At 50.1% G+C, this 230686-nt stretch carries 218 protein-coding genes, 2 tRNA genes and 21 pseudogenes (2 of these 241 running past the window's edge); 139 read left to right on the top strand and 102 right to left on the bottom strand.

The annotated features are described in order from the left end of the window. Positions 1–121 carry the end of a hypothetical protein gene (locus AB4H76_RS18485; RefSeq protein WP_053266526.1) on the top strand. It extends 1316 nt beyond the left edge of the window, so 121 of the gene's 1437 nt are visible here — the last part of the coding sequence; its start codon lies beyond the left edge, outside the window; it ends in the stop codon at positions 119–121. A gap of 301 nt (positions 122–422) precedes the next feature. Here the strand turns inward: AB4H76_RS18485 and AB4H76_RS18480 are convergent, their stop codons facing one another. After that, positions 423–2264 carry a hypothetical protein gene (locus tag AB4H76_RS18480; RefSeq protein WP_053266527.1) on the bottom strand — a complete coding sequence of 614 codons (1842 nt, stop codon included), beginning with the start codon at positions 2262–2264 and terminating at the stop codon, positions 423–425. Here AB4H76_RS18480 and AB4H76_RS18475 point away from each other — a divergent pair. The 3 genes from AB4H76_RS18475 (at position 2154) to AB4H76_RS18465 (ending at position 5108) form a co-directional block, all read left to right on the top strand. After that, positions 2154–2588 (top strand): helix-turn-helix transcriptional regulator, encoded by a 435-nt coding sequence (locus AB4H76_RS18475; RefSeq protein ID WP_369781404.1) that lies wholly within the window; start codon positions 2154–2156, stop codon positions 2586–2588. The genes AB4H76_RS18480 and AB4H76_RS18475 overlap by 111 nt on opposite strands. A 30-nt stretch (positions 2589–2618) precedes the next feature. Continuing rightward, positions 2619–4127 (top strand): DUF3987 domain-containing protein, encoded by a 1509-nt coding sequence (locus AB4H76_RS18470; RefSeq protein ID WP_040206445.1) that lies wholly within the window; start codon positions 2619–2621, stop codon positions 4125–4127. Positions 4128–4409: 282 nt separating this feature from the next. Beyond that, on the top strand, positions 4410–5108 hold the full coding sequence (locus AB4H76_RS18465; RefSeq protein ID WP_088543150.1) for an inovirus Gp2 family protein: 699 nt from the start codon (positions 4410–4412) through the stop codon (positions 5106–5108). A gap of 51 nt (positions 5109–5159) precedes the next feature. Here the strand turns inward: AB4H76_RS18465 and AB4H76_RS18460 are convergent, their stop codons facing one another. Both AB4H76_RS18460 and AB4H76_RS18455 read right to left on the bottom strand, forming a co-directional pair. Further along, positions 5160–5633, bottom strand: coding sequence for a hypothetical protein (locus tag AB4H76_RS18460; protein WP_053266529.1), 474 nt, complete (start codon positions 5631–5633; stop codon positions 5160–5162). Between the two features lie 64 nt (positions 5634–5697). Then, positions 5698–6906, bottom strand: coding sequence for a tyrosine-type recombinase/integrase (locus AB4H76_RS18455; protein WP_016239817.1), 1209 nt, complete (start codon positions 6904–6906; stop codon positions 5698–5700). 515 nt (positions 6907–7421) lie between these two features. Between AB4H76_RS18455 and AB4H76_RS18450 the strand changes: the two genes are divergently transcribed. Beyond that, on the top strand, positions 7422–8207 hold the full coding sequence (locus tag AB4H76_RS18450) for an aminopeptidase (protein WP_001086142.1): 786 nt from the start codon (positions 7422–7424) through the stop codon (positions 8205–8207). 136 nt (positions 8208–8343) lie between these two features. Here AB4H76_RS18450 and ykfM read toward each other — a convergent pair whose 3' ends face one another. From ykfM to tssB, 12 genes and pseudogenes are all read right to left on the bottom strand, one after another. After that, positions 8344–8823 carry a protein YkfM gene (ykfM, locus tag AB4H76_RS18445; protein WP_001236649.1) on the bottom strand — a complete coding sequence of 160 codons (480 nt, stop codon included), beginning with the start codon at positions 8821–8823 and terminating at the stop codon, positions 8344–8346. A gap of 9 nt (positions 8824–8832) precedes the next feature. After that, on the bottom strand, positions 8833–9747 hold the full coding sequence (locus AB4H76_RS18440; protein WP_000908057.1) for a hypothetical protein: 915 nt from the start codon (positions 9745–9747) through the stop codon (positions 8833–8835). Between the two features lie 43 nt (positions 9748–9790). Further along, complete coding sequence (locus AB4H76_RS18435) at positions 9791–10273, bottom strand: Hcp family type VI secretion system effector (protein WP_001284199.1); 483 nt, start codon at positions 10271–10273, stop codon at positions 9791–9793. A gap of 23 nt (positions 10274–10296) precedes the next feature. After that, positions 10297–11010, bottom strand: a pseudogene (locus tag AB4H76_RS18430) (VasL domain-containing protein); the annotation flags it as partial. Continuing rightward, positions 11009–11107 (bottom strand): annotated as a pseudogene (locus tag AB4H76_RS18425) (type VI secretion system lipoprotein TssJ); the annotation flags it as partial. The pseudogenes AB4H76_RS18425 and AB4H76_RS18430, both read right to left, overlap by 2 nt. Next, positions 11104–12384, bottom strand: a complete 1281-nt coding sequence (gene tagH / locus AB4H76_RS18420; protein WP_077492735.1) for a type VI secretion system-associated FHA domain protein TagH — start codon at positions 12382–12384, stop codon at positions 11104–11106. The gene tagH and the pseudogene AB4H76_RS18425, both read right to left, overlap by 4 nt. A 24-nt stretch (positions 12385–12408) precedes the next feature. After that, a complete protein-coding gene (tssG, locus tag AB4H76_RS18415; RefSeq protein WP_420062612.1) occupies positions 12409–13491 on the bottom strand; it encodes a type VI secretion system baseplate subunit TssG in 1083 nt (360 codons plus the stop codon). Further along, positions 13455–15305: a type VI secretion system baseplate subunit TssF gene (tssF, locus tag AB4H76_RS18410; RefSeq protein ID WP_077492734.1), complete on the bottom strand. Its 1851-nt coding sequence runs from the start codon at positions 15303–15305 to the stop codon at positions 13455–13457. Before tssF ends, tssG begins: the two co-directional genes overlap by 37 nt. A 3-nt stretch (positions 15306–15308) precedes the next feature. Beyond that, a complete protein-coding gene (tssE, locus tag AB4H76_RS18405; RefSeq protein ID WP_000611742.1) occupies positions 15309–15722 on the bottom strand; it encodes a type VI secretion system baseplate subunit TssE in 414 nt (137 codons plus the stop codon). Between the two features lie 6 nt (positions 15723–15728). Continuing rightward, positions 15729–17204 carry a type VI secretion system contractile sheath large subunit gene (tssC, locus tag AB4H76_RS18400; protein ID WP_121689848.1) on the bottom strand — a complete coding sequence of 492 codons (1476 nt, stop codon included), beginning with the start codon at positions 17202–17204 and terminating at the stop codon, positions 15729–15731. 50 nt (positions 17205–17254) lie between these two features. Then, a complete protein-coding gene (locus tag AB4H76_RS18395) occupies positions 17255–17479 on the bottom strand; it encodes a hypothetical protein (RefSeq protein WP_000123970.1) in 225 nt (74 codons plus the stop codon). A gap of 34 nt (positions 17480–17513) precedes the next feature. Continuing rightward, on the bottom strand, positions 17514–18014 hold the full coding sequence (gene tssB, locus AB4H76_RS18390; RefSeq protein WP_000037397.1) for a type VI secretion system contractile sheath small subunit: 501 nt from the start codon (positions 18012–18014) through the stop codon (positions 17514–17516). Positions 18015–18655: 641 nt separating this feature from the next. Here tssB and AB4H76_RS18385 point away from each other — a divergent pair. From AB4H76_RS18385 to AB4H76_RS18370, 4 genes and pseudogenes are all read left to right on the top strand, one after another. After that, positions 18656–22636, top strand: a pseudogene (locus AB4H76_RS18385) (RHS element core protein); the annotation flags it as partial. Then, positions 22614–22832, top strand: a complete 219-nt coding sequence (locus AB4H76_RS18380) for a hypothetical protein (protein WP_001101841.1) — start codon at positions 22614–22616, stop codon at positions 22830–22832. The pseudogene AB4H76_RS18385 and the gene AB4H76_RS18380, both read left to right, overlap by 23 nt. Continuing rightward, on the top strand, positions 22829–23005 hold the full coding sequence (locus tag AB4H76_RS18375; RefSeq protein ID WP_000008098.1) for a hypothetical protein: 177 nt from the start codon (positions 22829–22831) through the stop codon (positions 23003–23005). The genes AB4H76_RS18380 and AB4H76_RS18375 overlap by 4 nt, the downstream gene beginning before the upstream one ends. A gap of 430 nt (positions 23006–23435) precedes the next feature. Next, on the top strand, positions 23436–24572 hold the full coding sequence (locus tag AB4H76_RS18370; RefSeq protein ID WP_000420818.1) for an ISAs1 family transposase: 1137 nt from the start codon (positions 23436–23438) through the stop codon (positions 24570–24572). 40 nt (positions 24573–24612) lie between these two features. Here the strand turns inward: AB4H76_RS18370 and yafV are convergent, their stop codons facing one another. Next, positions 24613–25383, bottom strand: coding sequence for a 2-oxoglutaramate amidase (gene yafV, locus AB4H76_RS18365; protein ID WP_001118036.1), 771 nt, complete (start codon positions 25381–25383; stop codon positions 24613–24615). A gap of 180 nt (positions 25384–25563) precedes the next feature. Here yafV and ivy point away from each other — a divergent pair, with 180 nt between their 5' ends. Beyond that, a complete protein-coding gene (gene ivy / locus AB4H76_RS18360; protein ID WP_001308392.1) occupies positions 25564–26010 on the top strand; it encodes an Ivy family C-type lysozyme inhibitor in 447 nt (148 codons plus the stop codon). A 42-nt stretch (positions 26011–26052) separates the two neighbouring features. Here ivy and fadE read toward each other — a convergent pair whose 3' ends face one another. After that, a complete protein-coding gene (gene fadE, locus AB4H76_RS18355; protein ID WP_000973083.1) occupies positions 26053–28497 on the bottom strand; it encodes an acyl-CoA dehydrogenase FadE in 2445 nt (814 codons plus the stop codon). Between the two features lie 239 nt (positions 28498–28736). On the opposite strand from fadE, the gene lpcA reads away from it, so the two are divergent. Continuing rightward, positions 28737–29315 carry a D-sedoheptulose 7-phosphate isomerase gene (gene lpcA, locus AB4H76_RS18350; protein ID WP_000284050.1) on the top strand — a complete coding sequence of 193 codons (579 nt, stop codon included), beginning with the start codon at positions 28737–28739 and terminating at the stop codon, positions 29313–29315. A 205-nt stretch (positions 29316–29520) separates the two neighbouring features. After that, entirely contained in the window at positions 29521–30288 is a 768-nt protein-coding gene (locus AB4H76_RS18345; protein ID WP_000333379.1) for a class II glutamine amidotransferase, read from the top strand. Here the strand turns inward: AB4H76_RS18345 and dpaA are convergent. The 3 genes from dpaA to dinJ form a co-directional block, all read right to left on the bottom strand. Next, entirely contained in the window at positions 30259–30999 is a 741-nt protein-coding gene (gene dpaA / locus AB4H76_RS18340) for a peptidoglycan meso-diaminopimelic acid protein amidase (RefSeq protein ID WP_001225679.1), read from the bottom strand. The genes AB4H76_RS18345 and dpaA overlap by 30 nt on opposite strands. A 155-nt stretch (positions 31000–31154) precedes the next feature. Beyond that, the gene (gene yafQ, locus AB4H76_RS18335) at positions 31155–31433 is read right to left on the bottom strand and encodes a type II toxin-antitoxin system mRNA interferase toxin YafQ (RefSeq protein ID WP_000615979.1); all 279 of its coding nucleotides are present in this window, start codon (positions 31431–31433) and stop codon (positions 31155–31157) included. A gap of 2 nt (positions 31434–31435) precedes the next feature. Beyond that, a complete protein-coding gene (dinJ, locus tag AB4H76_RS18330; protein ID WP_000729704.1) occupies positions 31436–31696 on the bottom strand; it encodes a type II toxin-antitoxin system antitoxin DinJ in 261 nt (86 codons plus the stop codon). Between the two features lie 209 nt (positions 31697–31905). Here dinJ and AB4H76_RS18325 point away from each other — a divergent pair, with 209 nt between their 5' ends. Together AB4H76_RS18325 and rayT are read left to right on the top strand one after the other, a co-directional pair. Further along, positions 31906–32655: a C40 family peptidase gene (locus AB4H76_RS18325; RefSeq protein WP_001301253.1), complete on the top strand. Its 750-nt coding sequence runs from the start codon at positions 31906–31908 to the stop codon at positions 32653–32655. Between the two features lie 175 nt (positions 32656–32830). After that, the gene (rayT, locus tag AB4H76_RS18320) at positions 32831–33328 is read left to right on the top strand and encodes an REP-associated tyrosine transposase RayT (protein ID WP_000006261.1); all 498 of its coding nucleotides are present in this window, start codon (positions 32831–32833) and stop codon (positions 33326–33328) included. 215 nt (positions 33329–33543) lie between these two features. Here the strand turns inward: rayT and AB4H76_RS18315 are convergent. After that, positions 33544–35262 (bottom strand): annotated as a pseudogene (locus AB4H76_RS18315) (flagellar biosynthesis protein FlhA); the annotation flags it as partial. Here AB4H76_RS18315 and lafU point away from each other — a divergent pair. The 7 genes and pseudogenes from lafU to prfH form a co-directional block, all read left to right on the top strand. Further along, positions 35228–36013, top strand: coding sequence for a putative lateral flagellar export/assembly protein LafU (gene lafU, locus AB4H76_RS18310; protein ID WP_000207564.1), 786 nt, complete (start codon positions 35228–35230; stop codon positions 36011–36013). The pseudogene AB4H76_RS18315 and the gene lafU sit on opposite strands and share 35 nt — an antisense overlap. 70 nt (positions 36014–36083) lie before the next feature. Continuing rightward, positions 36084–37139: a DNA polymerase IV gene (gene dinB / locus AB4H76_RS18305; protein WP_085452615.1), complete on the top strand. Its 1056-nt coding sequence runs from the start codon at positions 36084–36086 to the stop codon at positions 37137–37139. A 51-nt stretch (positions 37140–37190) separates the two neighbouring features. Further along, positions 37191–37484 carry a type I toxin-antitoxin system antitoxin YafN gene (yafN, locus tag AB4H76_RS18300; protein ID WP_000554757.1) on the top strand — a complete coding sequence of 98 codons (294 nt, stop codon included), beginning with the start codon at positions 37191–37193 and terminating at the stop codon, positions 37482–37484. A gap of 2 nt (positions 37485–37486) precedes the next feature. Beyond that, positions 37487–37885: a type II toxin-antitoxin system mRNA interferase toxin YafO gene (yafO, locus tag AB4H76_RS18295; RefSeq protein WP_001263493.1), complete on the top strand. Its 399-nt coding sequence runs from the start codon at positions 37487–37489 to the stop codon at positions 37883–37885. A 9-nt stretch (positions 37886–37894) separates the two neighbouring features. Further along, on the top strand, positions 37895–38347 hold the full coding sequence (locus AB4H76_RS18290) for a GNAT family N-acetyltransferase (RefSeq protein ID WP_001059847.1): 453 nt from the start codon (positions 37895–37897) through the stop codon (positions 38345–38347). A 245-nt stretch (positions 38348–38592) separates the two neighbouring features. Continuing rightward, positions 38593–38796, top strand: a pseudogene (locus AB4H76_RS18285) (RtcB family protein); the annotation flags it as partial. Between the two features lie 13 nt (positions 38797–38809). Continuing rightward, positions 38810–39316, top strand: a pseudogene (prfH, locus tag AB4H76_RS18280) (peptide chain release factor H); the annotation flags it as partial. 56 nt (positions 39317–39372) lie between these two features. Here prfH and pepD read toward each other — a convergent pair. Further along, positions 39373–40830, bottom strand: coding sequence for a cytosol nonspecific dipeptidase (gene pepD, locus AB4H76_RS18275; RefSeq protein WP_001293003.1), 1458 nt, complete (start codon positions 40828–40830; stop codon positions 39373–39375). A gap of 260 nt (positions 40831–41090) precedes the next feature. On the opposite strand from pepD, the gene gpt reads away from it, so the two are divergent. From gpt to crl, 3 genes are all read left to right on the top strand, one after another. Then, entirely contained in the window at positions 41091–41549 is a 459-nt protein-coding gene (gene gpt, locus AB4H76_RS18270) for a xanthine phosphoribosyltransferase (protein WP_001291990.1), read from the top strand. A gap of 91 nt (positions 41550–41640) precedes the next feature. Continuing rightward, complete coding sequence (gene frsA, locus AB4H76_RS18265) at positions 41641–42885, top strand: esterase FrsA (RefSeq protein ID WP_000189541.1); 1245 nt, start codon at positions 41641–41643, stop codon at positions 42883–42885. 57 nt (positions 42886–42942) lie between these two features. After that, complete coding sequence (gene crl / locus AB4H76_RS18260) at positions 42943–43344, top strand: sigma factor-binding protein Crl (protein ID WP_000174677.1); 402 nt, start codon at positions 42943–42945, stop codon at positions 43342–43344. A 38-nt stretch (positions 43345–43382) separates the two neighbouring features. Here crl and phoE read toward each other — a convergent pair whose 3' ends face one another. Continuing rightward, entirely contained in the window at positions 43383–44438 is a 1056-nt protein-coding gene (gene phoE / locus AB4H76_RS18255; RefSeq protein ID WP_053901249.1) for a phosphoporin PhoE, read from the bottom strand. Between the two features lie 287 nt (positions 44439–44725). Between phoE and proB the strand changes: the two genes are divergently transcribed. From proB to AB4H76_RS18225, 6 genes are all read left to right on the top strand, one after another. Further along, positions 44726–45829, top strand: a complete 1104-nt coding sequence (gene proB, locus AB4H76_RS18250) for a glutamate 5-kinase (RefSeq protein ID WP_001285288.1) — start codon at positions 44726–44728, stop codon at positions 45827–45829. A gap of 11 nt (positions 45830–45840) precedes the next feature. Then, positions 45841–47094, top strand: a complete 1254-nt coding sequence (proA, locus tag AB4H76_RS18245) for a glutamate-5-semialdehyde dehydrogenase (RefSeq protein ID WP_000893278.1) — start codon at positions 45841–45843, stop codon at positions 47092–47094. Positions 47095–47208: 114 nt separating this feature from the next. Next, positions 47209–47284: transfer RNA gene (locus tag AB4H76_RS18240), tRNA-Thr, on the top strand. A 451-nt stretch (positions 47285–47735) separates the two neighbouring features. Beyond that, entirely contained in the window at positions 47736–48674 is a 939-nt protein-coding gene (locus AB4H76_RS18235) for a retron St85 family RNA-directed DNA polymerase (RefSeq protein WP_001403504.1), read from the top strand. After that, the gene (gene ptuA / locus AB4H76_RS18230; RefSeq protein WP_024202047.1) at positions 48675–50303 is read left to right on the top strand and encodes a retron Ec78 anti-phage system effector ATPase PtuA; all 1629 of its coding nucleotides are present in this window, start codon (positions 48675–48677) and stop codon (positions 50301–50303) included. Then, positions 50254–51063, top strand: coding sequence for a retron system putative HNH endonuclease (locus AB4H76_RS18225; RefSeq protein WP_226867247.1), 810 nt, complete (start codon positions 50254–50256; stop codon positions 51061–51063). The genes ptuA and AB4H76_RS18225 overlap by 50 nt, the downstream gene beginning before the upstream one ends. Before the next feature lie 83 nt (positions 51064–51146). Here AB4H76_RS18225 and AB4H76_RS18220 read toward each other — a convergent pair whose 3' ends face one another. Next, complete coding sequence (locus AB4H76_RS18220; RefSeq protein WP_071606680.1) at positions 51147–51416, bottom strand: HigA family addiction module antitoxin; 270 nt, start codon at positions 51414–51416, stop codon at positions 51147–51149. A gap of 949 nt (positions 51417–52365) precedes the next feature. Between AB4H76_RS18220 and AB4H76_RS18215 the strand changes: the two genes are divergently transcribed. The 5 genes from AB4H76_RS18215 to AB4H76_RS18195 all read left to right on the top strand — a co-directional run bounded on the left by AB4H76_RS18215 (position 52366) and on the right by AB4H76_RS18195 (position 56009). Then, the gene (locus tag AB4H76_RS18215; RefSeq protein ID WP_226886279.1) at positions 52366–52647 is read left to right on the top strand and encodes a hypothetical protein; all 282 of its coding nucleotides are present in this window, start codon (positions 52366–52368) and stop codon (positions 52645–52647) included. 286 nt (positions 52648–52933) lie between these two features. Beyond that, the gene (gene traJ / locus AB4H76_RS18210) at positions 52934–53293 is read left to right on the top strand and encodes a conjugal transfer transcriptional regulator TraJ (protein WP_053275262.1); all 360 of its coding nucleotides are present in this window, start codon (positions 52934–52936) and stop codon (positions 53291–53293) included. Between the two features lie 54 nt (positions 53294–53347). Then, positions 53348–54142: a P-type conjugative transfer protein TrbJ gene (trbJ, locus tag AB4H76_RS18205; RefSeq protein WP_053275263.1), complete on the top strand. Its 795-nt coding sequence runs from the start codon at positions 53348–53350 to the stop codon at positions 54140–54142. 184 nt (positions 54143–54326) lie between these two features. Then, entirely contained in the window at positions 54327–55712 is a 1386-nt protein-coding gene (trbL, locus tag AB4H76_RS18200; RefSeq protein WP_205897068.1) for a P-type conjugative transfer protein TrbL, read from the top strand. A 69-nt stretch (positions 55713–55781) separates the two neighbouring features. Next, positions 55782–56009 (top strand): hypothetical protein, encoded by a 228-nt coding sequence (locus AB4H76_RS18195; RefSeq protein WP_001403510.1) that lies wholly within the window; start codon positions 55782–55784, stop codon positions 56007–56009. Between the two features lie 67 nt (positions 56010–56076). Here AB4H76_RS18195 and AB4H76_RS18190 read toward each other — a convergent pair whose 3' ends face one another. Both AB4H76_RS18190 and AB4H76_RS18185 read right to left on the bottom strand, forming a co-directional pair. Then, on the bottom strand, positions 56077–57006 hold the full coding sequence (locus tag AB4H76_RS18190) for a hypothetical protein (RefSeq protein ID WP_053275265.1): 930 nt from the start codon (positions 57004–57006) through the stop codon (positions 56077–56079). Positions 57007–57016: 10 nt separating this feature from the next. Beyond that, positions 57017–58090, bottom strand: coding sequence for a site-specific integrase (locus AB4H76_RS18185; protein ID WP_053275266.1), 1074 nt, complete (start codon positions 58088–58090; stop codon positions 57017–57019). Positions 58091–58115: 25 nt separating this feature from the next. On the opposite strand from AB4H76_RS18185, the gene AB4H76_RS18180 reads away from it, so the two are divergent. Next, positions 58116–58227 (top strand) — tRNA-Thr (locus AB4H76_RS18180). A 14-nt stretch (positions 58228–58241) separates the two neighbouring features. Here the strand turns inward: AB4H76_RS18180 and AB4H76_RS18175 are convergent. From AB4H76_RS18175 to AB4H76_RS18160, 4 genes are read right to left on the bottom strand one after another with little or no spacing between them, the layout of a single operon-like run. After that, positions 58242–59360: a tyrosine-type recombinase/integrase gene (locus AB4H76_RS18175; protein WP_247178741.1), complete on the bottom strand. Its 1119-nt coding sequence runs from the start codon at positions 59358–59360 to the stop codon at positions 58242–58244. Beyond that, positions 59282–59716, bottom strand: a complete 435-nt coding sequence (locus tag AB4H76_RS18170; RefSeq protein WP_276352901.1) for a helix-turn-helix domain-containing protein — start codon at positions 59714–59716, stop codon at positions 59282–59284. Before AB4H76_RS18170 ends, AB4H76_RS18175 begins: the two co-directional genes overlap by 79 nt. Then, a complete protein-coding gene (yfdT, locus tag AB4H76_RS18165) occupies positions 59632–59937 on the bottom strand; it encodes a protein YfdT (protein ID WP_000627693.1) in 306 nt (101 codons plus the stop codon). Before yfdT ends, AB4H76_RS18170 begins: the two co-directional genes overlap by 85 nt. Continuing rightward, a complete protein-coding gene (locus tag AB4H76_RS18160) occupies positions 59937–60299 on the bottom strand; it encodes a phage protein (RefSeq protein ID WP_032301943.1) in 363 nt (120 codons plus the stop codon). The genes yfdT and AB4H76_RS18160 overlap by 1 nt, the downstream gene beginning before the upstream one ends. Before the next feature lie 38 nt (positions 60300–60337). Between AB4H76_RS18160 and AB4H76_RS18155 the strand changes: the two are divergent. From AB4H76_RS18155 to AB4H76_RS18080, 16 genes and pseudogenes are all read left to right on the top strand, one after another. Further along, a pseudogene (locus tag AB4H76_RS18155) lies at positions 60338–60739 on the top strand (DUF968 domain-containing protein); the annotation flags it as partial. 21 nt (positions 60740–60760) lie between these two features. Beyond that, positions 60761–61450 carry a bacteriophage antitermination protein Q gene (locus AB4H76_RS18150; protein ID WP_047612469.1) on the top strand — a complete coding sequence of 230 codons (690 nt, stop codon included), beginning with the start codon at positions 60761–60763 and terminating at the stop codon, positions 61448–61450. A 193-nt stretch (positions 61451–61643) separates the two neighbouring features. Beyond that, positions 61644–62429, top strand: coding sequence for a hypothetical protein (locus tag AB4H76_RS18145; RefSeq protein WP_000275196.1), 786 nt, complete (start codon positions 61644–61646; stop codon positions 62427–62429). Positions 62430–62522: 93 nt separating this feature from the next. Next, positions 62523–62909 carry a phage holin family protein gene (locus AB4H76_RS18140; RefSeq protein WP_001673688.1) on the top strand — a complete coding sequence of 129 codons (387 nt, stop codon included), beginning with the start codon at positions 62523–62525 and terminating at the stop codon, positions 62907–62909. Beyond that, positions 62896–63177 carry a phage holin family protein gene (locus tag AB4H76_RS18135; protein ID WP_000422366.1) on the top strand — a complete coding sequence of 94 codons (282 nt, stop codon included), beginning with the start codon at positions 62896–62898 and terminating at the stop codon, positions 63175–63177. The genes AB4H76_RS18140 and AB4H76_RS18135 overlap by 14 nt, the downstream gene beginning before the upstream one ends. Next, positions 63177–63791 (top strand): glycoside hydrolase family 19 protein, encoded by a 615-nt coding sequence (locus tag AB4H76_RS18130; protein WP_001075794.1) that lies wholly within the window; start codon positions 63177–63179, stop codon positions 63789–63791. The genes AB4H76_RS18135 and AB4H76_RS18130 overlap by 1 nt, the downstream gene beginning before the upstream one ends. Before the next feature lie 207 nt (positions 63792–63998). After that, the gene (gene lysC / locus AB4H76_RS18125) at positions 63999–64313 is read left to right on the top strand and encodes a hypothetical protein (RefSeq protein ID WP_001181622.1); all 315 of its coding nucleotides are present in this window, start codon (positions 63999–64001) and stop codon (positions 64311–64313) included. Between the two features lie 203 nt (positions 64314–64516). Further along, positions 64517–65023 (top strand): hypothetical protein, encoded by a 507-nt coding sequence (locus AB4H76_RS18120; RefSeq protein WP_047612780.1) that lies wholly within the window; start codon positions 64517–64519, stop codon positions 65021–65023. A gap of 91 nt (positions 65024–65114) precedes the next feature. Beyond that, positions 65115–65813: pseudogene (locus AB4H76_RS18115) on the top strand (phage portal protein); the annotation flags it as partial. Beyond that, positions 65791–66441 carry an HK97 family phage prohead protease gene (locus AB4H76_RS18110; protein ID WP_001193631.1) on the top strand — a complete coding sequence of 217 codons (651 nt, stop codon included), beginning with the start codon at positions 65791–65793 and terminating at the stop codon, positions 66439–66441. The pseudogene AB4H76_RS18115 and the gene AB4H76_RS18110, both read left to right, overlap by 23 nt. A 14-nt stretch (positions 66442–66455) precedes the next feature. Beyond that, positions 66456–67661 carry a phage major capsid protein gene (locus AB4H76_RS18105; RefSeq protein ID WP_032248472.1) on the top strand — a complete coding sequence of 402 codons (1206 nt, stop codon included), beginning with the start codon at positions 66456–66458 and terminating at the stop codon, positions 67659–67661. A 50-nt stretch (positions 67662–67711) separates the two neighbouring features. Continuing rightward, positions 67712–67912, top strand: coding sequence for a hypothetical protein (locus AB4H76_RS18100; protein ID WP_038977172.1), 201 nt, complete (start codon positions 67712–67714; stop codon positions 67910–67912). A 2-nt stretch (positions 67913–67914) separates the two neighbouring features. Beyond that, on the top strand, positions 67915–68238 hold the full coding sequence (locus AB4H76_RS18095; protein WP_040073294.1) for a head-tail connector protein: 324 nt from the start codon (positions 67915–67917) through the stop codon (positions 68236–68238). Beyond that, positions 68235–68522 (top strand): annotated as a pseudogene (locus tag AB4H76_RS18090) (phage head closure protein); the annotation flags it as partial. The gene AB4H76_RS18095 and the pseudogene AB4H76_RS18090, both read left to right, overlap by 4 nt. Before the next feature lie 12 nt (positions 68523–68534). Then, positions 68535–69275 carry a phage tail protein gene (locus AB4H76_RS18085; protein WP_420062611.1) on the top strand — a complete coding sequence of 247 codons (741 nt, stop codon included), beginning with the start codon at positions 68535–68537 and terminating at the stop codon, positions 69273–69275. Beyond that, complete coding sequence (locus AB4H76_RS18080) at positions 69275–69877, top strand: tail fiber assembly protein (RefSeq protein WP_072794490.1); 603 nt, start codon at positions 69275–69277, stop codon at positions 69875–69877. Before AB4H76_RS18085 ends, AB4H76_RS18080 begins: the two co-directional genes overlap by 1 nt. Here the strand turns inward: AB4H76_RS18080 and AB4H76_RS18075 are convergent. Then, the gene (locus tag AB4H76_RS18075; protein WP_420062610.1) at positions 69849–70292 is read right to left on the bottom strand and encodes a tail fiber assembly protein; all 444 of its coding nucleotides are present in this window, start codon (positions 70290–70292) and stop codon (positions 69849–69851) included. The two genes, AB4H76_RS18080 and AB4H76_RS18075, sit on opposite strands and share 29 nt — an antisense overlap. Before the next feature lie 20 nt (positions 70293–70312). Continuing rightward, positions 70313–70723 (bottom strand): gp53-like domain-containing protein, encoded by a 411-nt coding sequence (locus AB4H76_RS18070; protein WP_072946852.1) that lies wholly within the window; start codon positions 70721–70723, stop codon positions 70313–70315. Positions 70724–70752: 29 nt separating this feature from the next. Between AB4H76_RS18070 and pinE the strand changes: the two genes are divergently transcribed. Then, on the top strand, positions 70753–71307 hold the full coding sequence (pinE, locus tag AB4H76_RS18065; protein ID WP_095575511.1) for a site-specific DNA recombinase: 555 nt from the start codon (positions 70753–70755) through the stop codon (positions 71305–71307). A 60-nt stretch (positions 71308–71367) separates the two neighbouring features. On the opposite strand, the gene AB4H76_RS18060 is transcribed toward pinE, so the two are convergent. Next, the gene (locus tag AB4H76_RS18060; protein ID WP_000355479.1) at positions 71368–72141 is read right to left on the bottom strand and encodes an LEM-3-like GIY-YIG domain-containing protein; all 774 of its coding nucleotides are present in this window, start codon (positions 72139–72141) and stop codon (positions 71368–71370) included. Between the two features lie 325 nt (positions 72142–72466). Here AB4H76_RS18060 and AB4H76_RS18055 point away from each other — a divergent pair, with 325 nt between their 5' ends. Both AB4H76_RS18055 and AB4H76_RS18050 read left to right on the top strand, forming a co-directional pair. Beyond that, positions 72467–72718, top strand: a complete 252-nt coding sequence (locus AB4H76_RS18055; protein WP_071587521.1) for a hypothetical protein — start codon at positions 72467–72469, stop codon at positions 72716–72718. Positions 72719–72920: 202 nt separating this feature from the next. Next, the gene (locus AB4H76_RS18050; RefSeq protein ID WP_001349760.1) at positions 72921–73253 is read left to right on the top strand and encodes a FlxA-like family protein; all 333 of its coding nucleotides are present in this window, start codon (positions 72921–72923) and stop codon (positions 73251–73253) included. A gap of 678 nt (positions 73254–73931) precedes the next feature. Here the strand turns inward: AB4H76_RS18050 and AB4H76_RS18045 are convergent. The 5 genes and pseudogenes from AB4H76_RS18045 to paoA form a co-directional block, all read right to left on the bottom strand. After that, positions 73932–74270 (bottom strand): annotated as a pseudogene (locus AB4H76_RS18045) (LysR substrate-binding domain-containing protein); the annotation flags it as partial. A gap of 50 nt (positions 74271–74320) precedes the next feature. After that, positions 74321–75277 (bottom strand): molybdenum cofactor insertion chaperone PaoD, encoded by a 957-nt coding sequence (gene paoD, locus AB4H76_RS18040; RefSeq protein ID WP_077491620.1) that lies wholly within the window; start codon positions 75275–75277, stop codon positions 74321–74323. Positions 75278–75286: 9 nt separating this feature from the next. Further along, positions 75287–77485 carry an aldehyde oxidoreductase molybdenum-binding subunit PaoC gene (gene paoC, locus AB4H76_RS18035; RefSeq protein WP_047085437.1) on the bottom strand — a complete coding sequence of 733 codons (2199 nt, stop codon included), beginning with the start codon at positions 77483–77485 and terminating at the stop codon, positions 75287–75289. After that, positions 77482–78438: an aldehyde oxidoreductase FAD-binding subunit PaoB gene (gene paoB, locus AB4H76_RS18030; RefSeq protein ID WP_000643332.1), complete on the bottom strand. Its 957-nt coding sequence runs from the start codon at positions 78436–78438 to the stop codon at positions 77482–77484. The genes paoC and paoB overlap by 4 nt, the downstream gene beginning before the upstream one ends. Next, entirely contained in the window at positions 78435–79124 is a 690-nt protein-coding gene (paoA, locus tag AB4H76_RS18025; protein ID WP_001543517.1) for an aldehyde dehydrogenase iron-sulfur subunit PaoA, read from the bottom strand. Before paoA ends, paoB begins: the two co-directional genes overlap by 4 nt. A 417-nt stretch (positions 79125–79541) precedes the next feature. Here paoA and AB4H76_RS18020 point away from each other — a divergent pair. Continuing rightward, a pseudogene (locus AB4H76_RS18020) lies at positions 79542–79682 on the top strand (hypothetical protein); the annotation flags it as partial. A 28-nt stretch (positions 79683–79710) separates the two neighbouring features. Here the strand turns inward: AB4H76_RS18020 and AB4H76_RS18015 are convergent. Next, positions 79711–80873, bottom strand: a protein-coding gene (locus tag AB4H76_RS18015; protein WP_085947771.1) for an IS3-like element IS3 family transposase whose coding sequence is annotated in 2 segments (ribosomal slippage) — positions 79711–80612 and positions 80612–80873 — 1164 coding nt in all. Because the reading frame shifts where the segments join, the coding sequence is not laid out codon by codon here. A gap of 61 nt (positions 80874–80934) precedes the next feature. Here AB4H76_RS18015 and AB4H76_RS18010 point away from each other — a divergent pair. Then, positions 80935–81417 (top strand): annotated as a pseudogene (locus AB4H76_RS18010) (YagU family protein); the annotation flags it as partial. Positions 81418–81664: 247 nt separating this feature from the next. Here the strand turns inward: AB4H76_RS18010 and AB4H76_RS18005 are convergent. The 7 genes and pseudogenes from AB4H76_RS18005 to ecpR form a co-directional block, all read right to left on the bottom strand. Next, positions 81665–81994: a YkgJ family cysteine cluster protein gene (locus AB4H76_RS18005; protein ID WP_001303809.1), complete on the bottom strand. Its 330-nt coding sequence runs from the start codon at positions 81992–81994 to the stop codon at positions 81665–81667. Between the two features lie 312 nt (positions 81995–82306). After that, on the bottom strand, positions 82307–83017 hold the full coding sequence (gene ecpE, locus AB4H76_RS18000) for a fimbrial chaperone EcpE (protein ID WP_001301243.1): 711 nt from the start codon (positions 83015–83017) through the stop codon (positions 82307–82309). Further along, a pseudogene (ecpD, locus tag AB4H76_RS17995) lies at positions 82986–84629 on the bottom strand (fimbrial adhesin EcpD). Before ecpD ends, ecpE begins: the two are co-directional and overlap by 32 nt. Then, a pseudogene (ecpC, locus tag AB4H76_RS17990) lies at positions 84619–87144 on the bottom strand (fimbrial usher EcpC). Before ecpC ends, ecpD begins: the two co-directional pseudogenes overlap by 11 nt. A gap of 25 nt (positions 87145–87169) precedes the next feature. Then, positions 87170–87838, bottom strand: a complete 669-nt coding sequence (ecpB, locus tag AB4H76_RS17985; protein WP_077491958.1) for a fimbrial chaperone EcpB — start codon at positions 87836–87838, stop codon at positions 87170–87172. Between the two features lie 57 nt (positions 87839–87895). Then, a complete protein-coding gene (gene ecpA, locus AB4H76_RS17980; protein ID WP_000730974.1) occupies positions 87896–88483 on the bottom strand; it encodes a common pilus major fimbrillin subunit EcpA in 588 nt (195 codons plus the stop codon). 74 nt (positions 88484–88557) lie between these two features. Next, complete coding sequence (gene ecpR, locus AB4H76_RS17975) at positions 88558–89100, bottom strand: ECP biosynthesis operon DNA-binding transcriptional regulator EcpR (RefSeq protein ID WP_001323479.1); 543 nt, start codon at positions 89098–89100, stop codon at positions 88558–88560. 823 nt (positions 89101–89923) lie between these two features. On the opposite strand from ecpR, the gene ykgL reads away from it, so the two are divergent. Further along, a complete protein-coding gene (gene ykgL / locus AB4H76_RS17970) occupies positions 89924–90151 on the top strand; it encodes a protein YkgL (RefSeq protein WP_001147279.1) in 228 nt (75 codons plus the stop codon). Positions 90152–90185: 34 nt separating this feature from the next. On the opposite strand, the gene ykgO is transcribed toward ykgL, so the two are convergent. From ykgO to AB4H76_RS17950, 4 genes and pseudogenes are all read right to left on the bottom strand, one after another. Then, the gene (gene ykgO / locus AB4H76_RS17965) at positions 90186–90326 is read right to left on the bottom strand and encodes a type B 50S ribosomal protein L36 (protein ID WP_000866436.1); all 141 of its coding nucleotides are present in this window, start codon (positions 90324–90326) and stop codon (positions 90186–90188) included. Continuing rightward, positions 90326–90589: a type B 50S ribosomal protein L31 gene (locus tag AB4H76_RS17960; RefSeq protein ID WP_069892442.1), complete on the bottom strand. Its 264-nt coding sequence runs from the start codon at positions 90587–90589 to the stop codon at positions 90326–90328. The genes ykgO and AB4H76_RS17960 overlap by 1 nt, the downstream gene beginning before the upstream one ends. 363 nt (positions 90590–90952) lie before the next feature. Next, complete coding sequence (ykgR, locus tag AB4H76_RS17955; protein WP_000662258.1) at positions 90953–91054, bottom strand: small membrane protein YkgR; 102 nt, start codon at positions 91052–91054, stop codon at positions 90953–90955. A gap of 474 nt (positions 91055–91528) precedes the next feature. Continuing rightward, a pseudogene (locus AB4H76_RS17950) lies at positions 91529–91618 on the bottom strand (hypothetical protein); the annotation flags it as partial. Between the two features lie 551 nt (positions 91619–92169). On the opposite strand from AB4H76_RS17950, the gene fdeC reads away from it, so the two are divergent. Further along, positions 92170–96426 (top strand): inverse autotransporter adhesin FdeC, encoded by a 4257-nt coding sequence (gene fdeC, locus AB4H76_RS17945; protein ID WP_001404662.1) that lies wholly within the window; start codon positions 92170–92172, stop codon positions 96424–96426. A 139-nt stretch (positions 96427–96565) separates the two neighbouring features. On the opposite strand, the gene AB4H76_RS17940 is transcribed toward fdeC, so the two are convergent. Continuing rightward, on the bottom strand, positions 96566–97417 hold the full coding sequence (locus AB4H76_RS17940; RefSeq protein WP_000621009.1) for a helix-turn-helix domain-containing protein: 852 nt from the start codon (positions 97415–97417) through the stop codon (positions 96566–96568). A 302-nt stretch (positions 97418–97719) separates the two neighbouring features. Between AB4H76_RS17940 and AB4H76_RS17935 the strand changes: the two are divergent. Then, a pseudogene (locus tag AB4H76_RS17935) lies at positions 97720–97848 on the top strand (aldo/keto reductase); the annotation flags it as partial. A 158-nt stretch (positions 97849–98006) separates the two neighbouring features. Here the strand turns inward: AB4H76_RS17935 and rclC are convergent. The 3 genes from rclC to rclA form a co-directional block, all read right to left on the bottom strand. Beyond that, the gene (gene rclC / locus AB4H76_RS17930; protein WP_001299021.1) at positions 98007–98600 is read right to left on the bottom strand and encodes a reactive chlorine species resistance protein RclC; all 594 of its coding nucleotides are present in this window, start codon (positions 98598–98600) and stop codon (positions 98007–98009) included. Between the two features lie 11 nt (positions 98601–98611). Continuing rightward, positions 98612–98848, bottom strand: coding sequence for a reactive chlorine resistance periplasmic protein RclB (rclB, locus tag AB4H76_RS17925; RefSeq protein ID WP_000474077.1), 237 nt, complete (start codon positions 98846–98848; stop codon positions 98612–98614). 108 nt (positions 98849–98956) lie between these two features. Then, positions 98957–100282, bottom strand: a complete 1326-nt coding sequence (gene rclA, locus AB4H76_RS17920; protein WP_001046307.1) for a reactive chlorine resistance oxidoreductase RclA — start codon at positions 100280–100282, stop codon at positions 98957–98959. 225 nt (positions 100283–100507) lie between these two features. Here rclA and rclR point away from each other — a divergent pair, with 225 nt between their 5' ends. The 4 genes from rclR (at position 100508) to AB4H76_RS17900 (ending at position 104733) form a co-directional block, all read left to right on the top strand. Continuing rightward, positions 100508–101362 carry a reactive chlorine-specific transcriptional regulator RclR gene (gene rclR / locus AB4H76_RS17915; RefSeq protein ID WP_000339594.1) on the top strand — a complete coding sequence of 285 codons (855 nt, stop codon included), beginning with the start codon at positions 100508–100510 and terminating at the stop codon, positions 101360–101362. 525 nt (positions 101363–101887) lie between these two features. Continuing rightward, positions 101888–102607 carry a (Fe-S)-binding protein gene (locus AB4H76_RS17910; protein ID WP_001102108.1) on the top strand — a complete coding sequence of 240 codons (720 nt, stop codon included), beginning with the start codon at positions 101888–101890 and terminating at the stop codon, positions 102605–102607. Positions 102608–102617: 10 nt separating this feature from the next. Continuing rightward, a complete protein-coding gene (locus tag AB4H76_RS17905; protein WP_000023927.1) occupies positions 102618–104045 on the top strand; it encodes a LutB/LldF family L-lactate oxidation iron-sulfur protein in 1428 nt (475 codons plus the stop codon). Continuing rightward, entirely contained in the window at positions 104038–104733 is a 696-nt protein-coding gene (locus AB4H76_RS17900) for a LutC/YkgG family protein (protein WP_077491952.1), read from the top strand. Before AB4H76_RS17905 ends, AB4H76_RS17900 begins: the two co-directional genes overlap by 8 nt. A 242-nt stretch (positions 104734–104975) precedes the next feature. On the opposite strand, the gene ykgH is transcribed toward AB4H76_RS17900, so the two are convergent. The 4 genes from ykgH to betI all read right to left on the bottom strand — a co-directional run bounded on the left by ykgH (position 104976) and on the right by betI (position 109614). Next, complete coding sequence (gene ykgH, locus AB4H76_RS17895) at positions 104976–105644, bottom strand: protein YkgH (RefSeq protein ID WP_077491950.1); 669 nt, start codon at positions 105642–105644, stop codon at positions 104976–104978. A 212-nt stretch (positions 105645–105856) separates the two neighbouring features. Then, positions 105857–107527, bottom strand: coding sequence for a choline dehydrogenase (betA, locus tag AB4H76_RS17890; protein ID WP_077491948.1), 1671 nt, complete (start codon positions 107525–107527; stop codon positions 105857–105859). 13 nt (positions 107528–107540) lie between these two features. Continuing rightward, on the bottom strand, positions 107541–109013 hold the full coding sequence (gene betB, locus AB4H76_RS17885) for a betaine-aldehyde dehydrogenase (protein WP_000089084.1): 1473 nt from the start codon (positions 109011–109013) through the stop codon (positions 107541–107543). 13 nt (positions 109014–109026) lie between these two features. After that, entirely contained in the window at positions 109027–109614 is a 588-nt protein-coding gene (betI, locus tag AB4H76_RS17880; protein ID WP_001301261.1) for a transcriptional regulator BetI, read from the bottom strand. Positions 109615–109742: 128 nt separating this feature from the next. Between betI and betT the strand changes: the two genes are divergently transcribed. The 3 genes from betT to pdeL all read left to right on the top strand — a co-directional run bounded on the left by betT (position 109743) and on the right by pdeL (position 113739). Then, a complete protein-coding gene (gene betT / locus AB4H76_RS17875; protein WP_000131044.1) occupies positions 109743–111776 on the top strand; it encodes a choline BCCT transporter BetT in 2034 nt (677 codons plus the stop codon). A 305-nt stretch (positions 111777–112081) separates the two neighbouring features. Next, a complete protein-coding gene (locus AB4H76_RS17870) occupies positions 112082–112156 on the top strand; it encodes a protein YahV (protein WP_120795374.1) in 75 nt (24 codons plus the stop codon). A gap of 494 nt (positions 112157–112650) precedes the next feature. Further along, complete coding sequence (gene pdeL, locus AB4H76_RS17865) at positions 112651–113739, top strand: DNA-binding transcriptional activator/c-di-GMP phosphodiesterase PdeL (RefSeq protein ID WP_001324749.1); 1089 nt, start codon at positions 112651–112653, stop codon at positions 113737–113739. A 41-nt stretch (positions 113740–113780) separates the two neighbouring features. Here the strand turns inward: pdeL and AB4H76_RS17860 are convergent, their stop codons facing one another. Together AB4H76_RS17860 and AB4H76_RS17855 are read right to left on the bottom strand one after the other, a co-directional pair. Continuing rightward, complete coding sequence (locus AB4H76_RS17860; protein ID WP_001084399.1) at positions 113781–114713, bottom strand: LysR substrate-binding domain-containing protein; 933 nt, start codon at positions 114711–114713, stop codon at positions 113781–113783. A gap of 91 nt (positions 114714–114804) precedes the next feature. Further along, entirely contained in the window at positions 114805–115302 is a 498-nt protein-coding gene (locus AB4H76_RS17855) for a DUF1097 domain-containing protein (RefSeq protein ID WP_001013892.1), read from the bottom strand. 257 nt (positions 115303–115559) lie between these two features. Here AB4H76_RS17855 and AB4H76_RS17850 point away from each other — a divergent pair, with 257 nt between their 5' ends. The 11 genes and pseudogenes from AB4H76_RS17850 to yahM all read left to right on the top strand — a co-directional run bounded on the left by AB4H76_RS17850 (position 115560) and on the right by yahM (position 125929). Further along, a complete protein-coding gene (locus AB4H76_RS17850; protein ID WP_077491946.1) occupies positions 115560–116165 on the top strand; it encodes an ankyrin repeat domain-containing protein in 606 nt (201 codons plus the stop codon). A 39-nt stretch (positions 116166–116204) separates the two neighbouring features. Next, positions 116205–117068 carry a DUF2877 domain-containing protein gene (locus AB4H76_RS17845; RefSeq protein WP_001310582.1) on the top strand — a complete coding sequence of 288 codons (864 nt, stop codon included), beginning with the start codon at positions 116205–116207 and terminating at the stop codon, positions 117066–117068. Beyond that, positions 117058–118605 (top strand): acyl-CoA synthetase FdrA, encoded by a 1548-nt coding sequence (gene fdrA, locus AB4H76_RS17840; RefSeq protein ID WP_057696409.1) that lies wholly within the window; start codon positions 117058–117060, stop codon positions 118603–118605. Before AB4H76_RS17845 ends, fdrA begins: the two co-directional genes overlap by 11 nt. Further along, a complete protein-coding gene (locus tag AB4H76_RS17835; protein ID WP_000083429.1) occupies positions 118605–120023 on the top strand; it encodes a DUF1116 domain-containing protein in 1419 nt (472 codons plus the stop codon). Before fdrA ends, AB4H76_RS17835 begins: the two co-directional genes overlap by 1 nt. A gap of 49 nt (positions 120024–120072) precedes the next feature. Next, complete coding sequence (locus AB4H76_RS17830) at positions 120073–120369, top strand: protein YahH (RefSeq protein ID WP_001295687.1); 297 nt, start codon at positions 120073–120075, stop codon at positions 120367–120369. A 75-nt stretch (positions 120370–120444) separates the two neighbouring features. Beyond that, complete coding sequence (locus AB4H76_RS17825) at positions 120445–121395, top strand: carbamate kinase family protein (RefSeq protein ID WP_000661619.1); 951 nt, start codon at positions 120445–120447, stop codon at positions 121393–121395. A 9-nt stretch (positions 121396–121404) separates the two neighbouring features. Then, positions 121405–122787, top strand: a complete 1383-nt coding sequence (locus AB4H76_RS17820) for an amidohydrolase family protein (protein ID WP_000665120.1) — start codon at positions 121405–121407, stop codon at positions 122785–122787. Between the two features lie 215 nt (positions 122788–123002). Further along, positions 123003–123077: pseudogene (locus tag AB4H76_RS17815) on the top strand (hypothetical protein); the annotation flags it as partial. Positions 123078–123163: 86 nt separating this feature from the next. Next, positions 123164–124213, top strand: coding sequence for an NADPH-dependent aldehyde reductase YahK (yahK, locus tag AB4H76_RS17810; protein ID WP_000692754.1), 1050 nt, complete (start codon positions 123164–123166; stop codon positions 124211–124213). 242 nt (positions 124214–124455) lie between these two features. Continuing rightward, positions 124456–125271, top strand: a complete 816-nt coding sequence (gene yahL / locus AB4H76_RS17805) for a protein YahL (protein ID WP_001381673.1) — start codon at positions 124456–124458, stop codon at positions 125269–125271. A 412-nt stretch (positions 125272–125683) separates the two neighbouring features. Then, positions 125684–125929: a protein YahM gene (gene yahM, locus AB4H76_RS17800; protein ID WP_000290616.1), complete on the top strand. Its 246-nt coding sequence runs from the start codon at positions 125684–125686 to the stop codon at positions 125927–125929. Positions 125930–125945: 16 nt separating this feature from the next. Here yahM and AB4H76_RS17795 read toward each other — a convergent pair whose 3' ends face one another. Beyond that, the gene (locus AB4H76_RS17795) at positions 125946–126617 is read right to left on the bottom strand and encodes a LysE family transporter (RefSeq protein WP_000983410.1); all 672 of its coding nucleotides are present in this window, start codon (positions 126615–126617) and stop codon (positions 125946–125948) included. A 146-nt stretch (positions 126618–126763) separates the two neighbouring features. Between AB4H76_RS17795 and yahO the strand changes: the two genes are divergently transcribed. Further along, positions 126764–127039 carry a DUF1471 family periplasmic protein YahO gene (gene yahO, locus AB4H76_RS17790; RefSeq protein WP_000691953.1) on the top strand — a complete coding sequence of 92 codons (276 nt, stop codon included), beginning with the start codon at positions 126764–126766 and terminating at the stop codon, positions 127037–127039. Between the two features lie 97 nt (positions 127040–127136). Here the strand turns inward: yahO and prpR are convergent, their stop codons facing one another. Further along, positions 127137–128723, bottom strand: a complete 1587-nt coding sequence (gene prpR / locus AB4H76_RS17785; RefSeq protein ID WP_001399960.1) for a propionate catabolism operon regulatory protein PrpR — start codon at positions 128721–128723, stop codon at positions 127137–127139. Between the two features lie 238 nt (positions 128724–128961). Here prpR and prpB point away from each other — a divergent pair, with 238 nt between their 5' ends. The 6 genes from prpB to codA all read left to right on the top strand — a co-directional run bounded on the left by prpB (position 128962) and on the right by codA (position 137829). Next, positions 128962–129852 carry a methylisocitrate lyase gene (prpB, locus tag AB4H76_RS17780; protein ID WP_000052168.1) on the top strand — a complete coding sequence of 297 codons (891 nt, stop codon included), beginning with the start codon at positions 128962–128964 and terminating at the stop codon, positions 129850–129852. 439 nt (positions 129853–130291) lie between these two features. After that, entirely contained in the window at positions 130292–131461 is a 1170-nt protein-coding gene (gene prpC, locus AB4H76_RS17775; RefSeq protein ID WP_001548219.1) for a bifunctional 2-methylcitrate synthase/citrate synthase, read from the top strand. 33 nt (positions 131462–131494) lie between these two features. Beyond that, positions 131495–132946: a 2-methylcitrate dehydratase gene (gene prpD / locus AB4H76_RS17770; protein WP_001275859.1), complete on the top strand. Its 1452-nt coding sequence runs from the start codon at positions 131495–131497 to the stop codon at positions 132944–132946. A gap of 39 nt (positions 132947–132985) precedes the next feature. Further along, positions 132986–134872: a propionate--CoA ligase gene (gene prpE / locus AB4H76_RS17765; RefSeq protein WP_000010276.1), complete on the top strand. Its 1887-nt coding sequence runs from the start codon at positions 132986–132988 to the stop codon at positions 134870–134872. Between the two features lie 424 nt (positions 134873–135296). After that, positions 135297–136556, top strand: a complete 1260-nt coding sequence (gene codB / locus AB4H76_RS17760) for a cytosine permease (protein ID WP_000076234.1) — start codon at positions 135297–135299, stop codon at positions 136554–136556. After that, positions 136546–137829 carry a cytosine/isoguanine deaminase gene (codA, locus tag AB4H76_RS17755; protein ID WP_001295686.1) on the top strand — a complete coding sequence of 428 codons (1284 nt, stop codon included), beginning with the start codon at positions 136546–136548 and terminating at the stop codon, positions 137827–137829. The genes codB and codA overlap by 11 nt, the downstream gene beginning before the upstream one ends. A gap of 136 nt (positions 137830–137965) precedes the next feature. Here codA and AB4H76_RS17750 read toward each other — a convergent pair. Together AB4H76_RS17750 and cynR are read right to left on the bottom strand one after the other, a co-directional pair. Next, positions 137966–138049 (bottom strand): annotated as a pseudogene (locus AB4H76_RS17750) (hypothetical protein); the annotation flags it as partial. A 125-nt stretch (positions 138050–138174) separates the two neighbouring features. Beyond that, a complete protein-coding gene (cynR, locus tag AB4H76_RS17745; protein WP_000952503.1) occupies positions 138175–139074 on the bottom strand; it encodes a transcriptional regulator CynR in 900 nt (299 codons plus the stop codon). A gap of 108 nt (positions 139075–139182) precedes the next feature. Here cynR and cynT point away from each other — a divergent pair, with 108 nt between their 5' ends. Genes cynT through cynX form a run of 3 tightly spaced genes read left to right on the top strand, consistent with a single transcriptional unit; the run spans position 139183 to position 141530 of the window. Further along, positions 139183–139842, top strand: a complete 660-nt coding sequence (gene cynT, locus AB4H76_RS17740) for a carbonic anhydrase CynT (protein WP_000658652.1) — start codon at positions 139183–139185, stop codon at positions 139840–139842. Between the two features lie 30 nt (positions 139843–139872). Beyond that, a complete protein-coding gene (gene cynS / locus AB4H76_RS17735) occupies positions 139873–140343 on the top strand; it encodes a cyanase (RefSeq protein ID WP_000616243.1) in 471 nt (156 codons plus the stop codon). Positions 140344–140348: 5 nt separating this feature from the next. Then, positions 140349–141530 carry a cyanate transporter CynX gene (cynX, locus tag AB4H76_RS17730; RefSeq protein WP_001301263.1) on the top strand — a complete coding sequence of 394 codons (1182 nt, stop codon included), beginning with the start codon at positions 140349–140351 and terminating at the stop codon, positions 141528–141530. A 102-nt stretch (positions 141531–141632) separates the two neighbouring features. Here the strand turns inward: cynX and lacA are convergent, their stop codons facing one another. The 5 genes from lacA to AB4H76_RS17705 all read right to left on the bottom strand — a co-directional run bounded on the left by lacA (position 141633) and on the right by AB4H76_RS17705 (position 148804). Further along, a complete protein-coding gene (gene lacA, locus AB4H76_RS17725; RefSeq protein ID WP_001335915.1) occupies positions 141633–142244 on the bottom strand; it encodes a galactoside O-acetyltransferase in 612 nt (203 codons plus the stop codon). A 65-nt stretch (positions 142245–142309) separates the two neighbouring features. Then, positions 142310–143563, bottom strand: coding sequence for a lactose permease (lacY, locus tag AB4H76_RS17720; protein WP_000291549.1), 1254 nt, complete (start codon positions 143561–143563; stop codon positions 142310–142312). Between the two features lie 51 nt (positions 143564–143614). Further along, positions 143615–146689: a beta-galactosidase gene (lacZ, locus tag AB4H76_RS17715; RefSeq protein ID WP_085452616.1), complete on the bottom strand. Its 3075-nt coding sequence runs from the start codon at positions 146687–146689 to the stop codon at positions 143615–143617. Between the two features lie 122 nt (positions 146690–146811). After that, positions 146812–147894, bottom strand: a complete 1083-nt coding sequence (gene lacI, locus AB4H76_RS17710) for a DNA-binding transcriptional repressor LacI (protein WP_001752175.1) — start codon at positions 147892–147894, stop codon at positions 146812–146814. A gap of 76 nt (positions 147895–147970) precedes the next feature. Further along, positions 147971–148804 (bottom strand): DNA-binding transcriptional regulator, encoded by an 834-nt coding sequence (locus AB4H76_RS17705; RefSeq protein WP_001180626.1) that lies wholly within the window; start codon positions 148802–148804, stop codon positions 147971–147973. A 190-nt stretch (positions 148805–148994) separates the two neighbouring features. Between AB4H76_RS17705 and AB4H76_RS17700 the strand changes: the two genes are divergently transcribed. From AB4H76_RS17700 to AB4H76_RS17665, 8 genes are all read left to right on the top strand, one after another. Beyond that, positions 148995–150659 (top strand): bifunctional 3-(3-hydroxy-phenyl)propionate/3-hydroxycinnamic acid hydroxylase, encoded by a 1665-nt coding sequence (locus tag AB4H76_RS17700; protein ID WP_001007401.1) that lies wholly within the window; start codon positions 148995–148997, stop codon positions 150657–150659. A 1-nt stretch (position 150660) separates the two neighbouring features. Next, positions 150661–151605 (top strand): 2,3-dihydroxyphenylpropionate/2,3-dihydroxicinnamic acid 1,2-dioxygenase, encoded by a 945-nt coding sequence (mhpB, locus tag AB4H76_RS17695; RefSeq protein WP_000543457.1) that lies wholly within the window; start codon positions 150661–150663, stop codon positions 151603–151605. 17 nt (positions 151606–151622) lie between these two features. Continuing rightward, positions 151623–152489 carry a 2-hydroxy-6-oxonona-2,4-dienedioate hydrolase gene (gene mhpC, locus AB4H76_RS17690; RefSeq protein ID WP_000121898.1) on the top strand — a complete coding sequence of 289 codons (867 nt, stop codon included), beginning with the start codon at positions 151623–151625 and terminating at the stop codon, positions 152487–152489. Between the two features lie 9 nt (positions 152490–152498). Further along, entirely contained in the window at positions 152499–153308 is an 810-nt protein-coding gene (gene mhpD / locus AB4H76_RS17685; RefSeq protein WP_000160724.1) for a 2-keto-4-pentenoate hydratase, read from the top strand. Continuing rightward, positions 153305–154255 carry an acetaldehyde dehydrogenase gene (gene mhpF, locus AB4H76_RS17680; protein WP_000044314.1) on the top strand — a complete coding sequence of 317 codons (951 nt, stop codon included), beginning with the start codon at positions 153305–153307 and terminating at the stop codon, positions 154253–154255. Before mhpD ends, mhpF begins: the two co-directional genes overlap by 4 nt. Then, complete coding sequence (gene mhpE, locus AB4H76_RS17675; RefSeq protein ID WP_001013499.1) at positions 154252–155265, top strand: 4-hydroxy-2-oxovalerate aldolase; 1014 nt, start codon at positions 154252–154254, stop codon at positions 155263–155265. Before mhpF ends, mhpE begins: the two co-directional genes overlap by 4 nt. A gap of 375 nt (positions 155266–155640) precedes the next feature. After that, positions 155641–156852 (top strand): 3-(3-hydroxy-phenyl)propionate transporter, encoded by a 1212-nt coding sequence (locus tag AB4H76_RS17670; RefSeq protein ID WP_000107627.1) that lies wholly within the window; start codon positions 155641–155643, stop codon positions 156850–156852. A 101-nt stretch (positions 156853–156953) separates the two neighbouring features. Next, entirely contained in the window at positions 156954–157493 is a 540-nt protein-coding gene (locus tag AB4H76_RS17665; RefSeq protein WP_001096705.1) for a DUF2058 domain-containing protein, read from the top strand. Positions 157494–157718: 225 nt separating this feature from the next. On the opposite strand, the gene fghA is transcribed toward AB4H76_RS17665, so the two are convergent. The 6 genes from fghA to AB4H76_RS17635 form a co-directional block, all read right to left on the bottom strand. Further along, positions 157719–158552: an S-formylglutathione hydrolase gene (gene fghA, locus AB4H76_RS17660; RefSeq protein ID WP_000419042.1), complete on the bottom strand. Its 834-nt coding sequence runs from the start codon at positions 158550–158552 to the stop codon at positions 157719–157721. 92 nt (positions 158553–158644) lie between these two features. After that, positions 158645–159754, bottom strand: a complete 1110-nt coding sequence (gene frmA, locus AB4H76_RS17655) for an S-(hydroxymethyl)glutathione dehydrogenase (protein WP_000842102.1) — start codon at positions 159752–159754, stop codon at positions 158645–158647. A gap of 34 nt (positions 159755–159788) precedes the next feature. Then, complete coding sequence (gene frmR, locus AB4H76_RS17650; RefSeq protein ID WP_001141271.1) at positions 159789–160064, bottom strand: formaldehyde-responsive transcriptional repressor FrmR; 276 nt, start codon at positions 160062–160064, stop codon at positions 159789–159791. 184 nt (positions 160065–160248) lie between these two features. Next, entirely contained in the window at positions 160249–161022 is a 774-nt protein-coding gene (locus AB4H76_RS17645) for a YaiO family outer membrane beta-barrel protein (protein WP_000596085.1), read from the bottom strand. Between the two features lies 1 nt (position 161023). After that, positions 161024–161605 (bottom strand): acetyltransferase, encoded by a 582-nt coding sequence (locus AB4H76_RS17640; protein ID WP_024194469.1) that lies wholly within the window; start codon positions 161603–161605, stop codon positions 161024–161026. Further along, the gene (locus AB4H76_RS17635) at positions 161583–162779 is read right to left on the bottom strand and encodes a glycosyltransferase (RefSeq protein ID WP_000860441.1); all 1197 of its coding nucleotides are present in this window, start codon (positions 162777–162779) and stop codon (positions 161583–161585) included. The genes AB4H76_RS17640 and AB4H76_RS17635 overlap by 23 nt, the downstream gene beginning before the upstream one ends. 24 nt (positions 162780–162803) lie before the next feature. On the opposite strand from AB4H76_RS17635, the gene AB4H76_RS17630 reads away from it, so the two are divergent. Beyond that, positions 162804–162923, top strand: a complete 120-nt coding sequence (locus AB4H76_RS17630; protein WP_122995270.1) for a hypothetical protein — start codon at positions 162804–162806, stop codon at positions 162921–162923. A 126-nt stretch (positions 162924–163049) separates the two neighbouring features. On the opposite strand, the pseudogene AB4H76_RS17625 reads toward AB4H76_RS17630, so the two are convergent. Continuing rightward, a pseudogene (locus AB4H76_RS17625) lies at positions 163050–163460 on the bottom strand (PIG-L deacetylase family protein); the annotation flags it as partial. Between the two features lie 615 nt (positions 163461–164075). Here AB4H76_RS17625 and tauA point away from each other — a divergent pair. Genes tauA through tauD form a run of 4 tightly spaced genes read left to right on the top strand, consistent with a single transcriptional unit; the run spans position 164076 to position 167490 of the window. After that, positions 164076–165038 (top strand): taurine ABC transporter substrate-binding protein, encoded by a 963-nt coding sequence (gene tauA, locus AB4H76_RS17620; protein WP_001018416.1) that lies wholly within the window; start codon positions 164076–164078, stop codon positions 165036–165038. Positions 165039–165050: 12 nt separating this feature from the next. After that, complete coding sequence (tauB, locus tag AB4H76_RS17615) at positions 165051–165818, top strand: taurine ABC transporter ATP-binding subunit (RefSeq protein WP_000939399.1); 768 nt, start codon at positions 165051–165053, stop codon at positions 165816–165818. After that, entirely contained in the window at positions 165815–166642 is an 828-nt protein-coding gene (gene tauC, locus AB4H76_RS17610) for a taurine ABC transporter permease TauC (RefSeq protein ID WP_000114587.1), read from the top strand. Before tauB ends, tauC begins: the two co-directional genes overlap by 4 nt. Further along, a complete protein-coding gene (gene tauD / locus AB4H76_RS17605) occupies positions 166639–167490 on the top strand; it encodes a taurine dioxygenase (RefSeq protein WP_000004049.1) in 852 nt (283 codons plus the stop codon). Before tauC ends, tauD begins: the two co-directional genes overlap by 4 nt. 105 nt (positions 167491–167595) lie before the next feature. Here the strand turns inward: tauD and hemB are convergent, their stop codons facing one another. Next, positions 167596–168570 (bottom strand): porphobilinogen synthase, encoded by a 975-nt coding sequence (hemB, locus tag AB4H76_RS17600; protein WP_001295337.1) that lies wholly within the window; start codon positions 168568–168570, stop codon positions 167596–167598. Between the two features lie 522 nt (positions 168571–169092). Between hemB and ehaB the strand changes: the two genes are divergently transcribed. Together ehaB and iprA are read left to right on the top strand one after the other, a co-directional pair. Continuing rightward, complete coding sequence (gene ehaB, locus AB4H76_RS17595) at positions 169093–172071, top strand: autotransporter adhesin EhaB (protein ID WP_032237794.1); 2979 nt, start codon at positions 169093–169095, stop codon at positions 172069–172071. An 87-nt stretch (positions 172072–172158) separates the two neighbouring features. After that, positions 172159–172782 carry a hydrogen peroxide resistance inhibitor IprA gene (gene iprA, locus AB4H76_RS17590; protein WP_001295817.1) on the top strand — a complete coding sequence of 208 codons (624 nt, stop codon included), beginning with the start codon at positions 172159–172161 and terminating at the stop codon, positions 172780–172782. On the opposite strand, the gene ampH is transcribed toward iprA, so the two are convergent. Beyond that, positions 172783–173940: a D-alanyl-D-alanine-carboxypeptidase/endopeptidase AmpH gene (gene ampH, locus AB4H76_RS17585; RefSeq protein WP_000830738.1), complete on the bottom strand. Its 1158-nt coding sequence runs from the start codon at positions 173938–173940 to the stop codon at positions 172783–172785. A gap of 351 nt (positions 173941–174291) precedes the next feature. On the opposite strand from ampH, the gene sbmA reads away from it, so the two are divergent. Continuing rightward, the gene (sbmA, locus tag AB4H76_RS17580; RefSeq protein WP_000477009.1) at positions 174292–175512 is read left to right on the top strand and encodes a peptide antibiotic transporter SbmA; all 1221 of its coding nucleotides are present in this window, start codon (positions 174292–174294) and stop codon (positions 175510–175512) included. 12 nt (positions 175513–175524) lie between these two features. Then, entirely contained in the window at positions 175525–176619 is a 1095-nt protein-coding gene (gene yaiW / locus AB4H76_RS17575) for a surface-exposed outer membrane lipoprotein YaiW (RefSeq protein WP_000092069.1), read from the top strand. A 58-nt stretch (positions 176620–176677) separates the two neighbouring features. Here the strand turns inward: yaiW and AB4H76_RS17570 are convergent, their stop codons facing one another. Continuing rightward, complete coding sequence (locus AB4H76_RS17570) at positions 176678–176986, bottom strand: YaiY family protein (RefSeq protein WP_000763151.1); 309 nt, start codon at positions 176984–176986, stop codon at positions 176678–176680. A gap of 259 nt (positions 176987–177245) precedes the next feature. Between AB4H76_RS17570 and AB4H76_RS17565 the strand changes: the two genes are divergently transcribed. Beyond that, the gene (locus AB4H76_RS17565) at positions 177246–177458 is read left to right on the top strand and encodes a DUF2754 domain-containing protein (protein WP_001295334.1); all 213 of its coding nucleotides are present in this window, start codon (positions 177246–177248) and stop codon (positions 177456–177458) included. Between the two features lie 23 nt (positions 177459–177481). Here the strand turns inward: AB4H76_RS17565 and ddlA are convergent, their stop codons facing one another. Then, positions 177482–178576, bottom strand: coding sequence for a D-alanine--D-alanine ligase (gene ddlA / locus AB4H76_RS17560; RefSeq protein ID WP_000413677.1), 1095 nt, complete (start codon positions 178574–178576; stop codon positions 177482–177484). 77 nt (positions 178577–178653) lie between these two features. Here ddlA and AB4H76_RS17555 point away from each other — a divergent pair, with 77 nt between their 5' ends. The 5 genes from AB4H76_RS17555 to adrA all read left to right on the top strand — a co-directional run bounded on the left by AB4H76_RS17555 (position 178654) and on the right by adrA (position 182472). Continuing rightward, positions 178654–178857, top strand: a complete 204-nt coding sequence (locus tag AB4H76_RS17555; protein WP_001300163.1) for a hypothetical protein — start codon at positions 178654–178656, stop codon at positions 178855–178857. Positions 178858–179038: 181 nt separating this feature from the next. Further along, the gene (gene iraP, locus AB4H76_RS17550) at positions 179039–179299 is read left to right on the top strand and encodes an anti-adapter protein IraP (RefSeq protein ID WP_000792970.1); all 261 of its coding nucleotides are present in this window, start codon (positions 179039–179041) and stop codon (positions 179297–179299) included. 100 nt (positions 179300–179399) lie between these two features. Continuing rightward, a complete protein-coding gene (phoA, locus tag AB4H76_RS17545; protein ID WP_001351635.1) occupies positions 179400–180815 on the top strand; it encodes an alkaline phosphatase in 1416 nt (471 codons plus the stop codon). Positions 180816–180933: 118 nt separating this feature from the next. Beyond that, positions 180934–181254 (top strand): phosphate starvation-inducible protein PsiF, encoded by a 321-nt coding sequence (gene psiF / locus AB4H76_RS17540; protein ID WP_001295332.1) that lies wholly within the window; start codon positions 180934–180936, stop codon positions 181252–181254. A 102-nt stretch (positions 181255–181356) separates the two neighbouring features. Next, positions 181357–182472, top strand: a complete 1116-nt coding sequence (gene adrA / locus AB4H76_RS17535) for a diguanylate cyclase AdrA (protein ID WP_000484048.1) — start codon at positions 181357–181359, stop codon at positions 182470–182472. Between the two features lie 16 nt (positions 182473–182488). On the opposite strand, the gene proC is transcribed toward adrA, so the two are convergent. Continuing rightward, the gene (gene proC, locus AB4H76_RS17530; RefSeq protein WP_001295331.1) at positions 182489–183298 is read right to left on the bottom strand and encodes a pyrroline-5-carboxylate reductase; all 810 of its coding nucleotides are present in this window, start codon (positions 183296–183298) and stop codon (positions 182489–182491) included. Between the two features lie 119 nt (positions 183299–183417). Here proC and AB4H76_RS17525 point away from each other — a divergent pair, with 119 nt between their 5' ends. The 7 genes and pseudogenes from AB4H76_RS17525 to AB4H76_RS17495 all read left to right on the top strand — a co-directional run bounded on the left by AB4H76_RS17525 (position 183418) and on the right by AB4H76_RS17495 (position 186684). After that, the gene (locus tag AB4H76_RS17525) at positions 183418–183882 is read left to right on the top strand and encodes a YaiI/YqxD family protein (RefSeq protein ID WP_000158153.1); all 465 of its coding nucleotides are present in this window, start codon (positions 183418–183420) and stop codon (positions 183880–183882) included. Positions 183883–184058: 176 nt separating this feature from the next. Then, positions 184059–184583 (top strand): shikimate kinase AroL, encoded by a 525-nt coding sequence (aroL, locus tag AB4H76_RS17520; protein WP_000193393.1) that lies wholly within the window; start codon positions 184059–184061, stop codon positions 184581–184583. 49 nt (positions 184584–184632) lie between these two features. Continuing rightward, positions 184633–184824, top strand: a complete 192-nt coding sequence (yaiA, locus tag AB4H76_RS17515; protein ID WP_001142439.1) for a protein YaiA — start codon at positions 184633–184635, stop codon at positions 184822–184824. Between the two features lie 257 nt (positions 184825–185081). Continuing rightward, positions 185082–185759: an AroM family protein gene (locus AB4H76_RS17510; protein WP_001276420.1), complete on the top strand. Its 678-nt coding sequence runs from the start codon at positions 185082–185084 to the stop codon at positions 185757–185759. A gap of 71 nt (positions 185760–185830) precedes the next feature. Next, a complete protein-coding gene (gene ppnP / locus AB4H76_RS17505) occupies positions 185831–186115 on the top strand; it encodes a pyrimidine/purine nucleoside phosphorylase (protein ID WP_000941942.1) in 285 nt (94 codons plus the stop codon). 147 nt (positions 186116–186262) lie between these two features. Beyond that, positions 186263–186604: pseudogene (locus AB4H76_RS17500) on the top strand (DUF2773 domain-containing protein); the annotation flags it as partial. Next, entirely contained in the window at positions 186601–186684 is an 84-nt protein-coding gene (locus tag AB4H76_RS17495) for a protein YkiD (RefSeq protein ID WP_120795376.1), read from the top strand. The pseudogene AB4H76_RS17500 and the gene AB4H76_RS17495, both read left to right, overlap by 4 nt. Before the next feature lie 77 nt (positions 186685–186761). On the opposite strand, the gene rdgC is transcribed toward AB4H76_RS17495, so the two are convergent. After that, on the bottom strand, positions 186762–187673 hold the full coding sequence (gene rdgC, locus AB4H76_RS17490; RefSeq protein ID WP_001298537.1) for a recombination-associated protein RdgC: 912 nt from the start codon (positions 187671–187673) through the stop codon (positions 186762–186764). A gap of 124 nt (positions 187674–187797) precedes the next feature. Between rdgC and mak the strand changes: the two genes are divergently transcribed. After that, positions 187798–188706, top strand: coding sequence for a fructokinase (gene mak / locus AB4H76_RS17485; protein WP_001219309.1), 909 nt, complete (start codon positions 187798–187800; stop codon positions 188704–188706). Between the two features lie 140 nt (positions 188707–188846). Here mak and araJ read toward each other — a convergent pair whose 3' ends face one another. From araJ to sbcD, 3 genes are all read right to left on the bottom strand, one after another. After that, positions 188847–190031 (bottom strand): MFS transporter AraJ, encoded by a 1185-nt coding sequence (gene araJ, locus AB4H76_RS17480; RefSeq protein WP_001326926.1) that lies wholly within the window; start codon positions 190029–190031, stop codon positions 188847–188849. Between the two features lie 125 nt (positions 190032–190156). Next, positions 190157–193300 carry an exonuclease subunit SbcC gene (gene sbcC, locus AB4H76_RS17475; protein ID WP_038988620.1) on the bottom strand — a complete coding sequence of 1048 codons (3144 nt, stop codon included), beginning with the start codon at positions 193298–193300 and terminating at the stop codon, positions 190157–190159. After that, positions 193297–194499 (bottom strand): exonuclease subunit SbcD, encoded by a 1203-nt coding sequence (sbcD, locus tag AB4H76_RS17470; protein ID WP_001221319.1) that lies wholly within the window; start codon positions 194497–194499, stop codon positions 193297–193299. Before sbcD ends, sbcC begins: the two co-directional genes overlap by 4 nt. Before the next feature lie 189 nt (positions 194500–194688). Between sbcD and phoB the strand changes: the two genes are divergently transcribed. From phoB to malZ, 5 genes are all read left to right on the top strand, one after another. Beyond that, the gene (gene phoB / locus AB4H76_RS17465) at positions 194689–195378 is read left to right on the top strand and encodes a phosphate response regulator transcription factor PhoB (protein ID WP_000113933.1); all 690 of its coding nucleotides are present in this window, start codon (positions 194689–194691) and stop codon (positions 195376–195378) included. 57 nt (positions 195379–195435) lie between these two features. Beyond that, complete coding sequence (gene phoR, locus AB4H76_RS17460) at positions 195436–196731, top strand: phosphate regulon sensor histidine kinase PhoR (protein ID WP_000893580.1); 1296 nt, start codon at positions 195436–195438, stop codon at positions 196729–196731. A 406-nt stretch (positions 196732–197137) separates the two neighbouring features. Next, a complete protein-coding gene (brnQ, locus tag AB4H76_RS17455) occupies positions 197138–198457 on the top strand; it encodes a branched-chain amino acid transporter carrier protein BrnQ (protein WP_000149639.1) in 1320 nt (439 codons plus the stop codon). A 75-nt stretch (positions 198458–198532) separates the two neighbouring features. Then, a complete protein-coding gene (gene proY / locus AB4H76_RS17450; RefSeq protein WP_001295329.1) occupies positions 198533–199906 on the top strand; it encodes a proline-specific permease ProY in 1374 nt (457 codons plus the stop codon). A gap of 155 nt (positions 199907–200061) precedes the next feature. After that, the gene (gene malZ, locus AB4H76_RS17445; RefSeq protein WP_124061957.1) at positions 200062–201879 is read left to right on the top strand and encodes a maltodextrin glucosidase; all 1818 of its coding nucleotides are present in this window, start codon (positions 200062–200064) and stop codon (positions 201877–201879) included. A gap of 4 nt (positions 201880–201883) precedes the next feature. On the opposite strand, the pseudogene acpH reads toward malZ, so the two are convergent. After that, a pseudogene (gene acpH, locus AB4H76_RS17440) lies at positions 201884–202465 on the bottom strand (ACP phosphodiesterase). Positions 202466–202557: 92 nt separating this feature from the next. Here acpH and queA point away from each other — a divergent pair. The 6 genes from queA (at position 202558) to yajD (ending at position 208498) form a co-directional block, all read left to right on the top strand. Continuing rightward, the gene (gene queA / locus AB4H76_RS17435; protein ID WP_001266503.1) at positions 202558–203628 is read left to right on the top strand and encodes a tRNA preQ1(34) S-adenosylmethionine ribosyltransferase-isomerase QueA; all 1071 of its coding nucleotides are present in this window, start codon (positions 202558–202560) and stop codon (positions 203626–203628) included. Positions 203629–203683: 55 nt separating this feature from the next. Beyond that, the gene (gene tgt / locus AB4H76_RS17430) at positions 203684–204811 is read left to right on the top strand and encodes a tRNA guanosine(34) transglycosylase Tgt (protein ID WP_000667319.1); all 1128 of its coding nucleotides are present in this window, start codon (positions 203684–203686) and stop codon (positions 204809–204811) included. 22 nt (positions 204812–204833) lie between these two features. Next, positions 204834–205166 carry a preprotein translocase subunit YajC gene (yajC, locus tag AB4H76_RS17425; RefSeq protein WP_000007629.1) on the top strand — a complete coding sequence of 111 codons (333 nt, stop codon included), beginning with the start codon at positions 204834–204836 and terminating at the stop codon, positions 205164–205166. Positions 205167–205193: 27 nt separating this feature from the next. Beyond that, positions 205194–207041 (top strand): protein translocase subunit SecD, encoded by a 1848-nt coding sequence (secD, locus tag AB4H76_RS17420; protein ID WP_000934822.1) that lies wholly within the window; start codon positions 205194–205196, stop codon positions 207039–207041. Between the two features lie 10 nt (positions 207042–207051). Further along, entirely contained in the window at positions 207052–208023 is a 972-nt protein-coding gene (gene secF, locus AB4H76_RS17415) for a protein translocase subunit SecF (RefSeq protein WP_000046637.1), read from the top strand. Between the two features lie 127 nt (positions 208024–208150). Beyond that, a complete protein-coding gene (gene yajD / locus AB4H76_RS17410; protein WP_000974813.1) occupies positions 208151–208498 on the top strand; it encodes an HNH nuclease YajD in 348 nt (115 codons plus the stop codon). A 176-nt stretch (positions 208499–208674) separates the two neighbouring features. On the opposite strand, the gene tsx is transcribed toward yajD, so the two are convergent. Continuing rightward, positions 208675–209559 carry a nucleoside-specific channel-forming protein Tsx gene (tsx, locus tag AB4H76_RS17405; RefSeq protein ID WP_001295328.1) on the bottom strand — a complete coding sequence of 295 codons (885 nt, stop codon included), beginning with the start codon at positions 209557–209559 and terminating at the stop codon, positions 208675–208677. A 298-nt stretch (positions 209560–209857) separates the two neighbouring features. After that, a complete protein-coding gene (locus AB4H76_RS17400; RefSeq protein WP_001301329.1) occupies positions 209858–210397 on the bottom strand; it encodes a DUF3251 domain-containing protein in 540 nt (179 codons plus the stop codon). Positions 210398–210547: 150 nt separating this feature from the next. Here AB4H76_RS17400 and nrdR point away from each other — a divergent pair, with 150 nt between their 5' ends. From nrdR to pgpA, 6 genes are all read left to right on the top strand, one after another. Continuing rightward, positions 210548–210997, top strand: a complete 450-nt coding sequence (gene nrdR, locus AB4H76_RS17395) for a transcriptional regulator NrdR (protein ID WP_000543535.1) — start codon at positions 210548–210550, stop codon at positions 210995–210997. Between the two features lie 3 nt (positions 210998–211000). Then, positions 211001–212104: a bifunctional diaminohydroxyphosphoribosylaminopyrimidine deaminase/5-amino-6-(5-phosphoribosylamino)uracil reductase RibD gene (ribD, locus tag AB4H76_RS17390; RefSeq protein WP_001150456.1), complete on the top strand. Its 1104-nt coding sequence runs from the start codon at positions 211001–211003 to the stop codon at positions 212102–212104. 88 nt (positions 212105–212192) lie between these two features. Further along, a complete protein-coding gene (gene ribE, locus AB4H76_RS17385; RefSeq protein WP_001021161.1) occupies positions 212193–212663 on the top strand; it encodes a 6,7-dimethyl-8-ribityllumazine synthase in 471 nt (156 codons plus the stop codon). A 19-nt stretch (positions 212664–212682) separates the two neighbouring features. Further along, positions 212683–213102 carry a transcription antitermination factor NusB gene (gene nusB, locus AB4H76_RS17380; protein ID WP_000801125.1) on the top strand — a complete coding sequence of 140 codons (420 nt, stop codon included), beginning with the start codon at positions 212683–212685 and terminating at the stop codon, positions 213100–213102. Positions 213103–213179: 77 nt separating this feature from the next. Beyond that, positions 213180–214157: a thiamine-phosphate kinase gene (gene thiL, locus AB4H76_RS17375; RefSeq protein ID WP_121689843.1), complete on the top strand. Its 978-nt coding sequence runs from the start codon at positions 213180–213182 to the stop codon at positions 214155–214157. Beyond that, positions 214135–214653: a phosphatidylglycerophosphatase A gene (gene pgpA / locus AB4H76_RS17370; protein ID WP_000154044.1), complete on the top strand. Its 519-nt coding sequence runs from the start codon at positions 214135–214137 to the stop codon at positions 214651–214653. The genes thiL and pgpA overlap by 23 nt, the downstream gene beginning before the upstream one ends. Before the next feature lie 53 nt (positions 214654–214706). Here the strand turns inward: pgpA and yajO are convergent, their stop codons facing one another. From yajO to xseB, 4 genes are all read right to left on the bottom strand, one after another. Next, on the bottom strand, positions 214707–215681 hold the full coding sequence (gene yajO, locus AB4H76_RS17365) for a 1-deoxyxylulose-5-phosphate synthase YajO (protein ID WP_001199799.1): 975 nt from the start codon (positions 215679–215681) through the stop codon (positions 214707–214709). Positions 215682–215860: 179 nt separating this feature from the next. Next, positions 215861–217723, bottom strand: a complete 1863-nt coding sequence (dxs, locus tag AB4H76_RS17360) for a 1-deoxy-D-xylulose-5-phosphate synthase (RefSeq protein WP_000006815.1) — start codon at positions 217721–217723, stop codon at positions 215861–215863. Between the two features lie 24 nt (positions 217724–217747). Beyond that, positions 217748–218647 carry a (2E,6E)-farnesyl diphosphate synthase gene (gene ispA / locus AB4H76_RS17355; RefSeq protein WP_000347217.1) on the bottom strand — a complete coding sequence of 300 codons (900 nt, stop codon included), beginning with the start codon at positions 218645–218647 and terminating at the stop codon, positions 217748–217750. Continuing rightward, the gene (gene xseB, locus AB4H76_RS17350) at positions 218647–218889 is read right to left on the bottom strand and encodes an exodeoxyribonuclease VII small subunit (protein WP_001124935.1); all 243 of its coding nucleotides are present in this window, start codon (positions 218887–218889) and stop codon (positions 218647–218649) included. Before xseB ends, ispA begins: the two co-directional genes overlap by 1 nt. Positions 218890–219094: 205 nt before the next feature. On the opposite strand from xseB, the gene thiI reads away from it, so the two are divergent. Next, positions 219095–220543, top strand: coding sequence for a tRNA uracil 4-sulfurtransferase ThiI (gene thiI, locus AB4H76_RS17345; protein ID WP_000668690.1), 1449 nt, complete (start codon positions 219095–219097; stop codon positions 220541–220543). Between the two features lie 53 nt (positions 220544–220596). On the opposite strand, the gene yajL is transcribed toward thiI, so the two are convergent. Further along, a complete protein-coding gene (gene yajL / locus AB4H76_RS17340) occupies positions 220597–221187 on the bottom strand; it encodes a protein deglycase YajL (protein WP_001276309.1) in 591 nt (196 codons plus the stop codon). Further along, entirely contained in the window at positions 221150–222061 is a 912-nt protein-coding gene (gene panE, locus AB4H76_RS17335; protein WP_000705853.1) for a 2-dehydropantoate 2-reductase, read from the bottom strand. Before panE ends, yajL begins: the two co-directional genes overlap by 38 nt. 167 nt (positions 222062–222228) lie before the next feature. Between panE and yajQ the strand changes: the two genes are divergently transcribed. Next, a complete protein-coding gene (gene yajQ, locus AB4H76_RS17330; protein ID WP_001138904.1) occupies positions 222229–222720 on the top strand; it encodes a nucleotide binding protein YajQ in 492 nt (163 codons plus the stop codon). A gap of 127 nt (positions 222721–222847) precedes the next feature. Here the strand turns inward: yajQ and AB4H76_RS17325 are convergent, their stop codons facing one another. Then, positions 222848–224212, bottom strand: coding sequence for an MFS transporter (locus AB4H76_RS17325; protein WP_121689842.1), 1365 nt, complete (start codon positions 224210–224212; stop codon positions 222848–222850). A gap of 407 nt (positions 224213–224619) precedes the next feature. On the opposite strand from AB4H76_RS17325, the gene AB4H76_RS17320 reads away from it, so the two are divergent. After that, positions 224620–225555: a tetratricopeptide repeat protein gene (locus tag AB4H76_RS17320; RefSeq protein ID WP_053900775.1), complete on the top strand. Its 936-nt coding sequence runs from the start codon at positions 224620–224622 to the stop codon at positions 225553–225555. A gap of 55 nt (positions 225556–225610) precedes the next feature. Here AB4H76_RS17320 and AB4H76_RS17315 read toward each other — a convergent pair whose 3' ends face one another. From AB4H76_RS17315 to cyoA, 7 genes are all read right to left on the bottom strand, one after another. Next, entirely contained in the window at positions 225611–226153 is a 543-nt protein-coding gene (locus AB4H76_RS17315) for a GNAT family N-acetyltransferase (protein ID WP_000227784.1), read from the bottom strand. Continuing rightward, positions 226137–226448, bottom strand: coding sequence for a DUF1778 domain-containing protein (locus AB4H76_RS17310; RefSeq protein WP_001297137.1), 312 nt, complete (start codon positions 226446–226448; stop codon positions 226137–226139). Before AB4H76_RS17310 ends, AB4H76_RS17315 begins: the two co-directional genes overlap by 17 nt. Positions 226449–226632: 184 nt before the next feature. Further along, positions 226633–227523 carry a heme o synthase gene (cyoE, locus tag AB4H76_RS17305; RefSeq protein WP_000971336.1) on the bottom strand — a complete coding sequence of 297 codons (891 nt, stop codon included), beginning with the start codon at positions 227521–227523 and terminating at the stop codon, positions 226633–226635. A gap of 11 nt (positions 227524–227534) precedes the next feature. Then, positions 227535–227864, bottom strand: coding sequence for a cytochrome o ubiquinol oxidase subunit IV (locus AB4H76_RS17300; RefSeq protein WP_000019869.1), 330 nt, complete (start codon positions 227862–227864; stop codon positions 227535–227537). Beyond that, a complete protein-coding gene (locus AB4H76_RS17295; RefSeq protein ID WP_000179819.1) occupies positions 227864–228478 on the bottom strand; it encodes a cytochrome o ubiquinol oxidase subunit III in 615 nt (204 codons plus the stop codon). The genes AB4H76_RS17300 and AB4H76_RS17295 overlap by 1 nt, the downstream gene beginning before the upstream one ends. Beyond that, complete coding sequence (cyoB, locus tag AB4H76_RS17290; protein ID WP_000467180.1) at positions 228468–230459, bottom strand: cytochrome o ubiquinol oxidase subunit I; 1992 nt, start codon at positions 230457–230459, stop codon at positions 228468–228470. The genes AB4H76_RS17295 and cyoB overlap by 11 nt, the downstream gene beginning before the upstream one ends. 21 nt (positions 230460–230480) lie before the next feature. After that, a protein-coding gene (cyoA, locus tag AB4H76_RS17285) for a cytochrome o ubiquinol oxidase subunit II (RefSeq protein ID WP_001239434.1) crosses the window boundary here: on the bottom strand, positions 230481–230686 show its 3' portion. Its footprint extends 742 nt past the window's final position; the window shows 206 of its 948 coding nt (coding positions 743–948); its start codon lies beyond the right edge, outside the window — the gene reads right to left on this strand; its stop codon occupies positions 230481–230483.

Below are 230686 nucleotides of genomic sequence, written 5' to 3'. Positions count from 1 at the left end.
AACTAACAAAGATGCAGTTAAGATTATTGGTGCGCTGATTACTGAATATGTCAAAAGCACCTCTGGTTTTGATAAGCCTCATGACTGTGGATTTCTTTCTTCAATAGTTGAAAAACATTGAAAGGATGATAATTTGCTTTTTTTTGCCTAAACCACCTCCATAGGAGGTGGTGATTAATGGCACCATTAAATTATTGCTTAAAGGGATCGGATAGCATCTACGACTTACGAAATGGTTGTGGCTCTTCGGCATATCGCGATTCAAGGTTTGTATGATATCTGTAACGCACTAGGTCAATATTGTTTGAAGGCTATAAAATAGCCAATATATTGGCGTAGTATACGAGCAGAAAAATAAAAAATGAAACACACATCTCTGCTACAGCTGCTACACGTAGCAGCTGTAGCAGGGATAAAGGGGGTCACTCATCATATTTGAAAAGCTCACTGCTCAGATCGTGTATTAGCGCCATTTTTTGAGCTTTTTCACCTTCAGCTAAAGGCTTAATTTGACCTTCTCTCTCATTAACAATTCTGATAGCCTCAGCTAAAAATTCTCGTTTTATTACACGTTCTTCTGAATTGCCGACAAGTCCGTAGATATTAACTAATTTCTCCCCGGGGAGTGTCAGGTAAGGTTTTATATAATTCAGGTTAAGAATGCAGTTGTACAATGTAAATTCATTCAAATAGCTTACGAGGTTTTGTCTGCACTCCCGAACAGTTAATATTTTCTCATCTATAATTAACTTGGACAGTTCTTCGCTATTAATAATTTTATCGGCTGCATCAAGCCGTTTATTTATTTTGCCCAATGCAGATTCAACTTCATCCAGAATTCCTGTAATAGACTGTGGGTGGATGGCAGAAAGTTCAAGCTCGTTGTAGAAACTTGTCATCTGAACCATGTTATTATACTGTTTTATCGCATTCATTATTATCAAATTATTGGCGCACATAACTAATATCAAATCGGCTTGTTTAAATTTGCGGTCGATATTGATATGATCAGTAAAAACGCCTCGATGTAATAAAACTGTGTTTATATCAGAGAGTAACTCTCCATTTTTTATTGTCTTCCCTTTTAATTTGATGTTAAGAGCAATCCTGATAACACTGATAGCTGCTGAGATGAAGCCAGTAGGTAGTTCATTAAGTGAAATAGCATCAATTTTTTTCTTTGCTTCAGTTAAATCATCAATGCAAATTCTATGTATTATTTCAGTTAAGGCCAGATATGGTTTAAGCGCAAAAGAGTTTTGAGCATTCTTAAGATTGATAGCCAACTCAATTAAATCTAATTCAGAAAATACATCACCATTAAGAGAGCTGAAAACAAGATGCCAGATTACCTTGATATCCATCCATGTATCTTCATTTATCTCTATCAAATCATGTTTGTTCGTTTCTTTCTGAAACTCTTCGACTAATGATTCCAGCAGTCTCTCATCGAAGTGTTTCGATTCATAAAGATACTGATTTAATGCTGAATAATAGCTGTCATTCATTCCATCTCCCTCGTGGAGATATTTGTAAGCACTGGAAAGATACTTAGTCAGGCCGGTTCTTCGTTCAAAAGTTAGTAGGATTCGAAGAGAGGCGTAGGCAGATTTAAATTTATCCAAGCGAACTTTAATATCATCAAACGCATCATCGTCTAGAGTTTTTTGGGAATATTCAATACATTCATCTATGACGATGTTCATCCATGATTTTCTCGGGTTGCTATTTTTTCGGATGTTTCTAATTCGTTCAAATAGTGGAAGGAGAATGTTTTTATGAATCTCATCATCTGTTTTGAAAATACCACGTAAATAGTTTCTTACCCCTGCGGTGATATCCCTTTCACTATTTTCCAATGTTGGGCAATGATTACTTAACAGGAAGCTATCAATGTGAAAATAGAATCCATTATTATTACTTGAGCTGAAAGTTTTGTGTATATCAAGTGCCAGGCATGAAGAAACCCCGAGCTGGATATAACGCTCGAATACCTGGCTCCGGGTCAGAGTGCTGAACACGGGGTAAGATATAATTTGATTATAAAGCATTTCGTATTTATAGAACAAAACTCGTCGATCTTCTTCACTGAAGACCCTTTCTTTATCAATTATTTTTATTATCTCATTATAGCGTTGATTAAAAAATGCCTGATGCCGCCAAAAACTCCCATATGCACGTCTATCCCGCTGTTTACTCCCTTCCCTGAACACACCCAAGGTCTGACAGACATCGTACATCAGTTTTGCAAATGCATTTCCCACTTAGCTTCCTCCGTTTGGTTTCCGTTTTTCTACGCGGACACTATCCGAGATGTTATGGCAAATTTCGAATCGAGCCAAAGACATCCAACAGGAGAAGTGAAAATGTCGAACGTTAGTGCACAAAAAACACACTCGCTACGCATCCTGCGCATGACTGAGTTGACGGCGATTCTTGGGATCTCGCGCTCAAGTATCTACGAAAAATTGAATCCGAAATCGAGGTACTACGATGCTGAGTTCCCCAAACCAGTCCGACTAGGAGCAGCATCTGTCGGTTGGCGATCTACTGCTATTGACGAGTGGATCGCTTCCCGAACCGTTTAATTTTTTTGCAAAAAAATAAAGGATGATGCAATGAGCAACAAAAATGAAATTAATCATGAGCTTAACCTGAATTTTGATATTCTGCCACGTCATATCAGGCGATGGACTTTGTACCTACACCACATCACAGGTGTGGCTGTTGAGATTATCGTCGTTACGTTATTAGCATTTTTGGGGTTGGCCTGCCAGGATCTGTTTTGCGTTCAGTTGGGCAATAAACAGCGATTTCCTCTGGCGTTATACCTGTTGCTGCTCTCCAGGTCTGGTAGTGGTAAGTCAAGAATATACAGGTTGCTCAAGATTCCTGTAGAGCAACAGGAGCGGCGATTTGAAGACGAGTATTGTGTCGAGCTTGAGGAGTATGAACGAAGGGTCATTATCTGGCAGGCTGAGTTTAAAGTATTAAATAAGCTTTACAAAAAAGCGCTGAGTCAAGGGGGAGATACGGCTGAAACACGCAGAAAACTTGAAGAGTGTATCAGCCGCCAACCGCAGAAACCAGTAAGGAAATCCATTATTTTAACAAACCCGACAAGCGAAGCGCTCACTAAAGAAATCGGGATGGGATATCAGAATAAAGCTCTTTTTAACGATGAAGCAGCAGGTGTGTATACGAGTAGTTTGTACAACGACCCCACACCTTTCAATACATTCTGGTGTTGGGATAAAGTCACCATTAACAGGGTATCACGGGAAAGCTTTGTTATTGAAAATTATGTATTTTCATCTTTATTAATGATGCAGCCTCATCCGTATGACAATTCCAGCAAACGGAAAAGGGCCAGTATCAGATTCACAGGATTGCTGGCTCGTACCCTGATGATAGATATGGAGCAGATTACAGAGCCATATACTAACAATGAGCACAGTGCTAGGGATGAAAGCCTGCTTCAGGAGCTGTATTCTGTCATGTCACAGCTTATGGACGCCGGTGTTAAGCGAAGAGAAAATGACGATGAGTATATTGCACTTACCCTTGCCCCGGACGCGCAGGATCTAATGGATGAAACGTCGTTGAGTTTGCAGCAGCTGATGAAGCCTGGCGGTGCCTTATATCACTATGATGATATAGCTGCTCGTTTTATCGAGCAGAGCCTCAGGATTGCAGGTATTTTTCAGGTTACTGGTGACCCTGATTCGACAGAAATTGTAAGGGAAAATCTGTTGTCTGCTTTAAATCTGACTGACTGGTTTGTAAATCATTCCATTACAAAAATTGATTCCACAAGAGAGCTTAGCGATGAAGAGAAAATATTGTTCTGGTTAGAGTCGCATCTTGTAGAAAATAGATCTTTCGAATTCAGAAGAAATGACCTTATCAAAAAGGGTCCGAATTCAGTCAGGCGTGCTGAGAGGTTGATACCAGCGCTGGAAAAACTTGAGTCGAAAGGGAAGGTGCAACTATTCGAAGTGGCGGGTATAAATTATGTCAAATTTACTGGTTCAGAAATGGATCCTGTTGAACTAGCTGAGAAAACTAATACGCCCATATACCAGTCTGGATCACTGGCACTGAGTAAGCTGGCTAAGCCTGAATAACTTCAGAGTGATTTTTATTATTTATCAACGAGTTATGCTGCTCATAAACCCTGATTGGCTGCGGGTTAGAGTGTCGCGAATAATAACGTTTCTTAGTTTTGGTTAGTCGGTATATGTAATATATATCCTTATTAACATATGCCTAGATACCAGTTAACCAATCGATCACTATACCAGATACCAGCATAGCTAATCCATCTCTGTGAGAGGAACTGTACGCCTAATCACGTGGGTAGCCCACTGCTACCCATTAATCAATGAATATTACCTGAGTAATTTATTATGAGATCACCTTATGAGTTATCTGAAAAAGAATTTGAATCCCTGCTACTGGCAGCAGAAAAGAAATATGACTCCCGGTTATCACGCTATATGCTTCGTCGCTCACTTGCTGTGATATCTAATTATCTGGAAAACTATAACCGGGTATTTGCATTACGAGCTGACCTGAGATTTGCTCAGTCCCATGTGCCAGATGAGCCAGACTTACCGACATGCTTTCAGAAAGATGATGAGAAAGCCATTACTCGGGCTATAGAATCCCTTAAAAGTCAGCTAAGGGAAGAGCACAAGCGTTCTGGCAGGGCTGGTGAGCCTGTGCCACTAGGTTATATCTGGGCCAGAGAGCGTGTTACCGGGGAACACCCTCACTACCATCTGGTTCTGCTATTTGACAAAGAGGTTTATGCCTATCTGGGAGATTATACAAAGCCTGACGCTGATAATATGGGGACCCGGATACAGAAAGCCTGGTGCAGCGCCATTGGTCTTGATTATCCTGAATATGCTTATCTCCCGCATTTTCCGAAGAATCACAGCGCGTGGTTCACTCGGGATGATGCGTTAACGTTAAGTGCTGATTATTATGACTTTCTGCTACGGGTAGCCTATCTGGCCAAAGACTACAGTAAAGACTTCCATGACGGTTATCGCAACTTTGGCACAAGCCAGCTAATACAGCGATCCTTGAGCGACAAATAGAACTTCAGTTGCAGACTTGCCGATAAAAGTACAGGTCTGCATTATTCATCCTCACCCGACAAGCTGGCGATAATCGCATTCCATCTCATCAATAAAATCATTACCGATTGTCGGAAAACCATAGGTTAAGAGTTCAGTCCCTTGTATTTTAAATAAATTATAGAGATAGCTGTCCTTTTGGTGAGCGACGTGAACAGGCACAAAAGGCCTGTTTTTTACGATAGCTTCGTTTAGTTCGCTGGTGCTGATGACGTTGTATTGATCCCCTGTGATATCAATAACGTAATCACCCACTTCCAGCCAGAAGTGAGTAATCGCGCCATTTTTACCGGTGACTCCAGTGACCCCTTTCAATTCCAGTTCGGGCCATAATTGTAGAAAGTGGAAGGAAAGTAACATTAAGCAAAGCTTGCTACTTATGACAGGAAAGCCGTGAGGGATGAGGTAGGTTGTTGACGGATCGCATTTTTCGAGTAGTTCCCGAAATCTATTTGTCTCTTCACGTGCAGCTCCAATGGTAAACAAAAACGCCTCCAGGTCTATTATATGAGTGGGGTTGAAAGTCTCTGCAGATGCGAAAACGGCTTTCTCAGGTCGTCGAGACCGCAGACATAACGTAATCTGCCCATGCCTGCATCATCGGCCGTCGTTCATTCAACAGGTCGGTACGATGGTAGGCTGCTTCAGATTTGTTCCTGATAGTATGAGCCAGTGCTCGTTCAGCTAAATCATGCGGATAGCGTTGTTCACTGCACCAGTCACGGAAGCTGGAACGAAATCCATGCGCGACAGCAAATCGTCCCTGGGTATCGCTGATAGCTTTGGTTTTACGCAAAAATGATGTCAAAACCATATCGGAGAGAACAGTTTGTTTTCTGGGGGAAGGGAATACCAGCATCTCATGTAATCCTCTCATTTGTTCAAGTAGCCCAATTGCCTGCTGAGACAGAGGTACCCTGTGCCGGACACCGCCTTTCATTCGACTTGGTGGGATGGTCCAGATCTTGCGTTTAAAATCAATTTCGCACCATTCCATCGCACGAGCTTCGCCCGAACGACATGCTGTCAGTATGACAAACAATAGTAATCCTCGGGTAACGTTGTAACGATCTTCAGTATAAACGCGGCTGGCGATGTATAACGGTATGACTTTCCATGGCATGGCAGGCTGATGTTCAGTACGTATACTGGCGCTGACCTGCTGGGGAAGGAGGTGGTCTACAACATCAACAGGATTGGCTGAGCAGAACCCATGAGCCCAGGCCCACTGCATTACTTTATGAATACGCTGTTTTACCCGTCCGGAGGTTTCGGGGATAGTCATCCACGAAGGACGCAAAACATCCGCAACATTGGCTGGCGTAATCGCATCAAGAGGAACGGTCCCCATAGCAGGAAACACATGCTGTTCGAGTGTAGATATCCACTGCCGGGCATGCTTTTTGTTACGCCATCCTGGCAGCAACTCAGTATGAACTTTTCGTGCAGCCTCTTCAAAAGTCGGAATTACGATTTTGGTCGTCTCCGCTTTTTTGAGTTCAAGAGGGTCATCTCCAGCCGATAATTGTTCTCGCATGGTTTGCGCGAGTTTAGCCGCTTCGGCAATACCGATTTCAGGGTAAGAGCCAAGACCGGCATTACGTCGTTTCTGAGTGACAGGGCTGACGTAGCGTAGCACCCACTTTCCGCGTCCTTTAGTGGAAGAGGGATGTAGTGTAAGGCCAGTGACACCACCATGCGAAATCGGTTTGTCATTGGGTTTGATATGACGGGCTTTGGTATCCGTGAGTAAGGCCATAAGTGGTGGCTTCCTTTAAATCTGAGTATGTCTTCAGTATGCCATCTGGTATGCCATTAATTGAAGCTTTCTTTGGATTGGGCTAACATACATCGGACGGGTAATAGTGTGATTTACTGTATTTGTGCGGGTTTAGTTGACGTTGTCGTACCAAATCGGATTTATATCAAGCGGACGTCCGTTCCGCCAAATTCACTCATGAAAATGAGTTCAGAGAGCCGCAAGATTTTTAATTTTGCGGTTTTTTTGTATTTGAATTCCACCATTTCTCTGTTCAATGATTTTATTCTGGCGTAAGTGCGTGATTCTCGCTTGTTGTCTCATTCATTAAAATTCAATAATGATATCGAACCATTCAGCTTAAATATATTTCCAGAGAATAAATTTATATTGATTAAATGAATGTATATTTCAAATTGATTTTGTTTGTTATTATTTAAGTGGGGTATATAATTAGAGTCCGTTATCAATGCTAAATATTCTAATCATTATGACAGGCGAGGGAGTGTCCAATTATGAATTCAAAAAAGCTTTGTTGCATATGTGTGTTATTCTCGCTGCTTGCAGGATGTGCCTCTGAATCTTCTATTGATGAAAAGAAGAAAAAAGCTCAAGTCACACAAAGTAATATTAATAAAAACACTCCCCAGCAACTGACAGACAAAGATTTATTCGGTAATGAAACCACTCTGGCCGTATCCGAAGAGGATATTCAAGCTGCGCTTGATGGAGATGAGTTCCGCGTTCCCCTTAATTCTCCTGTAATACTTGTTCAATCCGGCAACCGCGCACCGGAAACCATTATGCAGGAGGAGATGCGAAAATATTATACTGTTTCCACATTCTCTGGTATCCCGGACAGGCAAAAGCCTCTGACTTGTAACAAAAACAAAGATAAAAATGAGAACGAGGATGTTGCCAGTGCTGAGAATATGAACTGGATGCAGGCACTGCGTTTTGTGGCTGCAAAAGGACATCAGAAAGCGATTATTGTTTACCAGGATACATTGCAGACAGGAAAATATGACTCTGCGCTGAAATCAACAGTATGGTCCGACTATAAAAATGAAAAACTCACCGACGCTATCTCCCTGCGCTACCTGGTACGTTTCACGCTGGTGGATGTGGCAACAGGTGAGTGGGCTACCTGGTCGCCGGTGAATTATGAATATAAAGTGCTTCCACCATTGCCCGACAAGAATGAAGCCAGTACGACTGATATGACAGAGCAGCAAATCATGCAACTTAAGCAAAAGACCTATAAAGCGATGGTAAAAGATTTGGTTAACCGCTATCAATAATAAATTATATCTGCCGCCAGGAATTTCTGGCGGCAATAATACAAAATTCTTTGCATAAGAAATTTTTCTTGACAAAGACAGTGCAAGAAAGGACATGGAATCCGGAGTTAAAAACTGTTTGTTTTAGAATATTTAATTATTTAACTGCTGAATCTTCCTTGCGAGAAATATATTCATTATTACATTTCATGCCATTTTTAATATAGATTGCTCCTGGGAAAATTCCCGTATTATTACCGCAGGGGTGATAATTAGCATTGACATATCCTGTGACAAAAGGAGCTATTAAAGGTGCTATTACGATAGCTATTAGTAAAAATATAAGAGTTAGCTGTATTGTTATGTCTGTGGCGAAATTGACTACCTTCGTTTTTTTGATTAAGAATGATTTTATTATCGTAAGTAAAATTACATGAACATTTAAAAAGGAAAACGACATGAAACCAAAGCACAGAATCAACATTCTCCAATCATAAAATATTTCCGTGGAGCATTTTATTATTGAATATAGAGGTTTAACTCCGGTAAAAAACAAAGAAGCATTGAATGCAGGGAAAAATAATATGGCCATAAAAAACATCGAAAGAAACTCTTTTAATTTAACATGTAAACGCATGGTTAATCCTCATATCACGGGTGGAGTGTTAAGAACATACATAAATGGAGTCATGTTTTCCCTTTTCCATTTATCAAGTTCCTGTTGCCGTTTTAGTCCATCTCTAATTGCATATTTTAATTTTTCTGATAAATGGCATTGAGCATCGATTTCATTTAAAACAACTGTACACACTATCCCTGTCAGTAAAATTGCTCCTCCGACAAGAATTACTGGAAAGCCAAAGCTAACACAGGCAAAAGAAGCCAGGCTTCCAATAGCGGTTGCAACACCACCGGCTATAACTGCTTTGGCCACATCCATTGAAAAATCGCCAAGAAAATTAACCAGATCTCGCTCTGAACTCATAATAAATTCTATGGTTCTCCAGGCTACTGAAAACCAGATACAGAACTTAACTCCTTTTATTGATTCAGATAAAGCTCCTCGCCAGCCAATAGCGAGTTCCAGAACTTGAGGCGCTCGTGAAGAGAAAATATATTTACCGAGCTTTTCTAAAAGCCAGGGGCTGGATGTTGTGATTTTTATATATTTCTCTCCAAGTATTTCAAAGTAACTTGCTTTTGTATACTTTAAGGCATTAAGGTTAAATATAATTTTCCCATTGTCATCAAACTCAGTCATTAATTTACTCGCGTTAACTAACCAGGCGAGTGTATCTTTTATACCTGAAGGATGTGTAGTGATAAAATGAATGTAATCAAATGATGTTATTGGGCTGAGTATTTTTTTTGCAACATCAAGTGTCAAGAGAATAACATGATGAGTGTTCTGATGCCTTAACTCATCAATGAGTGGGACGTCGTTAAGATAAGGGTGCTGAGGTACTAGCTGGTTTATCGGCTGAGCCCCCCGAAGAATGTCACCCACATAATCAGCCCACTGTGCATTCTGTGTGTTGTTGTTATTCCTTAAACCAGCCATTTTATCTCTCCGCAATAGTAATTTATTATGTTATTACAGTAAGTTACTGTACACGATCCTGCCATTTACTCATTGCATTCGTACCGGCTAACGTATGCTCCCAGGAAATATCTTCATAAATAAAGGCAATTCTCTCCTGTGGTTCCAGTTCTTTTTCCAGGACAGCATGCGGTGTGACAAAATCAATACTTGATATTCGGGCTTTTGACAGATTTATTTTATAATAAGGCTGGTAAATACCCGCTTTACTGGTTCGGTAGAGTATAAATTCACATATTGCCATTTTTTCATTGTCACTAAGTGCTTTTGCCAGCAATGGTGAGGATTTATCAACCGGTTTGGTGATAATTAATTCATGATGATTGACATTTTGACTTCTTGAGATGGAATGCATTAACGCATAAACCATGATCTGATCTTTATGTTCTGGCTGCGCTTTGTTTCCGACAGAATCAAGCGTTGAGCAACCTGCTGAAATTAGCCCTTGTGTCTCTCCACTCAAAGATAAATAACTTATATTTGCCATGATAATCTCCTTTAATTAAATAATTATTTTTCGGCCGTGGTACCGGTTGCCGCCTCTGGCATGACGTTATTCTTCAGCAGCAGCCAGCGGCTTAACACGCCTTCGAGTCGCTCATTAATTTGTTTTTCCAGCGCATCTGTATTCTGCTTCTGCGCACGGGCATCATGGTACTGCGTCAACAGAGACTCAACGGGTGTTTCCTGCCCCAGTCCCCGCTCCGCCTGCCAGATGACATTTTTGATATAGGAAAGGGTTAGTCCCTCTTTCTCGCGCTGCATCACTAGATCTGCAAAAGCATGTAAGTCCTGGCGGGTCTGCAACCAGCCACGCAACTGCGGGCTACTCTGTGCGCGGGTTTTGAGTGCCTCATTCCATTGTGTCGAGGCCTGTTGCTGTTGCAGGCTTTCCGGCCAGCGACTGTCGGCAACACGCATCATCTGCATCCCGGTTTCCAGCGGCTGTACCGGGGAGGTATCAAGAAGTTGTTGCAGCCTGCGCTCATAGTTTTCGAGTTCAGGTGAGGCCATCCACACCGTTGCTGCGCCCTGAGCGGTGTCGTTAACCTGTAACAGTTGCTGCTGCACCGGATAGACCTGCCACCACCACAATGCTGAGGCGACAGCCACTGAACAGGCGATCCCTGCGATAAACCCTCTTACCGTACTGCCTTGCTTTATCACACTGGCCTGTGGGGGATTCTCTGTCAGACTGCGCACTTCCACTTTCATCTCAGGTATCCGGGTTTTTGATCACCTCGCTGATTTTTTTCGCCGTTTCGCAGCCGGTTAATATGACGCACATCAGCACGCAGGCCAGAAACGCCTTCCTGTTCATGCTTCCGGCTCCCGCTGTTTTTCACGAAGCACCCGGTCATAGACCTGGGCGTAGACCTCGTTAAACAGCATCTCAAACCCCTGCTGGCGATCGGAGGCCAGTTCTTCGTAATAATGGCTGTACATTTGCCATGCTCCGGCATCATCCAGCGGCTGGCGCAGTTCATGGCTGCGGCGGTACTGCACAAAGCGGCGCAGCAGATTTTGTGGTGAGAAAGCATCCAGCAGGACACGAAGCGACTCCACAATCGCTGCCCGGTTAGCTTCTTCGTGGTGGCGGACATTGCGCAGGCTTTCACTGACGGCGGCGGGAGCCGCCAGATGTACCGGGCTTTTACCTTCGGCAAACATTACGTCGAGCGCGGTGGCGTAATCCATGTTCAGGCGCAGCGGGTTATCTTCCAGCGGGCGCAAATGTTTGTCTGAGAGGCTGTTACGCTGCTGCTGCAAATCGAGCAGACCTTTTATTGCGGCCTGTAACGTTCGTCCGGCCTCCTCCAGAAAATCATCCGCATCGTCGAAATTGCTCATGGTAAGCGAGCCGCCAAGACCGCGCAGTAAGGGGGTGACCGCAAGGTGGCGTTGCGCCATTTCTGCCGCAGAGACGTCGTCATTACGATCGCCGGGGCTGGCATAAATGGGCGGCAGATCCATAAACGGAGTATTGATCCCCCCATTACTTGCCGGATCGGACAGCGGTGCCGATGGCCGGACAGCCGCAATGCCTGAAAGCGGATCGCCCGTGGTAATCAGGCTTTCGGACTGAAGTGCCTGGAGTGGATCGGCAGAAAAACCGTTTACCACGGTGTCTGCAAGCTGGTGCCGGTGAGTCATTCCCGGATAGTGTGGCGCACCCTCCGTTGATAGCAGGGTATCCGTGAGCATATCGCGATTGGTAACGATGGTTTCGGGAGTGGCCATTTCCTCATCGTAATGGGGAATATCTCCCCGGTTCAGATGAACCCTCACCATCAGCCGTCCGATCTGGATCTCATCGCCCTGGCGCAACTGTATTAGGTCTGATGTTGCTGTGACTTTTGCCTGATTCAGCCACAGTTGTGCCGTCTGCGGGCGCAGACAAAATGTGCCATCGTGCAGGATAACGGTAAAAGCCTGGGCCGGAATGCTCTGCTGACGATCCTGTACCGACCAGTGGCATTCGGGGCCATGGCCGACATTTCCCTGCTGTGTGAACAGACAGCGCGCCGCCCGTCCGCTTTCCAGCTCACTGCCGTTAATGACCTGCAATGAAAGCGTCTGTAGTTTCTCTTCCGGCATATTCTGCTCCGTGATTATCATAATTTACGACCGTACCCTGATGGTGACTGAGGGGCGTTCTTCCGGTGTGCCGAGGAAGCTGGTCCAGCCCAGCAGCGCACTTTTGTTATCGCCCAGGCGCATTGCGCCCACCTGCTCCGGCGCCAGCCCCAGATGTAAGTCCCAGGCAAGCTGATCGCGCAGGATGAAGGACACGAACATCGTCAGTGGCAGGAAGTTTTCGCCGGACGGCAGAAAAGAGAGGAACTGTTTTCGGGTCAGGCTGGTAATACTGAGCTGGAATTTTCCGCTGAGATCGGGCACTCGTGTACCCAGAACAAAGTTGCCCAGTACCGATCTTCCCGCCAGTTTTTCGCCATTTTTAAGAGAATAGCTCCCCAGACTATTTTGCTGATCCGGTTCAATATCCACCTTGCGACGTTGCCAGTTTTGCAGCGTCACTTCTGACAAATCAAAGCAGTGGGACACCAGGCCACAGATTATTTCCGGGGATCGTCCCGGATTTGCCAGGATCCCGGAATACGCCAGCATTTTGCTGTGATTAATCGCCAGCTTATCGCGAAGCTGGCGGTGGCCCAGCCCGACAAGGGAGTACATGCGCTGCGAGAACGCATCCACACCGCCGTTACGAAAACTGATGTGATAGCGGTACTTACGCCAGATATGCCAGACAAACTGGGTCAGGCGGTGGCTGAACATATCCAGAAAATCACCTACCGGACTTTGTTCATGTACCGCTTTCCAGGCCAGGTGATCGAGGTAATAACCGGGGAGAGGCGACTGGCTCCCCTGTAACCCCATAAAGGTGGTGGTCATCCTGAATGCCCCTGACGTATCCCGTTTCAGCGCACTGATATCACTGCACGGGAAGGCAAGGCTGGCATCGGCGCTGAAACGCAGGGTTTCCTGTGCCGGATCGTCGCGCAGGGATAATTCTGGCGTCCCCTTTTCACCCTTTGCCAGGCGGTGCAACAGCTCCGCCATCGCAAAAAAATTGTAAGAGCAGGCATTATGGAAAACCTGTGCCAGCGGATCATTCTGCTCTTTATCTGCCGAGGGATTTCCCGGACTCAGATAAGAGGATGCTGCCCGATTCTTTCCGTCCATTTCCATGTCTCCTGGCTTTCTGTGTTCACAACGGTCAGCATGTGGAATGAGTTAACGCTGGCGTACAGCGACAGAAAATGCGAAAGCACCGTACCGAGCAGATACATTTCCCCTTCACAGACAAACGGCTCCGGGTGCAGATACAGCGTGGAGGCCAGCCCCCGGACGGGAATACCCGTAAACAGGCGATCAACGGGGCGGGTCTCCAGACGCTCAATGGCATCCAGCTTTTGTTGTGACAGCCGTGCCGTCTGCGGATGATGGATTGCGTGGCGATCAAAGTTGGCGATGACCTGCTTCAGCGCGTCCGTATCCAGTAATGACAGATAATTCAGGTTCATGGCGGAGAGCAGGGACCAGTGCAGGCTGCCATCAATGACCGGCCAGAGTGGTTGCGTCGGGCGGGTAATGTTGCGAAAGGAAGCAACAGCCGCATTTTTACCGGTTGTGCCGGTGATATCGCCGGAACGAATTTGTGACGGAAGCTCACGGTTGGTACAGGTCAGCGATACCGAAACCACTTCATTACTGAGCAGAGATTCGTCTGACGGATAACTGCCATCAGCATGTATAAAGGCAAGGGTATGATCAAAGCCGCGATGGAACAGGGATGTTTTGGTCCGGTGATGCCAGTACACCACTTCCCGCTTCCGGCTGTATTCCATCTGATGGCTGAAACTTTCAAAGGCTGGCCACTGGCGCGCGGCCTGCGTCGAAACAGGACGCCCCAGATCTTTTTTCCTGAACATATCCTGGACCTGGCTCACCACACTGTTAACGGAAAATACATCGTAATGTTGTGGGTAATGGCGGCTGGGAACCAGCGGATAGTCTGCCCGCCGGTTGTCCAGCGTGATGGCTTCTGCATGGTGGATAAATAAATTAATGGCAGGTGCGCAATACAGGCGCAGGGAATCGCGGCGCAGCCGGATGTCCACGGGCAAAGGGCGCGAAAAACGCAGTTGCAGGGTAAAGAATTCCGCCTGCAATCCGTCAGGCAAAGCCGGACAACCACAAAGATCAAAAAAGAGAAACGCATCGGGGTAACAGAAATACTCCTGAAGGATCCGGTAGCCGCTGTGGACGTTTTTCGGCCAGGGCAGCATGGCATCCTGCGGCTCAAAACCGACAGCTTTTAGCATAAACTCAGGCAGGCGAATATGCTGTTCACCCATAGTCAGGTCGGCACCCTGCAAGTATTCGCAGAACCATAAATAAAGCTGGTCACGGGTATAGTTGTCGTCATTGCCGAGCCAGAAGCGAAGTTTGTTCAGATCCAGCGTGCGGAAGTCCGTTCCCGGTGCGACCGAAAAGGTGATGTTGATAACACCATTACGGGTCGTACTGCGGTTTTCAATCTGCTCCAGGCGAACGGGCAGCAGCCAGATATCCCGGCAGAGGGTGAAGGTACAGGGAGGCGGCTCCTCCTTTTTAGCATCAGAGGGCAGCACTTCATCAACTCTGATTTCCCCGGCGTTGGTTGTAAACTGCTCATTACGGGGGATTAACACCGGTACAGAAGACTTATCCATATCCGGCGTATATTCAATAAGGGTCATTGCCGGAACCGGACGCAGGTAATTAGGCCATAGCATCTTAATAAGCCCGTGCGTCAGTTCTGGGAATTCATCCTCAATTTTCTGGCGGAGATTGCCGGTAAGAAAAGCCACCCCTTCCAGCAGGCGTTCAATATCCGGATCCGCATCTTTTTCGGCCAGGAAGCGGGTCAGATGGGGTTTTTCCGTTGCCAGCAGCTTGCTAAGCTGGCGCAGGTAATCGAGTTCTTCCCGAAAATAGCGTTCTTCAAATTCCATTTGTCAGTCCACCCGGTAATGCTGGCTGCCATTCGGTGCCATATCAAATTCAAGCACCTCATGCGTTTCGTTAAATGTCACCCAGGCTGTAATATGAAACGTCATATCCAGCGGGCTGGAGGCGGATGAAACCACTGCCTGCACTTCAGCGTGTGAGATCCGGGGTTCATAGCGTTCTATACATTGCTCGATGGCCCGACTCATGGATTCGCGGAAGTTTTCAGCCCCTTCCGGTTCATCAATGCCCAGCTCAGGCGCACCCCGGCAACTACCGGACCGGGTATTAAGAATGTTTCGTAGGTTCTGGCGAATGGATTGCCTGAGCGAATGAATACTGCCTCCCTGCCGGTTTCTGGCCGAAGAGGCTTCCATACGCTCAAAAAGAGAACCTGTGGTTCTTTCCCGATCCGGTATCATGGTGTGTTACTCCCTGTCTAACCGGCCAACCAGGGAAAGCTCAAAATTTGCCCCCATAAATTTAAAATGAGGTCTCACGCTTAGCGCAACCTGGTACCAGCCGGGTTCGCCTTCTACATCCATAACCTCAACTTTGGCAGCGCGCAGAGGTTTGCGGCTGCGCACGTCTGCAGGCGGGTTTTCCTGGTCGGCAACATACTGACGGATCCAGGTATTAAGCTCTCTTTCTAAGTCGCTCCTTTCTTTCCATGACCCCAGTTGTTCACGCTGCAACACCTTGATGTAGTGCGCTAACCGATTGATGATGAAGAGATAAGGAAGCTGCGTACCCAGCTTATAGTTGGTTTCTGCATCTTTTCCCGGAAAGTGCTTCGGTTTTTGTACCGAGTTTGCAGAGAAAAAGGCTGCATTATCAGAGTCTTTACGCATGGTAAGGGTGATAAAACCCTCTTCAGCCAGTTCAAATTCGCGGCGATCGGTGACCAGCACCTCGGTTGGGATTTTGGCCTGAATCTGCCCCATCGTTTCGAACAGATGCACCGGCAGATCTTTCACTGCGCCGCCGCTTTGCGGACCGATAATGTTTGGACACCAGCGGTATTTGGCAAAACTGTCTGCGATATTGCATGCCAGCATCCAGGCCGTATTACCCCACAGATAATCTTCGTGGTTCTGGCTGACATCTTCGTAATAGTTAAAGTTCTTAACAGGGTTATCTGTTGGTGAATAGGGCTGGCGAAGCAGGAAGCGGGGTGCCGTAAGCCCTAAATAGCGCGAATCTTCCGAGTCACGCAGGGCGCGCCATTTGGTGTAGGCCGGACCTTCAAAGATGGCATAAAGATCTTTGATATTAGGCAGTTCGGTCCACGAGTTCAGCCCCATAAACTCCGGGGAAACGGAGGACAGGAACGGTGCGTGCGCCATTGCGCCCACTGCACTGACGTATTGCAGCAGTTTCATGTCAGGCGCGGTATTTTTGAACTCATAAGCGCCCAGCACGGCAGCGATGGGTTCACCGCCAAACTGTCCGAAACCGGACGAATAAACGTGCTTATAAAATCCGGACTGAATAATTTCTGGCGCAAACTCAAAGTCTTCCAGAAGTTCCTGCTTGGTGACATGAAGCACGTTGACCTTGATGTTTTCACGGAAATCAACGCGATCCACCATGGTTTTCAGTGAGCGCCAGAACGACTCGACCTGCTGAAAGGCAGGCGCATGGATGATGACATCCATCTGGCGGCTGATGCGTTCATCAATATCTGCAATCATGCTGTCCACGACCAGTTGATTGACCGGTTCGGCAGATGCAGTGGATTGCAGGATGCTGGCAATAAAGGCTGTCACACCCTGGCGGGCAACGTCATAACCTTCCGAACCGGGCTGAATACGGGTCTGTGCCATGATTTGATCAAGCAGCGACGATGCCTGCTCAGGCTGCCCGGCATGACTGGAAACGAGTTCCTCTTCCTGTAAAGACATACTGAAAATCCTTCTGTTTTAGCTGTGTTTCTGAAACCGGCTTTTCGCCATCAGTGAAGTACGCGCTGCCAGTGCGACGCGCTCTGCTGAAACTCACAAAAATGGATAATCTCATCCAATAGATCACTGATACGGCGATCCAGTGTTGTAATCAGCGCAGCCACACCATCCTGGTTGATTTCAACGGACGGGCTGAAACATACCTGGTAAACCACCTGCAGAATGTCTGCAACAGAGAGGTGGTATGTCCCGGAGATATTTTTGTGTGCCGTCATGCCTGGATAACCCTGTTTAATGAAATAGTGGTGGTTATTTATTGCTCACCTGGCCGATTTCTTTGAGCAACTGCTCGCGGGACTCTTCATTTTCCAGCAATGCCTGGAGCTGGGTACGGAATGCCGGAAGGTTACCCATCGGCCCCTTCAGTGCAGTCAGTGCTTCACGCAGTTCCAGCAATTTATTCACTTCCGGAACCTGCCGGGCCACGCTATCTGGTGAAAAATCATCCAGTGACTTGATATTCAGCGCCACATTCAGCTCATCGTCCGTTGTGCTTCCCTTCAGCGTGGCGGGGACGGTAAAATTGAGGCCAATGGCTGCTTCAGCCATCACTGCACCGAAATTGTGCTTGTTAACGGAAACTGCCTGACGTTCATCCAGTGAGGATGTTTCCTGCGTATTTCCGGTATCGCCGACAACGAGCATGTTAAGCGGAAGTTCCACTTCAGCCGTCTGGCCATCTGTTTTTGGGACATACGATATATTAATACGTTCGCGAGGCGCGACGCTGCCTTCAAATTTTTTGCTCATAAAAGTGATCCGTCATGTTATCTCGTACAGGCCATGAACACGGCATATTCGTACCGTAAAAAATATCGGAAATGCCGCCTTGATGGCGGTGAAAATAAAATCACCACTCCTTCATCACCCCGCATTTTACGCTTCAAAATAAATAAGAAAAGGACTTTTTATCGATCGTAAAGAGGGGTATTCTGCAAGCGTTAAATAGATTGTATGAACCTGTGCAATTCGCGTCAGGTGTATTATGGCAATAATTTAAATATAGAATTTTTATGTATCTTATTGAATTATATAATAATTTTATTAAACATAAGCTAATCTAATGATTGCTTGTTTATATATTTGTTTTGTGATTGATTAAGTGGGTATTTTTAAGGAATATCTCAAAAATTATCAAAATGATAATTCAGAAAGGATAAATACAATATTTATTCATGATTCAGCTTTGGCCATTTTATGGAGGCAATACGGACTTTGAACAGTTGGGTATGGTTATCCAGATATATATTATTAAGTTATTGCTGAATAAGAGATTTAATGATTTTAAAAATAGTTTTTACGACAACCGTAAATTCTAGCTCGGTTTGTATGTAAAAAATACTGAAAATGATGCGGTTCCGTGAAGTGAGCTGCATCTGCCTGTCTGGGATTACCGGACCAGAACACCCGCGCCGGTGGGGGTGTTTGGTCCCGGCTGGAAAGCGCCCTTCGATATCCGCTTACAGATACGCGATGAAGGCCTGATACTCAACGACAACGGCGGCAGGAGCATTCACTTTGAGCCGCTGTTTCCCGGCGAGATAAGCTACAGCCGCAGCGAGTCACTCTGGCTGGCGCGGGGCGGGGTGGCGGAGCAGCACAGTTCGCAGCCGCTAAGCGCACTCTGGCAGGTGCTGCCGGAAGATGTTCGCCTGAGTCCGCATGTGTACCTGGCGACAAACAGCCTTCAGGGGCCGTGGTGGATACTCAGCTGGCCGGAGCGGGTGCCGGGGGCGGACGAGGTGCTGCCGCCGGAGCCGCCCGCATACCGGGTGCTGACGGGCGTGGTGGACGGCTTCGGGCGGACGCTGACTTTCCACCGGGCGGCGGAGGGTGACGTGGCGGGCGCGGTGACGGGGGTGACGGACGGCGCGGGCCGCTGTTTTCACCTGGTGCTGACCACACAGGCGCAGCGGGCGGAAGCCTTCCGTAAACAGCGCGCCACGTCTTTATCTTCCCCTGCCGGTCCCCGTTCTGCTTCCTCTTCTTCTGCTTTCCCCGACACGCTGCCCGCCGGTACAGAATACGGTGCCGATAACGGTATCCGGCTGGAGGCGGTGTGGCTGACACACGACCCGGCATACCCGGATGAACAGCCGACTGCGCCGCTGGCGCGCTACACGTACACGGCCAGCGGAGAACTGCGGGCGGTGTATGACCGCAGCGGGACGCAGGTTCGCGGGTTTACTTATGATGCGGAGCACGCCGGGCGGATGGTGGCGCACCATTATGCGGGGAGGCCGGAGAGCCGCTACCGGTATGATGATACCGGTCGGGTGACGGAGCAGGTCAACCCGGAGGGGCTGGACTACCGCTTTGAGTACGGAGAGAGCCGGGTAATCATCACGGACAGCCTGAACCGGCGGGAGGTGCTGTACACGGAAGGCGAGGGTGGCCTGAAGCGGGTGGTGAAGAAGGAGCATGCCGACGGGAGCATCACCCGCAGCGAGTATGATGAGGCGGGGAGGCTGAAGGCGCAGACGGATGCGGCGGGGCGGCGGACGGAGTACCGGCTGCATATGGCGTCTGGAAAGCTGACTTCAGTGATACTGCCGGACGGCAGGACGGTGCGGTATGGCTATAACAGCCAGTTGCAACTGACTTCAGTGACATATCCGGATGGTTTACGCAGCAGCCGGAAATATGACCGTCAGGGCCGACTGGCAGAAGAGACCTCGCGCAACGGTAACATTACGCGCTGGTTTTATGATTTTTCCCGCAGTGGCCTGCCCTGTGCGGTGGAAGACGGAACCGGGGTGAGGCGGAGAATAACGCGAAACCGTTACGGTCAACTGCTGGCCTTTACGGACTGCTCGGGGTACACGACGCGGTATGAGTACGACCAGTACGGTCAACAAATCGCCGTTCACCGGGAAGAAGGCATCAGCACTTACAGCAGTTATAACCCGCGTGGCCAACTGATCAGTCGGAAGGATGCGCAGGGGCGTGAAACCCGTTATGAGTACAGCGCTGCAGGCGACCTGACAGCAACGATATCACCGGACGGTAAACGCAGCGCCACCGAATATGATAAACGTGGGCGTCCGGTGAGTGTGACGGAAGGTGGACTGACGCGCAGCATGGGGTATGACGCTGCCGGGCGCATCACCGTGCTGACCAACGAGAACGGCAGCCAGTCCACGTTCCGGTATGACCCGGTCGACAGGCTGACGGAGCAGCGTGGCTTTGATGGCAGGACGCAACGTTACCATTATGACTTGACCGGAAAACTCACGCAGAGTGAAGATGAGGGGCTTATCACCCTCTGGCATTACGATGCGTCAGACCGTATCACCCGGCGCACGGTGAACGGCGACCCGGCGGAACAGTGGCAGTATGATGAACACGGGTGGCTAACCACCATCAGCCATACCAGTGACGGCCACCGAGTGTCGGTCCACTACGGCTATGACGATAAAGGCCGCCTGACGGGCGAACGGCAGACGGTGGAGAACCCGGAGACGGGGGAGATGCTGTGGGAGCATGAGACGGGGCATGCGTACAGCGAACAGGGGCTGGCGACCCGTCAGGAGCCGGACGGTCTGCCGCCGGTGGAGTGGCTGACGTATGGCAGCGGTTATCTTGCGGGGATGAAGCTGGGCGGAACACCGCTGGTCGAGTACACGCGGGACCGGCTGCACCGTGAGACGGCCCGCAGCTTCGGCGGGGAGGCATATGAACTTGCCACCGCCTGGAATACCAGCGGCCAGCTCCGGAGCAGGCACCTGAACCTTCCGCAGCTTGACCGTGACTACGACTGGAACGACAACGGACAGCTAATCCGCATCAGCGGCCCGCAGGAGAGCCGGGAGTACCGTTACAGCGACACGGGAAGGCTGACGGGCGTCCACACCACGGCGGCGAACCTGGATATCGATATCCCGTATGCGACGGACCCGGCAGGAAACCGGCTGCCGGACCCGGAACTGCACCCGGACAGCACGCTCACGGCATGGCCGGATAACCGCATCGCGGAAGATGCGCACTATGTCTACCGCCACGATGAATACGGCAGGCTGGCGGAGAAGACGGACCGCATCCCGGAAGGGGTGATACGGATGCACGACGAGCGGACCCACCACTACCACTACGACAGCCAGCACCGCCTGGTGTTCTACACGCGGATACAGCACGGCGAACCACAGGTGGAGAGCCGGTACCTCTATGACCCGCTGGGCCGCCGGACGGGAAAACGGGTATGGCGGCGGGAGCGTGACCTGACGGGGTGGATGTCGCTGTCGCGTAAACCGGAGGTGACATGGTACGGGTGGGACGGTGACAGGCTGACGACGATACAGACCGGCACCACGCGTATCCAGACGGTATACCAGCCGGGGAGCTTCACGCCGCTCCTGAGAATCGAAACAGAGAATGGCGAACAGGCGAAGGCGCGGCACCGGAGCCTGGCGGAGGTGTTGCAGGAGGACACGGGTGTGACGCTCCCGGCGGAGCTGGCGGTGATGCTGGGAAGGCTGGAGCGGGAGCTGCGTGCGGGAGCGGTGAGTGCGGAGAGTGAGGCATGGCTTGCGCAGTGCGGGCTGACGGCGGAACAGATGGCCGCGCAGATGGAGGATGCATACATCCCGGAGCGGAGGCTGCATCTTTACCACTGTGACCACCGTGGACTGCCGCAGGCGCTTATCAGCCCGGAAGGCGAAACGGCGTGGTGCGGGGAGTATGACGAGTGGGGGAACCAGCTTAATGAGGAGAACCCGCATCACCTGTACCAGCCGTACCGTTTGCCGGGGCAGCAGTATGATGAGGAGTCGGGACTGTATTACAACCGTCACCGGTACTACGATCCGTTGCAGGGGCGGTATATCACCCAGGATCCGATAGGGTTGAAGGGGGGAATAAATCTATACACGTATCCACTGGTACCAATACGTTACACTGATCCACTGGGGTTAGAACGAGTTATAAGTGTATATGGGCCTCCCGCTCCAGACCGGGCAGGTGCTGAAACTCCTCTTGTTCTTACTGATATGACTGGAGGAGTGACTATTTATTATGATCCTGAAACAGGTGATTCAATGACTTTTGATAGTAGCAATAGAATTGATCGTCGTTCTCAACGTGGTGCTGGTGATCCATATACAGGTGAAGTCGTTGGTTGTGAGACAAATGAATCAGGAATATCGGCAGCATATGGCACAACGAAGATCTATACTACAGATACTAGAGCAAGATGGCTACATGGTGGGGGATCATCGTTGCGCGATCCTTATGCTCCTCGACAAGGCTGGAAACCAACTATGGGATGTACCCGTGCACAGAATGAAGATGTAGATGAGTTGTGTAAGAAAGTGACAAGTTGGATGTATTCGCATCCTGGAGAGAGAATTAGATATGAACGTTTTAAGACACGTTAATGCGATTAACATGGGAGTGTGCATTCTAATTTGGGTTATTGGATGTGCAAATGCTAAAGTTCTTAAACGATGTATATTACCCGCTCCTGATGGTGGCGTAGAAAAACTATCAAAACCCAACTTACATGGAGTAATTAAAAAAGTTGATTTGAACACAAATGAAGCGGAAATTAAAATAAAAGAGGGGGGGCAGTGAGTTTTATTTTTAATGAGGAAACATTGTATTTTACTGTTTTTGGTGGGGATTTTATTATGGATGATTTAAAAAAAGTAAAAAATACGGAAGCATGGGTATGGTATAAAAATTGCGATAGTAAAAATAAAAATGTGGCAGTTGAACTTCTTCAAATCTACGAATTGCATCAATGAAAAATATAGTTAAATAGAGGAGGTTATTAATAGCAGGAAAAGCATCACGTGATGCTGATTTTTTGCACTAAATAATTCGCGCTAATGTTCAATAGTTAATATATCCCTCATCAGGGAAAGATCACCGGTGTGCCGTAGGCACAAAGATGCAAAACGGGACGTTTTGCATGTAATAAGCATAAGCTTGTGAAGAGATGGTGGCAGGCCCACCGGGATCTGCTGTCGGAAGTCGGTCCCAAACAACCCCGGCTGCTGTGGTAAAGAGCCATGGTAGTGAGCGCAGGGGCAGGGAAAGATCACGTAACGCTGATTTTTTGTACTAAATAATTCGCATTTTATGTTTAAAAATTGAGATATTCCTCATTACCTGAAGCTGTTTTTTATTGCTTATACATGATCAAATACTCCTTACATAATTAAGGAGAACAAAATGGAACTTAAAAAATTGATGGAACATATTTCTATTATCCCCGATTACAGACAAGCCTGGAAAGTGGAACATAAATTGTCAGATATTCTACTGTTGACTATTTGTGCCGTTATTTCTGGTGCAGAAGGCTGGGAAGATATAGAGGATTTTGGGGAAACACATCTCGATTTTTTAAAACAATATGGTGATTTTGAAAATGGTATTCCTGTTCACGATACCATCGCCAGAGTTGTATCCTGTATCAGTCCTTCAAAATTTCACGAGTGCTTTATTAACTGGATGCGAGATTGCCATACTTCAGATGATAAAGACGTCATCGCAATTGATGGAAAAACACTCCGGCATTCTTATGACAAGAGTCGCCGCAAGGGAGCGATTCATGTCATTAGTGCGTTCTCAACAATGCACAGTCTGGTCATCGGACAGATCAGGACGGATGAGAAATCCAATGAGATTACAGCTATCCCTGAACTTCTTAACATGCTGGATATTAAAGGAAAAATCATCACAACTGATGCGATGGGTTGCCAGAAAGATATTGCAGAGAAGATACAAAAACAGGGAGGTGATTATTTATTCGCGGTAAAAGGAAACCAGGGGCGGCTAAATAAAGCCTTCGAGGAAAAATTTCCGCTGAAAGAATTAAATAATCCAGAGCATGACAGTTACGCAATTAGTGAAAAGAGTCACGGCAGAGAAGAAATCCGTCTTCACATTGTTTGCGATGTCCCTGATGAACTTATTGATTTCACATTTGAATGGAAAGGGCTGAAGAAATTATGCGTGGCAGTCTCCTTTCGGTCAATAATAGCAGAACAAAAGAAAGAGCCAGAAATGACGGTCAGATATTATATCAGTTCTGCTGATTTAACCGCAGAGAAGTTCGCCACAGCAATCCGAAACCACTGGCACGTGGAGAATAAGCTGCACAGGCGTCTGGACGTGGTAATGAATGAAGACGACTACAAAATAAGAAGAGGAAACGCAGCAGAATTATTTTCAGGGATACGGCACATTGCTATTAATATTTTGACGAATGAGAAGGTATTCAAGGCAGGGTTAAGACGTAAGATGCGAAAAGCAGCCATGGACAGAAACTACCTGGCGTCAGTCCTTGCGGGGAGCGGGCTTTCGTAGTAATACCCCGACTCTCCCCGTCCTTAAACACAACCCCCACTCACCACAACCTAAACTCATCCGCATCCTGCCATGCCGGAAACTTTTCTCTATATTCCCGCAATGCTGCCATCGACAGCTCCGCATCAATGCGCGTTGCCTGATGCGCGTCGGCAGTAGCGATAATCTCTCCTTGCGGATTAATCACCCGGCTGTCACCGCGATAATGGCAGCCGTTGCCATCGCTGCCGACGCGATTGCATCCCGCCACATACGCCTGATTCTCAATCGCGCGGGCCGTCAGCAATGCCTGCCAGTGCAGAGAGCGCGGAGCAGGCCAGTTGGCGACGTACAGGGCGAGGTCATAATCGTTGAGATTGCGCGACCACACAGGAAAACGTAAGTCGTAGCACACCAGCGGCAAAATACGCCAGCCGCGCCATTCCACAATCACTCGCGCATTGCCCGCTTTATAATGTAGATGCTCATCTGCCATGCGGAACAGATGACGCTTATCATAAAAATGTACCGTGCCGCCCGGCTCAACCAGCAAAAAGCGGTTAACCGAACCAGACTCCGTTTGTAATGCAACACTGCCTGCAATCAGCGCATTGCACTGCTGCGCCTTAGCTGTCATCCAGTTCACTACGTCATCTTGTGCTAGCGACGAAGCTGCCGCTTCCATGGCAAAGCCGCTGGTAAACATCTCCGGTAGAACGATCACATCGCGCCCGGTAATACCTTCCAGTTGACGATCAAAATGACGCAGGTTGGCAGGACCATCCATCCACACCAGTGGTTGCTGCAAAAGCGTAATCTTCAAACCAGGCACGGTGTACAACTCCTTTATGCGAAGGGTTTTATAACTTTAACACCTTATCAGGCAGTTGCCTTAGCGCAGAATAAATTGATAACAAATGCTGATATTGGAAATATCTGATTTGCAAATTATCGTGTTATCGCCAGGCTTTAGGAGGTTAATAACATGGGCAGGATAAGCTCGGGAGGAATGATGTTTAAGGCAATAACGACAGTCGCCGCTCTGGTCATCGCCACCAGTGCAATGGCGCAGGATGATTTAACCATTAGCAGCCTTGCAAAGGGCGAAACCACCAAAGCTGCATTTAATCAGATGGTACAAGGGCATAAGCTGCCTGCCTGGGTGATGAAAGGCGGTACTTATACTCCCGCACAAACCGTAACGTTGGGAGATGAGACGTATCAGGTGATGAGCGCGTGCAAACCGCATGACTGTGGCTCGCAACGTATCGCTGTGATGTGGTCCGAGAAATCTAATCAGATGACGGGGCTGTTCTCGACTATTGATGAGAAAACGTCGCAAGAGAAACTCACCTGGCTGAATGTGAACGATGCGCTTTCGATTGATGGTAAAACGGTGTTGTTCGCGGCGTTGACCGGCAGCCTGGAAAACCATCCGGATGGCTTTAATTTTAAATAATTAGCGGATAAAGAAACGGAGCCTTTCGGCTCCGTTATTCATTTACGCGGCTTCAACTTTCCGCACTTTCTCCGGCAACTTTACCGGCTTCGTCGCCAGCTCTTCCGGATCAAAGTCATCAACGTTAATACTGCGCAGACGGCTTTCTTCAGCTTTCACCAGAATAGCGGCTTCATCTTTATCAATCAGCCCCTTCACCAGCGCGTTGTGCGCCAGTTCATCCAGACGGGTAAACGGCAGGTTTTTACCCAGCTCTTTACAGATCCGCTGATGAATTGGGTCGGCGGCAATCACATCCACCAGCGCCTCTTCCAGCAAGCCAACCGGATTATGCTCGCTCGGCGTCAGGTACTGACCGCGACCAATGCGGGAACGGGTGGCGTTCGGCACTTGTAAAATCTTCGCCACTTTATGATCCAGCTTGTCAGAAGGTGCCAGATAATGACGTCCGGTCGGGAAGATCACCACATTCAGCAGCCCGGCAACCACGCGGTTCGGGAAGTTTTGCAGTAAATCATCCATCGCCTGTTCAGCCTGATACAGCGCATCTTGTACGCCCCAGTGCACCAGCGGCAGGTCGGCTTCATTACGGCCTTCGTCGTCATAACGCTTCAGCACGGCAGAGGCGAGGTAGAGCTGGCTTAAAATATCCCCCAGACGGGCCGAGATGCGCTCGCGACGTTTCAGGCTGCCGCCCAGCACTGCCATCGAGACATCAGAAAGCAGGGCGAGGTTGGCGCTCAGGCGGTTCAGGTGCTGATAGTAGCGTTTAGTGGCATCGCCGGTTGGCGTGCTGCTGGTTAAACCGCGCGTCAGGCCCAGCCAGAAGCTGCGAACTTTGTTGCTACCGACGTGACCGATATGTTTGAACAACAGTTTATCGAACGCGTTGACGTCATTGTTCTTCGCCGCTTCCATCTCTTCCAGCACGTACGGATGGCAACGAATCGCTCCTTGTCCGAAGATCATCATGCTGCGGGTCAGAATGTTAGCCCCTTCAACGGTGATGGCAATCGGTGCGCCCTGGTAAGCACGCGCCAGGAAGTTGCTTTGCCCGAGCATAATGCCTTTACCGCCGGTAATATCCATCGCATCAATAATCGACTGCTGCCCGCGGTGGGTACAGTGATACTTAACGATAGCCGACAGCACGGCAGGTTTTTCGCCGAGCATAATGCCGTAGGTAATCAGCGATGCCGCAGCATCCATCACGTAGGCATTACCGGCAATACGCGCCAGCGGCTCTTCAATCCCTTCCATCTTACCAATAGAGATTTTGAACTGACGGCGAATGTGAGCATACGCGCCGGTTGCCAGCGCTACCGATTTCACGCCGCCGGTTGAGTTGGAAGGCAGGGTGATGCCGCGGCCTACCGAGAGGCACTCCACCAGCATCCGCCAGCCTTGCCCGGCCATTTTCGGCCCGCCGATGATGTAATCGATCGGCACGAAGACATCTTTACCGCGCGTCGGTCCGTTCTGGAACGGTACGTTCAGCGGGAAGTGGCGACGACCAATTTCCACGCCCGGCGTGGTGGTTGGGATCAGCGCACAGGTAATGCCTAAATCTTCTGCACCGCCGAGTAATTTTTCCGGGTCGGAGAGTTTAAACGCCAGCCCAAGCACGGTCGCAATCGGTGCCAGCGTAATGTAGCGTTTGTTCCAGGTCAGACGCATCCCCAGCACCTGCTGGCCCTGCCATTCGCCCATGCAGACAATCCCGGTGTCCGGAATCGCGCCCGCATCGGAACCCGCTTCCGGGCTGGTCAGTGCAAAGCAGGGGATCTCCTGACCACGCGCCAGACGCGGCAGATAGTGATCTTTCTGCTCGTCAGTGCCGTAATGTTGCAACAGTTCGCCCGGGCCTAATGAGTTTGGCACGCCGACGGTAATCGCCAGGATCCCGCTCACGCCGGAGAGTTTTTGCAGCACGCGAGACTGGGCATAAGCCGAGAACTCCAGCCCGCCGTACTCTTTTTTGATGATCATCGCGAAGAAACGATGCTCTTTAAGGTACGCCCACAACTCCGGCGGCAGATCCGCCAGCTCATGGGTGATCTGGAAATCATTCGCCATCCGGCAGGCTTCTTCTACCGGGCCGTCGAGAAACGCTTGCTCTTCGGCGGTCAGGCGCGGCTGCGGATAGTTATGCAGCTTTTTCCAGTCCGGCTTGCCCTGGAACAAGTCGCCCTCCCACCAGGTGGTGCCCGCATCAATCGCTTCTTTCTCAGTGCGCGACATCGGCGGCATCACCTTACGGAAACCGCGAAATACCGGCGCGGAAATCATCGACTTACGCATAGGCGCAAAGTTAAATGGCACGAGGATAATGGCCAGAGGCACCAGTACCCACGCCGACCACAGACCAGCAACGCCGAGGGCGGCTGTCCAGGCGAGCAAAATCAGACTGCTGATAAATAAGCTCACGCGGTGATAGAACAACGCGCCGAGCAGGACAACCGTAGCGAGAATACTCAAAATCATCATAACGAAAAGCCCCTTACTTGTAGGAGGTCTGACCACTTGTGATGATATGGTTGTAGTGGATGTAAAAACATTTAGCAATGTGTTTACAATATAATTACAACAAAGCTCACATTGTTGCTGTTTTTATCCGCACTTCAGGTCAAAAAGTTCTGGTCATAGCACCTGCCCGTACTTCTCGCTTTTGGCGGTATCCGGTACACTGCATTTTGTCTATTACATTTATGCTGAAGGATATCCTCATGTACCAGGATCTTATTCGTAACGAACTGAACGAAGCGGCGGAAACGCTGGCTAACTTTTTAAAAGATGACGCCAATATTCACGCCATTCAGCGCGCGGCGGTCCTGTTAGCAGACAGCTTTAAAGCCGGTGGCAAAGTGCTTTCCTGCGGCAACGGCGGTTCCCATTGCGACGCTATGCACTTTGCCGAAGAGTTGACCGGTCGCTACCGTGAAAACCGTCCGGGCTACCCGGCGATTGCTATTTCTGACGTTAGTCATATTTCCTGCGTCGGTAATGATTTCGGTTTCAATGATATTTTCTCCCGCTACGTTGAAGCGGTAGGTCGCGAAGGCGATGTACTGCTGGGGATCTCCACCTCCGGTAACTCTGCAAACGTGATCAAAGCGATCGCAGCGGCGCGTGAGAAGGGGATGAAAGTGATCACCCTGACCGGTAAAGACGGCGGCAAAATGGCTGGCACGGCGGATATCGAAATTCGCGTACCGCACTTTGGTTATGCCGACCGCATTCAGGAGATTCACATTAAAGTGATCCATATCCTGATCCAGTTGATTGAAAAAGAGATGGTTAAGTAAGTCTGGCGTAGGCCGGATAAGACGTTTACGCCGCATCCGGCATTTGTGCGCTGATGCCTGATGCGACGCTGACGCGTCTTATCATGCCTACAAATCTGTACGCGAACCGTAGGCCGAATAATGCGTTCACGCCGCATCCGACCTGAAAATTCTTAAATCAATCTTCGCCGGGGGCCATGCGCTCCCGCTGTTGTGGAGGTTACCCATGTGCGAATTGCTCGGGATGAGCGCCAACGTCCCTACCGATATCTGCTTTAGTTTCACCGGGCTTGTACAGCGTGGTGGTGGAACCGGGCCACATAAAGATGGCTGGGGCATTACCTTTTACGAAGGTAAAGGCTGTCGCACATTTAAAGATCCACAACCCAGCTTTAATTCCCCCATCGCCAAACTTGTCCAGGACTACCCGATAAAATCCTGTTCGGTGGTGGCTCATATTCGCCAGGCTAATCGGGGCGAGGTGGCGCTGGAAAATACTCACCCGTTTACCCGCGAGTTATGGGGGCGTAACTGGACTTATGCCCATAACGGGCAACTGACGGGCTACAAATCACTGGAAACCGGCAACTTCCGCCCGGTCGGTGAAACCGACAGCGAAAAAGCCTTTTGCTGGCTCCTGCATAAATTAACGCAGCGTTACCCGCGCACGCCGGGCAACATGGCGGCAGTGTTTAAATATATCGCCTCACTGGCGGATGAACTGCGGGCGAAGGGCGTTTTCAACATGCTGCTTTCGGACGGTCGCTATGTAATGGCGTATTGCTCGACTAATTTACACTGGATCACCCGCCGCGCGCCGTTTGGCGTGGCAACGTTGCTGGATCAGGATGTGGAAATCGACTTCAGCTCGCAGACCACACCGAATGATGTGGTCACGGTGATTGCGACACAGCCGCTGACGGGCAATGAAACCTGGCAAAAAATTATGCCAGGCGAATGGCGCTTATTTTGCCTCGGGGAGCGTGTAGTTTGATGCCAGTTGTGGCTGCACCACTTCGTGGCTTAACGGCTTGCTGACCACGTAACGGCCATTGACCACAGAAACGGTCGGTGGCTTACGGGTTTGCTCAAAGTAGTCGTAGCCCGGCTTCAGCTGCTCCCAGAAGTCCTTAAAGTTGGAATATTTATGGCGCTTCATATTGGCGTCGGTCATGCGGAATGGGTAAATACTCACCTGCACGCTCGGCTGACCAAACACCAGCGCACCAGTAACGAACTGGAAGATCTCGTCAATACCCTGATTGGTCATCGCGTAGCAGCCGATGGAAACACAATCGCCGTGGATCATCAGGTATTTCCCTTCATAACCATGCGCACGGTCATAGGCATTGGGGAATCCAATATTAATCGCTTTGTAGTAACGGCTGTCTGGTTTTAACTGATTACGCTGGACGCTATAAAACCCTTCCGGGCTTTTGAAATCGCCCTGACGCTGTTTTGGCCCTAAGCCGCCGGAATATTTACAGATTTTATAGCTGTCGAGCAGTTGATATTGCTCGCCCATTTTGACGTAGAGATCGAGCGTACGTTCTTCCTTGAAGATCTGGATGTAGACAGGGGATCCCATCAACTGCTGCTTATACTCTTTGCTCACTGGCGTGGTCGAGCTACTGCTGCCCAGCAAACCGGCAAACGAAACGCACGGGATCAACAACATCGCAAGAATTAATGCGATTTTACGCATACTGCTTATTCCTTGATAAAACGGTTACACACGCCAGGACGGCAAAATGGATCCCAAATCGGAATAGTCTGGATTTGGAAGGCTCACATTATCACCAAAAGAGTTTTACGCAAGCCTGTCGGCGCAGGGTTTACAAATTTCATCGGAAGCGGGCTTTACCCAAATAGCGCCGCGTGAGTTCCAGTTCTCTCAAATCGTAAAAGTTTATCGGTAAGTTTGTAAATCAGGATCCAGTCCGGTTCGACATGAGCATCGCGATAACCTTTCCATGAACCTTGCAGCGGGTGGTCTTTATAAACAGCTGGAAGCGGTAAAGTATTATTGATAAGAAGCGTCATAAGATATTTCAATTTATTCATATCCTTATGACGCTTTTGTGCAAGTTTTACATCCTTTGAAAATTGTCCCGAGTATTCAATATCCCTTTGAATCATATTTAAATTCCTAATTTATCAAATAAATCATCGGCGTCTTTGGCCTTATGAACATCAACGCCAGCTTCGCTGTTTTTAATTGATTGAATGGTTAATTGATTAGGCTCGCGTAAATCAAACGGCAATGCCTTTTCACGCGCGACTTTTGTGAGGGTTATGCGAACCAGGTCAGAGATGGTCAGCCCCATCCCGGCCAGTACGTCCGCCGCCTGATTCTTCAGATCTTCATCGATTCGGGCGCGAACAAACGCGTTAGCAGCCATTGGGGTATCTCCTGTGCTGTATATTTATTCAGCTTGAATTGTAGCTCAAATGAGCAACAGCGACAATCCATGAGTAATTTAATAAACGGATGTTTTTACATAATTAACTGAAATATATTTATTAATTTTATAATAATGGTTTATTAAGTTTGTTCTGGTACGGGCCGGGATACACTGCAACATCAATGCATGACCAGCCATTATTGAGAATGTCCTTGCCGTCGATTCCCTCTTTTGTGTTGTCGGGATTACTGTTGCTTTGCTTGCCGTTTTCTTCATTTGCCAGCGCCACCACATCACATATCTCTTTCAGCTACGCCGCCCGCCAGCGGATGCAAAACCGTGCGCGTTTATTAAAACAGTACCAAACCCATCTGAAAAAACAGGCCAGCTATATTGTGGAAGGCAATGCCGAAAGCAGAAGGGCGCTACGCCAGCACAACCGCGAACAGATAAAACAGCATCCAGAATGGTTTCCTGCACCGCTCAAGGCGAGTGACAGACGCTGGCAGGCGCTGGTGGAGAATAATCATTTCTTAAGCAGCGACCATCTGCATAACATCACCGAAGTGGCGATTCACCGCCTGGAACAGCAACTTGGCAAGCCTTACGTCTGGGGCGGCACGCGGCCCGATCAAGGCTTCGACTGTAGCGGGTTAGTTTTTTATGCCTACAACAAGATCCTCGAGGCGAAGCTCCCACGTACGGCCAATGAGATGTATCACTATCGCCGGGCAACGATTGTGGCGAACAACGACCTGCGCCGGGGAGATTTGCTGTTTTTCCATATCCACAGCCGCGAGATTGCCGACCATATGGGGGTGTATCTGGGCGACGGTCAGTTTATTGAGTCACCGCGCACCGGGGAAACCATTCGGGTAAGTCGGTTAGCTGAACCTTTCTGGCAGGATCATTTTTTGGGCGCGCGGCGGATATTGACGGAAGAGACGATTTTGTAGGACGGATAAGGCGTTTACGCCGCATCCGGCGGTGGTGCGCAGATGCCTGATGCGACGCTGACGCGTCTTATCATGCCTACAAATCTGTGCGTTTTTGCGAGCCGCTTTCCTGTTATTCCATCACCTCATTGCCGACCTTTCCTTTTCTTCTTACCGTTGAGAAAAAGGAGTCGCCATGTCTGAATATCGTCGTTATTACATCAAGGGGGGAACCTGGTTTTTCACGGTGAATTTACGCAATCGTCGAAGCCAACTCTTGACCACCCAGTACCAGATGCTCCGTAACGCCATTATTAAAGTTAAGCGAGACAGGCCTTTTGAAATCAACGCCTGGGTCGTTTTGCCAGAGCATATGCATTGCATATGGACATTACCTGAAGGCGATGATGATTTTTCCTCTCGCTGGCGGGAAATTAAAAAGCAATTTACCCATGCTTGTGGATTGAAAAATATCTGGCAACCACGTTTTTGGGAGCACACCATCCGCAATACCAAAGATTATAGGCATCATGTTGATTATATTTATATAAATCCAGTAAAGCATGGTTGGGTAAAGCAAGTGAGTGATTGGCCATTCTCAACGTTCCATCGCGATGTCGAGCGAGGGTTATATCCCATCGATTGGGCGGGGGACGTAACGGATATAAATGCTGGCGAGCGTATCATTTTATAATTATGCGCAGATGCCTGATGCGACGCTGGCGCGTCTTATCGTGCCTACAAACTTGTGCCGCATCCGGCAATTGTGCGCGGATGCCTGATGCGACGCTGGCACATCTTATCATGCCTACAAACCTGCGCCTGAACGGTAGGCCGGATAAGGCGTTCACGCCGCATCCGGCGGTTATGCACCGATGCCTGATGCGACGCTGACGCGTCTTATCATGCCTACATCAACGCCCCCATAATCTTCAACTCCAGCTCATCCGGCACTTCGTTATACGACAGCACATGCAGCCCCGGCGCAAACAACCTTGCATAACGCGCCAGCAAAGGGCGCAGCTGCGGTGGCACCAGCAGCACCGGGTCTTTCCCCGCCGCTTTCATCTGCTCTTTCACCTGTGGCATCGTGCTCTGGAACTGGTTGAGCATATTCGGGTCCACTGGCACGCTGTCAAGCATCACTTTCCCGCCCTGTTGCGCCTGATTCACCACATTGGTCAGCAGATTTTCCAGTTCATTATTCAGCGTATACACCGTCAGCTCCTGCTTGCGAACGAACGGATGGGTAATGCTGCGCCGCAGCGCCAGGCGCACATCAGCTGCCAGCAGAATATGATCTTTGGTCACCGCGCTACTGGCGACCAGCACGGTGGCGATGGTGACGATATCGCGCAGGGAAACGCCTTCGGTCAGCAGCGCCCGGTACACTTTCAGCAACTGGCTGTAATTGAGCGCCGCGCTTAAATCTTCCGCCAGGCGCGGTGCCATCGACGCCAAACGGTTATGCAACTGCGTAATATCATCATAGTTAAACAAATCAGGAATATAGCTGCGCACAATCTTGTTCACATGGGTAGCAATCACGCTGGCGCTGTCGATCACCTGATACCCCATATTCAGCGCCTTCGCCTTCTGCGCAGGCTGGATCCAGGTGACCGGCATCCCATACGCCGGGTCGTTCCCCAGCACGCCGTCAATCTCGCCGTAGGTTTCGCTGGAGGGCAGGGCCATCAGTTTATCCGCCGGAATATCCGCTTCATCAGCCTTAATGCCGTTGATGAAAATAGCGTACTGGCTGGGCTTAAGGCGGAAGTTTTCCCGAATGCGGATCTCCGGCAGCAGCACGCCGTTGCCGTCAGAAATCACCTGTCGCACGCCGCGAATACGCTGGGTGAGCGGGTTGCCCTGGGCTTTGTCCACCAGCGCCACCAGCTTGTAGCCGAGGCTTAAGCTGATGGGCTCGATCAGCGGAATGGTTTCCCAACTGACCTGTTGCTCGCTGGTTTCGGTGATGGTGCGGGTCAGCGTTTCGAGACTTTTCTCTTCCGCTTCCGCCGCCTGCGGGCGTTTGCTCATCCGCCAGCCGGTAAAGCCAAGCAGGGCGCTGAACAGCAAAAACGGCAGATGCGGCATTCCCGGCACCACCGCCAGCACAAACATAATCCCGGTAGCGGTGTAGAGCACCGACGGGCTTGCCAGCAGCTGGTGGCGCACGTCATGGGCGATATCGCCGTTGTCGCTGACGCGGGTGACGATAATCGCCGCCGCCGTGGAGAGCAGCAGGGAAGGGATCTGCGCCACCAGGCCGTCGCCGATGGTCATCAGCACATACTGCTGGAAGGCAGCATCGGCGCTCAGGTTGTATTTGAAGATCCCGATACAGACGCCGCCGATCAGGTTGATCGCCAGAATCATCATCCCGGCGATGGCGTCCCCGCGCACAAACTTCGACGCCCCGTCCATCGCGCCGTAGAAATCGGCCTCGCTGGCAACATCTTTACGCCGGGTTTGCGCCTGCGCCTGGTTAATCAATCCGGCATTAAGATCGGCATCAATCGCCATCTGCTTGCCGGGCATCGCGTCCAGGGTAAAGCGGGCAGAAACCTCGGAAATACGCTCGGCCCCTTTGGTGACGACGATAAAGTTGATTGTCAACAGCGTCAGTAAATCCGAGCGTGAAAGCATTATCGCCGCGCTGCACGGGCAGTCGATTTTCAATGGTGGCGGGCTGTCGCCGTTAAATAAAATCAGCCCGTCTCATCCGCCAAAACCTGCCACCGTGGCGGTGCCGGAAGAGACGGAGAAAAAAGCGCGCGACGTCAATGAGAAAACGGCGCTGCTGAAGAAGAAATCCGCCACCGAGCTTGGCGAGCTGGCAACCAGTATCACCACCATTGCCCGTGATGCGCATATGGAAGCGAATCTGGAGATGGAGATTGTTCCCCAGGGATTACGCGTGCTGATTAAAGACGACCAGAATCGCAATATGTTCGAACGCGGCAGCGCGCAGATTATGCCGTTCTTTAAAACGCTGCTGGTGGAGCTCGCGCCAGTGTTCGACTCGCTCGATAACAAAATTATTATTACCGGGCATACCGATGCGATGGCTTACAAAAACAATATCTACGACAACTGGAACCTTTCGGGTGACCGCGCGCTTTCGGCTCGTCGGGTGCTGGAAGAGGCCGGAATGCCGGAAGATAAAGTGATGCAGGTAAGCGCAATGGCGGACCAGATGCTGCTGGATTCCAAAAATCCGCAAAGCGCGGGCAACCGGCGCATTGAGATTATGGTGCTGACCAAAAGTGCGTCCGATACGCTGTATCAATACTTTGGTCAGCATGGGGATAAAGTGGTGCAGCCGCTGGTGCAAAAGCTGGATAAGCAGCAGGTGCTTTCGCAGCGAACGCGTTAAATGCTGAATCTTTACGCATTTCTCAAACTCTGAAATCACTGTATACTTTACCAGTGTTGAGAGGTGAGCAATGCGTAAAATCATTCATGTGGATATGGACTGCTTTTTCGCAGCGGTGGAGATGCGCGACAATCCCGCCCTGCGCGATATCCCTATTGCTATTGGCGGCAGCCGCGAACGTCGGGGGGTGATCAGTACCGCCAATTATCCCGCGCGTAAATTTGGCGTACGTAGCGCTATGCCGACAGGGATGGCGCTCAAATTATGCCCGCATCTCACCTTGCTTCCGGGGCGCTTTGACGCCTACAAAGAAGCCTCAAATCATATCCGCGAAATCTTCTCGCGCTACACCTCGCGTATTGAACCGTTGTCACTGGATGAGGCTTATCTCGACGTCACCGATAGCGTCCATTGCCACGGTTCTGCGACCCTCATCGCCCAGGAAATCCGCCAGACGATTTTCAACGAGCTGCAACTGACGGCGTCTGCGGGCGTGGCACCCGTAAAGTTTCTCGCCAAAATCGCCTCCGACATGAATAAACCCAACGGCCAGTTTGTGATTACGCCGGCAGAAGTTCCGGCATTTTTACAAACCTTACCACTGGCAAAAATCCCCGGCGTCGGCAAAGTCTCGGCGGCAAAACTGGAAGCGATGGGGCTACGAACCTGCGGTGATGTACAAAAGTGTGATCTGGTGATGCTGCTTAAACGCTTTGGCAAATTTGGCCGCATTTTGTGGGAGCGTAGTCAGGGGATTGACGAGCGCGACGTTAACAGCGAACGGTTGCGAAAATCCGTCGGCGTGGAACGCACGATGGCGGAAGATATCCACCACTGGTCTGAATGTGAAGCGATTATCGAGCGGCTGTATCCGGAACTTGAACGCCGTCTGGCAAAGGTGAAACCTGATTTACTGATTGCTCGCCAGGGGGTGAAATTAAAGTTTGATGATTTTCAGCAAACCACTCAGGAGCACGTCTGGCCGCGGCTGAATAAAGCTGACTTAATCGCCACCGCGCGTAAAACCTGGGATGAACGCCGCGGCGGGCGCGGTGTGCGACTGGTGGGGCTGCATGTGACGTTGCTTGATCCGCAAATGGAAAAACAACTGGTGCTGGGATTATGATGTATACTATTATGTCTATTCTGGTGTGCATTATTATGAGGGGATCACTGCATGCATCGAATTCTCGCTGAAAAATCGGTCAATATTACTGAGTTACGTAAAAACCCAGCTAAATACTTTATTGATCAACCGGTTGCGGTTCTTTCTAATAATCGCCCCGCAGGATATCTCTTAAGTGCCAGCGCATTCGAAGCGTTAATGGACATGCTTGCTGAACAAGAGGAGAAAAAGCCCATAAAGGCGCGCTTCCGTCCAAGTGCTGCAAGATTAGAGGAAATTACACGCCGAGCTGAAAAATATCTTAATGATATGACGGATGATGATTTCAATGACTTTAAGGAATAAGGATGCGGGTATTCAAAACAAAACTTATTCGCCTGCAACTTACAGCAGAGGAACTTGATGCGTTAACGGCGGATTTTATTTCCTATAAGCGTGACGGTGTTTTGCCAGATATATTTGGTCGCGATGCACTCTACGACGACTCGTTTACCTGGCCATTAATCAAATTTGAGCGAGTTGCTCATATTCATCTGGCAAATGTGAATAATCCATTTCCGCCACAGTTGCGCCAATTCAGCAGAACGAATGACGAAGCGCATTTGGTATATTGTCAGGGTGCGTTTGATGAGCAAGCATGGTTGCTCATTGCCATTCTGAAACCTGAACCTCATAAACAGGCTCGAGATAACAACCAAATGCATAAAATTGGGAAAATGGCAGAAGCGTTTCGCATGCGTTTTTGAATTTATATTATGAATAACATACAAATAAGAGACTATCAGCCTGGCGATTTTCAGCAACTATGCGCTATTTTCATTAGAGCGGTTACGATGATCTCCAGTCAGCATTATTCACCACAACAAATTGCCGCCTGGGCGCAGATTGACGAATCTCGCTGGAAGGAGAAACTCGCGAAATCACAAGTGCGGGTTGCCGTCATTAATGCACAACCGGTTGGTTTTATTACCTGCGTTGAACGTTATATCGATATGTTATTTGTTGACCCTGAATACACCCGCCGCGGGGTTGCCTGCGCTTTGTTAAAACCTTTGATTAAGTCTGAATCCGAACTTACGGTGGACGCCAGCATAACCGCAAAACCCTTTTTTGAACGTTATGGTTTTCAGACAGTTAAGCAGCAGCGCGTTGAATGCCGGGGAACGTGGTTTACTAATTTTTATATGCGATATAAACCGCAATATTAAATCCAGCTTGCAATGAAAATAACGCCCGCCTGGTATGTGCGCGTTTTCTTATTCCACAAACTGCAAGGAGGTAAATCATGACAAATCCTTTATCAATGACTCTTTGCAGACCTTTCCAGGATTAATTCTTTTTTTCTTGCCCTGGATTCGTCTGCCATTTCCTGATTTTTATATTTATATACTCTAAATAATTCGAGTCGCAGTACATGCAACTTGAAGTATGACGAGTATAAATGGAATGGTACATGGGCAAATATATTCGTCCCTTATCCGATGCGGTATTTACCATCGCATCTGATGACCTGTGGATCGAGAGTTTAGCGATCCAACAATTACACACCACGGCAAATTTACCCAACATGCAGCGCGTAGTGGGGATGCCAGATTTACACCCCGGACGCGGCTACCCGATTGGCGCAGCGTTCTTCTCTGTTGGTCGTTTTTACCCGACAAGACGTCGCTGTAACGGTGCTGGAAACAGAAACGGGCCGCTACTCTGACACGCTGCGTTCGGCGCTGGTTTCTCTGGATGGCGATAACGCATGGGCATTAAGCGAAAGCTGGTGTGGCACTATTCAGTGGATTTGTCCGAGTCCGTATCGGCCTCATCATGGGCGCAAAAACTGGTTTCTGGGCATTGGGCGTTTTACCGCTGATGAGAAGGAACAATCGGATGCAATCCGTTATGAGACGCTGCGTTCGTCGGGGCCGGGCGGTCAACATGTCAATAAAACCGACTCGGCGGTACGCGCCACGCATCTGGCATCCGGTATTAGCGTGAAGGTTCAGTCAGAGCGCAGCCAGCATGCTAACAAACGGCTGGCGCGATTGCTGATTGCCTGGAAGCTGGAGCAGCAGCAACAGGAAAATAGCGCGGCGCTGAAATCGCAGCGGCGAATGTTCCATCACCAGATTGAACGTGGCAACCCGCGACGGACATTTACAGGGATGGCTTTTATCGAAGGATAATGAAGGATGAAACTGCCGGAAGGTGATTAAACGCCATCCGGCAGCAAATCAAATAATTACTTCGCCGGAATTTCTTTCAGCAGTTCAGTCAGCAGTGTCCAGTAATGACCTACGCTTTTGATGTGAACTTGCTCATCCGGAGAGTGTGGACCGGTGATAGTTGGCCCGATAGAAACCATGTCCATTTCCGGATACGGTTTTTTAAACAGACCACATTCCAGGCCCGCGTGGATAATCTGGATGTTCGGCGTCTTGTTGAACAGGCGCTGATAGGTTTCACGTACCAGATGCATCACCGGAGAATTAGCGTCCGGCTGCCAGCCAGGATATGCGCCTTTCGCTTCGGTTTTCGCGCCAGCCAGTTTACCCAGCGAATCCAGCATGCTCACCACGTAGTCTTTACCGCTGTCGATCAGTGAACGGATCAGGCAGTGAATTTCTACGTTATTGTCAGTCATGGTCACCACACCGACGTTCAGGGAGGTTTCGACCACACCTTTTGCCACGTCGGAATTGCGGATCACACCGTTCGGGGTGGCGTTCAGCAGACGAATAAAGGTATCGCGAGATTTCGCAATCAGAGCAGCTTTATCGTTCGCTACAGAGTCCAGCAACAAGGCCAGATTCTTCTCTTTCTCTGCCAGCTCGTTTTTCAGGATGTCCTGATAGGTATTCACCAGAGATTTCAGGGCGTCGACTTTATCAGCTGCGACAGCAATGGTCGCAAAGGCTTCACGCGGGATGGCGTTACGCAGTGTGCCACCGTTGAAATCGATAAGGCGCAGGTCCAGCTCTTCCGCATGACCCGCCAGGAAGCGCACCAGCAGTTTGTTGGCATTACCCAGGCCAACGTGGATTTCACCGCCGGAGTGACCGCCTTTTAGACCTTTTAAGGTTAACTTGAAGGTTTCAAAGCCAGCTGGAACCGCTTCACGATCCAAATGCAGGTTGGAGGTGAAGTCGATACCCCCCGCGCAACCCATGTAGATTTCACCTTCTTCTTCGGAGTCGGTGTTAATCAGAATATCAGCCTGCAACCAGTTGCTCTGTAAGCCGAACGCACCGTCCATACCGGCTTCTTCGGTCATGGTCAGCAGCACTTCCAGCGGGCCGTGAACCACGTTTTCGTCAGCCAGAACCGCCAGCGCAGACGCCATACCAATGCCGTTATCTGCACCCAGCGTGGTGCCGCGCGCTTTAACCCATTCGCCATCAATATAAGGCTGGATAGGATCTTTCGTGAAGTCATGCACGGTGTCGTTATTTTTCTGCGGCACCATATCGAGGTGGGCCTGCAAGACGACCGGTTTACGATTTTCCATACCTGCGGTGGCAGGTTTACGAATCAGGATATTACCTACCTGATCGCGTTCGACATGGAAACCTTTCTCTTTTGCCCAACCAACAATGTATTCAGCGAGTTGCTCTTCATGATAGGACGGGTGAGGAATAGAACAGATTTTGGCAAAAATATCCCACAGCGGCTGTGGAGATAATTGAGACAGTTCAGACACGTTAAGTCTCCTTGTCGATCACCCGCAAAACAGTATTGCAGGTCACAGGGTTAGCAGAAAATGTTGTCAACACAAGACAGGCTTGCGAGATATGTTTGAGAATACCACTTTATCCCGCGTCAGGGAGAGGCAGTGCGTAAAAAGACGCGGACTCATGTGAAATACTGGTTTTTAGTGCGCCAGATCTCTATAATCTCGCGCAACCTATTTTCCCCTCGAACACTTTTTAAGCCGTAGATAAACAGGCTGGGACACTTCACATGAGCGAAAAATACATCGTCACCTGGGACATGTTGCAGATCCATGCACGTAAACTCGCAAGCCGACTGATGCCTTCTGAACAATGGAAAGGCATTATTGCCGTAAGCCGTGGCGGTCTGGTACCGGGTGCGTTACTGGCGCGTGAACTGGGTATTCGTCATGTCGATACCGTTTGTATTTCCAGCTACGATCACGACAACCAGCGCGAGCTTAAAGTGCTGAAACGCGCAGAAGGCGATGGCGAAGGCTTCATCGTTATTGATGACCTGGTGGATACCGGTGGTACTGCGGTTGCGATTCGTGAAATGTATCCAAAAGCGCACTTTGTCACCATCTTCGCAAAACCGGCTGGTCGTCCGCTGGTTGATGACTATGTTGTTGATATCCCGCAAGATACCTGGATCGAACAGCCGTGGGATATGGGCGTCGTATTCGTCCCGCCAATCTCCGGTCGCTAATCTTTTCAACGCCTGGCACTGCCGGGCGTTGTTCTTTTTAACTTCAGGCAGGTTACAATAGTTTCCAGTAAGTATTCTGGAGGCTGCATCCATGACACAGGCAAACCTGAGCGAAACCCTGTTCAAACCCCGCTTTAAACATCCTGAAACCTCGACGCTAGTCCGCCGCTTTAATCACGGCGCACAACCGCCTGTGCAGTCGGCTCTTGATGGTAAAACCATCCCTCACTGGTATCGCATGATTAACCGTCTGATGTGGATCTGGCGCGGTATTGACCCACGTGAAATCCTCGACGTCCAGGCACGTATTGTGATGAGCGATGCTGAACGTACCGACGATGATTTATACGATACTGTGATTGGCTACCGTGGTGGCAACTGGATTTATGAGTGGGCCACCCAGGCGATGGTGTGGCAACAAAAAGCCTGTGCGGAAGAAGATCCGCAACTCAGTGGTCGACACTGGCTGCATGCGGCTACGTTGTACAACATTGCCGCCTATCCTCATCTGAAAGGAGATGACCTGGCCGAGCAAGCGCAGGCTTTATCAAACCGCGCCTATGAAGAGGCCGCCCAGCGTCTGCCGGGCACGATGCGGCAGATGGAGTTTACCGTACCCGGCGGTGCGCCCATCACCGGCTTTTTGCATATGCCGAAAGGCGATGGCCCGTTCCCGACAGTATTAATGTGTGGTGGTCTGGATGCGATGCAGACGGACTATTACAGCCTGTATGAACGTTATTTTGCGCCGCGCGGCATTGCGATGCTGACTATTGATATGCCATCGGTGGGCTTTTCTTCAAAATGGAAGCTCACCCAGGACTCCAGCCTGTTGCATCAGCACGTCTTAAAGGCGCTGCCTAACGTACCGTGGGTGGATCACACTCGCGTCGCGGCCTTTGGTTTCCGTTTCGGCGCTAACGTTGCCGTGCGTCTGGCATATCTTGAATCGCCGCGTCTGAAAGCGGTTGCCTGTCTTGGTCCGGTAGTTCATACCCTGTTGAGTGATTTTAAGTGCCAGCAACAGGTGCCGGAAATGTATCTTGACGTTCTGGCCAGTCGTTTGGGGATGCATGATGCTTCCGATGAAGCGTTGCGCGTGGAGCTGAATCGCTATTCATTAAAAGTGCAAGGATTGCTGGGACGTCGCTGCCCAACGCCAATGTTATCAGGCTACTGGAAGAACGATCCGTTCAGCCCGGAAGAGGACTCACGCTTAATCACCTCATCATCTGCTGACGGTAAATTATTAGAGATCCCATTTAACCCGGTGTATCGGAATTTTGACAAAGGTCTTCAGGAAATCACAGACTGGATCGAAAAACGTTTGTGTTAAAAATTTGCTAAATTTTGCCAATTTGGTAAAACAGTTGCATCACAACAGGAGATAGCAATGACGTTACCGAGTGGACACCCGAAGAGCAGATTGATCAAAAAATTTACCGCACTAGGCCCGTATATTCGTGAAGGTAAGTGCGAAGATAATCGATTCTTTTTCGATTGTCTGGCTGTATGCGTCAACGTGAAACCGGCACCGGAAGTGCGTGAGTTCTGGGGCTGGTGGATGGAGCTTGAAGCGCAGGAATCCCGTTTTACCTACAGTTACCAGTTTGGTCTGTTCGATAAAGCAGGCGACTGGAAGAGTGTTCCGGTAAAAGACACTGAAGTGGTTGAACGACTGGAGCACACCCTACGTGAGTTTCACGAGAAGCTGCGTGAACTGCTGACGACGCTGAATCTGAAGCTGGAACCGGCGGATGATTTTCGTGATGAACCGGTGAAGTTAACGGCGTGAGTGAAATGTGCCGGATGTATCACATCCGGCAATATCCATTAAAACTGATAGGTCATGCCAACCGCGACAATATCATCATTATTAATATTCAATTTGTTATCGCTATCCAGTTGGTTGATTTTATAATCAACAAAGGCTGACATATTTTTGTTGAAATAATACGTAGCACCGACGTCGATATAATTGACCAGATCTTCATCACCGATACCTTCAATATCTTTCCCTTTCGATAAGACATAACCCAGCGATGGACGCAGACCAAAGTCAAACTGGTATTGAGCGACCGCTTCAAAGTTCTGTGTCTTATTGGCAAAGCCGCCAGTTATTGGCGTCATTTTGCGTGTTTCAGAATAGAAAGTTGCCAGATAAATATTATTGGCATCGTATTTCAGACCTGTTGCCCATGCTTCTGCACGCTTGCCTGTGCCACGGCTTTGCAGGTTCTGCTCGTTGGTGCGATCTGAGTTGGTATAGGCCCCACTAATGGCGAAATCGCTGCCGCCAAAGTCATATGTCAATGACATGCCGAAGCCATCGCCGTTTTGCTTTTTAACGTCGCGGTTTTCGTTTTTCCCTTGATATTGCAGGGTTAAGTTCAGGCCATCGATAACGCCGAAGAAGTCGGTGTTCCGATACGTCGCCAGACCGCTGGCGCGTTTGGTCATAAAGTTGTCGGTCTGCGCCGAGGAATCGCCACCAAATTCCGGGAACATATCGGTCCAGGCTTCCACGTCATACAACGCGCCCAGGTTACGACCATAATCGAAAGAACCCAAATCTTTATATTTCAACCCGGCAAAAGCGAGACGCGTTTTTTGCTGTGCAGTATCACTCTCTGCTTTATTACCGGCAAACTCTGCTTCCCAACGACCATAACCAGTCAGTTGATCGTTAATTTGTGTTTCGCCTTTAAAACCAAAACGGATATAACTCTGGTCGCCATCTTTACTGGCGTTATCACTCATATAATGCATGGCTTTAACTTTGCCATAGACATCCAGTTTATTACCGTCTTTATTATATATTTCTGCAGCCTGTACAGATGCAGATGCCACAATGCCCATCACCACTAATGCCAGAGTGCTCTTTTTCATTTTCATTCCTGATTTTAATTAACGCGCGAATATTCAGCGGGAGAGTCCCGTTGAAAACAGGAAAGTTTTTAACCTGAGATTGTTAAAGATATATTACAGATTAATAATATTCTTAAAATGTGGTAATTTATTAAATCTGTAATAAAAGCGTAAACAACTGCCGCTAGGCTTGCTGATCCCGCGCAACAAAACGCCATGCTTTGCTCGCAGATGGTTGGCAACCGACGACAGTCCTGCTAAAACGTTCGTTTGATATCATTTTTCCTAAAATTGAATGGCAGAGAATCATGAGTGACAGCCAGACGCTGGTGGTAAAACTCGGCACCAGTGTGCTAACAGGCGGATCGCGCCGTCTGAACCGTGCCCATATCGTTGAACTTGTTCGCCAGTGCGCGCAGTTACATGCCGCCGGGCATCGGATTGTTATTGTGACGTCGGGCGCGATCGCCGCCGGACGTGAGCACCTGGGTTACCCGGAACTGCCAGCGACCATCGCCTCGAAACAACTGCTGGCGGCGGTAGGGCAGAGTCGACTGATTCAACTGTGGGAACAGCTGTTTTCGATTTATGGCATTCACGTCGGGCAAATGCTGCTAACCCGTGCTGATATGGAAGACCGTGAACGCTTCCTGAACGCCCGCGACACCCTGCGAGCGTTGCTCGATAACAATATCGTTCCGGTAATCAATGAGAACGATGCTGTCGCTACGGCAGAGATTAAGGTCGGCGATAACGATAACCTTTCTGCGCTGGCGGCGATTCTTGCGGGTGCCGATAAACTGTTGCTGCTGACCGATCAAAAAGGTTTGTATACCGCTGACCCGCGCAGCAATCCGCAGGCAGAACTGATTAAAGATGTTTACGGCATTGATGACGCACTGCGCGCGATTGCCGGTGACAGCGTTTCAGGCCTCGGAACTGGCGGCATGAGTACCAAATTGCAGGCCGCTGACGTGGCTTGCCGTGCGGGTATCGACACCATTATTGCCGCGGGCAGCAAGCCGGGCGTTATTGGTGATGTGATGGAAGGCATTTCCGTCGGTACGCTGTTCCATGCCCAGGCGACTCCGCTTGAAAACCGTAAACGCTGGATTTTCGGTGCGCCGCCGGCGGGTGAAATCACGGTAGATGAAGGGGCAACTGCCGCCATTCTTGAACGCGGCAGCTCCCTGTTGCCGAAAGGCATTAAAAGCGTGACTGGCAATTTCTCGCGTGGTGAAGTCATCCGCATTTGCAACCTCGAAGGTCGCGATATCGCCCACGGCGTCAGTCGTTACAACAGCGATGCATTACGCCGTATTGCCGGGCACCACTCGCAAGAAATTGATGCAATACTGGGATATGAATACGGCCCGGTTGCCGTTCACCGTGATGACATGATTACCCGTTAAGGAGCAGGCTGATGCTGGAACAAATGGGCATTGCCGCGAAGCAAGCCTCGTATAAATTAGCGCAACTCTCCAGCCGCGAAAAAAATCGCGTGCTGGAAAAAATCGCCGATGAACTGGAAGCACAAAGCGAAATCATCCTCAACGCTAACGCCCAGGATGTTGCTGACGCGCGAGCCAATGGCCTTAGCGAAGCGATGCTTGACCGTCTGGCACTGACGCCCGCACGGCTGAAAGGCATTGCCGACGATGTACGTCAGGTGTGCAACCTCGCCGATCCGGTGGGGCAGGTAATCGATGGCGGCGTACTGGACAGCGGCCTGCGTCTTGAGCGTCGTCGCGTACCGCTGGGGGTTATTGGCGTGATTTATGAAGCGCGCCCGAACGTGACGGTTGATGTCGCTTCGCTGTGCCTGAAAACCGGTAATGCGGTGATCCTGCGCGGTGGCAAAGAAACGTGTCGCACTAACGCTGCAACGGTGGCGGTGATTCAGGACGCCCTGAAATCCTGCGGCTTACCGGCGGGTGCCGTGCAGGCGATTGATAATCCTGACCGTGCGCTGGTCAGTGAAATGCTGCGTATGGATAAATACATCGACATGCTGATCCCGCGTGGTGGCGCTGGTTTGCATAAACTGTGCCGTGAACAGTCGACAATCCCGGTGATCACAGGTGGTATAGGCGTATGCCATATTTACGTTGATGAAAGTGTAGAGATCGCTGAAGCATTAAAAGTGATCGTCAACGCGAAAACTCAGCGTCCGAGCACATGTAATACGGTTGAAACGTTGCTGGTGAATAAAAACATCGCCGATAGCTTCCTGCCCGCATTAAGCAAACAAATGGCGGAAAGCGGCGTGACATTACACGCAGATGCAGCTGCACTGGCGCAGTTGCAGGCAGGCCCTGCGAAGGTGGTTGCTGTTAAAGCCGAAGAGTATGACGATGAGTTTCTGTCATTAGATTTGAACGTCAAAATCGTCAGCGATCTTGACGATGCCATCGCCCATATTCGTGAACACGGCACACAACACTCCGATGCGATCCTGACCCGCGATATGCGCAACGCCCAGCGTTTTGTTAACGAAGTGGATTCGTCCGCTGTTTACGTTAACGCCTCTACGCGTTTTACCGACGGCGGCCAGTTTGGACTGGGTGCGGAAGTGGCGGTAAGCACACAAAAACTGCACGCACGTGGCCCAATGGGGCTGGAAGCACTGACCACTTACAAGTGGATCGGCATTGGTGATTACACCATTCGTGCGTAAATAAAACCGGGTGATGCAAAAGTAGCCATTTGATTCACAAGGCCATTGACGCATCGCCCGGTTAGTTTTAACCTTGTCCACCGTGATTCACGTTCGTGAACATGTCCTTTCAGGGCCGATATAGCTCAGTTGGTAGAGCAGCGCATTCGTAATGCGAAGGTCGTAGGTTCGACTCCTATTATCGGCACCATCTTTTCTCGTAAAATCATTGAGTTACTATTGCAGTGTTTTGCTTTGTTCAACACTAATGTGCAATTTTGCGCGTTGTAGGTGTGGCAAGATTGTGGCAACAATAATTGTTTAATTTAGCACTACAAAGCGAAAGCCTACATGAGTTCAATTGCGTCTCATATTTGAAATTTTGTGGGGGAAGGCGTAAGATGACAATGCTCTTTAGCGTATTATGGATTTACCACCTGATTGGTCAAATCTAGTTGGGCGTTGCGCCAAACTCTAATTTATTGATTACATTTACAGTTGCGGAACAAACTTTTTGAGCCGCAATCCAGTAGGTTGCGGATCAAAAAGTTTGTTCCGCGGCTTCAAGTAAAGAGCCTGGACCTAGGGATGGACAGGGAACTTAAAGCTCCTTGTTCATCTCTTGGTACTAGTTATTGACTGGTAAACGGAACAAGCTGGTAATGAGCATCGACATTGAAACGACACTTCAAAAAGCTTACCCCGATTTTGACGTACTTTTAAAATCAAGACCAGCGACACACTACAAAGTATACAAAATTCCAAAGCGTACAATTGGCTATCGTATCATAGCTCAACCTACGCCACGAGTAAAAGCAATACAAAGGGATATAATTGAAATACTCAAACAGCATACTCATATCCACGATGCAGCCACAGCGTATGTTGATGGGAAGAATATATTAGATAACGCCAAGATACATCAAAGCTCAGTTTATTTATTAAAGCTAGATTTGGTCAATTTTTTTAATAAAATAACACCGGAACTTTTATTTAAGGCATTAGCTAGACAAAAAGTAGATATTTCAGATACCAACAAAAATTTATTAAAACAATTTTGTTTTTGGAATAGAACAAAAAGAAAAAATGGTGCGTTAGTTTTAAGTGTAGGAGCACCAAGCTCTCCTTTTATATCGAATATTGTTATGAGCAGCTTCGATGAAGAGATAAGTTCTTTTTGCAAGGAAAATAAAATATCTTACTCAAGATATGCTGACGACTTAACTTTTTCAACAAATGAAAGAGATGTTTTAGGGTTAGCTCATCAAAAAGTAAAAACAACATTAATTCGTTTTTTTGGCACGCGGATTATTATTAATAATAACAAGATCGTATATTCTTCTAAAGCACATAATCGCCATGTCACAGGAGTGACGTTAACTAATAATAATAAATTATCACTAGGAAGAGAAAGGAAAAGATATATTACTTCTTTAGTATTTAAATTTAAAGAAGGCAAACTTTCGAATGTAGATATTAATCATCTTAGAGGCTTGATCGGTTTTGCTTATAATATTGAGCCAGCTTTTATTGAAAGACTTGAGAAAAAATATGGAGAATCAACCATTAAGTCTATCAAGAAATACTCTGAAGGAGGATAAATGGAACAGAACTTACCGAGTAGAATAACTAAATTAATTAAAAAATCGGAAAGCGGCGATTTTGCTTCTTCGTATCAGCTTTATAAAGTATTTGGCTCGAAAGAGTACGGAGTTGAGCCAGATGAAAAAATGTCTGATTACTTCAAAGAATTATCAGCTAAACAGTTAGAAGGTGGTCAACTGAGAGTTGCTGATATTCATTTGGAAAACTACAAAGGGTTTGAGTCCCTAATAATGGATTTTTCCATGAAAAAAAACTCTACAATTTTAGTAGGAAATAATGGCTGTGGGAAGTCGACGATTCTCGATGCAATCCAGAAGGGGTTAACACATCTATCCTCGAGATTATCTACTCGCTCGCATAATGGCGATGGTATCGAAAAACATGAGTTAAGAAAAGGACAAAACTATGCATCGATCGCTATAAATTACGACTATATGGGAATACGTTTTCCTATGATCATAGCTACAACTGAACCTGGTTATGAGGATAGAGCAAAAAGTAACTATAGCGGTATTAATGAGTTAGGAAGCATTTTCAAAACAGCCCATTCAATCAATCCAAATGTTTCATTTCCTTTAATTGCAATGTATACAGTTGAAAGGGCTAATGACGTTTCTACTAGAGATATTGAGAATTCAGAAGAAATTAAAGAAGCTCAAATCTGGGATAAATTCAAAGCATATAATAAGAGCCTGACAGGAAAGGCTGATTTCAAATTATTCTTCAGATGGTTTAAAGAACTAATAGAAATCGAAAACTCTGACAACGCTGATATAACAGCATTAAGAGCAGAGATTCGTGCTAAAGAAAAAGACTTAGACAATCCATTGCTAAAAGCTCTTCTGGCAGAAAATAAAAATTCTGAGACTACTAAAAAATTGTTAGAAGATCATCAAAACTCTCTGAAAGTTTTAAAAGAGAAATTAAATAGCTATTATTCAGTCAATAGTAAAACATTACACACTGTTGAAGATGCAATGTATTCTTTCCTTCCTGGTTTTAGCAACCTTAAACTTCAAAGGGCGCCTCTTGATCTGATAGTGGATAAGAATAATGTTTCCTTAAGTGTTCTGCAATTATCTCAAGGTGAAAAAACCATTTTAGCATTAATTGCAGATATTGCTCGTAGATTGACATTGTTAAACCCTAATAGTGTTAACCCTTTGGACGGTACTGGAATTGTATTAATCGATGAAATAGACCTCCATTTACATCCATCATGGCAGCAAAATATTATTCCTCGTCTTGAGAAAACGTTTAAGAATATTCAATTTATAGTCACGACTCATAGTCCACAAGTTTGTCATACTATTGATAGTCAGAATATATGGTTGTTAAAGAATGGCCAAAAGTTTAAAGCACCGAAAGGAGTTAGAGGAGCAATATCTTCTTGGGTACTGGAGAACTTGTTCGAAGTTGCTCAAAGGCCGCCAGAGGATAAGTACACAAAGCTCTTACAGGAATATAAAAATTTAGTATTTTCAGAAAAATATGCTAGTGAAGATGCAAGAAAGCTAGGTGCTACTTTATCCCAACATTTCGGACCGGATGATGAAACCTTAGTTGAGTTAAAGCTTGAAATTGAAAAAAGAATTTGGGAGGATGATTTTGAAAAGGATCAATAAAACTGCTGAAGATCAATTCTTAATTAATTTTAAAGCTCAAAATCCAAATGGGACTTGGGATGAATTTAGGAATCATGAACAAGGTATTTTATATAAGAGGTTAAAGCAACACATTTGCAATGATCAAATGTACCTTTGTGCGTATTGTGAGATAGATTTAGATCGAGAAAATGAACATGAAATAAAAGTAGAGCATTTCAAATCTAAATCTGGTTCGCTCCCTGGTGGAAGTAACTGGCATTTAGAGTGGTCTAATCTCTTAGCTGTATGCCTAGGAGGTACAAATACAGGTGATGATTTCGAATTACCAGCTAATCTAAGTTGTGATTCATATAAGTCACATTATGAAGACAAAAATAAAATCAATGATAAAGACTGGACAGGCAAAATCCTGTTACCTTTAACGCTTCCGGATGCACACAATTTTTTTACTTTCGAGAAAGTTACAGGTAAGTTGCTACCTAATGAATCATACTGTAATACTATTAGCATAGATGGTAAACCTGCTGCAGAAACACTAAGTATTGTAACTAAAACAATAGAAGTTCTAAATTTAAACTGCAGCAGGCTAAATAATGCCAGAAGAAAACTGCTGTTTCACTTTAATAATTGCGCACGTGAAAGAAACTTGAGAAAGCTCCATAATCTATTATTACAATGGAATCAAGGTGAGCCTAAATTTTTCCAAACGACACGAGATATAATAATTCGTGATGATAGAATCTGCCAAGGGTTACTGAACGGAACGATAAGATATTAATAAAGGGAAAATCTTACATGCGCAGATTCTACTCGTTATTATCCTAAATGATAATAAGTTAAATATCCTGCGCATTATTTATATTATCGTAAAGGAATGAATTTAGAGCGCATCCAATTATTATGATTTTTATGTAGATTCCACCAAAAATAAGCATCGGTATTAAATATCTCTGAAAGAGATAAACATTCTTTTTTTGTTATTGAAGATTCATTTTTCAGTATATCAACCATCCTTTCATAAGAAATATCCATTTTATTAGATAATTCATAAGCTGACATTCCTAATGGCTTTAAAAATTCTAATGACAGCATTTCTCCTACGGTTGTAGGTGCAGCACTTTTCGTCTTCACATAAACCACCTTTTTAAAAGGGTACATACTAATCTTATCACCAACAATAGCTTCACAACAATGTTCCAATTTGCATTTATATGATGATTCAATATAGAATTTTAGTCTAATATGGGATCTGCTCTACGTCCAGAGCTTCAAATAAACAAGCCCGACCTTACCAGTCGGGTTTGATGTCCCTATCTCAAGTCTGCTTTCTATGGTGAGTAGTGTTCCTAAGCACTACAAACACTTCTGTTTTTCTATCTAATAATATCTTTTACCTATATATGCATTATATATATTAAAATTGTTTAGCTATACAAATAGTCTGGAAAGTTTTTCTGAACAGTTTTTCTTATTGGGTTTCGATATATCCGTTGCTAATGATGGTGCTCTCACCATTATTTTTGTCCGTAAAAGTTAGCTAATCTTTATGCGCAACTATAGCTATAATTTCTATTTTACAATTTGTTTCATTTTATTTATTGCTATTTTGTTTAGCTAAACAACTTTTATTTCTTGAGCATATCCTGTGTATTTATCCACAAATTCTGTTAATAAGTGTGTTTATAACTTGTGCTTAATATTGTTTGTTTATGACATATAAGGGGCGCTTTCATGACATATGAGGGGCAAACTATTGACATATGAGGTAGGGCATTTTTTTAAAATCAATTACAAAACAACAGATTAGCTATTGTTTTATTGCGCTCTAACCAGATCTTTAACCATATATATAACCAAAATACTAAAAGACTTATTAAAACCTTATTGCTGTGCAAAAAACAAACAAAAATAGAACTGGCCTAGTGGTTTTTTATTTCCTTGGGATGTTGAGGTGTTGACAGAAATATTTCAGGTGTTAATTTTTCGGTATTCTCAATTCTTAACGTTGATTTGCAAATTTTAGCGGCTAAAAATTTAGCGGCTAAAACCCTGATAAAATTTCTGAGAGATAGGTTCTGCTATGAAACCAGTTATGCCTGAACTTATAACCGTTGAAGAGTTAGCTTTTGCATTGAAGAAAACAGTTAAAAGTATCCGTAGTGATGCCACACGGAATCCTAAATGCCTTCCTCCCAGATGCCGCCTTCCCGGCAATAAGCGCCTTTTGTGGCGGCGAGAAGATGTTAAAGAGTGGATAGATAATTCTGTTGAACCAGCGGTGGAAATTCGCGATTTAATGCAGTGCACGGAAACAGTTCAAAAGAAACGTGGTAGGCCGCCGAAGATAAAACCGAGAGAATAACTATCTTCGAGTAGGGTATTTAAAAAAGTTTCCTTTCAGAAAACACATGCGTTACACACTTAATACATGACTAAACCTGTAGAAATACATCAAAAAAACACACTACGTACACCGAAATACACAATAGGTACACAGATATACAACGGCAACAGTGGGGCAGGACATGTGAAGTTAGCTAACCGCAAGCGGGTTAGCTAACTTCACTTTCCCCTATTATCGCATCTTCGATTCTCAAGGGGAGTCCTGCTCTGCGAGGCAAACTGGCTACCGCCAGAGGTAAGAGACTATGAATGAAATGCCGAAAAGTACCAGGAAGCATGGAAAGCATATTAGAGTGCCAGTTCTTCCTGATGAAGAAGCAATTATAAAAGCTAATGCAGAAGCATCGGGATTAAGTGCTGCTAGTTTTATTCGAAAAGTTGCAATGGGTTATGAGGTGGAATCCATAGTGGATATAAAGCAGGTCTTAGAGCTTAGCCGAGTAAATGGAGATCTTGGCCGATTAGGAGGGTTGCTGAAATTATGGCTAGCAAATGATCCAAGGACTGCTAATTTTCCACCTTCACTGATAAAAACATTGTTAAGTAAAATAGAATCAACTCAGCAAGAGTTGAGAAATATTATGGAGAAAATACTTGATAGGTGAATTCAATGGCTAACCGTACTAAGAACACTAACTAGTTAATTTTGAGGTGACGAAATGAAGGAATCACTGCAGGTTGGCACACCATTAAGAGCAATTTTAGCCGCTAAAAAAAATCTAACTATTTTCCTATCCGCATCTTTGATTGCGATAGCTGCGAAAGCCGGTATTCCCGTCATTGATGGGACAAACGTGGTTCAAACCACTATCAGCGCCGTCAATAACGTTCAGGCTGTTGCCAAGCAAATCCAGCAGTATCAGACGCAGTTGCAGCAGTATGAGAACATGCTACAGAATACTGTAGCACCTGCGGCATATATCTGGGATCAGGCTAATTCAACAATTAATAAGCTTCTGCAGGCTCAGGACACATTGAATTACTACAAGAACCAGGCGGGAAGCCTGGATTCATATCTTAGCCGTTATCAGGACGTAAACTACTACAAATCATCGCCCTGTTTTAACAGCAATATCAGCTGTACTGCAGATGAAATAAGTGCTCTTAACAACGCACAACAGAACAGCTCTGAAGCGCGTAAGAAAGCGAATGATGCTGTTTTTAAAGTTATAGACCAGCAACAGGGAACCTTACAGCAGGACGCTGATAACCTGGCTGACCTCCAGACTCAGGCCAGCGGAGCAACAGGACAGATGAAGGCTATTCAGGCGGCAAATCAACTTGCCAGCGCCCAGGCGAACCAGTTATTGCAAATCCGTTCATTGCTTGTTGCACAGCAAAACGCCGCTGCAACATTGGCACAAGTGCAAGCAGATAAAGAAGCCCAGCAAACAGTTGCTGATCAGAGAGCTTTATCTGGTGTTAACACCCCAAGTCCTAAAAAAAATTGGTAAAGGATTGCCGAATGTTAAATAAAATTTTTGTCCCTTTCATTATAACTAGCACATTGATTTTATGTTCTTGTGATAAAAACGATAAAGATTGTTTTTCGCCAGATAAGAGAGGTGACGTCGTGAAATATGATGACTGTACTTTGCGCAGTCATAATACTCCCAGTCCCAAGAAAGAGTGGTAATTATGAAAATAATCAAACAATTGATATTTTTATCTCCAACGCTTCTTTTTTCTCTAAATGCCTATGCAAATCAGATAAATAGTAGCGGACTGCTTGATAACTTGTTAGATAAGTATCAACAAGTTGCTAGTACATGGACTACAGTGCTTGGTGATTATGCTAATTGGCTATTTTGGGGATTAGTTCTAATAAGTATGGTATGGACTTTTGGCATGATCGCTATGAAAGGCGGAGGATTTCAGGATTTGCTTGCAGAAGTGGTAAGGTTCTTCGCTATCAATGGTTTCTTCTTCTTTATTTTAAAAAATGGTCCGGCTATATCAAAATCCATAATTGACTCATTGAGAGAACTTGCTGGTAATGCTTTAGGTACAGGGAATGGAATCTCTCCATCAAGTATAGTAGACATGGCTTTTGTCATATTAACAAAGGTTAGTTCGGCTGCTTCTATCTGGTCCCCTATGATTTCCACTATTATGATTACTGTTGCAATAATAGTTTTAGTGGTAATGTCACTTATAGCAGTTAATATGCTGATAATGTTAGTGTCTGCATGGGTGATGTGTTATGCAGGTATAATATTACTTGGGTTCGGCGGGTCAAAATTGACTTCCGATATAACTGTAAATTATCTGAGGACAGTATTGTCTGTTGGCATCCAGCTATTTGTGATGACATTAATTATTGGTATTGGGCAATCATTTATAGATCAGTATTTTTCTGTTATTAAAGATGATGTGCCGGACCTTAACAGCCTTATAGTTCTGCTTCTGGCGTCAATTGTTCTACTAGTGCTAACTAATAGATTACCACAGCTCTTATCAGGAATTGTTGGTGGTGCATCCTTACACGGGATGGGGGGATTTGGTGCAGGTATGATTGCCGGAGCTGCTACTACTGCAATCAGTAGTGCTGGCTCGATAGCATTGAGTGCTACGGCTCAAGCCAGTGGAGGGGCTTCTGCATTAAAAGCTGCATTTGAATCTGCACAAGCGGCTATGGCTGAGGAATCCGGTTCCGGAAACGGGGCAGGAAGCTGTGGTGCTTCGGAAGACACTGGCAACGTTGATGCTTTCGGCTCTGGTGCAGGTGCTAGCAGTGATTCAGCAGCAGGCGGCGGCTCCAATGGTAGCACCAGTGGTGGCAGTAAAGGATTTGCTCAGTCATTTTCCAAAGCTGGTCGCATGGCTAGCCATATGGGGAGTAGTTTGATTAACGGAGCTATGGATTATCAAACGACTAACCAAAAAATCAATTCAACTCGTGCACGGCAGACTATTGGGGAAGAGGTCGCGGATCACATACGTAAACGATCATCTGCTCAAGCGGGTAACCGTGAACATACTGAGTTTGAAGGTGATAGCTTATCTGGCAGTAAAAACTCTTGAATTAAGCGCGCCAGTTAGCGCGGTAACGTTAACTGACGCTTCCACTAAGCACCTATATGGAGGTGCTTAGTGGTTGATTATAATAGCTTTGTTTTAGAAGGAATAAAAATTCTTTTTACCGATAAAGAAAATGAGTTTATGAAGAGAGGTTTTTTTAATGATCTTTATGACCCATTAATTAATATTCTGTGCATTGAAAATTATTATCACGCAACAGGTGTTTATGATCTTGATGATGCTAATGAGCAAGCCAGGTTATTAAAAGACGCCATTTCTAAGTATCGATTGACTCACTAAAAAAAAGGCAGGGGAACTAAACGTTAACCTGCCTTATTTTAACACCCTTGTATTTATATGGGACTCATCAGATTGAAGACGGAAATGATTTCATCTCCACAATTTCAATTCCTTTATGTGTTATTTTGTAACATTCAGAATTTGATTTTCTAAGATACAAATATGAATCCCTTTTAGTATTACAATCTGTTGTGGCAAAGGCGTCAAGCAAAAGAAAGGAGCCTTGATGCTCTGGTATTATTGATATTGAAAATGAGCCAAGAAATAACAATGCTGCAGCAATAGATAATAGATCTGAAACTTTTAGGTAGCTATTTAAAGCTATTAGAATTTTTTTAAACCATATTTTTAATACTAGTCTTATTTTATCAATATTTACCGTCTTGAGTTTAAAGAATATAAACATGTTTTTATTTATTTTGTTTCCATTCTTCACTTGCCAAGGAAATAGCATAAAGCCGTACGGCATACCTATAATCAAACCCATTGTTAGAATATAATTAATACCCTTCTGATGTCCAATGAAGTCTTTCAATATATAGCAGAGAGGCATTGCTATAATGGCTGCATAAAAAGCCTGATAAGCGGTTATACTTCTTAAATATGTGTGTATGAATATACAGAGGCCATAAATGAATAAACATAGAGAAATTGTTAAAGCAAATGCATAGCCATAGGATGAATAATTTAAATACTCAGATTCGATCTCGTAGTCCCAATTAAGTTTATGTTTTGAATACCATAAGCTAACTGAAAATATCAATACTGTTGAAATCCATTTTACTATGCTATTTTCAATGATTTTATCAACATGTGTTTTTTTGTTTTGATACGCGCAAATAAGGAATGTTATTGATAATAAAAGGCTAAGGATTAAAAACAACCTATTTTGGGTCAGTGATGGGAATTTCATTATTACTATGATTGCACCAACTAAATAAAGAGAAGATGCTATGTTGAATTTTAAATTTGGGAAATATCTTTTAATATTAATCATTTAATATCCTTCATTTCAATTTCAGTGCTAAATCCTCAGCTTTAGGATGATAATAACGCATTAACATTCTCGGGTCTTTATGCCCTGTGATTTTTGTCAGCTCGTGCATAGGGAAGATTTCAGCCAGGCGTGAAGTTGCTTCATGCCGGAGATCATGAAATCTCAAATCTCTGAGAAAGGTGTCATCACATTGGGAGTTAGCTTGTTCATACCTTTTTCTGGCCCGTTTTACTGCTCGATCAAAAGCACGCGTAATTGCATCGGCACGCATATCGAAAACCTTATCATCAGTTTGTTTAGAACATTCCTTTAGATGGGATAGTAGCGTGACAGCCTTCGTTGATAAGGGGACATCACGGGCATTCCCATTCTTAGTATCTGGCAAATGTGCAACTCGCTTCTCAAGGTCGATAAAGCGCCATCGTAGTTCTGCGATCTCGCTACGGCGCATGGCTGTCTCTAACGCCAGAAGAATGATTGCTGGTAATACTGCTGAATGTGTTGCAGCGATGATATGTTCTATCTCGGTGGCTATTTCTTTCCCTGGCGTAACACTGGTTTTCTCTGAAAGTACACGCTGCGTTTCCAGGCGCCTTGTTCTGGCGTTCTTGGGTTGGGGTTTGCGAATGGCTTCTACAGGGTTAAGCAGGCTTTCCATGCCCCATTCTTTACGCGAAACGTTGAATACGTGAGAAAGTAACGCCAAACGCCTTAAAACGGTTGCAGGAGCATAGATTTTCAACCATTCATCTCTGAGTTTGGCGACATCAGCGCTCCTGATGCTGGCCATATAGTTTTTCGCCAGCTGAGTACCTTTTAGTATCCGCACTAGGGAGTGATCTTGCACTGCTCCTTTTTTGCCGGGAACAATCTCTTTTTCATAGCGCGTTAGGGTTTCATACAGTGTTGTAGATTCCGCTTCGCTCCGGCTGAGCCAAACACCTCTCGCCATTTCTGACTCGATCATTTTGGCCCATGCCTCTGCTTCCACTTTGGTGTTAAAGGTTTTGGTTTGGGAGGGAAAACCACGTTTACGGATCTGAGCTTCCCATTGGTAGTTACCACGTTTGCGTATAGTCGCCATTTCAGCCTGATTCCTAACGAACTGTGGCGATATTGTGGCAAAAAATCCATTTAAATTCGATATGTATTGATTTTATTAGATCAATTTACGCATTCGTAATGCGAAGGTCGTAGGTTCGACTCCTATTATCGGCACCATTTAAATCAATAAGTTACACATCATTAGTACCTTCCTTATTTTTTGACTGGGACAAATTTGGGACCGATGGGTTCAGGATCGAGTCTATTTGCCGTGCGTGTTCGGTAAGGTGATTAGGTGCAAGGTGAGCATATCGACGAACCATTTCGATAGACTCCCAGCCTCCCATTTCCTGTAACACTGACAACGGGACTCCGGCTTGAACCAGCCAACTTGCCCAGGTGTGTCTCAAGTCGTGAAATCTGAAATCATCAATACCAGCCCGTCTCAGCGCCGCTTTCCAGGCTGTGTTTGCGTCATACCGCATCTTCCTTACTGTTGGCGCTTTCGTTCCGTCTGGTTTGGTACAGCTTTCCTTGTACACAAATACCCAACGGTGATGATTCCCGATTTGTTTTTTCAATACGCGACATGCAGTATCATTCAGCGCAACGCCAATTGCGCGGTTTGATTTACTCTCTTCCGGGTTTATCCATGCCACCCGGCGCTGCATATCTATTTGTTGCCATTCAAGGTTGATGATGTTCGAGCGTCTTAAACCTGTTGCCAGTGCAAATTCAACAACAGACTTTAATGGCTCGGGACATTCATCAATCAGCCTTTGTGCTTCATGGGGCTCCAGCCAGCGGATCCGTTTATTCTTTGGTTGAGGCACTTTAATAATTGGTGCCTTATCCAGCATTTTCCATTCACGCTCTGCGGCTCTTAGTAGGGCCTTTATAAATGAAAGATGCGTAGCCTTCGTTGCAACGGACGCTGGTTTTGGCGTGTATTCTGGAACAGGTTTCCCTTTTTTTCTGCATGCTTCTGCCCTGAGTTTCCAGTTTTCCTCATGACGCCGGTTCGTCATTTTCTGCATTGCTGAATAAATTTTTGATTCAGTAATGTCTCTTAGTTGCATTCCTGCGAAATGTTGAAGCCAGAATCCGATCCGGCTTTTGTCATCGTCCAGTGATTTTTTATGTGCTTTCTCTTCAAGCCACCTGACACACGCTTCCTCGAACGTTATATCAGGTATTTCACCAAGTTTGCTGACCCGCCATGCTTCAGCCTTTAGCATGTCATGGAGTTCTGTCGCCTGCCTTTTGTCCTTTGTTCCAAGAGACTGTTTAAATCTTTTACCGTTCGGCAATGTGAAACTGGCGTACCATATTTCACCTCTGCGGAAGAGTGACATTTTCTTTCCTCTGTTATGCCATCACCCGCGCTCACCTGGACAGTATGCAGCGGAGACTGAAGAGCCGCAATGCAGGCTTGTCGTGTTGTGAGGTAAGGAGATTTATTCTTAGTGGGATCTTTGCGTGTTGCCTGAAGACGCCCTGTGCGTATCCAGTTAATGGCAGTCGGTCTGGATATCTTGAGAAAATGACAGGCCTCATCGAGTGTGAGGCTGTATGGCTCCATTATTTCACCTCTTGCTGTGACATTGTTGAAAAATGGATACCAGCTCGTTGCTGCCAGACGATCCAACCGAGAGTCATATCCCATGCCATGTATTCGTTATCGCCATTTTTTGCTCTCCGACGATCTACTAAGTCACCGAAACGCTTTTCCATGAATAATTCATAAGCTTCGCGTTCATCTGGTTCTACTTCCAGCGATAGGAGTGCGATTTCATAAGCACGGCGCTCAATATCGTCTCGCACGTCAAGGCTGCTGATACGCTCTTTAATTTCTTTAATCAGTTCTTTGTCGGTAAAAGTGATCATTATGCTCCAGCCTCCGGTGCTTTTGGCATTATTGCCCAGTGAGTGATATTGACGTTTTCAAGGTCCCCGACCTGAAATGTCCACTGCCATTCTCCGGTTTCTTTTTGTCCCCATGTGTACCAGAGAGAACGCCAGCCAATTAGCCAGCCTTCTCCGTTAGCATCGAATAACAAAACACTTTCATTTGCTGGTGGCAGTTCAGCTGACACTGGTATTACTTTGTTTTCCTGTGCTGCACATTTAGCTTCAAGCGCATCGAATTTACGCACCAGGTATTCAGCATCTGTTTCATTTACTTTCAGATCTCGCGGTACACATCTCCCACGAAGAAACCCTTCCATTTCGAAAACATTCATGCGCATTTGCGTAACTCCGATAACTCGTTAAAACGTTCCATACCCGGGAAAGTGACCTTGTGCCTTCGGTTCCTGCCACCAGCATCATCCAGGATAAAGCGAAAAAGGTGCTGGCGCTGAAAGTGGATCCGGAGTCGCCGGAGTCTTTTATGTTACGCCCAAAACGTCGCCGCTGGGTTAATGAAAAGTACACGCGCTGGGTTAAGACACAGCCGTGTGCATGTTGTGGAAAGCCTGCTGATGATCCCCACCACCTGATAGGTCACGGTCAGGGTGGAATGGGAACAAAAGCGCATGACCTCTTTGTGTTGCCTTTGTGCAGAAAGCATCACGACGAGCTGCATGCGGATACCGTGGCATTTGAAGAGATGTATGGCTCCCAGCTGGAGCTGATATTTCGTTTTATCGATCGTGCGCTGGCGATCGGCGTAATTGCGACAGCTTAAGTGTATGGAGCGCTGAGAAGTATGAATCAACAAGACTTGAATTTTGTCAGAATAGAACTACGTCGTGCGCTGTTTGACTTCTCTGGGGGGACAAAAGGGCAGCTTGAGGCTTTCACTGAACACCCACCAGCAGACAAAAATGCCACTCCACGCCGTGGAATTCATCTTGTCGAACTCGAAGGTGATAAGGGACCACGCTTTGTTAACTCGCTTTCCGCGCCATTGTACGTGCAAGAAACACGTAGCCGCCCCAGGCCAATGCCGCCGATAAAAGATGTAGAATTTGAGTCCGCGCCGTGGCGTAGGGCAGTGTCCGCGCTTAGTGGATACCAGCAGGCTTGGTTGCGGTACTGTTACGGTTTTGACCTTAACTATACGCACCAGGTGATGATGTGTGAATACGTCTGGAAGGCTTATCAGAAATGCTTGGGTAAAAACTCACTTCAGGAGCGCGTAGTAAAAAAACTAATAGGCCTAGTATGGCTTGCAGGACAGGAAATTGCTGCAACCCGAAACAATGAAACCTATAAAGACTACGCTGGTGCGGCGCTGGCCCGTATGGTTAGCGTTGACCGTTCGACATGGTTGCGCGTCTATTCAGGCCACTGGGCTGGGTTAAAGGCCGCTTTTACCCAGCTTGATGAGTCTGCGCTGGCCATGGCTCTTGAATACTATGAGGATGAAGAAGCTCTCAAAGTGGGAGAAATATGACGTAAATTTCACTATCTCCTTCAAACGCGCTTGCAAAATACAACAAAATAAGCCATATTGGAAGCATGTTTGATATGTTGCCAAAGTTTTATAAACCCGCCGACGAGCGGGTTTTTTGATATGCGACATAACCTATAACATTTTTTATAAAATAAAATATAATTGCTTTACCATTATCCTGTGAGTTGAGCAAATGTATATATTTGAATTGACCAAACCTGGCAACTGGCTTGAAAGTGAAGACAAAGAGTGGTCTTGGAAAATAGAACGGCTTTTGGACCATCTTGAATTTGCATTTTATGAGGCTAATGTTGCATTAAATTTATTTATGCAGCAGCAAAACAATCAAATAGAACAACAAGGGGTTTCGCAATTGCAATGGGAAAAAGAAATGCAAGAACGAAGAACCATCGAAACACTAGTTCGTGAGGAGTTAGGTTTATCCCCTTTTGAGAATCCTGAAAACATACAATTTGAGGTGGACGCGAGGTTTAAACGAGAAAAGTGGAGTTCTGGTGAAATTCCACGTAGCCACAAACATTGTGTGATTTTTATTTATGCAAAATCTTTTCTTTATTCTCTTGATACTATTGATAAATTTATAAAGGTTATTTCGAATGAACCTTATGCTCCTGAGTCGATAAAAGCCCTACACGATCAGATAGGTAAAGATTTTCCTGATCTCAGAGGGGTTAGGAATTCAACTCAACACCTCGAAGATAGGGCTCGAGGGCTTGGCGCAGGGAGAGAACCGAAGCCTTTGAATCTCCAGCCTATAAGTAATACCTTCATAAATGCACCGCAAGGTGCTTTGATATTAAATAATCTGAATGGCACCAAATTCGGGTCAACTATGTCTGATGGTCACTATGGTGAAGTGGACATTTCACCTGAATCGTTATCAAAAATGCAAAGTATTGTTCAGGGCGTTCTTGACTCGTTTAAGTGGGTTGGTAATCAGCAACACTTACCAAGTTAACTAAACTTAATTATTCATATTAAGGCTGCCATATGGCGGCCTTTTTATTCCCTTCACTTTTGAGAGGATTCACAGCAATTAAGAGGGGGCTAAATGTCCGATCCGATTTCCGGCACAGGGTTAGCTGCTGGAGTCCTGACAGGCGCTAGTGTTTATGGACTGCTGACCGGAACTGATTACGGTGTTGTATTTGGCGCATTTGCAGGGGCTGTATTCTACATCGCAACAGCAGCAGATCTGAGTTTATCGCGTCGACTGGCATATTTTATCGTGTCGTATATTGCCGGAATCCTTTGCTCTGGGTTGGTTGGCTCCAAGCTGGCAAACTTGACCGGATACAGTGATAAACCTCTGGATGCTATTGGTGCCGTAATCGTCTCTGCTTTAGCCGTTAAAATCCTGACGTTTCTGAATAACCAGGATATCGGTTCGCTGGTGGCGCTTATAACGCGCCGGGGAGGTTCAGGTGGAGCTAAATGACCCGACAGCAACTATAAATGCGCTGTTATGTGCTTGTGTTGTTATTACTCTGATGTTTTATCGTCGTGGTGATTCGCGGCATCGTCCTTGGGTTTCACGTTTAGCCTGGCTGATTACTGTTACATACAGTGCTGTTCCGTTGGCCTATCTCTGTGGGATTTATCCCCATTCCTCATGGCCCATTATCGTGGCGAATACTATTTTTCTTTCCGTGCTGGTGGCCGTCAGAGGCAACGTTGCACGTCTGGTTGATCATCTGAGGCACTAATGAACCAACAATTATTTCAAAAGGCGGCTGGTATTAGCGCCGGGCTGGCTGCGCGCTGGTTTCCGCACATTGATGCGGCGATGAAGGAATTCGGCATTACAGCACCAGCGGATCAGGCAATGTTTATCGCTCAGGTAGGCCATGAGTCGATGGGGTTTAGCGCCGTAGTTGAAAATTTTAACTACACACCATCTGCGCTGGTGGCGTCGTTCGGAAAGAGGATTACACAGCAGCAGGCTGATGCCCTTGGCAGAACATCCGGACATGCAGCTCGTCAGGATGCTATTGCCAATCTTGTGTATAGCAACCGACTGGGTAACAAAGCACCAGGTGATGGCTGGAAATATCGTGGTAGAGGATTAATTCAAATCACTGGCCTCCATAATTATCGCATCTGTGGCGCGGCGCTGAAGTTAGATCTGGTGACTTCACCTGAACAACTGGAACAGGAGCTACAGGCCGCGCGCTCAGCTGCATGGTTCTACACCTCTAAAGGTTGCATGGTCTACGGTACCGATATTAATCGTGTTACGCGCATCATTAACGGCGGTCTGAACGGTATTGAGGATCGTAAGGTTCGATACAACAAGGCGCGGGCGGCGCTGCTGGTATGAAGATGAGTTATTGGGCGCTCATTTTAACGTTTATTGCTTGTATTGCTGGTGGTCTTGTTTGGTCAGCGAATCACTATCATGGAAAGTTTCTGGAGGAGCAGAAGCGTGCTGACGCTGCGGAACAGCGAGCTGATTCTACTGAGGCTATCACCGCGAATGTTCTGCGTACTATGGCAATAACGAACATCATTCAGGAGGCGAATCAATATGCAAAACAGCAGATCGCACTGGAGTCACAGAGAACCCAGGAAGATATCAAAGTGGCTGTTGCGGATGATGATTGTGCTTCACGTCCTGTGCCTGCTGCCGCTGCTGACCGGTTGCGGAAGTACGCGAACAGTTTACGTGAGCATTCCGAAGACTCCACTACCAGTCAGCTTGACTTCTGATACACCTGTACCGTTTATACCCAACCCACTGACGTATGGTGCAAGTCTTGATTTGAATGTAAGTTTGTTATCCGCGTTGGCTCAATGTAATAGGGATAAGTCTGATATCAGAATCATTGATAATCAAAATTGATGTATATTTTTATCGTCATGTAGATAACGAACAAGGTATTCCTCTGATACGTTTCGTTGAATACAGGTCATGGGTAGGCATTGCAATATCGCTTCGAAATTATCTGTGATAATGCTCTTAATTTTGAATGTATGTATTTGGGAAAAGAGATAAAGTAATAGTCTAATTAATGGAGATATCCACAAAACACAAGAGGGACTATTATGCGACCAGATCAATTTTTCTATCCAGATACTTTTACCTTTAATTCATCCACCTATTATGGTCAACGTGACTCATCTAAAGGTCGATTGTATATTCTTATTGAAAGTGACTTATGTCCATTTAATATCGGCGATATCATTGTGCAAAAAATGGTCGACAGGGAAAGACTATTTGAAGTGCTTGATTACGAGGTACAAATTAGTCTCGAGGCTGGTTGCCCTGGCTACTCACATTTGGCGGTATTGATAGTGAAGGCATTGGATGTAAAAGAGAAGCCGAAGCAGATTACGACCCATTTGACGTTTAACGGTGCTATTAATGCTGGTGGTGATTTTCAAGCCGGTAATGACAATTCGATCACAAAGAATATAACCATTCAACAACTACATGATGCTATAGAGCATTGCAATGATCCAGAGGTTAAAAGCCTTTGGCAAAAGCTATTGGAAAATCCGACGTTTGCTTCAATTGCTTCAATATTGGCAAAAAGTGCTTTAGGACAGTAATTCATCAAGCCCCATTCAATATGGGGTTTTTATGCTTATTACAAAGAGTTTTCTTCAATGCCACCACGAACTCCAAAAGCCTGCCGTGTTCGCGGGTGCCCGCGAGGCAATATCGCTGGCGGCAGCGACCGAAGAGCACGGGGCCAGACTGTTCAGCAATGGCGCGGTGACGTCGGGTGTGTTGCGTACAGAGCAGACGCTGTCGGATCAGGCTTATGAGCGCCTGAAGAAAGATTTTGAGGAGCGTCACACCGGGCTTGGCAATGCTCACCGCCCGATGATCCTTGAGATGGGGCTGGACTGGAAGTCGATGGCGCTGAACGCCGAGGACAGCCAGTTCCTGGAAACCCGCAAGTTTCAGCTTGAAGAAATCTGTCGTCTGTTCCGGGTGCCGTTGCACATGGTGCAGAACACCGATCGCGCCACCTTCAACAATATCGAAGAGCTGGGGCTGGGATTTATCAACTATTCACTGGTGCCGTATCTGACCCGCATCGAACAGCGGATCAACACCGGACTGGTACGAAAAAGTAAGCAGGGCGTTTATTACGCCAAATTTAACGCCGGGGCGTTACTGCGCGGGGATATGAAGTCCCGTTTTGAAGCCTACGCCACCGGGATCAACTGGGGAATTTACTCTCCCAATGACTGCCGCGACCTGGAAGATATGAATCCGCGTCCCGGTGGTGATGTCTATCTCACACCGATGAACATGACCACGAAACCCTCCGATGGCAGTAAAGCCGGTAAGCAGAAGGATAACGCCAATGCAGACGAAACAACGTCTTGATGTACCGCTGAGTCTGAAATCTGTCAGTGACTCCGGTGAGTTTGAAGGGTATGGCTCCGTCTTTGGTGTAAAGGACAGCCACGATGATGTGGTGATGTCCGGGGCATTTGCTGCTTCCCTGCGGGCGTGGAGTGACAGAAAAGCGTTACCTGCGCTGCTCTGGCAGCACCGCATGGATGAACCCATCGGTGTTTACACCGAAATGAAGGAAGACGATGTCGGGCTTTACGTCAGGGGACGGTTGCTTATTGATGATGATCCCCTCGCAAAACGCGCACATGCACACATGAAGGCCGGTTCGTTAACCGGCCTTTCTATTGGGTACGTCCTGAAAGACTGGGAATACGACCGGAGCAAAGAAGCCTTTCTGCTGAAAGAAATCGACCTCTGGGAAGTCAGCCTGGTGACGTTCCCGTCTAACGACGAGGCGCGGATCAGCGACGTCAAGAACGCACTGGCCCGCGGGGAAATCCCCGAACAGAAAAAAATCGAAAGAGTCCTGCGTGATGTCGGACTCTCCCGTACCCAGGCCAAAGCATTCATGGCCGGGGGCTATGGCGCACTGTCCCTGCGCGACGCTGAGGATGTGGGCTCTGCACTGAATGCACTGAAAAATCTGAACTTCTAATCAGGAGAAATACGATGGCGGTTGATATTAAAGATGTGGAACAGGTCGCGCAGGAGCTGCAGCAGAAGTTTGACGACTTCAAGGCAAAGAACGACAAGCGCGTGGATGCGATTGAGCAGGAAAAAGGCAAACTTGCCGGACAGGTGGAAACCCTGAACGGGAAACTCAGCGAGCTGGAAAATCTCAAAAGCGACCTTGAAAAAGAGCTGCTTGAGCTGAAACGTCCGGCAGGTGGTGCGCAAAATAAACTGGCCACGGAGCATAAAGAGGCTTTTGTGGGTTTCCTGCGTAAAGGCCGTGAAGACGGTCTGCGCGATCTGGAGCGTAAGGCATTGCAGGTGGGCACCGATGAAGACGGTGGCTACGCCGTGCCGGAAGCACTGGATCGCAACATTCTCAACCTGCTGAAAGATGAAGTGGTGATGCGTCAGGAAGCCACGGTGATCACCGTTGGCGGTTCCGACTACAAAAAACTGGTGAATCTGGGCGGCACGGCTTCCGGATGGGTGGGGGAAACGGATACGCGATCCCAGACTGCCACCTCCAGACTGGAGCTGATTGAACCTCTCATGGGGGAAATCTACGGCAACCCGCAGGCCACCCAGAAAATGCTGGACGATGCCTTCTTCAACGTGGAGGCCTGGATCAACAGCGAGCTGGCAACCGAATTTGCCGAACAGGAAGAAATTGCCTTTACCTCCGGCGATGGCACCAAGAAGCCGAAAGGGTTCCTGGCGTATGAATCCACGGATGAAACCGACAAGGTCCGGGCGTTTGGCAAACTTCAGCATATTGTATCCGGTGAAGCGACTGCGGTGACCGCTGATGCCATTATCAAACTGATTTACACGCTGCGTAAGGCACATCGCACCGGTGCGAAGTTCATGATGAACAACAACAGCCTGTTTGCCATTCGTCTGCTGAAAGACACCGAGGGTAACTATCTGTGGCGTCCTGGGCTGGAACTGGGGCAGCCATCCTCTCTGGCGGGTTACGGTATCGCTGAAAACGAGCAGATGCCGGATATCGCCGCGGATGCGAAAGCCATTGCATTTGGTAACTTCAAACGGGGTTACACCATCGTTGACCGTATCGGTACCCGCATTCTTCGCGATCCGTACACCAATAAACCGTTTGTCGGTTTTTATACCACCAAGCGCACCGGCGGCATGCTGGTCGATTCGCAGGCCATCAAACTGCTGAAGATTGCTGCGGCGTAATCATTCAGGGGCGCGGAACCGCGCCCCCTGTTCTGACAGGTGAAAGAATCATGATCCTGAAACAAGATCTGAAATGGTCACCGGACGGTATGCGTGTTGAGGTCATTCGGGCCGGTGAGTATGGCGACGGGGCGCTTCCTGCCCGGGTGCAGGAGATTGCACTTCAGGCCGGGTTAGCAGAGCGCGGAATCAGTGCAAAAAGCAGTAAAGCGGCAAAAGAGAAAAAAGCCACGACCAGTAAAGAGGGCTGAGTATGCTTCTGACAATGGGAGAGATTAAAGCCCAACTCCGGCTGGATGAGGATTTCGATACTGATGACCGCCATCTGCAACTGCTGGCCTGTGCGGCACAAAAGCGGACGGAAACGTATCTGAACCGGAAGCTCTATGCACCGCATGAAACCATTCCGGACAGCGATCCGGACGGGCTGCACCTGCCGGATGATATTCGTCTGGGGATGCTGATGCTTATCAGCCATTTTTACGAAAACCGCTCGTCGGTTACGGAAGTGGAGAAACTCGACATGCCGCAGAGTTTTGGCTGGCTTGTCGGCCCGTACAGGTACTTTCCGCAATGAAAATTCGTCAGGCGCAGACCAGCGCAACCTACATTCTGCCGGACCCCGGTGAACTGAATAAACGCGTCCTGATCCGCCAGCGGGTGGATATGCCCGCGGATAACTTTGGCGTGGAGTCTCAATACCCGGTTACGTTCCGGACATGGGCGAAGGTTATCCAGACCAGTGCCACCACCTGGCAGGAAACCGCGCAGACCGGGGACGCCATCACCCATTACATCACCATTCGCTACCGCCGGGGGATCACCGCTGATTATGAGGTGGTCTGCGGTGACAGTGTGTATCCGGAGTAATCCATGCATCGTATAGACACGAAAACCGCGCAGAAGGATAAGTTCGGCGCGGGTAAGAACGGTTTTACCCGTGGTAACCCCCAGACAGGCACGCCTGCCACCGATCTGGATGATGACTACTTTGACATGTTGCAGGAGGAGCTTTGCAGCGTGGTGGAGGCATCCGGTGCCAGCCTGGAGAAGGGGCGGCACGACCAGTTGCTTACCGCGCTTCGTGCGCTGCTGTTAAGCCGCAAGAATCCGTTTGGCGATATCAAATCGGATGGCACGGTGAAAACAGCTCTCGAAAACCTTGGTTTGGGAGAAGGCTCTGCATTACCTGTTGGTGTGCCTGTTCCATGGCCTTCAGCCACACCGCCAACAGGCTGGCTGAAATGCAACGGTGCGGCATTTTCTGCTGAAGAATACCCGGAACTGGCAAAGGCTTATCCAACAAATAAATTACCTGATTTACGCGGTGAGTTTATTCGTGGCTGGGATGATGGGCGCGGCATTGATACAGGGCGTGCTTTATTGAGTATTCAGAGTGATGAAGTCAGAAAGCTCGCATTAAAATACTGGGGACCAGCTTCAAACAGTTCACCATCAAAAACATTTGCACTCAGCGACAGTGCCGGTGGCGGGTTGTACACGGATGGAATAAGTCAGGCAAGCGGTGGGATTATCAACGCTTTTCAGCTCCCTGGCGGTAACGAAACCCGCCCACGAAATGTTGCATTTAACTATATCGTGAGGGCTGCATAATGGATAATGCTGTATTAAATAGCGAGTTTATTGCCACGAAGGCGGGGAATATTACCGTCTATAACTATGATAGTGAAACACGGGAATATATTTCCACATCAACTGAATATCTTGCTGTGGGGGTCGGTATTCCAGCATGTTCCTGTCTTGATGCACCTGGCATACATAAGGTTGGTTATGCAATCTGTCGTTCTGTGAATTTAAATTCATGGGAATATGTGCCAGACCATCGCGGTGAAATCGTCTATAACACCGAAACGGGAGACGCCAAAGAAATCACAGCTCCGGGTGATTATCCTGAAAATACAACCACTATCGCCCCGTTAACGCCATTCGATAAATGGGATGGTAAGAAATGGGTGACCGACACTGAGGCACAGCATAGCGCCGCAGTAAACGCGGCAGAAGTACAGCGTCAGTCACTGATTAATACTGCAATGGCTTCCATTAGTCTGATTCAACTTAAATTGCAGGCCGGGCGGAAGCTGATGCAGGCAGAGACCACCCGACTTAACACTGTGCTGGATTACATTGACGCGGTGACGGCAACAGATACCAGCACCGCGCCGGATGTCATCTGGCCTGAACTGCCGGAGGCGTAGGCCATTCAATATCTGGCGCACTGGAGGTATCAACCAGCTCCAGTGCATCCAGATAATCCAGCCACAAATTATATTGCGCCAGTTCCTCACCTTTCAGACGACCAATAGCGGCTTTACCGGGCCATTGCTTACTGTTCATGTATTCGTTAGCCTGGTTAATTAGTAGCTGTCTTTCTGATTCAGTAATTTCAATAAGCTCTTCATGCGTGGGTGGAGGAATATCTGTCCACGCAGGCAGCCCATCATCTCCGGCAATACGGATTTTTCCTTGTGGCGGTTCAGCCATAAACTCACTGATAATATTTTGATTTACTTCCTTTGCGTCTGATAAATCCCATCCCTCTGATTTATATTTATCAATCATATCCACAGGGAAAAAAGCATTATGCCTTGCGCTATAAACATATTCGTTCATATAAATCACCCTGAATAAAATTACTCACCAACAGCCCACCAACTGTAATTCATCGATACTGTGGAGCTGGTTGATGCAGTTCTGTAAGCGGAATTAAAACCGGTTAGTGTTGGACCTTCTGCAGTCATCACGAATCCCCGTCCAGCGCCTAAAGGCGCACCACCATCACCAGAATGGGTAAGCATGGCGCAGTCCGCTTTTTTGGGGAAAGGGATGCTGAATGTAATTCTCATTGTTTGCGTCGATAATTTCGGCGTAACCGCACCACGACCATATTGCAGGATTTTCCCGTTGGGTAATTTCATCCATCCATCACCACTGGCAAAAGAGGCCATGTCCGGTATCTGATTTTCCCCTGTCCCCACATTTCGTTTTGCCGCTTCTCCCAAACCAACGTTTATGAAAATGCAGAGATAACGAGCAAATGGCATCATTCCTGCTTTTGCCAGGGAGATCTACCATGCTTATTGGCTATGTACGTGTGTCAACAAATGACCAGAACACAGATCTACAACGTAATGCGCTGAACTGTGCAGGATGCGAGCTGATTTTTGAAGACAAGATAAGCGGCACAAAGTCCGAAAGGCCGGGACTGAAAAAACTGCTCAGGACATTATCGGCAGGTGACACTCTGGTTGTCTGGAAGCTGGATCGGCTGGGGCGTAGTATGCGGCATCTTGTTGTGCTGGTGGAGGAGTTGCGCGAACGAGGCATCAACTTTCGTAGTCTGACGGATTCAATTGATACCAGCACACCAATGGGACGCTTTTTCTTTCATGTGATGGGTGCCCTGGCTGAAATGGAGCGTGAACTGATTGTTGAACGAACAAAAGCTGGACTGGAAACTGCTCGTGCACAGGGACGAATTGGTGGACGTCGTCCCAAACTTACACCAGAACAATGGGCACAAGCTGGACGATTAATTGCAGCAGGAACTCCTCGCCAGAAGGTGGCAATTATCTATGATGTGGGGGTATCGACTTTGTATAAGAAGTTTCCGGTCGGAGATAAATGAAACCGTAGCACGTCGTATGCAAGAAGATCGTGCTGCGGTTTATGCTTATCACTTAAAGACTCAAAAATTAGGTGAGTAACGGACCGGGGACATAGCTCCTTTTTTTCTTAATTCATCTGGTATTTTTTTTCCAAGATAAAGATTTGCTATTTCAGGTGGGGCTTCTCGACCTTCAAAACCATAGCGAGAACTTTGTGTTGCCTCAAAGTCCGGATCCTCGTCCCAGTATTTCATCGTAGGGAAATTTTCACGTGTTGATTTGAGCCATTTATCAGCAATGAAAACCCCTCGAACGATCCCCCTTACAGTAGCAAGAATGACTTCTGCTTGGCTGGCGCGAGAGACATTAATGCGCCAGCTAAATCGAACCGCATCATAAAGCTCTGAATCCTTTGCACTTCTGTTAACGGAAATCATTAATGCTTTATGATGAAATGTTATGGTTTCGGGTTGATATGTTGCTATCAACTCTTTGACATGCGCGGCGCCGAATTCATTGCTGCCAGCACCATTCATGATATTCGTTAACCCAGGGTAGGCATCAATAAGTGCTGCTTCAACTTCGTACGCCGTCTTTTCATCAGTCATTCCATGTCGATGGATGACATGGATAACTTCAAGTCCCGCTAATCTTATTTCTCTGATTTGCTTTAGCTTGTTGCTCAGTAACTCGTCATCATCAGCCGCTGCCACTTCACCGCGCATATGGGCAAATACGCGGTTACCTTTGCCTTTCCCTACATAGAAGGTGCTTCCGTCCCTAGGATCAATCAATCGGTATACATACCAGCCAAGGTGTTCAATTACTCCAGAAGGAAACTCAGTAATATCCATTTTGCAATATCTGTGAATTATTTGTGAGACGTATATTAATGAACATTGCAAGGGCTCACAACTAGTAGTGTTGAGAAAGCCATCGGGAAAATGAGGCTAACCCTTTGAATTTACATAGCGCAAAAAGATACCTTTCCTCATAATGTGAGCTAATTTTATGTTTCGTTTGATGATCGGGTCGGTCTCGAAACCCGTAGCCACGTCATATGCAAGAACGTGCTACGACTGGCTGGTGAACTTCCGATAGTGCGAGTATTGAATTATTTCCAACTGTTATCGATTTTGCGTATTTTTTGCATGAGAGGATTTTTACCTCCTCCCACCGATCCTCCATGGCTTTACGCCAGTGTCTCTGGTCTGCTATGTGCCAGGAGCAGCCATTGCTAAGTCCATCCTGTATTGTGCAGGTCAGCTCGTTTTTAAAGAGTCCGGCCATCATCTTACTGGTACAGACACCATATACTTTGTGACGGTCAGGCTACATATGCACAACTCAACTTATTCATCTATTTTTTGCTTTAGCATGTCAGTGTTGCTTTCTCGTCGGCGGGTGAGCGGTGACCTGACCTGTCGATAAAGGAACGTAGCACGTTTTATGCAACACCCGCATGCGGCAGAAAATTATTGCCGAACGTTTACCCCTGTCAACAAGCTTTACTTTCTGAGGCGCGCCAGCCCGCGAGGAAAACAATCTGAACATCAAACAATTAATGACACAAGAAATACGATTAAAGATTTTTTTGTGCATGTCGATAGTGCTTTTTTAAAAGGAGAAATCTATGTCTGTCACAATTCAGGGAAATACCTCAACCGTTATTTCAAACAACTCCGCCCCGGAAGGAACATCAGAAATAGCCAAAATCACAAGACAAATTCAGGTGCTGACTGAAAAGCTTGGGAAAATCTCATCGGAAGAGGGGATGACGACACAGCAGAAAAAAGAAATGGCTGCATTGGTACAGAAGCAAATTGAAAGCCTCAGGGCTCAACTGGAGCAGTTGTTAAGGCAGCAGGCAGAGAAAAAGAATGAAGACGCGACAGTTCAGCCTGATAAAAAAGAAGAGAAAAAAGACGATACAAATACCGCTGGCACCATTGATATTTACGTCTAAGTGACAGCCGTATTGTGGCCCTCATCGGGCCACTTTTCGCCATCAGCCTTTTCTTTAAAGACATATTATCTTTGTATCATTTCTGATAGTTAACATTACAAGATATAAGTAATGGACGCACTCCCAATTAGTCTATTTAAATCGCCACGAGTTTAACTGACAACCCATGATCAATTATGAATTGCAACTATTTCTGTAGTCACTTTTGTGGGGACAGTCCACAAAACTGCCAACTTCCGCTTCTTGCTCATAACAGACATAAACTTCAGTTATGGCATAAAGGTATGCATGCTGGGTGGGGAAAGTATGAAGGAAAAGAAGACTGCTGCGCCGTTTGTCGTCACGTTTATCTTCATTGGCTATGCAAGTCGTAATACAAGGTGGGACAAAACTGAGACACATAAGGCCTCGCAATGGCTTGCAAGGCTTTACATGTTTTGATGTGGTGGGACGTGTGAGCGCAGTGTTGATGGGGTAATGCTTTGAATTAGAAGTGGATTCTTATAATTCGTAATGCGAAGGTCGTAGGTTCGACTCCTATTATCGGCACCATTTAAATCAAGTAGTTACCCCATATTTAAATACACCACGTTTCCTCCTGTGCCGTATTTGTGCCATTGTAACCCTGGCAATTAATCAAAATACTGTTCTGACATCAGGCAATGCAGGTGCAGACATTTAAGCCAATTGCTGCCGCCATTCCTTGACGTGGTCAATCAGGGCGCGGAGCTTTGGTGCAATATTGCGACGCTGTGGGAAATACAGATAGAAGCCCGGAAATTGTGGAAGAAAGTCATCAAGCAGAGATACAAGCCTACCGCTTTCAATATATGGCCTGAAAGTTTCCTGAGTGGCAATTGTTATTCCTCCGCCGGCAAGAGCCAGCCTCAACATCAGACGCAGATCATTAGTCGTAATCTGTGGTTCAATCGCAAGGTCGAAAGTTCTCCCGTTTTCTTCAAATGGCCAGCGATAAGGCGCAACCTCCGGGGACTGACGCCAGCCGATACACTTATGGGTATTTCCCCCGGAGGTGAGAAAGCGCTTTCCACGCCCGGCCGCAAGGATCAGGACGACGGGGGCAGGCATGAATCCTCCTCCTGATGGAGACGTACAGAGGCGACTTCTGCCAGCACGGAGAGTGCCAGAGTATGCGCATCCCGGGCTTTGGGGAATATCCCGACGGGTGCCCGAATTTGCGCTGTCTCCTCCCTGGACCATCCCCGCTCGTGGAGCTTTTGCAGACGTAACGTGTGGGTTCGATAGCTGCCCAATGCGCCGAGATAAAAGGGTTTTGCTTCTCGCGCGGCCTGCAACACTGGCAGCTCCCGGTTGAGATCATGGCACAGCAAAATGACCGCCGTATCGGTATCGATCTGAGCGCTGGCTGAGGCCGGAAAAAGATCGAAGATATGGCTGTCATAGCCTGTGGCTGCTGCAAGACTCGCGGTTGCCTGCGCCTCAAGAGAACGTCCGTAAATCATCAGCCTGACGCATGGCCTGAACCCCACCTCAAAGCCATTGAGATTCCAGCCCGTTCGGGTTTTCGTGGGCAGGCACACCAACGATTGTGCTTGCGGATCGTAGCGCAGCCCCGCCGGTTTTCTCTGTTCCAGACGGTTCAGCACGGCGAGCAGAGGCTGTGCCGAGCGTAGTTTATGGAGCGTCAGCGTGATCCCACCGCCGCAGGGCAGAACGATGTCAAACCACGGCGAACCTTCGCCATAGCGAATTTCGCGATCGCGGCCTGAGCCCATCATCTCCAGCGCTTCAAAAGCGGCAGCGGCCTCCACGCAGCCGCCAGAGACAAAACCGCAGTAACGACCATCTTCGCGCACCACCATCTGCGCCCCGAGCGGGCGCGCCGCGCCGCCGCGTATCTCCACCAGCGTCACCAGCACCGCTCCTTTACCGGACATTAGCGCCTCTACGGCGAAGCGCAGAATGGTCCGGTGGTCATCGGTGAGAAACGCCTGCTCTGGCTTATGCCAGTGTTCGTCTTTGTCAAAAAGCGGGTATGACATTGTTCCTCCTTAAACCACATCCGGCAGCTTATCGAGCAGCTTATCCAGAGTGATGGGATAATCCCGTACCCGAATACCGGTGGCGTTATACACCGCGTTGGCGATAGCCGCGCTCACGCCGCACAGGCCCAGCTCACCGACACCTTTGGCCTTCATCGGGGAGGATATGGGGTCGGTATCATCCAGGAAAATCACCTCCTGTTTTGGGATATCCGCATGGACCGGCACCTCATACCCCGCCATATCGTGATTAACGAAGTAGCCCAAACGGTCATCTACCGCCAGCTCCTCCATCAGTGCCGCGCCCATGCCCATAGTCATTGCGCCAATGACCTGGCTGCGTGCAGTTTTCGGATTCAGGATGCGTCCTGCAGCACACACAGCGAGCATACGCCGGACCCGAACTTCTCCCGTCGCGCTATGCACGCCGACCTCCACAAAATGCCCGGCAAAGGTCGACTGCTGGTACTCCTTGCTCAGTGTTCCAAATTCAATGCTCTCTTCCGCTGTCAGTCTGCCGCCTGCGGTGGCCTCATGTAGCATGGCGCTTCGGGTACCGTTGGTAATCTTGCCGTCGGCAAACTGCGACTGCTCAGGATCAAACCCGACTGCCGAGGCAATCATTTCGCGAAGCTTCACACAGGCGGCGTAAACGCCGGAGGTGGAGGTATTCGCGCCCCATTGTCCACCAGAACCCGCAGAAACCGGGAAACTGGAATCGCCGAGGTGAACCGCAACCTGCTCCAGCGGTACGCCAAGCATTTCCGCTGCCGTCTGGGCCAGAATGGTGTAGCTGCCGGTGCCAATGTCGGTCATGTCCGTTTCCACGGTAACGGTGCCGTTTGGTTCGAGGTGAACCCGAGCACCCGATTTTTCCAGCAGATTATTGCGAAAGCCCGCCGCGACGCCGTGGCCGACTAGCCACTCCCCGTCGCGCACCTGTCCGGGTGTGGCGTTGCGCTGCTTCCAGCCAAATTTATCCGCTCCGGTGCGCAAGCACTCAATAAGCTGACGGCGAGAGAAGCGGCGCGTCGGATCGGCGGGGTCAACCTGAGTGTCATTCAGGATGCGAAACTCGACGGGATCGATGCCCGCTTTTTCCGCCAGTTCATCGATCGCGATTTCGAGCGCCATCAGACCGGGGGCTTCGCCGGGCGCACGCATGGCGTTCCCTTCCGGCAAATCAAGCGTGGCGAGCCGCAGGCCGGTATGACGGTTTGCCCCTGCGTAGAGTAATTCGCTTTGCTGTACCGCCGTTTCCGGCGTGCCGCCGGGCAGGTTTCCGGACCAGCTTTCATGTGAGATAGCGGTGATTTTCCCGCTCTGGTCAGCACCGATACGCAAGTGCTGAAGGGTGGCGGGGCGGTGCGTGGTGTTATTGGGAATAGTGGGGCGGGGGAGCATCACTTTAACCGGACGTTTCACCGCTCGGGCGGCGAGGGCCGCCAGCAGTGCATCGCTTCTCAGGAACAGCTTGCCGCCAAACCCTCCGCCGATATACGGGGAGATAATACGCACATTCTCCACGGGCACTTTCAGCGTTTTTGCCAGATCGGTGCGGCACCAGTCAATCATCTGATTTGAGGTCCAGAGGGTAAGCTTATTTCCATCCCAGACGGCCATCGAGGCATGCGGCTCCATCGCCATATGGCTCTGGTCCGGGGTCGTGTAGGTAGCATCAATCTTCACCGCAGCGGAGGTGAAAGCCCCGTCAAAGTCACCGACGTTTTTGTCGGGCGTGTCTTCCGGCGGCTGACTGACGGCCTGTTTCTCGTCCGCCAGGGAGTAAGCTCCTTTATTGCGGCGATAGTGCGCCTGCACCAGCGAGGCCGCCGCTCGCGCCTGTTCGAAGGTCTCGGCCACTACCAGCGCAATGGCCTGATGATAGTGCTCAATAGTGGGGCCGCCTAACAGTCTGGCGGTGTTTTTGTCGCCTTTGCCGAGTGCCCCGGCGTTACTGGCGGTAATGACAGCCAGTACGCCCGGCGCTTTTTGCGCGGCGTCCGTATCAAGAGCGGTGAGGCGTCCTTTGGCAATGGCGGAACCGACGATATAGCCATAGGCGGCGTTGGGGGCTTCTTCATGCCATTCGTAGGCGTAGCGTGCCGTGCCGGTAGTTTTCAGCGGTCCGTCGATGCGGTCATGGGGACGACCGACAACCTTCAGCTGATCGATCGGGTTTTCCCCTGCGGGTTTATCAAATTTCATGCTTGTGCCCTCGCTTCAGCCAGTACGGAGGCAAGCGTTCGCTTCGCCAACAGGAGTTTAAAGGTGTTTTCAGCGGTGGGATGGGCGCTGGCGAACAGCGCGTCATATACGGCCTGCGCCCCCTGGGATAGCTGAGCATCCGCAGCCTCAATGCGCCAGGGCTTATGTGCTACTCCGCCCAGCGCGACGCGCCCGCTGCCGTCAGGCTGAATAATCGCCGCGACCGATACCAGGGCAAAGGCGTAGGAGGCGCGATCGCGCACCTTACGGTAGATATGTTTTCCGCCGAGCGGCGGAGGTAACGTCACCGCAACGATAAGCTCACCGGGAAGCAGGGCGGTTTCAATGTGCGGCGTTTTCCCCGGTGGGTGATAAAAATCAGCCAGTGTGATACTGCGAGTCTTTCCCTCCGGCGTGATGGTTTCCACCACCGCATCCAGCAACCGCATTGCGACCGCCATATCGCTCGGATGGGTGGCAATGCAGGCTTCGCTTACGCCTACCACCGCGTGCTGACGGCTAAAGCCTTCAAGCGCCGCGCAGCCGCTCCCGGGCAGGCGCTTATTGCAGGGCTGATTGGTGTCGTAAAAATAGGGGCAGCGCGTGCGCTGGAGCAGATTACCTGCGGTGGTTGCCTGATTACGTAACTGACCAGACGCGCCAGCGAGCAGGGCGCGGGAGAGTACCGCGTAATCACGACGCACGCGCTCGTGAGCCGCCAGGTCGGTGTTCCGTACCAGTGCGCCGATGCGCAGCCCACCCGCGTCGGTCACTTCAATCTTATCGAGCCCGAGCCCGTTCACATCGATAAGGTGGGTGGGCGTTTCAATTTCCAGCTTCATCAGGTCCAGCAGATTGGTCCCGCCCGCGATAAATTTTGCGCCGGGTACGCGCTGAGCGCTAAGTGCCGCCTCGGCCGGGGTGTTCACTCGTTCATAGGTAAACGCCTTCATGATTTTATCTCCCCCGCAGCATCTTCAATGGCGGCAAGGATGTTAGCGTATGCACCACAGCGACAGATGTTGCCGCTCATACGTTCACGGATCTCATCGACAGTTGTTTCTGGAGCGGAAACCAAATCGACCGTGACGTGACTGGGAATGCCGTCCTGAATCTCTTTTAGCACCGCTACTGATGAGCAAATTTGCCCGGAGGTGCAGTAGCCGCACTGGAAGCCATCATGCTTGATAAAGGCCGCCTGCATGGGGTGAAGATTATCTGGTGAACCCAGGCCTTCAATGGTGGTGATCTCGGCCCCCTGATGCATGACTGCAAGCGTCAGGCAGGCATTAAGCCTGCGACCATTGACCAGCACGGTACAGGCTCCGCACTGTCCGTGATCGCAACCTTTCTTGGTACCGATCAAATGCAGATTTTCACGCAAAGCGTCCAGTAGCGTGGTTCGGGTATCCACCTCAAGCTGCTCGGTTTTGCCGTTCACCTTCAGTGTCAGGGGCATTATCTCTGGCGCGGGTGTAGCTGCCGGAACGCTTGCCGCCAGCGTAGAATGAGGATAAACCACGGCGGTCGCCGCTGTTGCGGCGCTCACTTTAATCAGATCGCGACGGGTCAAACTTAAATCGTGCGGCTCGTGCTTCCCAACCCGATTATCTTCGGGGTATTCGCCTTGGTTGCTCATACCAGGCCTCCGGTATTCTAAAGGGGAAAATAAGAGTGCGTTGCGAGAGTGCTGATGCTTTTTTAAATGTTAAGCATAGTCGGCGACAGCAGGAGGATTATTCTTAAAACGCGAATGCAGCTATGAGCCCGGCTAATAAATTCATGTTCGCCGGGATGTTGATGATGATGGGAGCTGGTTTATTGCTTTAGTTGTACGATGCAAAAACCAATAAGGAAACCTGTGATTTTCAGCTCTGCATCACCCTGCAAATCTCTGTCACTTCTAATATAAAAATAGGGAGAAATGATGGAGCTTATATTCATTGGCGATTAGGAAACCATCTTGTTATACAAAACAATACAGTTCTTTACATTTTCCTTGTTTTATGAATACTCCTGAAGAGGTGTATAACATAATGGTACAAGCAGGGTAGATATGAATATATTTGAACAAACTCCACCGAACCGCAGACGTTATGGTCTTGCTGCATTCATTGGGCTGATTGCTGGCGTTGTTTCCGCATTCGTGAAGTGGGGGGCTGAAGTTCCATTGCCGCCACGTAGCCCGGTGGATATGATCCTACCCACGTAATATGGACACAGGCCTAAGCGAGGTTCTTGTTTTCAAATTGTTCCGGACTGAGGCCGCCACACCAACTGTGCCGCCGCCACCGATTGTAATCACATTCGATATAATTAAACACCGTTGCCCGCATTATTTCCCGGCTGATAAAGTGTTCTCCATGGATACATTCCACTTTCAGCGAATGAAAGAAGCTTTCCACGCAGGCATTATCGTAGCAGCAACCTTTTGCGCTCATACTTCCACGCAGATTATGCCGCTTCAGTTGCGCCTGATAATCTGCTGAACAGTACTGGCCTCCACGGTCCGTGTGAACGATAACGTTCCGGGGCCTCTTACGCCGCCACAGCGCCATCTGCAGGGCATCGCAGGCCAGTTGCGCCGTCATGCGTGGCGACATTGACCAGCCAATAACGGCACGTGACCACAGGTCAATGACCACTGCCAGATACAGCCAGCCTTCATCTGTACGTAAGTACGTGATGTCTCCTGCCCACTTCTGGTTCGGGCCACTGGCGTAAAAATCCTGCTCCAACAGATTTTCTGACACAGGCAGGCCGTGTGCGCGGTAGCTGACCGGGCTGAACTTCCGGGAGGCCTTTGCCCTCAGTCCCTGACGGCGCAGGCTTGCCGCCACGGTTTTTACGTTAAAGGGGTAACCCTGAGCACGCAGTTCATCCGTCAGGCGTGGGGCACCGTAACGCTGTTTTGACCGGGTAAAAGCCGCGAGGACAACGCTGTCGCAGTGTTGGCGGAACTGCTGACGCGTGCTTATCCTTGTCCGCCGCTGACACCACGTATACCAGCCGCTGCGGGCCACCCGGAGCACGCGGCACATTGCTTTGATGCTGAACTCAGCCTGATGTTTTTCAATAAAGACATACTTCATTTCAGGCGCTTCGCGAAGTATGTCGCGGCCTTTTGGAGGATAGCCAGCTCTTCATCCCGTTCTGCCAGCTGGCGTTTGAGACGTGCAATCTCGGTAGACATCTCCAGTTCACGTTCAGAAGACGTCTGCTGATTTTGCTGTTTACTGCGCCAGTTGTAGAGTTGTGATTCATACAGGCTGAGTTCACGGGCTGCGGCAGTAACACCGATGCGTTCAGCAAGCTTCAGGGCTTCACTGCGAAATTCAGGCGAATGCTGTTTACGGGGTTTTTTACTGGTTGATACTGTTTTTGTCATGTGAGTCACCTCTGACTGAGAGTTTACTCACTTAGCCGCGTGTCCACTATTGCTGGGTAAGATCAATATGTTTAATGCAGCGTGTGGCCCGGAATCATTAATCAGGGCTGCAGGCCAAATTGATTGCTCGCGTAATTTTCTCAATCCACCGTATATTTTTCTTCGAGACTGGTTGGGGCTGACAGATCCCAATGCGGCTGTTTATACCTTTGCCGGGCATGTCTTTAACTGGGTTGGTGTTACGCACATTATCTTTTCGATAGTGTTTGCTGTCGGTTATTGTGTGGTCGCTGAAGTATTTCCAAAAATTAAACTCTGGCAGGGCTTACTGGCAGGTGCTTTAGCCCAACTTTTTGTTCATATGATTTCATTCCCTCTCATGGGACTGACGCCACCTCTGTTTGATCTCCCGTGGTATGAGAATGTTTCTGAAATTTTTGGACATTTAGTCTGGTTCTGGTCTATTGAAATTATTCGCAGAGATTTACGAAACAGAATTACTCATGAGCCAGACCCTGAGATCCCTTTAGGCTCAAACAGATAATGCATTGAATGATAAAAATGGCGCAAATACAGCGCCATTTTTATAGGTTAAAAACATTGCTTTTTATATTCTGATGCAGATAGTCAGTGAGTATATCGCGCTACTTCAGGATGATGTAGATCCGAAGAACGCTACAGAAGAGAGGCATTGTTGCTGGCAAATAGAAGAAGTATCGGGTTTTGTTACCCCTGAAAAACGAAGCCCCGCTATTATCGCTGGCGGGGCAGTGCAATTAATTATTGTATGTTTATAACGGTGTCAGCCCGTATTTAGCCCTTGCACGATTGCAAGCCTCATTGACGACTCCGTTCTCACCAGACATGGCAAATTCTCTGCATGTGGACGATCGATTTTTATATATCGTGCAGCAGGCATTTTTGCCCGGGGTTCCTGCAAGGGCAATACATCGGGGGTTTTTCTGATTGGTACCGCTCATGCATCGGTGAAAAGGGGATATTTGTTCAGTGAGCCTGGCGGGAATAGTACCGCCAGCATCGTCGGCTTCGGCCCAGTAAAAAGAGACGCGGAAAAATGCACAACAGGCACCACACGTCATGCATGGATTCAGATTGCTCATAATTCACCAGTACAGCTAAAAATCGTAAAGAGAACAGCGGTACATCGTATGTAAGAACGTACCGCGGTTGGCTGGGGAACTTTCGATAGTGTGAGTATTGAATGATTTCCAGCCGTTACCGATTTTACGTACTAATTCGTGATTAAACCACTCATTAGCAGGCTGCCTGATACCTTTCCGTGTCTCCTGAACACTATGGTGTGCATATGAGAAAGCCCATCGTTACAGGTGACATTGACGATCGCTTCCACATCATTTAAACGATTTTTGGAGCTCTGAGGTGGAATTCTTCCCTCGACCGATGGATAAGTCTTAGTCCGCCGAAGGGGGCTTAGCCGGACAGGAATCGCTAATCTTAATGAATTTGTCGTTATAGACCAGATAATGATTCCCCGGCTGACGTAACTCAGGCTGATGAACCACGTCTCCCGGACGTAGATACCAGGCATCGCCTTCCTCTTCGGTCGAATCACATCCTGGCTTAATCAGTAGCTTAAACCATGTGTTGCCAGTGTTACTTACCGTTCCTGTCACCTTGTCGAAGGACCATTTAAACTGAACCTGACGTGGTCGTACTACCAGAATGGTATCCATCACCACCACCGGCTCCGTGCTGACCTCGCCGCCGGTTGGGCTGCGTCTTGTCTGGTTACGAGTGGGGACCTCGCGAAATGAGACCCGGTAGTAGCGCTCGCGGTTATCCTGTGGACCATGATAGTAAAATTTAAAATACTCGCTCTCACCAGCCTGCAACGCCAGCTGGCGGGGGGCGAAAAGCAGTTCACCATCCACCGGTCGGGTGCGCAATTCACTGCTGCCCGGGCTATCAATAGCACTGATGGCAATACGGTATATCCGTGCGCTTTTGTTGTTATTCACTACACGTTTGCTGACAAAGTCAGTCTCGGACGGCAGCGAAAATGTCAGATTGCCGACCGAAATCGCCTGTGTCAAAGGTGCCGCCAGCATACAGACCGCTGTCAGCAGGGCCTTAGTTAATGTTACGCCACGTCGCCTGAACATGAATCTCTCCTGAAGCGCTGACTTCGCCAAACCAGCCGTTATCATCTACCGTACGCAGCGAAATGGCGTTATCCATTGGAATCGAAAATTTGACTGTGGTCTTATCCATCTGCCCCACTTCGCCAGAGATATCAGTCCACGGTGTGGTCAGCCACAGCGCATCGGTCATATCCCGCCAGCTATCATCGCACCCGGCATCGTAGGTTTTTGTAGCTCCGTTGCGGGTAATAAAGGAAAGCGTCGCCGGGAACGGTACTTTCGCCTTACCGTCATCGGAGCTGAAGACACAATAGGAGCGCCCGCCAATCACCTGCGCGGGTCCGGTCACCTTGATCAGCACTTCGTCGGCAGCTGTTTTACCGCTGGTGGTTACGATATAACCGAAATCGAGTGCCGACTCGCCGCTGCCAACATATCCCTCCCGCGACGGTGTCTGAGTATATTCATCGGAGATAATACTGATGCTGAAATCACGGGGTTTGATAATCAGCGTGTTGGAGGTAGAAAATTCATACCAGCCAGACTCCGGTGATGTGGTGTTCTGAAAGCGAAAGTTGAATAGATCTTTGGTGTTGATATCGCTGATTCCCTGGTTCACCATCTGCTTAAAGAAGTTGCTCGAGAAGAAAACATAGATCGAGTCTGCGCTCTTCATCTCGTTGAAGGTGTAGTAATAGGCAGTATTGCTCACCGGTTTCCATGAACTGCCATTCAGACTGAACTGCATATCGTACGCCCCGACGGCCGAGGCTAACGACGAGTTGGCGATCGCCGGGAATATATGGATTGAGGTGTTGCTGAGTCCGTTTGTTTGCAGGGTATAGTTAACCATCTTACAACTTAATCCTGAACGGCTGCCGATGGTTTGCGTCCGGCAGTCGGCGTTCCCTTCGCCCAGAGTCGGTACTCCGTCGCTGTTGATAAATACTTCCGCCAGCGAGTGGGTATTTATCAACCGTAGATTTGCTGCTTTCGTATGGGTGACGTTGCGAACATACCAGTTGCCGGAGGCCTGATCCTTACAGCGTGCGCCGCTGCTGGCGTCATAGTTCACAGAGGTCTGGCAGGCATTGATGGTCATTGTAAAGCTGCTGCCGACGGGCATTTGTTGCAGATACTGGTAAAACGCGTCTGACAACATGCCGTGCATCCACTTCGCGCCGCCGCTGGTCACCGTCGCGCCATAAAATCCACTGGCGTCGGTGGTTTGCGGCAGGATAAGACTGGTGGTCATATTACACCCAGCGTACCAGTTGATGCAGCGCAAGCCAGTTAAAGGAGATGAAACTGGTGAATTTTCCAGCCACATATCAAACTTCCAGTTGGTATAAAGGCCGGTGTTGTAACCGTTATCAATGTAGCCGAGGCTTTGTTGATAAATGGTTCCTGAGCCAGTGTATTTTAAACCGGTCCAGCGGTTGGCACCGGTCAGGCGCGGATCCAGCGCCCCGCCAGGCGTGACGAAAAAGTTGTCGTCTGAGTTGTTTTCGACAAACACAAACTCGCGTGCCGGTGCATCCGCCTAGGTTGTTTTGCTCACTGCCGCTCTGAGCGCAGTTACTGGCCAGATTAGCGCGAAAATTATCATCGTTATTAGTAGGTTAACTCTCATTCTCTTCTCCTGTCTGCGTCACCGCCGCCCACGATGAGAGGCCGCTGCAGACCACATCACCGACCCAGACGGCACCGCGCGCCTGGTTGAGTTCCAGAGCCACTTCGCAGGTTTTATTGCCACTGTAGCGAAAATCGATAGTGGGGTATTTCTTATCCACGTCCATGACAAACTCGCCGTTTTCATCGGTTCGGGTTCGGCCGATATGGTTGTTAATCCGTGCGTTAGCCAGCAGTGTGCCGTCTTCCGCACGGATACGACCGGAGACGGTAACCATCTGCTTCACCTCTGGCTCAATGACAGCGACATTGCCTGGATAGAGAGTCAGACGACTTTTGCGGCCGCTGACGATATCGTAACTGTCGAGTGAGTTTTTGCTGTTCTGTAACTCCACCTCATATCTTCCATAGGGAGAGAGCGGGAGATAGTTACGCTTGCCGTTAAGCGGGAAAATCCGCCCGTTGATTTTGGCGCTGATCTGACCGTCGTCCTCCAGCCCGGTGTTGAATATCACCCCAGCGTTGCCATCAGTCCGCCCGCTGGCAGCAATGTTTTTACCCTGCCAGCCGACGCTGCCATTGGCGGTCAAGTTGGTATTGACGTAGCCGTCCGCCGCGCTATTGACGTTCAGCGTTCCGCTGGCGTAACGAGCGTCGAATTGTGCATACGCCCCGCCGCTGAGGGTTTTGTCATCACCGGTATCGCCGGAGATGGCACGTGACAGATTGGCACCAACAGTGCGAATGGTTCCTTCATCAAACTGTTTGCGTGCTGACAGGTTTGCCATGGTGTAGCCGTTTTGATGAGTCATCCCTGCGCTAAACCAGTTGCCCAGTGGTAGCGAGAGATCGAGAGCGATATATTTTCCTGTATTGGCGTTGCTGTCGCCGTTGTTATAGCGCTGAATACCGGCCCGCAGGCCAAGCGAACCAAAGGTACCGCTGTAGACATTTTGATAGTAATCTGCCGTGTAATAATGGCTGTTGTAACGGCGGTCATCATTGTAGCTGATGCTGAATGTGCCCAGCTTCGACCACAGTGAGTTCAGGTTGAGTGTGCCGCCGATTGCACGGTTGTCGGCATCGCTACGTCGCAATTGATTGCCAATGCGGGTTTTTTCCTGATTAACCCACAGCGAACTAAAGCCTCCCGGTAGAGTGGCGCTGATGCTGCCGATGCTGCTCCATGAGCTGTCACTGGCCAGCATATTTTGCAGGTTAACGTTGATCGCCCCCCCAAGCGGCAGCGTCAGACGGGTTTCACCCACCGCCTGATTATCGTATCCATATCCCGTTGCCGCCCAGCTAAGCGTACTCAATGAGCCGGAGGTCGAGGCACCTGCTAGCCAACTCTCTTTAGCTGGTCGCGTCTTTTTCCCGTTTTCCGACCAGCGATCCATATGAAAGCTACCGCCCCATACCTGCCACGCCAGTGGTGCACCGACGCCGCGCCCCCGGCTAAACAGCTTATTGACCCGCTGGGTGCGTTTGCTGATCACGCGACCGTTAACGATCACCTCAACTTCCACATCGTAAATCCCGTACGGTAGACCCCGGGTATCCACTTCATGATTGCCCATAGTGAAGTTCTGAACGCTTAGTAGCCGCCCATCACGGGTGAGATGTACTTCGCCCGCCGCCGGTAAAAAGGCGATCACTGGCGTGGCTGACTGGCTGCTGTCGAAGATGGTGGAGCTGGCCTGGTTTCCCCAGGAAAGGCCGTAAATCTTCCCTGCTGAAATGGCGGTCATCGGCCCTAAGGACTGCAAGTTCCAGGTGTCGAGCATTCCACCGGCAAATCGGTGACCGGCAAAATCGCGTTCATACATCGCTTTATATAATTCACTGTCCTATTGACCGCTACCGATCCCGTACAGCGAGCCGTCGAGCACCACATGATGTTCGCGCAGTGCAGTAACGTTATTCAGCGACAGATAGCTGGATGTGTTGCTCCCGCCGTTACGCAACTGGTTGTTATAGACGCCCAAGTTATAGCTCAGATTACTGCTGAGGGTGTTAACACTGGACTGCCCGATGTCTTCGCTACGTGAGCGTAGTACGGTGCCCAGCGCTTCGCGCTTGACCACCAGCTGCAGCAGCAGTTGGCGCAAGCTGAGATCCAGCTGCGCGTTGTCAGTCAGGGGGATGGTAAGGGCCTCATTGAACGGGGCGTTCGCCAGAGCCATCAGCTGCTGTCGAGTTTGTTCGCTGACACTGGCGTTATCTTCACTCTCTTCCAGCTGTATTTTCCGGATGCGTAGCTGTCCATCGTCCAGCCAGATAAAAGCGCTGCCGATTCGCTGATCGTCCTGGCGACCCTGGCTACCGGCGAGATGAATATAGAGCGGGACGCTCATGCCGTCCTGAAGCGCCTGACTGAAGGCCTGCGGAATAATCACCCCACCTATTTGCTGCGCACTTATGTCAGCAGCGCTGGCATCGGGCTGAACGAACAAAAAGACCATGCCGAAGGCAAACTGGGCTTTCAGTCCTGGGGAGAACCGTCGTAAAGGCATTGTCGTTATCCATCTGCACAGCTATCTATTTCACGGGAATGAACTTATCACCCTGCCAAAGTGCAACCCGTCCTTTGTTATCCGCAGTGTCCACGCGGGTAAAACGACGCGACTTGCCCGGCATCAGGTAGTAATTCTCTTTACACTCCTTACCGTTGACGGCTTTCAGGCAAGGTCCGTAGGCGAGGATCCGCAGCGTCGCATTTCCTGTATTTGTCAGGGAGCCGTTGGCGTACTGAAAGTGGTAGTTCGCCTGACGAGGGGCGACGACCAGAATGGTGCCGATGCGGGCGGAAGCAGTGGCCACAGCGCTGCGGTTGGCATTATCGCGCTGTGCATCACTGAGGGCCTGATCAAACCAGACAATGCGGTAGTAGCGCTCTTTTTCATCTGCGGGTCCCTTATAGAAGAAGCGGATCACTTCGCTGGCTTGGGCGGGTAGCAGCAAGCTGGCGGGAGTGAGTAGCAACTCATCCGGCTTGTCCATTGCGATAACCTGCCCGTCGTCAAGCGGTGAAGAGAGCCGTTCGAGACGGATATTGATAAGGCGACCACTGTCGGTACTGTTTTTGATCGTTTTGCTCAGCGTGCTGCTGTCACTGTTCATAAACGATGATATATCGCCGACATCCAGCGCCTGGGCCGGAGATATTCCGGAAAACAGCAGAGCGAGAGGCAGAAGGTGCTTTTTCATAACAATTCCGTCCAGGAATAAAGCAGGGGGGCTACCCCTGCTGGTACATCAGAGAGATTAACTGGTCCAGGTCGCGTCGAACTGTACGCTAACGTCGCCGCTCCAGATGCCTTCCGGTAGAGTGCTGTAATCGGTTACTGCGGTGGTACCATTGGTGGTGCCGCTGATGATGGTGAAGGTGAAACCATCCTGTGCGGTGGTACGATTGCTGGCATTGTAACCGTTAGCCAGCGGGCTAAGGTTGCCGCCCAGTACGCCGTTGGCGGTATCGATCATCACGGTATCGCCAGTTTTTTCGACTGCCGCGCCGTTATAATCCACGCCCACATTCAGTGTGGAACCTGAGGTATCCAACTGGGTTAATGTGTTGGTGATAAGACGTGAGGTCAGTTTAAAGGCGGTAGCCGTTGAGTCACCCTCGATAGCCACGTCAAATAGACCTTTCTGTGAGTTAAAACCTTTAATGCCTTCGGCATACTGGAACGCCAGGCTACCGAGTGGCGTCACAACCAGCTTACTGGTGGTGTCTTTTTTGGCTGTTGCCGACCAGGTCGCTACAGCCTGAGCTGTTACGTCAGCAGCCTGCGCCACACCCATGCCGGTAAACACCGTTACCAGAGCTATTGCCAGAACCTTTTTTTTCATTGCATTTCTTCCCGAGTTGAATTGAGGACGTGATGTCCCAGTGAGTCATTTTTTAAAACTAACTTGCCTGGAGTTTACTGAACCAACTTATATATTTTTGAGTACAGCTTGGCCTCAGCATTACGCCGATGGGTATACACTGTCTTCACACTACAATTTTCAATTCTGGCAATCGATTTAGGTTGCATTCCCTGGGCCGTCATGCGGATAATTTCCATTTCCCGGTCCGTGATTTTATCTTTCTTAATATCTTTTCTCAGGAACCTGCCATTAATCACATAGGCCAGTTCTTTTCTAATATCACGACTCAGTCCAGCGTATACCACGCCCCTAATATTGCTATTGTAATACCAATAATTTGCTAAGGCTTCTGACTTTCTGGCCGCAATCAATACGACCTGTTTCCCCTTTACCGCGGATAACCATTCATTATCACGGTTTATAAATTCAGATAAAGAATCCGTACTGAGATTGATAAACACGAAATCTTTTCTAATTTTCTCCAACGATAGATAAATTAATCTGTCGATATCCACAATCAGTTCAGATAGTCCTTTATAGAAGTAGGCGTCATGGGGAGACCAGATGTATTTATCAGAACGGTTTTGACATTCCATATGGTTTTTAACCTCATAGTCCCTACTGTAATCACTTTGCCATGTCACTACTTTCCAAACCTGTAATTTTTACAGGTGCATTCAGTTTCCTTAGTAAACCGGAAGTAAATAAGATACGTAGTACATATCAATAAAGGTTAAACGAGATTAAGTTTAATTATTTTCGATTGGGCTTAAATTTATGTTTTTTTTCCCGATGAGTGTCAATATGTGAACGGAAAAGGAATTCAATGGTTAAGTCAATATTTAGAAAAACTGAAAATATTGCTTTTTTGATAAGAAGAAAAAGACATTTGGTTTCATAAGGTTATTGGCAATATAACGTTCAATTCTTACTTGCATTTTATATTGGTCAGGAACTTTGCCCTGAAGTGTTAGGAATAGTCTTAATGCGCTGTGTGATGGACTAGTAAAAAAACAAGTTTTAAGGGTAAGGGATAGAATATAAAACTATGATGAGCTGTCATTGAAGATGATTTGCCAATCAGTAAGATATTTTAATGGATTAACATGCCGCACAAAATGGTTACAGGTGTTCATTCCAATAAGTAATGGAAAATTGAACGGGCGTATGCACGTCATCTGTTCGGTAAGCCCCCAAGAGCCAGATTAAGTGAAGTTAAACGAAGGCTGCCAGCTGTCACAGGAACGATGGCCTTTTTGTCAGGGCACTGCATTCAGTTATCTGTGCGCGTTACTCTAACTGGCACTCGAACGTCGGCGACGGGGTTACCGGTGGATCAGACTGTTCCTGTGGCGTAAACGTTTTTATGTTAGTACCAACAGATTTACCACATTTATCATCTTAACAGTTTGAGTGAAAATGCAGGCTGCGCCGCAAAGGGAGGAGACTGAGTGGCGTGTTCAGTCTAAAAGAGGGTTGATGCCAGCATACAGGGGCGAAGCTGGTCAACAAGTCAACATTAAGATAATGGAATATTCGGAGAGAAACGTCAGGCAGTTGGCCTCAAATGAACAGGAAGAATATATCCCCAGGAAAATTAATGTTGGTGTTATAAACACACCAACATTAATCCGATCTGATTATTAATCAGACAAATATCGTTAATCCGTCGAATTTTGAATCAACGTTTTTTCTTACGACCCTGAACGGCCTTAAAACGTGGATTAGATTTACAAATCACATATAGCCGTCCTTTTCGCTTCACAATCTGACAGTCTGGATGGCGTTCTTTTGCGGTACGCAGAGAGTTAAGAACTTTCATCACGCCCCCTTTTTCGTGCTAACAAAACGACCAAAACGTTGGGTGAATCGTGCAACATTTCCTTCTGATGCCACTGTTCTCAGCTTCCCTGTATAGAACGGGTGCGATTTAGAAGAGACATCAATTGTCACGTATGGATACGTTACGCCATCCAGCTCAATCTCACGGTCTGTTTTGATAGTCGAGCCGATTTTAAAGTACTCATCAACACTGGTGTCGTGGAGCACCACAGTACGATACTCAGGATGGATATTGGGCTTCATCATTTTTACCTGTTATGTTATAACATAACCATAAAGATACATGCTCATCCGGATCATTTCAACACTCAATCCCTGTGACTCTTTGTGGATGTGGAATTTTCGCAACGGGGAACTCTGGCATTGTTAGCAGCCATTGGTGACGCTCCCATAAACGCCTGGATGAGTGATTGATGATGGTTTTGCTGAGAGTATGGATTTTTCGAGAATGGAGGTTATCTCCACTTTACTGGCCGATGATTTATCGCAGTATGATTGATTACCTGACAGCGTGTATTCCTCTCCCACGGATATAATAATTACTTACAAAAAAGGGAGAGGATGCATATTTTAAATATCACTGAAGTGAACAGTTTATTTCCGTTATTAATAGAAATGGAGAAATAAATAGGCGTATTCTACAATTGCGACAAAAACAACGATATTAATCAGTTTATGACTGATTTGCTGTACTTTATTCTCTTTCATTGGTACTTCCTCGCTTTAAAAAAGAGTGCACTTCGTAAGTGCCCTTATATAAATAACGAGTTTGATCAACCAATTTTTTGACATGTATCACAAATTTGAATAGATGTATTACATCAACTATCTTTTATTGCACCAACGTCATTGATATATGTCGCCTGAAGTCAGTTCCGGGAATGAGTCTGATCTCAAGACTGGCCCAGTCCGGGCGTTGATTGGTGCTGAGGAGCATATCGCATCTCATCATAATGTCGTATCTCCTGGGGTGTTATACAAGATATCGTTGTTGGTGACCTGGGAGAGGAATTGAGTTCTATTAAACCGTCAACTATGCCGGATACATACTGGATTACACTGCAGGCACGCCTTATGAGAGAACGTGCCGCAGTGACGGGTTAATTATCTGAAAGAATTTGTGAGGCTGTATCGGTTACTCATTGATTTGATAGTTTTTTCTCTCGGGAGAATAATAGATATTTAATCCATTAACGGAAACCAGCCAGTTCCTTTCGATGCCTGAATTTGATCCCATAGTTTATCCGGAATGGTTAATTCATGAACAAGTTGTGTTATCGTTCATGAGAAGCATAACGTAAAGGGAAAAGCTCGATTAGACGGCAGAATTTGTCAGGGGTTATGAACGAAATTCATAAATCTGTTTGAGTGTTGCGATGGGTAGTGCAAGTTCGATATCTCCGCAATTTACAGTCCGATGAAGGAAAATGAATATCCATAAAAAATATATTGGTTTATCCTGGCATATATACCTATTTCGACGTATTTCCAATAGTTTTAATTAAAGGCAGGTCATTGTTATTCACTCTGAATAGTGAATTATTCACTGTCCGCAGAGTAAGAAATATAACTTAGGTATCTATTTAATGACTTGCACAAAAAGCTAAATTTTCCCCCATAAATAAAAATATAATCCCGCGCCCAACCACCTGATGAGTGGCTACAGGCACTGGATATATTAGGTGGCGGTGCACTTTCTTACATAAAGGTATTTCCTTTTCTGCGGAAAAGGAAATCGGGAAATCCCCGGTTTTTCTGACAAGCAGACGCCATTATTTGTGTCTGCCTATGTTCGTTAATTCGTTCATCAGGAAATTATCTCAATGTCACATTATAAAACAGGTCATAAACAACCACGATTTCGTTATTCAGTTCTGGCCCGCTGCGTGGCGTGGGCAAATATCTCTGTTCAGGTTCTTTTTCCACTCGCTGTCACCTTTACCCCAGTAATGGCGGCACGTGCGCAGCATGCGGTTCAGCCACGGTTGAGCATGGGAAATACTACGGTAACTGCTGATAATAACGTGGAGAAAAATGTCGCGTCGTTTGCCGCAAATGCCGGGACATTTTTAAGCAGTCAGCCAGATAGCGATGCGACACGTAACTTTATTACCGGAATGGCCACAGCTAAAGCTAACCAGGAAATACAGGAGTGGCTCGGGAAATATGGTACTGCGCGCGTCAAACTGAATGTCGATAAAGATTTCTCGCTGAAGGATTCTTCGCTGGAAATGCTTTATCCGATTTATGATACGCCAACAAATATGTTGTTCACTCAGGGAGCAATACATCGTACCGACGATCGTACTCAGTCAAATATTGGTTTTGGCTGGCGTCATTTTTCAGGAAATGACTGGATGGCGGGGGTGAACACCTTTATCGACCATGATTTATCCCGTAGTCATACCCGCATTGGTGTTGGTGCGGAATACTGGCGCGATTATCTGAAACTGAGCGCCAATGGTTATATCCGGGCTTCTGGCTGGAAAAAATCGCCGGATGTTGAGGATTATCAGGAACGCCCGGCGAATGGCTGGGATATTCGTGCTGAGGGCTATTTACCCGCCTGGCCGCAGCTTGGCGCAAGCCTGATGTATGAACAGTATTATGGCGATGAAGTCGGGCTGTTTGGTAAAGATAAGCGCCAGAAAGACCCGCATGCTATTTCTGCCGAGGTGACCTATACGCCAGTGCCTCTTCTGACACTGAGCGCCGGGCATAAGCAGGGCAAGAGTGGTGAGAATGACACTCGCTTTGGCCTGGAAGTTAATTATCGGATTGGCGAACCTCTGGCGAAACAACTCGATACAGACAGCATTCGCGAGCGTCGGGTACTGGCAGGCAGCCGCTATGACCTGGTTGAGCGTAATAACAACATCGTTCTTGAGTACCGCAAATCTGAAGTGATCCGTATTGCTCTGCCTGAACGTATTGAAGGTAAGGGTGGTCAGACACTTTCCCTGGGGCTTGTGGTCAGCAAAGCAACTCACGGACTGAAAAATGTGCAGTGGGAAGCGCCGTCATTACTGGCTGAGGGTGGCAAAATTACCGGTCAGGGTAGTCAGTGGCAAGTAACGCTCCCGGCTTATCGTCCAGGCAAAGACAATTATTATGCGATTTCTGCGGTTGCCTACGATAACAAAGGCAATGCCTCAAAACGCGTGCAGACAGAGGTGGTCATTACCGGAGCAGGTATGAGCGCCGATCGCACGGCGTTAACGCTTGACGGTCAGAGCCGTATTCAAATGCTTGCTAACGGTAATGAGCAAAGACCGCTGGTGCTGTCTCTGCGCGACGCCGAGGGGCAGCCAGTCACGGGCATGAAAGATCAGATCAAGACTGAACTAGCCTTCAAACCGGCTGGAAATATTGTGACTCGTTCCCTGAAGGCCACTAAATCACAGGCAAAGCCAACACTGGGTGAGTTCACCGAAACTGAAGCAGGGGTGTATCAGTCTGTCTTTACTACCGGAACGCAGTCAGGTGAGGCAACGATTACTGTTAGCGTTGATGGCATGAGCAAAACCGTCACTGCAGAACTGCGGGCCACGATGATGGATGTGGCAAACTCCACCCTGAGCGCTAACGAGCCGTCAGGTGATGTGGTTGCTGATGGTCAGCAAGCCTATACGTTGACGTTGACTGCGGTGGACTCCGAGGGTAATCCGGTGACGGGAGAAGCCAGCCGCTTGCGATTTGTTCCGCAAGACACTAATGGTGTAACCGTTGGTGCCATTTCGGAAATAAAACCAGGCGTTTACAGCGCCACGGTTTCTTCGACCCGTGCCGGAAACGTTGTTGTGCGTGCTTTCAGCGAGCAGTATCAGCTGGGCACATTACAACAAACGCTGAAGTTTGTTGCCGGTCCGCTTGATGCAGCACATTCGTCCATCACCCTGAATCCTGATAAACCGGTGGTTGGCGGTACAGTTACGGCAATCTGGACGGCAAAAGATGCCTATGACAACCCTGTGACCAGCCTCACGCCGGAAGCGCCGTCATTAGCGGGTGCCGCTGCTGTAGGTTCTACGGCATCTGGCTGGACAAATAATGGTGATGGGACGTGGACTGCGCAGATTACTCTCGGCTCTACGGCGGGTGAATTAGAAGTTATGCCGAAGCTAAATGGACAGGATGCGGCAGCAAATGCGGCAAAAGTAACCGTGGTGGCTGATGCGTTATCTTCAAACCAGTCGAAAGTCTCTGTCGCAGAAGATCACGTAAAAGCCGGCGAAAGCACAACCGTGACGCTTATTGCAAAAGATGCACATGGCAACACTATCAGTGGTCTTTCGTTGTCGGCAAGTTTGACGGGGACCGCCTCTGAAGGGGCGACCGTTTCCAGTTGGACCGAAAAAGGTGACGGTTCCTATGTTGCTACGTTAACTACAGGCGGAAAGACGGGCGAGCTTCGTGTCATGCCGCTCTTCAACGGCCAGCCAGCAGCCACCGAAGCCGCGCAGTTGACGGTCATCGCCGGAGAGATGTCATCAGCGAACTCTACGCTTGTTGCGGCCAATAAGGCTCCGACCGTCAAAATGACGACGGAACTCACCTTCACCGTGAAGGATGCGTACGGGAACCCGGTCACCGGGCTGAAGCCAGATGCACCAGTGTTTAGCGGTGCCGCCAGCACGGGGAGTGAGCGTCCTTCAGCAGGAAACTGGACAGAGAAAGGTAATGGGGTCTACGTGGCGACCTTAACGCTGGGATCTGCCGCGGGTCAGTTGTCTGTGATGCCGCGAGTGAACGGCCAAAATGCCGTTGCTCAGCCACTGGTGCTGAACGTTGCAGGTGACGCATCTAAGGCTGAGATTCGTGATATGACAGTGAAGGTTAATAACCAACTGGCTAATGGACAGTCTGCTAACCAGATAACCCTGACCGTCGTGGACAGCTATGGTAACCCGTTGCAGGGGCAAGAAGTTACGCTGACTTTACCGCAGGGTGTGACCAGCAAGACGGGGAATACAGTAACAACCAATGCGGCAGGGAAAGTGGACATTGAGCTTATGTCAACGGTTGCGGGGGAACACAGCATCACGGCCTCAGTGAATAATGCTCAGAAGACGGTTACGGTGAAATTCAAGGCGGATTTCAGTACCGGTCAGGCGACCCTGGAGGTTGATGGCAGCACGCCAAAAGTGGCAAACGACAATGATGCCTTTACGCTGACGGCAACGGTTAAGGATCAATACGGCAACCTTCTGCCTGGCGCTGTGGTCGTCTTTAATCTGCCTCGGGGCGTCAAACCGCTTGCAGACGGTAATATCATGGTGAACGCCGACAAGGAGGGTAAAGCGGAACTGAAAGTGGTCTCCGTGACTGCCGGAACGTATGAGATCACGGCGTCGGCAGGAAATGACCAGCCTTCGAATGCGCAGTCTGTAACGTTTGTGGCCGATAAGACTACGGCGACCATCTCCAGTATTGAGGTGATTGGCAACCGTGCAGTGGCGGATGGCAAAACCAAACAGACGTATAAAGTTACGGTGACTGATGCCAATAACAACCTGTTGAAGGATAGCGACGTGACGCTGACTGCCAGCTCGGAAAATTTAGTTCTGGATCCTAAAGGGACGGCGAAAACTAATGAGCAAGGACAGGCTGTTTTCACCGGCTCTACCACTATCGCAGCGACATATACACTCACGGCGAAAGTGGAACAGGCCAACGGTCAGGTATCGACGAAAACTGCTGAATCTAAATTCGTCGCGGATGATAAAAACGCGGTGCTCGCCGCATCTCCAGAACGTGTAGATTCTCTGGTGGCGGACGGGAAGACTACTGCAACAATGACGGTTACCCTGATGGCGGGAGTCAATCCCGTAGGAGGAAGTATGTGGGTCGACATTGAGGCTCCGGAAGGAGTGACGGAGAAGGATTATCAATTCCTGCCGTCGAAGGCTGACCATTTCTCAGGTGGGAAAATCACGCGTACATTTAGTACCAGCAAGCCAGGTGTCTATACGTTCACATTCAACGCACTGACGTATGGCGGGTACGAAATGACGCCTGTGAAGGTGACAATTAACGCCGTTGCTGCAGAGACTGAAAATGGCGAGGAGGAGATGCCATAATTTGAATAGTATGAAAGTTACGATCTAATAAAGAATAATGGTGTTGAAATATTCAACGCCATTATTCACTGAATACCTTGCCTGATACTGATTAAATAGTATCAGGCAAGGATAAAACTCAATAAGAGATAGTGACCAACTAAACCGGACGAACGGGAATAAAAATTTCGCAAACAACATCATTGCCATCCTTTTCTACGAAATCTTCATTGTAATAAAAGCGCTCAATATCGCTGCCGTTCACTCTGGCTAACCCCCTGGCAGGTAACTCTATCAGATAGATGTTACGCACCCAGTCAGGATAATTTTCCCAGTTTCCTTCATAACGGAAAGAGGCATAAAGTCCTCGGGTCGTTGTCCACTCTTTTGGCATGTCAGCATATTCACATACCGTACCAGCAAAAGTTTCAACCGTGAGCAAATCGACCGATTTTGTTGACGGTTCAAACGTGGAAACGAAATAGATATCCGTCTTAAAATTCTTCATACATCTGGCTAAATGATGACGTCGTAGTTTGACTTCTTCATCCGGTGATTTATTCGACACTTCAATGTCATATTTAAATGAGTTGCCAAAAATAGGTGTCTCAGGAAAGTTGATTAATCTACACTCCGTCTTTTGCTGTTGGCGTATTAAAAAAGAAGGGAAGATATTTGCGAGATCCCAATAATCACGGTGGCGGTATTCACGGGGAGAGCAGCCGAATAACTTTTTAAATTCGCGGCTGAATGACTGCTGTGAATCAAAATGCAAAGAGAGTGCAATATCAAGCATAGATTTCGCGGTGAGCCGGACAAGAATGGCGGCACGACAAAGCCTTCGTTTGCGAATGTATTCTCCCAAAGGCACATGCATGAAATTTCGGAACAGAAGCTGGATGTTGCGTCTGCTGTAGCCAGATTTCTGTGCGATATCTTCGATTGAAATAGGGTGCTCAAGATTGCACTCAATCCACTCCAGGAGCTGCTGTAGAATCTTCTGCCTGATCATCTCATTCTCCGTTAATTCTTTGTCATATCGCACATTTTCGTTATACCCTGGGCCCTAAGTGTATCAAAAATAGCAAGGGCGAAGGCAAAAGCACTGGTAGCGTCTGCTTCGTTGTCCCCGAAAATAGAGAGGTTTCAGTCCTACATTATTAATGAATTTTTTGCATAAGTGATATCAAAACCCACATACTACTTTGAGGTTACGTTTTAACGTAGACTCATTGTTCATGCCTAATGGAGGGACTGACAGTGGAATTTTCCGTATAGTCTGCTTCAGAGTATTGCAGATGCCCATCAAAAATCGATTTCTCACTGACAGATAAAGAAATGGCACAAATTAGTTCGCTTGATTTGGGTTATGTTGGGGAGTCGGTAAAACATTTTAATCCTGAATTTGTTCGTGGTTGTCTTGCTGTAAAAATACATGATTGATATTAATCATGTATTTTACCTAAGACGACAAAAACCTTTTAACAGGGAGTGATATTGATCTTCACTCTGTCATATCTCCGGTAATATGGCGTCAGGCTTCATCATCAGAAAGGGGGCCTGACACCTGAAAAAGTGAACAACAGACAGTGTTCGGATTATCAATATTCAGTTTTTAACGTTGAACTGGATTCATTACTGCGTTGTTTAAGAATTTCCCGCGCCGAATCTGCCATTATCATGACAGCACCTGCCAGCATCAGAGTATCTTTCAATACCAGGCGACCAGCACCGGATAAATAAGGGAAACCATGATGAGCGTCACCCAATGCGGGTACCCATGCCTCCGGGGTGGTGATTAAAAATGAGAGTGTTACCAGCGGCGTGGTAAATGCCATCAGTCCTCCCAATAAACCTAACCAGCGATTGACAGGATTAGCCAAAACCAGCAGAGCAATAATCACCTCCACGACGCCAAGACCGTTGGAAAAACCATAGGTATTATTGGCCGTTTGCCATGCCCTTGCTTCTGGTTTGTATTCGCCTTCGTGAGTCAGATACTGTTTATAGTCTTCCGGGTGTTCATAAAAGAACGACATTAGTGGACTGTTTGCGACGAATGGTGTAATGCTGTCTGCCTCGTAAGGGACAAACTTTAATAACCCAATCCACATAAAAACAATTGCAATACTCAGACGAATCAATGTCAGGCCAATTTTATCTCCCCGACTTAACAGGTGCAGGTATTTTTCCATTGTGAACATCCTTATTTATACAATACTGCTGTTGCGGTTGAATTATTATCAATTCGCATCGATGTGACTTTCCAGGATGAAGCATTATATTTTCTGGCTATATCAGCAATGGCATCCTCCAGAACTGTAGGTGATGCTGATACTGACGAGACGCTGATATGTTTCAGAATTATTTTATCATCTGCATTGGTGGAAAATGCCATAACGCCAGATAATAGTGTTGCAAATAAAACGGATTTTTTAAACATATAAAATACCATCAATGAAGTGATTAAGAAGTTATAGAGTAACAGGGAATTAATAAGATTCTTTTCTCTGAGACGCCAGAATATTTGTTCTGGCGTCTGATTTTGAGTTTATTTGACTAATGAAAATAGATCATTGAGTGATTCGCTCATCGACGGATGAGTAAATATCTGATCGCGTAATATGCTATAAGGCAGCCCGGCATCCATCACCATTTTCACTATATTGATCATCTCGTGGGAGTCAACACACAGCAGTGATGCCCCTAACATACGTTGGGTTTTATTATCAACAATCGCTTTTAATACCCCACGAGTATCATTCATCACTCTGGCACGCGGAATTGCAGCTACAGGCAATGTCACCACCTGAATATCAGCACCACTCTCTCTGGCTTGTTCTTCTGTCATACCAACCCTGGACAGGGGCGGTGTCATAAATACGGAATAAGGCACATTTTTCCGATCATCAGTACTACGTTTGCCTTCACCCAGTAACTCATCACGTACAATGCGGTAATCATCCAGTGATATGTAAGTAAATTGCAGCCCGCCGGTAACATCTCCCATCGCCCAAATATTGTCTGCGGTGGTATGTAATCGCTTGTCAACGACAATTGCCCCGCGCTCGTTTACTGCGATACCGGCATTTTCTGGATGTAACGAAGCGGTAGCCGGTTGACGACCGGAAGCTATTAACAGTGCATCCACCGCCAGTTGGGCGTGCTCGCTATGCACTTGCACTTGATTTTCATGGTGACTGATTCGCTCCACATGGGCATTGAGGATAATATCGACGCCCTGATCGCGTAAAATCGTCGCGATATTATCAGCAATATCCCGATCTTCCCGAGGCAAAAACAGCGAAGCTGCTTCTAAAATGGTTACCTTGCTGCCAAAATTAGCGAACATAGAGGCGAACTCAACGCCAATATATCCGCCGCCCAAAATACCTAAATGCCCAGGCAATTCTTTTAGATTAAGTAATCCGGTGCTGTCATATACTCCTGGCGTGGTGGTAATTCCAGGAATTGGCGGAACCACGGTTTGTGCACCGGTATTAATAAAAATTTTCTCGCCATGAATTTCCAGATTTCCCTCAGGCCGATGAACACGCAGGCTATGATTATTGATAAACTCCGCCTGGCCGTCGATCACGTCGATATTGGGCATATCCGCAAGATTATGAAAATTCTTATTACGTAAAAAATTAACCACTTCATTTTTACGCTGTATGGCACGGACAAAATCTGTGTGCTGCTGTGCGTCATGAACCAATGTTTTGGTTGGGATGCAGCCGATATTAATACAGGTCCCGCCATACATTGCATTTGATTGTTCGATGAGAGCCACTCGCCAACCTGCTTTTGCCAGCGTGACGGCTAATGTTTTTCCAGCCTTGCCAAAACCAATAATCACTGCCTGATATTTATTCATGATGATTTCCTGTCGAAACGCGTTCATTTGACATCATGACTATAGACGCAAAAGAGCAAATAACATTTCTTCACAACGCTTGATATTTTGTCTTATCGTCTGATATTTTCTTTTTCTTAATCAGAATCACAAAACAAAAATCATGATTAACTATTTGATGGTATTAGATTAGTTATTTACTAAGATTGTTGGTGTTTGTAATCAAAAACCACTCAGGAGTCTGATATGGATGCCCTTAGCCGTTTGTTGATGCTTAACGCTCCACAAGGAACGATCGATAAGAATTGCGTGTTAGGAAGTGACTGGCAGCTTCCACATGGTGCCGGGGAATTATCGGTTATTCGTTGGCATGCGTTAACGCAAGGAGCGGCGAAGCTGGAAATGCCGACGGGGGAGATTTTTACATTACGCCCGGGAAATGTGGTCCTGCTACCACAAAATTCAGCTCATCGCCTGAGTCATGTCGATAATGAATCGACCTGTATTGTCTGCGGCACTCTTCGGTTGCAACATTCGGCGCGTTATTTTTTAACGTCTTTGCCGGAAACGCTGTTTTTAGCACCGGTTAACCACAGCGTGGAATATAACTGGCTGAGGGAGGCGATCCCGTTTTTACAACAGGAATCCAGATCGGCAATGCCGGGAGTGGATGCACTGTGTAGCCAGATCTGCGCTACATTCTTTACCCTCGCGGTGCGTGAGTGGATTGCACAGGTTAATACTGAGAAAAACATTCTCAGTTTGCTTCTGCATCCACGTCTTGGTGCGGTAATACAGCAAATGCTGGAAATGCCAGGACACGCCTGGACCGTCGAATCGCTGGCCAGCATCGCTCACATGTCCCGGGCAAGTTTTGCCCAGCTTTTCCGTGATGTTTCCGGAACCACGCCGCTGGCTGTATTAACAAAGTTGCGTCTACAAATAGCGGCCCAGATGTTTTCCCGGGAAACGCTCCCTGTTGTGGTGATCGCTGAGTCAGTAGGCTATGCCAGTGAATCATCTTTTCACAAGGCGTTTGTCCGCGAGTTTGGTTGTACCCCGGGAGAATATCGGGAAAGGGTCAGACAGCTTGCACCCTGAATAAAACCGCCAGAAATCAGGGCAAAGATAATCCGCATTCCGGGAGTTGTGAGCCTTTCAACTATTTCTATTTCCAACGGTGGTTTGGGCTTTATATATTTTTTCTGATGGACTCTAGCTCAGTTTTTAAATAAAAATGCAAACTAAATTGCTTCAATTAAATAAAATCCCGACTATTACTTGATACGTGATTATTGTCGGTGATTTTTTTGTACACCATCAGTGTATATCTCAATAACCCCTGAATAAGTAGCTCTGAATAGGTATAAGGGATGTAGCCATTTTTAAATGGATTTCTTATGCCAAAAATGATCGTCGATTTCCCCATAAAATGTGAGCGATGCCGAAAGAAATAAAATTAGTTATTGCATTTGACGTTTGGATGAAAGATTATCATTTGTCATACAAATGAGGGGTGGTATGTTGCTAGCCAATTAAAAAAGAACGCCATATTTATTGATGATTGATCCCCCGGTGGGGGGAAACATCGGGCATAAATGGGCATGAAGTAATGGAGTATTAGTTGTGAATGTCAATTTCTTTGTCACCTGTATTGGTGACGCCCTGAAATCAAGAATGGCACGAGACTCCGTGCTGCTACTGGAAAAACTCGGCTGTCGCGTAAATTTCCCGGAGAAACAGGGATGCTGCGGTCAGCCTGCGATCAATAGCGGTTATATCAAAGAAGCGATTCCAGGGATGAAAAATCTGATCGCCGCACTGGAGGATAACGACGATCCCATTATTTCACCGGCTGGCTCTTGCACCTATGCCGTAAAAAGTTACCCGACGTATCTGGCGGATGAACCTGAATGGGCATCACGTGCCGCAAAGGTTGCCGCGCGTATGCAGGATCTCACCTCTTTTATTGTTAATAAATTAGGGGTAGTCGATGTAGGTGCCAGTTTGCAAGGGAGAGCGGTGTATCACCCATCTTGTAGCCTGGCCCGTAAGCTGGGAGTGAAGGACGAGCCACTTACGCTGCTGAAAAATGTGCGTGGACTGGAGCTGTTGACCTTTGCTGAACAGGATACCTGCTGCGGATTTGGCGGCACGTTCTCGGTCAAAATGGCCGAAATATCCGGCGAGATGGTGAAAGAAAAGGTTGCGCACCTGATGGAAGTCCGCCCTGAGTATTTAATTGGTGCTGACGTGAGTTGCCTGCTGAACATCAGTGGGCGATTACAACGGGAAGGGCAGAAAGTCAAAGTGATGCATATTGCTGAAGTGTTGATGAGCCGCTGAGGATATAAAGATGTCGATCAAAACCAGTAATACAGATTTTAAGACACGCATCCGTCAGCAAATTGAAGATCCGATCATGCGCAAAGCGGTGGCAAACGCGCAGCAGCGTATTGGGGCAAATCGGCAAAAAATGGTCGATGAATTGGGGCACTGGGAGGAGTGGCGCGATCGGGCCGCCCAGATACGTGATCATGTTCTGAGTAATCTCGACGCTTATCTGTACCAGCTCTCAGAAAAAGTGACGCAAAACGGCGGTCACGTCTATTTTGCAAGAACCAAAGAAGACGCTACCCGCTACATTTTACAGGTTGCCCAACGCAAAAATGCCCGGAAGGTGGTGAAATCTAAATCGATGGTGACCGAAGAGATTGGTGTCAATCATGTGTTGCAGGATGCTGGCATTCAGGTGATTGAAACCGATCTGGGTGAATATATTCTCCAGCTGGATCAAGATCCGCCATCTCATGTTGTGGTCCCGGCAATTCATAAAGATCGCCATCAGATCCGTCGAGTGCTACACGAACGTCTGGGCTATGAGGGGCCGGAAACGCCTGAAGCGATGACCTTATTCATCCGGCAAAAAATCCGCGAAGATTTCCTCAGTGCTGAAATAGGTATTACCGGCTGTAATTTCGCGGTGGCAGAGACCGGTTCGGTATGCCTGGTGACCAATGAAGGTAATGCGCGAATGTGTACCACGCTGCCTAAAACGCATATTGCAGTGATGGGAATGGAGCGTATTGCCCCCACGTTTGCCGAGGTAGATGTATTGATCACCATGCTGGCGCGCAGTGCCGTTGGTGCACGTTTGACGGGATACAACACCTGGCTGACAGGACCGCGCGAAGCTGGGCACGTTGATGGTCCTGAAGAGTTTCATCTGGTTATTGTCGATAACGGGCGTTCTGAGGTGCTGGCCTCTGAATTTCGGGATGTGCTGCGCTGTATTCGCTGCGGGGCTTGTATGAATACTTGTCCGGCATATCGCCATATTGGCGGTCATGGATATGGCTCTATTTATCCAGGGCCAATTGGTGCGGTGATTTCTCCGCTACTTGGCGGCTATAAAGATTTTAAAGATTTACCCTACGCCTGCTCTTTATGCACAGCTTGTGACAACGTGTGTCCGGTGCGTATTCCGCTGTCAAAACTGATTTTGCGTCATCGTCGGGTGATGGCTGAAAAAGGGATCACCGCAAAAGCAGAGCAACGGGCGATAAAAATGTTCGCTTATGCCAATAGTCATCCAGGATTGTGGAAAGTCGGGATGATGGCCGGTGCTCATGCGGCAAGCTGGTTTATCAATGGCGGCAAAACACCACTCAAATTTGGCGCGATTAGCGACTGGATGGAAGCACGCGATCTTCCTGAAGCTGACGGAGAGAGTTTCCGTAGTTGGTTTAAGAAACATCAGGCGCAGGAGAAAAAGAATGGATAATCGAGGCGAATTTTTGAATAACGTTGCTCAGGCACTGGGTCGCCCGCTGCGACTTGAACCGCAAGCAGAAGATGCGCCGCTTAACAACTATGCTAACGAGCGGCTTACCCAACTTAACCAACAGCAGCGCTGTGACGCGTTTATTCAGTTTGCCAGCGATGTTATGTTGACGCGCTGTGAGCTGACCAGCGAGGCGAAGGCGGCAGAAGCTGCAATACGTCTGTGTAAAGAGCTGGGAGATCAGTCGGTCGTGATTAGCGGTGACACGAGGCTGGAGGAATTGGGGATTAGCGAACGTTTGCAGCAGGAATGCAATGCCGTTGTTTGGGATCCGGCGAAAGGTGCCGAGAATATCTCGCAGGCAGAGCAGGCTAAAGTGGGTGTTGTGTATGCTGAATATGGTTTAACCGAATCGGGAGGCGTGGTTCTTTTTTCCGCCACCGAGCGCGGGCGTTCATTGAGCCTGCTCCCGGAATATTCTCTTTTTATCCTGCGTAAAAGCACTATCCTGCCGCGTGTAGCGCAACTCGCAGAAAAATTGCATCAGAAAGCGCAGGCCGGTGAACGAATGCCTTCCTGCATTAACATCATTAGCGGCCCCAGTTCAACGGCGGATATTGAGCTTATCAAAGTCGTCGGAGTTCATGGCCCGGTGAAAGCGGTGTATCTGATTATTGAGGATTGTTGAGAGAGATATGAAGTCTGAACATAAACCTGAAGAAGGCATACGAGGTTGAAAATAGCGTTTAGGACAACCTGACTTAACCCCGTTCCGTCATGGTTATGCTGCTCTTCTGTAAATATCCTGGTATTACCAATGCCAGGATATTTACAGTGAAAAAGACAGGCATCCATTCCTGAAAACGGGTTCCCTTCCCGGTCATTGTCACTTCAGCTTTATACAGGCACTCTCTATCAAAATGTTGTTTATTACTGCCCAGAGTTTTGTTGGTATTCATCTACCATTTTTTTGACAAGGCAAAACATTACAGAAATTACAATGCTTAGAAAAAATCCCAGAGCCAGGCAAATGGCAGCAGGGTATTTATTTTTTATTTCTGGTGAGCTTATAGTTACACAGCCATCACCGTTCGGATACAATGACCAGTTCCTGGTCAGGTATATCATTTTTGTATAAAGCTCACTGTTAATTGCTGAAGGCGTTTGTATCTCATCGAGAACTTGCCTGCCATTATGATATTCTGACGCATACCATTTGATAATAGAGGCCTGCACGCGAGATATTTCCTCTTCAGCAGTTGGTAAAGCTCTCTTATCTCCTGACCATTCCAGCCTTATTTCTCTGTTCTTGACATCTGGGCTGGTGTGAAAAAATGTAGTAATTCGCTGAATAACATCTTCAGTCATTGTAGTCTGACAGGCAAAATTATTATTGCTATCACAGCTAACAAGTATACCTGGCGTTGTCTGGTTTATTTTTAGGCTGTAAATCACTTTTATATTGTCTTTATTGATATACAGAAACAACAGCACCATAGCCATACATATAGCCATAATAAAAAAGATAACACGAATCTTTTTCTTCAGATAAAATAAAATCTCAATCAGATCGATATCCTGTTTGATTTGTTCACGCATAATATATCCAGAGAATAAAATCTGTCGCAGATAAGGTTGTATTAATAGTCTGTATCAGGAATGTTCGGGTTAAATATCAGCAAAAAGCCCGCATCATGAATACTGGATATGAAGCATGAGAGTTACCTCAGTGTTTATATAAGGATTCGGTCCCCCTCTCTGGAACGGTAACTCTCAATCTGATCGGTTCCTGCGTTAGTTCACATCACGACTCATTTTTTCGCTCTCACCGGCATCCCATTTGCCACAAAATATCCCGCCGTGCTCCTCGGCAGCGCTTCCTGTCCACGAATCATATCCGCTATTTTCTCGCCAATCATAATTGTCGTGGCGTTCAAATTCCCGGTGATAATCTGCGGCATAATCGACGCATCCACCACACGCAGGCCTTCTAACCCGTGTACGCGGCCTTCGCCGTCAACCACGGACATCTCGTCGTAACCCATTTTGCAGGTACCGCACGGATGGAAGGCGGTTTCGGCGTGGTTACGCACGAACTCATCGAGCTGTTCATCCGTCTGGCATTCGACACCGGGGCTGATTTCGCGGCCACGATACTGATCCAGCGCGGGTTGATGCATGATCTCGCGGGTGATGCGAATTGCGTCGCGGAACTCCTGCCAGTCCTGCTCGTGCGACATGTAGTTAAACAGAATCGCCGGATGCTGGTGCGGGTCGCGGGATTTAATCCGCACATGCCCACGGCTTGGCGAGCGCATTGAGCCGACGTGGCACTGGAAACCGTGCTCTTTCACTGCATTCGAGCCGTTATAGTTAATCGCTACTGGCAGGAAATGGTACTGAATATTCGGCCACGCAAATTCCTCACGGCTGCGAATAAATCCACCTGCTTCAAAGTGGTTGCTGGCACCAACGCCAGTGCCGCCAAACAGCCACTCCGCACCGATTTTCGGCTGGTTCCACCACTGCAGGGCAGGGTAGAGGGAAACCGGTTCTTTGCACTCATATTGCAGATACATCTCCAGATGATCCTGAAGATTTTCGCCGACGCCGGGTAATTCATGCACCAGCGGAATATCAAACTCCGCCAGCAGTTCAGCGTTGCCGACGCCGGAGCGTTGCAGGATCTGCGGTGAGGCAATCGCGCCTGCACATAACAGCACTTCTTTGTTGGCCGTTGCGCGGGTTGGGATGGTGCTGTCGCCTTCCAGCCATTCGACGCCCACCGCGCGTTTGCCGTCAAAAATGATGTGATCGGTCATAGCGTGAGTACGAATGGTCAGGTTAGGACGCGATTTGGCCTGATCGAGATAGCCACGCGCGGTGCTGGCGCGACGGCCCTGCGGCGTGACGGTGCGATCCATCGGACCAAAACCTTCCTGCTGATAACCGTTGAGATCGTCCGTGCGCGGGTAGCCCGCCTGCACGCCCGCTTCAATCATCGCTTCAAACAGCGGATTGACGCCGGGTTTGGAGGTAGTGACGCTCACCGGGCCATCACCGCCGTGATAGTCGTTTTCACCCATATCGCGAGTCTCGGCCTTGCGGTAGTAGGGCAGGCAGTCGAGGTAGCTCCAGTTCTCCAGACCGGGTTCTTGCGCCCAGTTATCGAGATCCAGCGCATTGCCACGGATGTAGCACATGCCGTTGATCAGCGACGATCCACCCAGACCTTTACCGCGTCCGCACTCCATGCGGCGGTTATTCATAAACGGTTCAGGTTCCGTTTCATAGGCCCAGTTGTAGTGTTTACCCTGTAGCGGGAATGCCAGAGCAGCGGGCATCTGGGTGCGGAAGTCAAAGCGATAGTCCGGGCCGCCCGCTTCAAGCAGCAGCACGGAGGTATTCGGATCTTCAGTCAGACGGGTAGCGAGAACGTTGCCGGCTGAGCCGGCACCAATAATGATGTAGTCAAATTGCAAATAAACCTCCTGGTTAGAATATGGACTGGAATTTAGCCATCTCAACCTGGATGGACTTCACCTGGGTGTAACTCTGGAGCGTCATCACGCCGTTCTCGCGACCAATGCCGGAGTGTTTGTAGCCGCCAACGGGCATCTCTGCCGGGGATTCGCCCCAGGTGTTGATCCAGCAAATACCCGCTTCCAGCTGATGAATGACGCGATGCGCGCGGTTCAGGTCCGCCGTCACGATGCCCGCCGCCAGGCCGTAGTCGGTATCGTTAGCGCGGCGAATGACTTCGTCTTCCGACTCGTAGGTCAGAATGGACATCACTGGCCCGAAGATCTCTTCACGCACGATGGTCATATCGTCGCTGCAATCGGTGAACACGGTCGGTGCAACCCATGCGCCGTTATCGAAGTCATCGCCTTTCAGTACATCGCCGCCGCACAGTACGCGCGCGCCTTCCTCTTTGCCTTTGACGATATAGCGCAGCACGTTATCGCGATGCGGGAAGCTGACCAGCGGGCCGAAGTTAGTTTGCGGATCGAAAACGTCGCCCGCGCGAATGCGCTCAACGCGCGCCAGAATTTTCTGCTCAAATGCGGCTTTGCATTTCGCCGGAACGAAGACGCGGGTGCCATTGGTACACACCTGACCGGAGCTGAAGAAGTTTGCCATCATGGCGATATCGGCGGCGAGATCGAGATCCGCATCGTCGAAAACGATCAGCGGCGATTTACCGCCCAGTTCCATGGTCACTTCTTTCAGGGAAGAGGCCGCCGAGTTAGCCATCACTTTTTTGCCGCTGGCGACACCGCCGGTAAATGACACTTTGGCAATGCCCGGATGCTCGGTCAGATATTGCCCGGTCTCCGCGCCCACGCCCGGCAACACGTTAAATACGCCGTCCGGCAGGCCCGCTTCGCTGTAAATTTCAGCCAGCTTTAACGCGGTAAGCGGGGTGACTTCGCTCGGTTTGAAAATCATTGCGTTGCCTGCCGCCAGCGCCGGGGCGGATTTCCACAGGGCAATCTGGATCGGGTAGTTCCATGCGCCAATCCCCGCCACCACGCCCAGCGGTTCGCGGCGGGTATAAACAAATGACGTCTCACGCAACGGGATCTGGCTGCCTTCCAGCGCCGGGATCAGCCCGGCGTAGTACTCCAGCACGTCCGCACCGGTAACGATATCGACGGTTGAGGTTTCCGAATATGCTTTTCCGGTGTCGAGGGTTTCCAGTTTTGCGAGTTCGTCATTGCGTTCACGCAGAATATCAACGGCCCGACGCAGAATACGCGAGCGTTCCATAGCGGTCATCGCCGCCCAGATTTTTTGCCCCTGTTGGGCACTCTTCACGGCGCGATCGACATCCTCACGCCCGGCGGCCTGCACGGTCGCCAGCACGTTACCGTTGGCCGGGTTAATGGTCTCGAAGGTGCGACCGCTGGTGGCGGAGGTATAACCACCATGTATATAAAGCTGCTGTTCTGCCATTCGGGACATCACGTCTCCTCGGTTAATCGGTGGGTAAATGCTGAGTAATAAAGTGACGGGTCAGCGAGTGTGCGAGAGGTTTATCCAGCGGTTTGCCGCTCAGTGCCGCGCGCAGCCATAATCCGTCAATCAGCGCGGCAAGGCCGTAGCCCGCTTCCTGTGCCTGGTGGCGCGGCAATTCGCGGCGAAACTCGCTCACCAGATTCGACAGCAAGCGGCGGCTGCTGACCTGCTGTAAACGATAGAGCATCGGCTGATGCATACTGCTGGCCCAGAACGCCAGCCAGGCTTTCATCGCCGCACTGCTCACCTGCGTTTCATCGAAGTTTCCGCCAACAATCGCCTGTAATCGCAGCTCTGCACTGCCCTGCGGAAGTGCATGTAATCGATTCAAAACCGCGTCACGCAGCTGACTGGTGATATCGCGCATGGTTGCTTCCAGCAGACCATTTTTGTCCCTGAAATAGTGGCTGATGATCCCCGTAGAAACGCCTGCACGGCGGGCGATCTGCGCGATCGTTGCATCGTGCATGCCCACTTCATTTATTGCTTCCAGTGTGGCGTCGATCAGTTGTCTGCGCCGGATCGACTGCATCCCCAATTTGGGCATTTTCGCCACTCCATTCATCAGCGGTGTTTATCTATTAAAGCGGTTATTGATTGGACGTTCAATATAAAATGTGTCTTAATTGTTACGAATTTGATTTTAAATAGTAACAATAACAGTGGGGATACTGGATGACAGACCTTTCACACAGCAGGGAAAAGGACAAAATCAATCCGGTGGTGTTTTACACCTCCGCCGGACTGATTTTGTTGTTTTCCCTGACAACGATCCTGTTTCGCGACTTCTCGGCCCTGTGGATTGGCCGCACGCTGGACTGGGTTTCTAAAACCTTCGGTTGGTACTATCTGCTGGCGGCAACGCTCTATATTGTCTTTGTGGTCTGTATCGCTTGTTCGCGTTTTGGTTCGGTGAAGCTCGGGCCAGAACAATCCAAACCGGAATTCAGCCTGCTGAGTTGGGCGGCGATGCTGTTTGCTGCCGGGATCGGTATCGACCTGATGTTCTTCTCCGTAGCCGAACCGGTAACGCAGTATATGCAGCCGCCGGAAGGCGCGGGACAGACGATTGAGGCCGCGCGTCAGGCGATGGTCTGGACGCTGTTTCACTACGGCTTAACCGGCTGGTCGATGTATGCGCTGATGGGCATGGCGCTCGGATACTTTAGCTATCGTTATAATTTGCCGCTCACCATCCGCTCGGCGCTGTACCCGATCTTCGGTAAACGGATTAACGGGCCGATAGGTCACTCAGTGGATATTGCAGCGGTGATCGGCACTATCTTCGGTATTGCCACTACGCTCGGTATCGGTGTGGTGCAGCTTAACTATGGCTTGAGCGTACTGTTTGATATTCCCGATTCGATGGCGGCGAAAGCGGCACTGATCGCCTTGTCGGTGATAATCGCCACGATCTCTGTCACCTCCGGTGTCGATAAGGGCATTCGCGTGTTATCGGAGCTTAATGTCGCGCTGGCGCTGGGATTGATCCTGTTCGTATTGTTTATGGGCGACACTTCGTTCCTGCTTAATGCACTGGTGCTGAATGTTGGCGACTATGTGAATCGCTTTATGGGCATGACGCTCAACAGTTTTGCCTTCGACCGTCCGGTTGAGTGGATGAATAACTGGACGCTCTTCTTCTGGGCATGGTGGGTGGCATGGTCGCCGTTTGTCGGCTTGTTCCTGGCGCGTATCTCGCGTGGGCGTACCATTCGCCAGTTCGTGCTGGGCACGTTGATTATTCCGTTTACCTTCACGCTGTTATGGCTCTCGGTGTTCGGCAATAGCGCGCTGTATGAAATCATCCACGGCGGCGCGGCATTTGCCGAGGAAGCGATGGTCCATCCGGAGCGCGGCTTCTACAGCCTGCTGGCGCAGTATCCGGCGTTTACCTTTAGCGCCTCCGTCGCCACCATTACTGGCCTGCTGTTTTATGTGACCTCGGCGGACTCCGGGGCGCTGGTGCTGGGGAATTTCACCTCGCAGCTTAAAGATATCAACAGCGACGCCCCCGGCTGGCTGCGCGTCTTCTGGTCGGTGGCGATTGGCCTGCTGACGCTCGGCATGCTGATGACTAACGGGATATCCGCGCTGCAAAACACCACGGTGATTATGGGGCTGCCGTTCAGCTTTGTGATCTTCTTCGTGATGGCGGGGTTGTATAAATCTCTGAAGGTAGAAGATTACCGCCGTGAAAGTGCCAACCGCGATACCGCACCGCGACCGCTGGGGCTTCAGGATCGCCTGAGCTGGAAAAAACGTCTCTCGCGCCTGATGAATTATCCGGGCACGCGTTACACTAAACAGATGATGGAGACGGTCTGTTACCCGGCAATGGAAGAAGTGGCGCAGGAGTTGCGGTTGCGCGGCGCGTACGTGGAGCTAAAAAGCCTGCCACCGGAAGAGGGACAGCAGTTGGGTCATCTGGATTTGTTGGTGCATATGGGCGAAGAGCAAAACTTTGTCTATCAGATTTGGCCGCAGCAATATTCGGTGCCGGGCTTTACCTACCGCGCACGCAGCGGTAAATCGACCTACTACCGGCTGGAAACCTTCCTGTTAGAAGGCAGCCAGGGCAACGACCTGATGGACTACAGCAAAGAGCAGGTGATCACCGATATTCTTGACCAGTACGAGCGGCACCTTAACTTTATTCATCTCCATCGTGAAGCGCCGGGCCATAGCGTGATGTTCCCGGACGCGTGATTGTTATTGCATAAAACCGCGCCATGTCTGCATATGGCGCTGTTTCTCCTACCTCTTGATACGTTATATCTATACGGTTAAGCCCTTAGTATCTATTGATGATTACCAGACAACAGATAATAAAAAAGAAAAGAACTATTGCAGCCCAAAACCTACATTTGGGCTGTTGCGAATGTTCAATAAGTTTAGTCTTATTTAATGTAAATATTGCTGATCATTTGAAATGACGCATTATTCATGAGAAATGTGTATCGTAAATCAACTGAAATTAACGCAACCATTTGTTATTTAAGGTTTAATTATCTGTGTGTGATATTTTATTGAATGTTTTAAATATTGTTTTTATTGGCATTGCTATAATATTGGTTATCATTTGCTGAATGGATTCAGTCTTAATGAGTGGGTTTTTAAGGGACAGGCATAGAGTAATGATACGTATGCATAACCAACATCTTTACTCATTATGTCATTGAATGTTGACGCTATGTGTTTATGAGGGAGAGGTATTTTCAGTTGATCTGGATTGTTAAATTCATATAATGCGCCTTTGCTCATGAATGGATGCCAGTATGTAGTGGGAAATTATAAATATTGAAATAGTCCAACTACTTCTTTATTACCAAAAATGAGTATCTGAATTTTAATATTGCATTCTTGCGTGATTATCTCCTGAGTTTGACTTGTGATTACCTTTTTAAGGTATTTAGCGTAACTGTTTTTGAGCGAGCATCAGAGGTAAAGATAATCTTCTTGATAGTGATGTGGGATGTTATACGTATGGCATCGCTGATGTTTATGGTTACCCCTTATGTGTGCTCAGGAATCGACAGGTAATCACTCATACTGAACAGCGATAAAAGATAAAGGTGTGTTCATGAATTCATGTGATTTTCGTGTTTTTCTGCAAGAGTTCGGTACAACGGTTCATTTGTCATTGCCTGGTAGCGTATCCGAGAAAGAACGACTGCTACTCAAGCTGCTGATGCAGGGAATGTCTGTAACAGAAATATCACAGTACAGAAATCGCAGTGCAAAGACAATTTCACATCAAAAGAAACAGCTCTTTGAGAAACTGGGGATTCAGAGCGATATTACTTTCTGGCGCGATATTTTCTTTCAGTACAATCCGGAGATCATATCCGCCACGGGGAGTAATAGTCACAGATATATTAATGATAATCACTATCACCATATCGTCACGCCTGAAGCCATCAGTCTGGCGTTGGAAAACCACGAATTCAAACCGTGGATCCAACCGGTTTTCTGCGCGCAGACTGGGGTACTGACGGGCTGTGAGGTGCTTGTCCGCTGGGAACATCCACAAACGGGAATTATCCCACCGGATCAGTTTATTCCTCTGGCGGAGTCATCCGGTCTTATTGTCATAATGACCCGCCAACTGATGAAACAGACTGCGGATATTCTGATGCCGGTAAAACATTTGCTGCCGGACAATTTCCATATTGGCATCAACGTCTCGGCGGGTTGTTTTTTGGCCGCGGGATTTGAAAAAGAGTGTCTGAACCTGGTTAAGAAATTAGGTAACGATAAAATCAAGCTGGTTCTCGAGCTAACGGAACGTAACCCTATTCCGGTAACGCCAGAAGCCAGAGCGATATTTGACAGCCTTCATCAGCACAACATTACCTTTGCGCTGGATGACTTTGGTACGGGTTATGCGACCTATCGTTACTTGCAGGCGTTCCCGGTCGATTTTATTAAGATCGATAAGTCATTTGTGCAAATGGCGAGTGTCGACGAAATCTCCGGTCATATTGTGGACAATATTGTCGAACTAGCGCGTAAGCCTGGTCTGAGTATCGTGGCGGAAGGGGTAGAAACCCAGGAGCAGGCGGATTTAATGATCGGTAAAGGCGTTCACTTTTTGCAGGGCTATTTGTACTCTCCGCCAGTACCGGGTAATAAATTTATCTCTGAATGGGTAATGAAAGCAGGTGGTTGATGTAAACCGCTATTCACAGCGCATCGGGAGGTTGGCAGCGATTAATTCTCCCGATGCAGTAAATCCTGATAGATCCCCGTTAATATGCCATTTGGCGCAAATTGTTTTTTAATCCACTGCGTCACCTGACCCGTAGCAGAATGCTGAGTCGCCAGTAACATGCGCGAATCCTGGCGCGGATTATGGATTTGTCGGGTAACCAGCAGGGATTGCGTCATCGCCTCACGGACCATGTAATCCGGCAAAAAACCAATTCCTTCACCTAAAATCTGGCACTGACATTTGGTGTTGAAATCTGGCACCAGAATTGACTCCTGCCCGTGCAGCAACCAGCCCACTTTTTTATTAATCGTATGCGCGGTGTCCTCCACCATAATATTAGGGTAGAGACGCAGTTGGCTTTCGGCGATGGGTTCCGGCACAAAGGCTAACGGGTGATCCGGGGCGATAGCAAAAGCCCAGCGAATCGCGCCAATTTCAGTGTAATCAATACCGCCGCCGTCCAGTAGTGTATCGGGTGCGCCGATGGCGATATTGGCTTGATTATTAATAATCGCATCCCAGACGCCGTTATACACTTCGGTGGTGACGGTAATCTGGCAGGTAGGAAACTGCTTTTTCAGCACCTGTAACAAGCGTGCGGTGTGTTTGGGCGTATAAAGCAGCTGATTAATACAAATGCGCACACGCGCTTCTATGCCCTGCGAAATAGTATCGATACTGCGTTTGATGGCATAAAAATCATTCAGCAGGTCGGTAGCTTTGCGGAAAAAATAACGCCCGGACTCCGTTAACTCAATGCTGCGGGTACTGCGAGTGAACAGCACCACATCCAGCCCCGTCTCCATACGCTTAATGGTGTAGCTAATGGCGGAAGTGGTTAAACCCAACTCTTCTGCGGCTTTACTGAAGCTGCCAAAACGCGCAGCGGTAGTAAATGCCAACAGATTCTCTTCGGTAAAAATTGAGTTCATTAAACCATTCTCGCCATTATCTACTATGAATTTCTCCAGCTATGACTGTAGAGGTATCGGTTAAAGATAGATAATCATTTTTGAATAACTTTTAATACCCGTCGCGTTTAGTCGTCGCTTCGCTTAATTTTTGTCCACCATATTCTGAAATTACCCCCACGCAGTTACCCGCCAGAAAACCCAGTAACGTCACCGTCCAGTTCATCCCGCTGGCAAAAAACAGCGTCATGCCGAGAAAGCCACCGGGAATAAAGGACAGTAACCAGAAACGCCCTTGCCAGACCACTACCGCCGAGAAGGGTACGGTAGTAATTACGCTCGCCCAGAACGCGGACAGTCCACTTACAGAGGCCAGCCAACCAGCAGTCAGCGCGGCGAAAAACGCCCACACCATCCCGGAATAATTAACCGCCAGACTTCTGATAAACCCCGATTTACCGCCGCCTGCGGCATAAAAACTGCAAAAGGCGACGAAGCCAATGGTTCCTAATAATTCCCATCCTTGAGAGAGCCCGACATGTGAAGACACTAACTGCCAAAGCCCTGCACAAATACCGACGGTGACACCCGTTGCCGTGAGTCCGTTCATCTTGTTCCCCTCTGGTTAGACATGGACGAAAGCTACTCTTACATGTGCAGACTATAGAGAAATAAAACCTGATTGAGTGAAAGGGTATCGGGTCAAAGAAACAAATATTGCACTACCGCACACTGCGAAAAGATTGTTGAATATTATTCAACAAAAAGGCGAGATACGGCGAATTAAATTTAAGCGGGTTCTTTTATCAGATTATCGTTGCTATTCTCAATTCATCGAAAACAGCCACAAAAACCAGGGGAATGTGAATGAGTATAAAAAATCTACCTGCCGACTATTTATTGGCTGCACAACAGGGTGATATCGATAAAGTAAAAACCTGCCTTGCGCTGGGTGTCGATATTAATACCTGCGATCGTCAGGGGAAAACGGCAATTACGCTGGCAAGTTTATATCAGCAATATGCTTGCGGTCAGGCATTAATTGATGCCGGAGCGGATATTAATAAGCAAGATCATACCTGTTTAAATCCTTTTTTAATTAGCTGTCTGAACGATGATTTAACGCTACTACGAATTATTTTACCGGCTAAACCCGATCTTAATTGCGTAACCCGTTTTGGCGGTGTCGGCCTGACGCCTGCCTGTGAAAAAGGCCATTTAAGTATTGTAAAAGAGCTTTTGGCGCATACGGAGATTAACGTTAACCAGACCAACCATGTAGGCTGGACGCCGCTACTGGAAGCGATTGTGCTTAATGATGGTGGTATTAAACAGCAGGCGATTGTGCAGTTATTGCTGGAACACGGTGCCAGCCCGCATCTGACCGATAAATATGGCAAAACGCCACTGGAACTGGCGCGGGAACGGGGCTTTGAAGAGATTGCGCAGTTACTGATTGCCGCAGGTGCATAAACCGGGAGGCTTGCTATCAACACACCAGAAAGACGGTGTGTGTGGGCGCTAACTGCGGATGCGGATTTTCTGGCGCAGCGGGGGCAAGGACAGGTTGAACAGGTCTTTGCCAGAGCGGTAAATATCGCACTCCCGGCTCGCCAGCAGTTGCTGACGCTGCTTTGTGAAGAGTACGACAATGCGCCAAACAGTTGTCGGTTGGCACTCACTCACTTTGATGATCTGTTCCGGCATGGTGATAAGGTTCAGTTTGACGATCAAGGTATTACGGTTGGTCAACATCTTCATATAGAGATGAGTCGTTGTCGGCGTTGGCTGTCCCCAACCTTGCAAATGACCGCTGTGAATTTTCACCTTATCGCCTGGCTACAGTGGCACGACATTATTCATCAGCACTTGGGGGAAAATGAAACCCTGTTTAATTATCGCGGCGATAATCCGTTTTATCAGGCGTTAAATAAAGAACTACATATTAAACGACGGGCAGTTATTCAGGCCGTAAACGATAAACAAAATATCGCCTCAGCGGTCGCCAGTATGATGGGGTTAGGGATTGGCCTTACGCCATCAGCCGACGATTATTTAACAGGTCTGGCGCTTATTTTATTTATTCCCGGGCATCCGGCGGAAAAATACAAAGAGGAATTTTATCTCGGTCTGCAACGCGGCAAAAATAATACCACATTATTAAGTGCCATAACGCTGGAAGCCGCATTACAACAACGCTGCCGGGAAAATATTCATCGTTTTATTCACAACATTATTTATGACATCCCTGGGAACGCAACTCAGGCAATAGAAAAAATTAAACATATTGGCTCCAGTTCCGGCTGCGACATGCTGTATGGCATGGCCGATGGTTGTGCGCTGAGCCAAACCTACGGAGGGAATTATGTCAGTTAAAATAGTCATTAAACCGAATACCTATTTTGATTCTGTCTCGCTGATGTCTATCTCCACGCGTGCAAATAAACTCGACGGCGTCGAGCAGGCATTTGTGGCGATGGCGACCGAAATGAATAAAGGCGTGCTGAAGAATTTAGGACTGCTGACGCCGGAGCTGGAGCAGGCGAAAAACGGCGACCTGATGATTGTCATCAATGGTAAATCGGGTGCGGACAACGAGCAGTTGCTGGTGGAGATTGAAGAACTGTTCAACACCAAAGCGCAAAGCGGCTCGCACGAGGCGCGTTACGCCACTATTGCCAGCGCCAAAAAGCATATCCCGGAAAGTAACCTGGCGGTGATTTCGGTCAACGGTCTGTTTGCCGCTCGCGAAGCGCGTCAGGCGCTGCAAAACGATCTCAACGTGATGCTGTTTTCCGATAACGTCTCAGTTGAAGATGAACTGGCGCTCAAGCAACTGGCCCACGAAAAAGGGCTGCTGATGATGGGGCCAGACTGCGGTACGGCGATTATTAACGGCGCGGCGCTCTGTTTTGGCAACGCCGTGCGTCGTGGCAACATCGGTATTGTTGGCGCATCTGGCACCGGCAGCCAGGAACTGAGCGTCCGCATTCATGAATTTGGTGGCGGTGTTTCACAACTGATTGGCACCGGCGGGCGCGACCTGAGCGAGAAAATCGGCGGCCTGATGATGCTCGACGCCATCGGGATGCTGGAAAACGATCCGCAAACTGAAATTATCGCACTGATTTCAAAACCTCCCGCGCCTGCGGTGGCCCGCAAAGTGCTGGAACGCGCACGTGCCTGCCGCAAGCCGGTGGTGGTCTGCTTCCTCGGTCGCGTTGAAACGCCGGTGGATGAGCAGGGGCTACAGTTTGCCCGCGGCACCAAAGAGGCGGCGCTAAAAGCGGTGATGCTCTCCGGCGTGAAACAGGAAAATCTCGACCTGCATACGCTTAACCAGCCGTTGATTGCGGATGTGCGTGCGCGTCTGCAACCGCAGCAGAAATACATTCGTGGCCTGTTCTGCGGCGGCACGTTGTGCGACGAAACCATGTTCGCGGTGATGGAAAAACATGGCGATGTCTACAGCAACATTCAGCCCGATCCGGAATTCCGCCTGAAAGATATCAACCGCAGCATCAAACACACCTTCCTCGACTTTGGCGATGACGACTTCACCAACGGCAAGCCGCATCCAATGATTGACCCCACCAACCGCATCAGTCGCTTGATCGAAGAAGCGCGCGATCCAGAAGTGGCGGTGATCGTGATGGATTTTGTGCTCGGATTTGGATCGCATGAAGATCCGGTCGGCTCCACCATCGAGGCGATCAAAGAAGCGAAAGCGATCGCCGCCGCCGAAGGACGCGAGTTGATCATTCTCGCCTATGTGCTGGGCACCGATCTCGATACGCCATCATTAGAACAACAAAGCCAGATGTTGCTTGATGCCGGAGTGATTCTGGCGAGCAGCAGCACCAATACCGGATTGCTGGCGCGTGAATTTATCTGCAAAGGGGAGGAAGCCTGATGAGCCAGTCACTGTTTAGCCAACCATTGAACGTTATTAACGTCGGCATCGCCATGTTTAGCGATGACCTGAAAAAGCAGCATGTAGAAGTGACTCAACTCGACTGGACGCCGCCGGGGCAGGGCAATATGCAGGTGGTGCAGGCGCTGGATAACATTGCCGATTCGCCGCTGGCGGACAAAATCGCCGCCGCTAACCAGCAGGCGCTGGAGCGTATTATCCAGTCGCATCCGGTGCTGATTGGTTTTGATCAGGCGATTAACGTGGTGCCGGGCATGACGGCGAAAACCATTCTTCACGCCGGGCCGCCGATCACCTGGGAAAAAATGTGCGGCGCGATGAAAGGCGCGGTCACCGGAGCGCTGGTGTTCGAAGGACTGGCGAAAGATCTCGACGAGGCGGCTGAACTGGCGGCTTCCGGGGAGATCACCTTCTCGCCGTGTCACGAGCACGACTGCGTGGGATCGATGGCGGGTGTTACCTCGGCCTCGATGTTTATGCACATCGTAAAAAACAAAACCTACGGCAACATCGCTTATACCAACATGAGCGAGCAGATGGCGAAGATTTTGCGTATGGGCGCTAACGACCAGAGCGTGATTGACCGCCTGAACTGGATGCGTGATGTGCAGGGACCAATACTGCGCGACGCGATGAAAATTATCGGCGAAATCGATCTGCGCTTAATGCTGGCGCAGGCGCTGCATATGGGCGATGAGTGCCATAACCGCAATAACGCCGGGACGACACTGCTGATTCAGGCGCTGACGCCGGGGATTATTCAGGCGGGTTATTCCGTCGAGCAACAGCGCGAAGTGTTTGAGTTTGTCGCCAGCAGCGACTACTTCTCCGGCCCGACGTGGATGGCGATGTGTAAAGCGGCGATGGATGCGGCGCATGGCATCGAATACAGCACCGTGGTCACCACCATGGCGCGTAACGGCGTCGAGTTCGGCCTGCGGGTCAGCGGCCTGCCGGGGCAATGGTTTACCGGCCCGGCGCAGCAGGTGATCGGCCCGATGTTTGCCGGTTATAAGCCGGAAGATTCGGGGCTGGATATCGGCGACAGCGCCATCACCGAAACCTACGGTATTGGCGGATTTGCTATGGCGACCGCGCCCGCTATCGTCGCGCTGGTGGGCGGCACGGTGGAAGAAGCTATTGATTTCTCCCGTCAGATGCGCGAAATCACCCTCGGTGAAAACCCCAACGTCACCATTCCGCTGCTCGGTTTTATGGGCGTGCCGTCGGCAATCGACATCACCCGCGTGGGTAGCAGCGGCATTCTGCCGGTGATCAACACCGCCATCGCCCATAAAGATGCGGGCGTCGGCATGATTGGCGCGGGCATTGTGCATCCACCTTTTGCCTGCTTCGAGAAAGCCATTCTTGGCTGGTGCGAACGTTACGGCGTCTGACCTACATGTTCATGCCGGATGCGGCGTGAACGCCTTATCCGGCCTACGAATGGCGCAAGAATCTGTAGGCCTGATAAGCGTAGCGCATCAGGCATTTGTCACCATTGCCGGATGTGGCGTGAACGCCTTATCCGGCCTACGAATGGCGCAAGAATCTGTAGGCCTGATAAGCGTAGCGCATCAGGCATTTGCCACCACTGCCGGATGCGGCGTGGACGCCTTATCCGGCCTACGAGTGGCGCGAGAATCTGTAGGCCTGATAAGCGTAGCGCATCAGGCATTTGTCACCATTGCCGGATGCGGCGTGAACGCCTTATCCGGCCTACGAGTGGCGCGAGAATTGTAGGCCTGATAAGCGTAGCGCATCAGGCAGTCTGGCGTTGGTCATAACCCCATCACCCTCTGTAGCGGACATAACAACATGAAAGAGCTTGTGGTCGTTGCCATTGGTGGCAACAGCATTATCAAAGATAACGCCAGCCAGTCGATTGAGCATCAGGCGGAGGCGGTGAAAGCCGTTGCCGATACGGTGCTGGAAATGCTGGCTTCCGATTACGACATTGTGCTGACCCACGGCAACGGGCCGCAGGTCGGGCTGGATTTACGCCGTGCGGAGATTGCCCACGAGCGCGAAGGGCTGCCCTTAACGCCGCTGGCGAACTGTGTGGCAGATACGCAGGGCGGCATCGGCTATCTGATCCAACAGGCGCTGAATAACCGGCTGGCGCGTCACGGCGAGAAGAAAGCCGTCACCGTGGTGACTCAGGTGGAAGTGGATAAAAACGATCCAGGTTTTGCCCATCCCACCAAGCCCATCGGCGCATTCTTTAGTGACAGCCAGCGTGACGAATTACAAAAGGCAAACCCTGACTGGTGTTTTGTTGAAGATGCCGGGCGGGGCTATCGCCGCGTGGTCGCCTCGCCGGAACCGAAACGTATTGTCGAAGCACCTGCCATTAAAGCGCTGATCCAACAAGGTTTTGTCGTAATTGGCGCGGGCGGCGGTGGAATTCCGGTAGTGCGTACTGACGCGGGAGATTACCAAAGCGTGGACGCGGTTATCGACAAAGATCTCTCTACCGCGCTGCTGGCCCGTGAAATTCACGCCGACATTCTTGTGATCACCACTGGCGTCGAAAAAGTGTGTATTCACTTTGGCAAACCGCAGCAGCAGGCGCTCGATCGGGTGGATATTGCCACCATGACCCGCTATATGCAGGAAGGGCATTTCCCGCCCGGCAGCATGTTGCCAAAAATCATCGCCAGCCTGACATTTTTAGAACAAGGCGGCAAAGAAGTGATTATCACCACGCCGGAATGCCTGCCTGCGGCGCTGCGCGGCGAAACGGGCACTCATATTATTAAAACGTAAGGACGTAAGATGAAAGAAAGCAATAGCCGCCGTGAATTTCTGAGCCAGAGCGGTAAGATGGTCACCGCCGCCGCGCTGTTTGGTACCTCTGTGCCGCTCGCCCATGCGGCGGTAGCTGGCACCCTAAACTGCGAAGCGAACAACACCATGAAAATCACTGACCCGCATTACTATCTCGATAACGTGCTGCTGGAAACCGGTTTTGACTACGAAAATGGCGTGGCGGTGCAGACCCGCACGGCGCGCCAGACCGTGGAGATTCAGGACGGCAAAATTGTCGCCCTGCGCGAGAACAAGCTGCATCCGGACGCCACGCTGCCGCACTATGACGCTGGCGGTAAGCTGATGCTGCCCACCACCCGCGACATGCATATTCATCTCGACAAAACCTTTTACGGCGGGCCGTGGCGCTCGCTCAATCGTCCGGCAGGCACCACCATCCAGGACATGATCAAACTCGAGCAGAAAATGCTGCCGGAACTGCAACCGTACACTCAGGAGCGGGCAGAAAAACTGATTGATTTATTGCAGTCGAAAGGCACCACCATTGCCCGCAGCCACTGCAATATCGAACCGGTTTCCGGCCTGAAAAATCTGCAAAATTTGCAGGCGGTGCTGGCGCGACGTCAGGCGGGCTTTGAGTGTGAAATCGTCGCCTTCCCGCAGCACGGTTTGCTGCTGTCGAAATCTGAACCTTTAATGCGTGAAGCGATGCAGGCGGGGGCGCATTACGTCGGCGGCCTGGACCCGACCAGTGTTGATGGCGCGATGGAAAAATCCCTCGACACCATGTTCCAGATTGCGCTGGACTACGACAAAGGCGTCGATATTCACCTGCACGAAACCACTCCGGCAGGCGTGGCAGCCATCAATTATATGGTTGAAACGGTAGAGAAAACGCCACAGCTGAAGGGCAAGCTGACCATCAGTCACGCCTTTGCGCTGGCAACGCTCAACGAGCAACAGGTAGATGAACTGGCGAACCGGATGGTGGTGCAACAAATTTCTATTGCCTCGACGGTGCCGATTGGCACGCTGCATATGCCGCTCAAACAGTTGCACGACAAAGGCGTAAAAGTGATGACTGGCACTGACAGCGTTATCGACCACTGGTCGCCTTATGGTCTGGGCGACATGCTGGAAAAAGCCAATCTGTACGCGCAGCTCTATATTCGTCCTAACGAACAGAACCTCTCCCGTTCGCTGTTTCTAGCCACTGGCGATGTATTGCCGCTGAATGAAAAAGGCGAGCGTGTATGGCCAAAAGCGCAGGATGACGCCAGCTTTGTGCTGGTGGACGCCTCCTGTTCTGCCGAGGCGGTGGCGCGTATCTCGCCGAGAACAGCAACGTTCCATAAAGGGCAACTGGTGTGGGGGAGTGTGGCAGGTTGATGCGCATTTGAAACGCCTGCAACGGTGAATAGTAAGAGATTTAAGCCCCAGGGAGTGGGGCAATCTGAATATGAGTGTGTCGGCAGAAATGGACATTATCTTTGAGGAATATGCCCTTATTGACGTTGTGTAGATAACTATTTGTCTACGTGAAAAGATCATCAGTTTTGCCGATTTTAGTCTTTTACAGATAGCAAATATCACACTTACAGGCGCTCGCCTTATGGGGAACGTTGCTGCTCTGTTTCATTCAGGCTCGCGGCATGTTGGGGCTGGATCGGGTGGTTTAAATATTGGCTATATTCAATGGACGCGTTTTGCCGCGATGACATATCAGGCGTTGCCAAATACACATAGCTAATCAGGAGTAAACACAATGAAGATCAAAGCTGTTGGTGCATATTCCGCTAAACAACCACTTGAACCGATGGATATCACCCGGCGTGAACCGGGACCGAATGATGTCAAAATCGAAATCGCTTACTGTGGCGTTTGCCATTCCGATCTCCACCAGGTCCGTTCCGAGTGGGCGGGGACGGTTTACCCCTGCGTGCCGGGTCATGAAATTGTGGGGCGTGTGGTAGCCGTTGGTGATCAGGTAGAAAAATATGCGCCGGGCGATCTGGTCGGTGTCGGCTGCATTGTCGACAGTTGTAAACATTGCGAAGAGTGTGAAGACGGGTTGGAAAACTACTGTGATCACATGACCGGCACCTATAACTCGCCGACGCCGGACGAACCGGGCCATACTCTGGGCGGCTACTCACAACAGATCGTCGTTCATGAGCGATATGTTCTGCGTATTCGTCACCCGCAAGAGCAGCTGGCGGCGGTGGCTCCTTTGTTGTGTGCAGGGATCACCACGTATTCGCCGCTACGTCACTGGCAGGCCGGGCCGGGTAAAAAAGTGGGCGTGGTCGGCATCGGCGGTCTGGGACATATGGGGATTAAGCTGGCCCACGCGATGGGGGCACATGTGGTGGCATTTACCACTTCTGAGGCAAAACGCGAAGCGGCAAAAGCCCTGGGGGCCGATGAAGTTGTTAACTCACGCAATGCCGATGAGATGGCGGCTCATCTGAAGAGTTTCGATTTCATTTTGAATACAGTAGCTGCGCCACATAATCTCGACGATTTTACCACCTTGCTGAAGCGTGATGGCACCATGACGCTGGTTGGTGCGCCTGCGACACCGCATAAATCGCCGGAAGTTTTCAACCTGATCATGAAACGCCGTGCGATAGCCGGTTCTATGATTGGCGGCATTCCAGAAACTCAGGAGATGCTCGATTTTTGCGCCGAACATGGCATCGTGGCTGATATAGAGATGATTCGGGCCGATCAAATTAATGAAGCCTATGAGCGAATGCTGCGCGGTGATGTGAAATATCGTTTTGTTATCGATAATCGCACACTAACAGACTGAAAAAATTAATAAATACCCTGTGGTTTAACATATTAACTTCGCTCTCCACTTAACTTTTTAGTTAAGGAGAGCGAAATAATATCAAAGTAGCAGTAAAACCTATAACGTAAATTTAAATTGTTAAATTAACGCCCTCCAGTACACAATACTTCACACGTTAGTTATGAGCGATTTCTGATAGTGCCTGGTTTAATCAGAGCTTTATTATCTGCGACGTTTATTTTTATTTAAGAGAGATCGCGATGATATCATTAAAAGCTCCGCACAATAATTTGATGCCATATACGCAACAAAGCATACTTAATACGGTTAAAAACAATCAGTTACCAGAGGATATCAAAAGCTCCCTGGTTTCCTGTGTCGATATATTCAAGGTTTTGATTAAACAATATTATGATTATCCTTATGATTGTCGTGATGATTTAGTCGATGACGACAAACTCATTCATCTCATGGCTGCCGTACGAGACTGTGAGTGGTCAGACGATAACGCACTCACCATAAATGTGCAGTTTAATGATTTCCCTGGATTTTATGACTGGATGGATTACCCTGATCACCCGGTTAAGTTTGTTTTTCACATACTTGAAAATCAAAAAGGGACAGTTTGGGTATATGACCAGGATGATGCGTTTCTTGATATTAAAGCAAACGTGCAGGCTGGACGTTTTACCGGGCTTAAGAAATTAGTGCAGTTTATCGATTCAGTGCGAACAGATTGCAAATGTATTCTTCTTGAACACCATATGCCTTTGCTGAGAATTTTCCCTAAAGGGAAAGAGTGTATGCATGTGGAAAAATGGCTTCGCGAAATGTCGTCTATTCCGGAGACAGACGCGCCCATTAAGCAGGCGCTTGCGCATGGATTATTATTACACTTAAAAAATATCTACCCTGTTTTTCCTGAATCACTGGTGATGTTATTGCTCTCTGTTCTGGACGTAAAAACATACAGAGATGATGCGCGATTAAATGAATGGATATCTAATAGAGTGCAGGAATTAGGTGACAGATATTATCCTGTAAATAAGCACGTTAAAATCCGCTACACTCTTTAGTTCAGAAAGGGTTCCACCTGCAAATTGTTATTCCACCTGAGAGTGAATCGCAATGCAGGTAATCATTTCATCTGTATATCTGTATGCCAACAGGCATTCCATCTCTTTTTTCGCCTATATTTTGTTGTGATCGGCGACACTTCGCTTAAAAAAGCACCAGTAGTGGTTTCGCAGCCATGCGGTGTATAAAAAATGATCTCATGCGGATGTTTTGTGAATGTGTGGGTTGACATTCATATGAAAAAAATCATAATTCCATCATGTTTGTGTGGGGTCTTTTCTGTATCTTACGCATCGCACTCAAGCCTGACAGAAAATATGCTGTAAGGCTCATATCAAAAACCGCCATTAGCTCATCAGGAAGAGCAGACGACAACCAGGATTGTTGTATGGTACGGGGTTCGAGGCCTCGATGGCGGTCCAACTTTTCAAAACTCTTCTGAATCAGATCCCCTTATTATCATCCCTGCAAAGTGGAACATTGCCATTGTTTGGCTATTCAGGATGGGGCAGACCAATGAAAAAAGCCCACACAGGGGAGAGTGGGCTGAAATGGGAAGCTAAAGACTCAAGTAAACTTATCGGAAATAAGGACCACGCATTACGGGGGCTATCATCGCCGATGGCCGTGATTCGGCAAATCAGGTTGATTACGTAGAGAGTAAATTATCTGCTCACCGCTGCGTCACCCCTTCGTAAATCAGGCGTAGCGCGAATACACCAATAATTGCACCAATAACCCGACTGGCAACGCGTTGCATACGCCCATAAGCACGACGCACAGCGGGCAAAGAAAACGCCTGACTAAGAAAAACTCGCCAGATAATTGATGCGAGCACAATCCCCGCCCAGGCCATTAAACGTGCCCATGTTGGTGTTTCGGCATTTAATGTTACTGAGAAAATACTGATAAAAAATAAAACGGTTTGCGGGTTAGAGAGATCGGTAATTAATCCGCGGCGAAAAAAGACATACCAGGGGGCGCTAATCGGTTGTTGTAGTGTGCTCATTTGCGGTGTTGACTGGCGGCGCATGCTGCACCACGCAAACCATAAGAGATAAGCGCCGCCGACGATTCTGATAAGCGAAAAAATCTCCTCACACTGCGTAATTAGCGTTGCAAGACCAAACAAACCCAACCCGGAATAAAATGCATCGCCCAGCGCCACGCCCAGCCCGGTCAGCACCCCTGCGCGTCGACCGGAAGCCAGGCTGGTTTGTACTACCACAAAGAGATTGGCTCCCGGATTAAAAAAAGTAATCACGAACAGTCCTACGGTCAGGTAAACGGCATGCAAAGGATCCATAGTGATTTCATCCATAAATAAGTGAACTAACTGCATCATATTTCTACCAAAAATAATCGGGTGCGAGAGAGATCACAAAGTGTCTTATTTCCGGTTACTGGCGTTTATGCCCTGACTGAACTAATTATTAATCAACCCAATAATGTCGGTGGGTGATAGTGTGATAACAACTCTGGAGCCGTAATATGAAAATAATCTCTAAAATGTTAGTCGGTGCGTTAGCGTTTGCCGTTACCAATGTCTATGCCGCTGAATTGATGACTAAAGCGGAATTTGAAAAAGTCGAATCGCAATATGAAAAAATAGGTGATATTTCAACCAGCAATGAAATGTCGACCGCAGATGCGAAAGAGGATTTGATCAAAAAAGCGGATGAAAAAGGGGCTGATGTGTTGGTACTGACCTCCGGTCAAACTGACAATAAGATCCACGGCACGGCAAATATTTATAAGAAGAAGTAATTCTGAATCCTATGTAAACATCCCCGATGCGTAAGTTTATCGGTGATCATCTATTGAAATTTATGCCGGATAAAGCGTTCGCGCTGCATTCGGCAGTTCAGTTTTTCAGCCGCCGCCAGAACGTCGTCCGGCTGATGCCTAAATAATTCGCCGCTGCTGTTTTATCGCCATTAAATTTCTCCAGTGCCTGTTGTGGTGTCAGTAAGCGTGGAGCGGGAGTTTTCGCCGACTCGCGCGCCAGTTCCGGCAGTAGCAGCTGCAAAAATTGCGGCGTTAAATCCGGCGTCGGTTCCACACTTAAAAATAGCGCCAGTCGCTCCATCATATTGCGCAGTTCACGAATATTGCCCGGCCAGTCGTAGTGCACCAGCACGGTTTCGCTTGCCTGTAATCCCTGGCGTAATGCGGCAGAAAACGGGGCGGAGAGCGCCGCCAGAGACACTTTCAAAAAGCTTTCCGCCAGTGGCAGAATATCCGCCACCCGCTCGCGCAGTGGTGGCAATTGCAGACGCAAAATACTCAGCCGATAAAACAGGTCACGGCGAAACTGCCCTTGCCGCATATCTTCTTCCAGATTGCAGTGAGTGGCGCTAATGACCCGCACATCCACCGGAACAGGCTGATGCCCGCCGACGCGGGTGACCTCTTTTTCTTCCAGCACCCGCAGCAGCCGGGTCTGCAACGGCAGTGGCATTTCGCCAATCTCATCGAGAAACAGCGTACCTCCGTGGGCGATTTCAAACAGCCCGGCGCGACCGCCGCGTCGCGAGCCGGTAAACGCCCCTTCCTCATAGCCAAACAGTTCTGCTTCCAGCAGCGATTCGGCAATCGCCCCGCAGTTGACTGCAACAAACGGATGCGACTTTTTGCCCTGTCGCGCATCGTGGCGGGCAAAATATTCCCGATGAATCGCCTGGGCCGCCAGCTCTTTGCCCGTCCCCGTTTCCCCCTCAATCAACACCGCTGCACTGGAGCGGGCATACAGCAAAATAGTCTGCCGTACTTGTTCCATCTGTGGTGATTGACCGAGCATATCGCCCAGCACGTAACGAGTTCTCAGGGCGTTGCGGGTGGCATCGTGAGTGTTATGGCGTAACGACATGCGCGTCATATCCAGCGCATCGCTGAACGCCTGGCGCACGGTGGCGGCGGAATAGATAAAAATTCCGGTCATTCCGGCTTCTTCTGCCAGATCGGTAATCAGCCCCGCGCCGACCACCGCTTCGGTGCCGTTAGCTTTTAGCTCGTTAATCTGCCCGCGTGCGTCTTCTTCGGTAATGTAGCTACGTTGATCGAGGCGCAAATTAAAGGTTTTTTGAAACGCCACCAGTGCCGGAATAGTTTCCTGATAAGTGACAACGCCGATAGAAGAGGTGAGTTTTCCGGCTTTTGCCAGTGCCTGTAACACATCGTAGCCGCTCGGTTTAATCAAAATAACTGGCACTGACAGGCGGCTTTTCAGGTACGCGCCGTTAGATCCAGCGGCGATGATGGCGTCACAGCGTTCGTTTGCCAGTTTCTTGTGGATGTAGGTCACCGCTTTTTCAAAGCCAAGCTGGATAGGGGTAATGTTCGCCAGGTGATCAAACTCGAGGCTGATATCGCGAAACAGCTCGAACAGGCGCGTTACAGATACCGTCCAGATAACCGGTTTGTCGTCATTAAGCCGTGGTGGATGTGCCATAGCGCACCGCAAAGTTAAGAAACCGAATATTGGGTTTAGTCTTGTTTCATAATTGTTGCAATGAAACGCGGTGAAACATTGCCTGAAACGTTAACTGAAACGCATATTTGCGGATTAGTTCATGACTTTATCTCTAACAAATTGAAATTAAACATTTAATTTTATTAAGGCAATTGTGGCACACCCCTTGCTTTGTCTTTATCAACGCAAATAACAAGTTGATAACAAAGGATGGGCTATGTCTCTACACTCTCCAGGTAAAGCGTTTCGCGCTGCACTGTCTAAAGAAAATCCATTGCAGATTGTTGGCACCATTAACGCCAACCATGCGCTGTTGGCGCAGCGTGCCGGATATCAGGCAATTTATCTCTCCGGCGGTGGCGTGGCGGCAGGGTCGCTGGGGCTGCCCGATCTCGGTATTTCTACTCTTGATGACGTGTTGACAGATATTCGCCGTATCACCGACGTTTGTTCGCTGCCGCTGCTGGTGGATGCGGATATCGGTTTTGGTTCTTCGGCCTTTAACGTGGCGCGTACGGTGAAATCGATGATTAAAGCCGGTGCGGCAGGATTGCATATTGAAGATCAGGTTGGTGCGAAACGCTGCGGTCATCGTCCGAATAAAGCGATCGTCTCGAAAGAGGAGATGGTGGATCGGATCCGCGCGGCGGTGGATGCGAAAACCGATCCTGATTTTGTGATCATGGCGCGCACCGATGCGCTGGCGGTAGAGGGGTTGGATGCGGCGATCGAGCGTGCGCAGGCCTATGTTGAAGCGGGTGCCGAGATGTTGTTCCCGGAGGCGATTACCGAACTCGCCATGTACCGCCAGTTTGCCGATGCGGTGCAGGTGCCAATCCTCGCCAACATTACCGAATTTGGTGCCACGCCGCTGTTTACCATCGACGAATTACGCAGCGCCCATGTCGCAATGGCGCTGTACCCGCTTTCAGCGTTCCGCGCCATGAACCGCGCCGCTGAGCATGTCTACAACGTCCTGCGTCAGGAAGGGACGCAGAAAAGCGTCATCGACACCATGCAGACCCGCAACGAGCTGTACGAAAGCATCAACTACTACCAGTACGAAGAGAAGCTCGACAACCTGTTTGCCCGTAGCCAGGTGAAATAAAAAACGCCCGTTGATTGTATTCGACAGCCGATGCCTGATGCGTCGCTGACGCGACTTATCAGGCCTACGAGGTGCACTGAACTGTAGGTCGGATAAGACGGATGGCGTCGCATCCGACAACCGATGCCTGATGCGCCGCTGACGCGACTTATCAGGCCTACGGGGTGCACTGAACTGTAGGTCGGATAAGACGCATAGCGTCGCATCCGACAACCGATGCCTGATGCGCCGCTGACGCGACTTATCAGGCCTACGGGGTGCACTGAACTGTAGGTCGGATAAGACGCATAGCGTCGCATCCGACAACCGATGCCTGATGCGCCGCTGACGCGACTTATCAGGCCTACGGGATGTACTGAACTGTAGGTCGGATAAGACGCCTGGCGTCGCATCCGACAACAATCCCGACCCTACAAATGATAACAATGACGAGGACAACATGAGCGACACAACGATCCTGCAAAACAGTACCCATGTCATTAAACCGAAAAAATCTGTGGCACTTTCTGGCGTTCCGGCGGGCAATACGGCGCTCTGCACCGTGGGTAAAAGCGGCAATGACCTGCATTACCGCGGCTACGATATTCTTGATCTGGCGGAACATTGCGAATTTGAAGAAGTGGCGCATCTGCTGATCCACGGCAAACTGCCGACCCGTGACGAACTCGCCGCTTACAAAACGAAACTGAAAGCCCTGCGCGGTTTACCGGCTAACGTGCGTACCGTGCTGGAAGCCTTACCGGCGGCGTCACACCCGATGGATGTTATGCGCACCGGTGTTTCCGCGCTCGGCTGCACGCTGCCAGAAAAAGAGGGGCATACCGTCTCTGGCGCGCGGGATATTGCCGACAAACTGCTGGCGTCGCTTAGCTCGATTCTCCTTTATTGGTATCACTACAGCCACAACGGCGAACGCATCCAACCGGAAACCGATGACGACTCCATCGGCGGTCACTTCCTGCATCTGCTGCACGGCGAAAAGCCATCGCAAAGCTGGGAAAAGGCGATGCATATCTCGCTGGTGCTGTACGCCGAACACGAGTTTAACGCCTCCACCTTTACCAGTCGGGTGATTGCGGGCACCGGCTCTGATATGTATTCCGCGATTATTGGCGCGATTGGCGCACTGCGCGGGCCAAAACACGGCGGGGCGAATGAAGTGTCGCTGGAGATCCAGCAACGCTACGAAACGCCGGACGAAGCCGAAGCAGATATCCGCAAGCGCGTGGAAAACAAAGAAGTGGTCATTGGTTTTGGTCATCCGGTTTATACCATCGCCGACCCGCGCCACCAGGTGATTAAACGTGTGGCGAAGCAGCTCTCGCAGGAAGGCGGCTCGCTGAAGATGTACAACATCGCCGATCGCCTGGAAACGGTGATGTGGGAAACGAAAAAGATGTTCCCCAATCTCGACTGGTTCTCCGCTGTTTCCTACAACATGATGGGCGTTCCCACCGAGATGTTCACACCACTGTTTGTTATCGCCCGCGTCACCGGCTGGGCGGCGCACATTATCGAACAACGTCAGGACAACAAAATTATCCGTCCTTCCGCCAATTATGTTGGACCGGAAGACCGCCAGTTTGTCGCGCTGGATAAGCGCCAGTAAACCTCTACGAATAACAATAAGGAAACGTACCCAATGTCAGCTCAAATCAACAACATCCGCCCGGAATTTGATCGTGAAATCGTTGATATCGTCGATTACGTCATGAACTACGAAATCAGCTCTAAAGTGGCCTACGACACCGCACATTACTGCCTGCTCGACACGCTCGGCTGCGGTCTGGAAGCTCTCGAATACCCGGCCTGTAAAAAACTGCTGGGGCCAATTGTTCCCGGCACCGTCGTACCCAACGGCGTGCGCGTCCCCGGAACTCAGTTCCAGCTCGACCCCGTCCAGGCGGCATTTAACATCGGCGCGATGATCCGCTGGCTCGATTTCAACGATACCTGGCTGGCGGCGGAGTGGGGCCATCCTTCCGACAACCTCGGCGGCATTCTGGCAACGGCGGACTGGCTTTCGCGCAACGCGGTCGCCAGCGGCAAAGCGCCGTTGACCATGAAACAGGTGCTGACCGCAATGATCAAAGCCCATGAAATTCAGGGCTGCATCGCGCTGGAAAACTCCTTTAACCGCGTCGGCCTCGACCACGTTCTGTTAGTGAAAGTGGCTTCCACCGCCGTGGTCGCCGAAATGCTCGGCCTGACCCGCGAGGAAATTCTCAACGCCGTTTCGCTGGCGTGGGTGGACGGTCAGTCGCTGCGCACCTATCGCCATGCGCCGAACACCGGCACGCGTAAATCCTGGGCGGCGGGCGATGCCACTTCCCGCGCGGTACGTCTGGCACTGATGGCGAAAACGGGCGAAATGGGTTACCCGTCAGCCCTGACTGCGCCGGTGTGGGGCTTCTACGACGTCTCCTTTAAAGGTGAATCGTTCCGCTTCCAGCGCCCGTACGGTTCCTACGTTATGGAAAATGTGCTGTTCAAAATCTCCTTCCCGGCGGAGTTCCACTCCCAGACGGCAGTTGAAGCAGCGATGACGCTCTATGAACAGATGCAGGCAGCAGGCAAAACGGCGGCGGATATCGAAAAAGTGACCATTCGCACCCACGAAGCCTGTATTCGCATCATCGACAAAAAAGGGCCGCTCAATAACCCGGCAGACCGCGATCACTGCATTCAGTACATGGTGGCGATCCCGCTGCTATTCGGGCGCTTAACGGCGGCAGATTACGAGGACAACGTTGCGCAAGATAAACGCATTGACGCCCTGCGCGAGAAGATCAATTGCTTTGAAGATCCGGCATTTACCGCTGACTACCACGACCCGGAAAAACGCGCCATCGCCAATGCCATTACCCTTGAGTTCACCGACGGCACACGATTTGAAGAAGTGGTGGTGGAGTACCCCATTGGTCATGCTCGCCGCCGTCAGGATGGTATTCCGAAACTGGTCGATAAATTCAAAATCAATCTCGCGCGCCAGTTCCCGACTCGCCAGCAGCAGCGCATTCTGGAGGTTTCTCTCGACAGAGCTCGCCTGGAACAGATGCCGGTCAATGAGTATCTCGACCTGTACGTCATTTAAGTAAACGGCGGTAAGGCGTAAGTTCAACAGGAGAGCATTATGTCTTTTAGCGAATTTTATCAGCGTTCGATTAACGAACCGGAGCAGTTCTGGGCCGAGCAGGCCCGGCGTATTGACTGGCAGACGCCCTTTACGCAAACGCTCGATCACAGCAATCCGCCGTTTGCCCGTTGGTTTTGTGAAGGCCGAACCAACTTGTGCCACAACGCCATCGACCGCTGGCTGGAGAAACAGCCAGAGGCGCTGGCGCTGATTGCCGTCTCTTCGGAAACAGAAGAAGAGCGCACCTTTACCTTTCGTCAGCTGCATGACGAAGTGAACGCGGTGGCCTCAATGTTGCGTTCATTGGGTGTGCAGCGCGGCGATCGGGTGCTGGTGTATATGCCGATGATTGCCGAAGCGCATATTACTCTGCTGGCCTGCGCGCGCATTGGCGCTATTCACTCGGTGGTGTTTGGTGGATTTGCCTCGCACAGCGTGGCGGCGCGAATTGATGACGCTAAACCGGTGCTGATTGTCTCGGCTGATGCCGGAGCGCGCGGTGGCAAAATCATTCCCTATAAAAAATTGCTCGACGATGCGATAAGTCAGGCGCAGCACCAGCCACGCCATGTTTTGCTGGTGGATCGCGGGCTGGCGAAAATGGCGCGCGTCAGCGGGCGGGATGTCGATTTCGCGTCGTTGCGCCATCAACACATCGGCGCGCGGGTACCGGTGGCGTGGCTGGAATCCAACGAAACCTCCTGCATTCTCTACACTTCCGGCACGACCGGCAAACCTAAAGGCGTGCAGCGTGACGTCGGCGGATATGCGGTGGCGCTGGCGACCTCGATGGACACCATTTTTGGCGGCAAAGCGGGCGGTGTGTTCTTTTGTGCTTCGGATATCGGCTGGGTGGTGGGGCATTCGTATATCGTCTACGCGCCGCTGCTGGCGGGGATGGCGACTATCGTTTACGAAGGATTACCGACCTGGCCGGACTGCGGCGTGTGGTGGAAAATCGTCGAGAAATATCAGGTTAGCCGGATGTTCTCAGCGCCGACCGCCATTCGCGTGCTGAAAAAATTCCCTACCGCTGAAATTCGCAAACACGATCTCTCGTCGCTGGAAGTGCTCTATCTGGCTGGAGAACCGCTGGACGAGCCGACCGCCAGTTGGGTGAGCAATACGCTGGATGTGCCGGTCATCGACAACTACTGGCAGACCGAATCCGGCTGGCCGATTATGGCGATTGCTCGCGGTCTGGACGACAGGCCGACGCGTCTGGGAAGCCCCGGTGTGCCGATGTATGGCTATAACGTGCAGTTGCTTAATGAAGTCACCGGCGAACCGTGTGGCGTCAACGAGAAAGGGATGCTGGTGGTGGAAGGGCCGCTGCCGCCGGGGTGTATTCAGACCATCTGGGGCGACGACGGCCGCTTTGTGAAGACTTACTGGTCGCTGTTTTCCCGCCCGGTGTACGCCACCTTTGACTGGGGCATCCGTGACGCTGACGGTTATCACTTTATTCTCGGGCGCACTGACGATGTAATTAACGTTGCCGGGCATCGGCTGGGGACGCGCGAGATTGAAGAGAGTATCTCCAGCCATCCGGGCGTTGCCGAAGTGGCGGTGGTTGGGGTGAAAGATGCGCTGAAAGGGCAGGTGGCGGTGGCGTTTGTCATTCCGAAAGAGAGCGACAGTCTGGAAGATCGTGATGTGGCGCATTCGCAAGAGAAGGCGATTATGGCGCTGGTGGACAGCCAGATTGGCAACTTTGGCCGCCCGGCGCACGTCTGGTTTGTCTCGCAATTGCCAAAAACGCGATCCGGAAAAATGCTGCGCCGCACGATCCAGGCGATTTGCGAAGGACGCGATCCTGGAGATCTGACGACCATTGATGATCCTGCGTCGTTGGATCAGATCCGCCAGGCGATGGAAGAGTAAGGTATTGTCGGATGCGTCGCGTGGCGCATCCGACACCATGCGCCGATGCCTGATGCGACGCTTACCGCGTCTTATTATGCCTACAGGCCTGAACCGTAGGTCGGATAAGGCGCTCGCGTCGCATCCGACACCCCGCGCCGATGCCTGATGCGACGCTGGCGCGTCTTATCATGCCTACAGGTCTGAACCGTAGGTCGGATAAGGCGCTCGCGCCGCATCCGACACCATGCTCAGATGCCTGATGCGACGCTGACGCGTCTTATCAGGCCTACCCACTGTTTTTACACCGATAATTTTTCCCCCACCTTTTTGCACTCATTCATATAAAAAATATATTTCCCCACGAAAACGATTGCTTTTTATCTTCAGATGAATAGAATGCGGCGGATTTTTTGGGTTTCAAACAGCAAAAAGGGGGAATTTCGTGTCGCAAGATAACAACTTTAGCCAGGGGCCAGTCCCGCAGTCGGCGCGGAAAGGGGTATTGGCATTGACGTTCGTCATGCTGGGATTAACCTTCTTTTCCGCCAGTATGTGGACCGGCGGTACTCTCGGAACCGGTCTTAGCTATCATGATTTCTTCCTCGCAGTTCTCATCGGTAATCTTCTCCTCGGTATTTACACTTCATTTCTCGGTTACATTGGCGCAAAAACCGGCCTGACCACTCATCTTCTTGCTCGCTTCTCTTTTGGTGTTAAAGGCTCATGGCTGCCTTCACTGCTGCTGGGCGGCACCCAGGTTGGCTGGTTTGGCGTCGGTGTGGCGATGTTTGCTATTCCGGTGGGTAAGGCAACCGGGCTGGATATTAATTTGCTGATTGCCGTTTCCGGTTTACTGATGACCGTCACCGTCTTCTTTGGCATTTCGGCGCTGACGGTTCTTTCGGTGATTGCGGTTCCGGCTATCGCCTGTCTTGGCGGTTATTCCGTATGGCTGGCCGTTAACGGCATGGGCGGCCTGGACGCCTTAAAAGCGGTCGTTCCCGCACAACCGTTAGATTTCAATGTCGCGCTGGCGCTGGTTGTGGGGTCATTTATCAGTGCGGGCACGCTCACCGCTGACTTTGTCCGCTTTGGTCGCAATGCCAAACTGGCGGTGCTGGTGGCGATGGTGGCCTTTTTCCTCGGCAACTCGTTGATGTTTATTTTCGGTGCAGCGGGCGCTGCGGCACTGGGGATGGCGGATATCTCTGATGTGATGATTGCTCAGGGCCTGCTGTTGCCTGCGATTGTGGTGCTGGGGCTAAATATCTGGACCACCAACGATAACGCGCTCTATGCGTCGGGTTTAGGTTTCGCCAACATTACCGGGATGTCGAGCAAAACCCTTTCGGTAATCAACGGTATTATCGGTACGGTCTGCGCATTATGGCTGTATAACAATTTTGTCGGCTGGTTGACCTTCCTTTCGGCAGCTATTCCTCCGGTGGGTGGCGTGATCATTGCCGACTATCTGATGAACCGTCGCCGCTATGAGCACTTTGCGACCACGCGTATGATGAGTGTCAATTGGGTGGCGATTCTGGCGGTCGCCTTGGGGATTGCTGCAGGCCACTGGTTACCGGGAATTGTTCCGGTCAACGCGGTATTAGGTGGCGCGCTGAGCTATCTGATCCTTAACCCGATTTTGAATCGTAAAACGACAGCAGCAATGACGCATGTGGAGGCTAACAGTGTCAAATAACGCTTTACAAACAATTATTAACGCCCGGTTACCAGGCGAAGAGGGGCTGTGGCAGATTCATCTGCAGGACGGAAAAATCAGCGCCATTGATGCGCAATCCGGCGTGATGCCCATAACTGAAAACAGCCTGGATGCCGAACAAGGTTTAGTTATACCGCCGTTTGTGGAGCCACATATTCACCTGGACACCACGCAAACCGCCGGACAACCGAACTGGAATCAGTCCGGCACGCTGTTTGAAGGCATTGAACGCTGGGCCGAGCGCAAAGCGTTATTAACCCATGACGATGTGAAACAACGCGCATGGCAAACGCTGAAATGGCAGATTGCCAACGGCATTCAGCATGTGCGTACCCATGTCGATGTTTCGGATGCAACGCTAACTGCGCTGAAAGCAATGCTGGAAGTGAAGCAGGAAGTCGCGCCGTGGATTGATCTGCAAATCGTCGCCTTCCCTCAGGAAGGGATTTTGTCGTATCCCAACGGTGAAGCGTTGCTGGAAGAGGCGTTACGCTTAGGGGCAGATGTAGTGGGGGCGATTCCGCATTTTGAATTTACCCGTGAATACGGCGTGGAGTCGCTGCATAAAACCTTCGCCCTGGCGCAAAAATACGACCGTCTCATCGACGTTCACTGTGATGAGATCGATGACGAGCAGTCGCGCTTTGTCGAAACCGTTGCTGCCCTGGCGCACCGTGAAGGCATGGGCGCGCGAGTCACCGCCAGCCACACCACAGCAATGCACTCCTATAACGGGGCGTATACCTCGCGCTTGTTCCGCTTGCTGAAAATGTCCGGTATTAACTTTGTCGCCAACCCGCTGGTCAATATTCATCTGCAAGGACGTTTCGATACGTATCCAAAACGTCGCGGCATCACGCGCGTTAAAGAGATGCTGGAGTCCGGCATTAACGTCTGCTTTGGTCACGATGATGTCTTCGATCCGTGGTATCCGCTGGGAACGGCGAATATGCTGCAAGTGCTGCATATGGGGCTGCATGTTTGCCAGCTGATGGGCTATGGGCAGATTAACGATGGCCTGAATTTAATCACCCACCACAGCGCCAGGACGTTGAATTTGCAGGATTACGGCATTGCCGCCGGAAACAGCGCCAACCTGATTATCCTGCCGGCTGAAAATGGATTTGATGCGCTGCGCCGTCAGGTTCCGGTACGTTATTCGGTACGTGGCGGCAAGGTGATTGCCAGCACACAACCGGCACAAACCACCGTATATCTGGAGCAGCCAGAAGCCATCGATTACAAACGTTGAACGACTGGGTTACAGCGAGCTTAGTTTATGCCGGATGCGGCGTGAACGCCTTATCCGGCCTACGTAGAGCACTGAACTCGTAGGCCTGATAAGCGTAGCGCATCAGGCAATTCCAGCCGCTGATCTGTGTCAGCGGCTACTGTGATTCATTTCCGCCAACATCCGCGCATTCCTCCAACGCCATGTGCAAAAATGCCTTCGCAGCGGCAGTCTGCCAGCTGTAGTTTATGCCGGATGCGGCGTGAACGCCTTATCCGGCCTACGTAGAGCACTGAACTCGTAGAACTCGTAGGCCTGATAAGCGTAGCGCATCAGGCAATTCCAGCCGCAGACCTGTGTCAGCGGCTACCGTGATTCATTTCCGCCAACAACCGCGCATTTATCCAACGCCATGTGCAAAAATGCCTTCGCGGCGGCTGTCTGCCAGCTATTTTTCCGCCGCAACAAAACCGCCGTTCTCTCCAGTAGTGGCGGGGCAAGAGAAATAGCTTTAAGCCCGTCATGTTGTGTGGCAATCGCTGCTGGTAACAATGTGGAAAGGGAAGTGCGGCGAATCAGCTCCAGAACCGCGCTAATTGAGTTCGCCTCAATGACCACCTGTGGATGTAGCCCCGCTTTCTCGCAGTAGTGGTCAATTTGCTCTCTGGTGGCAAATTCCGCGCTGAGCAGGACCAGTTTTTCATCATGCAAGCGACTCAACGCCACCTGTTCATGGACGGCCAGCGGATGATGTTGCGCCACGACTAACGCTAAACTTTCTGTCAGTAAAGGAATTGCCTCCAGCTCCGGCGAATGCACAGGCGCGAAGGCAATCCCAACGTCCAACTCGTCGCGGCAAAGCATATCCTCGATTTTCTCCTGCGACATTTCCTGTAGCTGGAGCGTGATGCTGGGATAGCGCGCATAGAAATCCGCCATTAAGGGGCCGATAAAGTAGCTCGTAAAGGTGGGGGTGACGGCGATACGCAGCGATCCTCGCGTCAGATCGGCAACATCATGAATCGCCCGTTTACCCGCCCCCAGTTCCTGTAACGCCCGGCTGGCGTACTGTCGCCAGACTTCTCCTGCATCAGTGAGACGAATCGTTCGCCCGCTACGGTCAAACAGCGGCACGCCTAAACTCTCCTCTAACTGGCGAATCTGCTGGGAAAGCGCAGGCTGGGAGACGTGCAACGCACTGGCGGCACGGGTGAAGCTGCCATGTTCAGCCACGGCAAGAAAATAATTGATATGTCGAGAGAGCATTCGCAACCTATAAGTAAATCCAATGGAACTCATCATAAATGAGACTTTTACCTTATGACAATCGGCGAGTAGTCTGCCTCTCATTCCAGAGACAGACAGAGGTTAACGGTGAAAGAGATTATTGATGGATTCCTTAAATTCCAGCGCGAGGCATTTCCGAAGCGGGAAGCCTTGTTTAAACAGCTGGCGACACAGCAAAGCCCGCGCACACTTTTTATCTCCTGCTCCGACAGCCGTCTGGTCCCTGAGCTGGTGACGCAACGTGAGCCTGGCGATCTGTTCGTTATTCGCAACGCGGGCAATATCGTCCCTTCCTACGGGCCGGAACCCGGTGGCGTTTCTGCTTCGGTGGAGTATGCCGTCGCTGCGCTTCGGGTATCTGACATTGTGATTTGTGGTCATTCCAACTGTGGCGCGATGACCGCCATTGCCAGCTGTCAGTGCATGGACCATATGCCTGCCGTCTCCCACTGGCTGCGTTATGCCGATTCAGCCCGCGTCGTTAATGAGGCGCGCCCGCATTCCGATTTACCGTCAAAAGCTGCGGCGATGGTACGTGAAAACGTCATTGCTCAGTTGGCTAATTTGCAAACTCATCCATCGGTGCGCCTGGCGCTCGAAGAGGGGCGGATCGCCCTGCACGGCTGGGTCTACGACATTGAAAGCGGCAGCATCGCAGCTTTTGACGGCGCAACCCGCCAGTTTGTGCCACTGGCCGCTAATCCTCGCGTTTGTGCCATACCGCTACGCCAACCGACCGCAGCGTAACCTTATTTTTAAACCATCAGGAGTTCCACCATGATTCAGTCACAAATTAACCGCAATATTCGTCTTGATCTTGCCGATGCCATTTTGCTCAGCAAAGCTAAAAAAGATCTCTCATTTGCCGAGATTGCCGACGGCACCGGTCTGGCAGAAGCCTTTGTAACCGCGGCTTTGCTGGGTCAGCAGGCGCTTCCTGCCGACGCCGCCCGCCTGGTCGGGGCGAAGCTGGATCTCGACGAAGACTCCATTCTACTGTTGCAGATGATTCCACTGCGTGGCTGCATTGATGACCGTATTCCAACTGACCCAACGATGTATCGTTTCTATGAAATGTTGCAGGTGTACGGTACAACCCTGAAAGCGTTGGTTCATGAGAAATTTGGCGATGGCATTATTAGCGCGATTAACTTCAAACTCGACGTTAAGAAAGTGGCGGACCCGGAAGGTGGCGAACGTGCGGTCATCACCTTAGATGGTAAATATCTGCCGACCAAACCGTTCTGACAGCCATGCGCAACCATCAAAAGACGTTCACGATGCTGCTGGTACTGGTGCTGATTGGTCTTAATATGCGACCACTGCTCACCTCCGTCGGGCCACTGCTACCGCAATTGCGCCAGGCGAGCGGAATGAGCTTTAGCGTGGCTGCCCTGTTGACCGCTCTGCCGGTGGTTACCATGGGCGGGCTGGCGCTGGCCGGAAGCTGGCTTCATCAGCATGTCAGCGAACGTCGCAGTGTCGCCATCAGTCTGTTGCTGATTGCCGTCGGTGCATTGATGCGTGAGCTTTACCCGCAAAGTGCGCTGCTGCTTAGCAGCGCACTGCTTGGTGGGGTGGGGATCGGCATCATTCAGGCGGTGATGCCTTCGGTGATTAAACGGCGGTTTCAGCAGCGCACGCCACTGGTGATGGGGCTGTGGTCCGCGGCTCTGATGGGCGGCGGTGGGCTTGGTGCCGCCATAACGCCCTGGTTAGTTCAACATAGCGAAACCTGGTATCAAACACTCGCCTGGTGGGCGCTGCCTGCCGTTGTTGCGCTCTTTGCCTGGTGGTGGCAAAGCGCCCGCGAGGTCGCCTCTTCCCACAAGACAACAACCACTCCGGTTCGCGTGGTATTCACTCCCCGCGCGTGGACGCTGGGTGTTTACTTCGGTCTGATTAACGGCGGTTACGCCAGCCTGATTGCCTGGTTACCCGCTTTCTATATTGAGATTGGTGCCAGCGCGCAGTACAGCGGTTCCTTACTGGCATTGATGACGCTTGGGCAAGCCGCAGGAGCTTTGCTGATGCCTGCTATGGCTCGCCATCAGGATCGGCGCAAACTGTTAATGCTGGCGCTGGTGTTACAACTGGTGGGGTTCTGCGGCTTTATCTGGCTGCCGATGCAATTGCCGGTATTGTGGGCGATGGTGTGTGGGTTAGGTCTGGGCGGCGCGTTTCCGCTCTGTTTGCTGCTGGCGCTCGATCACTCTGTGCAACCGGCTATTGCTGGCAAGCTGGTGGCGTTTATGCAGGGAATCGGTTTTATCATCGCCGGGCTTGCCCCGTGGTTTTCTGGCGTGCTGCGTAGTATCAGCGGCAATTACCTGATGGACTGGGCATTTCATGCGCTGTGCGTCGTTGGGCTGATGATCATAACCCTGCGTTTTGCACCAGTACGTTTTCCGCAGCTGTGGGTCAAAGAGGCATGATGCGACGCTTGTTCCTGCGCTTTGTTCATGCCGGATGCGGCTAATGTAGATCGCTGAACTTGTAGGCCTGATAAGCGCAGCGTATCAGGCAATTTTTATAATTTAAACTGACGATTCAACTTTATAATCTTTGAAATAATAGTGCTTATCCCGGTCGTTTATTTCGCGAATAACCCGACAAGGAACGCCAGCCGCCACGACGTTTGGTGGAATGTCTTTTGTGACGATACTACCCGCGCCAATAACAGAATTATCCCCGATGGTGACGCCTGGATTAATAACCACATGACTTCCGATCCAGACGTTATTGCCAATCGTTATCGGAAAAGAGTACATCTCGCCGTTTTTTCTCAATTCATGGTGTACAGGGTGTCCCGTAACGGAAAGAGTAACGTTGGGTGCAATCAGTACGTTATCACCGATTGTTACCGTGTAGTCATCGACAATGGTTAAATTGAAATTTGCATAAAAATTGCGGCCTATATGGATGTTGGAACCGTAAGAGAAATAGACAGGCGGTTCTACCCAGGCGTTTTCCCCTACCGTGGCAAACATTTCTTTAATCAGGCTTTCTCTTTTTTCAACTTCTGATGGATGCGAGTGATTAAACTCATACATTAACGTTTTCCCACGAAGTCTTTTTTCCGGTAAGCCTTCGCACATATCGGTAAATAGCTTGCCTGCTCTTATTCTTTCGGTCATTGGCATGTTCAATGCGATCACTCCGTTATGATATGTTGGTCGGATAAGGCGCTCGCGCCGCATCCGACATTGATTGCTTAAGCGACTTCATTCACCTGACGACGCAGCAGGGAAAGCGGGCCGGGGCCGCTAAGCGTGAACACGGAAATTAAGGTGAAGCCCAGCGCCACCAGACCCAGCACCAGATAAGCGCCCTGGAAACCGATGCTTTCATACATATTGCCCGCCAGTACAGACATAAAAATCATCGCCAGTTGCTTAAAGAAGCAGAAACAGACCAGATAAATCGTCGCTGAAAAACGCACTTCAAACTGGCTGGTAATATATTTAAAGCAGCCCACCAGCAGGAACGGTACTTCAAACATATGCAGCGTTTTCAGAATAACCACTTCCAGCGCTGAGGTGGCGAACGATGAGCCAATAATACGTACAGACATAATAGTGCCAGCCAGCAGCAGGGCGTTTTTCCCACCGATGCGATTAATGATCAGTGGCGCAAAGAACATAATCGAGGCGTTAAGTAATTCGCCCATTGTCGTTACGTAGCCAAATACCCGCGTACCCTGTTCACCGGTAGCAAAGAACGAAGTAAAGAAATTAGCAAACTGTTGGTCAAAAACATCGTAGGTGCAGGAAACGCCAATAACATACAGTGACAAAAACCACAGTTTTGGCTGTCTGAACAGTTCCAGTGCCAGCTTAAGGCTAAATGCCGAATGGTTGGCACCTACCGCATTGGCAACCGTGGCAGAAGAGGGCGCATCCGTTTTGGCGAAAAAGAGTAAAACGGCGAGGATGAGTGCACAGCCAGAGCCCAGCCAGAAAACAAACTGATTATTGATGGTGAACATGATGCCGACAATCGAGGCACACAGCGCCCAGCCAACACAGCCAAACATCCGCGCGCGACCAAATTCGAAATTACTGCGACGGCTGACTTTCTCAATAAATGCCTCTACTGCTGGCGCACCGGCGTTAAAACAAAAGCCTAGATAAATACCACCAACAATCGATCCTACTAAAATGTTGTATTGTAACAGTGGCCCGAAGATAAAAATAAAGAACGGCGCAAACATCACTAACATGCCGGTAATAATCCACAGCAGGTATTTGCGCAGCCCGAGTTTGTCAGAAAGCAGACCAAACAGCGGTTGGAATAATAGCGAGAACAGAGAAATAGCGGCAAAAATAATACCCGTATCACTTTTGCTGATATGGTTGATGTCATGTAGCCAAATCGGGAAAAACGGGAAGTAGGCTCCCATGATAAAAAAGTAAAAGAAAAAGAATAAACCGAACATCCAAAAGTTTGTGTTTTTTAAATAGTACATAATGGATTTCCTTACGCGAAATACGGGCAGACATGGCCTGCCCGGTTATTATTATTTTTGACACCAGACCAACTGGTAATGGTAGCGACCGGCGCTCAGCTGGAATTCCGCCGATACTGACGGGCTCCAGGAGTCGTCGCCACCAATCCCCATATGGAAACCGTCGATATTCAGCCATGTGCCTTCTTCCGCGTGCAGCAGATGGCGATGGCTGGTTTCCATCAGTTGCTGTTGACTGTAGCGGCTGATGTTGAACTGGAAGTCGCCGCGCCACTGGTGTGGGCCATAATTCAATTCGCGCGTCCCGCAGCGCAGACCGTTTTCGCTCGGGAAGACGTACGGGGTATACATGTCTGACAATGGCAGATCCCAGCGGTCAAAACAGGCGGCAGTAAGGCGGTCGGGATAGTTTTCTTGCGGCCCTAATCCGAGCCAGTTTACCCGCTCTGCTACCTGCGCCAGCTGGCAGTTCAGGCCAATCCGCGCCGGATGCGGTGTATCGCTCGCCACTTCAACATCAACGGTAATCGCCATTTGACCACTACCATCAATCCGGTAGGTTTTCCGGCTGATAAATAAGGTTTTCCCCTGATGCTGCCACGCGTGAGCGGTCGTAATCAGCACCGCATCAGCAAGTGTATCTGCCGTGCACTGCAACAACGCTGCTTCGGCCTGGTAATGGCCCGCCGCCTTCCAGCGTTCGACCCAGGCGTTAGGGTCAATGCGGGTCGCTTCACTTACGCCAATGTCGTTATCCAGCGGTGCACGGGTGAACTGATCGCGCAGCGGCGTCAGCAGTTGTTTTTTATCGCCAATCCACATCTGTGAAAGAAAGCCTGACTGGCGGTTAAATTGCCAACGCTTATTACCCAGCTCGATGCAAAAATCCATTTCGCTGGTGGTCAGATGCGGGATGGCGTGGGACGCGGCGGGGAGTGTCACGCTGAGGTTTTCAGCCAGACGCCACTGCTGCCAGGCGCTGATGTGTCCGGCTTCTGACCATGCGGTCGCGTTCGGTTGCACTACGCGTACTGTGAGCCAGAGTTGCCCGGCGCTCTCCGGCTGCGGTAGTTCAGGCAGTTCAATCAACTGTTTACCTTGTGGAGCGACATCCAGAGGCACTTCACCGCTTGCCAGCGGCTTACCATCCAGCGCCACCATCCAGTGCAGGAGCTCGTTATCGCTATGACGGAACAGGTATTCGCTGGTCACTTCGATGGTTTGCCCGGATAAACGGAACTGGAAAAACTGCTGCTGGTGTTTTGCTTCCGTCAGCGCTGGATGCGGCGTGCGGTTGGCAAAGACCAGACCGTTCATACAGAACTGGCGATCGTTCGGCGTATCGCCAAAATCACCGCCGTAAGCCGACCACGGGTTGCCGTTTTCATCATATTTAATCAGCGACTGATCCACCCAGTCCCAGACGAAGCCGCCCTGTAAACGGGGATACTGACGAAACGCCTGCCAGTATTTAGCGAAACCGCCAAGACTGTTACCCATCGCGTGGGCGTATTCGCAAAGGATCAGCGGGCGCGTCTCTCCAGGTAGCGAAAGCCATTTTTTGATGGACCATTTCGGCACAGCCGGGAAGGGCTGGTCTTCATCCACGCGCGCGTACATCGGGCAAATAATATCGGTGGCCGTGGTGTCGGCTCCGCCGCCTTCATACTGCACCGGGCGGGAAGGATCGACAGATTTGATCCAGCGATACAGCGCGTCGTGATTAGCGCCGTGGCCTGATTCATTCCCCAGCGACCAGATGCTCACACTCGGGTGATTACGATCGCGCTGCACCATTCGCGTTACGCGTTCGCTCATCGCCGGTAGCCAGCGCGGATCATCGGTCAGACGATTCATTGGCACCATGCCGTGGGTTTCAATATTGGCTTCATCCACCACATACAGGCCGTAGCGGTCGCACAGCGTGTACCACAGCGGATGGTTCGGATAATGCGAACAGCGCACGGCGTTAAAGTTGTTCTGCTTCATCAGCAGGATATCCTGCACCATCGTCTGCTCATCCATGACCTGACCATGCAGAGGATGATGCTCGTGACGGTTAACGCCTCGAATCAGCAACGGCTTGCCGTTCAGCAGCAGCAGACCATTTTCAATCCGCACCTCGCGGAAACCGACATCGCAGGCTTCTGCTTCAATCAGCGTGCCGTCGGCGGTGTGCAGTTCAACCACCGCACGATAGAGATTCGGGATTTCGGCGCTCCACAGTTTCGGGTTTTCGACGTTCAGACGTAGTGTGACGCGATCGGCATAACCACCACGCTCATCGATAATTTCACCGCCGAAAGGCGCGGTGCCGCTGGCGACCTGCGTTTCACCCTGCCATAAAGAAACTGTTACCCGTAGGTAGTCACGCAACTCGCCGCACATCTGAACTTCAGCCTCCAGTACAGCGCGGCTGAAATCATCATTAAAGCGAGTGGCAACATGGAAATCGCTGATTTGTGTAGTCGGTTTGTGCAGCAACGAGACGTCACGGAAAATGCCGCTCATTCGCCACATATCCTGATCTTCCAGATAACTACCGTCACTCCAGCGCAGCACCATCACCGCGAGGCGGTTTTTTCCGGCGCGTAAAAATGCGCTCAGGTCAAATTCAGACGGCAAACGACTGTCCTGGCCGTAACCGACCCAGCGCCCGTTGCACCACAGATGAAACGCCGAGTTAACGCCATCAAAAATAATTCGCGTCTGGCCTTCCTGTAGCCAGCTTTCATCAACATTAAATGTGAGCGAGTAACAACCCGTCGGATTCTCCGTGGGAACAAACGGCGGATTGACCGTAATGGGATAGGTCACGTTGGTGTAGATGGGCGCATCGTAACCGTGCATCTGCCAGTTTGAGGGGACGACGACAGTATCGGCCTCAGGAAGATCGCACTCCAGCCAGCTTTCCGGCACCGCTTCTGGTGCCGGAAACCAGGCAAAGCGCCATTCGCCATTCAGGCTGCGCAACTGTTGGGAAGGGCGATCGGTGCGGGCCTCTTCGCTATTACGCCAGCTGGCGAAAGGGGGATGTGCTGCAAGGCGATTAAGTTGGGTAACGCCAGGGTTTTCCCAGTCACGACGTTGTAAAACGACGGCCAGTGAATCCGTAATCATGGTCATAGCTGTTTCCTGTGTGAAATTGTTATCCGCTCACAATTTCACACAACATACGAGCCGGAAGCATAAAGTGTAAAGCCTGGGGTGCCTAATGAGTGAGCTAACTCACATTAATTGCGTTGCGCTCACTGCCCGCTTTCCAGTCGGGAAACCTGTCGTGCCAGCTGCATTAATGAATCGGCCAACGCGCGGGGAGAGGCGGTTTGCGTATTGGGCGCCAGGGTGGTTTTTCTTTTCACCAGTGAGACGGGCAACAGCTGATTGCCCTTCACCGCCTGGCCCTGAGAGAGTTGCAGCAAGCGGTCCACGCTGGTTTGCCCCAGCAGGCGAAAATCCTGTTTGATGGTGGTTAACGGCGGGATATAACATGAGCTGTCTTCGGTATCGTCGTATCCCACTACCGAGATATCCGCACCAACGCGCAGCCCGGACTCGGTAATGGCGCGCATTGCGCCCAGCGCCATCTGATCGTTGGCAACCAGCATCGCAGTGGGAACGATGCCCTCATTCAGCATTTGCATGGTTTGTTGAAAACCGGACATGGCACTCCAGTCGCCTTCCCGTTCCGCTATCGGCTGAATTTGATTGCGTGTGAGATATTTATGCCAGCCCGCCAGACGCAGACGCGCCGAGACAGAACTTAATGGGCCCGCTAACAGCGCGATTTGCTGGTGACCCAATGCGACCAGATGCTCCACGCCCAGTCGCGTACCGTCTTCATGGGAGAAAATAATACTGTTGATGGGAGTCTGGTCAGAGACATCAAGAAATAACGTCGGAACATTAGCGCAGGCAGCTTCCACAGCAATGGCATCCTGGTCATCCAGCGGATAGTTAATGATCAGCCCACTGACGCGTTGCGCGAGAAGATTGTGCACCGCCGCTTTACAGGCTTCGACGCCGCTTCGTTCTACCATCGACACCACCACGCTGGCACCCAGTTGATCGGCGCGAGATTTAATCGCCGCGACAATTTGCGACGGCGCGTGCAGGGCCAGACTGGAGGTGGCAACGCCAATCAGCAACGACTGTTTCCCCGCCAGTTGTTGTGCCACGCGGTTGGGAATGTAATTCAGCTCCGCCATCGCCGCTTCCACTTTTTCCCGCGTTTTCGCAGAAACGTGGCTGGCCTGGTTCACCACGCGGGAAACGGTCTGATAAGAGACACCGGCATACTCTGCGACATCGTATAGTGTTACTGGTTTCACATTCACCACCCTGAATTGACTCTCTTCCGGGCGCTATCATGCCATACCGCGAAAGGTTTTGCGCCATTCGATGGTGTCAACGTAAATGCACGCCGCTTCGCCGTCCGGCCACCAGAATAGCCTGCGATTCAACCCCTTCTTCGATCTGTTTTGCTACCCGTTGTAGCGCCGGAAGATGCTTTTCCGCTGCCTGTTCAATGGTCATTGCGCTCGCCATATACACCAGATTCAGACAGCCAATCACCCGTTGTTCACTGCGCAGCGGTACGGCGATAGAGGCGATCTTCTCCTCCTGATCCCAGCCGCGGTAGTTCTGTCCGTAACCCTCTTTGCGCGCGCGCGCCAGAATGGCTTGCAGCTTTAACGGTTCTCGTGCCAGTTGATAGTCATCACCGGGGCGGGAGGCTAACATCTCGATTAATTCCTTGCGTTCTTGTTCCGGGCAAAAGGCCAGCCAGGTCAGGCCCGAGGCGGTTTTCAGAAGCGGCAAACGTCGCCCGACCATTGCCCGGTGAAAAGATAAGCGGCTGAAACGGTGGGTGGTTTCGCGTACCACCATTGCATCAACATCCAGCGTGGACACATCTGTCGGCCATACCACTTCGCGCAACAGATCGCCCAGCAGTGGGGCCGCCAGTGCAGAAATCCACTGTTCGTCACGAAATCCTTCGCTTAATTGCCGCACTTTGATGGTCAGACGAAAACTGTCATCGGAGGGGCTACGGCGGACATATCCCTCTTCCTGCAGCGTCTCCAGCAGTCGCCGCACAGTGGTGCGATGCAGGCCGCTGAGTTCCGCCAGCAGCCCGACGCTGGCACCGCCATCAAGTTTATTTAACATATTTAATAACATTAGACCGCGGGTTAAGCCGCGCACGGTTTTGTATTCCGTCTGCTCATTGTTCTGCATATTAATTGACATTTCTATAGTTAAAACAACGTTGTGCACCTGGTGCACATTCGGGCATGTTTTGATTGTAGCCGAAAACACCCTTCCTATACTGAGCGCACAATAAAAAATCATTTACATGTTTTTAACAAAATAAGTTGCGCCGTACTGTGCGCGCAACGGCATTTTGTCCGAGTCGTGAGGTACTGAAATGGCAATACAACACCCTGACATCCAGCCTGCTGTTAACCATAGCGTTCAGGTGGCGATCGCTGGTGCCGGTCCGGTCGGGCTGATGATGGCGAACTATCTCGGCCAGATGGGCATTGACGTGCTGGTGGTGGAGAAACTCGATAAGTTGATCGACTACCCGCGTGCGATTGGTATTGATGACGAGGCGCTGCGCACCATGCAGTCGGTCGGCCTGGTCGATGATGTTCTGCCGCACACTACGCCGTGGCACGCGATGCGTTTTCTCACCCCGAAAGGCCGCTGTTTTGCTGATATTCAGCCAATGACCGATGAATTTGGCTGGCCGCGCCGTAACGCCTTTATTCAGCCTCAGGTCGATGCGGTGATGCTGGAAGGGTTGTCGCGTTTTCCGAATGTGCGCTGCTTGTTTTCCCGCGAGCTGGAGGCCTTCAGCCAGCAAAATGACGAAGTGACCTTGCACCTGAAAACGGCAGAAGGGCAGCGGGAAATAGTCAAAGCCCAGTGGCTGGTGGCCTGTGATGGTGGGGCAAGTTTTGTTCGTCGCACCCTGAATGTGCCGTTTGAAGGTAAAACTGCGCCAAATCAGTGGATTGTGGTGGATATCGCCAACGATCCGTTAAGTACGCCGCATATCTATTTATGTTGCGATCCGGTGCGCCCGTATGTTTCTGCCGCGCTGCCTCATGCGGTACGTCGCTTTGAATTTATGGTGATGCCGGGAGAAACCGAAGAACAGCTGCGTGAGCCGCAAAATATGCGCAAGCTGTTAAGCAAAGTGCTGCCTAATCCGGACAATGTTGAATTGATTCGCCAGCGTGTCTACACCCACAACGCGCGACTGGCGCAACGTTTCCGTATTGATCGCGTACTGCTGGCGGGCGATGCCGCGCACATCATGCCGGTATGGCAGGGGCAGGGCTATAACAGTGGTATGCGCGACGCCTTTAACCTCGCATGGAAACTGGCGTTGGTTATCCAGGGGAAAGCCCGCGATGCGCTGCTCGATACCTATCAACAAGAACGTCGCGATCACGCCAAAGCGATGATTGACCTGTCCGTGACGGCGGGCAACGTGCTGGCTCCGCCGAAACGCTGGCAGGGTACGTTACGTGACGGCGTTTCCTGGCTACTGAATTATCTGCCGCCAGTAAAACGCTACTTCCTCGAAATGCGCTTCAAGCCGATGCCGCAATATTACGGCGGTGCGCTGGTACGTGAGGGCGAAGCGAAGCACTCTCCGGTCGGCAAGATGTTTATTCAGCCGAAAGTCACGCTGGAAAACGGCGACGTGACGCTGCTCGATAACGCGATTGGCGCGAACTTCGCGGTAATTGGCTGGGGATGCAATCCACTGTGGGGGATGAGCGACGAGCAAATCCAGCAGTGGCGCGCGTTGGGCACACGCTTCATTCAGGTGGTGCCGGAAGTGCAAATTCATACCGCACAGGATAACCACGACGGCGTGCTACGCGTGGGCGATACGCAAGGTCGTCTGCGTAGCTGGTTCGCGCAACACAATGCTTCGCTGGTGGTGATGCGCCCGGATCGCTTTGTTGCCGCCACCGCCATTCCGCAAACCCTGGGCAATACGCTGAATAAACTGGCGTCGGTGATGACGCTGACCCGCCCTGATGCCGACGTTTCTGTCGAAAAGGTAGCCTGATATGCACGCTTATCTTCATTGTCTTTCCCACTCGCCGTTGGTGGGGTATGTCGACCCGGCGCAAGAGGTACTCGATGAGGTCAATGGCGTGATTGCCAGCGCCCGCGAGCGTATTGCGGCTTTCTCCCCTGAACTGGTGGTGCTGTTTGCGCCAGATCACTACAACGGCTTTTTCTATGACGTGATGCCACCGTTCTGTTTAGGCGTTGGAGCGACGGCAATTGGTGATTTCGGCAGTGCGGCAGGAGAGCTGCCCGTGCCTGTGGAGCTGGCGGAGGCCTGTGCGCATGCTGTCATGAAGAGCGGGATCGATCTTGCCGTTTCTTACTGTATGCAGGTGGACCACGGGTTCGCCCAGCCGCTGGAGTTCCTGCTCGGTGGGCTGGATAAGGTGCCAGTTCTGCCTGTGTTCATCAACGGTGTCGCCACGCCGCTGCCCGGTTTCCAGCGTACCCGCATGTTGGGTGAAGCCATTGGACGTTTCACCAGCACTCTCAATAAACGCGTGCTGTTCCTGGGTTCCGGTGGGCTTTCCCATCAGCCGCCGGTGCCCGAACTGGCGAAAGCCGATGCCCATATGCGCGACCGTCTGTTGGGGAGCGGGAAAGATTTACCCGCCAGTGAGCGCGAATTGCGTCAGCAACGGGTGATTAGCGCCGCTGAGAAGTTTGTTGAGGATCAGAGAACTCTGCATCCGCTCAACCCGATTTGGGATAACCAGTTCATGACTTTGCTGGAGCAGGGACGCATACAGGAACTGGATGCCGTCAGTAACGAAGAGCTTTCCGCCATTGCCGGAAAGTCGACACATGAAATCAAAACCTGGGTCGCCGCTTTTGCCGCTATTTCTGCATTTGGCAACTGGCGTAGCGAAGGGCGTTATTACCGCCCAATCCCGGAGTGGATTGCCGGATTTGGCTCGTTAAGCGCCAGAACAGAGAACTGAATATGCAGGAGAAGATGATGAGTTATCAGCCACAAACCGAAGCCGCCACCAGCCGTTTTCTGAATGTAGAAGAAGCGGGTAAAACGCTGCGCATCCATTTTAATGACTGCGGACAAGGCGACGAAACCGTTGTCCTGCTGCACGGTTCCGGCCCGGGTGCTACTGGCTGGGCGAACTTCAGCCGCAATATCGATCCGCTGGTAGAGGCGGGCTATCGGGTGATCCTGCTGGATTGTCCGGGTTGGGGCAAAAGCGATTCGATCGTTAATAGTGGTTCACGATCGGATCTTAATGCACGAATCCTGAAAAGCGTGGTGGATCAACTGGATATCGCCAAAATCCACCTGCTGGGCAACTCGATGGGCGGCCATAGTTCTGTGGCGTTCACCCTTAACTGGCCGGAGCGCGTCGGCAAACTGGTGCTGATGGGCGGCGGTACGGGCGGCATGAGTTTGTTTACGCCGATGCCAACCGAAGGTATTAAGCGACTGAATCAGCTTTATCGTCAGCCGACTATCGAAAACCTGAAGCTGATGATGGATATCTTCGTTTTCGATACCAGCGATTTGACCGACGCCCTGTTTGAAGCGCGCCTGAATAATATGCTGTCGCGCCGCGATCACCTGGAAAACTTCGTTAAGAGCCTGGAAGCTAATCCGAAACAGTTCCCGGATTTTGGCCCACGTCTGGCGGAAATCAAAGCGCAAACCCTGATTGTCTGGGGGCGCAACGACCGCTTTGTGCCGATGGATGCGGGTCTGCGTCTGCTGTCCGGCATTGCCGGTTCTGAACTGCATATCTTCCGCGACTGTGGTCACTGGGCGCAGTGGGAACATGCCGACGCTTTCAATCAATTGGTGCTGAATTTCCTCGCACGCCCTTAAGGAATGGTCATGACGAAGCATACTCTTGAGCAACTGGCGGCGGATTTACGCCGCGCCGCAGAGCAGGGCGAAGCGATTGCGCCGCTGCGCGATCTGATTGGTATCGATAACGCTGAAGCGGCCTACGCCATTCAGCACATAAATGTGCAATATGACGTTGCGCAGGGGCGTCGCGTGGTAGGGCGTAAAGTGGGCCTGACGCATCCGAAAGTGCAGCAACAACTGGGCGTTGATCAACCGGATTTCGGGACATTATTTGCCGACATGTGTTATGGCGATAACGAAATCATTCCTTTTTCCCGTGTTCTGCAACCCCGCATTGAAGCGGAGATCGCACTGGTGTTGAACCGCGATTTGCCCGCAACCGATATCACCTTCGACGAATTGTATAACGCCATTGAATGGGTACTTCCGGCGCTGGAGGTGGTGGGTAGCCGCATTCGCGACTGGTCGATTCAGTTTGTCGATACCGTGGCAGATAACGCTTCCTGCGGGGTGTATGTCATCGGCGGTCCGGCGCAACGTCCGGCGGGGTTAGACCTGAAAAACTGCGCCATGAAGATGACGCGTAATAACGAAGAGGTTTCCAGCGGGCGCGGCAGCGAATGCCTGGGACATCCGCTTAATGCCGCCGTCTGGCTGGCACGCAAAATGGCCAGCCTGGGTGAACCGCTGCGCGCCGGAGATATCATTCTTACCGGGGCATTAGGTCCGATGGTGGCAGTGAATGCGGGCGATCGTTTTGAAGCCCATATTGAAGGCATAGGTTCAGTTGCTGCGACATTTTCAAGCGCAGCCCCAAAAGGAAGTCTGTCATGAGTAAGCGTAAAGTCGCCATTATCGGTTCTGGCAACATTGGCACCGATCTGATGATTAAAATTTTGCGTCACGGTCAGCATCTGGAGATGGCGGTGATGGTCGGCATTGATCCTCAGTCCGACGGTCTGGCGCGTGCCAGACGTATGGGCGTCGCCACCACCCATGAAGGGGTGATCGGGCTGATGAACATGCCTGAATTTGCTGATATCGACATTGTATTTGATGCGACCAGCGCGGGCGCGCATGTGAAAAACGATGCCGCTTTACGCGAAGCGAAACCGGATATTCGCTTAATTGACCTGACGCCTGCTGCCATCGGCCCTTACTGCGTGCCGGTGGTTAACCTCGAGGCGAACGTCGATCAACTGAACGTCAACATGGTCACCTGCGGCGGCCAGGCCACCATTCCAATGGTGGCGGCAGTTTCACGCGTGGCGCGTGTTCATTACGCCGAAATTATCGCTTCTATCGCCAGTAAATCTGCCGGACCTGGCACGCGTGCCAATATCGATGAATTTACGGAAACCACTTCCCGAGCCATTGAAGTGGTGGGCGGCGCGGCAAAAGGGAAGGCGATTATTGTGCTTAACCCAGCAGAGCCACCGTTGATGATGCGTGACACGGTGTATGTATTGAGCGACGAAGCTTCACAAGATGATATCGAAGCCTCAATCAATGAAATGGCTGAGGCGGTGCAGGCTTACGTACCGGGATATCGCCTGAAACAGCGCGTGCAGTTTGAAGTTATCCCGCAGGATAAACCGGTTAATTTGCCGGGCGTGGGTCAGTTCTCCGGGCTGAAAACGGCGGTCTGGCTGGAAGTCGAAGGCGCAGCGCATTATCTGCCTGCCTATGCGGGCAACCTCGACATTATGACTTCCAGTGCGCTGGCGACAGCGGAAAAAATGGCCCAGTCACTGGCGCGCAAGGCAGGAGAAGCGGCATGAACGGTAAAAAACTTTATATCTCGGACGTCACGTTGCGTGACGGTATGCACGCCATTCGTCATCAGTATTCGCTGGAAAACGTTCGCCAGATTGCCAAAGCACTGGACGATGCCCGCGTGGATTCGATTGAAGTGGCCCATGGCGACGGTTTGCAGGGTTCCAGCTTTAACTATGGTTTCGGCGCACATAGCGACCTTGAATGGATTGAAGCAGCGGCGGATGTGGTGAAGCACGCCAAAATCGCGACGTTGCTGCTGCCAGGAATCGGCACTATTCACGATCTGAAAAATGCCTGGCAGGCTGGCGCGCGGGTGGTTCGTGTGGCAACGCACTGTACCGAAGCTGATGTTTCCGCCCAGCATATTCAGTATGCCCGCGAGCTCGGAATGGACACCGTTGGTTTTCTGATGATGAGCCATATGACCACGCCGGAGAATCTCGCAAAGCAGGCAAAGCTGATGGAAGGCTACGGTGCGACCTGTATTTATGTGGTGGATTCTGGCGGTGCGATGAACATGAGCGATATCCGTGACCGTTTCCGCGCCCTGAAAGCAGAGCTGAAACCAGAAACGCAAACTGGCATGCACGCTCACCATAACCTGAGTCTTGGCGTGGCGAACTCTATCGCGGCGGTGGAAGAGGGCTGCGACCGAATCGACGCCAGCCTCGCGGGAATGGGCGCGGGCGCAGGTAACGCGCCGCTGGAAGTATTTATTGCCGCCGCGGATAAACTGGGCTGGCAGCATGGGACCGATCTCTATGCGTTAATGGATGCCGCCGACGACCTGGTGCGTCCGTTGCAGGATCGACCGGTACGAGTCGATCGCGAAACGCTGGCGCTGGGATACGCTGGTGTTTACTCGAGCTTCCTGCGTCACTGTGAAACGGCGGCGGCGCGTTATGGCTTAAGTGCGGTGGATATTCTCGTTGAGCTGGGCAAACGCCGGATGGTTGGCGGCCAGGAGGATATGATCGTTGACGTGGCGCTGGATCTGCGCAACAACAAATAATATTGACTGCCGAGAACGTGCATTTTGTATGCCCATCCCAGCACGACTGCCGGATGCGGCGTGAACGCCTTATCCGGCCTACGGATGGCGTGAGAATTTGTAGGTCTGATAAGACGCGTTAGCGTCGCATCAGGCATCTGCGCACGACTGCCGGATGCGGCGTAAACGCCTTATCCTGCCTACGGATGGCGCGGGAATTTGTAGGCCTGATAAGACGCGTTAGCGTCGCATCAGGCATCTGCACACGACTGCCGGATGCGGTAAACGTCTTATCCGGCCTACATTTCGCCCGTAGGCAGTCATTAAATAGTTCTGATTACGCGGCTGGCAATGTATCAGTCGCGATTCACCTGCACTCGCAACGAGGTTCATCTTATGTCGACTCGTACCCCTTCATCATCTTCATCCCGCTTGATGCTGACCATCGGGCTTTGTTTTTTGGTCGCTCTGATGGAAGGGCTGGATCTTCAGGCGGCTGGCATTGCGGCGGGTGGCATCGCCCAGGCTTTTGCACTCGATAAAATGCAAATGGGCTGGATATTCAGCGCCGGAATACTCGGTTTGCTACCCGGCGCGTTGGTTGGCGGAATGCTGGCGGACCGTTATGGTCGCAAGCGCATTTTGATTGGCTCAGTTGCGCTGTTTGGTTTGTTCTCACTGGCAACGGCGATTGCCTGGGATTTCCCCTCACTGGTCTTTGCGCGGCTGATGACCGGTGTCGGGCTGGGGGCGGCGTTGCCGAATCTTATCGCCCTGACGTCTGAAGCCGCGGGTCCACGTTTTCGTGGGACGGCAGTGAGCCTGATGTATTGCGGTGTTCCCATTGGCGCGGCGCTGGCGGCGACACTGGGTTTCGCGGGGGCAAACTTAGCATGGCAAACGGTGTTTTGGGTAGGTGGTGTGGTGCCGTTGATTCTGGTGCCGCTATTAATGCGCTGGCTGCCGGAGTCGGCGGTTTTCGCTGGCGAAAAACAGTCTGCGCCACCACTGCGTGCCTTATTTGCGCCAGAAACGGCAACCGCGACGCTGCTGCTGTGGTTGTGTTATTTCTTCACTCTGCTGGTGGTCTACATGTTGATCAACTGGCTACCGCTACTTTTGGTGGAGCAAGGATTCCAGCCATCGCAGGCGGCAGGGGTGATGTTTGCCCTGCAAATGGGGGCGGCAAGCGGGACGTTAATGTTGGGCGCATTGATGGATAAGCTGCGTCCAGTAACCATGTCGCTACTGATTTATAGCGGCATGTTAGCTTCGCTGCTGGCGCTTGGAACGGTGTCGTCATTTAACGGTATGTTGCTGGCGGGATTTGTCGCGGGGTTGTTTGCGACAGGTGGGCAAAGCGTTTTGTATGCCCTGGCACCGTTGTTTTACAGTTCGCAGATCCGCGCAACAGGTGTGGGAACAGCCGTGGCGGTAGGGCGTCTGGGGGCTATGAGCGGTCCGTTACTGGCCGGGAAAATGCTGGCATTAGGCACTGGCACGGTCGGCGTAATGGCCGCTTCTGCACCGGGTATTCTTGTTGCTGGGTTGGCGGTGTTTATTTTGATGAGCCGGAGATCACGAATACAGCCGTGCGCCGATGCCTGACGTGCCTTATTAGGCAGGGGCGAAAGGGACTTCACCCCAATACACCTACGGCGTTTACAGGTATACTCGCTAAAAATTATTCAGCGGGTTTGGAAACAAAGATGGCAAAACTTACCTTACAAGAGCAGTTGCTCAAAGCAGGATTAGTCACCAGCAAAAAAGCGGCGAAGGTGGAGAGAACGGCGAAAAAATCGCGCGTTCAGGCGCGTGAAGCTCGGGCGGCGGTAGAAGAAAATAAAAAGGCACAGCTTGAGCGTGATAAACAGCTTAGCGAACAGCAAAAACAAGCGGCGTTGGCGAAAGAATATAAAGCTCAGGTGAAGCAGCTTATTGAAATGAACCGAATCACCATTGCCAATGGCGATATTGGTTTTAACTTCACTGACGGCAATCTGATTAAGAAGATTTTTGTCGATAAGCTCACACAGGCGCAGTTGATTAATGGTCGTCTGGCGATTGCCCGCTTGTTGGTCGATAACAATAGCGAAGGTGAATACGCCATTATTCCCGCCAGCGTTGCCGATAAAATTGCTCAGCGCGATGCCAGCAGTATAGTGTTGCACAGCGCGCTCAGCGCCGAAGAGCAGGATGAAGACGACCCGTATGCCGACTTCAAAGTGCCTGATGATTTGATGTGGTAAACATAGATAAGTCGTGCGCAGATGCCTGATGCGACGCTATGCGCGTCTTATCAGGCCTACGGTTTATGGGCGAAGTGTAGACCGGATAAGGCGTTCACGCCGCATCCGGCAGTCGTGCGCCATGCCTGATGCGACGCTTTGCGCGTCTTATCAGGCCTACGGTTTACGGGCGAAGTGTAGGCCGGATAAGGCGTTCACGCCGCATCCGGCAGTCGTGCACTATTATCAACGCATATTCAGTTTATTGGCGTGGTAGGCAATATGCTCGCCAATAAAACTGGAGACAAAATAATAGCTGTGATCATAACCCTCGTGATAACGGATTAACGTCTTGATATTCATCTCCTGGCAGATCTTTTCAAGATTTGGAGTCCGCAGCTGTTCTGCGTAAAAATCATCACTCAACCCCTGATCAACCATGATTTCCGCAACGCGTTGACCTTGTGAAATAAGACTCACCGGGTCGTAATCCAACCAGGCATCTTTATTTTCAGCAAGATATGCAGCAAAGGCTTGCTGTCCCCACGGCACTTGCGATGGGGAGACAATGGGCGAAAACGCCGAGACGCTGACATATTCATCTGGGTTACGTAACGCCAGCACCAGCGCGCCCAGCCCGCCCATAGAATGACCAGAGATAGACTTTTTGGCCGTTGCCGGAAAATGATGCATCACTAAATCCGGCAGCTCGTTGCGGATATAGTCATACATTTTGTAATGTTCATTCCACGGCGCTTGCGTCGCGTTCAGGTAAAACCCGGCACCTTGCCCGAGATCGTAACGGTCAGCATCTGCGACATGACTGCCTCGCGGACTGGTGTCCGGCGCAACAACAATAATGTTGTGCTCAGCCGCGTAACGCTGCATCCCCGATTTAGTAATGAAATTCTGCTCGTTGCAGGTCAGGCCTGAAAGCCAGTACAGCACCGGCAATTTTTCATTCGCGGCTTTTGGTGGGAGATAGACGCCGACATTCATTTCACATTTCAGTGATTGGGAATAATGCCGATACACATTTTGCCAGCCGCCAAAGCTGGCATGTTTTTCAATGAGTTCCATCAGTCATTATCTCACGGTTAATCCCCCGGACGGCTGCCCAGGGAGAGTATTAAGAACCCCGTCTGAAGTGGACGGGGTATACCTGCGGGAAATCAGTAACGAATTACGGTTCGAATGGATTTGCCTTCATGCATCAGGTCGAAGGCGTCATTAATTTCATCAAGGCTCATGGTATGCGTGACAAACGGTTCCAGATCGATATCACCTTTCATCGCATCTTCAACCATACCCGGTAACTGGGAACGACCTTTCACGCCGCCAAACGCGGAACCTTTCCATACGCGACCAGTGACCAACTGGAATGGACGGGTGGAGATTTCCTGACCAGAACCTGCCACCCCGATGATCACCGACTGACCCCAGCCGCGGTGTGCACTTTCCAGCGCCGCACGCATCACGTTGACGTTACCGATGCATTCAAAGGTATGGTCGATACCCCATTTGTTGATATCCAGCAGGACATCTTTAATCGGTTTGTCGTAGTCATTCGGGTTAATGCAGTCGGTAGCACCGAAGCGACGAGCCAGATCGAATTTCTTCGGGTTGGTATCGATAGCGATAATCCGTCCCGCTTTCGCCTGACGCGCGCCCTGAACCACTGCCAGACCAATCGCGCCAAGACCAAACACGGCAACAGAATCACCTGGCTGGACTTTAGCTGTGTTGTGCACCGCGCCAATACCGGTGGTCACGCCACAGCCCAGCAGGCAGACGTGTTCATGGTTTGCTTCTGGATTAATTTTGGCCAGAGACACTTCCGCGACCACGGTGTATTCACTGAATGTTGAGCATCCCATGTAGTGATAAAGCGGCTGCCCGTTGTAAGAAAAACGGGTGGTGCCGTCTGGCATCAAGCCTTTACCCTGGGTTTCGCGAACCGCAACACAGAGGTTAGTTTTGCCAGAACGACAGAACTCACACTCGCCGCACTCCGCGGTGTAAAGCGGGATCACATGGTCGCCAGGTTTGACGCTGGTTACGCCTTCACCGACTTCAACCACAACGCCGGCCCCTTCGTGACCGAGAACCACCGGGAATACACCTTCCGGGTCATCCCCGGAGAGGGTAAATGCGTCGGTATGGCAAACGCCGGTATGGGTGACTTTAATCAGCACTTCACCTTTTTTCGGTGGTGCAACGTCAATTTCAACGATTTCCAGCGGTTTACCGGGAGCAAATGCAACGGCAGCACGTGATTTCATCTCTCGCTCTTCCTCAATATGGTAATAGATTCAGCTATTTAAGATAGGCTCGAACCAGTTCAATAGTGTCGTCAACGGATTGGCTGACTTCGCGGCTGTAGCAGTCATTTCGGTCAAACGTTTCCCGGATATGGCTTTCAAGCACTTCTGCCATCAGCCCATTAGCCGCGCCCCGAACGGCAGCGATCTGTTGGAGTATGGCACGGCATTCGGCATCACCCTCCAGCGACCGTTCCAGAGCATCAATCTGCCCTCGAATACGACGAACTCGAGTAAGGACCTTTTTCTTCTCTTCCGGAGTACTGGGCATTTCGCACCTCATTATCTGCACGCAATATACTATAGGGGGGTATGCTATATGTCAATGCATACCCCCCTATAGTATATAACACTGGAGAATAAAATTTATCCGGTGAATGTGGTCGGAAAACAAAGAGGAAAGGGGGGGCTAATCGGCAGGGAAGGCCGCCCCGGATAGCGGGCGGCAGAAGGAATCAGAATTTCCAGGTCAGATGGGCTGCAAGTTGCAGACCGTTATAATCATCGGTTGGGGTGTCGTACCACACTTTACCTGCCGTCAGCCCGAGATTAAGTTGCTCAGTCAGCGGTTGAATACGTTGCAGACTGACGCTCTTCATGCTGCCGTAGCGTGTTTCTGGCGTCCAGTCATAGGTGTAAGCGCCTGTTCCGCGGCTTAGCCATAGTTGCGTATAACCAGTGCCGCGCGGGTCATTCAGACGCACGGAAATCATATTGCTATAACTACCACCTGCATCGCTGGAGTCATAATGGGTATAGCGGTAGCTGGTGATCACCGGGCCAGTATAGAGTGATACGCCGCCTTGCCAGGCATCGACTTCGACATCATCGTAATATTTAGTGTAGCGATAACCGGTCGTGAAAAGCGTTTTTGGCAACAGGGCCAGGTTAATATCCTGACGAAAATCCTGGCGGGCAAAGACCGGCGTATTATCCGCAAAGGCAATACCCGTTCGGGTTGTCAGCCAGTTATTCCATTTATACCAGACCGCACCCTGACCGCGAGTGGCATTGAAATGTTCAGTTTCATAATCACGACGCCCCTGGGAAAGATTAAAAAGCAGCGTTGCGTTTTCAACTTTCGCCACCAGTTCAGCATACGCTAAATTACGGTTGCCATGATCGCCAGAATAATCGGTAAAATCGTAGCCCGCGGTAATGGAAGTTAACCCGGCATAAGCGGGCAATGCGCTAAAAATGGCCGCCGCTAATAACGTCCGTTTTATCATTTTAATCTCCTGTACGGATAAGTTCTTGTCGGAGTGAATAAGTTCCGGCAGGTAAATTACGTTCTACAATCACGCGCGGGCCAAGTTGCGTGTTCGGGGAAATAATTCGCCCAGGCAAAATTATAACTTGTACGCCAAGGCGTGAACGCTGCCCGATATAACAACCTAATTTATCGCATCCGGTAGCGATAATTCCCTCTGGAGTTCGAACAGACACAGGCTGTTCATCCAGACGATGATTACTGGTACGTACTTGTGCGCCCAAATATGCCTGGTTTGCAACTACCGAGTCGGCAATAAAACATTGCGGACCAATCGTTGCTTCCGCTTCAATAACCGCATTTTTAATTTCGGTGGCAAAACCAATTTTTACACCATTGCTGATTATTGTGCCAGGACGAATAAACGCATAATTACCTATCAGGCAGTTTGCGCCAATCACTACCGGACCCTGAATAACGGCACCATGACAAATACGGGTATTCGCGCCGATAACAACTTCACCTGCAGTTTCATCAATAATTACCTGGTCTGCAATCTGAATATTTTTCTCTTTAACATTAAGCTTCAGATAGTTTTTCAGTTCCTGTGACAGAAGGTTGGGAATAAGCGGTTGACGCTTCCACCAGTGCGGAATAGCGGGTGGGTTTGTCGCGCTGAGGTTCGCGTCCAGTAAAAAAGGCAATAAGTCCATAAATAATCCAGATGGCATAAGCTAATAATACATACACAACGGAAAGCGGCGCTAAAGGCACCAACAACCAGCAACGATGAAACCAGGCGCTAAAAGCACCAATAACACAAACTACGCCGATCCAGATAAGCGGAAACATTGCCAACACCACACCATGCGGCCCGGTGGTGATGAATTCATTAAACCAGGTAGTGAGATAAATCCCAACGCCATAAAGCACAACCAACAGCATAGGAAATATACTGAAGATACCGAAGCGGCTAAATAAAAGTCTTTTATGCAGGCGCATACAGACCGCGTATCCCACAATCCAACGCCGCCAGCGACGCCACTCCTCACGCGGGCTGTTGCATTCCTGTGGGTATACGATGCAGCGATTCGCCTGCCGAATACGGTAGCCGTTTGCCACTAATGTCCAGGTGAGATCAAGGTCTTCGACTTTAGTACGATCCGAGAAACCGAACTTACGCAATACATCAGTACGGAACATTCCGCAGGCACCGCTGATAATAAACGGTGCGCCGCCCAGGAGCTGCTGTAGCGTGCGCTTCATAACAATCATCGGCAACTTTACGGTCGCGCGGATGTGCGGTAACAGCCCCGCGCCTTTCAACGCAGTAGAGGGAATGCCGCCTACGGCATCAGCACCGCGCTCAATTTCTGCCAGCATATAGCCCATTCCGTCTTGATCGGGCGGAACATAGGTGTCGGCATCACTTAAAAAAACCTGGTCGCAGGTGGCATAATTGAGGCCATTCATCAGCGCACCACCTTTACCGGTATTTTTTTGCGTGACGGCAACAAAGCGGTCGCCCCATTTGCGTTTGACTTCCGCCATGACCGCTTCGGTATTGTCCGTGGAGCCGTCGTTAACGCAAATTACCCGGCAAAAATAAGGGTTACGCAGTAGATTATCCAGTGACTGCGCCAGACACGGGCCTTCGTTATACGCAGGTATAATGGCGTCAATACAGCCTTTCTTTTGACTGGGTTTACGTCTTAGCGTACTTAAAAACCATAGCAACATTGCTATGGACATACAGATAAATATCCAGGTTTTCATGCAATTTGCTCAAAGAATCATTTTATGAATTACAAAGCCTTCACCCAGATCGCTATTGACCTGTTGCCCGCGAAATTGTGCAACTGCACGCAGGCGATCATGACGCATATAATCACGTCGTTCCTGGCTTTTATGTTTTTTTAATGCAGCAAGTTTGACTGTGAAATATTCTTCTTTAACGGATTCAAAAACCTGAGGCATAAATGAAAGCCAGGTACTTGGGGTTTCGTAGCCGAGAATTTGCGGAATAGTTCGGCAGGCAACCATTGAAGCTTGATAAACAGCAAGATGATCCTGATGGCGGTCGGCATCATGCATGGTATATACCCGCATGATTTCAACATCAGAAGGAATTTGATTTTTAATGATGTCTTCCAGGGCGGAAATCATATCATTGAGCTGTAAATGAGCGCGGGTGTCAGCAAAATTAAGATGAATAGTTTGGTGGCACCCTAATATCTTTAGGGCGTTGCGCGATTCTTCATGGCGATCGATTATTCCATCTGTGCCAGAGTTGCCGGTAGTCATCACCACGGCTGCGATATAAATTCCTTTTTGCGCAAGACGAGCAAGCGATGCGCCACAGCCTAATTCTATATCGTCAGGATGTGCGCCAATAGCAAGGATACCCTTTCTTTTATTTGCCGAAGAAAGGAGGGCTGAATCTAAAACCTTATCCACTTAATGACACTCCATTTTATTTATTATACTACAAGCACAACGATGCACTCAGAGACGTAATCTCTGGCGCAGCCAGATGTTAATTTATAAATGTTAAATGTTGCTAATAACTGAAAAGCAAGGGCTTTCAGACCCGCGGGTTCGACTGGGTAATGTTTCTATGCAATTCATATGTTAAGTGTTTGTATGTTTGGTATGTATAGTTATTTTGTTTTATACATTGTATTTAGATGTGATTTAGTTTGTCAATTAATTGCATTTAAAAAATATGTTCTGTGAACAAGCATTGTTTATATACATTATGTGAATGTAATATGCGAGTGATTGAGAATGATACAGTGATATATACAATGCGAATATAATAGTTTTATTATATGTATTGATATTGATAGAAATAATGAAGTAATAAATCTCGTAATGTGGTTGTTTATGCATCACTAAAATGAAGTGTAGTAATTTTCCCAATTGTTAGAACGGAGTAATTGCATATTTAATCTTTCCTTAGCCGTTTTTTTGCTAAGAATAAAATCATCTGTGCGATAACGACTAATTCTTTTAATGAATGTTTTTATTCCTGAATACTGCTCCCATAACAAGACAGGGGAGCAGACAATCATGGCAATTTCATCGCGAAACACACTTCTTGCCGCACTGGCATTCATCGCTTTTCAGGCACAGGCGGTGAACGTCACCGTGGCGTATCAAACCTCAGCCGAACCGGCGAAAGTGGCTCAGGCCGACAACACCTTTGCTAAAGAAAGCGGAGCAACCGTGGACTGGCGTAAGTTTGACAGCGGAGCCAGCATCGTGCGGGCGCTGGCTTCTGGCGACGTGCAAATCGGCAACCTTGGTTCCAGCCCGTTAGCGGTTGCAGCCAGCCAACAGGTGCCGATTGAAGTCTTCTTGCTGGCGTCAAAACTGGGTAACTCAGAAGCGCTGGTGGTAAAGAAAACTATCAGCAAACCGGAAGATCTGATTGGCAAACGCATCGCCGTACCGTTTATCTCTACCACCCACTACAGCCTGCTGGCAGCGCTGAAACACTGGGGCATTAAACCCGGGCAAGTGGAGATTGTGAACCTGCAGCCGCCCGCGATTATCGCTGCATGGCAGCGGGGAGATATTGATGGTGCTTATGTCTGGGCACCGGCGGTTAACGCCCTGGAAAAAGACGGCAAAGTGCTGACCGATTCTGAACAGGTCGGGCAGTGGGGTGCGCCAACGCTGGACGTCTGGGTGGTGCGCAAAGATTTTGCCGAGAAACATCCTGAGGTGGTGAAAGCGTTCGCCAAAAGCGCCATCGATGCTCAGCAACCGTACATTGCTAACCCAGACGCGTGGCTGAAACAGCCGGAAAACATCAGCAAACTGGCGCGGTTAAGCGGCGTGCCTGAAGGTGACGTTCCGGGGCTGGTGAAGGGGAATACCTATCTGACGCCGCAGCAACAAACGGCAGAACTGACCGGACCGGTGAACAAAGCGATCATCGACACCGCGCAGTTTTTGAAAGAGCAGGGCAAGGTCCCGGCTGTAGCGAATGATTACAGCCAGTACGTTACCTCGCGCTTCGTGCAATAAAAGGAGGCGCAGATGCTGCAAATCTCTCATCTTTACGCCAATTATGGCGGCAAACCGGCACTGGAAGATATCAACCTGACGCTGGAAAGCGGTGAGCTACTGGTGGTGCTGGGGCCGTCCGGCTGCGGTAAAACCACCCTGCTGAATCTGATTGCCGGTTTTGTGCCTTATCAGCACGGCAGCATTCAACTGGCGGGTAAGCGTATTGAGGGGCCGGGAGCAGAGCGCGGCGTGGTTTTTCAGAATGAAGGGCTGCTACCGTGGCGCAATGTCCAGAACAACGTGGCGTTCGGCCTGCAACTGGCAGGTATAGAGAAAATGCAGCGACTGGAAATCGCGCACCAGATGCTGAAAAAAGTGGGGCTGGAAGGAGCAGAAAAACGCTACATCTGGCAGCTCTCCGGCGGTCAACGTCAGCGGGTGGGCATTGCTCGCGCGCTGGCGGCAAATCCCCAGCTGTTATTACTCGACGAACCGTTTGGTGCGCTGGATGCCTTCACCCGCGACCAGATGCAAACCCTGCTGCTGAAACTCTGGCAGGAGACGGGCAAGCAGGTGCTGTTGATTACCCACGATATAGAAGAAGCGGTGTTTATGGCGACTGAACTGGTTCTGCTTTCACCCGGCCCTGGCCGCGTGCTGGAGCGGCTGCCGCTCAACTTTGCTCGCCGCTTTGTTGCGGGAGAGTCGAGCCGCAGCATCAAGTCCGATCCACAATTCATCGCCATGCGCGAATATGTTTTAAGCCGCGTATTTGAGCAGCGGGAGGCGTTCTCATGAGTGTGCTCATTAATGAAAAACTGCATTCGCATCGGCTGAAATGGCGCTGGCCGCTCTCGCGTCAGGTGACCTTAAGCATTGGCACGTTAGCGGTTTTGCTCACTGTATGGTGGGCAGTCGCAGCGCTGCAACTGATTAGCCCGCTGTTTTTGCCGCCACCGCAACAGGTACTGGCAAAACTGCTCACCATTGCCGGGCCGCAGGGATTTATGGACGCCACGCTGTGGCAGCATCTGGCCGCCAGCCTGACGCGCATTGTGCTGGCGCTACTCGCGGCGGTGGTAATCGGTATTCCGGTCGGGATCGCCATGGGGCTAAGCCCGACGGTGCGCGGCATTCTGGATCCGGTAATCGAACTTTATCGTCCGGTGCCGCCGCTGGCTTATTTGCCGCTGATGGTGATCTGGTTTGGTATTGGTGAAACCTCGAAGATCTTACTGATCTATTTAGCGATTTTTGCACCGGTGGCGATGTCGGCGCTGGCGGGGGTGAAAAGCGCGCAGCAGGTTCGCATTCGTGCCGCCCAGTCGCTGGGTGCCAGCCGTGCGCAGGTGCTGTGGTTTGTCATTTTGCCCGGCGCGCTGCCGGAAATCCTCACCGGATTACGCATTGGTCTGGGTGTGGGCTGGTCTACGCTGGTAGCGGCGGAGCTGATTGCCGCGACGCGCGGTTTAGGATTTATGGTTCAGTCAGCGGGTGAATTTCTCGCGACTGACGTGGTGCTGGCGGGGATCGCGGTGATTGCGATTATCGCCTTTCTTTTAGAACTGGGTTTGCGCGCGTTACAGCGCCGTCTGACGCCCTGGCATGGAGAAGTACAATGAGTGAACGTCTGAGCATTACCCCGCTGGGGCCGTATATCGGCGCACAAATTTCGGGTGCCGACCTGACGCGCCCGTTAAGCGATAATCAGTTTGAACAGCTTTACCATGCGGTGCTGCGCCATCAGGTGGTGTTTCTGCGCGATCAAACTATTACGCCGCAGCAGCAACGCGCGCTGGCCCAGCGTTTTGGCGAACTGCATATTCACCCTGTTTACCCTCATGCCGAAGGGGTTGACGAGATCATCGTGCTGGATACCCATAACGATAATCCGCCGGATAACGACAACTGGCATACCGATGTGACATTTATTGAAACGCCACCCGCAGGGGCGATTCTGGCAGCTAAAGAGTTACCTTCGACCGGCGGTGATACGCTCTGGACCAGCGGTATTGCGGCCTATGAGGCGCTCTCTGTTCCCTTCCGCCAGCTGCTGAGCGGGCTGCGTGCGGAGCATGATTTCCGTAAATCGTTCCCGGAATACAAATACCGCAAAACCGAGGAGGAACATCAACGCTGGCGCGAGGCGGTCGCGAAAAATCCTCCGTTGCTACATCCGGTGGTGCGAACGCATCCGGTGAGCGGTAAACAGGCGCTGTTTGTGAATGAAGGCTTTACTACGCGAATTGTCGATGTCAGCGAGAAAGAGAGCGAAGCCTTGTTAGGCTTTTTATTCGCCCATATCACTAAACCGGAGTTTCAGGTGCGTTGGCGCTGGCAACCGAATGATATTGCGATTTGGGATAACCGCGTGACTCAGCACTATGCCAATGCCGATTACCTGCCACAGCGGCGGATTATGCATCGGGCGACGATTCTTGGGGATAAACCGTTTTATCGGGCGGGGTGATACGAGTGCGGACGGTTCCCTCGCCCCCTTGGGGAGAGGGTTAGGGTGAGGGGGCGTTCACCGTACTTTCAACAGGTTAACTCCCCCTTTCTGAGAGGAAAAAAATTAACGCAGAATCTTCTTCTCAGCCAAATCCAGCGCAAAGTAGCTGAAAATCAGATCCGCACCCGCACGCTTAATCGAACCTAAGCTTTCGAGCACGACTTTCTCTTCATCTATAGCACCCGCCAGCGCGGCGAACTTAATCATCGCGTACTCACCGCTCACCTGATACGCGCCAATCGGCAATTCAGTACGTTCACGCAGCTCACGCACGATGTCGAGGTATGCTCCAGCAGGTTTAACCATCAGGCAGTCTGCGCCCTGGGCTTCATCCAGCAGTGATTCACGAATCGCCTCGCGACGGTTCATTGGGTTCATCTGATAGCTTTTGCGGTCGCCTTTTAATGCGCTTCCGGCAGCTTCACGGAACGGACCATAAAAGGAAGAGGCGAACTTGGTCGAATACGACATAATCGCCGTATCTTTAAAGCCTGCAGCGTCCAGCGCCTGGCGAATAGCCTGTACCTGGCCATCCATCGCGGCGGAAGGGGCGATGAAGTCTGCGCCTGCAGCAGCTGCAACCACGGCTTGCTTGCCTAAATTTTCCAGAGTCGCGTCGTTGTCGACGCCATGCTCGCACAGCACACCGCAGTGACCGTGAGAAGTGTATTCACAGAAGCAGGTGTCTGACATGACGATCATTTCTGGCACGGTCTGCTTGCAGATGCGCGACATACGCGCCACCAGTCCATCTTCCCGCCAGGCATCGCTGCCGGTTTCATCGGTATGGTGAGAGATGCCAAAAGTCATCACGGAACGAATACCGGCGTTGGCGATGCGTTCAATTTCGCGTGCCAGATGTTTCTCTGGAATGCGCATCACGCCTGGCATGGCTTCAACGGCTTTGTAGTCGTCAATTTCTTCTTCAACAAAGATCGGCAACACCAGGTCGTTAAGGCTAAGTGTTGTCTCTTCAAACATAGCGCGCAGCGCAGGAGATTTGCGCAGGCGACGAGGGCGTTGGATTAAGTCTGTCATGGTCTGCCTGATGTTTGTGGAATTAAGGTGCACAGTATACCTGAAGCGGGGCAGGAGTGTTTTACGAAAGTTGTCGCGATGTTGACAAGAAGAGAATGGAAGAGATGCCAGGACATCTTTGTAATAGAAATAGCAATAATTTCATATTCACTGAAAATATTTTTAATCTTTATTTATAGTTCTTGGTTATTATTTTTGGAGTTTGGTTGTCCTGCTATAAATTGAATAATTAAAACTTTTTTGCATATTGATAGGATATTTATCTGGTTTGTGCCTGTGATATTTGTGACGCGTATGTATCAAAAATAACATCATCTGCAACATGTTGAAATATCGTCCTTTTATCAATTTGATGCGTGTTTTTCTCCATGAATTATATATGTCCATATTCGGACTTAGGGGAAAGAATAATTGAACCATTCGTCTGTAACGCAGCATAATCATTAGCGCGAAACATAATATGTTTTCTATGCATTGATAATTGATGGATCAACTTATTACGTCCCTGAGGAGGGATGACAAATGCACTCCTGGAAAAAGAAACTTGTAGTATCACAATTAGCATTGGCTTGCACTCTGGCTATCACCTCTCAGGCTAATGCAGCGACCAACGATATTTCTGGTCAAACTTACAATACTTTCCATCACTACAACGACGCCACCTATGCTGATGACGTTTACTATGATGGTTATGTAGGCTGGAACAACTATGCCGCTGATAGTTATTACAACGGCGATATCTACCCGGTCATTAATAACGCTACTGTTAACGGCGTGATTTCTACCTACTATCTGGACGACGGTATTTCTACCAATACCAACGCCAATAGTCTGACAATCAAAAACAGCACTATTCACGGTATGATTTATTCCGAGTGCATGACAACTGATTGTGCTGAACGTGCGAATGATTATTACCATGACCGTCTGGCGCTGACTGTTGATAATTCAACGATCGACGACAACTACGAACACTACACATATAACGGCACTTACAATAATGCCGCTGATACTCATGTTGTAAACGTATATAACATTGGTACTGCTATTACTCTGGATCAGGAAGTTGATCTGTCCATCACTAATAACTCTCACGTAGCGGGTATTACGCTGACTCAGGGTTATGAGTGGGAAGATATTGACGACAACACTGTCAGCACTGGCGTAAACAGCAGCGAAGTGTTTAATAACACCATCACTGTTAAAGATTCTACCGTGACCTCTGGTTCATGGACTGATGAAGGTACTACTGGTTGGTTCGGTAATACAGGTAATGCCAGCGATTACAATGGTAAAGGTTGGAACGCTGACGATATCGCATTAGCCGTTATTGCACATCCTGCTGCTGATAACTCAATGCAAACCACTGCAACATTCGATAATTCCACACTGATGGGCGATGTATTCTTCTCAAGTAACTTTGATGAGAACTTCTTCCCGCATGGTCGTGATAGCTATCGTGATGCTGACGGTGATGTAGATACTAACGGTTGGGATGGTACTGATCGCCTGGATCTGACCCTGAACAATGGCAGCAAGTGGGTTGGTGCGGCAATGTCTGCGCACTTAACTGTTGATACCAATGATGATGGTGTGCCAGATGCTTACGGTCCTGTTTACAATGACAACGGGGTTGTTATTGATACCAGTACAGGCACCGAAGCAACTGCAACTTTGATCGATATCGCAGCTAACAGCCTGTGGCCTTCATCAACTGTTGGTGTAGAAAACAGCGACTCTGAATACAGCGAATTTGATCACATCATCGGTAACGAAGTTTACCAGAGCGGTCTGTTCAATGTGACCCTGAACACCGGTTCACAGTGGGATACCACCAAAACTTCTCTGATTGATACTCTGAGCATCAACAGTGGTTCAACTGTTAATGTTGCTGATTCAACGCTGATTTCTGACTCTATCTCTCTGACAGGTCTTTCTGCGCTGAACATCAACGAAGATGGTCATGTTGCAACTGATTCACTGACTGTCGACAACAGTACCGTAACCATTTCTGATGAAGTTTCTGCTGGTTGGGCTGTAGGTGATGCTGCTCTGTATGCCAACAACATCAAAGTGACTAACGACGGTATTCTGGATGTAGGTAACACTGCGGCGAATGCTCTGCAGGTTGATACTCTGAACCTGACCAGCACTACTGATACCAGTGGTAACATTCACGCTGGTGTGTTCAACATCGAAAGCAACCGCTTCGTACTTGATGCAGACCTGACCAACGACCGTACCAACGATACTACCAAGTCAAACTACGGTTATGGCTTAATCGCAATGAACTCTGATGGTCACCTGACCATTAACGGTAACGGCGATAACGACAACACTGCTTCTATCGAAGCTGGTCAGAACGAAGTTGATAACAACGGTGACCATGTTGCAGCTGCAACCGGTAACTACAAAGTTCGTATCGACAACGCTACTGGTGCTGGTTCTATCGCTGACTACAACGGCAACGAGCTGATCTACGTCAACGACAAAAATAGCAACGCGACCTTCTCTGCTGCTAACAAAGCTGACCTGGGTGCATACACCTATCAGGCTGAACAGCGCGGTAACACCGTTGTTCTGCAACAGATGGAGCTGACCGACTACGCTAACATGGCGCTGAGCATCCCTTCTGCGAACACCAATATCTGGAACCTGGAACAAGACACCGTTGGTACTCGTCTGACCAACTCTCGTCATGGCCTGGCTGATAACGGCGGCGCATGGGTAAGCTACTTCGGTGGTAACTTCAACGGCGACAACGGCACCATCAACTATGATCAGGATGTTAACGGCATCATGGTCGGTGTTGATACCAAAATTGACGGTAACAACGCTAAGTGGATCGTCGGTGCGGCTGCAGGCTTCGCTAAAGGTGACATGAATGACCGTTCTGGTCAGGTAGATCAAGACAGCCAGACTGCCTACATCTACTCTTCTGCTCACTTCGCGAACAACGTCTTTGTTGATGGTAGCTTGAGCTACTCTCACTTCAACAACGACCTGTCTGCAACCATGAGCAACGGTACTTACGTTGACGGTAGCACCAACTCCGACGCTTGGGGCTTCGGCTTGAAAGCCGGTTACGACTTCAAACTGGGTGATGCTGGTTATGTGACTCCTTACGGCAGCATTTCTGGTCTGTTCCAGTCTGGTGATGACTACCAGCTGAGCAACGACATGAAAGTTGACGGTCAGTCTTACGACAGCATGCGTTATGAACTGGGTGTAGATGCAGGTTATACCTTCACCTACAGCGAAGACCAGGCTCTGACTCCGTACTTCAAACTGGCTTACGTCTACGACGACTCTAACAACGATAACGATGTGAACGGTGATTCCATCGATAACGGTACTGAAGGGTCTGCGGTACGTGTTGGTCTGGGTACTCAGTTCAGCTTCACCAAGAACTTCAGCGCCTATACCGATGCTAACTACCTCGGTGGTGGTGACGTAGATCAAGATTGGTCCGCGAACGTGGGTGTTAAATATACCTGGTAATATTCTTCACTCCGAAGAAATTCTGGTAATTTAATCTAAATAATGCCCGTCAAGGATTTGACGGGCATTACTGCAAAGGACGCGCAAATGTTATCTGTAGTTAAACCTCTTCAGGAATTTGGTAAGCTCGATAAATGTTTGTCCAGATACGGTACGCGCTTCGAGTTTAATAATGAAAAGCAAGTTATATTTTCCAGTGATGTCAATAGCGAAGATACTTTCGTTATTTTAGAGGGAGTTATCTCTCTGCGTAGAGAAGAAAACGTACTTATCGGTATTACCCAGGCTCCTTATATTATGGGGCTGGCTGATGGTTTAATGAAAAACGATATACCATACAAATTAATATCAGAAGGAAATTGTACGGGATATCATCTACCAGCCAAACAAACCATTACGCTTATTGAACAAAATCAACTCTGGCGAGACGCTTTTTACTGGTTAGCCTGGCAAAATAGAATTCTGGAATTACGCGACGTGCAGCTCATTGGGCATAATTCCTACGAACAAATCCGCGCAACATTATTATCAATGATTGACTGGAATGAAGAATTGCGATCACGTATTGGTGTGATGAATTATATCCATCAACGTACACGCATATCGCGTTCTGTCGTCGCAGAAGTTCTCGCTGCTTTGCGTAAAGGCGGCTATATCGAAATGAATAAAGGCAAACTGGTCGCTATCAACCGTTTGCCTTCAGAGTATTAATCAGGATGCGGGGATAACCAACGGTTTATTCCCGCTTAGCTCGGTCACCAGATCATTGATGCCATCGCTCATATTTTTAAAGCGCGTCAACGGCGAACGAGTGACCACCACAAACGCGCCAATATTCTTCTGCGGGATCATCGCCATATAGGTAATGAAACCGCCACCACCGCCTGTCTTCTGAATAATCCCCGGACGACCCTCTTTCGGGGCCATATATACCCAGCCTAAACCAAGCGCATCCGCTTTGCCGGGGACATCCATGCCAATCACTTTCGTAAACTGCGCGCGCGGATAAATCAACGTCTGCATGCGATCTGCCTGGTTACTGCGCTGATAAAAATCAGATGACAAATACTGCTGCATCCAGCGCATCATATCGCCAGGCGTGGAATAGACGCCGCCGCTGCCAATTGCCGCCAGCGTGTTATTGCACGGACTGGCACCGCGCTCAGCAACCATTAAACGGCGGCACTGATCCGGTGAGGGGGTGTAGGTGGTGTCTTTCATCCCCAATGGACGGGTAATCTGCTCTTCAAACAACTGGGTATAAGGCTTGCCGGACGCATTCGCCAGTGCATCTGCCAGCAGGTCGAACGCAAGGTTAGAGTACGCCGCCTGACTGCCTGGCGCGGCTTTCAGCTTCGCCGTAGAAAGGTATTTCCAGCGTTGCTCGCGCGTTGGCCAGACAAACACCGGACGATGTGCCGCGCCACCGGGCTGTTCACGGGGCAGGGCGCTGGTATGGGTTGCCAGATTCACTAGGGTAATGGGCGTCCCATTGTAGGTCGGCACGCGTGCGCCTGGCGGAGCATATTTACTTAGCGGATCGTTTAACTTTACGGTCCCCTGGTCGAGCAATTTCACCAGCATTTCACTGGTCATTAGTTTGGTGAGGGAAGCAATACGCACGACCGAATCCAGCTGCGGGCGAACGTTATTACCAGGTCGCGTTTCGCCATAACTACGAAAGACGCGCTGGTTACCGTCGATAACAACCAGCGCCATCCCCGTGGCACCGCTGCCGTAAAAAATATGATCGGCATAACGATCGACAATATCAGAGGCAAACTCCGGTTCAGTGATCGGCTGCGCCGCATGGACGGAGGTCAATGACGCCGCACACAGCACGGCAGAAAAAAGCAGACTACGTTTCAACGGTGGTGTCCATAAATTGAATGAAGGTAACTGAGCGTATTTATACTACTCATTGATGGATTGCAAAGGGCGAATTAGTGCAATAATAGTGTTAAAAACGTAACGGCGCGTAAACACGATCTTTTTCCTGCTCACCAATGCCTGCATTTGTGATCCTGCGCGTGTTAATCCGCTTATGTAAACAATCTTTGGTTTGTGAAATCCGTCGAAACAATTCTTATGGTCAGGCTGGCGAACTAAGCACCTTGCTATGGGTCACAATGGGCGGTTTCATTTGGCTGACGCTTTGTAGTGGTCATGCGGTTAATACACAGCAGTTGTTAAAACGATAAGAAGTTAGCAGGAGTGCATATGTTTAAGTCTTTTTTCCCAAAGCCGGGAGCGTTTTTTCTCTCGGCCTTTGTTTGGGCATTGATTGCCGTTATCTTCTGGCAAGCCGGTGGGGGAGACTGGGTGGCGCGTATCACTGGCGCTTCCGGGCAGATCCCGATTAGCGCCGCGCGTTTCTGGTCGTTGGATTTCCTGATTTTTTACGCTTACTACATTGTTTGCGTAGGACTTTTTGCATTTTTCTGGTTTATCTACAGCCCGCACCGTTGGCAATACTGGTCAATACTCGGTACTGCACTGATCATCTTCGTCACCTGGTTTTTGGTGGAAGTCGGGGTCGCCGTCAACGCCTGGTATGCACCGTTCTATGATCTGATTCAAACCGCGCTAAGTTCGCCGCATAAAGTCACTATCGAACAATTTTACCGCGAAGTGGGCGTCTTTCTGGGGATTGCGCTGATCGCTGTGGTGATCAGTGTGCTGAACAACTTCTTTGTCAGTCACTACGTGTTCCGCTGGCGTACGGCGATGAACGAATATTACATGGCGAACTGGCAACAACTGCGTCATATCGAAGGGGCCGCACAGCGTGTGCAGGAAGACACCATGCGTTTTGCTTCAACGCTGGAGAATATGGGCGTCAGTTTTATCAACGCCATCATGACGTTGATCGCCTTCCTGCCGGTGCTGGTAACGCTCTCCACGCATGTGCCGGAGCTGCCGATTATCGGGCACATTCCGTATGGTCTGGTGATTGCCGCTATCGTCTGGTCGCTGATGGGGACCGGATTGCTGGCAGTGGTAGGGATCAAACTGCCGGGGCTGGAGTTTAAAAACCAGCGAGTAGAGGCCGCCTACCGTAAAGAGCTGGTTTATGGTGAAGACGATGCCACGCGTGCGACGCCGCCTACGGTACGCGAGCTGTTTAGCGCCGTGCGGAAAAACTATTTCCGCCTCTATTTTCACTATATGTATTTCAACATCGCCCGCATTCTCTATTTGCAGGTCGATAACGTTTTCGGTTTGTTCTTGCTGTTTCCGTCAATTGTTGCCGGTACGATTACGCTCGGCCTGATGACGCAGATTACCAACGTTTTTGGTCAGGTTCGCGGTGCTTTCCAGTACCTGATTAACTCATGGACCACACTGGTTGAGTTGATGTCTATCTACAAACGTCTGCGCAGCTTTGAACATGAACTGGATGGTGACAAAATTCAGGAAGTAACCCATACCTTGAGCTAAAAAGGAGAAGTAATGTCGCGCGTCAATCCTCTATCTTCGCTGTCATTGTTGGCGGTTCTGGTTTTAGCGGGGTGTAGTAGTCAGGCTCCGCAACCGTTGAAAAAGGGCGAAAAAGCGATAGATGTGGCGAGCGTCGTGCGGCAGAAGATGCCTGCGAGCGTGAAAGACCGCGATGCCTGGGCGAAAGATCTCGCCACCACCTTTGAAAGTCAGGGGCTGGCACCGACGCTGGAAAACGTCTGCTCGGTGCTGGCGGTGGCGCAGCAGGAGTCAAATTATCAGGCAGATCCGGCCGTTCCGGGCTTAAGCAAGATCGCCTGGCAAGAGATTGACCGTCGTGCTGAACGGATGCACATTCCTGCTTTTCTGGTTCATACCGCGCTAAAAATCAAATCGCCAAACGGCAAAAGTTATAGCGAACGGTTAGATTCGGTGCGTACAGAAAAGCAATTGAGCGCGATTTTTGACGATCTGATCAGCATGGTACCAATGGGGCAGACGCTGTTTGGTTCGCTTAATCCGGTGCGCACCGGTGGGCCGATGCAGGTCAGCATTGCTTTTGCCGAACAGCATACCAAAGGGTATCCGTGGAAAATGGACGGTACAGTTCGTCAGGAAGTCTTCAGTCGCCGCGGCGGGTTGTGGTTTGGTACTTACCATTTACTGAATTATCCCGCCAGCTATAGCGCACCGATATACCGCTTTGCTGATTTTAACGCTGGCTGGTACGCCAGCCGTAATGCCGCGTTTCAGAACGCAGTCAGTAAGGCCAGCGGCGTGAAGCTGGCACTGGACGGTGATTTAATTCGTTACGACAGTAAAGAACCCGGGAAAACCGAACTGGCAACGCGCAAACTGGCGGGAAAACTGGGGATGAGCGACAGCGAAATTCGCCGTCAGTTAGAGAAAGGTGACAGCTTCTCTTTTGAGGAGACGGCGCTGTACAAGAAAGTTTATCAACTTGCCGAAGCGAAAACGGGTAAATCACTACCCCGCGAAATGTTGCCTGGCATTCAACTGGAAAGCCCGAAAATCACCCGCAACCTGACTACGGCCTGGTTTGCGAAGCGCGTAGACGAACGGCGGGCGCGTTGTATGAAACAGTGATCAAACAGGAATGTCATGCCAGATAAGGCGTTTTAGGCCGTATCTGGCAACGTAAATCTTACTGGCGGCGATGTCGCCAGTGCAGCCATAGCGCCACCACTGCAAAAATGAGGCAGCCTACTAAAAACGGGATCAGCCCGAAAATGGTGCCGACACCTAAACCAATTTCCACCCGTGGGCGACCTGTTTCCTGGACCTGCATTAAACGCTCATAGACGCCGGGCGCATGCACTAACAGGTTCAGCAATTGCGCCCCAGCCCAAAAGCAAAACAGCACAAACAACGCATAGGCAATGTTGCCAGGCGTTGAAGAGGCATTGCGATATTTTCCGCTAAACAGCGATTTTGACAGGGTGAAATCAGCCATAAAAACCTCCGGAAGTCATCTGCTTCTCTTCTGGTGTGATACCAGCGGCTTATGGCAAGTCTGACAGGTCATTTAGATTGTCAATATCAGAATCATGGTAAATTGATGTTGGGAATATTCCCGAAGCGTGAATCTTCGTTGTGAGTCACAAAATGGCAACCTTAAGTTAAATTTATTAACAATTACGAAAATGTTGTCTACACCACAGACGGTTGTTACAGAATATGCAAGGATGTTGTTTTTCGTTAACGGAGCTGCCATGAATCTGCCTGTAAAAATCCGCCGTGACTGGCACTACTATGCGTTCGCCATTGGCCTTATATTCATTCTTAATGGCGTGGTGGGGTTACTGGGATTTGAAGCAAAAGGTTGGCAGACCTATGCCGTCGGTCTGGTGACGTGGGTGATTAGTTTCTGGCTGGCGGGGTTGATTATTCGTCGTCGCGATGAAGAAACTGAAAACGCCCAATAAGAATATTATCGGGCGTTAAAATATTACATTGTGGTTTTCAATGCGTTATCCGCAGCGTGACGCTCCAGCGCCAGCTCAATCAAACGCGTGATCAGATCGGTGTAACCCAGACCGCTGGCTTGCCACAGCTTCGGATACATACTGATGTTGGTGAAGCCAGGCAGTGTGTTGATCTCGTTGATCACCACTTCGTTTTCTGGGGTTAAAAACACGTCTACACGCGCCATGCCTGCGCATCCCAACGTTTGATAAGCCTGAACGGCAATCGCCCGGATCTTATCGTTGATTTCTGGCGCAATGGCTGCCGGAACTACCACTTTCGCGCCATCTTCGTCAATGTACTTGGTGTCGTAGGCATAGAAGTCGCTGGTGAGTACGATCTCGCCACAGGTGCTGGCTTGCGGGTTGTCGTTGCCCAGAACTGCGCATTCGATCTCACGACCTTTGATCCCTTGCTCAACGATCACTTTATGATCGAATTCGAACGCCAGATCGACGGCAATTGCGTACTGTTCTTCACTGGTTACTTTGCTGACACCAACAGAAGAGCCCTGATTAGCCGGTTTTACAAACAGTGGTAACCCCAGTTTAGACTCCACTTCGGCAAAACTGATGTTGTGACGATTAGCGCGCGTCAGGGTAATAAATGGCGCAATGTTCAGCCCGGCATCGCGTAGCAGACGTTTGGTGACATCTTTATCCATACAGGCTGCTGAAGCCAGAACATCAGAACCTACAAACGGTAAATTGGCGACCCGCAGCATTCCCTGCAAGGAACCATCTTCGCCCAGCGTACCGTGGACAATCGGGAAAATGACATCCACCGTCGGCAACGGCTGACCGTTTTGCGCGTCGATAAGCTGATGCTCATGTTTACCTGGCACCTGCGCAAGGCTGGTCGCCGAAGGGCGCAACGCAATATGGGCAGGATCGTCTGCATTTAGCAGATAATTGCTGGCATCGCTGACGTGCCATTGCCCTTGTTTATCAATGCCCAGCAGCACAACGTCGAAGCGACTTTTATCAATGGCATCGACAATGTTTTTTGCCGATTGCAGAGACACTTCATGTTCCGCTGATTTACCACCAAAAACGATTCCTACCCGCAGTTTTTCCATCTTAAAAACCTATCCCGTCTAACACAAAGTGCATACATTACCACGACAAAACGGGGGATTCGCGGCCTTCTGAAAGATTGTTGCAATCTTCTGCTGACAAAGCGTGCAACGTACTGGTGAAGAAAGTGCGTTATCTCAAAGATGTGCGCAAGATCACAAAAATGATGAACGGGAAGCTAATTTATTCCTGGCTTAAATGGCCATGCGGTGAGTTTTTTTCTCTTAATTATAAGTTAACGAAGAGAATATATTTCATAACTTTTATTTATAATAAAGGTTGATAATTAAAAGCCTATATTTTGTGTGGGTAGTTATTTAAATAAGAGAAACGTTTCGCTGGTAATCAAACAAAAAATATTTGCGCAAAGTATTTCCTTTGTCATAAAAATAATACTTCCAGACACTATGAAGTTGTGAAACATAATGTTAACTTCTCCATACTTTGGATAAGGAAATACAGACATGAAAAATCTCATTGCTGAGTTGTTATTTAAGCTTGCCCAAAAAGAAGAAGAGTCGAAAGAACTGTGTGCGCAGGTAGAAGCTTTGGAGATTATCGTCACTGCAATGCTTCGCAATATGGCGCAAAATGACCAACAGCGGTTGATTGATCAGGTAGAGGGGGCGCTGTACGAGGTAAAGCCCGATGCCAGCATTCCTGACGACGATACGGAGCTGCTGCGCGATTACGTAAAGAAGTTATTGAAGCATCCTCGTCAGTAAAAAGTTAATCTTTTCAACAGCTGTCATAAAGTTGTCACGGCCGAGACTTATAGTCGCTTTGTTTTTATTTTTTAATGTATTTGTACATGGAGAAAATAAAGTGAAACAAAGCACTATTGCACTGGCACTCTTACCGTTACTGTTTACCCCTGTGACAAAAGCCCGGACACCAGAAATGCCTGTTCTGGAAAACCGGGCTGCTCAGGGCGATATTACTGCACCCGGCGGTGCTCGCCGCTTAACGGGTGATCAGACCGCCGCTCTGCGTGATTCTCTTAGCGATAAACCTGCAAAAAATATTATTTTGCTGATTGGCGATGGGATGGGGGATTCGGAAATTACTGCCGCACGTAATTATGCCGAAGGTGCGGGCGGCTTTTTTAAAGGTATCGATGCCTTACCGCTTACCGGGCAATACACTCACTATGCGCTGAATAAAAAAACCGGCAAACCGGACTACGTCACCGACTCGGCTGCATCAGCAACCGCCTGGTCAACCGGTGTCAAAACCTATAACGGCGCGCTGGGCGTCGATATTCACGAAAAAGATCACCCAACGATTCTGGAAATGGCAAAAGCCGCAGGTCTGGCGACCGGTAACGTTTCTACCGCAGAGTTGCAGGATGCCACGCCCGCTGCGCTGGTGGCACATGTGACCTCGCGCAAATGCTACGGTCCGAGCGCGACCAGTGAAAAATGTCCGGGTAACGCGCTAGAAAAAGGCGGGAGAGGATCGATTACCGAACAGCTGCTTAACGCTCGTGCCGATGTTACGCTTGGCGGCGGCGCAAAAACCTTTGCTGAAACGGCAACCGCCGGTGAATGGCAGGGAAAAACGCTGCGTGAACAGGCACAGGCGCGTGGTTATCAGTTGGTGAGCGATGCTGCCTCACTGAATGCGGTGACGGAAGCGAACCAGCAAAAACCCCTGCTAGGACTGTTTGCTGACGGCAATATGCCAGTGCGCTGGCAAGGACCGAAAGCAACGTACCACGGCAATATCGACAAGCCCGCAGTTACCTGTACGCCTAATCCGCAACGTAATGACAGCGTACCGACCCTGGCGCAGATGACTGATAAAGCCATTGAATTGTTGAGTAAAAATGAGAAAGGCTTTTTCCTGCAAGTTGAAGGTGCATCAATCGATAAACAGGATCACGCTGCGAATCCTTGTGGGCAAATTGGCGAGACGGTCGATCTCGACGAAGCCGTACAACGGGCGCTGGAATTCGCTAAAAAGGATGGCAACACGCTGGTCATAGTCACCGCTGATCACGCCCACGCCAGCCAGATTGTTGCGCCGGACACCAAAGCGCCGGGCCTCACCCAGGCGCTAAATACCAAAGATGGCGCAGTGATGGTGATGAGTTACGGGAACTCCGAAGAGGATTCACAAGAACATACCGGTAGTCAGCTGCGTATTGCGGCGTATGGCCCACATGCCGCCAATGTCGTTGGACTGACCGACCAGACCGATCTCTTCTACACCATGAAAGCCGCCCTGGGGCTGAAATAAAACCGCGCCCGGCGGTGAATTTTCGCTGTCGGGTGGTTTTTTTGCTGTTAGCAACCAGACTTAATGGCAGATCACGGGCGCAAACGCTCATGGTTAAAACATGAAGAGGGATGGTGCTATGAAAATAACATTACTGGTTACCTTGCTTTTCGGACTGGTTTTTTTAACCACCGTCGGCGCTGCCGAGAGAACCTTAACCCCGCAACAACAGCGTATGACCTCCTGTAATCAGCAGGCGACGGCGCAGGCGTTGAAAGGGGATGCTCGTAAGACCTACATGAGTGATTGCCTGAAGAACAGCAAGTCTGCGCCTGGTGAAAAAAGTTTGACGCCACAGCAGCAAAAGATGCGCGAATGTAATAATCAAGCAACGCAACAATCTCTGAAAGGTGATGATCGTAATAAGTTTATGAGTGCCTGCCTCAAGAAAGCCGCCTGATACCTGATAGTGCTAACGGGTGAGCTACGAAAGTGGCTCACCCGAAATTTCATACTTCTGCCTTTAGCCCCGTCTCTATAATTTCGGGAAAATTGTTTCTGAATGTTCCCAAAAATAATGAATGATGAAAACTTTTTCAAAAAAGCGGCGGCGCATGGGGAGGAACCTCCTTTAACTCCTCAAAACGAACATCAGCGGTCCGGGCTGCGCTTCGCCCGTCGCGTCAGACTACCCCGTGCGGTTGGCCTGGCTGGCATGTTCTTACCGATTGCTTCAACGCTGGTTTCGCACCCGCCGCCGGGCTGGTGGTGGCTGGTGTTGGTCGGCTGGGCGTTCGTCTGGCCGCATTTAGCCTGGCAGATAGCGAGCAGGGCCGTCGATCCGCTTAGCCGGGAAATTTACAACTTAAAAACCGATGCAGTATTAGCGGGAATGTGGGTAGGCGTAATGGGCGTAAACGTGCTGCCTTCCACCGCGATGTTGATGATTATGTGTCTGAATTTGATGGGGGCAGGCGGCCCCCGTCTGTTTGTCGCGGGTCTGGTGTTGATGGTGGTTTCCTGCCTTGTCACCCTCGAGCTGACGGGCATTACCGTGTCGTTCAATAGTGCGCCGCTGGAATGGTGGCTCTCCCTTCCCATTATTGTCATTTATCCTCTGCTGTTTGGCTGGGTCAGCTACCAGACGGCAACCAAACTGGCGGAACATAAACGCAGGTTGCAGGTCATGAGTACCCGCGACGGCATGACGGGCGTGTATAACCGACGTCATTGGGAAACTATGTTACGCAATGAATTTGATAACTGTCGGCGGCATAATCGCGATGCAACGTTACTGATTATCGATATCGACCATTTCAAGAGCATCAACGATACCTGGGGCCATGATGTGGGCGATGAAGCGATAGTGGCGCTTACCCGACAGTTACAAATTACCCTGCGCGGTAGCGATGTGATTGGTCGGTTTGGCGGCGATGAGTTTGCAGTAATCATGTCCGGTACGCCAGCTGAGAGCGCTATTACCGCCATGTTACGAGTGCATGAAGGGCTAAATACATTACGTTTGCCGAATACGCCACAGGTAACTTTACGGATTAGTGTGGGGGTTGCGCCGCTGAACCCACAAATGAGTCACTATCGTGAGTGGTTGAAATCGGCAGATTTGGCGCTTTACAAAGCAAAGAAAGCCGGACGTAACCGCACCGAAGTGGCGGCCTGACGTCCGGCGAAAGTCATCAGGATTTGCTGAGTTTTTCTGATTTTTCCATACACTTCGTCATCGCTTCGATCACTGCGGCACGGAAGCCTTTCTCTTCCAGTACGCGTACCGCTTCAATGGTGGTGCCTCCCGGTGAGCAGACCATATCTTTCAGTGCCCCCGGATGTTCTCCCGTTTCCAGCACCATTTTTGCGGAACCCATTACTGCCTGAGCGGCAAATTTATACGCCTGGGCGCGTGGCATCCCGCCCAGCACGGCGGCGTCGGCCATCGCTTCGATAAACATAAATACGTAGGCTGGCGAAGAACCGCTCACACCGACCACCGGGTGGATCATCGGCTCAGCAATCACTTCCGCTTCGCCAAAGCAGCGGAAAATATTCAGCACATCAGCGGTATCTTCTGGGGTTACCAGCGCGTTTGGCGTTACGGAGGTCATCCCTGCATTAACCAGCGCGGGAGTGTTCGGCATGGCGCGGATAATTTTCCGGTCATGGCCCAGCGCGCGGGCAAGTTGGTCGAGCGTGACACCTGCAGCAATAGAAACGACCAGAGAGTCTTTATTCAGGCTGGAGGTGATTTCGCTAAGCACTTTAATCATGATGCCAGGTTTAACGGCAGCAAAAATGATGTCGGCGATTTGCGCCACTTCTTGCGCCGATTCCGCGGCGTTGATGCCGAACTGGTCATGCAGGGCGGCGACTTTATCCGGGGAGGGGGTATATACCCAGATTTGCCCTGGAAGCACCTGACCGCTGGCAATCAGACCGCCGAGAATGGCTTTTCCCATATTGCCGCAGCCAATAAAACCGATTTTCTTTTCCATTGCCTCACTCCTGCCGTGAAATTCATTGTTTTGATAATCGCTGGCAGAAGCATAAACAGAACTATGCCGGAAGGCAAAAGCGCGACACAATAGAGGATTACCCAACAAAGGATGACTTTATGACAATTTGGGTGGATGCCGACGCGTGTCCCAATGTAATTAAAGAGATTTTGTATCGCGCGGCGGAACGTATGCAGATGCCGCTGGTACTGGTAGCAAACCAGAGTTTACGCGTGCCGCCATCGCGATTTATTCGTACGCTGCGCGTCGCGGCAGGTTTCGACGTTGCCGATAACGAAATTGTCCGGCAGTGTGAAGCGGGCGATTTGGTGATCACCGCAGATATACCTTTGGCTGCTGAAGCCATCGAGAAAGGCGCTGCGGCGATTAATCCGCGCGGCGAACGTTACACGCCAGCGACCATTCGTGAGCGCCTGACGATGCGCGATTTTATGGATACCTTACGTGCCAGTGGGATCCAGACCGGCGGACCAGATAGTCTTTCACAACGTGACCGCCAGGCCTTTGCTGCGGAGCTGGAGAAATGGTGGCTGGAAGTGCAACGTAGTCGCGGCCAAATGTAATTTATTATTTACAATTCATTCTTGAATATTTATTGGTATAGTAAGGGGTGTATTGAGATTTTCACTTTAAGTGGAATTTTTCCTTTACAATCGAAATTGTACTAGTTTGATGGTATGATCGCTATTCTCATGACACCGGCTTTCGCCGCATTGCGACCTATTGGGGAAAACCCACGATGACACAACCTCTTTTTCTGATCGGGCCTCGGGGCTGTGGTAAAACAACGGTCGGAATGGCCCTTGCCGATTCGCTTAACCGTCGGTTTGTCGATACCGATCAGTGGTTGCAATCACAGCTCAATATGACGGTCGCGGAGATCGTCGAAAGGGAAGAGTGGGCGGGATTTCGCGCCAGAGAAACGGCGGCGCTGGAAGCGGTAACTGCGCCATCCACCGTTATCGCTACAGGCGGCGGCATTATTCTGACGGAATTTAATCGTCACTTCATGCAAAATAACGGGATCGTGGTTTATTTGTGTGCGCCAGTATCAGTCCTGGTTAACCGACTGCAAGCTGCACCGGAAGAAGATTTACGGCCAACCTTAACGGGAAAACCGCTGAGCGAAGAAGTTCAGGAAGTGCTGGAAGAACGCGATGCGCTATATCGCGAAGTTGCGCATATTATCATCGACGCAACAAACGAACCCAGCCAGGTGATTTCTGAAATTCGTAGCGCCCTGGCACAGACGATCAATTGTTGATTTTCGAGCGCCTATACTTAACGTTCATCCCGTGAAATAAGGAAGAACGATGCCAACGAAACCGCCTTATCCTCGTGAAGCATATATAGTGACGATTGAAAAAGGAAAACCAGGACAGACGGTAACCTGGTACCAACTCAGAGCCGATCATCCTAAACCAGACTCGTTGATCAGTGAACATCCGACCGCTCAGGAAGCGATGGATGCGAAAAAACGCTATGAGGACCCTGACAAAGAGTGACCGCATCAGACTGCTCGGAAGGGATTCTGAGTGCCACTACAAGGGATCTGCGTCACATTTTTCATAATTCATGTTTTTCTAATAATTAGAATATTAAACAATAACAATCCATTACTGGAATCATTTGGAATCTTTACATTATGCCGTGCACGTCTGCTGCTACGCTTTTTGTCATTTGTAGCACAAGTAAGTGTCAGCAGTGGTGCTTCACACTTGCCCGGTAATTAACGACGAAAGAAAAGTAAGGTGGATGAACAATGAGTGCGTCGTTGGCGATCCTGACCATCGGCATTGTACCTATGCAGGAAGTTTTGCCGCTCCTGACGGAATACATTGACGAAGATAATATTTCCCATCATAGCCTGCTGGGGAAGTTAAGTCGTGAAGAAGTGATGGCGGAGTACGCGCCAGAAGCAGGCGAAGACACCATTCTCACATTATTAAATGACAACCAGCTGGCCCATGTTTCGCGTCGCAAAGTGGAGCGTGACCTGCAAGGTGTGGTTGAAGTGCTCGATAATCAGGGTTATGACGTCATTTTATTAATGAGTACAGCAAACATTAGTAGTATGACTGCGCGTAATACGATCTTTCTTGAGCCGTCGCGAATATTGCCTCCACTGGTTTCCTCTATTGTTGAAGATCATCAGGTGGGGGTTATCGTTCCGGTTGAGGAGATGCTGCCCGTTCAGGCGCAAAAATGGCAAATTTTGCAGAAATCGCCGGTATTTTCATTGGGTAACCCCATTCATGATTCAGAACAAAAAATCATTGATGCCGGGAAAGAATTACTGGCAAAAGGGGCTGATGTCATCATGCTGGATTGTTTAGGATTTCACCAACGTCATCGCGATTTACTGCAAAAACAGCTCGATGTTCCTGTCTTGCTGTCTAACGTATTGATTGCACGGCTGGCTGCGGAATTACTGGTGTAATTTTGCGTGACAGCCAGCGCCTCTGGCCCCTATAGTGAAGTAGATGTTCAACTACCAAACAGGGCCAGTTTATGCTTCAAAGTAATGAGTACTTTTCCGGCAAAGTGAAATCAATCGGCTTTTCCAGCAGCAGCACTGGTCGCGCCAGCGTGGGTGTTATGGTTGAAGGCGAATACACCTTCAGCACCGCTGAGCCGGAAGAGATGACGGTAATCAGTGGCGCGCTGAATGTGTTACTGCCTGACGCGACCGACTGGCAGGTGTATGAAGCCGGTTCGGTGTTTAATGTTCCCGGTCACAGTGAGTTTCATCTGCAAGTTGCCGAACCCACCTCTTATCTGTGCCGCTATCTGTAATTCCTCGCCTTCCCCTTGAACGGGAGGGCATTTTTCTGAAATATCCTTTCTTTAACCCATAATAATATTTCCTTTGCTGCGATTTTTTCAATTTCCGATATATTCATAATTTATCAAGGTTGATATAAATATCAGTGAAGATCTCCAGATATTGTTGCGGAACTGGCTACGATAAAAGATAAATCAGATGATGAATGGTGGCGTGCATTGCTGCAAAGTCGCAATGATCATTTACGCCAAACGGCATTGCGCAACGCACATACCCCGGCGTTGTTGTTAACGACATTGACTGAGCCTCAGGATCGGTCGCTGGCTATTAATAATCCACAGCTGGCTGCCGATGTGAAAACGGCGTGGTTAAAAGAGGATCCATCATTACTCTTATTTGTCGAACAACCCGATCTTTCGCTGTTACGTGATTTAGTGAAAACCGGGGCAACGCGGAAAATTCGCAGTGAAGCGCGTCACCGGCTTGAGGAAAAACAATGACACAACGTCCATGGAGCAAGTTACAGCGTAAAACGCATAATATTGCTGCGCTAAAAATTATTGCTCGCCGTAGCGAATAATTATATGCCTGGTGTGGCTTCGTACGCCGGATAAGACGCGGCAGGCGTCGCATCCGGCATTAAAGGAAAATCAGCAATTAACGTTGTGCTTCGCCACCTAATCCTTCAATCAGGTTTTGAATTAACGCTGCCAGTTCACCAGTCATCAGGATGAAATCGGCATCAAAACGCTGGGCGAAATCTTCACGGTCGATATCTTCGTTTTGATCGCGCAGCTCGTCGCAGAACTTCAGACGCTTGAGCGAACCATCGTCGCACATCACAAACTGAATGCGCTGCTGCCAGTCGAGCGCCAGTTTAGTCACCACTTTTCCGGCTTCAATGTGATTGGTGATCTCTTCGCTGGTCAGATCTTGTTTCTTCGCGCGGATCACGCCGCCATCTTCCAGCAACGATTTCAGCTCGGCTTCATCAAGCAGCTGGAAGCCCTGTGCCGCACTACCGGAGCGAACCCATTCGGTCAGCGTCAGTTCAATCGGGTTTTCCATGCTCAATGGTACAACCGGTAACGACCCCAGGCTTTTACGCAGTAATGCCAGCGTATCTTCCGCTTTTTTGGCACTGGCGCAGTCCACCATAATCAAACCGTTAACCGTGTCGATCCACATCATTGTCTGGCTAAAACGGCTGAAAGCACGCGGCAGCAGAGAGTGCAGCACTTCGTCTTTCAGCGAATCTTTTTCGGTTTTCTTCAGCTTACGCGCCTGTTCCGCTTCCAGTTTGGCGATTTTCGCTTCCAGCGCCTGTTTAATCACCGGAGACGGGAGGATTTTTTCTTCTTTGCGCGCGCAGATAACAATTTGACCATTGGCAACGTGCGTTAACGCATCGCTGTGCGATCCCATCGGAGGAACCCAGCCCATCTTCGCCATGTCCTGGCTGCCGCATGGGGTAAATGCCATCGAGGCTAGCTGTTTTTCCATCTCTTCTGCACGCAGCGAAATCTCGCGGCTAAGACGGTAAACCATTAAATTTTTGAACCACAGCATGATAATTTCCACGGCCTTGTCGTTAAATTTAGCGGGCATGATAACGAATTGTCGGCGGCCTTGCATTGCCAATCCGGTTGTCCGTCTCTACGCTATTGATATTGAAAAAAATAAGGAGAGTACCGTGCGTATAGGTATCGATTTAGGCGGCACCAAAACTGAAGTGATTGCACTGGGCGATGCAGGGGAGCAGTTGTACCGCCATCGTCTGCCCACGCCGCGTGATGATTACCGGCAGACTATTGAAACGATCGCCACGTTGGTTGATATGGCGGAGCAGGCGACGGGGCAGCGCGGAACGGTAGGTATGGGCATTCCTGGCTCAATTTCGCCTTACACCGGTGTGGTGAAGAATGCCAATTCAACCTGGCTCAACGGTCAGCCATTCGATAAAGACTTAAGCGCGAGGTTGCAGCGGGAAGTGCGGCTGGCAAATGACGCTAACTGTCTGGCGGTTTCAGAAGCAGTAGATGGCGCGGCAGCGGGAGCGCAGACGGTATTTGCCGTGATTATCGGCACGGGATGCGGCGCGGGCGTGGCATTCAATGGGCGGGCGCATATCGGCGGCAATGGCACGGCAGGTGAGTGGGGACACAATCCGCTACCGTGGATGGACGAAGACGAACTGCGTTATCGCGAGGAAGTCCCTTGTTATTGCGGTAAACAAGGTTGTATTGAAACCTTTATTTCGGGCACGGGATTCGCGATGGATTATCGTCGTTTGAGCGGACATGCGCTGAAAGGCAGTGAAATTATCCGCCTGGTTGAAGAAAGCGATCCGGTAGCGGAACTGGCATTGCGTCGCTACGAGCTGCGGCTGGCAAAATCGCTGGCACATGTCGTGAATATTCTCGATCCGGATGTGATTGTCCTGGGGGGCGGGATGAGCAATGTAGACCGTTTATATCAAACGGTTGGGCAGTTGATTAAACAATTTGTCTTCGGCGGCGAATGTGAAACGCCGGTGCGTAAGGCGAAGCACGGTGATTCCAGCGGCGTACGCGGCGCTGCGTGGTTATGGCCACAAGAGTAAAAAACGTAGGCAATTGGCGCATCATGCCTGATGCGACGCTTGCCGCGTCTTATCAGGCCTACAAAAGGTGCCAGAACCGTAGGCCGGATAAGGCGTTCACGCCGCATCCGGCAATAAGCAACGCGCACCGTGACAGTAATCTACCCCAGTGGTTTCGCCAGCACCGGAGTATCCGCCGCTTGCTGGCGCTTATAGCGACCATACAGCAGCAACGACGACATCGCAGCAAACGAAAGCAGGGCGGCAGGCAGCGCCACGTAATTATATGCCAGCCCCAGCGTCAGCATCATACCTCCGCAATATGCGCCGACGGCGCTACCGAGGTTAAACGCTATTTGCCCACCTGCGGCACCTAATAACTCTCCGCCTTTGGCGTTTTGTAGTAACAATATTTGTAGCGGTGCTGAAAGGGCAAATAATCCCGCGCAACAAATAAAAGCAAAAATAAGCGACGTTGTTTTCATGCCGCCGCAGAAAAAGAGCATCAGCAGTGCCAGTACAATTATAAAGTCAGTCACTGCTGCAATGCGCAGTGGTGAATAACGTCCTGAAATCCTGCCACTTAGCATATTTCCCAGCACCATCCCTAGCCCAACTAACATCATAATAAAGGTCATCGCCGTTTCCGAAAAACCGGAAATAAACATCATGTATGGCTTTACGTAGCTGAACCAGGCAAACACACCTGCGTTGCCAAACATCGTGGCGGCGAAAATTAACCACGGGGCCGGGCTGCGCAAAAAGTGAAATTGTTCGCGCAGATTTCCTTTCGCCTCGTCGCGAATATCTGGCACCCAAAAATAGACCGATGCCATCACCGCAATATTAAAAACAGCGATCAATAAAAAGGTGTAACGCCAGCTAAATTCCTGACTTAAATACGTTCCCAGCGGAATGCCCAGCAAATTGGCGACTGTCATCCCGGAAACCATCCCCGCCACGGCGGCGGTGACTTTTCCGGGTTTGATAATTTTTGATAACACGATCGCTCCGACGCCAAAAAATGCGCCATGCGGAAAGCCGGATACCAGCCGACCAATGGCGAGCATCAGGTAAGACGAAGAGAGCGTGAACATGGCGTTGCCAATGACGCACAACGCCACCAGAAACAACAAGATATGTTTGAGTGAGTAGCGGCTGGAAAAGAGTGCGATGATTGGCGCACCGACCACCACCCCCAGTGCATAATACGAGATCATATGCCCGGCGGCAGGAATCGAAATTCCTACGTTATGCGCCAGCTCCGTGAGCACGCCCATAATGCCAAATTCGGCCATCCCCAAACCAAACGTGCCCAGAGCCAAAGATAAAATGACTTTTTTCATACCACCATCACAACCACCAGAACGGCTACCAATCACCGTAGCCAATAAAGTGATAGCTTGCAGGATAACGACCAGCAAGGCCAAGAGATAATTCGCCCCTCTGTATTCATTATCCTGCTGAATAGTTATTTCACTGCAAACGTACTTTCCAGTTTGCTGTAGCCCAGGCCGTTGATCTTTTTCACTTTGATCTGCACCGGAATACGCTCTTTCATCGCTTCTACGTGGCTAATCACACCGATGGTTTTGCCACTGGCGTTCAGGGCATCCAGCGCATCAAGGGCGGTATCCAGCGTTTCGCTATCCAGCGTGCCAAAACCTTCATCAAGGAACAGCGAGTCAATACGTGTTTTATGGCTGACCAGATCCGAAAGCGCCAGCGCCAGCGCCAGACTAACGAGGAAACTTTCGCCGCCGGAAAGGGTACGGGTATCGCGTACCGCATCTGCCTGCCAGGTATCAACAACCTCGACTTCCAGCGCCTCGCTGGCTTTGCGCTGTAACAGATAGCGCCCGTGCAGCCGGGTAAGTTGCTGATTAGCGAGATGGACTAAATTATCCAGCGTCAGCCCCTGGGCAAACTTGCGGAATTTATCGCCCTCTTTGGAACCTATTAGCGAATTCAGATATCCCCAGTCCTCAACCTGCTGCGTCATTTGAGCAATTTGCTGCATTAAGGTTTGTTGTTGCTGACGGTTATCTGCATCCTGCTTCAGCTGCTGGCGAATCTCGCCTTGACTCGTGGTGTTTTCACGCAACTTTTGGTGAGTTTGCGCTAACTCTTGCTGAATCTGCTCCACCGTCACAGTGAGAGCCAACCCGTCAGGTCGGTGTTGTTGATGCTGTGCCAGCGTTTCTGCTGTCTGAGTGACCAGCGTTTGCGCCTGACGGCGCTGGTTTTCCAGATTCTGCTTGAGCTGTTCCAGCTGCGTTAGTGTTTGTTCATCCATTAGCGCCGCAAGGAACGCCTGCTGATCGTCAAAGACGCTGGCCTGTAGCGCGGTGTCAAACTGCGCCTGGGCTTTTTGCAGACTTTGCGCCGCCAGAACATCCTGTTGCTGTAACGTCTGCTGCTGGCTGTGTAATGCGAGACATTGTTCATGAACCTGCCGCCAGTTTTCCAGCGCCACAGTTTCTTCGCTGTGCGGGAGCTCATCACTTTGCGGCAACGTTTCCAGAATCGGCGTCAGCTGCTGAATACGGTTTTGCAGCGCGGTTAATTCGTTCTGGCGTTGCTGCCAGCTCTGCGCTTCTTGCTGACGTGTCGCCAACCAGCTCTCTTCTTCATCTTCCTGTGGCAATGTCAGTGCATAACCCGCCAATGCCGTTAAGAGCTGCTGCTGGCGTTGTTCAATTTGCTGTTGATACTGGATAATTTGCTGATTATGCGCGGCAATCTGCCCTTGTAATTCATGTCGTTGGCTGAGTAACCGCAGCTGGCGTTCGTGCTCATCTTGTGCATCTAGCCACGGTTGAATATCGTCCTGTGGCTGCAAGGTGATATTGAGGCTGGCCGTGACGGCTTGCCATTGTTGAGTAAGTGCTTGCTCATCTTGTCGGAGGCTTTGCGCTTCGTTTTCATCACGCTGAAGCTGCTTTGTTAAGGCGTCCAGTTGCCCACGTAGCGTCGCACCTTCTTCACCGAGCTTTTTAACTTCGTTTTCCAGCGCCAGTAATCGAGACTGATTAACACCAGGCTCCAGCGCCTGATACGCCTCGACCGCCGGGTGGCTGGTGGAACCACAAAGTGGGCAAGGCTGACCCGCCTGTAACTGCGCGCGCTGGGCTTCCAGCGTTTTAATGCGCGCTTCCTGCTCGCAAATGGTTTTCACATCGGCAAGTTGCTGCGTCTTTTCTTTATAACGCTGGCGCATTTCGTTAAGTGCGGCATTACGTTGCGTCTGTTCCAGAGTGACATTCTGGATAGTGACCATTAACTGCGCCAGACGTTTTTGTTGGGGAACAATCTGCCCATGCAGCGCGACCAGGCGCTGACGCAGTGGGCGTTGCTCGGCATGTTGCGCCAGGGCGCTAGCAACTTCATCGGCGGTTAACGTCAACGTGATCGCCGCAAGCGTATTAAGTTTTTGCTCAGCATGGGTTAACTGTTGCTGCCATTGCCGCAGATGCTCTCGATCGCTGGTTTGTTGGGAGAACTGCGCACGCCAACCCGCCAGTTCGTTGTTCCACTGACGGAAGCGGTCGTGTTCCTGTAACCAGGCATTCAGGCTTTGTTGCTGCTGCTGTAATTCTGCTGACTGCTTCGCCGCGTGGTGGCGAATGCTCGCGCGAAGCGCCATTGTGCTCTGTAAGCGAGTATTTACTTCTTCAATCTGCTGGCGAGTATGCGCCAGCGCCGCGCTGTGTTCTGCGATGCGTTCCCAGTGCGGACGAAGATTTCGTGCCGGTTGTGCCAGACTAAGCGCCGCCAGTTGAGGTTGCGCTTTTTCTTCTTCGGCTAACGCCTGTTGCAAGGCCTGCTGACGGCGGCTGGCTTCTTGCTGCAATTCGTCCAGACGCGTTAACCAGTTTAGCGATTGTTGTTCTTGCTGCTGCGCGGTAAGTAACTGTTTTTCTTCGTCAGTAAGTACCTGCAAACTCGCTGTCAGCGATTGCACTTGTTCCGGCGTGAGCAACGCGACGCCGCTGGCCTGCGCTTGCAGCTTCTCCAGCTCAGTGCGGGCCGATTTGTGCTGCTCAAAAACCATCGCCGAGATTTGCCCGTAGATTTCAGTGCCGGTTAACTCCTCGAGCAATTCCGCGCGTTCTTTGGGTTTGGCATTCAGGAAGGCAGCAAATTGCCCCTGCGAAAGCAGCATCGAACGGGTGAAGCGCCCGTAATCCAGCCCGGTTAACGTCGCTGTCAGTTCCAGCTTATCTTTCACTTTGTCGGCGAGAATTTTGCCGTCGGCGCAGCGCGCCAGCTCTACGCGTGGCACCTGCAAATTACCGTCGGGTTGGTTACGCGCCCGATTCTGGCTCCAGAATGCACGGTACGCTTCACCTTTCACTTCAAACTCCACCTCCGCCAGACATTCGGCGGTATCGCGGGTCATGAGATCATTTTGCGATTGTGAAACGTTAGAGAGACGCGGAGTTTCGTGATACAGCGCCAGACAAATGGCGTCCAGCAGGGTGGTTTTCCCCGCACCTGTTGGGCCGGTAATGGCAAACAGCCCGTTGCTGGCGAACGGCTCGCGGGTGAAATCAATCTTCCATTCGCCTTTTAATGAGTTCAGGTTTTTCAGGCGCAGGCTGAGAATTTTCATGCTTCGTGTTCTCCGGCGAGGGTATGCAACGTCGTGGTGAAAAGATGCTGCAGACGTTGCTGCTGCGATTCATCCAGTTCTTCCAGTGCCAGACGGCGATTGAACACCTCTTCGACGCTGAGTTCGCTGAGGGTTTCACGCTGTTGGCTGGCTAACACACGCTCGCGCTGTTCACGACTCCGGCGTACCAGCAATACTTCAACAGGCAATGATTCGGTTAATGCCTGGATTTTGCGCTGAATATCATGCAGATACTCATCAGTAGTGATTTCGATATCCAGCCAGACAGGCGGCTCCTGTGATACATCGCGCCACTGTTCCAGCTGTGCGGTAATCGACGCCAGATCGCCTTTCAGCACCGCCATGGGTTGCGTTACCGGTACGTTCAGGTTTTCCACGCTCTCTAATTTGCCGTTTGAAAATGTCACCAGATGGACATATTTACTCTTTCCGCATTCATCAAAACTCAGTGGAATGGGAGAGCCGCAATAGCGAACATGTTCCATGCCGCCAATAATCTGTGCGCGGTGAATATGCCCGAGCGCGATGTAGTCGGCTGGTGGAAAGTTTTGTGCTGGAAACGCGTCCAGCGTGCCAATATAAATGTCACGCACGGCGTCACTTTTACTGGCACCCACGGTCGTTAAGTGTCCCGTGGCGATGATGGGCAGAGGCTGATCGCCGCGCAGTTTGCAGGCATCGGCATAGTGTTGTTGGTAATAATCGGTAATCGCTGCCAGTAAATGCTGCTGTTTTTCAATACCGTTAAGCCCCGCCTGGCTGGTAATAATGTCACGCGGACGTAAAAACGGAATGGGGCACAGCACTGCGCCTGGCGTCCCGTCGCGACGAGGCAAGATTTGCGGCGCATGTCCGGCGCTGGCGACCACGGTCGTATTGAGGAACGCCATGATATCGCGCGATTCATTCAGCGTGGCGACCGAGTCATGGTTTCCTGCCAGTACCACCAGATGACAGCCAGTTTGCTGTAAATTGACAACAAAACGGTTGTATAACGTGCGGGCGTAACTGGGCGGCGAGCCGGTATCGAAAACATCACCAGCAACAATAATCGCATCCACCTGATGGGTTTGTGCTGTTTCCAGCAGCCAGTCAAGAAAAGCCTGATGTTCAGCTTCGCGGCTTTTACTGTAGAAGTTCTGGCCGAGATGCCAGTCTGAGGTGTGAAGGATGCGCATAACGATTCCCTGGCGAAAAAGCATGGGCGCGATTATACCCAAACAGATGTGCCATTTGCTTTTTTCTGCGCCACGGAAATCAATAACCTGAAGATATGTGCGACGAGCTTTTCATAAATCTGTCATAAATCTGACGCATAATGACGTCGCATTAATGATCGCAACCTATTTATTACAACAGGGCAAATCATGGCGAGACGTATTCTGGTCGTAGAAGATGAAGCTCCAATTCGCGAAATGGTCTGCTTCGTGCTCGAACAAAATGGCTTTCAGCCGGTCGAAGCGGAAGATTATGACAGTGCTGTGAATCAACTGAATGAACCCTGGCCGGATTTAATTCTCCTTGACTGGATGTTACCTGGCGGCTCCGGTATCCAGTTCATCAAACACCTCAAGCGCGAGTCGATGACCCGGGATATTCCAGTGGTGATGTTGACCGCCAGAGGGGAAGAAGAAGATCGCGTGCGCGGCCTTGAAACCGGCGCGGATGACTATATCACCAAGCCGTTTTCGCCGAAGGAGCTGGTGGCGCGAATCAAAGCGGTAATGCGCCGTATTTCGCCAATGGCGGTGGAAGAGGTGATTGAGATGCAGGGATTAAGTCTCGACCCGACATCTCACCGAGTGATGGCGGGCGAAGAGCCGCTGGAGATGGGGCCGACAGAATTTAAACTGCTGCACTTTTTTATGACGCATCCTGAGCGCGTGTACAGCCGCGAGCAGCTGTTAAACCACGTCTGGGGAACTAACGTGTATGTGGAAGATCGTACGGTCGATGTCCACATTCGTCGCCTACGTAAAGCACTGGAGCCAGGCGGGCATGACCGCATGGTGCAGACCGTGCGCGGTACAGGATATCGTTTTTCAACCCGCTTTTAACGCCTTGCTCATCGGACGCAGAGCAGGGCTTATGATTTCTTAACTGGAGTATCTTACGTGCTGGAACGGCTGTCGTGGAAAAGGCTGGTGCTGGAGCTGCTACTTTGCTGCTTCCCGGCTTTCATCCTGGGTGCATTTTTTGGTTACCTGCCCTGGTTTTTGCTGGCATCGGTAACGGGACTGCTTATCTGGCATTTCTGGAATTTATTGCGCCTTTCATGGTGGCTGTGGGTGGATCGTAGTATGACCCCGCCACCGGGGCGTGGTAGCTGGGAACCGCTACTATACGGCTTACACCAGATGCAGCTGCGAAATAAAAAACGCCGCCGTGAACTGGGCAATCTGATTAAACGCTTTCGTAGCGGCGCGGAGTCGCTGCCCGACGCAGTGGTGCTGACCACGGAAGAGGGCGGTATTTTCTGGTGTAACGGTCTGGCGCAACAAATTCTTGGTTTGCGCTGGCCGGAAGATAACGGGCAGAACATCCTTAACCTGCTGCGTTACCCGGAGTTTACGCAATATCTGAAAACGCGTGATTTTTCTCGCCCGCTCAATCTGGTGCTCAACACCGGGCGGCATCTGGAAATTCGCGTCATGCCTTATACCCACAAACAGTTGCTGATGGTGGCGCGTGATGTCACGCAAATGCATCAACTGGAAGGGGCGCGGCGTAACTTTTTTGCCAACGTGAGCCATGAGTTACGTACGCCATTGACCGTGTTACAGGGTTACCTGGAGATGATGGATGAGCAGCCGCTGGAAGGCGCGGTACGCGAAAAAGCGTTGCACACCATGCGCGAGCAGACCCAGCGGATGGAAGGGCTGGTGAAGCAGTTGCTAACGCTGTCGAAAATTGAAGCCGCGCCGACGCAATTGCTCAATGAAAAGGTTGATGTGCCGATGATGCTGCGCGTTGTTGAGCGCGAGGCTCAGACTCTGAGTCAGAAAAAACAGACATTTACCTTTGAGATAGATAACGGCCTCAAGGTGTCTGGCAACGAAGATCAGCTACGCAGTGCGATTTCGAACCTGGTCTATAACGCCGTGAATCATACGCCGGAAGGCACGCATATCACCGTACGCTGGCTGCGAGTGCCGCACGGTGCCGAATTTAGCGTTGAAGATAACGGACCGGGCATTGCACCGGAGCATATTCCGCGCCTGACCGAGCGTTTTTATCGCGTTGATAAAGCGCGTTCCCGGCAAACCGGCGGTAGCGGATTAGGGTTAGCGATCGTGAAACATGCGGTGAATCATCACGAAAGTCGCCTGAATATTGAGAGTACAGTAGGAAAAGGAACACGTTTCAGTTTTGTTATCCCGGAACGTTTAATTGCCAAAAACAGCGATTAATCCGCCTTTGTCATCTTTTATTGCCATAAGCCAGCCGATGCTGGCTTATTTTCTTTGCAGTCAAAATACGGGCGTTAGATTTTACAACGGTTGGTGATTTTTTGTTCGCATGATTAGCCATGTCTTTTTCACGGAAATAGTGTTTTATACTGGTTGGTGATTTCTTATCGCTATATACCTCTGGTTTTTAGATCCCTCCTTGCTTTAAAACGTTATAAGCGTTTAAATTGCGCTTCAGGTGCTGTCATACTGACTGCATTAACGCGGTAAATCGAAAAACTATTCTTCGCCGCGCCTGGTTGGGAGTATTTCCCGCTAAAATTGTTTAAATATACCGCTGTATCATCCCCAGGGATTGGCACAAAAATTTAACGTTACAACACCACATCCACAGGCAGTATGATTTATGACCCATCAATTAAGATCGCGCGATATCATCGCTCTGGGCTTTATGACATTTGCGTTGTTCGTCGGCGCAGGTAACATTATTTTCCCTCCAATGGTCGGCTTACAGGCAGGCGAACACGTCTGGACTGCGGCATTCGGCTTCCTCATTACTGCCGTTGGCCTGCCGGTATTAACGGTAGTGGCGCTGGCAAAAGTTGGCGGCGGTGTTGACAGCCTCAGCACGCCAATCGGTAAAGTTGCTGGCGTACTGCTGGCAACGGTTTGTTACCTGGCGGTGGGGCCGCTTTTCGCTACGCCGCGTACAGCTACCGTTTCCTTTGAAGTGGGGATTGCGCCGCTGACGGGTGATTCCGCGCTGCCGCTGTTTATCTACAGCCTGGTCTATTTCGCTATCGTTATTCTGGTTTCGCTCTATCCGGGCAAGCTGCTGGATACCGTGGGCAACTTCCTTGCGCCGCTGAAAATTATCGCGCTGGTCATCCTGTCTGTTGCCGCGATTGTCTGGCCGGCGGGTTCTATCAGCACGGCGACTGAGGCTTATCAAAACGCTGCGTTTTCTAACGGCTTCGTTAACGGCTATCTGACCATGGATACGCTGGGCGCAATGGTGTTTGGTATCGTTATTGTTAACGCGGCGCGTTCTCGTGGCGTTACCGAAGCGCGTCTGCTGACCCGTTATACCGTCTGGGCTGGCCTGATGGCGGGTGTTGGTCTGACTCTGCTGTACCTGGCGCTGTTCCGTCTGGGTTCAGACAGCGCGTCGCTGGTCGATCAGTCTGCAAACGGCGCTGCTATTCTGCATGCTTACGTTCAGCACACCTTTGGCGGCGGCGGTAGCTTCCTGCTGGCGGCGTTAATCTTCATCGCCTGCCTGGTAACGGCAGTTGGCCTGACCTGTGCTTGTGCAGAATTCTTTGCCCAGTACGTACCGCTCTCTTATCGTACGCTGGTGTTTATCCTCGGCGGCTTCTCGATGGTGGTTTCTAACCTCGGCTTAAGCCAGCTGATCCAGATCTCCGTACCGGTGCTGACCGCTATTTATCCGCCGTGTATCGCACTGGTTGTATTAAGTTTTACACGCTCATGGTGGCATAATTCGTCCCGCGTGATTGCTCCGCCGATGTTTATCAGCCTGCTTTTTGGTATTCTCGACGGGATCAAAGCATCTGCATTCAGCGATATCTTACCGTCCTGGGCGCAGCGTTTACCGCTGGCCGAACAAGGTCTGGCGTGGTTAATGCCAACAGTGGTGATGGTGGTTCTGGCCATTATCTGGGATCGCGCGGCAGGTCGTCAGGTGACCTCCAGCGCTCACTAAATCACTGAACATTTGTTTTAACCACGGGGCTGCGATGCCCCGTGGTTTTTTATTGTGTTGATGGGTTAGGAATTGATGGAAAGTAAGAACAAGCTAAAGCGTGGGCTAAGTACCCGCCACATACGCTTTATGGCACTGGGTTCAGCAATTGGCACCGGGCTGTTTTACGGTTCGGCAGACGCCATCAAAATGGCCGGTCCGAGCGTGTTGTTGGCCTATATTATCGGTGGTATCGCGGCGTATATCATTATGCGTGCGCTGGGGGAAATGTCGGTACATAACCCGGCCGCCAGCTCTTTCTCGCGTTATGCGCAGGAAAACCTCGGCCCGCTGGCAGGTTACATTACCGGCTGGACCTACTGCTTTGAAATCCTTATTGTCGCCATCGCCGATGTGACCGCTTTTGGTATCTATATGGGTGTCTGGTTCCCGACGGTGCCGCACTGGATTTGGGTACTGAGCGTGGTGCTGATCATTTGCGCCGTAAACCTGATGAGCGTGAAGGTATTCGGTGAGCTGGAATTCTGGTTCTCGTTCTTTAAAGTCGCCACCATCATCATCATGATTGTCGCCGGTTTCGGCATCATCATCTGGGGGATTGGCAACGGCGGGCAACCGACCGGTATTCATAACCTGTGGAGCAACGGCGGCTTCTTCAGTAACGGCTGGCTTGGCATGGTAATGTCGTTGCAAATGGTGATGTTTGCTTACGGTGGGATCGAAATTATCGGGATTACCGCCGGTGAAGCGAAAGATCCTGAGAAATCGATACCGCGTGCGATTAACTCCGTGCCGATGCGTATTCTGGTGTTCTACGTCGGTACGCTGTTCGTCATTATGTCTATCTACCCGTGGAATCAGGTTGGCACTGCCGGTAGCCCGTTCGTGCTGACGTTCCAGCATATGGGCATTACCTTTGCCGCCAGCATTCTTAACTTTGTTGTGCTGACTGCTTCGCTGTCGGCAATTAACAGTGATGTATTTGGCGTAGGCCGTATGCTCCACGGTATGGCAGAGCAGGGCAGCGCGCCGAAAATTTTCAGCAAAACGTCGCGTCGCGGTATTCCGTGGGTTACGGTGCTGGTGATGACTACCGCGCTGCTGTTTGCGGTGTATCTGAACTACATCATGCCGGAAAACGTCTTCCTGGTGATCGCTTCGCTGGCAACCTTCGCCACGGTGTGGGTGTGGATTATGATCCTGCTGTCGCAAATTGCCTTCCGTCGCCGTTTGCCGCCAGAAGAAGTTAAGGCGCTGAAATTTAAAGTGCCGGGTGGGGTAGCAACGACCATCGGCGGGCTGATTTTCCTGCTCTTTATTATCGGGTTGATTGGTTATCACCCGGATACGCGTATCTCGCTGTATGTCGGTTTCGCGTGGATTGTTGTGCTGTTGATTGGCTGGATGTTTAAGCGTCGCCACGATCGTCAGCTGGCTGAAAACCAATAATACTTGCGTTCTGTAAGCCGGTTCAGGAGGAAATCCTGATCCGGCTATTCCGAAAGTTATCCGCCCCCGTCCTCCTCCCCCAAATATCCTTCAGATGATGAGTGATCCTGCATTAGGCTATGGCAAGGTGATCAGATTTTCATCACAGGGGAATTATGATGTTAAATGCATGGCACCTGCCGGTGCCCCCATTTGTTAAACAAAGCAAAGATCAACTGCTCATAACACTGTGGCTGACGGGCGAAGACCCACCGCAGCGCATTATGCTGCGTACAGAACACGATAACGAAGAAATGTCAGTACCAATGCATAAGCAGCGCAGTCAGCCGCAGCCAGGCGTCACCGCATGGCGTGCGGCGATTGATCTCTCCAGCGGACAACCCCGGCGGCGTTACAGTTTCAAACTGCTGTGGCACGATCGCCAGCGTTGGTTTACACCGCAGGGCTTCAGCCGAATGCCGCCGGCACGACTGGAGCAGTTTGCCGTCGATGTACCGGATATCGGCCCACAATGGGCTGCGGATCAGATTTTTTATCAGATCTTCCCTGATCGTTTTGCGCGTAGTCTTCCTCGTGAAGCTGAACAGGATCATGTCTATTACCATCATGCAGCCGGACAAGAGATCATCTTGCGTGACTGGGATGAACCGGTCACGGCGCAGGCGGGCGGATCAACGTTCTATGGCGGCGATCTGGACGGGATAAGCGATAAACTGCCGTATCTGAAAAAGCTTGGCGTGACAGCGCTGTATCTCAATCCGGTGTTTAAAGCTCCCAGCGTACATAAATACGATACCGAGGATTATCGCCATGTCGATCCGCAGTTTGGCGGTGATGGGGCGTTGCTGCGTTTGCGACACAATACGCAGCAGCTGGGAATGCGGCTGGTGCTGGACGGCGTGTTTAACCACAGTGGCGATTCCCATGCCTGGTTTGACAGGCACAATCGTGGCACGGGGGGAGCTTGTCACAACCCCGAATCGCCCTGGCGCGACTGGTACTCGTTTAGTGATGATGGCACGGCGCTCGACTGGCTTGGCTATGCCAGCTTGCCGAAGCTGGATTATCAGTCGGAAAGTCTGGTGAATGAAATTTATCGCGGGGAAGACAGTATTGTCCGCCATTGGCTGAAAGCGCCGTGGAGTATGGACGGCTGGCGGCTGGATGTGGTGCATATGCTGGGGGAGGCGGGTGGGGCGCGCAATAATATGCAGCACGTTGCTGGGATCACCGAAGCGGCGAAAGAAACCCAGCCGGAAGCGTATATTGTCGGCGAACATTTTGGCGATGCACGGCAATGGTTACAGGCCGATGTGGAAGATGCCGCCATGAACTATCGTGGCTTCACATTCCCGTTGTGGGGATTTCTTGCCAATACCGATATCTCTTACGATCCGCAGCAAATTGATGCCCAAACCTGTATGGCCTGGATGGATAATTACCGCGCAGGGCTTTCTCATCAACAACAATTACGTATGTTTAATCAGCTCGACAGCCACGATACTGCGCGATTTAAAACGCTGCTCGGTCGGGATATTGCGCGCCTGCCGCTGGCGGTGGTCTGGCTGTTCACCTGGCCTGGTGTACCGTGCATTTATTACGGTGATGAAGTAGGACTGGATGGCAAAAACGATCCGTTTTGCCGTAAACCGTTCCCCTGGCAGGTGGAAAAGCAGGATACGGCGTTATTCGCGCTGTACCAGCGAATGATTGCGCTGCGTAAGAAAAGTCAGGCGCTACGTCATGGCGGCTGTCAGGTGCTGTATGCGGAAGATAACGTGGTGGTATTTGTCCGCGTGCTGAATCAGCAACGTGTACTGGTGGCAATCAACCGTGGCGAGGCCTGTGAAGTGGTGCTACCCGCGTCACCGTTTCTCAATGCCGTGCAATGGCAATGCAAAGAAGGGCATGGGCAACTGACTGACGGGATTCTGGCTTTGCCTGCCATTTCGGCTACGGTATGGATGAACTAACGTTTTATAACGCCTTGCGTGACGCCTGCGCCATCATCCGCGGATAAAACTGCCAGAAGCGGGTTTCGAGGGCGTCATAATGAGCGTCTAAATCGTACCAGGAGTCACGCAGGGCATCCAGACGTGGGCGGCGGCTTGCCATGCCGTTTAACACGTTCTGGATGAAATCCATATCGCGATAGCGCACCAGCCACTGCTCTGACCACAATTAATTGTTCAGATTGATAAAACGTGGCGGTGAGTCCGGCAAAATCGTCATCACTTGCTCGCGGGCATAACAGACAAATTCCTGTAGCGGAAAGTCCGGCGACAGCTGCGACCAGTGGCGGGAAAGAAAGTGATCCCACATGACATCCAGCGTAATAGGCGCAACGCGGCGCGTTTCACTACGAAACCACTCCCGTGCTTCGCGGACTTCCGGCAGATTGTCAGTCAATACGTCGATACGTCGATGCATATGAATGCCAGCCACGACGTCGGGCGGAAAACTTTCTTCAGGATTTCCGCGTACGAAATCAGCCAGTAAATTGCCGGAAAGCGAGCTTTCCGCGAGATGGGCTAAATGCAGGTGAGCTAAAAAATTCATCGATTATATTCTATCCAAAAGGGGGTAAAGGTTGCAGGGAGAGCGCCCCGGCACTAGACTACCCGCCTCTTATTTTAGTCTGAGTCAGTGTCATGCGCGTTACCGATTTCTCCTTTGAATTGCCCGAATCCCTGATTGCCCACTATCCCATGCCTGAACGCAGTAGCTGTCGTTTACTGTCGCTGGACGGGCCGACGGGCGCGCTGACGCACGGTACTTTCACCGATTTACTTGATAAGCTCAACCCCGGCGATCTTCTGGTTTTTAATAATACCCGCGTGATCCCGGCGCGCCTGTTTGGGCGTAAAGCCAGCGGCGGCAAGATTGAAGTGCTGGTTGAACGGATGCTCGACGACAAACGCATTCTTGCGCATATTCGCGCCTCGAAAGCGCCAAAACCTGGCGCAGAACTGCTGCTGGGCGATGACGAAAGTATTAACGCAACAATGACCGCGCGCCACGGCGCACTGTTTGAAGTCGAATTTAATGATGAACGCTCGGTGCTGGATATTCTCAACAGCATCGGCCATATGCCGCTGCCGCCGTATATCGACCGTCCGGACGAAGACGCTGACCGCGAACTTTATCAAACCGTTTATAGCGAAAAACCGGGCGCGGTTGCAGCCCCGACCGCAGGTCTGCATTTTGACGAGCCTTTGCTGGAAAAATTGCGCGCCAAAGGCGTGGAGATGGCGTTTGTGACGTTGCACGTTGGTGCGGGCACCTTCCAGCCGGTGCGCGTCGACACCATTGAAGATCACATCATGCACTCGGAATACGCTGAAGTACCGCAGGATGTGGTAGACGCGGTACTGGCGGCGAAAGCGCGCGGTAACCGGGTGATTGCGGTTGGCACCACTTCAGTACGTTCGCTGGAAAGCGCGGCTCAGGCAGCGAAAAACGATCTCATTGAACCGTTCTTCGACGATACCCAAATCTTTATCTATCCGGGCTTCCAGTACAAAGTGGTCGATGCGCTGGTGACGAACTTCCACTTGCCAGAGTCGACGCTGATTATGCTGGTTTCGGCCTTTGCCGGTTATCAACACACCATGAACGCCTATAAAGCAGCGGTAGAAGAGAAATATCGCTTTTTTAGTTACGGTGATGCGATGTTTATCACGTACAATCCGCAGGCAATTAATGAGCGCGTCGGGGAGTAATTCCGCGGCGCTGGTTTAAAACGTTGGACTGTTTTTCTGACGTAGTGGAGAAAAAATGAAATTTGAACTGGACACCACCGACGGTCGCGCACGCCGTGGCCGCCTGGTCTTTGATCGTGGCGTAGTGGAAACGCCTTGTTTTATGCCTGTTGGCACCTACGGCACCGTAAAAGGGATGACGCCGGAAGAAGTTGAAGCCACTGGCGCGCAAATTATCCTCGGCAACACCTTCCACCTGTGGCTGCGCCCGGGCCAGGAAATCATGAAACTGCACGGCGATCTGCACGATTTTATGCAGTGGAAGGGGCCGATCCTCACCGACTCCGGCGGCTTCCAGGTCTTCAGCCTTGGCGATATTCGTAAAATCACCGAACAGGGCGTGCACTTCCGTAACCCGATCAACGGCGATCCGATTTTCCTCGATCCTGAAAAATCAATGGAGATTCAGTACGATCTTGGTTCGGATATCGTCATGATCTTTGATGAGTGTACGCCGTATCCTGCTGACTGGGATTACGCAAAACGCTCCATGGAGATGTCTCTGCGTTGGGCGAAGCGTAGCCGTGAGCGTTTTGACAGTCTCGGAAACAAAAATGCGCTGTTTGGTATCATTCAGGGCAGCGTTTACGAAGATTTACGTGATATTTCTGTTAAAGGTCTGGTAGATATCGGTTTTGATGGCTACGCTGTCGGCGGTCTGGCTGTGGGTGAGCCGAAAGCAGATATGCACCGCATTCTGGAGCATGTATGCCCGCAAATTCCGGCAGACAAACCGCGTTACCTGATGGGCGTTGGTAAACCAGAAGACCTGGTTGAAGGCGTACGTCGTGGTATCGATATGTTTGACTGCGTAATGCCAACCCGCAACGCCCGAAATGGTCATTTGTTCGTGACCGATGGCGTGGTGAAAATCCGCAATGCGAAGTATAAGAGCGATACTGGCCCACTCGATCCTGAGTGTGATTGCTACACCTGTCGCAATTATTCACGCGCTTACTTGCATCATCTTGACCGTTGCAACGAAATATTAGGCGCGCGACTCAACACCATTCATAACCTTCGTTACTACCAGCGTTTGATGGCGGGTTTACGCAAGGCTATTGAAGAGGGTAAATTAGAGAGCTTCGTAACTGATTTTTACCAGCGTCAGGGGCGAGAAGTACCACCTTTGAACGTTGATTAATATTAATAATGAGGGAAATTTAATGAGCTTTTTTATTTCTGATGCGGTAGCGGCAACGGGTGCACCGGCGCAAGGTAGCCCGATGTCTTTGATTTTGATGCTGGTGGTATTCGGTCTGATTTTCTATTTCATGATCCTGCGTCCACAGCAGAAGCGCACCAAAGAACACAAAAAGCTGATGGACTCCATTGCCAAAGGTGATGAAGTTCTGACGAACGGTGGCCTGGTTGGTCGCGTAACCAAAGTAGCGGAAAACGGCTACATTGCTATCGCGCTGAATGACACCACTGAAGTAGTTATTAAACGTGACTTCGTAGCTGCCGTCCTGCCGAAAGGCACCATGAAGGCGCTGTAATTAAAATTTTTCCCTAAGGGAATTGCCGTGTTAAACCGTTATCCTTTGTGGAAGTACGTCATGCTGATCGTGGTGATTGTCATCGGTCTGCTGTATGCGCTTCCCAACCTGTTTGGTGAGGATCCGGCTGTTCAGATCACTGGTGCGCGCGGAGTCGCCGCCAGTGAGCAAACGCTGATCCAGGTCCAGAAAACGTTACAAGAAGAAAAAATAACTGCTAAGTCTGTGGCACTGGAAGAGGGCGCTATTCTTGCGCGCTTCGACTCCACTGACACCCAGTTGCGCGCTCGTGAAGCATTAATGGGCGTTATGGGTGACAAATACGTCGTGGCGCTTAACCTTGCCCCGGCAACGCCGCGCTGGCTGGCAGCTATTCACGCTGAGCCGATGAAGCTCGGCCTTGACCTGCGTGGCGGCGTTCACTTCCTGATGGAAGTGGATATGGACACCGCGCTTGGCAAACTCCAGGAACAAAATATCGATAGCCTACGCAGTGACCTGCGCGAAAAGGGCATCCCGTATACCACTGTTCGTAAAGAAAACAACTACGGCCTGAGCATCACTTTCCGCGATGCTAAAGCTCGTGATGAAGCCATTGCGTATCTGAGCAAGCGCCATCCGGACCTGGTGATTAGCAGCCAGGGCAGCAACCAGCTGCGTGCGGTAATGAGCGATGCTCGTCTGAGTGAAGCGCGTGAATATGCGGTGCAGCAGAACATTAATATCCTGCGTAACCGTGTAAACCAACTTGGCGTGGCGGAGCCGGTGGTTCAGCGTCAGGGTGCTGACCGTATCGTTGTTGAACTGCCAGGTATTCAGGACACTGCGCGTGCGAAAGAGATTCTGGGTGCGACGGCAACGCTGGAATTCCGTCTGGTAAACACCAACGTTGACCAGGCCGCTGCGGCATCCGGTCGCGTACCGGGCGACTCTGAAGTGAAACAGACCCGCGAAGGTCAGCCAGTTGTGCTGTACAAACGCGTAATTCTGACCGGTGACCATATCACCGACTCCACTTCCAGCCAGGACGAATACAACCAACCGCAGGTTAACATCTCGCTCGATAGCGCTGGTGGTAACATCATGTCTAACTTCACTAAGGACAACATCGGCAAACCGATGGCAACCCTGTTTGTGGAGTACAAAGACAGCGGTAAGAAAGATGCAAATGGTCGTGCGGTTCTGGTGAAACAGGAAGAGGTGATTAACATCGCCAACATCCAGTCTCGTCTGGGTAACAGCTTCCGTATCACCGGCATCAACAACCCGAACGAAGCCCGTCAGCTGTCACTGCTGCTGCGTGCCGGTGCGTTGATCGCGCCGATTCAGATTGTTGAAGAACGTACCATAGGCCCAACCCTGGGTATGCAGAACATTGAACAGGGGCTGGAGGCTTGCCTTGCCGGTCTGCTGGTTTCTATTCTGTTCATGATCATCTTCTATAAGAAGTTTGGTCTGATTGCGACCAGTGCTCTGATTGCCAACTTGATCTTAATCGTCGGCATTATGTCGCTGTTGCCAGGCGCAACGCTGAGTATGCCAGGTATCGCGGGTATCGTCTTAACCCTTGCGGTGGCGGTCGATGCGAACGTACTGATCAACGAACGTATTAAAGAAGAGTTGAGCAACGGACGTACTGTTCAACAGGCAATTGATGAAGGTTATCGTGGCGCATTCAGTTCTATCTTCGATGCGAACATCACCACGCTGATTAAAGTCATCATCCTGTACGCAGTGGGTACCGGGGCAATTAAAGGGTTCGCGATTACTACCGGTATCGGTGTGGCGACGTCGATGTTTACCGCGATTGTCGGTACGCGTGCCATCGTAAACCTGCTATATGGCGGCAAGCGCGTCAAGAAGCTGTCAATCTGAGGAGTGCGATGTGGCACAGGAATATACTGTTGAACAACTAAACCACGGCCGTAAAGTCTATGACTTTATGCGCTGGGACTACTGGGCTTTCGGCATCTCTGGTCTGCTGTTAATCGCTGCTATCGTTATTATGGGCGTGCGCGGCTTTAACTGGGGGCTGGATTTCACCGGTGGTACGGTTATTGAAATTACGCTCGAAAAACCGGCTGAAATTGACGTAATGCGTGATGCATTGCAAAAAGCCGGTTTTGAAGAGCCGATGCTGCAAAACTTTGGTAGCAGCCATGACATCATGGTCCGTATGCCGCCTGCTGAAGGCGAAACCGGCGGTCAGGTGTTGGGCAGCCAGGTTCTGAAGGTGATTAACGAATCCACCAATCAGAATGCAGCAGTGAAGCGTATTGAGTTCGTCGGTCCGAGCGTGGGGGCAGACCTTGCGCAAACCGGTGCGATGGCGTTGATGGCAGCGCTGCTGTCTATCCTCGTGTACGTAGGTTTCCGCTTTGAGTGGCGACTGGCGGCAGGGGTGGTTATTGCGCTGGCGCACGACGTTATCATTACGCTGGGTATTTTGTCGTTATTCCATATCGAGATTGACCTGACCATTGTGGCATCGTTGATGTCGGTTATCGGTTACTCGCTTAACGACAGTATCGTGGTATCGGACCGTATTCGTGAAAACTTCCGCAAGATCCGTCGCGGTACGCCTTACGAAATCTTTAACGTGTCCTTGACCCAGACGCTGCACCGTACCTTGATCACATCCGGTACTACCTTGATGGTTATCCTGATGCTGTACCTCTTCGGTGGTCCGGTACTGGAAGGCTTCTCGCTGACCATGCTTATCGGTGTTTCCATCGGTACTGCATCTTCCATCTATGTGGCATCTGCGTTGGCTCTGAAACTGGGTATGAAGCGCGAACACATGTTGCAGCAGAAAGTGGAAAAAGAAGGGGCGGATCAGCCGTCAATTCTGCCGTAATCAAGTTCCCGTTGATGTTGAAAATCCCGGTCAGAAGATCGGGATTTTTTTGATGTATGGAGATTGCGAAAATCCCCGCATCTTGGGAAACTGCGCGTAACCCTACATTTCATCCAGGTAACTTTTCATGGCTATCATCCCAAAAAACTATGCGCGGTTAGAAAGCGGCTATCGCGAAAAAGCATTAAAAATCTATCCGTGGGTCTGCGGTCGCTGTTCCCGCGAGTTTGTTTATTCCAACCTGCGTGAACTTACCGTTCACCACATTGATCACGACCATACCAATAACCCGGAAGATGGCAGTAACTGGGAATTGTTGTGTCTCTATTGCCACGATCATGAGCATTCGAAATATACCGAAGCGGATCAGTATGGTACGACCGTTATCGCAGGGGAAGATGCGCAGAAAGATGTCGGTGAAGCGAAGTACAACCCATTCGCTGACCTGAAAGCGATGATGAACAAGAAGAAGTGATTAAAACGTAAAATTGCCTGATGCGCTACGCTTATCAGGCCTACGTTATTTCAGCAATATATTGAATTTACGTGCTTTTGTTGGCCGGACAAAGCGTTTACGCCGCATCCGGCATGAACAAAGCACACGTTGTTAACAATCAGAAATGCCGGGAATAAATCCCGGCATTTTCATAATCAGAAGTTGTAACCTACTACCAGGTAACCACCCCAGCCGGTAGAGCGAACGTTGAAGTTGCCGTTGCCGAAGTTCAGTTCTGCATCGTCGTTCCACTGACCACCGTCGTGCCAGTAACGAGCTACGACAGAGTAGTGCCAGTGATCGTAGTTCAGAGCCAGAATATGGCTGGAAGCGATAGAGTTATTAGTACGGGTCTTAATACCGTTGATTGCGTTACCGCTGTCATCCCCTAAATCGGAACCCCAGTCGAAGTTGGTGAAGCCGATGTAGCTCAGCTGACCGCCCCACAGATCGGTAATCGGCACAAAGTATTTAATTTTGAAACGGTAACCGTCCCACTCGTTTTCGTTCGCTGCGCCATAGTTCTGCCACTGGTATTTCGCATAGACGTTCATGGACAGGCTCATCGGCAGGCCAGTGTCGATATCGGTACCCAGACCCATGTACCAGGTGCTCTGGCGACCATCTTTATTACGACCCATGTCGTAAATGTAGTTGTTCGCGAAGTACCACTCTTTGAACGGACCGAAGCTAAGGTCAGTATTGGTCAGCTTGTCGATGGAGAAACGTGGTTCGATTTCCATAAACAGCGGAGAACCGTGGTTCCAGATACCTTTTGCATCGGAGTTACCGCCGAAGAATACCGGCGCATCCGCATAACCATAGAAGTCGAACCAGTCTTTTTTAGCGAATGCTTCGTACTCAAGGTAGGTATCGTTGCGGATCTGCGGTCCGAAACGGGTGTGATAGCTTCCGACAACGTTAACGCTCTGGTGCCACCAGTCGGAAAGATACTGCGGTTTGTCGTTTTCAGCTGCGTTGACAGTAAAAGACGAAGAGAGCGCCAGTACCGCACCGGCTGCCAGTAATGTTTTTTTCATATGTATGCCACTGTTTGAAAATCCCTTGCGGGAGTGAAAAAGGCGCAAATTGCGTTTCTAAATATTTCGTATACAGAGGAGCCTATTATAAAAATCATTGCTCACAAAAATATGTTTCGTTTCACAGTTCTATCATTTACGTAATCGATTGCGTTCACGTTTACACACATTCGGGCAGGGATTGTACTGACTTTCACCCTTGTTGCAAACTTTTACTATCAATCTGGGTGATGTAAGCGGAGTAACAAAATGACGGGGAAAGATGTTGCGGGACGCACAAAATTGCCCCGCAATACGTTTAATGCATAACAGGTTGAATGTCGTGGATACGTACAAAGCCTAATTGATCCACAGAAATCCCCTTTAACTGTAACGGAATATCAACATCGCTGGGGGCAAGGACGCTGGCAGGGGCATTAATCAATTGATTCTGCACATTGATTTCCTGAAAGTTGTCTATTGTTCCCTGAATTTGCCCATATTCAACAGTTCCGCTGAATGCGGGCAAGGGATCATTCGACTCGCCCTGAATACGTAGCGTCAGGGTGGTGCCATCTGTATCAGGCGTAATATTCACCAGCGACATACGTAAAGTACCGATCTGGCTTTCCAGTCTTGCCGGTGTTTTCGCTCCAGGCAGAAGGTAAACCCCACTGCTGGATTTTGCATTCAGCCTGTTTTGCTGAGTGATTTTGACTGTTTCTTGATTGAGTTGCGTCATCTCCTGGTTCAGCGTGCTGACGCTGTGTTTCATCTGTCGCACTTCACTTTGCTGCACACAGGCGCTAAGGCTGAACAGGCTTCCCAGCAGGAGCAGTCGAAAAACGTTAGTATTCATAGGTCGTCCCTTTCTCGTCGCAATTAGCCTAATGGTAGAGGGTAAAAGCAGCGAAAGCATCGATCCTTTATCTCAAAAGCGTTGCGCCTTTGTTGTATCGTCAGTTCAGGGTAAAATAGATTTCCGTTAACCACCTGGTCAGGACGCCGTATGCATTGCCCATTCTGTTTCGCCGTGGACACTAAGGTAATTGACTCTCGTCTCGTGGGCGAGGGTTCATCCGTACGCCGCCGTCGGCAGTGTCTGGTGTGTAATGAACGTTTCACCACCTTTGAAGTGGCGGAGCTGGTTATGCCGCGTGTTGTAAAAAGCAACGACGTGCGTGAACCGTTTAATGAAGAGAAATTGCGTAGCGGAATGCTGCGGGCGCTGGAAAAACGTCCGGTGAGTTCCGATGACGTCGAAATGGCAATCAATCATATTAAATCGCAGCTGCGCGCCACCGGTGAGCGCGAAGTGCCGAGCAAGATGATTGGCAATCTGGTGATGGAGCAATTGAAAAAGCTCGATAAAGTCGCCTATATCCGTTTTGCCTCTGTCTACCGCAGTTTCGAAGATATCAAAGAATTTGGCGAAGAGATCGCGCGCCTGGAGGACTAAGCCGTGCAGGACGAGTATTACATGGCGCGGGCGCTAAAGCTGGCGCAACGAGGACGTTTTACCACGCATCCCAACCCGAATGTCGGGTGCGTCATTGTCAAAGATGGCGAAATTGTCGGTGAAGGTTACCACCAACGTGCGGGTGAACCACATGCCGAAGTACACGCGTTGCGTATGGCGGGTGAAAAAGCCAAAGGTGCGACCGCCTATGTCACACTCGAACCCTGTAGCCATCATGGTCGTACGCCACCGTGCTGTGACGCACTCATCGCCGCTGGCGTAGCGCGCGTGGTTGCCTCGATGCAAGATCCTAACCCGCAGGTCGCTGGGCGTGGACTTTACCGTCTGCAACAGGCTGGCATTGACGTCAGCCACGGCCTGATGATGAGTGAAGCCGAGCAATTGAATAAAGGCTTTCTCAAGCGGATGCGCACCGGCTTTCCTTATATTCAGTTAAAACTTGGCGCATCGCTTGATGGTCGCACGGCGATGGCGAGCGGCGAAAGCCAGTGGATCACTTCGCCCCAGGCGCGGCGTGATGTACAACTACTGCGCGCGCAAAGTCATGCCATTTTAACCAGCAGCGCCACGGTGCTGGCGGATGATCCTGCCTTAACGGTGCGTTGGTCTGAACTGGATGAACAAACTCAGGCGCTCTATCCGCAACAAAATCTCCGTCAGCCGATACGTATTGTGATTGATAGCCAAAATCGCGTGACGCCGGTACATCGCATTGTGCAGCAGCCCGGCGAAACCTGGTTCGCGCGTACGCAGGAAGATTCTCGTGAGTGGCCGGAAACGGTGCGTACCTTGCTGATTCCAGCGCATAAAGGTCATCTGGATCTGGTTGTACTGATGATGCAACTGGGTAAACAGCAAATTAACAGCATCTGGGTGGAAGCGGGGCCAACGCTCGCTGGCGCATTGCTGCAGGCGGGTTTAGTCGATGAGCTGATTGTCTATATCGCACCTAAACTATTAGGCAGCGACGCCCGTGGATTATGCTCGCTGCCAGGGCTTGAGAAATTAGCCGACGCCCCCCAATTTAAATTCAAAGAGATACGTCATGTAGGCCCGGATGTTTGCCTGCATTTAGTAGGTGCATGATCTCCCGGCTCGAAAGGGAAGCAGCGCACGAAATATTATGCTAAAATCCGCCCCCCTGCGGGGCCATACTCGAACCCGAAGGAAGAAAATGAACATTATTGAAGCTAACGTTGCTACCCCGGACGCTCGCGTCGCCATCACCATCGCGCGTTTCAACAACTTTATCAATGACAGCCTGCTGGAAGGTGCAATTGACGCACTGAAACGTATCGGTCAGGTAAAAGATGAAAACATTACCGTTGTTTGGGTGCCTGGTGCCTATGAGCTGCCGCTGGCGGCGGGTGCACTGGCTAAAACCGGTAAATACGACGCGGTGATTGCGCTGGGTACGGTTATTCGTGGTGGCACTGCCCACTTTGAATATGTCGCTGGTGGTGCAAGCAACGGCCTGGCGCATGTTGCCCAGGACAGCGAAATTCCGGTTGCTTTTGGGGTTCTGACCACTGAAAGCATTGAACAAGCGATCGAACGTGCTGGCACCAAAGCTGGCAACAAAGGTGCAGAAGCTGCACTGACCGCGCTTGAAATGATTAATGTATTGAAAGCCATCAAGGCCTGAAATTAGTAAGGGGAAATCCGTGAAACCTGCTGCTCGTCGCCGCGCTCGTGAGTGTGCCGTCCAGGCGCTCTACTCCTGGCAGTTGTCCCAGAACGACATCGCTGATGTTGAATACCAGTTCCTGGCTGAACAGGATGTAAAAGACGTTGACGTCCTGTACTTCCGTGAGCTGCTGGCCGGGGTGGCGACTAATACCGCATACCTCGACGGACTGATGAAGCCATACCTGTCCCGCCTGCTGGAAGAACTGGGACAGGTAGAAAAAGCAGTACTGCGCATTGCGCTGTACGAACTGTCTAAACGTAGCGATGTGCCATACAAAGTGGCCATTAACGAAGCGATCGAACTGGCGAAATCGTTCGGCGCAGAAGACAGCCATAAGTTCGTCAACGGCGTACTCGATAAAGCAGCACCTGTGATTCGCCCTAACAAAAAGTGATATCCAGGCCGGTAGATTCACGGAAGACCGTTCCATGATCGCCGGCCTTTTCTTTTTTACCTGCTGAGGCATAACGTATGGCATGTGGCGAGTTCTCCCTGATTGCCCGTTATTTTGACCGTGTAAGAAGTTCTCGTCTTGATGTCGAACTGGGCATCGGCGACGATTGCGCACTTCTCAATATCCCCGAGAAACAGACCCTGGCGATCAGCACTGATACGCTGGTGGCGGGCAACCACTTCCTCCCTGATATCGATCCTGCTGATCTGGCGTATAAAGCACTGGCGGTGAACCTAAGCGATCTGGCAGCGATGGGGGCCGATCCGGCCTGGCTGACGCTGGCATTAACCTTGCCGGACGTAGACGAAGCGTGGCTTGAGTCCTTCAGCGACAGTTTGTTTGATCTTCTCAATTATTACGATATGCAACTCATTGGCGGCGATACCACGCGTGGGCCATTATCAATGACGTTGGGTATCCACGGCTTTGTTCCGATAGGACGAGCCTTAACGCGCTCTGGGGCGAAACCGGGTGACTGGATCTATGTGACCGGTACACCGGGCGATAGCGCCGCCGGGCTGGCGATTTTGCAAAACCGTTTGCAGGTTGCCGATGCTAAAGATGCTGACTACTTGATCAAACGTCATCTCCGTCCATCGCCGCGTATTTTACAGGGGCAGGCACTGCGCGATCTGGCAAATTCAGCTATCGATCTCTCTGACGGTCTGATTTCCGATCTCGGGCATATCGTGAAAGCCAGCGACTGCGGCGCACGTATTGACCTGGCATTGCTGCCGTTTTCTGATGCGCTTTCTCGCCATGTTGAACCGGAACAGGCGCTGCGCTGGGCGCTCTCTGGCGGTGAAGATTACGAGTTGTGTTTCACTGTGCCGGAACTGAACCGTGGCGCGCTGGATGTGGCTCTCGGACACCTGGGCGTACCGTTTACCTGTATCGGGCAAATGACCGCCGATATCGAAGGGCTTTGTTTTATTCGTGACGGCGAACCTGTTACATTAGACTGGAAAGGATATGACCATTTTGCCACGCCATAAAGATGTCGCGAAAAGTCGCCTGAAGATGAGTAATCCGTGGCATCTACTTGCTGTCGGATTCGGAAGTGGATTAAGCCCGATCGTTCCTGGGACGATGGGCTCGCTGGCAGCGATTCCGTTCTGGTATCTGATGACCTTTTTGCCCTGGCAGCTCTACTCGCTGGTGGTGATGCTGGGGATCTGTATCGGCGTCTATCTTTGTCATCAGACCGCAAAAGATATGGGCGTGCACGATCACGGCAGCATTGTCTGGGACGAATTTATTGGTATGTGGATCACGCTCATGGCGCTGCCGACCAATGACTGGCAGTGGGTTGCCGCCGGGTTTGTGATTTTCCGTATTCTGGATATGTGGAAACCGTGGCCGATCCGCTGGTTTGATCGCAATGTGCATGGCGGCATGGGGATCATGATAGATGATATTGTCGCCGGGGTGATCTCCGCTGGCATCCTGTACTTTATTGGTCATCACTGGCCGCTGGGCATTCTGTCGTAGTTGTGCACCGATGCCTGATGTGACGCTTGTTGCGTCTCATCAGGCCTGGACTCTTATTTAAATCCTACGACCGCATGCGGTTTATACGGCGTTTCCAGTTCGGCAATCTGTTCCGGCTTCAAAGTGATATCCACCGCGTTCAGCAGCTCATCAAGCTGTTCTTCCCGCGATGTACCGATAATCGGTGCGGCAATGCCCGGTTTACTCAACAACCAGGCCAGCGCAACTTGTGCTCGTGTTGCACCGAGTTCTTCACTGACGCCCGTTAACCGCTCTGCGATCTGCGCGTCATTTTCATCGCTTTCTTTATAGAGATTTTTCCCCACCTCATCAGACACCAGTCGTGCGGTAGTTTCTCCCCACGGACGCGTCAGTCGCCCCCGCGCCAGCGGGCTCCACGGAATCACCGCCACGCCCTCCTGATAACACAGTGGCAGCATCTCGCGCTCTTCTTCGCGATAAATCAGATTGTAGTGATCCTGCATACTGACAAACTGCGCCCAGCCGTGCTGTTTTTGGAGTTCCAGTGCCTGAGCAAACTGCGAAGCGTGCATTGATGACGCGCCGATATAACGCGCTTTCCCGGCTTTTACCACGTCGTTCAGAGCTTCCAGCGTCTCTTCGATCGGCGTGTTGTAATCCCAGCGATGAATTTGCAGGATATCGACATAATCCATGCCGAGACGTCGCAGGCTGTCGTCGATAGAGCGCAAAATTTGTGCACGGGATAATCCTTCCGGTAAATCACCAACGCGATGGAACACTTTGGTGGCAACGACCACGTCTTCACGACGGGCGAAATCCCGCAGTGCGCGACCAACGATCTCTTCGCTGCTACCATCGGAATAGCTATTGGCGGTATCAAAGAAATTTATGCCGCCTTCCAGCGCGCGTTTAATGATGGGACGGCTACTCTCTTCCGGCAGTGTCCATGCGTGATTACCACGATCTGGCTCGCCAAAGGTCATACAGCCGAGGCAAAGTCGGGAAACGCGAAGGTCGGTTTTTCCTAAGGGGTTGTATTGCATGCTGCCACTCCTGCCATACTCGTCATACTTCAAGTTGCATGTGCTGCGGCTGCATTCGTTCACCCCAGTCACTTACTTATGTAAGCTCCTGGGGCTTCACTCGTTTGCCGCCTTCCTGCAACTCGAATTATTTAGAGTCTATGAATAATTTGTTAAGCATAGCAGGAGTGGAGTAGGGATTATGCCAGCCAGGCCTTGATTTTGGCTTCCATACCGGCGGCATCGAGGCCGAGTTCGGCGCGCATTTCTTCCTGAGTTCCTTGCGGAATAAAGAAGTCCGGCAGACCAATGTTCAGCACGGGTACTGGTTTACGATGGGCCATCAGCACTTCGTTCACTCCGCTACCTGCGCCGCCCATAATGGCGTTTTCTTCTACGGTGACCAGCGCTTCATGGCTGGCGGCCATTTCCAGAATTAACGCTTCATCAAGCGGTTTCACAAAACGCATATCGACCAGCGTGGCGTTCAGCGATTCGGCGACTTTCGCCGCTTCTGGCATCAGCGTACCAAAGTTAAGGATCGCCAGTTTCTCGCCACGACGCTTCACAATGCCTTTGCCAATTGGTAGTTTTTCCAGCGGCGTCAGTTCCACGCCAACCGCGTTGCCGCGCGGGTAGCGCACCGCGGACGGGCCATCGTTATAGTGATAGCCGGTATAGAGCATCTGGCGACATTCGTTTTCATCGCTCGGGGTCATAATGACCATTTCTGGTATGCAGCGCAGGTAAGAGAGATCAAAAGCGCCCTGGTGAGTTTGACCGTCAGCACCAACAATGCCCGCGCGGTCAATGGCGAACAGGACCGGTAGCTTTTGAATCGCCACGTCATGCAGCACCTGATCATAGGCGCGTTGCAGGAAAGTGGAGTAAATCGCGACAATGGGTTTGTACCCACCAATCGCCAGACCGGCGGCAAAGGTCACTGCGTGTTGCTCGGCAATTGCCACGTCGAAGTAGCGATCCGGGAATTTACGTGAAAACTCGACCATGCCGGAACCTTCACGCATTGCCGGAGTAATCGCCATCAGCTTGTTGTCTTTCGCTGCCGTTTCACACAACCAGTCGCCAAAGATTTTTGAATAGCTCGGCAAACCGCCGCTACTTTTCGGCAAACAACCGCTGGAGGGATCAAATTTAGGCACGGCGTGGAAAGTGATTGGGTCTTTTTCTGCCGGTTCATAACCACGACCTTTTTTGGTCATGATATGCAGGAACTGCGGGCCTTTCAGGTCGCGCATGTTCTTAAGCGTGGTGATAAGCCCCAGCACATCGTGACCGTCAACCGGGCCGATGTAGTTAAAGCCCAGCTCTTCAAACAACGTGCCAGGCACTACCATGCCTTTAATATGTTCTTCGGTGCGTTTGAGCAGCTCTTTAATTGGCGGAACGCCAGAGAAAACTTTTTTCCCGCCTTCGCGCAGTGAAGAGTAAAGCTTACCGGAAAGCAGCTGCGCCAGATGGTTGTTGAGCGCGCCGACATTTTCGGAAATCGACATTTCATTGTCGTTGAGAACCACCAGCATATCAGGACGGATATCGCCCGCGTGATTCATCGCTTCAAACGCCATGCCTGCGGTAATCGCACCATCGCCGATTACACAGACGGTGCGGCGATTTTTGCCTTCTTTCTCGGCAGCAACCGCAATACCAATTCCGGCACTGATGGAGGTTGATGAATGCCCGACGCTTAATACGTCATATTCGCTTTCGCCGCGCCACGGGAACGGGTGCAGACCGCCTTTCTGACGGATGGTGCCGATTTTGTCGCGGCGTCCGGTCAAAATTTTATGCGGATAAGCCTGATGCCCCACATCCCAAATCAATTGGTCAAACGGGGTGTTGTAGACATAGTGCAGCGCCACGGTCAGTTCGACCGTGCCCAGCCCGGAGGCGAAGTGCCCGCTGGAACGGCTCACGCTGTCGAGTAAATAGCGGCGCAGTTCGTCGCAGAGTTTCGGTAAACTCTCTTTCGGCAACAGTCGTAACTCCTGGGTGGAGTCGACCAGTGCCAGGGTCGGGTATTTGGCAATATCAAAACTCATCAGGGGCCTATTAATACTTATTGTTTATTTATTACGCTGGATGATGTAGTCCGCTAGCGCTTCCAGTGCCGAGGTATCGAGTGACTGTTCAGCCAGTTGTTTCAGCGACTGACGGGCATCGTCGATCAGATCCCGGGCTTTCTTCCGGGCTTGCTCAAGACCCAGAAGTGCAGGGTAGGTACTTTTACCAAGTTGCTGGTCGGCACCCTGGCGTTTTCCCAACGTTGCAGTATCTCCTACCACATCCAGGATGTCATCCTGAACCTGGAAGGCAAGGCCGATGCTCTCTGCGTACTTGTCGAGTACTGGCAGAGCACGACGCCCTTTATCTCCGGCGCTTAATGCACCAAGGCGAACGGCGGCGCGAATCAATGCGCCGGTTTTATGACGATGAATACGCTCAAGCGCGTCCAGAGGTACGTGTTTGCCTTCCGCGTCTAAATCTAGTGCCTGACCACCGCACATTCCGGCAATACCGCTGGCGCTCGCCAGTTCAGAAATCATCGAAATTCTGTCGCGATCCGACACTTCCGGCATATCGGCATCGCTTAGAATCGAGAACGCCAGCGTTTGTAAAGCGTCGCCAGCGAGAATCGCGTTTGCTTCGCCAAACTTCACATGGCAGGTCGGCAAACCGCGGCGCAGATCGTCATCATCCATCGCCGGTAAATCATCATGAATTAATGAGTAAGCGTGGATACACTCTACGGCAGCAGCGGGTGCGTCCAGCGTGTTTGTGCTAACGCCAAACATATGACCGGTGGCATAAACCAGGAAAGGTCGCAGGCGCTTACCACCTAATAATGCGCCATACTGCATGGTTTCGACCACGGGAGTGTTCTGAAAGGGCAGTGGGGCGATAAAACGGCTCAGCGCCTGGTTGGCCTGCTTAACGCAGGCTTCGAGTTGCTGCGGAAAGTCCATTACTCATTGTCCGGTGTAAAAGGGGTTAGAGAGGCGTCTTCATTGTCAGACAGCAGAATTTGTACGCGCTGTTCGGCTTGTTGTAATTTGGCCTGCCCCTGACGTGCCAGCTGCACGCCGCGTTCGAACTCGTTCAGCGCCTCTTCCAGCGGCAGGTCGCCACTTTCCAGACGGGTTACAATCTGTTCCAGCTCGCTCAGCGCCTTTTCAAAGCTGGCGGGCGCCTCATTTTTCTTCGGCATAATGAATGTCTGACTCTCAATATTTTTCGCCCCGTCATGGTAACGGACTCAGGGCAAATAGCAAATAACGCGCAATGGTAAGGTGATGTGCGCAGCAAAGCGATGTTAGTGGTATACTTCCGCGCCTGGATGCAGCCGCAGGTGTGGGCTGCTGTATTTTTCCCTATACAAGTCGCTTAAGGCTTGCCAACGAACCATTGCCGCCATGAAGTTTATCATTAAATTGTTCCCGGAAATCACCATCAAAAGCCAATCTGTGCGCTTGCGCTTTATAAAAATCCTTACCGGGAACATTCGTAACGTTTTAAAGCACTATGATGAGACGCTCGCTGTCGTCCGCCACTGGGATAACATCGAAGTTCGCGCGAAAGATGAAAACCAGCGTCTGGCTATTCGCGACGCTCTGACCCGTATTCCGGGTATCCACCATATTCTCGAAGTCGAAGACGTGCCGTTTACCGACATGCACGATATTTTCGAGAAAGCGTTGGTTCAGTACCGCGATCAGCTGGAAGGCAAAACCTTCTGCGTACGCGTGAAGCGTCGTGGCAAACATGATTTTAGCTCGATTGATGTGGAACGTTACGTCGGCGGCGGTTTAAATCAGCATATTGAGTCCGCGCGCGTGAAGCTGACCAATCCGGAAGTGACTGTCCATCTGGAAGTGGAAGACGATCGTCTCCTGCTGATTAAAGGCCGCTACGAAGGTATTGGCGGTTTCCCGATCGGCACCCAGGAAGACGTGCTGTCGCTCATTTCCGGTGGTTTCGACTCCGGTGTTTCCAGTTATATGTTGATGCGTCGCGGCTGCCGCGTGCATTACTGTTTCTTTAACCTTGGCGGCGCGGCGCATGAAATTGGCGTGCGTCAGGTGGCGCATTATCTGTGGAACCGTTTTGGCAGCTCCCACCGCGTGCGTTTTGTCGCTATTAATTTCGAACCGGTCGTTGGGGAAATTCTCGAGAAAATCGACGACGGTCAGATGGGCGTTATCCTCAAACGTATGATGGTGCGTGCCGCGTCTAAAGTGGCTGAACGTTACGGCGTACAGGCGCTGGTCACCGGCGAAGCGCTCGGCCAGGTGTCCAGTCAGACGCTGACCAACCTGCGCCTGATTGATAACGTCTCTGACACGCTGATCCTGCGTCCGCTGATTTCTTACGACAAAGAGCACATCATCAACCTGGCCCGCCAGATTGGCACTGAAGACTTTGCTCGCACGATGCCAGAATATTGTGGCGTGATCTCCAAAAGCCCGACGGTGAAAGCGGTTAAATCGAAGATTGAAGCGGAAGAAGAGAAGTTCGACTTCAGTATTCTCGATAAAGTGGTTGAGGAAGCGAATAACGTTGATATCCGCGAAATCGCCCAGCAGACCGAGCAGGAAGTGGTGGAAGTGGAAACCGTCAATGGCTTTGGCCCGAACGACGTGATCCTCGATATCCGTTCTGTCGATGAGCAGGAAGATAAGCCACTGAAAGTCGAAGGGATTGACGTGGTTTCTCTGCCGTTCTATAAACTGAGCACCAAATTTGGCGATCTCGACCAGAACAGAACCTGGCTACTGTGGTGTGAGCGCGGGGTGATGAGCCGTCTGCAGGCGCTCTATCTGCGCGAGCAGGGCTTTAACAATGTGAAGGTGTATCGCCCATAATTTGTGGTTTTTACGTCGCATCTGGTCAGATGCGACGTTTGCCGCATCCGACACTACTCGTAATAATTATAAATCCCTGCCGCCATCACCAGTTGTGATGCCACTTCATGGGCTTTCTCGCGCCCAACCAGCAGGTCGATAATTTTCAGACCAAAATCAATAGCCGTACCCGGCCCCTGGCTGGTCAGCAATTTTACCCGTGCATCCCAGACGACGCGCTTGTCCTGCCATTGTTCGGCGGGAATTTTGTCTTTCAGCGTCGGGAAGCCGGTCATATTGCCAATCGGGAAGATATCGTGCGGTACCAGCACGGTGGCTGGCGCGGCGCAAATAGCCGCGACGATACGCCCGGAACGGTGGAACTGTTTAACGGTTTCAACCAGCAGGGTACTATCGCGAAAACACTCTGCGCCTTTAATGCCACCAGGCAGTACGATCACGTCATATTCGCCATCAGCCACCTCGACCAGCGGCGCATCCGCCAGCAGCTTCACGCCGCGCGAGCAGGTAATGGCCAGGTTGCCATCGCTGGCGACGCTGGCAGTGGTGACTTTGATACCGCCGCGAACCAGCAGATCGATAGTGGTGACGGCTTCAGTCTCTTCACTACCAGGGGCGAGGCAAACCAGTGCCGATGCGCTCATATTCACTCTCCTTTCTTTTTACCATTTCAAACAGGCGGGTGTTTTCCGGTACGGCAATCCCATGCGCGCGGGCGCGGCGTAAGAGAAAACCATTGATATAGTCGATTTCGGTGTGGCGCAGCGCGCGGATATCCTGCAACATCGACGAGATATTTTCCGCTGTGGCATCAATCACCTGCATCACGTAATCACGCAAATCTTCCGCTGAAGTATGATGCCCTTCGCGCTCGATCACTGCCGCGACTTCTTCGCATATTTGCATAATTTCTTGCGGATGATGACGTAATTCACCGTTCGGGCAATTCCAGATGGCAGTCAGTGGATTAATCACACAGTTGACGGCCAGCTTGCGCCACAGCTCGGCGCGAATATTGTTATGCCAGGCAACGTCAGGCAACACGGTTTGCAAAATATCCGCCAGATAACTGTAATCGCCATCCTGTTGCCGTGCCGGACCGATATGCGTGATTCCGTTTGCCACATGAATAATGACATTGCCGTCGCGGCGGGCGGCATGGGTGGTGGTGCCCATCAGTAATGGCTGCTGAATGTTTTGCAATTCTTCGATGGTGCCCATGCCGTTGTGAATTAACAGTATTGGCGTAGCTACAGGCAGTGTGGATGCGAGGCTTTTGACGGCATCGGAAACCTGCCATGCTTTCAGCGTCACCAGGAGCAGATCGCTGGTGGCGAGAAAATCGGGATCGTTGGCGGTCAGCGATTCGTTAAATATCGAACCATCTGTCTCAACCAGATTCACACTACAATAAGGTTGCGGTACGCGCAGCCAGCCCTGAACTTCATGACCCTGTTTACAAAGTGCTGTAAGCCATAATTGCCCTAAGGCACCGCATCCCAATACGGTAATTTTCATTGTTCCTCCTCACCCGCAACCACTCCGGGTGTTCAATAAGGCTATCCCTTAATTGTGCATGCTGTTGCGACTATGCACAATTAAGGGATACGTCCTGGTGCAGGACTGTTGGTTATTTAACTTTGCAGGTATTATGCTTCGCATCAAAAATGAAGGGAGAGGAAAAGATGCCATCTTTCGATATTGTCTCTGAAGTTGATCTTCAGGAAGCACGTAACGCGGTCGATAACGCGAGTCGCGAAGTGGAGTCCCGTTTTGACTTCCGTAACGTTGAAGCCTCATTTGAGCTGAACGACGCCAGCAAAACCATCAAAGTGTTGAGCGAGTCCGACTTCCAGGTCAATCAGTTGCTGGATATTCTGCGTGCCAAGCTGCTGAAGCGCGGCATTGAAGGCAGTTCACTGGATGTACCGGAAAATATCGTTCATAGCGGTAAAACCTGGTTTGTGGAAGCGAAACTGAAACAGGGCATTGAGAGCGCGACCCAGAAGAAAATCGTCAAGATGATTAAAGACAGCAAACTGAAAGTGCAGGCGCAAATTCAGGGCGATGAGATCCGTGTGACTGGCAAATCTCGTGATGATTTGCAGGCTGTCATGGCGATGGTACGTGGTGGCGATCTCGGCCAGCCGTTCCAGTTCAAAAACTTCCGCGATTAATCGCGACAATGTGCGTTTTGTTCATGTCAGATGCGGCATGAACGCCTGATTCGGCCTACAACGGTTTGTAACTCAAGAACTTTGTAGGCCTGGTAAGCGTAGCGCAGCAGGCAATTCGCCGCGTTTTTTATGCCTGACGAATTGCCTGTTCAACCTCAAAGCGATTTGTCACTTTGCTGTCGATTTTCACATAAGCTGAATGCTCTTCTTCTGCAATCAACACTTCTTTGACGCCTTCAGTTTCCAGCAAACGCACTTTTAACGCTTCGTTTGCGGCAATGTCCGCCGGGATTTCAATGCGCAAACTGCTGACATACGGCGGTTCTTTCATGGTACTGGCGACTGCCAGCCACACTGCGGCCAGCATTGCGCCAGCGAGAAATACCCCCTGACCGTCAAACATGCCGTCAATCCAGCCGCCCAGCGAACCGCCAATCGCCACGCCAAGAAACTGGCTGGTGGAGTAGACACCCATCGCCGTACCTTTGTAACCTGCTGGCGACTCTTTACTGATAAGTGAGGGCAGAAGGGCTTCCATCAAATTAAACGCCACAAAGAAAAGCTGCACGCCGACCACCAGTTGCCAGAACTGCGTTTGTGCGTTCCACAACACAATTTCCGCAACCACGATCAACCCGACGCAGAAGACAAAGACTTGCTTCATTTTGCGCTTAACTTCAGCGTAGATAATGAAAGGCACGACCGAGCCAAAGGCGATTAACATCGTCGCCAGATAGACCTTCCAGTGTTCAGCCGCCGGGAACCCCGCATCAGCTAGCTGTCCGGGCAGGGCAACAAACGTAGACATCAGAAGCATGTGCAGACACATAATGCCAAAGTTGAGTTTTAGCAGCCGCGGTTCCGCCAGCACTTTACTGAAACTGCCTTTCACCATTCCGGACTCACGATTAAGTACGTGAGTGCTACTGTTGGGCACAACCCAAATGGTCAACGCAATGCCGGTTGTTGCCAGAATAGCGATCATCCAGAACAGCGCGTGCAGCCCAAGTTTGTGAGTGATGATCGGGCCAAGCACCATCGCAATGGCAAAGGTAATGCCAAAGCTCACGCCGATAAACGCCATCGCTTTGGTGCGGTTTTGTTCGCGCGTGAGATCGGAAAGCAGCGCCATAACGGCGGCGGCAATTGCTCCAGAGCCTTGTAGCGCCCGGCCCAGAATAATTCCCCAGATGGAGTCGGAAAGCGCAGCGATAACGCTACCGGCGGCAAACACCGCCAGCCCACCGACAATTAATGGTTTGCGACCAATGCGGTCGGAAAGCAGGCCAAACGGAATCTGAAAAACGGCCTGAGTCAGACCATAAACACCAATGGCAATACCGATTAATGCTTCGCTGGCACCTTGCAGAGCCATGCCGTACGTGGTCAGAACCGGCAGAACCATAAACATGCCCAGCATGCGCAACGAGAATACGGTCCCTAAACCCCAGGTCGCGCGCCTCTCACCTGGCGTCATTTTATAATCGTTCATTACCACCCCTTAAAAAAATGCCCACATAGTGTAGTGCGGAGCGCATGTTGGGTAAACAGAGTGTTAATGAGAAAATATTACAGAGGAGAGTAATTTGTGTGTCAGGTATGTTTTTTTGCATTCATAAAATGAATGCTCTATATGTTGAAAAAATGAATTTTAAAACTAAATAGTTTTACATCAAAAAAGTAATAATATCATTTCTTGATTGCCATGTGCATTTTTTATCTTACGAATATGCTAGTTTTATCTCACTAAATAAACGATTTGGTGACATGGATGATAATGTTTCAGGCTAAATGTGTGCTTATTACTTGGACCTTTATGGCACTGTATTTATTCATTAAATGGATATTTGGTGGTTAATTATTATGGAAATATATGACAGTGAGGACATAAAGGTATACATGTTAACTAAAAGAATATTATTTTCTGTAATGCTGATAGTTTCACCAAGCGTGGTGGCCAGCGAGAAAGCGCATGAATTGTATGACAGCATATACGGTGGTAAACCTGCTCCCGATGTTATAAATACACTGCATAAAATGGCTGAATCGGGAGATATCGACGCGCAGAGCCTGTTAGGCTGGGAATATTATCAGCCTCGTTATGATACCAAACCTGATGTTCAGGAAGCGATTAAATGGTTCGAGTTAGCGGCTAAACAAGGTGACAGAGAAGCTCCGTTAGCGCTGGGGGGTATCTACTACGACGGTGAGCAGGTGCGGGTGGATTATGCCAAAGCGTATGCACTATTTAATCAGGCCGCGCAGCACGGTGTGAATTTAGCATGGTCCAGGTTGGGCATTATGTACGCCAATGGTCAGTATGTTGAGGTAGATTGTAAGAAAGCGAAGGAATATCTTGATAAAGGTGTCCACATTTATGGTGGCCCGGAAGACTTTCTGGCTACTTGTCGAAAAGACATGATTGACAGAAAAACGGTTGACGATACGTTACCCGTGATTACGGTTACCCGTTCTGGGATGCGAGATAATTTTTTAGATAAAGGTTTTTCCTGCATGGATAGCCTCTTCGCCACCACCAATAAATTAGGCGAAGTGGCCAATCTTCGCGTGACATTCAGCATTCGTCGCCCATCCGATAAGGAGATTAACCAAACGGTTGGCTTCGCGCCTTTCGGTTTAAACCGGCTGAATATTAGCTTTACTGATTACCTATTTGGTTCATTTACCAGTAATTCGTCTCTTATTCTTTATAAACCGGAATTTGAGCGAAAATCTTGTGCAACTGTAAGGACCACAATCGTTGCCGCAACGGCAACCATTAACGGCAAGGATGTGGAGTTGCTGAAAGCGGGGGCAATTGAACAAAAGTGGTAACGCTGCTCAGCCCCCGGCTGAGGCAAAACTTGCCCTGGCGGGTGGCGATAATAATCTAAGCCGCGAGAATATGCTGAATCGCCAAAAACATAGGTACAGCACCAAAAGCATTTGGTGTCGCTGAAAGCTGAACAAAGCCGAGACGAGCATAAAAATTAATGGCGGCAGGGTCAGCATCAAGATAAACCCCTTTAATTGGTAATGCCTGGTGAATTATTTTTACATGTTCAAAAAAATCACATAGTAGGTCCTGACCAAAGCCCCGCTTTTGATACTTCCGTGCTACCCCCAACATGACTAATCTGACAACACCAATTTCTGAAGGTTGTGAACCCTGAAGGACGCCAGAAACGCGTTGTTTTTCCAGCGAATATGCCGTAAAAGTACAGATGCCGATCAGTTCACCACTTTGTCTGTCAATAAGTGCTTTAGCCGCACAGTCGCTATTACGCACACTTTTCTTTAGCGATGCGCGTACAAATTTATCGATAACAGGGTTACCGCAATCAAACTGTTTTTGCCCAGGATAAGTAATATCAGACTGATAATTACAGGAGAGGACTATGGGCAGAGTAATCTCTTCATGCTTGTCGACCATCGCTGTTTTTCCTTTTCATTAACGCCTTGAGGGCGAGCGTCGGTTGAGCAGGTTCAGCGATGAGTTGGTTCATCAGTTCCCAGCTTTGATTCGAAAGCTCGCGGCGACGTTGGTTATCAAGCACACTTTCGGCGCGTTCCATAGCAGCGCTCAAAATAAAAGCGCTTAAATCTACCCCAACGGCTTGCGCAGCTTCACGAAGTTTGTTTTTGGCGTCGGGACTAGTTTTGAGTTCGACCCGCGCATTTTTCAGCGTTTTATCGACATCGGGTAGAGTGGCTGTTTTTCCAGGCATTATGACCTCTTTGATTAACTGAATGAAATCGTAGGGAGTCGATCTCATACATAATACGGCTATCAACCGTATGATTAATTTATGTTCATCTGCTCACTCTGTCAAGACATACGGTTATTAGCCGTATCTCTGATCTCAGACAATAAAAAAGGTGCCGTAGCACCTTTTTAATAGAGAGGTTTTGTTACCACACAGCAGCCAGCAGCGTATGCGAGTCCGGTACCATAAAATCAACGGACATCATCACCGAGAGGGCAGTGATGGCGATGATAGAGAAGCCGAACAGCTTGCGCGCCCAGATTCTGTCATCAGCAACTTTATAACCGCGCAGAGCCATACCTAACCACCAGACGCTAACCGCCGCGGCGACCACCAGATATTTATATCCAGCGTAACCGCCAAGAGAGAGCATCAGCGTGGCAACGGCAAAGGCGATGATATACAGCGTGATGTGATTCTTCGCCACCGAAATGCCTTTTACCACTGGCAATACCGGAATGTTTGCCGCCTGGTAATCCTTAAAGCGGAAAATGGCGATGGCATAGGAGTGAGGCATCTGCCACAGGCTGAAGATAGCCAGCAGGATCGCTGCGCCGCTATCGAACTCGCCGGTTACTGCACAGTAGCCAATCACCGGCGGCGCAGCGCCGGAGAGCGAACCAATCAATGTGCCGTAGACTGAGTGGCGTTTCATGTACAGGCTATAGACGCCGACATAAACCACAAAGCCCATCACCCCCAGCCAGCAGGCCAGCGGATTCGCGCCAAACCACAGCAGCATAAAGCCAGCAATACCCAGCAAGGTGGCGTACACCAGCGAGACAGCAGGAGAGATCAGGCCTTTAACCAGCACCCGATTCTTCGTCCTTTCCATCTTTCTGTCGATATCCCTGTCGATGTAGTTGTTAAACACACAACCCGACGCCACAACCAGTGACACCCCAACCAGCGTGTAGATAAACAGGGGATAATCAATGCTGCCCTTTGAGGCCAGCAGGAATCCCCCAATCACCGAGATCAGGTTGCCAAAGATGATGCCTGGTTTCGTTACTTGCAGGTATTGCTTAAACATCATAACCGCCGCTCTTAGTGCATCATCATGTTGTAGTTGAGGTTCCACATAATCCAGATGGAGCCTACAACCAGGATAGCGATGATTAGCACGGTGAAGACAAACGCCGTCATGTTCCAGCCTTCATCTGATTTGGTATTCATGTGCAGGAAGCACACCAGATGCACCAGAACCTGTACCACTGCCATTGCCAGGATTGTTCCCAGAATTACGGCCGGAGAGGCAGCCCCTGTCATCACCATCCAGAACGGAATCACCGTCAGAATGATCGACAGGATAAAGCCTGTCATGTAGGTTTTTACGCTGCCATGGGACGCGCCGCTGTGATCGGTAGAATGACTCATTACATCGCCCCCATCAGATAAACAACAGTGAACACACAGATCCAAACCACATCCAGGAAGTGCCAGAACAGGCTCAGGCACATGATGCGGGTACGGTTAGTGCTGGTCAGGCCGCGACGAGCGATTTGTACCATCAGCACCGCCATCCAGATAAGACCGGAAGTGACGTGCAGACCGTGCGTGCCGACCAGCGCAAAGAACGCTGACAGGAAGCCGCTGCGATCCGGACCCATGCCGTTAACAATCAGGTGATGGAATTCGTAGATTTCCATCCCGATAAATCCGGCACCAAACAACCAGGTCAACGCCAGCCAGGAGATAACCTGGCTTTTGTTGTTTTTGTACATGGCGATAGCCGCCATGCCGTAGGTGATGGAGCTGAACAACAGCAAGAAAGTTTCAACCAGAACGAACGGCAGTTCGAAAATGTCCTTACCTGTCGGGCCGCCTGCGGTGCCGTTCACCAGAACGGCATAGGTAGCAAACAAGATTGAGAACAGAATGCAGTCGCTCATCAGGTAGATCCAAAATCCGAAGATTTTGGTTCCGCCTGCATCGTGGTGCCCGTGTTCGTGCGCGTGGGCAGTCGCGTGCGTCAAAGTATCAGTTGCCATTTTTCAGCCCTGCCTTAGTAATCTCATCGAAATGCTGGTTTTCCAGTTTTTCGATTTCTGCCACCGGCACGTAGTAATCCACGTCCTCGTCGAAGCTTTTCACGATCCAGGTGATGATCATGCCTGCGAAGCCAACAATCGCCAGCCACCAGATATGCCAGATCATGGCGAAACCGAAGATGGTGGAGAAAGCTGCAATGACGATACCTGCACCGCTGTTTTTCGGCATATGAATTTCTTCATAGTGGTCAGGCTTTTTATACGCTTCGCCTTTCTCTTTCATTTCCCAGAATGCATCACGCTCGTGAACGTGCGGCACAACGGCAAAGTTATAGAACGGAGGCGGGGAAGAGGTTGCCCACTCCAGCGTACGGCCACCCCACGGGTCGCCAGTCAGGTCACGGTTCTGGTCGCGGTCGCGAATAGAAACGTACATCTGAATAACGAGGCAGAGAATACCCAGCGCAATCAGTACTGCACCGCTAGCTGCAATCATCAGCATGGTGTGGAACTGCGGGTCAATCTGCTGGCTCAAACGACGGGTCATGCCCATGAAGCCCAGCGCATACAGCGGCATAAAGGCAACGAAGAAGCCGATGATCCAGAACCAGAACGCGCGTTTACCCCAGGTTTCATTCAGTTTGAAACCGAAGGCTTTAGGCCACCAGTAGGTCATCCCTGCGAAGCAGCCGAAGACCACGCCGCCGATGATCACGTTATGGAAGTGCGCAATCAGGAACAGGCTGTTATGCAGAACGAAGTCCGCGCCCGGTACTGCCAGCAGCACGCCAGTCATCCCGCCCACCGAGAAAGTGACGATAAAACCGATGGTCCACAGCATCGCAGAATGGAACACGATGCGGCCCTGATACATGGTGAACAGCCAGTTGAAGATCTTCACCCCGGTCGGGATGGCGATAATCATTGTGGTGATACCAAAGAAGGCGTTTACGTTCGCGCCCGCACCCATCGTAAAGAAGTGGTGCAGCCAAACGATGAACGACAGCACGGTGATACAGACGGTTGCCCATACCAGAGAGGTATAACCAAACAGACGTTTACGCGAGAAGGTTGCCGCAATTTCGGAGAACACACCGAAAACAGGCAGGATCAGGATGTAAACTTCCGGGTGGCCCCAGGCCCAAATCAGGTTGATGTACATCATCATGTTGCCACCCATATCGTTGGTAAAGAAATGGGTGCCCAGATAGCGATCCAGGGTCAACAACGCGACGGTAACCGTCAGAATTGGGAAGGAAGCAATAATCAGTACGTTCGCGCACAGTGATGCCCAGGTAAATACTGGCATCTTGAACATGGTCATGCCCGGTGCGCGCATCTTCAGAATGGTAACGAAGAAGTTGATACCGGTAAGCGTCGTACCTATACCGGATAGCTGGAGACTCCATATCCAGTAATCGACACCGACTCCCGGACTGTACTCTATTCCCGATAGCGGTGGATAGGCCAGCCAGCCGGTCTGCGCAAATTCGCCCACGCCGAGAGAAACGTTAACCAGAATCACACCAACAACGGTAAACCAGAAGCTTAAGTTGTTGAGGAACGGGAACGCAACGTCACGCGCGCCAATCTGCAGCGGAACCACCAGGTTCATCAGACCGATAACGAAAGGCATCGCCACGAAGAAGATCATAATCACGCCGTGCGCGGTAAAGATCTGATCGTAGTGGTGAGGTGGCAGGAAGCCCGCTTCGCCCGCCGAGGCAAGAGCCTGCTGGCTACGCATCATAATGGCGTCAGCAAAACCACGCAGCAACATCACAATCGCCACGATGATATACATGATACCGAGGCGTTTATGGTCGACGGAGGTCAGCCACTCTTTCCACAGGTAGGTCCACTTACCGAAGTAAGTGATCAGGCCAACGAGCGCCAGACCTCCCAAAATAATGCCAGCGATCGTAACCATGACGATAGGTTCATGGAACGGGACTGCATCAAGTGATAATTTTCCGAACATCTTTATTCTTCCTCAACCCCTTTAATGGGCGGATTCCGCGTGGCTCATGTCCATGCCTTCCATACCTTCGTGTGCGCTGTGCTCACCTTCTGGCTGGGTCATGTCCATGCTCTTACCGTGAGCCATAAACTTGTTAATTACATCGGCAAACAAGTCTGGTTTCACGTTGGAGAAATATTCCACCTGGTTGTATTCGCTAGGCGCGGCCAGTTTTTCGAACGCTGCCA

This window comes from Escherichia sp. UTM R2, from assembly GCF_048593455.1.
Lineage (GTDB): Bacteria > Pseudomonadota > Gammaproteobacteria > Enterobacterales > Enterobacteriaceae > Escherichia > Escherichia coli.
Note: the sequence above shows the minus strand (reverse complement) of the source record. Positions and strands in the feature narration are given on the sequence as shown.

Bases quoted from the DNA above. Each gene is read 5' to 3' on its own strand.
- ddlA (WP_000413677.1), bottom strand. From the start codon at position 178,576: ATGGAAAAACTGCGGGTAGGAATCGTTTTTGGTGGTAAATCAGCGGAA.
- AB4H76_RS18440 (WP_000908057.1), bottom strand. From the start codon at position 9,747: ATGGCTGGTTTAAGGAATAACAACAACACACAGAATGCACAGTGGGCT.
- panE (WP_000705853.1), bottom strand. From the start codon at position 222,061: ATGAAAATTACCGTATTGGGATGCGGTGCCTTAGGGCAATTATGGCTT.
- AB4H76_RS18190 (WP_053275265.1), bottom strand. From the start codon at position 57,006: ATGATTAATATTAAAAGATATTTCCCAAATTTAAAATTCAACATAGCA.
- AB4H76_RS17645 (WP_000596085.1), bottom strand. From the start codon at position 161,022: ATGATAAAACGGACGTTATTAGCGGCGGCCATTTTTAGCGCATTGCCC.
- ivy (WP_001308392.1), top strand. From the start codon at position 25,564: ATGTTTAAGGCAATAACGACAGTCGCCGCTCTGGTCATCGCCACCAGT.
- pinE (WP_095575511.1), top strand. From the start codon at position 70,753: ATGCTTATTGGCTATGTACGTGTGTCAACAAATGACCAGAACACAGAT.
- AB4H76_RS17850 (WP_077491946.1), top strand. From the start codon at position 115,560: ATGAGTATAAAAAATCTACCTGCCGACTATTTATTGGCTGCACAACAG.
- AB4H76_RS18095 (WP_040073294.1), top strand. From the start codon at position 67,915: ATGCTTCTGACAATGGGAGAGATTAAAGCCCAACTCCGGCTGGATGAG.
- frsA (WP_000189541.1), top strand. From the start codon at position 41,641: ATGACACAGGCAAACCTGAGCGAAACCCTGTTCAAACCCCGCTTTAAA.
- mhpF (WP_000044314.1), top strand. From the start codon at position 153,305: ATGAGTAAGCGTAAAGTCGCCATTATCGGTTCTGGCAACATTGGCACC.
- gpt (WP_001291990.1), top strand. From the start codon at position 41,091: ATGAGCGAAAAATACATCGTCACCTGGGACATGTTGCAGATCCATGCA.
- yafN (WP_000554757.1), top strand. From the start codon at position 37,191: ATGCATCGAATTCTCGCTGAAAAATCGGTCAATATTACTGAGTTACGT.
- betI (WP_001301261.1), bottom strand. From the start codon at position 109,614: ATGCCCAAATTGGGGATGCAGTCGATCCGGCGCAGACAACTGATCGAC.
- ecpR (WP_001323479.1), bottom strand. From the start codon at position 89,100: ATGGAATGTCAAAACCGTTCTGATAAATACATCTGGTCTCCCCATGAC.
- tauD (WP_000004049.1), top strand. From the start codon at position 166,639: ATGAGTGAACGTCTGAGCATTACCCCGCTGGGGCCGTATATCGGCGCA.
- queA (WP_001266503.1), top strand. From the start codon at position 202,558: ATGCGCGTTACCGATTTCTCCTTTGAATTGCCCGAATCCCTGATTGCC.
- dpaA (WP_001225679.1), bottom strand. From the start codon at position 30,999: ATGCGTAAAATCGCATTAATTCTTGCGATGTTGTTGATCCCGTGCGTT.
- AB4H76_RS18475 (WP_369781404.1), top strand. From the start codon at position 2,154: ATGCCGCCAAAAACTCCCATATGCACGTCTATCCCGCTGTTTACTCCC.
- AB4H76_RS17830 (WP_001295687.1), top strand. From the start codon at position 120,073: ATGGCGCAAGAATCTGTAGGCCTGATAAGCGTAGCGCATCAGGCATTT.
- tauA (WP_001018416.1), top strand. From the start codon at position 164,076: ATGGCAATTTCATCGCGAAACACACTTCTTGCCGCACTGGCATTCATC.
- AB4H76_RS18100 (WP_038977172.1), top strand. From the start codon at position 67,712: ATGATCCTGAAACAAGATCTGAAATGGTCACCGGACGGTATGCGTGTT.
- AB4H76_RS18185 (WP_053275266.1), bottom strand. From the start codon at position 58,090: ATGGCGACTATACGCAAACGTGGTAACTACCAATGGGAAGCTCAGATC.
- paoA (WP_001543517.1), bottom strand. From the start codon at position 79,124: ATGAGCAACCAAGGCGAATACCCCGAAGATAATCGGGTTGGGAAGCAC.
- hemB (WP_001295337.1), bottom strand. From the start codon at position 168,570: ATGACAGACTTAATCCAACGCCCTCGTCGCCTGCGCAAATCTCCTGCG.
- mhpB (WP_000543457.1), top strand. From the start codon at position 150,661: ATGCACGCTTATCTTCATTGTCTTTCCCACTCGCCGTTGGTGGGGTAT.
- proY (WP_001295329.1), top strand. From the start codon at position 198,533: ATGGAAAGTAAGAACAAGCTAAAGCGTGGGCTAAGTACCCGCCACATA.
- AB4H76_RS17295 (WP_000179819.1), bottom strand. From the start codon at position 228,478: ATGGCAACTGATACTTTGACGCACGCGACTGCCCACGCGCACGAACAC.
- AB4H76_RS17630 (WP_122995270.1), top strand. From the start codon at position 162,804: ATGAATTACAAAGCCTTCACCCAGATCGCTATTGACCTGTTGCCCGCG.
- lpcA (WP_000284050.1), top strand. From the start codon at position 28,737: ATGTACCAGGATCTTATTCGTAACGAACTGAACGAAGCGGCGGAAACG.
- thiI (WP_000668690.1), top strand. From the start codon at position 219,095: ATGAAGTTTATCATTAAATTGTTCCCGGAAATCACCATCAAAAGCCAA.
- tssE (WP_000611742.1), bottom strand. From the start codon at position 15,722: ATGATACCGGATCGGGAAAGAACCACAGGTTCTCTTTTTGAGCGTATG.
- prpB (WP_000052168.1), top strand. From the start codon at position 128,962: ATGTCTCTACACTCTCCAGGTAAAGCGTTTCGCGCTGCACTGTCTAAA.
- AB4H76_RS18060 (WP_000355479.1), bottom strand. From the start codon at position 72,141: ATGGATATTACTGAGTTTCCTTCTGGAGTAATTGAACACCTTGGCTGG.
- iprA (WP_001295817.1), top strand. From the start codon at position 172,159: ATGTTATCTGTAGTTAAACCTCTTCAGGAATTTGGTAAGCTCGATAAA.
- dinJ (WP_000729704.1), bottom strand. From the start codon at position 31,696: ATGGCTGCTAACGCGTTTGTTCGCGCCCGAATCGATGAAGATCTGAAG.
- AB4H76_RS18110 (WP_001193631.1), top strand. From the start codon at position 65,791: ATGCAGACGAAACAACGTCTTGATGTACCGCTGAGTCTGAAATCTGTC.
- cynS (WP_000616243.1), top strand. From the start codon at position 139,873: ATGATTCAGTCACAAATTAACCGCAATATTCGTCTTGATCTTGCCGAT.
- proB (WP_001285288.1), top strand. From the start codon at position 44,726: ATGAGTGACAGCCAGACGCTGGTGGTAAAACTCGGCACCAGTGTGCTA.
- ykgR (WP_000662258.1), bottom strand. From the start codon at position 91,054: ATGAAAGAGAATAAAGTACAGCAAATCAGTCATAAACTGATTAATATC.
- ppnP (WP_000941942.1), top strand. From the start codon at position 185,831: ATGCTTCAAAGTAATGAGTACTTTTCCGGCAAAGTGAAATCAATCGGC.
- fdrA (WP_057696409.1), top strand. From the start codon at position 117,058: ATGTCAGTTAAAATAGTCATTAAACCGAATACCTATTTTGATTCTGTC.
- AB4H76_RS17670 (WP_000107627.1), top strand. From the start codon at position 155,641: ATGTCGACTCGTACCCCTTCATCATCTTCATCCCGCTTGATGCTGACC.
- AB4H76_RS17315 (WP_000227784.1), bottom strand. From the start codon at position 226,153: ATGGTCGACAAGCATGAAGAGATTACTCTGCCCATAGTCCTCTCCTGT.
- lysC (WP_001181622.1), top strand. From the start codon at position 63,999: ATGCAAAACAGCAGATCGCACTGGAGTCACAGAGAACCCAGGAAGATA.
- AB4H76_RS18140 (WP_001673688.1), top strand. From the start codon at position 62,523: ATGTCCGATCCGATTTCCGGCACAGGGTTAGCTGCTGGAGTCCTGACA.
- paoC (WP_047085437.1), bottom strand. From the start codon at position 77,485: ATGAAATTTGATAAACCCGCAGGGGAAAACCCGATCGATCAGCTGAAG.
- sbcC (WP_038988620.1), bottom strand. From the start codon at position 193,300: ATGAAAATTCTCAGCCTGCGCCTGAAAAACCTGAACTCATTAAAAGGC.
- AB4H76_RS18395 (WP_000123970.1), bottom strand. From the start codon at position 17,479: ATGACGGCACACAAAAATATCTCCGGGACATACCACCTCTCTGTTGCA.
- AB4H76_RS17855 (WP_001013892.1), bottom strand. From the start codon at position 115,302: ATGAACGGACTCACGGCAACGGGTGTCACCGTCGGTATTTGTGCAGGG.
- prpC (WP_001548219.1), top strand. From the start codon at position 130,292: ATGAGCGACACAACGATCCTGCAAAACAGTACCCATGTCATTAAACCG.
- yafQ (WP_000615979.1), bottom strand. From the start codon at position 31,433: ATGATTCAAAGGGATATTGAATACTCGGGACAATTTTCAAAGGATGTA.
- AB4H76_RS17705 (WP_001180626.1), bottom strand. From the start codon at position 148,804: ATGCAGAACAATGAGCAGACGGAATACAAAACCGTGCGCGGCTTAACC.
- AB4H76_RS18470 (WP_040206445.1), top strand. From the start codon at position 2,619: ATGAGCAACAAAAATGAAATTAATCATGAGCTTAACCTGAATTTTGAT.
- AB4H76_RS18235 (WP_001403504.1), top strand. From the start codon at position 47,736: ATGAGCATCGACATTGAAACGACACTTCAAAAAGCTTACCCCGATTTT.
- cyoE (WP_000971336.1), bottom strand. From the start codon at position 227,523: ATGATGTTTAAGCAATACCTGCAAGTAACGAAACCAGGCATCATCTTT.
- ribE (WP_001021161.1), top strand. From the start codon at position 212,193: ATGAACATTATTGAAGCTAACGTTGCTACCCCGGACGCTCGCGTCGCC.
- AB4H76_RS18050 (WP_001349760.1), top strand. From the start codon at position 72,921: ATGTCTGTCACAATTCAGGGAAATACCTCAACCGTTATTTCAAACAAC.
- betB (WP_000089084.1), bottom strand. From the start codon at position 109,013: ATGTCCCGAATGGCAGAACAGCAGCTTTATATACATGGTGGTTATACC.
- AB4H76_RS18290 (WP_001059847.1), top strand. From the start codon at position 37,895: ATGAATAACATACAAATAAGAGACTATCAGCCTGGCGATTTTCAGCAA.
- AB4H76_RS18435 (WP_001284199.1), bottom strand. From the start codon at position 10,273: ATGGCAAATATAAGTTATTTATCTTTGAGTGGAGAGACACAAGGGCTA.
- AB4H76_RS17635 (WP_000860441.1), bottom strand. From the start codon at position 162,779: ATGAAAACCTGGATATTTATCTGTATGTCCATAGCAATGTTGCTATGG.
- proC (WP_001295331.1), bottom strand. From the start codon at position 183,298: ATGGAAAAGAAAATCGGTTTTATTGGCTGCGGCAATATGGGAAAAGCC.
- mhpD (WP_000160724.1), top strand. From the start codon at position 152,499: ATGACGAAGCATACTCTTGAGCAACTGGCGGCGGATTTACGCCGCGCC.
- AB4H76_RS17940 (WP_000621009.1), bottom strand. From the start codon at position 97,417: ATGATCAGGCAGAAGATTCTACAGCAGCTCCTGGAGTGGATTGAGTGC.
- AB4H76_RS18160 (WP_032301943.1), bottom strand. From the start codon at position 60,299: ATGCGCATGAATGTTTTCGAAATGGAAGGGTTTCTTCGTGGGAGATGT.
- paoD (WP_077491620.1), bottom strand. From the start codon at position 75,277: ATGTCATACCCGCTTTTTGACAAAGACGAACACTGGCATAAGCCAGAG.
- yaiA (WP_001142439.1), top strand. From the start codon at position 184,633: ATGCCAACGAAACCGCCTTATCCTCGTGAAGCATATATAGTGACGATT.
- AB4H76_RS17820 (WP_000665120.1), top strand. From the start codon at position 121,405: ATGAAAGAAAGCAATAGCCGCCGTGAATTTCTGAGCCAGAGCGGTAAG.
- AB4H76_RS17320 (WP_053900775.1), top strand. From the start codon at position 224,620: ATGTTAACTAAAAGAATATTATTTTCTGTAATGCTGATAGTTTCACCA.
- iraP (WP_000792970.1), top strand. From the start codon at position 179,039: ATGAAAAATCTCATTGCTGAGTTGTTATTTAAGCTTGCCCAAAAAGAA.
- AB4H76_RS17900 (WP_077491952.1), top strand. From the start codon at position 104,038: ATGGATAATCGAGGCGAATTTTTGAATAACGTTGCTCAGGCACTGGGT.
- ptuA (WP_024202047.1), top strand. From the start codon at position 48,675: ATGGAACAGAACTTACCGAGTAGAATAACTAAATTAATTAAAAAATCG.
- AB4H76_RS17310 (WP_001297137.1), bottom strand. From the start codon at position 226,448: ATGCCTGGAAAAACAGCCACTCTACCCGATGTCGATAAAACGCTGAAA.
- AB4H76_RS18370 (WP_000420818.1), top strand. From the start codon at position 23,436: ATGGAACTTAAAAAATTGATGGAACATATTTCTATTATCCCCGATTAC.
- fadE (WP_000973083.1), bottom strand. From the start codon at position 28,497: ATGATGATTTTGAGTATTCTCGCTACGGTTGTCCTGCTCGGCGCGTTG.
- yahK (WP_000692754.1), top strand. From the start codon at position 123,164: ATGAAGATCAAAGCTGTTGGTGCATATTCCGCTAAACAACCACTTGAA.
- tssC (WP_121689848.1), bottom strand. From the start codon at position 17,204: ATGTCTTTACAGGAAGAGGAACTCGTTTCCAGTCATGCCGGGCAGCCT.
- frmA (WP_000842102.1), bottom strand. From the start codon at position 159,754: ATGAAATCACGTGCTGCCGTTGCATTTGCTCCCGGTAAACCGCTGGAA.
- rclC (WP_001299021.1), bottom strand. From the start codon at position 98,600: ATGGAAAAATACCTGCACCTGTTAAGTCGGGGAGATAAAATTGGCCTG.
- tssF (WP_077492734.1), bottom strand. From the start codon at position 15,305: ATGGAATTTGAAGAACGCTATTTTCGGGAAGAACTCGATTACCTGCGC.
- rclR (WP_000339594.1), top strand. From the start codon at position 100,508: ATGGATGCCCTTAGCCGTTTGTTGATGCTTAACGCTCCACAAGGAACG.
- AB4H76_RS17795 (WP_000983410.1), bottom strand. From the start codon at position 126,617: ATGATGCAGTTAGTTCACTTATTTATGGATGAAATCACTATGGATCCT.
- ykgL (WP_001147279.1), top strand. From the start codon at position 89,924: ATGCAGGCTGCGCCGCAAAGGGAGGAGACTGAGTGGCGTGTTCAGTCT.
- trbJ (WP_053275263.1), top strand. From the start codon at position 53,348: ATGAAGGAATCACTGCAGGTTGGCACACCATTAAGAGCAATTTTAGCC.
- malZ (WP_124061957.1), top strand. From the start codon at position 200,062: ATGATGTTAAATGCATGGCACCTGCCGGTGCCCCCATTTGTTAAACAA.
- AB4H76_RS18080 (WP_072794490.1), top strand. From the start codon at position 69,275: ATGGATAATGCTGTATTAAATAGCGAGTTTATTGCCACGAAGGCGGGG.
- AB4H76_RS18085 (WP_420062611.1), top strand. From the start codon at position 68,535: ATGCATCGTATAGACACGAAAACCGCGCAGAAGGATAAGTTCGGCGCG.
- yajO (WP_001199799.1), bottom strand. From the start codon at position 215,681: ATGCAATACAACCCCTTAGGAAAAACCGACCTTCGCGTTTCCCGACTT.
- tauB (WP_000939399.1), top strand. From the start codon at position 165,051: ATGCTGCAAATCTCTCATCTTTACGCCAATTATGGCGGCAAACCGGCA.
- AB4H76_RS18130 (WP_001075794.1), top strand. From the start codon at position 63,177: ATGAACCAACAATTATTTCAAAAGGCGGCTGGTATTAGCGCCGGGCTG.
- yahO (WP_000691953.1), top strand. From the start codon at position 126,764: ATGAAAATAATCTCTAAAATGTTAGTCGGTGCGTTAGCGTTTGCCGTT.
- AB4H76_RS18075 (WP_420062610.1), bottom strand. From the start codon at position 70,292: ATGAACGAATATGTTTATAGCGCAAGGCATAATGCTTTTTTCCCTGTG.
- yajL (WP_001276309.1), bottom strand. From the start codon at position 221,187: ATGAGCGCATCGGCACTGGTTTGCCTCGCCCCTGGTAGTGAAGAGACT.
- prpD (WP_001275859.1), top strand. From the start codon at position 131,495: ATGTCAGCTCAAATCAACAACATCCGCCCGGAATTTGATCGTGAAATC.
- cynX (WP_001301263.1), top strand. From the start codon at position 140,349: ATGCGCAACCATCAAAAGACGTTCACGATGCTGCTGGTACTGGTGCTG.
- AB4H76_RS17300 (WP_000019869.1), bottom strand. From the start codon at position 227,864: ATGAGTCATTCTACCGATCACAGCGGCGCGTCCCATGGCAGCGTAAAA.
- betT (WP_000131044.1), top strand. From the start codon at position 109,743: ATGACAGACCTTTCACACAGCAGGGAAAAGGACAAAATCAATCCGGTG.
- AB4H76_RS17525 (WP_000158153.1), top strand. From the start codon at position 183,418: ATGACAATTTGGGTGGATGCCGACGCGTGTCCCAATGTAATTAAAGAG.
- prpE (WP_000010276.1), top strand. From the start codon at position 132,986: ATGTCTTTTAGCGAATTTTATCAGCGTTCGATTAACGAACCGGAGCAG.
- trbL (WP_205897068.1), top strand. From the start codon at position 54,327: ATGAAAATAATCAAACAATTGATATTTTTATCTCCAACGCTTCTTTTT.
- AB4H76_RS18325 (WP_001301253.1), top strand. From the start codon at position 31,906: ATGTCCTTGCCGTCGATTCCCTCTTTTGTGTTGTCGGGATTACTGTTG.
- phoE (WP_053901249.1), bottom strand. From the start codon at position 44,438: ATGAAAAAGAGCACTCTGGCATTAGTGGTGATGGGCATTGTGGCATCT.
- AB4H76_RS17565 (WP_001295334.1), top strand. From the start codon at position 177,246: ATGAATCTGCCTGTAAAAATCCGCCGTGACTGGCACTACTATGCGTTC.
- proA (WP_000893278.1), top strand. From the start codon at position 45,841: ATGCTGGAACAAATGGGCATTGCCGCGAAGCAAGCCTCGTATAAATTA.
- nrdR (WP_000543535.1), top strand. From the start codon at position 210,548: ATGCATTGCCCATTCTGTTTCGCCGTGGACACTAAGGTAATTGACTCT.
- prpR (WP_001399960.1), bottom strand. From the start codon at position 128,723: ATGGCACATCCACCACGGCTTAATGACGACAAACCGGTTATCTGGACG.
- ecpE (WP_001301243.1), bottom strand. From the start codon at position 83,017: ATGTTCAGGCGACGTGGCGTAACATTAACTAAGGCCCTGCTGACAGCG.
- yahL (WP_001381673.1), top strand. From the start codon at position 124,456: ATGATATCATTAAAAGCTCCGCACAATAATTTGATGCCATATACGCAA.
- phoB (WP_000113933.1), top strand. From the start codon at position 194,689: ATGGCGAGACGTATTCTGGTCGTAGAAGATGAAGCTCCAATTCGCGAA.
- araJ (WP_001326926.1), bottom strand. From the start codon at position 190,031: ATGAAAAAAGTCATTTTATCTTTGGCTCTGGGCACGTTTGGTTTGGGG.
- tgt (WP_000667319.1), top strand. From the start codon at position 203,684: ATGAAATTTGAACTGGACACCACCGACGGTCGCGCACGCCGTGGCCGC.
- tauC (WP_000114587.1), top strand. From the start codon at position 165,815: ATGAGTGTGCTCATTAATGAAAAACTGCATTCGCATCGGCTGAAATGG.
- AB4H76_RS18465 (WP_088543150.1), top strand. From the start codon at position 4,410: ATGAGATCACCTTATGAGTTATCTGAAAAAGAATTTGAATCCCTGCTA.
- AB4H76_RS17570 (WP_000763151.1), bottom strand. From the start codon at position 176,986: ATGGCTGATTTCACCCTGTCAAAATCGCTGTTTAGCGGAAAATATCGC.
- sbcD (WP_001221319.1), bottom strand. From the start codon at position 194,499: ATGCGCATCCTTCACACCTCAGACTGGCATCTCGGCCAGAACTTCTAC.
- traJ (WP_053275262.1), top strand. From the start codon at position 52,934: ATGAATGAAATGCCGAAAAGTACCAGGAAGCATGGAAAGCATATTAGA.
- AB4H76_RS17510 (WP_001276420.1), top strand. From the start codon at position 185,082: ATGAGTGCGTCGTTGGCGATCCTGACCATCGGCATTGTACCTATGCAG.
- sbmA (WP_000477009.1), top strand. From the start codon at position 174,292: ATGTTTAAGTCTTTTTTCCCAAAGCCGGGAGCGTTTTTTCTCTCGGCC.
- cynR (WP_000952503.1), bottom strand. From the start codon at position 139,074: ATGCTCTCTCGACATATCAATTATTTTCTTGCCGTGGCTGAACATGGC.
- AB4H76_RS18105 (WP_032248472.1), top strand. From the start codon at position 66,456: ATGGCGGTTGATATTAAAGATGTGGAACAGGTCGCGCAGGAGCTGCAG.
- AB4H76_RS17825 (WP_000661619.1), top strand. From the start codon at position 120,445: ATGAAAGAGCTTGTGGTCGTTGCCATTGGTGGCAACAGCATTATCAAA.
- frmR (WP_001141271.1), bottom strand. From the start codon at position 160,064: ATGCCCAGTACTCCGGAAGAGAAGAAAAAGGTCCTTACTCGAGTTCGT.
- crl (WP_000174677.1), top strand. From the start codon at position 42,943: ATGACGTTACCGAGTGGACACCCGAAGAGCAGATTGATCAAAAAATTT.
- AB4H76_RS18070 (WP_072946852.1), bottom strand. From the start codon at position 70,723: ATGCCATTTGCTCGTTATCTCTGCATTTTCATAAACGTTGGTTTGGGA.
- tsx (WP_001295328.1), bottom strand. From the start codon at position 209,559: ATGAAAAAAACATTACTGGCAGCCGGTGCGGTACTGGCGCTCTCTTCG.
- paoB (WP_000643332.1), bottom strand. From the start codon at position 78,438: ATGAAGGCGTTTACCTATGAACGAGTGAACACCCCGGCCGAGGCGGCA.
- AB4H76_RS17400 (WP_001301329.1), bottom strand. From the start codon at position 210,397: ATGAATACTAACGTTTTTCGACTGCTCCTGCTGGGAAGCCTGTTCAGC.
- AB4H76_RS18120 (WP_047612780.1), top strand. From the start codon at position 64,517: ATGCGACCAGATCAATTTTTCTATCCAGATACTTTTACCTTTAATTCA.
- ehaB (WP_032237794.1), top strand. From the start codon at position 169,093: ATGCACTCCTGGAAAAAGAAACTTGTAGTATCACAATTAGCATTGGCT.
- xseB (WP_001124935.1), bottom strand. From the start codon at position 218,889: ATGCCGAAGAAAAATGAGGCGCCCGCCAGCTTTGAAAAGGCGCTGAGC.
- AB4H76_RS18150 (WP_047612469.1), top strand. From the start codon at position 60,761: ATGAATCAACAAGACTTGAATTTTGTCAGAATAGAACTACGTCGTGCG.
- yajQ (WP_001138904.1), top strand. From the start codon at position 222,229: ATGCCATCTTTCGATATTGTCTCTGAAGTTGATCTTCAGGAAGCACGT.
- AB4H76_RS18145 (WP_000275196.1), top strand. From the start codon at position 61,644: ATGTATATATTTGAATTGACCAAACCTGGCAACTGGCTTGAAAGTGAA.
- thiL (WP_121689843.1), top strand. From the start codon at position 213,180: ATGGCATGTGGCGAGTTCTCCCTGATTGCCCGTTATTTTGACCGTGTA.
- tagH (WP_077492735.1), bottom strand. From the start codon at position 12,384: ATGCCGGAAGAGAAACTACAGACGCTTTCATTGCAGGTCATTAACGGC.
- yaiW (WP_000092069.1), top strand. From the start codon at position 175,525: ATGTCGCGCGTCAATCCTCTATCTTCGCTGTCATTGTTGGCGGTTCTG.
- AB4H76_RS18450 (WP_001086142.1), top strand. From the start codon at position 7,422: ATGAATTCAAAAAAGCTTTGTTGCATATGTGTGTTATTCTCGCTGCTT.
- yafO (WP_001263493.1), top strand. From the start codon at position 37,487: ATGCGGGTATTCAAAACAAAACTTATTCGCCTGCAACTTACAGCAGAG.
- AB4H76_RS17860 (WP_001084399.1), bottom strand. From the start codon at position 114,713: ATGAACTCAATTTTTACCGAAGAGAATCTGTTGGCATTTACTACCGCT.
- fghA (WP_000419042.1), bottom strand. From the start codon at position 158,552: ATGGAACTCATTGAAAAACATGCCAGCTTTGGCGGCTGGCAAAATGTG.
- yajC (WP_000007629.1), top strand. From the start codon at position 204,834: ATGAGCTTTTTTATTTCTGATGCGGTAGCGGCAACGGGTGCACCGGCG.
- AB4H76_RS18215 (WP_226886279.1), top strand. From the start codon at position 52,366: ATGAAACCAGTTATGCCTGAACTTATAACCGTTGAAGAGTTAGCTTTT.
- AB4H76_RS18455 (WP_016239817.1), bottom strand. From the start codon at position 6,906: ATGGCCTTACTCACGGATACCAAAGCCCGTCATATCAAACCCAATGAC.
- AB4H76_RS17495 (WP_120795376.1), top strand. From the start codon at position 186,601: ATGACACAACGTCCATGGAGCAAGTTACAGCGTAAAACGCATAATATT.
- ecpB (WP_077491958.1), bottom strand. From the start codon at position 87,838: ATGAAAAAGCACCTTCTGCCTCTCGCTCTGCTGTTTTCCGGAATATCT.
- AB4H76_RS17665 (WP_001096705.1), top strand. From the start codon at position 156,954: ATGGCAAAACTTACCTTACAAGAGCAGTTGCTCAAAGCAGGATTAGTC.
- psiF (WP_001295332.1), top strand. From the start codon at position 180,934: ATGAAAATAACATTACTGGTTACCTTGCTTTTCGGACTGGTTTTTTTA.
- rclB (WP_000474077.1), bottom strand. From the start codon at position 98,848: ATGTTTAAAAAATCCGTTTTATTTGCAACACTATTATCTGGCGTTATG.
- ykgH (WP_077491950.1), bottom strand. From the start codon at position 105,644: ATGCGTGAACAAATCAAACAGGATATCGATCTGATTGAGATTTTATTT.
- AB4H76_RS18170 (WP_276352901.1), bottom strand. From the start codon at position 59,716: ATGGGATATGACTCTCGGTTGGATCGTCTGGCAGCAACGAGCTGGTAT.
- AB4H76_RS17835 (WP_000083429.1), top strand. From the start codon at position 118,605: ATGAGCCAGTCACTGTTTAGCCAACCATTGAACGTTATTAACGTCGGC.
- yahM (WP_000290616.1), top strand. From the start codon at position 125,684: ATGGCGGTCCAACTTTTCAAAACTCTTCTGAATCAGATCCCCTTATTA.
- AB4H76_RS17960 (WP_069892442.1), bottom strand. From the start codon at position 90,589: ATGAAGCCCAATATCCATCCTGAGTATCGTACTGTGGTGCTCCACGAC.
- ykfM (WP_001236649.1), bottom strand. From the start codon at position 8,823: ATGCGTTTACATGTTAAATTAAAAGAGTTTCTTTCGATGTTTTTTATG.
- pgpA (WP_000154044.1), top strand. From the start codon at position 214,135: ATGACCATTTTGCCACGCCATAAAGATGTCGCGAAAAGTCGCCTGAAG.
- tssG (WP_420062612.1), bottom strand. From the start codon at position 13,491: ATGGACGGAAAGAATCGGGCAGCATCCTCTTATCTGAGTCCGGGAAAT.
- AB4H76_RS17700 (WP_001007401.1), top strand. From the start codon at position 148,995: ATGGCAATACAACACCCTGACATCCAGCCTGCTGTTAACCATAGCGTT.
- lacY (WP_000291549.1), bottom strand. From the start codon at position 143,563: ATGTACTATTTAAAAAACACAAACTTTTGGATGTTCGGTTTATTCTTT.
- AB4H76_RS17905 (WP_000023927.1), top strand. From the start codon at position 102,618: ATGTCGATCAAAACCAGTAATACAGATTTTAAGACACGCATCCGTCAG.
- mhpE (WP_001013499.1), top strand. From the start codon at position 154,252: ATGAACGGTAAAAAACTTTATATCTCGGACGTCACGTTGCGTGACGGT.
- cyoB (WP_000467180.1), bottom strand. From the start codon at position 230,459: ATGTTCGGAAAATTATCACTTGATGCAGTCCCGTTCCATGAACCTATC.
- rclA (WP_001046307.1), bottom strand. From the start codon at position 100,282: ATGAATAAATATCAGGCAGTGATTATTGGTTTTGGCAAGGCTGGAAAA.
- ispA (WP_000347217.1), bottom strand. From the start codon at position 218,647: ATGGACTTTCCGCAGCAACTCGAAGCCTGCGTTAAGCAGGCCAACCAG.
- yajD (WP_000974813.1), top strand. From the start codon at position 208,151: ATGGCTATCATCCCAAAAAACTATGCGCGGTTAGAAAGCGGCTATCGC.
- rayT (WP_000006261.1), top strand. From the start codon at position 32,831: ATGTCTGAATATCGTCGTTATTACATCAAGGGGGGAACCTGGTTTTTC.
- yfdT (WP_000627693.1), bottom strand. From the start codon at position 59,937: ATGATCACTTTTACCGACAAAGAACTGATTAAAGAAATTAAAGAGCGT.
- tssB (WP_000037397.1), bottom strand. From the start codon at position 18,014: ATGAGCAAAAAATTTGAAGGCAGCGTCGCGCCTCGCGAACGTATTAAT.
- dinB (WP_085452615.1), top strand. From the start codon at position 36,084: ATGCGTAAAATCATTCATGTGGATATGGACTGCTTTTTCGCAGCGGTG.
- AB4H76_RS18005 (WP_001303809.1), bottom strand. From the start codon at position 81,994: ATGAGCAATCTGAATCCATGCATGACGTGTGGTGCCTGTTGTGCATTT.
- pdeL (WP_001324749.1), top strand. From the start codon at position 112,651: ATGAATTCATGTGATTTTCGTGTTTTTCTGCAAGAGTTCGGTACAACG.
- aroL (WP_000193393.1), top strand. From the start codon at position 184,059: ATGACACAACCTCTTTTTCTGATCGGGCCTCGGGGCTGTGGTAAAACA.
- brnQ (WP_000149639.1), top strand. From the start codon at position 197,138: ATGACCCATCAATTAAGATCGCGCGATATCATCGCTCTGGGCTTTATG.
- adrA (WP_000484048.1), top strand. From the start codon at position 181,357: ATGTTCCCAAAAATAATGAATGATGAAAACTTTTTCAAAAAAGCGGCG.
- mhpC (WP_000121898.1), top strand. From the start codon at position 151,623: ATGAGTTATCAGCCACAAACCGAAGCCGCCACCAGCCGTTTTCTGAAT.
- dxs (WP_000006815.1), bottom strand. From the start codon at position 217,723: ATGAGTTTTGATATTGCCAAATACCCGACCCTGGCACTGGTCGACTCC.
- fdeC (WP_001404662.1), top strand. From the start codon at position 92,170: ATGTCACATTATAAAACAGGTCATAAACAACCACGATTTCGTTATTCA.
- ecpA (WP_000730974.1), bottom strand. From the start codon at position 88,483: ATGAAAAAAAAGGTTCTGGCAATAGCTCTGGTAACGGTGTTTACCGGC.
- AB4H76_RS18380 (WP_001101841.1), top strand. From the start codon at position 22,614: ATGAACGTTTTAAGACACGTTAATGCGATTAACATGGGAGTGTGCATT.
- lacZ (WP_085452616.1), bottom strand. From the start codon at position 146,689: ATGACCATGATTACGGATTCACTGGCCGTCGTTTTACAACGTCGTGAC.
- AB4H76_RS17325 (WP_121689842.1), bottom strand. From the start codon at position 224,212: ATGAACGATTATAAAATGACGCCAGGTGAGAGGCGCGCGACCTGGGGT.
- AB4H76_RS18345 (WP_000333379.1), top strand. From the start codon at position 29,521: ATGTGCGAATTGCTCGGGATGAGCGCCAACGTCCCTACCGATATCTGC.
- ykgO (WP_000866436.1), bottom strand. From the start codon at position 90,326: ATGAAAGTTCTTAACTCTCTGCGTACCGCAAAAGAACGCCATCCAGAC.
- rdgC (WP_001298537.1), bottom strand. From the start codon at position 187,673: ATGCTGTGGTTCAAAAATTTAATGGTTTACCGTCTTAGCCGCGAGATT.